Source organism: Micromonospora mirobrigensis (assembly GCF_900091555.1).
Taxonomy (GTDB): Bacteria; Actinomycetota; Actinomycetes; order Mycobacteriales; family Micromonosporaceae; genus Micromonospora; species Micromonospora mirobrigensis.
Genome location: NZ_FMCX01000001.1, coordinates 1,357,298 through 1,540,741, shown reverse-complemented (window position 1 = coordinate 1,540,741; position 183,444 = coordinate 1,357,298). Strand labels below are relative to the sequence as shown.

Annotated in this window: 176 protein-coding genes, 5 tRNA genes, 2 pseudogenes and 1 riboswitch (1 of these 184 running past the window's edge); of the genes and pseudogenes, 100 read left to right on the top strand and 83 right to left on the bottom strand. The window is 73.3% G+C overall.

The window, feature by feature from the left end:
- A partial coding sequence (locus GA0070564_RS07345; protein WP_218104879.1) for a hypothetical protein occupies nt 1-437 on the top strand: 437 nt, incomplete at its 5' end.
- Nucleotides 438-670: 233 nt separating this feature from the next.
- Complete coding sequence (locus tag GA0070564_RS29215; protein ID WP_176730566.1) at nt 671-1,792, top strand: TolB-like translocation protein; 1,122 nt, start codon at nt 671-673, stop codon at nt 1,790-1,792.
- Between the two features lie 67 nt (nt 1,793-1,859).
- Here GA0070564_RS29215 and GA0070564_RS07330 read toward each other — a convergent pair whose 3' ends face one another.
- Entirely contained in the window at nt 1,860-3,560 is a 1,701-nt protein-coding gene (locus GA0070564_RS07330) for a hypothetical protein (protein ID WP_141714713.1), read from the bottom strand.
- A gap of 226 nt (nt 3,561-3,786) precedes the next feature.
- Here GA0070564_RS07330 and GA0070564_RS07325 point away from each other — a divergent pair, with 226 nt between their 5' ends.
- Nucleotides 3,787-4,554, top strand: a complete 768-nt coding sequence (locus GA0070564_RS07325; protein ID WP_091604239.1) for an SGNH/GDSL hydrolase family protein — start codon at nt 3,787-3,789, stop codon at nt 4,552-4,554.
- 2 nt (nt 4,555-4,556) lie between these two features.
- Nucleotides 4,557-5,003 carry an imidazolonepropionase-like domain-containing protein gene (locus tag GA0070564_RS07320; protein ID WP_091604236.1) on the top strand — a complete coding sequence of 149 codons (447 nt, stop codon included), beginning with the start codon at nt 4,557-4,559 and terminating at the stop codon, nt 5,001-5,003.
- Nucleotides 5,004-5,070: 67 nt separating this feature from the next.
- On the opposite strand, the gene GA0070564_RS07315 is transcribed toward GA0070564_RS07320, so the two are convergent.
- Both GA0070564_RS07315 and GA0070564_RS07310 read right to left on the bottom strand, forming a co-directional pair.
- Nucleotides 5,071-6,309: a beta propeller repeat protein gene (locus GA0070564_RS07315; protein ID WP_091604234.1), complete on the bottom strand. Its 1,239-nt coding sequence runs from the start codon at nt 6,307-6,309 to the stop codon at nt 5,071-5,073.
- Nucleotides 6,302-6,826: an RNA polymerase sigma factor gene (locus tag GA0070564_RS07310; protein ID WP_091604231.1), complete on the bottom strand. Its 525-nt coding sequence runs from the start codon at nt 6,824-6,826 to the stop codon at nt 6,302-6,304. Before GA0070564_RS07310 ends, GA0070564_RS07315 begins: the two co-directional genes overlap by 8 nt.
- A gap of 115 nt (nt 6,827-6,941) precedes the next feature.
- On the opposite strand from GA0070564_RS07310, the gene GA0070564_RS07305 reads away from it, so the two are divergent.
- Nucleotides 6,942-7,844, top strand: coding sequence for a sulfurtransferase (locus tag GA0070564_RS07305; protein ID WP_091604228.1), 903 nt, complete (start codon nt 6,942-6,944; stop codon nt 7,842-7,844).
- A gap of 71 nt (nt 7,845-7,915) precedes the next feature.
- Here GA0070564_RS07305 and GA0070564_RS07300 read toward each other — a convergent pair whose 3' ends face one another.
- The 3 genes from GA0070564_RS07300 to GA0070564_RS07290 form a co-directional block, all read right to left on the bottom strand.
- Nucleotides 7,916-9,094: a hypothetical protein gene (locus GA0070564_RS07300; protein WP_091604226.1), complete on the bottom strand. Its 1,179-nt coding sequence runs from the start codon at nt 9,092-9,094 to the stop codon at nt 7,916-7,918.
- On the bottom strand, nt 9,091-9,612 hold the full coding sequence (locus GA0070564_RS07295; RefSeq protein WP_091604223.1) for a SigE family RNA polymerase sigma factor: 522 nt from the start codon (nt 9,610-9,612) through the stop codon (nt 9,091-9,093). Before GA0070564_RS07295 ends, GA0070564_RS07300 begins: the two co-directional genes overlap by 4 nt.
- Nucleotides 9,613-9,686: 74 nt before the next feature.
- Nucleotides 9,687-10,262 carry a TetR/AcrR family transcriptional regulator gene (locus GA0070564_RS07290; protein ID WP_176730565.1) on the bottom strand — a complete coding sequence of 192 codons (576 nt, stop codon included), beginning with the start codon at nt 10,260-10,262 and terminating at the stop codon, nt 9,687-9,689.
- Nucleotides 10,263-10,366: 104 nt separating this feature from the next.
- On the opposite strand from GA0070564_RS07290, the gene GA0070564_RS07285 reads away from it, so the two are divergent.
- Together GA0070564_RS07285 and GA0070564_RS07280 are read left to right on the top strand one after the other, a co-directional pair.
- Nucleotides 10,367-11,566 (top strand): FAD-dependent oxidoreductase, encoded by a 1,200-nt coding sequence (locus GA0070564_RS07285; protein WP_091604218.1) that lies wholly within the window; start codon nt 10,367-10,369, stop codon nt 11,564-11,566.
- 9 nt (nt 11,567-11,575) lie between these two features.
- Complete coding sequence (locus tag GA0070564_RS07280) at nt 11,576-12,139, top strand: VanZ family protein (protein WP_091604215.1); 564 nt, start codon at nt 11,576-11,578, stop codon at nt 12,137-12,139.
- Here the strand turns inward: GA0070564_RS07280 and GA0070564_RS07275 are convergent.
- Nucleotides 12,039-13,370 (bottom strand): MFS transporter, encoded by a 1,332-nt coding sequence (locus tag GA0070564_RS07275; RefSeq protein ID WP_091604212.1) that lies wholly within the window; start codon nt 13,368-13,370, stop codon nt 12,039-12,041. The genes GA0070564_RS07280 and GA0070564_RS07275 overlap by 101 nt on opposite strands.
- A gap of 120 nt (nt 13,371-13,490) precedes the next feature.
- Between GA0070564_RS07275 and GA0070564_RS07270 the strand changes: the two genes are divergently transcribed.
- The 6 genes from GA0070564_RS07270 to GA0070564_RS07245 all read left to right on the top strand — a co-directional run bounded on the left by GA0070564_RS07270 (nt 13,491) and on the right by GA0070564_RS07245 (nt 22,408).
- Nucleotides 13,491-14,111 carry a TetR/AcrR family transcriptional regulator gene (locus GA0070564_RS07270; protein WP_091604209.1) on the top strand — a complete coding sequence of 207 codons (621 nt, stop codon included), beginning with the start codon at nt 13,491-13,493 and terminating at the stop codon, nt 14,109-14,111.
- A 180-nt stretch (nt 14,112-14,291) separates the two neighbouring features.
- Nucleotides 14,292-15,659 (top strand): acetyl-CoA carboxylase biotin carboxylase subunit, encoded by a 1,368-nt coding sequence (locus GA0070564_RS07265; RefSeq protein ID WP_091604206.1) that lies wholly within the window; start codon nt 14,292-14,294, stop codon nt 15,657-15,659.
- A gap of 66 nt (nt 15,660-15,725) precedes the next feature.
- On the top strand, nt 15,726-16,646 hold the full coding sequence (locus tag GA0070564_RS07260; RefSeq protein ID WP_091604203.1) for a hydroxymethylglutaryl-CoA lyase: 921 nt from the start codon (nt 15,726-15,728) through the stop codon (nt 16,644-16,646).
- Nucleotides 16,647-16,891: 245 nt separating this feature from the next.
- Entirely contained in the window at nt 16,892-18,424 is a 1,533-nt protein-coding gene (locus GA0070564_RS07255; protein ID WP_091604199.1) for an acyl-CoA carboxylase subunit beta, read from the top strand.
- A 69-nt stretch (nt 18,425-18,493) separates the two neighbouring features.
- Nucleotides 18,494-19,648 carry an acyl-CoA dehydrogenase family protein gene (locus GA0070564_RS07250; RefSeq protein WP_091604196.1) on the top strand — a complete coding sequence of 385 codons (1,155 nt, stop codon included), beginning with the start codon at nt 18,494-18,496 and terminating at the stop codon, nt 19,646-19,648.
- Nucleotides 19,649-19,804: 156 nt separating this feature from the next.
- Nucleotides 19,805-22,408 carry an ATP-binding protein gene (locus GA0070564_RS07245; RefSeq protein ID WP_091604193.1) on the top strand — a complete coding sequence of 868 codons (2,604 nt, stop codon included), beginning with the start codon at nt 19,805-19,807 and terminating at the stop codon, nt 22,406-22,408.
- A 207-nt stretch (nt 22,409-22,615) separates the two neighbouring features.
- On the opposite strand, the gene GA0070564_RS07240 is transcribed toward GA0070564_RS07245, so the two are convergent.
- Nucleotides 22,616-23,128, bottom strand: a complete 513-nt coding sequence (locus GA0070564_RS07240; protein WP_091604190.1) for a MarR family winged helix-turn-helix transcriptional regulator — start codon at nt 23,126-23,128, stop codon at nt 22,616-22,618.
- A gap of 100 nt (nt 23,129-23,228) precedes the next feature.
- On the opposite strand from GA0070564_RS07240, the gene GA0070564_RS07235 reads away from it, so the two are divergent.
- Complete coding sequence (locus GA0070564_RS07235; RefSeq protein WP_091604187.1) at nt 23,229-23,810, top strand: YceI family protein; 582 nt, start codon at nt 23,229-23,231, stop codon at nt 23,808-23,810.
- Between the two features lie 296 nt (nt 23,811-24,106).
- The gene (locus GA0070564_RS07230) at nt 24,107-25,585 is read left to right on the top strand and encodes a glutamate-cysteine ligase family protein (RefSeq protein WP_091604184.1); all 1,479 of its coding nucleotides are present in this window, start codon (nt 24,107-24,109) and stop codon (nt 25,583-25,585) included.
- A 54-nt stretch (nt 25,586-25,639) separates the two neighbouring features.
- On the opposite strand, the gene GA0070564_RS29785 is transcribed toward GA0070564_RS07230, so the two are convergent.
- Nucleotides 25,640-27,025 carry a hypothetical protein gene (locus GA0070564_RS29785; protein ID WP_245669827.1) on the bottom strand — a complete coding sequence of 462 codons (1,386 nt, stop codon included), beginning with the start codon at nt 27,023-27,025 and terminating at the stop codon, nt 25,640-25,642.
- A 182-nt stretch (nt 27,026-27,207) separates the two neighbouring features.
- Here GA0070564_RS29785 and GA0070564_RS07220 point away from each other — a divergent pair, with 182 nt between their 5' ends.
- On the top strand, nt 27,208-28,032 hold the full coding sequence (locus tag GA0070564_RS07220; RefSeq protein WP_091604181.1) for a PASTA domain-containing protein: 825 nt from the start codon (nt 27,208-27,210) through the stop codon (nt 28,030-28,032).
- A gap of 3 nt (nt 28,033-28,035) precedes the next feature.
- On the opposite strand, the gene GA0070564_RS07215 is transcribed toward GA0070564_RS07220, so the two are convergent.
- Together GA0070564_RS07215 and GA0070564_RS07210 are read right to left on the bottom strand one after the other, a co-directional pair.
- Nucleotides 28,036-28,479: a hypothetical protein gene (locus GA0070564_RS07215; RefSeq protein ID WP_176730564.1), complete on the bottom strand. Its 444-nt coding sequence runs from the start codon at nt 28,477-28,479 to the stop codon at nt 28,036-28,038.
- Between the two features lie 100 nt (nt 28,480-28,579).
- Nucleotides 28,580-28,864 carry a hypothetical protein gene (locus GA0070564_RS07210; RefSeq protein ID WP_091604178.1) on the bottom strand — a complete coding sequence of 95 codons (285 nt, stop codon included), beginning with the start codon at nt 28,862-28,864 and terminating at the stop codon, nt 28,580-28,582.
- A gap of 640 nt (nt 28,865-29,504) precedes the next feature.
- On the opposite strand from GA0070564_RS07210, the gene GA0070564_RS07205 reads away from it, so the two are divergent.
- The 3 genes from GA0070564_RS07205 to GA0070564_RS07195 all read left to right on the top strand — a co-directional run bounded on the left by GA0070564_RS07205 (nt 29,505) and on the right by GA0070564_RS07195 (nt 31,156).
- The gene (locus GA0070564_RS07205) at nt 29,505-30,380 is read left to right on the top strand and encodes a helix-turn-helix domain-containing protein (RefSeq protein WP_091604175.1); all 876 of its coding nucleotides are present in this window, start codon (nt 29,505-29,507) and stop codon (nt 30,378-30,380) included.
- The gene (locus GA0070564_RS07200; protein ID WP_091604172.1) at nt 30,356-30,577 is read left to right on the top strand and encodes a DUF397 domain-containing protein; all 222 of its coding nucleotides are present in this window, start codon (nt 30,356-30,358) and stop codon (nt 30,575-30,577) included. The genes GA0070564_RS07205 and GA0070564_RS07200 overlap by 25 nt, the downstream gene beginning before the upstream one ends.
- Before the next feature lie 174 nt (nt 30,578-30,751).
- Nucleotides 30,752-31,156: a hypothetical protein gene (locus tag GA0070564_RS07195; protein ID WP_091604169.1), complete on the top strand. Its 405-nt coding sequence runs from the start codon at nt 30,752-30,754 to the stop codon at nt 31,154-31,156.
- Here GA0070564_RS07195 and GA0070564_RS07190 read toward each other — a convergent pair.
- From GA0070564_RS07190 to GA0070564_RS07175, 4 genes are all read right to left on the bottom strand, one after another.
- Nucleotides 31,124-31,723: a hypothetical protein gene (locus tag GA0070564_RS07190; RefSeq protein ID WP_091604166.1), complete on the bottom strand. Its 600-nt coding sequence runs from the start codon at nt 31,721-31,723 to the stop codon at nt 31,124-31,126. The genes GA0070564_RS07195 and GA0070564_RS07190 overlap by 33 nt on opposite strands.
- A gap of 212 nt (nt 31,724-31,935) precedes the next feature.
- A complete protein-coding gene (locus tag GA0070564_RS07185) occupies nt 31,936-32,742 on the bottom strand; it encodes a WecB/TagA/CpsF family glycosyltransferase (RefSeq protein ID WP_091604716.1) in 807 nt (268 codons plus the stop codon).
- Nucleotides 32,739-33,812, bottom strand: coding sequence for an NAD-dependent epimerase/dehydratase family protein (locus GA0070564_RS07180; RefSeq protein ID WP_091604163.1), 1,074 nt, complete (start codon nt 33,810-33,812; stop codon nt 32,739-32,741). Before GA0070564_RS07180 ends, GA0070564_RS07185 begins: the two co-directional genes overlap by 4 nt.
- 113 nt (nt 33,813-33,925) lie before the next feature.
- Nucleotides 33,926-34,011 (bottom strand) — tRNA-Leu (locus GA0070564_RS07175).
- Between the two features lie 209 nt (nt 34,012-34,220).
- Here GA0070564_RS07175 and GA0070564_RS07170 point away from each other — a divergent pair.
- Genes GA0070564_RS07170 through pknB form a run of 7 tightly spaced genes read left to right on the top strand, consistent with a single transcriptional unit; the run spans nt 34,221 to nt 43,228 of the window.
- A complete protein-coding gene (locus GA0070564_RS07170) occupies nt 34,221-35,012 on the top strand; it encodes an FHA domain-containing protein (protein WP_088969104.1) in 792 nt (263 codons plus the stop codon).
- Nucleotides 35,013-35,018: 6 nt separating this feature from the next.
- Nucleotides 35,019-35,507 (top strand): FHA domain-containing protein FhaB/FipA, encoded by a 489-nt coding sequence (locus tag GA0070564_RS07165; RefSeq protein ID WP_091604160.1) that lies wholly within the window; start codon nt 35,019-35,021, stop codon nt 35,505-35,507.
- On the top strand, nt 35,504-36,946 hold the full coding sequence (locus tag GA0070564_RS07160) for a protein phosphatase 2C domain-containing protein (protein ID WP_091604157.1): 1,443 nt from the start codon (nt 35,504-35,506) through the stop codon (nt 36,944-36,946). The genes GA0070564_RS07165 and GA0070564_RS07160 overlap by 4 nt, the downstream gene beginning before the upstream one ends.
- Before the next feature lie 28 nt (nt 36,947-36,974).
- The gene (locus GA0070564_RS07155) at nt 36,975-38,462 is read left to right on the top strand and encodes an FtsW/RodA/SpoVE family cell cycle protein (RefSeq protein WP_091604155.1); all 1,488 of its coding nucleotides are present in this window, start codon (nt 36,975-36,977) and stop codon (nt 38,460-38,462) included.
- Complete coding sequence (locus tag GA0070564_RS07150; protein ID WP_091604152.1) at nt 38,459-39,961, top strand: peptidoglycan D,D-transpeptidase FtsI family protein; 1,503 nt, start codon at nt 38,459-38,461, stop codon at nt 39,959-39,961. Before GA0070564_RS07155 ends, GA0070564_RS07150 begins: the two co-directional genes overlap by 4 nt.
- 1 nt (nt 39,962) lies before the next feature.
- Nucleotides 39,963-41,411 carry a serine/threonine-protein kinase gene (locus tag GA0070564_RS07145; RefSeq protein ID WP_091604149.1) on the top strand — a complete coding sequence of 483 codons (1,449 nt, stop codon included), beginning with the start codon at nt 39,963-39,965 and terminating at the stop codon, nt 41,409-41,411.
- The gene (gene pknB, locus GA0070564_RS07140) at nt 41,408-43,228 is read left to right on the top strand and encodes a Stk1 family PASTA domain-containing Ser/Thr kinase (protein ID WP_091604146.1); all 1,821 of its coding nucleotides are present in this window, start codon (nt 41,408-41,410) and stop codon (nt 43,226-43,228) included. Before GA0070564_RS07145 ends, pknB begins: the two co-directional genes overlap by 4 nt.
- Nucleotides 43,229-43,296: 68 nt before the next feature.
- Here the strand turns inward: pknB and GA0070564_RS07135 are convergent, their stop codons facing one another.
- From GA0070564_RS07135 to GA0070564_RS07120, 4 genes are read right to left on the bottom strand one after another with little or no spacing between them, the layout of a single operon-like run.
- Complete coding sequence (locus GA0070564_RS07135) at nt 43,297-43,947, bottom strand: aminodeoxychorismate/anthranilate synthase component II (protein ID WP_091604143.1); 651 nt, start codon at nt 43,945-43,947, stop codon at nt 43,297-43,299.
- 4 nt (nt 43,948-43,951) lie between these two features.
- Entirely contained in the window at nt 43,952-44,227 is a 276-nt protein-coding gene (locus GA0070564_RS07130; RefSeq protein WP_091604140.1) for a hypothetical protein, read from the bottom strand.
- 2 nt (nt 44,228-44,229) lie between these two features.
- Nucleotides 44,230-45,975 carry a class E sortase gene (locus GA0070564_RS29780; RefSeq protein ID WP_245669826.1) on the bottom strand — a complete coding sequence of 582 codons (1,746 nt, stop codon included), beginning with the start codon at nt 45,973-45,975 and terminating at the stop codon, nt 44,230-44,232.
- Nucleotides 45,972-46,772, bottom strand: coding sequence for a DUF881 domain-containing protein (locus GA0070564_RS07120; RefSeq protein ID WP_091604137.1), 801 nt, complete (start codon nt 46,770-46,772; stop codon nt 45,972-45,974). The genes GA0070564_RS29780 and GA0070564_RS07120 overlap by 4 nt, the downstream gene beginning before the upstream one ends.
- A gap of 231 nt (nt 46,773-47,003) precedes the next feature.
- Between GA0070564_RS07120 and GA0070564_RS07115 the strand changes: the two genes are divergently transcribed.
- A complete protein-coding gene (locus tag GA0070564_RS07115) occupies nt 47,004-47,267 on the top strand; it encodes a cell division protein CrgA (protein ID WP_091604134.1) in 264 nt (87 codons plus the stop codon).
- A 278-nt stretch (nt 47,268-47,545) separates the two neighbouring features.
- The gene (locus GA0070564_RS07110) at nt 47,546-49,789 is read left to right on the top strand and encodes a (Fe-S)-binding protein (RefSeq protein ID WP_091604131.1); all 2,244 of its coding nucleotides are present in this window, start codon (nt 47,546-47,548) and stop codon (nt 49,787-49,789) included.
- 73 nt (nt 49,790-49,862) lie between these two features.
- On the opposite strand, the gene GA0070564_RS07105 is transcribed toward GA0070564_RS07110, so the two are convergent.
- Nucleotides 49,863-50,543 (bottom strand): GOLPH3/VPS74 family protein, encoded by a 681-nt coding sequence (locus tag GA0070564_RS07105; RefSeq protein ID WP_091604128.1) that lies wholly within the window; start codon nt 50,541-50,543, stop codon nt 49,863-49,865.
- A 110-nt stretch (nt 50,544-50,653) separates the two neighbouring features.
- On the opposite strand from GA0070564_RS07105, the gene GA0070564_RS07100 reads away from it, so the two are divergent.
- From GA0070564_RS07100 to GA0070564_RS07090, 3 genes are all read left to right on the top strand, one after another.
- The gene (locus GA0070564_RS07100) at nt 50,654-51,961 is read left to right on the top strand and encodes a hemolysin family protein (RefSeq protein ID WP_091604125.1); all 1,308 of its coding nucleotides are present in this window, start codon (nt 50,654-50,656) and stop codon (nt 51,959-51,961) included.
- Nucleotides 51,954-52,955: a hemolysin family protein gene (locus tag GA0070564_RS07095; RefSeq protein WP_091604122.1), complete on the top strand. Its 1,002-nt coding sequence runs from the start codon at nt 51,954-51,956 to the stop codon at nt 52,953-52,955. Before GA0070564_RS07100 ends, GA0070564_RS07095 begins: the two co-directional genes overlap by 8 nt.
- Nucleotides 52,956-53,138: 183 nt before the next feature.
- Nucleotides 53,139-54,137, top strand: a complete 999-nt coding sequence (locus GA0070564_RS07090; RefSeq protein ID WP_091604119.1) for a C40 family peptidase — start codon at nt 53,139-53,141, stop codon at nt 54,135-54,137.
- Nucleotides 54,138-54,194: 57 nt separating this feature from the next.
- Here GA0070564_RS07090 and GA0070564_RS07085 read toward each other — a convergent pair whose 3' ends face one another.
- On the bottom strand, nt 54,195-56,231 hold the full coding sequence (locus GA0070564_RS07085) for an N-acetylmuramoyl-L-alanine amidase (RefSeq protein WP_091604117.1): 2,037 nt from the start codon (nt 56,229-56,231) through the stop codon (nt 54,195-54,197).
- 220 nt (nt 56,232-56,451) lie between these two features.
- Nucleotides 56,452-56,589, top strand: a riboswitch (cyclic di-AMP (ydaO/yuaA leader).
- Between the two features lie 10 nt (nt 56,590-56,599).
- Here GA0070564_RS07085 and GA0070564_RS07080 point away from each other — a divergent pair.
- Entirely contained in the window at nt 56,600-57,634 is a 1,035-nt protein-coding gene (locus GA0070564_RS07080) for a C40 family peptidase (RefSeq protein WP_091604114.1), read from the top strand.
- A 65-nt stretch (nt 57,635-57,699) separates the two neighbouring features.
- On the opposite strand, the gene dcd is transcribed toward GA0070564_RS07080, so the two are convergent.
- Nucleotides 57,700-58,278, bottom strand: a complete 579-nt coding sequence (gene dcd, locus GA0070564_RS07075) for a dCTP deaminase (RefSeq protein WP_091604111.1) — start codon at nt 58,276-58,278, stop codon at nt 57,700-57,702.
- Between the two features lie 94 nt (nt 58,279-58,372).
- Between dcd and GA0070564_RS07070 the strand changes: the two genes are divergently transcribed.
- Nucleotides 58,373-58,924 carry a pyridoxamine 5'-phosphate oxidase family protein gene (locus GA0070564_RS07070; RefSeq protein ID WP_091604108.1) on the top strand — a complete coding sequence of 184 codons (552 nt, stop codon included), beginning with the start codon at nt 58,373-58,375 and terminating at the stop codon, nt 58,922-58,924.
- A 144-nt stretch (nt 58,925-59,068) separates the two neighbouring features.
- Here the strand turns inward: GA0070564_RS07070 and GA0070564_RS07065 are convergent, their stop codons facing one another.
- On the bottom strand, nt 59,069-60,058 hold the full coding sequence (locus GA0070564_RS07065) for a zinc metalloprotease (protein WP_091604105.1): 990 nt from the start codon (nt 60,056-60,058) through the stop codon (nt 59,069-59,071).
- A 277-nt stretch (nt 60,059-60,335) separates the two neighbouring features.
- Between GA0070564_RS07065 and GA0070564_RS07060 the strand changes: the two genes are divergently transcribed.
- Nucleotides 60,336-60,409 (top strand) — tRNA-Gly (locus GA0070564_RS07060).
- A 100-nt stretch (nt 60,410-60,509) separates the two neighbouring features.
- Complete coding sequence (locus tag GA0070564_RS07055; RefSeq protein ID WP_091604102.1) at nt 60,510-60,980, top strand: VOC family protein; 471 nt, start codon at nt 60,510-60,512, stop codon at nt 60,978-60,980.
- On the opposite strand, the gene GA0070564_RS07050 is transcribed toward GA0070564_RS07055, so the two are convergent.
- From GA0070564_RS07050 to GA0070564_RS07040, 3 genes are all read right to left on the bottom strand, one after another.
- Nucleotides 60,970-61,620, bottom strand: a complete 651-nt coding sequence (locus GA0070564_RS07050; protein ID WP_091604099.1) for a tyrosine-protein phosphatase — start codon at nt 61,618-61,620, stop codon at nt 60,970-60,972. The two genes, GA0070564_RS07055 and GA0070564_RS07050, sit on opposite strands and share 11 nt — an antisense overlap.
- 94 nt (nt 61,621-61,714) lie before the next feature.
- The gene (locus GA0070564_RS07045; RefSeq protein ID WP_091604096.1) at nt 61,715-62,164 is read right to left on the bottom strand and encodes a hypothetical protein; all 450 of its coding nucleotides are present in this window, start codon (nt 62,162-62,164) and stop codon (nt 61,715-61,717) included.
- Between the two features lie 98 nt (nt 62,165-62,262).
- On the bottom strand, nt 62,263-62,979 hold the full coding sequence (locus GA0070564_RS07040) for an aminoglycoside phosphotransferase family protein (protein WP_091604093.1): 717 nt from the start codon (nt 62,977-62,979) through the stop codon (nt 62,263-62,265).
- Between the two features lie 40 nt (nt 62,980-63,019).
- Here GA0070564_RS07040 and GA0070564_RS07035 point away from each other — a divergent pair, with 40 nt between their 5' ends.
- Nucleotides 63,020-63,628, top strand: a complete 609-nt coding sequence (locus tag GA0070564_RS07035) for a DinB family protein (RefSeq protein WP_091604090.1) — start codon at nt 63,020-63,022, stop codon at nt 63,626-63,628.
- A gap of 4 nt (nt 63,629-63,632) precedes the next feature.
- On the opposite strand, the gene GA0070564_RS07030 is transcribed toward GA0070564_RS07035, so the two are convergent.
- The gene (locus tag GA0070564_RS07030) at nt 63,633-63,920 is read right to left on the bottom strand and encodes a DUF1905 domain-containing protein (protein ID WP_091604087.1); all 288 of its coding nucleotides are present in this window, start codon (nt 63,918-63,920) and stop codon (nt 63,633-63,635) included.
- A gap of 25 nt (nt 63,921-63,945) precedes the next feature.
- On the opposite strand from GA0070564_RS07030, the gene GA0070564_RS07025 reads away from it, so the two are divergent.
- Nucleotides 63,946-64,869 carry an LLM class flavin-dependent oxidoreductase gene (locus tag GA0070564_RS07025; RefSeq protein ID WP_091604084.1) on the top strand — a complete coding sequence of 308 codons (924 nt, stop codon included), beginning with the start codon at nt 63,946-63,948 and terminating at the stop codon, nt 64,867-64,869.
- 3 nt (nt 64,870-64,872) lie between these two features.
- Here GA0070564_RS07025 and GA0070564_RS07020 read toward each other — a convergent pair whose 3' ends face one another.
- The gene (locus tag GA0070564_RS07020) at nt 64,873-65,262 is read right to left on the bottom strand and encodes a VOC family protein (protein WP_091604081.1); all 390 of its coding nucleotides are present in this window, start codon (nt 65,260-65,262) and stop codon (nt 64,873-64,875) included.
- Entirely contained in the window at nt 65,259-65,615 is a 357-nt protein-coding gene (locus tag GA0070564_RS07015; RefSeq protein ID WP_091604078.1) for a DUF1801 domain-containing protein, read from the bottom strand. The genes GA0070564_RS07020 and GA0070564_RS07015 overlap by 4 nt, the downstream gene beginning before the upstream one ends.
- Nucleotides 65,616-65,730: 115 nt before the next feature.
- Between GA0070564_RS07015 and GA0070564_RS07010 the strand changes: the two genes are divergently transcribed.
- The gene (locus GA0070564_RS07010; RefSeq protein ID WP_091604075.1) at nt 65,731-66,621 is read left to right on the top strand and encodes a LysR family transcriptional regulator; all 891 of its coding nucleotides are present in this window, start codon (nt 65,731-65,733) and stop codon (nt 66,619-66,621) included.
- 5 nt (nt 66,622-66,626) lie between these two features.
- Here GA0070564_RS07010 and GA0070564_RS07005 read toward each other — a convergent pair whose 3' ends face one another.
- Genes GA0070564_RS07005 through GA0070564_RS06995 form a run of 3 tightly spaced genes read right to left on the bottom strand, consistent with a single transcriptional unit; the run spans nt 66,627 to nt 68,755 of the window.
- Entirely contained in the window at nt 66,627-67,058 is a 432-nt protein-coding gene (locus GA0070564_RS07005) for an ASCH domain-containing protein (RefSeq protein ID WP_091604072.1), read from the bottom strand.
- A gap of 28 nt (nt 67,059-67,086) precedes the next feature.
- Nucleotides 67,087-68,169, bottom strand: coding sequence for a questin oxidase family protein (locus tag GA0070564_RS07000; RefSeq protein ID WP_091604069.1), 1,083 nt, complete (start codon nt 68,167-68,169; stop codon nt 67,087-67,089).
- A 34-nt stretch (nt 68,170-68,203) separates the two neighbouring features.
- A complete protein-coding gene (locus GA0070564_RS06995) occupies nt 68,204-68,755 on the bottom strand; it encodes a phosphoribosyltransferase family protein (protein WP_091604065.1) in 552 nt (183 codons plus the stop codon).
- A gap of 184 nt (nt 68,756-68,939) precedes the next feature.
- Between GA0070564_RS06995 and GA0070564_RS06990 the strand changes: the two genes are divergently transcribed.
- From GA0070564_RS06990 to GA0070564_RS06975, 4 genes are all read left to right on the top strand, one after another.
- Nucleotides 68,940-69,623, top strand: coding sequence for a septal ring lytic transglycosylase RlpA family protein (locus GA0070564_RS06990; protein WP_176730562.1), 684 nt, complete (start codon nt 68,940-68,942; stop codon nt 69,621-69,623).
- 81 nt (nt 69,624-69,704) lie between these two features.
- Complete coding sequence (locus tag GA0070564_RS06985) at nt 69,705-70,832, top strand: PP2C family protein-serine/threonine phosphatase (RefSeq protein ID WP_091604059.1); 1,128 nt, start codon at nt 69,705-69,707, stop codon at nt 70,830-70,832.
- A gap of 140 nt (nt 70,833-70,972) precedes the next feature.
- Nucleotides 70,973-72,829: an acyl-CoA dehydrogenase gene (locus GA0070564_RS06980; protein ID WP_091604056.1), complete on the top strand. Its 1,857-nt coding sequence runs from the start codon at nt 70,973-70,975 to the stop codon at nt 72,827-72,829.
- A gap of 299 nt (nt 72,830-73,128) precedes the next feature.
- Nucleotides 73,129-73,398, top strand: a complete 270-nt coding sequence (locus GA0070564_RS06975) for a DUF6458 family protein (RefSeq protein ID WP_091604053.1) — start codon at nt 73,129-73,131, stop codon at nt 73,396-73,398.
- 99 nt (nt 73,399-73,497) lie between these two features.
- On the opposite strand, the gene GA0070564_RS06970 is transcribed toward GA0070564_RS06975, so the two are convergent.
- A complete protein-coding gene (locus GA0070564_RS06970; RefSeq protein WP_091604051.1) occupies nt 73,498-74,034 on the bottom strand; it encodes a SixA phosphatase family protein in 537 nt (178 codons plus the stop codon).
- A gap of 116 nt (nt 74,035-74,150) precedes the next feature.
- Between GA0070564_RS06970 and GA0070564_RS06965 the strand changes: the two genes are divergently transcribed.
- Nucleotides 74,151-74,441: a DUF6458 family protein gene (locus GA0070564_RS06965; RefSeq protein ID WP_091604048.1), complete on the top strand. Its 291-nt coding sequence runs from the start codon at nt 74,151-74,153 to the stop codon at nt 74,439-74,441.
- Between the two features lie 97 nt (nt 74,442-74,538).
- On the opposite strand, the gene trhA is transcribed toward GA0070564_RS06965, so the two are convergent.
- Nucleotides 74,539-75,216: a PAQR family membrane homeostasis protein TrhA gene (trhA, locus tag GA0070564_RS06960; RefSeq protein WP_091604045.1), complete on the bottom strand. Its 678-nt coding sequence runs from the start codon at nt 75,214-75,216 to the stop codon at nt 74,539-74,541.
- Between the two features lie 82 nt (nt 75,217-75,298).
- Between trhA and GA0070564_RS29210 the strand changes: the two genes are divergently transcribed.
- From GA0070564_RS29210 to GA0070564_RS06940, 4 genes are read left to right on the top strand one after another with little or no spacing between them, the layout of a single operon-like run.
- A complete protein-coding gene (locus GA0070564_RS29210) occupies nt 75,299-75,460 on the top strand; it encodes a hypothetical protein (protein ID WP_176730561.1) in 162 nt (53 codons plus the stop codon).
- Nucleotides 75,461-75,487: 27 nt separating this feature from the next.
- The gene (locus GA0070564_RS06950; protein WP_091604039.1) at nt 75,488-76,099 is read left to right on the top strand and encodes a 5-oxoprolinase subunit B family protein; all 612 of its coding nucleotides are present in this window, start codon (nt 75,488-75,490) and stop codon (nt 76,097-76,099) included.
- Nucleotides 75,997-76,962, top strand: a complete 966-nt coding sequence (locus GA0070564_RS06945) for a 5-oxoprolinase subunit C family protein (RefSeq protein ID WP_425412426.1) — start codon at nt 75,997-75,999, stop codon at nt 76,960-76,962. Before GA0070564_RS06950 ends, GA0070564_RS06945 begins: the two co-directional genes overlap by 103 nt.
- Nucleotides 76,946-77,695, top strand: coding sequence for a LamB/YcsF family protein (locus GA0070564_RS06940; RefSeq protein WP_091604033.1), 750 nt, complete (start codon nt 76,946-76,948; stop codon nt 77,693-77,695). Before GA0070564_RS06945 ends, GA0070564_RS06940 begins: the two co-directional genes overlap by 17 nt.
- A gap of 26 nt (nt 77,696-77,721) precedes the next feature.
- Here the strand turns inward: GA0070564_RS06940 and GA0070564_RS06935 are convergent, their stop codons facing one another.
- The 6 genes from GA0070564_RS06935 to pdhA form a co-directional block, all read right to left on the bottom strand.
- On the bottom strand, nt 77,722-79,554 hold the full coding sequence (locus GA0070564_RS06935; RefSeq protein WP_091604029.1) for an NHL domain-containing thioredoxin family protein: 1,833 nt from the start codon (nt 79,552-79,554) through the stop codon (nt 77,722-77,724).
- Nucleotides 79,555-79,674: 120 nt separating this feature from the next.
- Nucleotides 79,675-82,560 carry a hypothetical protein gene (locus tag GA0070564_RS06930; protein WP_091604026.1) on the bottom strand — a complete coding sequence of 962 codons (2,886 nt, stop codon included), beginning with the start codon at nt 82,558-82,560 and terminating at the stop codon, nt 79,675-79,677.
- A 329-nt stretch (nt 82,561-82,889) separates the two neighbouring features.
- Nucleotides 82,890-83,027 carry a hypothetical protein gene (locus GA0070564_RS29205; protein WP_176730560.1) on the bottom strand — a complete coding sequence of 46 codons (138 nt, stop codon included), beginning with the start codon at nt 83,025-83,027 and terminating at the stop codon, nt 82,890-82,892.
- Nucleotides 83,028-83,253: 226 nt separating this feature from the next.
- Nucleotides 83,254-84,759 (bottom strand): dihydrolipoamide acetyltransferase family protein, encoded by a 1,506-nt coding sequence (locus tag GA0070564_RS06925; protein WP_091604022.1) that lies wholly within the window; start codon nt 84,757-84,759, stop codon nt 83,254-83,256.
- Nucleotides 84,760-84,764: 5 nt separating this feature from the next.
- Nucleotides 84,765-85,754 (bottom strand): alpha-ketoacid dehydrogenase subunit beta, encoded by a 990-nt coding sequence (locus GA0070564_RS06920; protein WP_091604019.1) that lies wholly within the window; start codon nt 85,752-85,754, stop codon nt 84,765-84,767.
- On the bottom strand, nt 85,754-86,938 hold the full coding sequence (gene pdhA / locus GA0070564_RS06915) for a pyruvate dehydrogenase (acetyl-transferring) E1 component subunit alpha (RefSeq protein WP_091604016.1): 1,185 nt from the start codon (nt 86,936-86,938) through the stop codon (nt 85,754-85,756). The genes GA0070564_RS06920 and pdhA overlap by 1 nt, the downstream gene beginning before the upstream one ends.
- 481 nt (nt 86,939-87,419) lie before the next feature.
- On the opposite strand from pdhA, the gene GA0070564_RS29200 reads away from it, so the two are divergent.
- Entirely contained in the window at nt 87,420-88,409 is a 990-nt protein-coding gene (locus tag GA0070564_RS29200; protein ID WP_176730559.1) for a hypothetical protein, read from the top strand.
- A gap of 330 nt (nt 88,410-88,739) precedes the next feature.
- Here GA0070564_RS29200 and GA0070564_RS06905 read toward each other — a convergent pair whose 3' ends face one another.
- On the bottom strand, nt 88,740-89,426 hold the full coding sequence (locus GA0070564_RS06905; protein ID WP_091604010.1) for an NUDIX hydrolase: 687 nt from the start codon (nt 89,424-89,426) through the stop codon (nt 88,740-88,742).
- A 75-nt stretch (nt 89,427-89,501) separates the two neighbouring features.
- On the opposite strand from GA0070564_RS06905, the gene GA0070564_RS06900 reads away from it, so the two are divergent.
- Nucleotides 89,502-90,605, top strand: coding sequence for an SPFH domain-containing protein (locus GA0070564_RS06900; RefSeq protein ID WP_091604007.1), 1,104 nt, complete (start codon nt 89,502-89,504; stop codon nt 90,603-90,605).
- On the top strand, nt 90,602-91,513 hold the full coding sequence (locus GA0070564_RS06895; RefSeq protein WP_091604005.1) for an NAD(+)/NADH kinase: 912 nt from the start codon (nt 90,602-90,604) through the stop codon (nt 91,511-91,513). Before GA0070564_RS06900 ends, GA0070564_RS06895 begins: the two co-directional genes overlap by 4 nt.
- A 10-nt stretch (nt 91,514-91,523) precedes the next feature.
- Here GA0070564_RS06895 and GA0070564_RS06890 read toward each other — a convergent pair whose 3' ends face one another.
- From GA0070564_RS06890 to GA0070564_RS06880, 3 genes are read right to left on the bottom strand one after another with little or no spacing between them, the layout of a single operon-like run.
- The gene (locus GA0070564_RS06890) at nt 91,524-92,732 is read right to left on the bottom strand and encodes a hypothetical protein (protein WP_091604710.1); all 1,209 of its coding nucleotides are present in this window, start codon (nt 92,730-92,732) and stop codon (nt 91,524-91,526) included.
- Nucleotides 92,733-92,788: 56 nt separating this feature from the next.
- Nucleotides 92,789-94,453 carry a GTPase gene (locus GA0070564_RS06885; RefSeq protein ID WP_091604707.1) on the bottom strand — a complete coding sequence of 555 codons (1,665 nt, stop codon included), beginning with the start codon at nt 94,451-94,453 and terminating at the stop codon, nt 92,789-92,791.
- 17 nt (nt 94,454-94,470) lie between these two features.
- Nucleotides 94,471-96,309 (bottom strand): GTPase domain-containing protein, encoded by a 1,839-nt coding sequence (locus GA0070564_RS06880; RefSeq protein WP_091604003.1) that lies wholly within the window; start codon nt 96,307-96,309, stop codon nt 94,471-94,473.
- A 208-nt stretch (nt 96,310-96,517) separates the two neighbouring features.
- Here GA0070564_RS06880 and dnaK point away from each other — a divergent pair, with 208 nt between their 5' ends.
- From dnaK to GA0070564_RS06855, 5 genes are all read left to right on the top strand, one after another.
- Nucleotides 96,518-98,377 carry a molecular chaperone DnaK gene (gene dnaK, locus GA0070564_RS06875; RefSeq protein ID WP_091603999.1) on the top strand — a complete coding sequence of 620 codons (1,860 nt, stop codon included), beginning with the start codon at nt 96,518-96,520 and terminating at the stop codon, nt 98,375-98,377.
- 47 nt (nt 98,378-98,424) lie between these two features.
- A complete protein-coding gene (gene grpE, locus GA0070564_RS06870) occupies nt 98,425-99,174 on the top strand; it encodes a nucleotide exchange factor GrpE (protein ID WP_091603997.1) in 750 nt (249 codons plus the stop codon).
- Nucleotides 99,175-99,259: 85 nt separating this feature from the next.
- Nucleotides 99,260-100,453 (top strand): molecular chaperone DnaJ, encoded by a 1,194-nt coding sequence (dnaJ, locus tag GA0070564_RS06865; protein WP_091603995.1) that lies wholly within the window; start codon nt 99,260-99,262, stop codon nt 100,451-100,453.
- Between the two features lie 31 nt (nt 100,454-100,484).
- A complete protein-coding gene (locus GA0070564_RS06860) occupies nt 100,485-100,928 on the top strand; it encodes a heat shock protein transcriptional repressor HspR (RefSeq protein WP_091603991.1) in 444 nt (147 codons plus the stop codon).
- Between the two features lie 168 nt (nt 100,929-101,096).
- Nucleotides 101,097-101,306, top strand: coding sequence for a hypothetical protein (locus GA0070564_RS06855; RefSeq protein ID WP_091603988.1), 210 nt, complete (start codon nt 101,097-101,099; stop codon nt 101,304-101,306).
- A 77-nt stretch (nt 101,307-101,383) separates the two neighbouring features.
- Here GA0070564_RS06855 and GA0070564_RS06850 read toward each other — a convergent pair whose 3' ends face one another.
- The 4 genes from GA0070564_RS06850 to GA0070564_RS06835 all read right to left on the bottom strand — a co-directional run bounded on the left by GA0070564_RS06850 (nt 101,384) and on the right by GA0070564_RS06835 (nt 104,816).
- Nucleotides 101,384-101,815 (bottom strand): hypothetical protein, encoded by a 432-nt coding sequence (locus GA0070564_RS06850; protein ID WP_091603985.1) that lies wholly within the window; start codon nt 101,813-101,815, stop codon nt 101,384-101,386.
- Between the two features lie 178 nt (nt 101,816-101,993).
- Nucleotides 101,994-103,205, bottom strand: a complete 1,212-nt coding sequence (locus GA0070564_RS06845) for a cation:proton antiporter (RefSeq protein WP_091603982.1) — start codon at nt 103,203-103,205, stop codon at nt 101,994-101,996.
- A gap of 5 nt (nt 103,206-103,210) precedes the next feature.
- Nucleotides 103,211-103,708 (bottom strand): cation:proton antiporter regulatory subunit, encoded by a 498-nt coding sequence (locus GA0070564_RS06840; RefSeq protein ID WP_091603979.1) that lies wholly within the window; start codon nt 103,706-103,708, stop codon nt 103,211-103,213.
- Nucleotides 103,709-103,763: 55 nt separating this feature from the next.
- Complete coding sequence (locus tag GA0070564_RS06835; protein ID WP_091603976.1) at nt 103,764-104,816, bottom strand: Fic family protein; 1,053 nt, start codon at nt 104,814-104,816, stop codon at nt 103,764-103,766.
- 185 nt (nt 104,817-105,001) lie between these two features.
- On the opposite strand from GA0070564_RS06835, the gene clpB reads away from it, so the two are divergent.
- The 14 genes from clpB (at nt 105,002) to GA0070564_RS06765 (ending at nt 117,262) form a co-directional block, all read left to right on the top strand.
- Nucleotides 105,002-107,593, top strand: a complete 2,592-nt coding sequence (clpB, locus tag GA0070564_RS06830) for an ATP-dependent chaperone ClpB (protein WP_091603973.1) — start codon at nt 105,002-105,004, stop codon at nt 107,591-107,593.
- A gap of 115 nt (nt 107,594-107,708) precedes the next feature.
- On the top strand, nt 107,709-108,086 hold the full coding sequence (locus GA0070564_RS06825) for a hypothetical protein (RefSeq protein ID WP_091603970.1): 378 nt from the start codon (nt 107,709-107,711) through the stop codon (nt 108,084-108,086).
- Nucleotides 108,087-108,200: 114 nt separating this feature from the next.
- Nucleotides 108,201-108,833, top strand: coding sequence for a DUF4178 domain-containing protein (locus GA0070564_RS06820; RefSeq protein WP_091603967.1), 633 nt, complete (start codon nt 108,201-108,203; stop codon nt 108,831-108,833).
- A 2-nt stretch (nt 108,834-108,835) separates the two neighbouring features.
- Nucleotides 108,836-109,327: a DUF2617 family protein gene (locus tag GA0070564_RS06815; RefSeq protein ID WP_091603964.1), complete on the top strand. Its 492-nt coding sequence runs from the start codon at nt 108,836-108,838 to the stop codon at nt 109,325-109,327.
- A complete protein-coding gene (locus tag GA0070564_RS06810; RefSeq protein ID WP_091603961.1) occupies nt 109,324-109,749 on the top strand; it encodes a DUF4247 domain-containing protein in 426 nt (141 codons plus the stop codon). The genes GA0070564_RS06815 and GA0070564_RS06810 overlap by 4 nt, the downstream gene beginning before the upstream one ends.
- Nucleotides 109,750-109,781: 32 nt before the next feature.
- Complete coding sequence (locus GA0070564_RS06805; protein ID WP_091603958.1) at nt 109,782-110,204, top strand: DUF350 domain-containing protein; 423 nt, start codon at nt 109,782-109,784, stop codon at nt 110,202-110,204.
- The gene (locus GA0070564_RS06800) at nt 110,204-111,013 is read left to right on the top strand and encodes a hypothetical protein (RefSeq protein ID WP_245669824.1); all 810 of its coding nucleotides are present in this window, start codon (nt 110,204-110,206) and stop codon (nt 111,011-111,013) included. Before GA0070564_RS06805 ends, GA0070564_RS06800 begins: the two co-directional genes overlap by 1 nt.
- The gene (locus tag GA0070564_RS06795) at nt 111,010-112,581 is read left to right on the top strand and encodes a polyamine aminopropyltransferase (protein WP_091603955.1); all 1,572 of its coding nucleotides are present in this window, start codon (nt 111,010-111,012) and stop codon (nt 112,579-112,581) included. The genes GA0070564_RS06800 and GA0070564_RS06795 overlap by 4 nt, the downstream gene beginning before the upstream one ends.
- 63 nt (nt 112,582-112,644) lie before the next feature.
- Nucleotides 112,645-113,634, top strand: coding sequence for a hypothetical protein (locus GA0070564_RS06790; protein WP_176730590.1), 990 nt, complete (start codon nt 112,645-112,647; stop codon nt 113,632-113,634).
- 130 nt (nt 113,635-113,764) lie between these two features.
- Nucleotides 113,765-114,619, top strand: coding sequence for a hypothetical protein (locus tag GA0070564_RS06785; RefSeq protein WP_245669823.1), 855 nt, complete (start codon nt 113,765-113,767; stop codon nt 114,617-114,619).
- A gap of 72 nt (nt 114,620-114,691) precedes the next feature.
- A complete protein-coding gene (locus GA0070564_RS06780; protein ID WP_091603946.1) occupies nt 114,692-115,300 on the top strand; it encodes a hypothetical protein in 609 nt (202 codons plus the stop codon).
- A 9-nt stretch (nt 115,301-115,309) separates the two neighbouring features.
- Nucleotides 115,310-116,113 (top strand): SDR family NAD(P)-dependent oxidoreductase, encoded by an 804-nt coding sequence (locus GA0070564_RS06775; protein ID WP_091603943.1) that lies wholly within the window; start codon nt 115,310-115,312, stop codon nt 116,111-116,113.
- Between the two features lie 174 nt (nt 116,114-116,287).
- The gene (gene pyrE / locus GA0070564_RS06770; RefSeq protein ID WP_091604702.1) at nt 116,288-116,827 is read left to right on the top strand and encodes an orotate phosphoribosyltransferase; all 540 of its coding nucleotides are present in this window, start codon (nt 116,288-116,290) and stop codon (nt 116,825-116,827) included.
- 57 nt (nt 116,828-116,884) lie between these two features.
- Nucleotides 116,885-117,262 carry an ArsR/SmtB family transcription factor gene (locus GA0070564_RS06765; protein ID WP_088969178.1) on the top strand — a complete coding sequence of 126 codons (378 nt, stop codon included), beginning with the start codon at nt 116,885-116,887 and terminating at the stop codon, nt 117,260-117,262.
- A gap of 358 nt (nt 117,263-117,620) precedes the next feature.
- On the opposite strand, the pseudogene GA0070564_RS06760 reads toward GA0070564_RS06765, so the two are convergent.
- Nucleotides 117,621-118,403: pseudogene (locus tag GA0070564_RS06760) on the bottom strand (DedA family protein); the annotation flags it as partial.
- Between the two features lie 155 nt (nt 118,404-118,558).
- Nucleotides 118,559-120,169: a hypothetical protein gene (locus GA0070564_RS06755; RefSeq protein WP_091603939.1), complete on the bottom strand. Its 1,611-nt coding sequence runs from the start codon at nt 120,167-120,169 to the stop codon at nt 118,559-118,561.
- Between the two features lie 177 nt (nt 120,170-120,346).
- Between GA0070564_RS06755 and GA0070564_RS06750 the strand changes: the two genes are divergently transcribed.
- Both GA0070564_RS06750 and GA0070564_RS06745 read left to right on the top strand, forming a co-directional pair.
- Complete coding sequence (locus tag GA0070564_RS06750; RefSeq protein WP_091603937.1) at nt 120,347-120,829, top strand: SigE family RNA polymerase sigma factor; 483 nt, start codon at nt 120,347-120,349, stop codon at nt 120,827-120,829.
- Nucleotides 120,829-121,887: an LCP family protein gene (locus tag GA0070564_RS06745; RefSeq protein ID WP_091603935.1), complete on the top strand. Its 1,059-nt coding sequence runs from the start codon at nt 120,829-120,831 to the stop codon at nt 121,885-121,887. The genes GA0070564_RS06750 and GA0070564_RS06745 overlap by 1 nt, the downstream gene beginning before the upstream one ends.
- Before the next feature lie 45 nt (nt 121,888-121,932).
- Here the strand turns inward: GA0070564_RS06745 and GA0070564_RS06740 are convergent, their stop codons facing one another.
- Nucleotides 121,933-122,145 carry a hypothetical protein gene (locus GA0070564_RS06740; RefSeq protein WP_091604699.1) on the bottom strand — a complete coding sequence of 71 codons (213 nt, stop codon included), beginning with the start codon at nt 122,143-122,145 and terminating at the stop codon, nt 121,933-121,935.
- Nucleotides 122,146-122,344: 199 nt separating this feature from the next.
- On the opposite strand from GA0070564_RS06740, the gene GA0070564_RS06735 reads away from it, so the two are divergent.
- Nucleotides 122,345-122,728, top strand: a complete 384-nt coding sequence (locus GA0070564_RS06735) for a phage holin family protein (RefSeq protein WP_091603933.1) — start codon at nt 122,345-122,347, stop codon at nt 122,726-122,728.
- A gap of 123 nt (nt 122,729-122,851) precedes the next feature.
- Nucleotides 122,852-123,874 (top strand): class II fructose-bisphosphate aldolase, encoded by a 1,023-nt coding sequence (fbaA, locus tag GA0070564_RS06730; RefSeq protein ID WP_091603930.1) that lies wholly within the window; start codon nt 122,852-122,854, stop codon nt 123,872-123,874.
- 63 nt (nt 123,875-123,937) lie between these two features.
- Here fbaA and GA0070564_RS06725 read toward each other — a convergent pair whose 3' ends face one another.
- The gene (locus GA0070564_RS06725; protein ID WP_091603928.1) at nt 123,938-125,149 is read right to left on the bottom strand and encodes an LOG family protein; all 1,212 of its coding nucleotides are present in this window, start codon (nt 125,147-125,149) and stop codon (nt 123,938-123,940) included.
- A gap of 276 nt (nt 125,150-125,425) precedes the next feature.
- On the opposite strand from GA0070564_RS06725, the gene GA0070564_RS06720 reads away from it, so the two are divergent.
- A complete protein-coding gene (locus GA0070564_RS06720; protein ID WP_091603926.1) occupies nt 125,426-125,854 on the top strand; it encodes a DUF3151 domain-containing protein in 429 nt (142 codons plus the stop codon).
- Between the two features lie 51 nt (nt 125,855-125,905).
- Here GA0070564_RS06720 and GA0070564_RS28765 read toward each other — a convergent pair whose 3' ends face one another.
- A complete protein-coding gene (locus GA0070564_RS28765) occupies nt 125,906-127,873 on the bottom strand; it encodes a MinD/ParA family ATP-binding protein (protein ID WP_141714709.1) in 1,968 nt (655 codons plus the stop codon).
- A gap of 76 nt (nt 127,874-127,949) precedes the next feature.
- A complete protein-coding gene (locus tag GA0070564_RS06710) occupies nt 127,950-128,996 on the bottom strand; it encodes a diacylglycerol kinase family protein (protein ID WP_091603924.1) in 1,047 nt (348 codons plus the stop codon).
- 121 nt (nt 128,997-129,117) lie between these two features.
- On the opposite strand from GA0070564_RS06710, the gene GA0070564_RS06705 reads away from it, so the two are divergent.
- The 3 genes from GA0070564_RS06705 to purD all read left to right on the top strand — a co-directional run bounded on the left by GA0070564_RS06705 (nt 129,118) and on the right by purD (nt 132,872).
- Nucleotides 129,118-130,407 (top strand): adenylosuccinate synthase, encoded by a 1,290-nt coding sequence (locus tag GA0070564_RS06705; protein ID WP_091603921.1) that lies wholly within the window; start codon nt 129,118-129,120, stop codon nt 130,405-130,407.
- Between the two features lie 194 nt (nt 130,408-130,601).
- A complete protein-coding gene (locus GA0070564_RS06700; protein WP_245669822.1) occupies nt 130,602-131,540 on the top strand; it encodes a PDDEXK family nuclease in 939 nt (312 codons plus the stop codon).
- 84 nt (nt 131,541-131,624) lie between these two features.
- A complete protein-coding gene (purD, locus tag GA0070564_RS06695) occupies nt 131,625-132,872 on the top strand; it encodes a phosphoribosylamine--glycine ligase (protein WP_091603919.1) in 1,248 nt (415 codons plus the stop codon).
- Nucleotides 132,873-132,927: 55 nt separating this feature from the next.
- On the opposite strand, the gene GA0070564_RS06690 is transcribed toward purD, so the two are convergent.
- The 5 genes from GA0070564_RS06690 to GA0070564_RS06670 all read right to left on the bottom strand — a co-directional run bounded on the left by GA0070564_RS06690 (nt 132,928) and on the right by GA0070564_RS06670 (nt 139,045).
- Complete coding sequence (locus tag GA0070564_RS06690; protein WP_091603916.1) at nt 132,928-134,094, bottom strand: serine hydrolase domain-containing protein; 1,167 nt, start codon at nt 134,092-134,094, stop codon at nt 132,928-132,930.
- Nucleotides 134,095-134,241: 147 nt separating this feature from the next.
- Nucleotides 134,242-135,582, bottom strand: coding sequence for an MFS transporter (locus tag GA0070564_RS06685; protein ID WP_245669821.1), 1,341 nt, complete (start codon nt 135,580-135,582; stop codon nt 134,242-134,244).
- A gap of 48 nt (nt 135,583-135,630) precedes the next feature.
- Entirely contained in the window at nt 135,631-137,193 is a 1,563-nt protein-coding gene (locus GA0070564_RS06680; RefSeq protein ID WP_091603911.1) for an AMP-binding protein, read from the bottom strand.
- Nucleotides 137,194-137,375: 182 nt separating this feature from the next.
- Complete coding sequence (locus GA0070564_RS06675) at nt 137,376-138,590, bottom strand: acyl-CoA dehydrogenase family protein (protein ID WP_091603909.1); 1,215 nt, start codon at nt 138,588-138,590, stop codon at nt 137,376-137,378.
- A gap of 2 nt (nt 138,591-138,592) precedes the next feature.
- Nucleotides 138,593-139,045, bottom strand: coding sequence for an SCP2 sterol-binding domain-containing protein (locus GA0070564_RS06670; protein ID WP_091603906.1), 453 nt, complete (start codon nt 139,043-139,045; stop codon nt 138,593-138,595).
- A gap of 76 nt (nt 139,046-139,121) precedes the next feature.
- Here GA0070564_RS06670 and GA0070564_RS06665 point away from each other — a divergent pair, with 76 nt between their 5' ends.
- Nucleotides 139,122-139,760 carry a TetR/AcrR family transcriptional regulator gene (locus tag GA0070564_RS06665; RefSeq protein ID WP_176730557.1) on the top strand — a complete coding sequence of 213 codons (639 nt, stop codon included), beginning with the start codon at nt 139,122-139,124 and terminating at the stop codon, nt 139,758-139,760.
- A 72-nt stretch (nt 139,761-139,832) separates the two neighbouring features.
- Here GA0070564_RS06665 and GA0070564_RS06660 read toward each other — a convergent pair whose 3' ends face one another.
- The 3 genes from GA0070564_RS06660 to GA0070564_RS06650 are packed head-to-tail and all read right to left on the bottom strand — an operon-like array spanning nt 139,833 to nt 142,968.
- On the bottom strand, nt 139,833-140,450 hold the full coding sequence (locus GA0070564_RS06660; protein ID WP_091603901.1) for a DedA family protein: 618 nt from the start codon (nt 140,448-140,450) through the stop codon (nt 139,833-139,835).
- 56 nt (nt 140,451-140,506) lie between these two features.
- Nucleotides 140,507-141,598, bottom strand: coding sequence for a MaoC/PaaZ C-terminal domain-containing protein (locus GA0070564_RS06655; protein ID WP_091604692.1), 1,092 nt, complete (start codon nt 141,596-141,598; stop codon nt 140,507-140,509).
- Nucleotides 141,598-142,968, bottom strand: a complete 1,371-nt coding sequence (locus tag GA0070564_RS06650) for a 3-oxoacyl-ACP reductase (protein WP_091603899.1) — start codon at nt 142,966-142,968, stop codon at nt 141,598-141,600. The genes GA0070564_RS06655 and GA0070564_RS06650 overlap by 1 nt, the downstream gene beginning before the upstream one ends.
- Before the next feature lie 54 nt (nt 142,969-143,022).
- On the opposite strand from GA0070564_RS06650, the gene GA0070564_RS06645 reads away from it, so the two are divergent.
- Nucleotides 143,023-144,315 carry an acetyl-CoA C-acetyltransferase gene (locus GA0070564_RS06645; RefSeq protein ID WP_091603897.1) on the top strand — a complete coding sequence of 431 codons (1,293 nt, stop codon included), beginning with the start codon at nt 143,023-143,025 and terminating at the stop codon, nt 144,313-144,315.
- Between the two features lie 104 nt (nt 144,316-144,419).
- On the opposite strand, the gene GA0070564_RS06640 is transcribed toward GA0070564_RS06645, so the two are convergent.
- Nucleotides 144,420-146,720 carry a right-handed parallel beta-helix repeat-containing protein gene (locus GA0070564_RS06640; protein WP_091603894.1) on the bottom strand — a complete coding sequence of 767 codons (2,301 nt, stop codon included), beginning with the start codon at nt 146,718-146,720 and terminating at the stop codon, nt 144,420-144,422.
- 131 nt (nt 146,721-146,851) lie between these two features.
- On the bottom strand, nt 146,852-149,149 hold the full coding sequence (locus GA0070564_RS06635; protein ID WP_091603892.1) for a right-handed parallel beta-helix repeat-containing protein: 2,298 nt from the start codon (nt 149,147-149,149) through the stop codon (nt 146,852-146,854).
- A 200-nt stretch (nt 149,150-149,349) separates the two neighbouring features.
- Here GA0070564_RS06635 and purB point away from each other — a divergent pair, with 200 nt between their 5' ends.
- Nucleotides 149,350-150,771 carry an adenylosuccinate lyase gene (purB, locus tag GA0070564_RS06630; RefSeq protein ID WP_091603889.1) on the top strand — a complete coding sequence of 474 codons (1,422 nt, stop codon included), beginning with the start codon at nt 149,350-149,352 and terminating at the stop codon, nt 150,769-150,771.
- A gap of 134 nt (nt 150,772-150,905) precedes the next feature.
- Here purB and GA0070564_RS06625 read toward each other — a convergent pair.
- A pseudogene (locus GA0070564_RS06625) lies at nt 150,906-151,428 on the bottom strand (YbjQ family protein).
- Between the two features lie 465 nt (nt 151,429-151,893).
- On the opposite strand from GA0070564_RS06625, the gene purS reads away from it, so the two are divergent.
- The 4 genes from purS to GA0070564_RS06605 are packed head-to-tail and all read left to right on the top strand — an operon-like array spanning nt 151,894 to nt 156,457.
- Nucleotides 151,894-152,157, top strand: a complete 264-nt coding sequence (purS, locus tag GA0070564_RS06620) for a phosphoribosylformylglycinamidine synthase subunit PurS (protein ID WP_091603887.1) — start codon at nt 151,894-151,896, stop codon at nt 152,155-152,157.
- Nucleotides 152,154-152,837 carry a phosphoribosylformylglycinamidine synthase subunit PurQ gene (gene purQ / locus GA0070564_RS06615; protein WP_091603884.1) on the top strand — a complete coding sequence of 228 codons (684 nt, stop codon included), beginning with the start codon at nt 152,154-152,156 and terminating at the stop codon, nt 152,835-152,837. The genes purS and purQ overlap by 4 nt, the downstream gene beginning before the upstream one ends.
- 22 nt (nt 152,838-152,859) lie before the next feature.
- Nucleotides 152,860-155,697: a phosphoribosylformylglycinamidine synthase subunit PurL gene (purL, locus tag GA0070564_RS06610; protein ID WP_091603883.1), complete on the top strand. Its 2,838-nt coding sequence runs from the start codon at nt 152,860-152,862 to the stop codon at nt 155,695-155,697.
- Complete coding sequence (locus GA0070564_RS06605) at nt 155,678-156,457, top strand: 2-phosphosulfolactate phosphatase (RefSeq protein WP_425412408.1); 780 nt, start codon at nt 155,678-155,680, stop codon at nt 156,455-156,457. Before purL ends, GA0070564_RS06605 begins: the two co-directional genes overlap by 20 nt.
- Before the next feature lie 99 nt (nt 156,458-156,556).
- Here the strand turns inward: GA0070564_RS06605 and GA0070564_RS06600 are convergent, their stop codons facing one another.
- On the bottom strand, nt 156,557-158,707 hold the full coding sequence (locus tag GA0070564_RS06600) for a COG1361 family protein (RefSeq protein ID WP_091603879.1): 2,151 nt from the start codon (nt 158,705-158,707) through the stop codon (nt 156,557-156,559).
- 102 nt (nt 158,708-158,809) lie between these two features.
- On the opposite strand from GA0070564_RS06600, the gene GA0070564_RS06595 reads away from it, so the two are divergent.
- The 5 genes from GA0070564_RS06595 to amcA all read left to right on the top strand — a co-directional run bounded on the left by GA0070564_RS06595 (nt 158,810) and on the right by amcA (nt 163,516).
- On the top strand, nt 158,810-159,172 hold the full coding sequence (locus tag GA0070564_RS06595) for a sterol carrier family protein (RefSeq protein ID WP_091604686.1): 363 nt from the start codon (nt 158,810-158,812) through the stop codon (nt 159,170-159,172).
- Nucleotides 159,173-159,332: 160 nt separating this feature from the next.
- The gene (gene purF, locus GA0070564_RS06590) at nt 159,333-160,874 is read left to right on the top strand and encodes an amidophosphoribosyltransferase (protein WP_091603875.1); all 1,542 of its coding nucleotides are present in this window, start codon (nt 159,333-159,335) and stop codon (nt 160,872-160,874) included.
- A gap of 60 nt (nt 160,875-160,934) precedes the next feature.
- Nucleotides 160,935-162,089 (top strand): phosphoribosylformylglycinamidine cyclo-ligase, encoded by a 1,155-nt coding sequence (gene purM, locus GA0070564_RS06585; RefSeq protein WP_091603872.1) that lies wholly within the window; start codon nt 160,935-160,937, stop codon nt 162,087-162,089.
- Nucleotides 162,090-162,210: 121 nt separating this feature from the next.
- A complete protein-coding gene (gene amcB / locus GA0070564_RS06580; protein ID WP_342672531.1) occupies nt 162,211-163,314 on the top strand; it encodes a cyclophane-forming radical SAM peptide maturase AmcB in 1,104 nt (367 codons plus the stop codon).
- The gene (amcA, locus tag GA0070564_RS06575; protein ID WP_091603866.1) at nt 163,283-163,516 is read left to right on the top strand and encodes a multiple cyclophane-containing RiPP AmcA; all 234 of its coding nucleotides are present in this window, start codon (nt 163,283-163,285) and stop codon (nt 163,514-163,516) included. The genes amcB and amcA overlap by 32 nt, the downstream gene beginning before the upstream one ends.
- 157 nt (nt 163,517-163,673) lie before the next feature.
- On the opposite strand, the gene GA0070564_RS06570 is transcribed toward amcA, so the two are convergent.
- Nucleotides 163,674-163,892 carry a DUF3073 domain-containing protein gene (locus tag GA0070564_RS06570; protein ID WP_088969216.1) on the bottom strand — a complete coding sequence of 73 codons (219 nt, stop codon included), beginning with the start codon at nt 163,890-163,892 and terminating at the stop codon, nt 163,674-163,676.
- Between the two features lie 305 nt (nt 163,893-164,197).
- The gene (locus tag GA0070564_RS06565) at nt 164,198-165,280 is read right to left on the bottom strand and encodes a Glu/Leu/Phe/Val family dehydrogenase (RefSeq protein WP_091603863.1); all 1,083 of its coding nucleotides are present in this window, start codon (nt 165,278-165,280) and stop codon (nt 164,198-164,200) included.
- A 177-nt stretch (nt 165,281-165,457) separates the two neighbouring features.
- On the opposite strand from GA0070564_RS06565, the gene GA0070564_RS06560 reads away from it, so the two are divergent.
- Nucleotides 165,458-166,297, top strand: a complete 840-nt coding sequence (locus tag GA0070564_RS06560; protein ID WP_091603860.1) for a DUF8083 family protein — start codon at nt 165,458-165,460, stop codon at nt 166,295-166,297.
- Nucleotides 166,298-166,548: 251 nt separating this feature from the next.
- Nucleotides 166,549-166,758 carry a BldC family transcriptional regulator gene (locus GA0070564_RS06555; RefSeq protein ID WP_007073996.1) on the top strand — a complete coding sequence of 70 codons (210 nt, stop codon included), beginning with the start codon at nt 166,549-166,551 and terminating at the stop codon, nt 166,756-166,758.
- A 77-nt stretch (nt 166,759-166,835) separates the two neighbouring features.
- Here the strand turns inward: GA0070564_RS06555 and GA0070564_RS06550 are convergent, their stop codons facing one another.
- Nucleotides 166,836-167,216, bottom strand: coding sequence for a PPOX class F420-dependent oxidoreductase (locus GA0070564_RS06550; RefSeq protein WP_091603857.1), 381 nt, complete (start codon nt 167,214-167,216; stop codon nt 166,836-166,838).
- Nucleotides 167,217-167,269: 53 nt separating this feature from the next.
- On the opposite strand from GA0070564_RS06550, the gene GA0070564_RS06545 reads away from it, so the two are divergent.
- A complete protein-coding gene (locus GA0070564_RS06545) occupies nt 167,270-168,049 on the top strand; it encodes a class I SAM-dependent methyltransferase (protein ID WP_091604683.1) in 780 nt (259 codons plus the stop codon).
- Between the two features lie 79 nt (nt 168,050-168,128).
- Here GA0070564_RS06545 and GA0070564_RS06540 read toward each other — a convergent pair whose 3' ends face one another.
- Nucleotides 168,129-168,434, bottom strand: coding sequence for a hypothetical protein (locus GA0070564_RS06540; RefSeq protein ID WP_091603854.1), 306 nt, complete (start codon nt 168,432-168,434; stop codon nt 168,129-168,131).
- A 158-nt stretch (nt 168,435-168,592) separates the two neighbouring features.
- Between GA0070564_RS06540 and GA0070564_RS06535 the strand changes: the two genes are divergently transcribed.
- Together GA0070564_RS06535 and GA0070564_RS06530 are read left to right on the top strand one after the other, a co-directional pair.
- Nucleotides 168,593-169,450 (top strand): 3-hydroxyacyl-CoA dehydrogenase family protein, encoded by an 858-nt coding sequence (locus GA0070564_RS06535; protein ID WP_091603852.1) that lies wholly within the window; start codon nt 168,593-168,595, stop codon nt 169,448-169,450.
- Nucleotides 169,447-170,190, top strand: coding sequence for an enoyl-CoA hydratase/isomerase family protein (locus tag GA0070564_RS06530; protein WP_091603850.1), 744 nt, complete (start codon nt 169,447-169,449; stop codon nt 170,188-170,190). Before GA0070564_RS06535 ends, GA0070564_RS06530 begins: the two co-directional genes overlap by 4 nt.
- A gap of 56 nt (nt 170,191-170,246) precedes the next feature.
- On the opposite strand, the gene GA0070564_RS06525 is transcribed toward GA0070564_RS06530, so the two are convergent.
- Entirely contained in the window at nt 170,247-171,578 is a 1,332-nt protein-coding gene (locus GA0070564_RS06525; RefSeq protein ID WP_091603848.1) for an ABC transporter substrate-binding protein, read from the bottom strand.
- A gap of 166 nt (nt 171,579-171,744) precedes the next feature.
- Here GA0070564_RS06525 and GA0070564_RS06520 point away from each other — a divergent pair, with 166 nt between their 5' ends.
- The gene (locus tag GA0070564_RS06520) at nt 171,745-172,137 is read left to right on the top strand and encodes a hypothetical protein (RefSeq protein ID WP_091603845.1); all 393 of its coding nucleotides are present in this window, start codon (nt 171,745-171,747) and stop codon (nt 172,135-172,137) included.
- A gap of 48 nt (nt 172,138-172,185) precedes the next feature.
- On the opposite strand, the gene GA0070564_RS06515 is transcribed toward GA0070564_RS06520, so the two are convergent.
- Nucleotides 172,186-172,602, bottom strand: a complete 417-nt coding sequence (locus GA0070564_RS06515; RefSeq protein ID WP_091603842.1) for a hypothetical protein — start codon at nt 172,600-172,602, stop codon at nt 172,186-172,188.
- Nucleotides 172,603-172,712: 110 nt separating this feature from the next.
- Here GA0070564_RS06515 and GA0070564_RS06510 point away from each other — a divergent pair, with 110 nt between their 5' ends.
- Complete coding sequence (locus GA0070564_RS06510) at nt 172,713-173,417, top strand: DUF2786 domain-containing protein (RefSeq protein ID WP_091603839.1); 705 nt, start codon at nt 172,713-172,715, stop codon at nt 173,415-173,417.
- A gap of 49 nt (nt 173,418-173,466) precedes the next feature.
- Here GA0070564_RS06510 and GA0070564_RS06505 read toward each other — a convergent pair whose 3' ends face one another.
- Nucleotides 173,467-173,979 carry an SRPBCC family protein gene (locus tag GA0070564_RS06505; protein WP_091603835.1) on the bottom strand — a complete coding sequence of 171 codons (513 nt, stop codon included), beginning with the start codon at nt 173,977-173,979 and terminating at the stop codon, nt 173,467-173,469.
- A gap of 222 nt (nt 173,980-174,201) precedes the next feature.
- Between GA0070564_RS06505 and GA0070564_RS06500 the strand changes: the two genes are divergently transcribed.
- Entirely contained in the window at nt 174,202-175,086 is an 885-nt protein-coding gene (locus GA0070564_RS06500; protein ID WP_091603832.1) for a hypothetical protein, read from the top strand.
- A 15-nt stretch (nt 175,087-175,101) separates the two neighbouring features.
- On the opposite strand, the gene GA0070564_RS06495 is transcribed toward GA0070564_RS06500, so the two are convergent.
- A complete protein-coding gene (locus GA0070564_RS06495; RefSeq protein WP_091603829.1) occupies nt 175,102-175,287 on the bottom strand; it encodes a hypothetical protein in 186 nt (61 codons plus the stop codon).
- A gap of 10 nt (nt 175,288-175,297) precedes the next feature.
- Entirely contained in the window at nt 175,298-175,705 is a 408-nt protein-coding gene (locus tag GA0070564_RS06490; protein WP_091603826.1) for a DUF3224 domain-containing protein, read from the bottom strand.
- 69 nt (nt 175,706-175,774) lie between these two features.
- On the opposite strand from GA0070564_RS06490, the gene GA0070564_RS06485 reads away from it, so the two are divergent.
- Nucleotides 175,775-176,101: a hypothetical protein gene (locus GA0070564_RS06485; protein ID WP_141714708.1), complete on the top strand. Its 327-nt coding sequence runs from the start codon at nt 175,775-175,777 to the stop codon at nt 176,099-176,101.
- Between the two features lie 112 nt (nt 176,102-176,213).
- Here the strand turns inward: GA0070564_RS06485 and GA0070564_RS06480 are convergent.
- From GA0070564_RS06480 to GA0070564_RS06445, 8 genes are all read right to left on the bottom strand, one after another.
- Nucleotides 176,214-176,287: transfer RNA gene (locus GA0070564_RS06480), tRNA-Phe, on the bottom strand.
- 84 nt (nt 176,288-176,371) lie between these two features.
- Nucleotides 176,372-176,445 (bottom strand) — tRNA-Asp (locus GA0070564_RS06475).
- 32 nt (nt 176,446-176,477) lie between these two features.
- Nucleotides 176,478-176,550, bottom strand: a tRNA-Glu gene (locus GA0070564_RS06470).
- 153 nt (nt 176,551-176,703) lie between these two features.
- On the bottom strand, nt 176,704-177,543 hold the full coding sequence (locus tag GA0070564_RS06465; RefSeq protein ID WP_091603820.1) for a polysaccharide deacetylase family protein: 840 nt from the start codon (nt 177,541-177,543) through the stop codon (nt 176,704-176,706).
- Nucleotides 177,544-177,617: 74 nt separating this feature from the next.
- Nucleotides 177,618-178,562 carry a MerR family transcriptional regulator gene (locus GA0070564_RS06460; RefSeq protein WP_091603817.1) on the bottom strand — a complete coding sequence of 315 codons (945 nt, stop codon included), beginning with the start codon at nt 178,560-178,562 and terminating at the stop codon, nt 177,618-177,620.
- Complete coding sequence (gene idi, locus GA0070564_RS06455) at nt 178,552-179,157, bottom strand: isopentenyl-diphosphate Delta-isomerase (RefSeq protein WP_091604680.1); 606 nt, start codon at nt 179,155-179,157, stop codon at nt 178,552-178,554. The genes GA0070564_RS06460 and idi overlap by 11 nt, the downstream gene beginning before the upstream one ends.
- 25 nt (nt 179,158-179,182) lie before the next feature.
- A complete protein-coding gene (gene crtI / locus GA0070564_RS06450; protein WP_091603814.1) occupies nt 179,183-180,664 on the bottom strand; it encodes a phytoene desaturase family protein in 1,482 nt (493 codons plus the stop codon).
- Nucleotides 180,665-180,692: 28 nt separating this feature from the next.
- A complete protein-coding gene (locus tag GA0070564_RS06445; protein ID WP_091603811.1) occupies nt 180,693-181,847 on the bottom strand; it encodes a polyprenyl synthetase family protein in 1,155 nt (384 codons plus the stop codon).
- A 65-nt stretch (nt 181,848-181,912) separates the two neighbouring features.
- Between GA0070564_RS06445 and GA0070564_RS06440 the strand changes: the two genes are divergently transcribed.
- The gene (locus GA0070564_RS06440; protein WP_091603803.1) at nt 181,913-182,827 is read left to right on the top strand and encodes a phytoene/squalene synthase family protein; all 915 of its coding nucleotides are present in this window, start codon (nt 181,913-181,915) and stop codon (nt 182,825-182,827) included.
- Nucleotides 182,824-183,444, top strand: the 5' end (the start) of a protein-coding gene (locus GA0070564_RS06435; RefSeq protein WP_091603800.1) for a cryptochrome/photolyase family protein. 702 nt of this gene lie beyond the right edge of the window; only the first 621 of its 1,323 coding nucleotides appear in the window; the start codon lies at nt 182,824-182,826; its stop codon lies beyond the right edge, outside the window. Before GA0070564_RS06440 ends, GA0070564_RS06435 begins: the two co-directional genes overlap by 4 nt.

The window sequence follows — 183,444 nt, the reverse complement described above, 5'->3', positions numbered from 1 at the left end:
CGAGCGCCCGCCCGTCCGTTGGTTCCCGGCTGGTGTTCGACCCGGATGGGCTGGGTGAGTTGAAACTGGGCATGACGAAGAAGCAGGCCCTGGCCACGGGGATGATCAAGAGTTTCCAGGAGAAGCCGGCTGGTTCGAGTTGTCCTTCGATCGCGGAGTTGAAGGGCACCGGGGGTTCGGTGTGGTGGTCGACCAAGCTCGGCGTGGTGGTGATCTCGCCGGCGTCGGGGGTCGAGACGGTGCAGGGGTTGCACGTGGGTTCGTCTCGGGATGACGTGGTGAGGGTCTACCCCGAGTGGGCGGTCAGTGGGGACGACAACGGGCGGCTGAACGTTGCGGTGCCGGGCAACCCGGACGCGCGGTTCCGGATCGAGATGGCGAACCAGAAGGTGACCTCCATCGCCCTCCAGGATGCCAAGCAGGACTGCTACGAGTAGGCCGGGCAGACCACCCGAGACCCGAAGGGGCGGCACCGACCACACATCGGAGCCGCCCCTTCGGCGTTTCCGCCATTCGACGGGCCGCCCCTGATGTCGGCGCGGACGAAAAAGTTGCCGTCCACGATGGAATGACGGTGTCGGATGGTGGCAGGAAACGACGGCAACTCCGGGGCGCCGGGCGCTCGTCTTGGGTGGTGTCAGATCGACCCCCACCTGCAAGGAGTGACGTCATGAACCTCGCCTCCACCCCGCGCACCGTCCGCTCCGTCGGCCGGCGGGCCCTGCGCCCGGCCGCGCTGGCCGGCGCCGCGCTGGCGCTGCTGGCGCTCGCCGCCGCCGGCTGCGCCGCCCCGGCCGCGGAGTCCCCGACCGCCGCCCCGGCGGCCGTCGTCGCCAACCCGGCCGCCGCCGTGGCCGTCGGGTCCGGCGGGGGCGCCGCCGCGCCGGCCGTCGCGGCGTCCACTGGTACGACGGTTCGCACGTCCGCCACCGGCAAGGTCCACTGGCCGCAGCTGACCTGGTACAACCCGAAGGACGGCACCCGCCCCGCGCGGATCTGGCGGCAGACGCCCGCCGGCACGTGGAAGCTGGTCCGGCAGGGGAATCCGGGTGAGCCCCGCAGCCTGACCAGGCCCTTCCCCTCCCCGGACGGCCGCCTGGCCGCCTGGACGGCGGACAACCCGAAGCGCCTGGTGATCGACCGTTTCTCCGGCGGCGCGAAGCACACCGTTCCGATCAAGGCCACGTCGACCTGCGACCCGAGCTGGCTCGACAACCACCGGGTGGTCTTCGGGCAGGGCCGCGACGGCGACTGGACGTTCGTCGCCGTCAACGCCGACGGCACCGGCCGTCGGGTCGTCGCCACCCACCAGCGCAGCTGCCCCCAGGCGGCGGCCGGCCGGATCAGCCGGTACGACAACCGTACGGTGACCCTGCGCGACGAGCGCGGCCACCAGCGCACGGTCCGGCCGCGCATCCCGGTGAACCTGAGGATCCACGGCGTGCCGGGGATCTCCGCCGACGGCCGCAGTCTCGTGATCGGCACGCACGTGCCGAGCTCGGGTGACTGCGGCTGCGGCTGGCGGTTCCGCAACTACCGGGTGGACATGGCCAGCGGCGCCGCCGTCGAGCTGACCCCGCTCGACCCGGCGTGGCGCAAGCCCACCGGGCACGGCGAGGCCGTCAAGGTGATCTTCCTGCCCGCCGGCCGTGGTCTGGTCGCCCAGATCGACGCCGGGACCTTCGGCGACACCCCGCACCACCGGCTCGTGCGGTACGCGGCGAACGGCCGGGTGCTGGCCAGCCGGTCGGTGCCAGCGGGCGACACCTGGACCAGCAGCCTGCTGGGCTGATCCGCCCGGCAGGGGACCCGAGGGAGCGGCCACCGCACGGGGGGTGGTCGCTCCCGCGCCGTCGTGCTCAGCGCACCCGGCCCTTCACGTACGCCGCCCACTGGTCGCAGAACGTCTGGTACGGCACCTCGAGCACCTGCTGCGTCGCGACCCGGATGTCCTTCCCCCGGTAGTGGGTGGCCACCAGCTCGAAGACCTTCGACTGGCCGTACTTCTCGGCGATGTAGCCGATCGCAGAGTTGCCCAGCCAGTAGTGGTAGGAGACCCGACCCGCCATGTTCCAGCTGTAGTTCTCCGGCATCGGCAGGTCGTAGTCGAGGGAGCGGAGCATCCGGCGGCCCTCGGCGGCCCGGTCGCTGGCCGTCCAGGGCTTGCGCTGGTGGCCCATCCACTCGGCGAAGCCCTCGACGACCCAGTTCGCCAGCTCGTCCTCGGCGAAGTACTTCTTCGGGTCGTGCTCGTACAGGTTGAAGACCAGGGAGTGGGCGAACTCGTGCCGGAAGATCGTGCCACGCAGGTCGGGGCCGTTGTCGAAGAAGTACCGCTCGGCCACGTCGATCACCACGCGGCTGCCGCCGGTGTCCGGCCCGGCGCCCTCTCCGCCGGTGTCGATCCGGCCGGCGGGCGGGACCGGAATCGACACCCCGGCCTCGTCCGGGAGCTTCTTCGTGTACCGGTAGAGCGACCCCAGCTCCTTCTTGCCCTTCACCAGCGAGAGGACGAAGCCCTGCGGGATCTCCCCGGGTACCCCGCCGGACCGCCAGGTGGTCAGGTCCGCCACGGCGGCCCGCTCGGCGTCCGGCGCGTACCGCTTCGCCAGCGCCGCCAGCGAGGAGTCGACCAGGATGATCGTGTGCGGGGTGCGCTCGACGTGCAGCGTCGGCCACTTGTCCCAGGGCGCCGGGTAGTAGGTGAACCGGTCCCGGTTGCGGTCCACCGGTAACCCGCCCGTCCTGGTCACGACCAGTGGGGCGCCCTTGGCCGGTCGGACCACCGTCCACCGGTACAGCTCCTCCACCGCCGCCCGGTCGAATGTCTCGAACCGGTGCACGAACGAGATCGTGACGTCGAAGGCGACCCGTTCGCCCGCCCGCTTGAAGTCGGTCTGGTGGACCCGCTCGAACCGCTCCTCGGCGAACGGCACCTTCACCAGGTTGCGGAAGAGCCGGGTCTGCTGGGCGACCAGTGCCTTGTTCGCCGGATCGAACGGAGCCAGGAACGCCTTCAGATCCGCCTTGCGCAACGCCTGCCCGTGCGCGTCGAGGAGAGCTTCGACCTCCTCCAGCTTGATCGGGTTGTACTTCTCGTCCAGTTCCGCCGCCGACGCGGCATTGCTGGCGTCGAGGGTCGACTTCACCACCACCAGCGTGCCGGCGCAGAGGGCCAGGACCAGCGCCACCGCGCCCAGGCTGATCCACAACCACCGCCTGGACCGCTTCGCCGGGGGCGGGACGACCGGCGGCGGATACGCCCCGTACGGGCCGAAGGGTGCCGGACCGCCGGGCTGTCCGGGCGGGCCGTAGGCCGGACCGTGGGCCGGCGGGCCGTACGGGCCGCCCTGCGGCGGGTACGGGCCGACCTGCGGGCCGGGTGGCGGCGGTGGGTACTGCCCGGGCGGGGCGTACTGGCCGGGCAGCGGCACGACGGGGGCCGGCGGCAGCCCCGGCGACGCCGTCCCGCTGGTGGCCGGCGGCCCGACCGGGGTGGGCACGGGCTGGCCGGGGCCGCCGGCCCGCGGAGAAGGAACGGAGGGGTGTCCCTCGGTCATGTCGGATCCTCGCTCGTGTCCGGGGCGGGAGCGGGTGCGCCGCCGATCGGATGCGCGCCATTATTTCGGTCCCGCCCGCCGGTTTCTGCCCCGTGGCGCCCGTACCGGCGTATCCCGGCGTGGGCGTCGCCACACGGAGGCGGTGGCCGGGCGCCGGGACGGGGCGGCCGGTGGAAGACTCTCAACGATCGACGCGGATGTGACCCGGGGGTAACGGAGGACAGGCGTGCGCTGGCGCAGTTTCGTCGCGGTGGGGGACAGCTTCACCGAGGGCATGGACGACGCTTATCCGGACGGCACCTACCGGGGCTGGGCGGACCTGGTGGCGACCCGGCTGGCCGCCGAGGCCGGCCCGGACTTCCGGTACGCCAACCTGGCCATCCGGGGCCGGCTCTTCCCGGGCGTGGTGGCCGAGCAGGTGCCCGCCGCGCTGGCCATGAAGCCCGACCTGATCAGCTTCGCGGCCGGGGGCAACGACGTGCTGCGGCCCTCGTTCGACCCGGAGGCGATGGTCGCCCGCTTCGACGAGGTGATCGGCCGGCTGCGTTCCGGTGGCGCCGACGTGCTGGTGTTCCGGTTCGCCGACGTGATGGCCCGGCTGCCCGGCCAGCGCCTGGTGGCGCCCCGGATCGCCCGGCTCAACCGGGCGGTCGGCGAGACCGCCGAGCGGCACGGCGCGATCCTGGTCGACCTCTTCTCCGACGACACGTTCCTCAACCCGGCGCTGTGGAGCCACGACCGGCTGCACCTCTCCGCGGCCGGGCACCGGCGGGTCGCCGGTCAGGTTCTGTCCGCCCTGGGGGTGGGCTGCGACGAGGAGTGGCTGCTGGTGCCGCCGCACCCCGAGCCGTCGCCGTGGCTGGCCGCCCGCGCCGCCGATTTGCGGTGGGCCGGCCGGCACCTGGCGCCCTGGGTGAAGCGCCGGCTGACCGGTCGCTCGTCCGGCGACACCGTCACCGCCAAGCGTCCGCTGCTCGGCCCGCTGGCCGACTGACCGTGCGGACCCTGCACGCCGCCGCACTGCTGCGTACCGGCCCGGACGCCGAAGCCGTGCTCGACGGGGCGGTGCTGGTGGAGGGGGCGCGGATCGTGGCGGTCGGGCCGACCGACGAGCTGCTGTCCGCGTACCCGGGAGTGCGGGTGCGGCGGTGGGCCGGCACCCTCGGGCCGGCGCTGGTGCACGACGGACCGCTGCCGCCTGCGCCGACGCCGCGCGAGCGGGTGCACGCGCTGTTCCGGCTCGGCGCCGCCGCGGTGCCCGCCGGTCGGCTGACCGACCCCGGCCTGCGAGCGGCCGCCGCCCGCAACGGCGTCGCGGTGGCCGACGCCGCCCGCCCGCCGGCGCTGGTGGTCGGCGGGCGGGCGGATCTGGCCGTCTTCGGCGACGACGGCGGCTGCCTGGCCACCGTCGTCGCCGGCCGGCTGGTGCACCGGCGGGCCTGACCGGGCCGGACCGGGCCGGCCCTCTGACGGGCCCGGCAGGAGTGCCCGCCGGACCCCGCCGACCTCGTCAAGAGAGCCGGACCCAGGTCCGGTCGGTGCTGCGACCCGAGCCCAGGATCAGGGTCTGCCCCTGCCGGACCTCGATCGTCCCGTCCGGCAGCACCGATACCCCGGCCGACCGATCGTCCTGGGTGCGGCGCAACGTCCGGGTCAGCTCCGGCACGTCGGTGTACCGGCCGCCGGCCCAGAACCCGAGCCCGCCGTACGCGCTGGTGACCACCAGGACGCCGGCACCCACGGCGGCGGCCTGCAAGGTGTCGTCCGGGAGGCCGCCCGAGTGTCTCCAGCGGTCGCCCGCCAGCCGCCACACGTCGTCCGGCCGCTCCAGGCCCAGCAGCCAGACCTCCCGACCGTCCGGGGAGAGGGCGAGGGCTGCCGCACCGGGAACCGTCGGGAGCGTGCGCCAGGTGGCACCCCGGTCGTCGCTGGTCGCCACGGCGGTGCCGCCCGTCCGGGAGACCGTGACCCACACCCGCCCGTCACGGCCCTCGAAGAGGCCGACGTTGTCTGGCTTGATCGTCAGTGCGGGTTGGCGGGGCAGAGCGCCACCACCGATGCGGCGGACCTGGCTCCGATCGCAGGTGACCGGGAACCGGCCCGGTCCCTCCGCCCCGGGGCAACCGACGTAAAGCCCGCTGGGCGTCGCCATCGCCCGACTGACGACCGCCGGCGGATCGTCGAGCGGATGGGTGGTGAAGGTGGCGGCGCCGTCCCGGGTCACCCGGTGACCACGGACCGACGTCACGGTGGCCGTGTCCGGGTCCAGCGGGAGGAGCTGGACCGGACCGGCCGCCTCGGTCCAGCTGGAGTAGCGCCAGGTCCGACCGGTGTCGGTGGTCCGGGCGACGGTGCGCACACAGTCGCGGCCGGCCGGGTCACCCTCCGGGCCGCAGGTGTCGAACAGCGCCCAGCCGGCCCGGGCGTCGACGAACCGGATGTCGGTCAACCGGCCCGGGACGCCGTTCAGGGCGATCCGGCGTTCGGTCAGTTTCCCCGCCGGCGGTGAGGGGACCACCGGCGTGGGGGTCGGCGCGGGCTGCGGGTCGGTCGCCCCACCGGCCAGCGCGAACGCGCCCGCCGGTCCGCCCACCAGCAGGGCCGTCAGGCCGGCCAGCACGCTCCGGCGGCGCCGTCGGCGCTCCCGGACCCGCCGTTGCGCGTCGGCCACCCCCGGCGGGCGGAAGGTGGGCAGGGCGTCGGCCTCGAACTCGGCGAACACCCGCTCGACGACGGTGGTCTCACGCATCGGGGGCCTCCCGCTCGGTGAAGTACGCGGCCAGTGCGGTGCGACCCCGGGACAGCCAGGAGCGGACGGTGCCCTCCGCCACCCCGGCCTGCTCGGCGATCTCCCGGGTGCTCAGCTGGCCCAGGTGGTGCAGCACCAGCGCCCGCCGCTGGTTGGCGGGGAGCGTGGCCAGGGCCCGGGTCAACGCCACCCGGTCCGGGCCGGGACCGGGGGTGTGCTCCTCCCGCTGCCGGGCCAGATGACGTACGGCGGTGCGGACCCGGCGCAGCCGGCTGGTGGCCAGGTTCCAGGCGACCCGGCGGACCCAGGCGACCGGGTCGTCGTACCCGCCGACCTGGTCCCAGCGTTCCAGCAGTCGGCAGAACGCCTCCTGGGTGAGGTCCTGCGCCTCGGCGTGGTCCCCCAGGTACGCGTAGAGCTGCACCGCCAGCCGATGGAAGTGCGCCTGGTAGAAGTCGGTGAAGTCCACCGGTGTCCTGACCGCCCGGGGCGGCCCGGTCTGCTGCCGTACGGTCATCTCGTTCCTCTGTGGTCGGCGGGGCTCGTGACTGTCACGTGCGTCCCGCCACATCCGCTGCACCCGATCCGTGATGACCGGCCGCCGGGCGATTATCGGGCGTAGGTTGGGGCTCATGCCTGTGCCGAGCGATCCGAACCCCCGACTCCAGTCGTACGCCGACCCGCAGCGCCTGGTCACCACCGAGTGGCTGGCCGAGCACCTGGGTGACGAGGGGCTCGTGGTGGTCGAGTCCGACGAGGACGTGCTGCTCTACGAGTCCGGTCACATCCCGGGCGCGGTGAAGGTGGACTGGCACACCGAGCTCAACGACCAGGTCACCCGGGACTACCTCGACGCGGCCAGCTTCGCCGAGCTGTGCGCCGGGAAGGGTATCGGCCGGGGCGACACGGTGGTCTTCTACGGCGACAACTTCAACTGGTGGGCGGCGTACGCCCTCTGGGTGTTCGAGCTCTTCGGCCACGCCGACGTGCGGCTGCTCGACGGCGGCCGGCAGAAGTGGGCCGCCGAGGGGCGCGAGCTGACCCGGGAGAAGGTCAGCCGCCCGCGCGCCGACTATCCGGTGCCGGAGCGCAACGACGCGCCGATCCGGGCGTACCGGGAGCAGGTGATGGCGCACGTGGCGGCGGGCCGGCCGCTGGTCGACGTCCGTTCCCCGGGTGAGTACACCGGCGAGATGCTGCACATGCCGGACTACCCGCAGGAGGGGGCGCTGCGCGGCGGGCACATCCCGGGCGCGGTGAACAAGCCGTGGAAGTCGGCCGCGAACGACGACGGCACGTTCCGGTCCGCCGACGAGCTGCGCTCGATCTACGCCGACCAGCTCGGGCTGAGCCCGTCGGACGACGTGGTGGCGTACTGCCGGATCGGTGAGCGGTCCAGCCACACCTGGTTCGTGCTGCACCACCTGCTGGGTTATCCGCAGGTGCGCAACTACGACGGCTCGTGGACCGAGTGGGGCAACCTGGTCCGGGTGCCCGTGGTGAAGGGCGACCAGCCCGGCGGCCTGGCCGACTGAGCGACCGCCCGGTCTCCGCGCGCCGCTCGCGTCCGCGCGGGGACCGGGTTCTCCGGGTGCGTCCCCGGCGGTCAGCCGGCGGGGAGCGCCACCAGGCCGCCGACGTCGCGGGCCACCCAGGCGACCTCGCCGGTCTCCGGCTGCCAGCGGGCCAGCCCGCCGAGGTCGTAGCGGAACAGCACCGCGCCGTCGGCCGACCAGCCGAGCACCTCGCAGCAGGCCTTCGCGCGGTCTTCCCGGCCCAGGTCGAGCAGGCGGGTCACCGCGCCGGTGCGGGCGTCCAGCAGCGCCAACCCCTCGGCCCCGTTCATGCTGCCGGTGGTGGTCCAACCCGCCTGGGCGATCAAGTTGCCGCGCTGCCAGCCCCGCCCGTAGACGTCGTTCAGCCGGTAGCCGGGGGGCAGTTCGCCGCTGGTCACCGGTCGCCGCTCCGGCGTGCCGCCGGTGGCGGGGAAGCGGCGTACCGCCAGCAGGTCCTCGGCACTGCCGAGGCTGAGCAGGTCACCGGGGCGGGCCGGCTCCGGCACGACGAGTCCCCACGGGTCGACCGGCAGCTTCCGGGCCGTCCCGGTGCGCCGGTCCAGCTCGTACGTGGTGTCGTTGTCACCGACGAGCAGCCGGTCACCGGCCCAGACGACGTGTTCCAGGTAGCCGGCGAGCGGGTAGCGGCGGACGGCGGCGTCGGTCAGGTCGACCACGACCACCTCTCCGGTCTGCGCGAACGCGGCGGTCCGGCCGTCCGGGGACAGGCTGCCCGGCTTGAGTGGAACCGCCTCGTTGCCACTGGCGTCCCGGGTCGGCGCGAGCGTGACCACGTCGAGTTTCCTAACCATGCCGTCGTCGCCGAGGATCCGGATCACGCCGGCCTCGCCGGTCTCCGGGTTGATCGGCTGGAGCAGCGCCAGCGCCCGGTCGACCGGCCGGGCGGAGAGCGGCGCGCCCACCCGGTTGCCGAGCCGGCCGAGCGGGTCGTCGGTCCGGTCGAGCGTGGCCGGGGGCCGCTGCACCGGTGGCCCGTTGGTGGCCGGGCTCACCGTGGGATGCGCCGGGGTGGCCGGGGGCGGTCCGGCGCGGTGCAGGAGCGCGGTCGTGCCGCCGCCGATCAGGGCGACCGCCAGGGCGGTGGCACCGGCGGCCCAGCGGGCGCGGCGGACCCGCCGGGCCCGGTCCCAGCCGAAGATCGCGGGTCGGGTCGGTCGGACGTCCTCGGCCGCGACGGTCAGCAACCGGCGCAGGTCTTCTTCGTTCACGGGTTCACCTCCAACCCGGTGGAGCGGTCGTCGTCGCGGCCCAGCTGCGGGGCGACCGCACGGAGCCGGCGCAGCGCGTCGTGGCACTGGCTCTTGACGGTGCCGACGGTGACGCCGAGCGCGTCGGCGGTGGCCGCCTCGGTCAGGTCCTCGAAGTAGCGCAGCACCACCACCGCGCGCTGCCGGGGCGGCAACTGGCCGAGCGCGGCCCGCACGCTGATCCTCAGCGCGCCGTCCCCGTCGCCGGCCTCCCGCTCCGGCGGGTACGCGCTCAGCCACTCCCGCCGTCGTCGCCGCCACCAGGAGACCGCGTCCCGGTAGAGGATGGCCCGCACGTACGCGGCGGGGTCGCCCTGGCGTACGGCGGGCCAGCGCAGCGCCAGCTTGAGCAGGGCGTCCTGGAGCAGGTCCTCGGCCTGGTGCCGGTTGCCGCAGATCAGGTACGCGGCCCGGAGGAGCCGATGCTGGTGGCTCTCGACGAAGCTGACGTAGTCGTCGTCGACCGTCCGAGGTCCCATTCCCGCCTCCCTCCGGTGACCGTGGCGCTGCCGTCGCCCTCTGGACGCTCGGCGGGGCGGAAATGGTTGGGCGGTCAGCCCGGCCCGGTGCCCCGCAGGTAACGCTGGATGGTCGGCGCGAGCCAGCCGACCAGCTCCGCCGGCTCGATCTCGACGACCGGGGCCAGTCGCAGCACGTACCGGGTCAGGGCGAGCCCGAGCATCTGGCCGGCGACCAGCCCGGCCCGCCAGGGCGCCTCGGCGCGGTCCGGGACCACGTCGGCCACGGTCGCGGCGAGCTGGTCGGCGAAGATCGACCGCATCCGGTCGGCGGCGCTGGGATTGGTGGTGGCCGTGCGGAGCAGCGCCGCCATCCGCTCGTCGCCCTCCCAGCGGTCCAGGAAGTGCCGGACCAGCGTCTCGCCGACCCGCTCGACGGGCACCGCGGCGAGGTCGGGCAGGCGCAGGTCGAACTCGGCCGCCGCGGCGAAGAGCCCCTCCTTGCTGCCGTAGTAGCGCATCACCATGGACGGGTCGATCCGCGCGTCGGCGGCGATGGCCCGGATGGTGGCCCGGTCGTAGCCGTCGGCGGCGAACCGTTCCCGGGCGGCCCGGAGGATGGCGGCCCGGGTGGCGTCCGAGCGGCGGACGGTGGGTGCCGTGTCGGTCATGCCCACGACTGTAGGCCAACAAGCGTTGACAACGCGGTCGGAGCCCGCCTAGCGTCGATGTCAACAGCCGTTGGCAAACATACGTTGGCAACCGGAGGTGGGGCATGCTCCCCGAGCGCACCGACGTCCTGGTGGTGGGGGCCGGGCCGACCGGCCTGGCGACCGCCGTGACCCTCGCCCGGCAGGGAGTCGAGGTGACCGTGGTCGACCGGCTGGAGCGCCCGCCGGTCACCTCCCGGGCCGCCGTCGTGCACGCGTACACGCTGGAGGTGCTGGAGCGGATCGGGGTGGCCGCGCCGCTGGTCGCCCGCGGGCTGCGCTCGCCCCGGTTCCGGGTTCGCGACCGGGACCGGGTGCTCGCCACCATCACCTTCGGTGACCTGCCGTCGGCGCACCCGTACGCGCTGATGGTGTCCCAGGCGCAGACCGAGGCGGTGCTCGCCGACCGCCTCACCGACCTCGGCGGACGGGTGCTCCGGGCGTACGAGCTGACCGGGCTGGACCTCGACGCGGCCGGCGCGGTGGCGACCTTCGCGGGCGGCGGAACCGTCCGGGCGCGCCGGGTGGTCGGCGCCGACGGCATGCACAGCCGGGTACGCGAGCTGGCCGGGATCGGCTTCGGCGGTCCCACCGACCCGGGCGAGTCCTTTCTCCTCGCCGACGTCTCGGTGGAGAGCACGCTGCCCCGCGACGAGGTCTCCCTCTTCCTCGCCCGCCAGGGGCCGATGGTGTGGGCACCGCTGCCCGGCGGCGTCGTCCGGCTGGTCGCCACGGTCGCCGACGCGCCCCGCGACCCGGAGGCCGGCCTGCTCCAGGCGCTGCTCGACGAGCGCGGCCCGGCCCGCCGGCCGGACCGGATCACCGAGCTGCTCTGGAGTTCCCGATTCCGGATCCACCACCGGGTCGCGGAGACCTACCGCCGGGGGCCGGTGCTGCTCGCCGGGGACGCCGCCCACGTGCACAGCCCGGCCGGTGGGCAGGGCATGAACCTCGGCATCTGCGACGCCGTGGCCCTCGGCGAGACCCTCGCCGACGTGCTGGCCGGCGCCCCGGAGACGCTGCTCGACGACTACTCCACCACCCGCCGCCCGCTCGCCGGGGAGGTCGCCGGCTTCGCCGACCGGCTGACCCGGCTCGCCACCCTGCCGCCGGTGGCCCGGCCGCTACGGAACGTGCTGCTCGGCGCGGTCTCGGCCGTCCCACCGGCCCGGCGTCGGGTGGCGATGCGGCTCTCCGGCCTCACCCACCGCCCGGCGCGGCCCGGCACCGCTCGGTCCCCCCACCCGGCGGTCCCACCCCGCTAGGCTGCGCCGGTGGATCAGGTCTGGCGGAGCTGGGGCGCGGTGCTGGCCGCCACCGCCGCCGCGGTGCCGTTCGCGGTGCTGGTCACCGTGCTGCTGGCCCGCTTCCGCCGGGACGCGCCGACCCCGGCCCAGGCGTGGCGGCGCAGCCTCGCCGAGGTCGCCATGGTCGCCGGGACCGTCCCCTGGACGTGGATGATCCTCACCCCGCTCGATGCGCCCCGCCGGGTCGACCTCGTGCCCCTGCACGACCTTGCCCACCTGCCCGACGGCTCGTCGGCCGGCGAGGTGGCCGTCCAGGTGGTCGGCAACCTGCTGGTCTTCGCCGCGCTGGGCTGCTTCGCCCCGGTACGCTGGCCCGCCCTGGCCGGCGTCGGCCGGCTCTTCCTGCTCGGCGCCGCCGCCTCGGCGACGGTCGAGACGTTGCAGTACGCGCTGCGCCTCGGCCGGTTCAGCACCGTCGACGACGTGCTGCTCAACGCGACCGGGGCGGCCCTGGCCGGGCTGCTGTCCCGGCCGTGGTGGGCCCATCGGAGGGTCGCGCCGGTCGCAGCACCCGCCACGCCACCACGCTGACCAGCCCGGTCACCACCGCGGTCGCCGCGATCACCGACGCCACCCCGTACGCCGCCCCGGCCAGGCCGGCCGCCGCCGCCCCCACCGGCGCGCTGACCAGGCCGACCATCCGCTGCGCCGCGCCGACCCGGCCGAGCAGGCCGGCCGGCACCCGGGCCTGCCCGTACGCGGCGAAGAGGCTGTTCCACACCGTCGTGCCGGCGGCGAAGACGGCCAGCGCCAGCCCGCCCGGCAGCGGGGAGCGGGCCAGCGCCAGCCCGGTCAGCGCCACCGCCTGGCCGAGCAGCACCCACCGCAGCGCGGTCACCGGGCCGAGCCGGGCGGCCAGCCGGCCCGCCCCCAGCGCCCCGGCGAGACCACCGAGGATCGTGCCGGCGGCCAGCAGCCCGTACCCGCCCGGCGGCACCCGCAGCAGGTCCAACGCGTAGAGCACCAGCACCGCCATCAGGGCGCTGATCGCCAGGTTGCTGCCCGCGCTCAGCAGGGTCACCCGCCACAGCACCGGCTCCCCGCGCAGCCAGCGCAGCCCCTCGCCGGCCTCCCGCCAGAGTGCACCGCGCCGCCGGGCGCCGCCTGCCGGTGCTGACGGGTCGGTCGGTGTGCCGGGGCCGGCCGGGGTCCGGGTGCTCGGCGGGGCCGACCGATCAACTGGCGGGCGGAGGGCCAGGACGAGCAGGGCGGCGACCGCGAAGGTGACCGCGTCGACGGTGAACGGCAGGGCCGCCGAGGCGGCGAAGAGCACCCCGGCCAGCGGTGCGCCGAGGAAGCCGCCAGCCACCGCCGTGCCGGCCTGGAGGCGGCCGTTGGCGGTGGGCAGCGCGCCGGTCGGTACCAGCGCCGGCAGCAGGGCGAACGAGGCGGCGTCGAAGAGCGCGCCGAGCGTGGCCAGCAGCACGGCGACCAGCACCAGCAGGGCCGGACCGGCCCGGCCCAGGGCCACCGCGACCGCCAGCCCGGCCACCACCGCCGCCCGCAGGGCGCCCACCACCGCCATGGTCCGGCGGTGCTCCCAGCGGTCCGCGTACACGCCGCCGAGCAGGCCGAGCAGGAGCGGCGGGAGCTGGCCGGCCACGGTCACCAGGGCCACCGTCCGGGGATCCCGGGTCAGCGCCACCGCCAGCAGGGCCAGCGCCGGCGTACGCAGGGTGTCGCCGAAGCGGGAGGCGACGGTGGCCGACCAGAGCAGCCGGTAGTCGCGGCCGAGCCGGGCGGGGCGGGCGGTGACGGTCATGGTGGCGAACCTGCCGCTTCGACCCGGTCGAGGGTCAACTTCGGCGGTTGCGCCGCCATCGGCTGAACCGACCGGTAACCGAGCCTCCCCGGCGTACCGGTCGAGGTCTACGCTTGCCGGGTGACGGTGGGTCAGCAGGCACGGGGCACGACGGGTGGCGCGGCGGGCGCGGGTCGGCGCCGCTCCAGGCGGGACGAGATCCTGGAGATCGCGGTCGGCCTCTTCGCCGCCCGGGGCTACCACGGCGTGTCGATGGACGACATCGGCGCCGCCGCCGGGGTCACCGGCCCGGCGCTCTACCACCACTTCGCCGGCAAGGAGGCGATGCTGGTCGCCGCCCTGATCCCGGTCAGTGAGGGGCTGCTCGACGGTGGCCGGGAGCGGGCCGCCGGGCATCCCGACGACCCGCGCGCGGCGCTGGAGTCGCTGATCGACTTCCACGTCGAATTCGCGCTGGCCAACCCCGCCGTGATCGCCCTGCACCTGCACGAGCTGGACCGGCTCCCGGACGAGCCGCGCCGCCGGATCCGCCGGCTCCAGCGGCTGTACGTCGAGGAGTGGGTGACCGTGCTGACCGGCCTGCACCCGGGGATGCCGGCCGGCGAGGCGCGGGTGCTGGCGCACGCCGCCTTCGGCCTGATGAACTCCACGCCGTTCCTCGGCGGCGAGGTGGAGCGGCGCCGCCGGGCCACGCTGCTGCGGTCCGCGACGCTGGCCGCCCTGCTGGCCGAGACGGCCTGACGACCGATCCCGGCCGCCGGCCGGGACTGACCGGCCGCTGACCGCCGGCTGACGGTGGACCGGGCTCGACGGGCCGCTGAGCTGGGGCCGGTCCCGCCCGGGTGCCGGGGCGACTCGTGAGTAACCACCCGCTCGTGATTACCTGGCACCCGTCCCCACCCCTGGACGCCGGGAGGAAACATGATCGAGTCGCTGCTGGTCGCCAACCGGGGCGAGATCGCCCGCCGCATCATCCGGACCGCCAAGCGGCTCGGGATCCGCGCGATCGCGGTGCACTCGGAGGCCGACGCGGACCTGCCGTTCGTGACCGAGGCCGACCAGGCGGTCTGCGTCGGGCCGGCCAATCCGGCGCAGAGCTACCGCAACGTCGAGGCGATCCTCGCCGCCGCCAAGGAGACCGGCGCGCAGGCGATCCACCCCGGCTACGGCTTCCTGTCGGAGAACGCGGACTTCGCCCGTACCGTCGAGGAGGCCGGCCTGATCTGGGTCGGTCCCCGCGCCGACGCGATCACCGCGATGGGCGACAAGATCAACGCCCGGAACCTGATGGCGGCGGCCGGCGTGCCGGTCGCGCCCGGCACCACCGACCCGGCGGCCAGCGTGGACGCGGCGGTCGCCGCCGCCACCGAGATCGGCTACCCGGTGATGGTCAAGGCCGCGGCCGGTGGCGGCGGCATGGGCATGGGCGTGGCGGAGGACGAGGCCGAGCTGCGTACCCAGTACGAGAAGGTCGGCGCGTTCGCCGAGCGGATGTTCGGCGACGGCTCGGTGCTGATCGAGCGGTACTTCCCCCGGGTACGCCACGTCGAGGTGCAGATCCTCGGCCTGGCCGACGGCCGGGTGGTGGCGCTCGGCGAGCGGGAGTGCTCGGTGCAGCGACGCAACCAGAAGTTGGTCGAGGAGTCCCCCTCCCCGGCGGTCTCCGCGGAGCTGCGCGAGCGGTTCCTGGCGGCGGCCGTGCGGGCCGGCGAGGCGGTGAACTACCGCAACGCGGGCACCGTGGAGTGCCTGCTGGTCCCGCGTGAGCGGGACTTCGAGGGTGATGGCCCCGGCTCCGAAGAATTTTTCTTCCTGGAGATGAACACCCGGCTCCAGGTGGAGCACCCGGTCACCGAGTACGTCTACGGCGTCGACCTGGTCGAGGAGCAGCTGCGGGTGGCGGCCGGGCTGGCCCCGACCTTCGACCCGGACACGCTGGCGCCCCGCGGGCACGCCATCGAGCTGCGGATCAACGCCGAGGACCCGAAGCGGTTCCTGCCCGGTCCCGGCGTGGTGAAGACCTGGGTGGAGCCGACCGGTGAGGGCGTCCGGGTGGACTCCGGCTACGTCGCCGGCAACACCGTCACCCCGTTCTACGACAGCCTGATGGCGAAGCTGATCCTCACCGGCGCGACCCGCGCCGAGGCGATCGAGCGGGCCCGCGCCGCGGTGGCCGCCTTCGAGATCGCCGGCCCGAAGAACAACCTGCCGTTCTTCGCCGAGCTGCTGGAGAACGACGAGTTCCTCTCCGGCGACTACGACACGGGCATCGTCTCCCGCATGCGCTGACGGCGCGCTGGCGGTGCATGCTGGGGGTACCCATCACGTACCACCGTCACAGCGAGGTGACCCCTTATGGCGGAACTGCCGGACAACGTGTCCATCCGGGAGGTCGGGCCGCGGGATGGGCTCCAGAACGAGGAGCCCATCCCCACCGACGCGAAGGTGCGGCTGCTCGACGCGTTGTCGCGTACCGGCGTCGGACGGATCGAGGCGGTGTCGTTCGTGCACCCTCGGGCGATCCCGCAGATGGCCGACGCCGACGAGGTGTGGCGGCGCGCCGCGAAGGTCGACGGGGTGCGCTACTCGGCGCTGGTGCCGAACACCCGGGGGGCGCAGCGGGCGCTGGCGGCCGGTTTCACCGAGATCGAGGTGGTGGTCTCGGCCAGCGACACCCACAACCGGCGCAACGTCAACCGGTCGACCGACGAGTCGCTGGACGACATCGCCGAGCTGATCGACCTGCTGCACGGCGCCGGCGCCCGGGCCGAGGTGATCGTGGCGACCAGCTTCGGCTGCCCCTACGAGGGCGACGTCGACCCGAAGCGGGTCGCCGGCATCGTCGACCGCGTGGTCCGCGACGGCGCCGACCGGGTCGCGTTCGGCGACACCACCGGCATGGGTACGCCCCGACGGGTCCGCGAGCTGGTCACCGCCGTACGCGACCGGAACGCCCAGGTGCCGGTGCTGCTGCACTTCCACAACACCCGGGGCACCGCCCTGGCGAACATGCTCACCGCGATGGAGTTGGGCGTCACCGAGTTCGACGCCAGCGTCGGTGGCCTCGGCGGCTGCCCGTACGCCCCGGGCGCCAGCGGCAACCTGGCCACCGAGGAGGCGGTGCACATGCTGCACGACATGGGCATCGACACCGGCATCGACCTGGACGCCCTGATCGGGGCCGCCGAACTGGCCGAGGAGTTCGTCGGCAAGAAGCTCCCCAGCGGTGTCCTGCGGGCCGGTCCCCGCACCCGCCTCACCCCGCTCCCCGGCTGACCCCGGACATGCCGTCGGCCGGCGCCCTCCGGGGTGCCGGCCGACGTGTTGTTCCCGCGGTGCCGCGCGGGCCGCCCGGACAGCCGGAGCACCCGGACCCCGCCGGCATTCGGCCCCGGTCGGGCAGCCGGGCGGGGGACCTGAGAGGGGTGGCGGGGTCGCCGGGGACCACCCCGATGCGCTAGCCTAACGATCGTTCAGGTCGGTCGGCGTGCCCACGAGGCGCGCCTGGCGAGGGAGTCGGCGTGACGCTCGACGGTGAGGCTCTGGAGCAGTTGCGCAAGCGCGCCCGGGCCGGCGGTGCGGACAAGTACCACGCGGCGAACGCCGCCAAGGGCAAGCTCTTCGCGCGGGAGCGGGTCGCGCTCCTGGTCGACGAGGGCTCCTTCGTCGAGGACGGTCTCTACGCCAACGCGATGGCCGAGGGTCTACCGGCCGACGGCGTGGTCACCGGCACCGCCACCATCGACGGCCGCCAGGTCTGCCTGATGGCGAACGACTCCACGGTCAAGGCCGGCAGCTGGGGCGCGCGTACCGTCGAGAAGATCATCCGGATCATCGAACGGGCGTACGCGACCGGCGTGCCGATGGTCTACCTGGTCGACTCGGCCGGGGCCCGGATCACCGACCAGGTCGACCTCTTCCCCGGTCGGCGCGGCGCCGGCAAGATCTTCTGGAACCAGGTCCGCGCCTCCGGCTCGATCCCGCAGGTCTGCGCGCTGTTCGGGCCGAGCGCCGCGGGTGGGGCGTACATCCCCGCGTTCTGTGACGTGGTGGCCATGGTGGACGGCAACGCGAGCATGTACCTCGGCTCCGACCGGATGGTCGAGATGGTCACCGGCGAGAAGACCACGCTGGAGGCGATGGGCGGGGCCAAGGTGCACTGCGCCGAGTCCGGCGTCGGGCACTTCCTCTGCAAGACCGAGGCCGACGCGCTGGACGTGGTGAAGACCTACCTGTCGTACCTGCCGTCGAACTGGCAGCAGCAGCCGCCGGCCACCGAGCCGGTGGCGGCCAGCGAGAAGGTCGACCTGGCCGCGCTGGTGCCGGCCAGTGAGCGGCAGGCGTTCGACATGCGCCGGTACGTCAAGGGCCTGCTCGACGACGGCAGTTTCTTCGAGATCCAGGCGCTCTGGGCCAAGGAGCTGACCATCGGCTTCGGCCGGCTGAACGGCGAGGTCGTCGGCGTGGTCGGCAACAACTCGATGTTCAAGGGCGGTGTGCTCTTCGTCGACTCGGCCGACAAGGCGAGCCGCTTCGTGCAGCTCTGCGACGCGTTCAACGTGCCGCTGCTGTTCCTCAGCGACGTGCCCGGGTTCATGGTCGGCAGCGCGGTGGAGAAGCAGGGGATCATCAGGCACGGTGCGAAAATGATCACTGCGATCTCCGAGGCGACCGTACCCAAGATCTGTGTGGTGGTCCGTAAGGCGTACGGCGCCGGCCTCTACGCGATGGCCGGCCCCGGTTTCGAGCCGGACGCCACGATCGCGCTGCCCACCGCGAAGATCGCGGTGATGGGTGCGGAGGCCGCGGTCAACGCCGTCTACGCCAACAAGATCGCCGCGATCGCCGACGCCGGCGAGCGGGCCGCGTTCGTGGCTGCCAAGCGCGAGGAGTACGAGCGGGACATCGACATCGTCCGGCTCGCCAGCGAGCTGGTGGTCGACGCGATCGTCGAGCCGCACGAGCTCCGTGCCGAGCTGGTCCGCCGGTTCGCCGCCGCCCGCGGCAAGGAGCGGCACTTCGCCAGGCGCCGGCACGGCGTCACCCCGGTCTGAGCCAACCCGCAGCACCCCGCCGACCCGGCGTCACGAGCGACCGGCGGCCCGTCGACACAGGAGGAACGGATGGACTTCCGGCTCACCGAGGAACAAGAGGCGCTGCGGGAAAGCGTCCGGGAGTTCGCCCGCGAGGTGATCGCCCCGGTCATCGCCGAGCACTACGAGCAGCACACCTTCCCGTACGAGATCATCCGCCAGATGGGCAAGATGGGCCTGTTCGGGCTCCCCTTCCCGGAGGAGCACGGCGGCATGGGCGGCGACTACTTCGCACTCTGCCTGGTCCTGGAGGAACTGGCCCGGGTCGACTCCAGCGTGGCGATCACCCTGGAGGCGGCGGTCTCGCTCGGCGCCATGCCGATCTACCGCTTCGGTACGGACGAGCAGAAGGCGCAGTGGCTGCCGAAGCTGGTCAGCGGCGAGGCGCTGGCCGGCTTCGGGCTGACCGAGCCGGGTACCGGCTCGGACGCCGGCGGCACCCAGACCCGGGCCGTCCTGGACGAGACGACGAACGAGTGGGTGATCAACGGCTCGAAGGCGTTCATCACCAACTCGGGCACCGACATTACCTCGCTGGTCACCGTCACCGCGGTCACCGGGACCAGGCCGGACGGTTCCAAGGAGCTCTCCACCATCATCGTGCCGTCGGGCACCCCGGGCTTCACCGTCGCGCCGGGCTACTCCAAGGTCGGCTGGAACGCCTCGGACACCCACGAGCTGACCTTCGACGACTGCCGGGTGCCGGCGGCGAACCTGCTCGGCGAGCGCGGCCGGGGCTTCGCCCAGTTCCTGCGCATCCTCGACGAGGGGCGGATCGCCATCGCCGCGCTCTCCGTGGGCCTCGCCCAGGGCTGCGTCGACGAGTCGATCAAGTACGCCGGGGAGCGCCAGGCGTTCGGCCAGCCGATCGGCAACTACCAGGCGATCCAGTTCAAGATCGCCGACATGGAGATGAAGGCGCACACCGCCCGGCTGGCGTACTACGACGCGGCCGCCCGGATGCTCGCCGGTGAGCCGTTCAAGCGGCAGGCCGCCATCGCCAAACTGCACGCCAGTACGGTCGCGGTGGACAACGCCCGTGAGGCGACCCAGATCCACGGCGGCTACGGCTTCATGAACGAGTACCCGGTGGCCCGGTTCTGGCGGGACTCCAAGATCCTGGAGATCGGCGAGGGCACCAGCGAGGTGCAGCGCATGATCATCGCCCGCGACCTCGGCATGTGAGTGCAAGGAGGGGCCCCTTCTTAACGCCTGATGCATAGCAGGGGCCCCTTGTTAACACCCGTTCCGGTCGACCTGCTGTCGGATATCCGCAGCCGACCGTCGGCTGCGCGACGCTCCACTGCCGACGGTCGTATCCCATCCGTACTCTTCGTGCCCATGACCCCGGATCGTGATCCTTTGTGGAGCCGGGCCGGCCACGTTCGCCTGCCCGACCTGCTGCGCGGCCACCGCCGTGCCGTCGGTCTCACCCAGGCCGAGCTGGCCGCGCGCGCCGGGGTGGGCGTCCGGACCGTCCGTGATCTCGAACGGGGCCGCTCGGCGCGCCCGCAGCGGACCACCGTCGAGCTGCTCGCCGGGGCGCTCGGCTTGGCCGGCGCCGACCGCACCGACTTCCTGGACGCAGCCCGCCGACCGGCCGGCGCGGAACCCGCGCCGGCGCCGGCCGCGGCGCCCACCGCATCGGGTACGTCCGTCGCCCTCCCCCCGCCCGTCGAGCTGACCGGTCGGGAGCGGGACGTCGCCGAGCTGGCCGCGGTGCTGACCGACGGGTACCCCCCACCGGTGGTGAGCCTGGCCGGGCTGGCCGGGGTGGGCAAGACGGCGCTGGCCCTGGCGGTGGCGCACCGGGTCGCCGGGCACCACTCCGGTGGGGTGGCCGGGGTGCTGGTCAGCGAGGGTTCGGACACCACCGACGTGCTCTGCGTCTGCGCGGCGGTCTTCGACGCGGCCCGGGTCTGTGAGCTGGGCGCGCGGCTCGCCGGCCGGCCCGCCCTGCTGCTCCTGGACGCCATCGAGCGGGCGCCGGAGGCGGTGGCCGAGGCGGTGCGCGGTCTCGCCGTCGCCGCCCCCACGCTGCGGGTGCTGGTCACCGGCCGGCATCCGCTCGGCCTGCCCGGCGAACGGGTCTGGCCGGTCACCCCGCTGGACGTGCCGCCGGCCGACGTCGACGGCGCCGGCGCGGCCGAGCTGGACCGCTACCCGGCGGTCGCGCTGTTCACCACCCGGCTCGCCCAGGTCCGCCGGGAGCCACCGGCCCCCGCCGAGCTGCCGGCCCTCGCCGCCCTGGTCCGCCGCCTGGGTGGCCTGCCGCTGGCGATCGAGCTGATGGCCGCGCGGGGGCGGGTGCTCGACCTCACCGAACTGCTCGACCGGTACGGCGACCGGGTGCTTGACCTGGCCGCGCCGGGTGGCACCCCCGTCGGCTCCGGTTGGGAGGCGGTGGACCCGGGCGGGGCGGAACCGGCCCGGGCCGCCGGCACGGTGACCCTGCGGGAGGCGGTGGCCGTCAGCTACCGGCTGCTGGACGCCGACGAACGGTGGGCGCTGCGCCGGCTCTCCGCGTTCTGGAACCGCTGGTCGGTGGAGCTGGCGGAGGAACTGCTCGACGCCGGCCGGGCGGGCGGACACCGCGACGCCGTACCGCTGCTGGACCGACTGCTGGAACTGGGCCTGCTCAGCGTGCGGGGCACCGGGCCGTTCCGGTTCCGGCTGCTGGACGCGGTCCGCGACTTCGCGGCCGAGCAGGCGGCCGGTGCGGGCGAGTCGACGACCATCCGACGCCGGCACGCGGAGGTGTTGACCGGACTGGTGGTGCGGACCGCGCCCGAGCTGGCCGGCCCGGCGCTGGCCGAGGCGGTGCACCGGTTGGACGAGGTGACCGGGGACCTCGGCCCCGCCCTGGCCCACGCCGCCGTCGACGAGCCGGTCACCGCGCTGCGGCTGGCCGTCGGCCTCTCCCCGTGGTGGCGGTTGCGCGGGCGGGACGTCTCCGGCCGGCAGTGGCTGCGCCGGCTGCTGGCCGATCCGCGTACCGCCGACGCCGACCCCACCCTGCGGGCGTGGGCGCTGCTCGGGGTGGCCCGGCTGGCGGCGGAGCACGGCGCGGCGGCGCAGGAGGTGCCGGCGGCGCGTACCGCCCTGGCGGTGTTCCAGGCCGCCGGGGACGTCCCCGGGGAGTTGGCGGCGCGGACCGCCCTCTGCGCGCTGCTGCCGGCGACCGGCGAGCACGACGAGGCGCGGGAGCAGGGCGGGGTGGCGCTCGCGTTGGCCGCCCGGCACGGGCGTACCCGGGACGTGGCGATGGCGCAGCGGCAGCTCAGCTGGCACGACATCCGGCGGGGCGACCTGGCCCGGGCGCGGCGTCGGCTGGCCGTGGTGGACCGGCTCGCCGCGCAGTTGGCGGAGCGCCGGCTGCGGGTGCTGGCCCGGGCCGGCCTGGCCGAGGTGACCCGCCTCGAGGGCCGGTACGCCGACGCGGTCGAGGTGGGCTGGCAGGTTGCCGCCGCGCTGGCGGAGCTGGGGGACCCGGGTCACCGGCGACGGGTGCTCGGGACCGTCGGACTGGCGCTGGCTCGCGGTGGACGGCACGCGGAGGCGCAGGACGTGGTGGCCGAGCTGCGGGAGTCGTTGCCCGTCGTCGGGTGGCCGGGGTCCGGCCCCGAGGACGGGGTCTGCGCGCTCATCGAGGGTCACCTTGCCCTGCACCGGGGGCACCGGGAGTTGGCGGCGGAGTGGTTCGCCGCGGCGGCGGAGCCGGGGACCGCCCGGCAGAACCGGCGGGGGTCGGTGGAGGCGTTGGTCGGGCTGGCGGCGAGCACCGGGGACCCGGTCGTGCTGGACCGGCTGGACCGGGTGTGCCGGGAGGGTGGGATCAGCCTGCTGCCGATCGAGGAGGAGTTGCTGGCGGGGCTGCGTGGACGGGCCGGCCCGAGCGGTGGGCGGGTCGCCCGGCGCGGGAAGGGCGGGGGCGGGCCCCACTGAAGGGGCCGGGGGTGGCGCGAGCGAAGAAGCCCCCTGGTTTTACCCCTCGCTCGTCGCTCGCGCCTGCACCCCCCGGTGCGCCCCCGCTGGGCAGAACCCTAGCCGTGATCGACGCGACTGATCGCCCGGTCTGTCCCGGTTGCGCCCTCGGCCGGGCGAAGTTCTGCCGGTCTTTCTGCCGGTGGCGCCTCCCGGCGCCGGGCAGGGTCAGCAGTGCGGTCCGGTGGCCTCGTCGACGGTCGGGGCGGGGTCGGTGCTGCCGGCCGTGGCTCCCGGGTGCACCGCGTCCCGGAGCTGACGCAGCCCGTCGAGCAGGGCCGTCAGGGCGGTCGGGTCGAGCTGACCGGTGAACCACTGCTCGATGATCCGCAGGTGGCCCGGCAGCACGGTGTCGAGCCGGTCCAGGCCCGAGCGGGTGACCACCGCGTACGAGCTGCGCCGGTCCGACGGGCAGGCGCGGCGGCGCAGCAGCCCGTCGCGTTCCATCCGGTCCACCACCCGGGTCACCCCGCTGGTGGACAGCGAGGTCTGGGCGGCGAGGTCGGTCATCCGCAGCTGGTTGCCCGGGGAGCGGGCGAGGCGGGTCAGCACCTCGAACTCGACCGACGAGAGGCCGTGCTCCTCGAACTGGGCGGCGAACCGGGCCGACAGCCCGGCGTGCGCCTCGACGAGCAGGCCGACGGCGGTGATCCGGGGGTCGTCGAACACGTTCGGGTCCACGCCGCCATCCTAGCAGTCCTTGACACGGGGAATGTTGTTGTGCCTATAGTTGCTCAGTCAGTCGTTGGGTTGATAAACAAACTCCTCGGAGGAGAGCAGCATGACCACCAACACCGGATCGGTCACCCGTGAGTGGGACGGCCTGACCATCCCGGCGGCCGGCACGTACCTGCTGGACGCGGCGCACAAGCGGGTCGGCTTCGTCGCCCGGCACATGATGGTCAGCAAGGTGCGCGGCGAGTTCGCCGACGCCACCGCCACCATCACCATCGCGGAGGACCCGCTCCAGTCCTCGGTGACCGCGACCATCCAGGCCGCCAGCATCGACACCAAGCAGGCCGACCGCGACGGGCACCTGCGCAGCCCCGAGTTCCTCGACGTCGAGCAGTTCCCCACCCTGGAGTACCGCAGCACCGGCGTGAAGTCCCGCGACGGCAACGAGTTCGTGCTCACCGGTGAGCTCACCGTCAAGGGCGTCACCCGCCCGGTCGACCTGGAGGTCGAGTTCGAGGGCGTGGGTCGTACCCCCTTCGGCACCGACGTCTTCGGCTTCACCGCGACCACCGAGATCGACCGCGAGGACTTCGGCCTGACCTGGAACGTCGCCCTGGAGACCGGCGGCGTGCTGGTCGGCAAGAAGATCAAGATCGAGATCGAGGGAGAGGCCGTCCGCCAGGGCTGAGCCACCCGTACCCCGGACCTTCGGGCCCGCGCCGCGACCAGCGGCGCGGGCCCGCCGTCGTCTGCCGGGCCCGTGCGAATCGTCACCTCCTGTTCGCAGCCGGCGGGCGGTGCCGACCGGTCCGGCTGGGTACAGAGCCGGGCCAGGGAGCGTGGACGATCGCCGTCCGGGCCGTCCGGGCCGGTGAAGCCACCGTCCCGGCCGCTGGCCCCGGCCGGATCCGCGCTCTATAAGTTGATGGTTCACAATGCGCCGTGGGACCGCACGTCCCGCGCCGCCGGGCGCCGGGAGGACACATGGGCAGGGACGTCTCGCAGGGCGCCTTCTCCCGGGAGGACCGGGTCCGTTACCGGCAGAAGGTACGGCGCTGCCTGGACGTCTTCGCGCTGATGCTCGACGACTTCGGGTTCGACGCCGACCGGCCGATGACCGGCCTGGAGATCGAACTCAACCTGATCGACCGGCAGGCCGAGCCGGCGATGCGCAACGACGAGATCCTGGCCGACATCGACGACCCGCTCTTCCAGAGCGAACTGGGCCAGTTCAACCTCGAACTGAACGCCCTGCCCCGGCTCATCGAGGGCGCCGGCTTCGCCGACTACGAACAGGACCTGCGCGCCAGCCTCACCCGGGCCGAGGAGCGGGCCGCCGGATCCGACGCCAAGATCGTGATGGTCGGTATCCTGCCCACCCTCACCGAGCGGCACCTGGTCGCCGACAACCTCTCCACCGACGAGCGCTACCGGGTGCTCAACGACCAGATCGTCGGCGCCCGCGGCGAGGACATCGAGCTGGACATCCGTGGCGTCGAACGACTCCAGACACACACCGACTCGATCGCCCCCGAGGCCGCCTGCACCAGCCTCCAGTTCCACCTCCAGGTGTCACCGGACAGCTTCGCCGACTACTGGAACGCCTCCCAGGCCATCGCCGGGGTCCAGGTCGCGGTCGGCGCGAACTCCCCGTTCCTCTACGGCCGGCAGCTCTGGGCGGAGACCCGGGTCGCCCTGTTCCAGCAGGCCACCGACACCCGCCCGGACGAGCTGAAAGCCCAGGGGGTACGCCCGCGGGTCTGGTTCGGTGAACGCTGGATCACCTCGATCTTCGACCTCTTCGAGGAGAACGTCCGCTACTTCCCGCCGCTGCTGCCGATCTGCGAGGAGGAGGACCCGGTCGAGGTGCTGCACGCCGGCGGGGTGCCCGAACTGGCGGAGCTGCGACTGCACAACGGCACCGTCTACCGCTGGAACCGCCCGGTCTACGACATCATGAACGGCCGCCCGCACCTGCGGGTCGAGAACCGGGTGCTGCCCGCCGGCCCGACCGTGGTGGACATGCTGGCCAACGCCGCCTTCTACTTCGGGCTGGCCCGGGGCCTCGCCGAGTCGGACCGTCCGATCTGGAGTCAGCTGACCTTCAGCGCGGCCGAGGAGAACTTCCACGCCGCCGCCCGCCGGGGCATGGACGCCGTCCTGCACTGGCCCAAGCTCGGCGACGTGCCGGTGAGCAAGCTGGTCCTCGACGTCCTGCTGCCCAAGGCGGCGATCGGCCTCGACCGGTTCGGGGTCGCCCCGGCCGAACGGGACCGGCTGCTCGGCATCATCGAGCAGCGCTGCCGTACCGGCCGCAACGGCGCCGTCTGGCAGACCGAGACGGTCTGGGCCGCCGAGCGGCACCGGGGCATGGACCGGGACGCCGCCCTGCACCACATGGTCCAGCGGTACGCCGACCTCCAGCGCACCAACGAGCCGGTGCACACCTGGCCGGTCGACTGACGCGGGCTGCGGGCATGTCGGGGTGACCCGGTTGGCTGCCCGGGTTCGGCCGGATCAGCGGGTGCGGCGGGTGGCCCGGCTTCTCGGTGCCGGCACCTGCGCGGTGACGTCCGCGTCGCCGTCACCCGGCGCGGTGTCGCTCGCCGGCGCCGTACCGGCCGCTGAACCGCCGGACGGCGCGTCGACGGGGCTGCCGGGCGGGGTGGTGGTGGCTTCCGGCGTACCGGAGCTGTCCGTGGGGCCTGCTCCGGCACGGGTCCGTCGGCCGGCGGCGCGGGCCCGGCCGGCCGGAGCGGCCGGTGGCGCGGGGTCGGCGCCGGCCGCCGACGCGCTGCGGTACTCCGTCGAGCTGGCCGTCGTCCCGACGGCCGCAGCGGTGGCCCTGCCGGTCGTGGGCGCGGCGCCGGCCACGCTCGCCGCCGCGGGACCGGAGTCGGTGGGGCCGGAGTCGGCGGGCGAGACGATCGGGTCGCCACCGGTCCGCTGCCGGGGTACGGCCACCGAACCGACCGGCTCCGCCGCCGCGGGTCGGTCACCACCCGCTTCGATCGACCGCCGTTCCGCCCGCTGGGCCAGCGCGGCCACCAGGACCGAGGCGGCCACTCCGGCGATCACCGCGTAGGGGGCGATCAGGTGCGCGGAGACCTGCTCCCGGCCGATCGTGGCCAGCCGGGGCACGGCGAGGAAGTACGCCACGGCAACCAGCAGCGGCCCGGCCGCTCCGGACGCCGCCGCCCCGATCCGCCGGTGGGCGTCCCGGGCGCCCCGTCGGGCGGCCAGCGCCCCGATCAGCGCGGCGGAGCCCATCGCGAGCAGCGCGCCCGGCCAGTAGAAGTAGTTCCGGATCCAGAAGCCGGCCCGGTCGGCGCTGAGTTGCCAGATCCCCAGCTGGGCGGTGGTGAGTCCGCGGCCGGCGAGCACACCGTCCACCACCGACACCACGGCGAGCAGCCAGAGCCAGCCGGCGGTGGCGATGACGTTGGCGGCGGCGGAACGGGTGTGCAGCACCCAACCGGCGGTGAGCAGACCGATCAGCACGCCGATGCCGGCGTACCCGGCGGCGATGCTCTGCGGGGAGAAGGTGTCGGGCGCCACGGCCGCCCGCGCCGGTACCGCGACCAGCAGGATGGTGATCAGGGCGCCCACCGCCCCGGCCGCGGCCAGCGTCCACCGGCGCAGGGTGCCGCCGGGAGCGTCGTCGGCGCCGGCGCGGGCGGAGAGCCGTTGCCCGCAGACCGCGCCGGCGATCACCGAGCTGGCCGCGATCCAGGTCGCCCAGACCAGGCTGGCGACCCACGCCGCCTCGGCGTTGCCGGCGCCGGCCGGTGGCGCCCAGTTGATGATGCCCAGGCCGTAGCCGAAGCCCAGTTGTGCCGCGCCCGCACCGGCAGCGACACCGATCGCCGTGGCGACCGCTCCTCCCCAGCCCTGTCTGGCCATGCCGGGCAGCGTAGCGGCACGGGATCGGCGGGGCGACTCGTGGCGGTGCGTGGTCACAGCGGGTGAGCGGGCCGGTGAGGAGCGGTGGCGCGGTCCGCGCGCTGATCCCTGCCGATGGTGATGGCTGCCGTTACGTTGGAGCCCGAGGGGGCGACGCCCGCCCGGTGGGGAGAGGACGTGCCATGAGCGACCGCCACGAGGAGCCACCCGCCGGGGACGCCGACCGGACCAGGCCGCTGCCCCGCGCGGAGAGGGAGCCGGCCACCGACCGGACCCGGCAGTTCCCGCCGGTGACCGGCCGGGCGACCCCCGCCGCTCAGGGACCAGGCGCCACCGCCCGCCAGGATCCGGTGTCCGGTGGGCCGGGGACGCCGCCGGATGCCACCGCGCCGCTGCCGCCGGAGCCCACCGTCTGGGCGGGCCGGGCCGAGGTGCCGGTGGCGCGGCCGGCGGAACCGGCCGCTCCCGAGTGGTACGCGGCGGAGCCCGCCGGCCGGCGCTGGTGGACGCCGATCGTGCTGGGCATCGTGGCCCTGCTGCTGCTCGCCCTGATCGGCGCGGGTGTCTGGCTGCTGCTGCGCGCCGAGGACGAGCGTTCGGGGCCGGACCGTTCTCCCACGCCACTGCCCACCAGCGCCCCTCGCACCACCGCCGCCCCCACCACGACCGCGCCCACCACCCGTCCGGCGAGCACCCCGCCGCGGAGCGCGACGAGCAGCGCCGCCGAGCGGGTGGCCGTGCCGCCCCTGGTCGGGCTGCCCCGGGACACCGCCGAGCAACTCCTCGACGACGTCGGTCTCAAGTCGCGGGTGCGTACCCGTGAGTCGGACCGGCCGGCCGGCACGGTGATCGGGAGCGACCCGGACGTCGGTGAACTGGTGCCGGCCGGGAGCGAGGTGACCCTGGTGGTGGCCGAGGCGTCGGAGCCGACCGGCGAGCCGAGCGGGACGCCGACCACCGGCCGGAGCGGCGCGACGCCGTCGCCCGAGGTCACCGCCAGCCGGTGAGGGTCACCAGCCGCGGCGTCGGGTGCCGACCAGGCCCAGTCCGGCCAGGGAGATGGTCAGGCCGAGGAGCCCGGACCAGAACAGTGACCGGCGCAGCGCGGCGGGGTCGTCGGCGGCGTCGGCGGGACGTCCCCGCGCCTCGGTGACCGTGCCGTCGTCCGGGCCGGCGGTGGGCGGGTCGGCGGATTCGCCGGCAGCCTCGCCGGCCGCCTCGCCGTTCCACGGGCCGCCGACCCAGTCCGGCTCCGCCCCCGGCGACCCCTCCACGCCGGGGACGGTGATCTCGGGCGCCGGCACCGGGGCGCTCAACCGGGTCGCCGACTCGGCCGGGTACCGCACCACGACCACGAGGGCGGTGACGGCGCCGACCAGGGCGAGCAGGACGAAGGCGTAGGCGATACGGGACCTGTGGTGCCGCCGCGCGGCGGGCAGTTCGACCATGGCCATCCCAGGTTCAGGGTCCGGGACGCGCGCGGGGTGGGACTTGCCGGGGTGGGCGTACCGATTCTATGGCGGTGGTACGCCTCCCGACCTGGCAATCGGCGGCTCAGCCCACCCGGACCGGGGTCCGGGTGACCGGCCGGCGCGGCCGTACGGTGTGCTGGCGGGTCGCCGGGGCGGACCGGAGCTCGCGCAGGCCGGCCGCCTGGACGTAGATGGACCGCCGGTTGACCGCGTCCCCCGAAGCGTTCAACTCGTAGCCGTCGAGCCACACCCAGCCGTCGTACGTCGGCCAGTCGTGCACCCGGATCACCCGGAACATGATCGGTCTGAGGAACTGGACACTCGCTGTTCGTGTCACGTGCAGTACGTCACCGGAGCGGGGAAGCACATGGGCTCCTGGGAAGGATCGGCCGGCAAACGAGCCGGCGGGTGCTGGATCGGGGGACGTATCTCGAGGGCCCGGTGCCGGGGTCGTGCCTCGTGACCGGCTCGGTGGGTGGCGGTGGTCGGGCCGTACGCGCTGGTGGCACGCCGCCACCCGACCATCACCCGGCTGTTCCCGGTACGGCTCCCGCCGCCGCAGCCTGCTGGCGTGCAGCGGCGGGGTCATTCAACCCGGGGACAGGTCTGATCGGTGTTTCCGCACCTCGGAGCCGCTGCGCCGGCGTCGCTCCATGGGGTGGGAGCGACACGTCTCCGGCGGTGGGCCGGAACGGTGAGTGACCCGAGGCATACGGACAGATTGCATCAGTGGCGTGCTTCATGCAAGTTGCATGTCGACTTTTGCCGATACGTGAGTCGAGCACGCAAAACGACGCTTGAAGACGTGGACCTTGGGGCGGCACACTGGACGCCGGTTTCGCCCGTCGCGGCCGGTCGACGACCGGCACCACCCCTGCCGCGAACGATCGCCCGCCGTTCGACGGTCGCGCCCAGGCGGGCGTGGGCCACCCCGCGCGACCGACCGGAGGTGCCCGGGTGAGCGCGAGGAGCCGACGACCCAGTCCGGCGGGCCACGGAGTGGCCCGGTGAGCGAGCGGCGCAGCCCCACCATCCGCCGCCGGCGGCTCGGCGCCGAACTGCGCCGCCAGCGCGAGGCCGCCGGGATCACCATCGAGGTGGTCGCCGAGCAGCTGGAGTGCTCCGCGTCCAAGATCTCCCGGATCGAGACCGGCCACACCACCGCCACCCCCCGCGACGTCCGGGACATGCTGCGGATCTACGGGGTGGTCGGCGTCGAGAGCGACGAGCTGGTGCAGATCGCCCGGGAGGCCCGGCAGAAGGGCTGGTGGCACCCGTACAGCACCGTGCTCGTCGGGGCCTACGTCGGGCTGGAGGCGGCGGCCAGCTCGATCCGGGCGTACGAGCAGCAGGTGGTGCCGGGGCTGCTGGAGACCGAGGAGTACGCGGGCGCGATGATCCGCGCCGCCCGCCCGGACTTCACGGCCGACCAGGTGCAACAACGGGTGCGTGTCCGTCTGGGCCGCCAGTCGTTGTTGACCCAGGACGATCCGGTCGATCTGTGGGTGGTGCTCGATGAGGCGGTGCTGAGCCGGCCGGTGGGCGGCGACGCGGTGATGCGTGGCCAGCTCAGGCGGCTGGTGGAGGTGGCGGCCCTGCCGAACGTGACGCTCCAGATCCTGCCTTTCGAGGTCGGGGCGCACGCCGGCATGGACGGCACGTTCACCATCCTCAGCTTCCCCGAACCCGGTGATCCTGATGTCGTGTACGCGGAGAACGCCACGGGTGGGCTCTTCCTCGAGAAGAGCGACGAACTGCAGAAGTACAGCTTCATCTTCGATCACATTCGAGCAGCGGCCATGCGTCCGGAGGAATCCGTCGCACACATCGTGAAACTGGTAGAGGAGCCGTTGTGGAAATGGCGACCAAGGGGTTCTCCGTGAACCTGGCGCAGGCGAGCTGGTTCAAGAGCTCGAAGAGCGGGCCGAACTGCGACAACTGCGTGGAGGTTGCGTACGTGCCCGGGGTGGTCGGGGTCCGGGACTCGAAGGACAGGAGCGGGCCCGCCCTGGTCTTCGCGCCGGACGACTGGTACGCCTTCGTCGCCGGCGCCAGGAACGGCGGGTTCGCCCGGGACTGACCGGGCGTACGGACGACAGGTGGGGGCGCGACCCGATCCGGCAGCGTGGCCGGCGCGGCTCGCGCCCCTTTCCGCATCGGCCCGTCGCCACTTCCGCCCCGGGTCGTTGAACCGGACGGTACGGCGCTGGTCGATTCACCGCCGGGAACGAACCGAACGAGGCAGGCGAGACGGATGACGACGATCGGATCGGACAACCTCACCAACGGCCCGGGCAAGCCGGAGCGGTTCGGTGGGAAGTACCGCGGCGCCCGCCGGGACACGGTGCTCACGGAGGTGGTCTCCTCCGACACCGAGATCGGCGGCCGGGACGCCGGGCCCTCCCCGACGGACCAGGGTGTACCACTGTCCCTGCCGTCGCTCGACCCGAACCCGCTGACCGAGCCGTCGTTCCCGCCGGCCGGCTGGCCGGTGGAGCCGCCCGAGTCCCTGGTGGACCATCCGCTGCTGCGCGGGCTGCTGATGGAGCTCCCGCCGAAGGGCAGCGTGCCGCCACCCGGCTGGTTGGACCGTTGGTTCGAGGCGACCCGGGCGATCCTGGAGCTGCTATACGTGCAGGGCGCCGGCCGCCCGCGCTGAGCCGGCCCCGGCCGGCAGCGCCCGTTCGGTGAGCCGGCTGTGCCGCAGCGCGTGCCGGATCGCGATCGCGACGGCGCCGAGCACGCCCACGGTCACCGCGGCGCCGGTCACGCCCGGCCCGGTGAAGAGGTCCAGGCCGCTCGCCGAGAGCACCCCGGAGACGGTGGCCAGCGCGGTGAGCTGCAACGGCAGCACGATCAGCGGATGCGCCGCGGCGGCCCGCAGGCCGTGCGGCGCCGGGGTGTCCGGCGCGGTGACGAAGGCCCCCGCGCCGGCCCGCAGCCGGCGGACCCGGCGGACGGTGACCAGCGCGACGCCGAGGGCGGGCGTCGCCGCGAGCGCCAGGCCGGCCGCCGCGCGGTCGAACGGCGTACCAGCCGGGCTCTGGAGGCCGGCGGCGAGCACGGCTGCGGTCAGCCCCAGACCGGTCAGGGTGAGGGCGAGCAACCAGCCGGTACGCCGGCGCAGGCGCTGCGCGCGACGGGGGCGGGGCAGCCCCTCCGCCACCAGTCCGGCGGCCACCCAGACCACGGCGATCGGCAGCAGTACGGCGAGATGCTCAGGCATGGCCCCAGCCTGCCCAGTCGGAACCGTCGCGAATCCGGAGTGGACCCCGGTTCTACCCGCCCTCGTCCCCCCTAGGGGTCATCGTGCCGAGGTGATGGGAGTTTCGGCATGGGCCACCGGGCCCGGCGCGGCCTAGCCTCGTAACCAGCCAGCAATCCCACCGGCGTCCGGCGGTCACCCTCACGGGTGGTCGCCGGACGTCGTGGTGGGCCTCAGACGGCGAAGGTGCCGGGCCGCTCGTGGGACGGCGCGGGTGGGGTCGCCCTCCACGCGCCGGTCTTCTGCGCCGCCAGGCGGCTCAGGTAGGCGGGGTTGAGGATGACGTAGCGGCGCCACAGCCGCTTAGGCTCCAGGCCGAGCCGCCAGAGCCACTCCAGGCCGGCCCGCTGCATCCACGGAGGCGGGTTGCGCAGCAGCCCCGCGTGGTAGTCGAAGGCGGCCCCGACGGCCATCAGCGGCATGTCCAGCAGCGGCCGCATGGCGTACGCGAAGACCTCCTGGCGGGGGCAGCCCAGCCCGACCAGGACGAGCCGGGCGCCGCTGGCCCGGATCCGCTCGGCGATGTCGACGTCCTCGCCGGGCTGGACCTCGCGGAACTTGGACGGCTCCACCCCGGCGATCTTGAGGGCGGGGAACATCCGCTCCAGCGCCGGGACCAGCCGGGCGAGGGTCTCCTCGGTGGAGCCGTAGAGGTAGACCGGCAGCCCCTCCTCGGCGAAGCGGCGCAGCACGTGCAGGGTCAGGGTCGGCCCGTAGACCCGGTCGGCCAGGCCGGCGTGGTGCAGCAGGTTCATCGCCCAGCGGACCGGCTGGCCGTCCGGGGTGACCACGTCGAAGGAGTTGAGCCGGGCATTGTGCGCCGGGTCGAGGACGCCGGTCATCACGCCGTGCACGGCCAGCGCGGTGAGCGCCAGCGGGCGGCGCTCCCGGGCGGCGGCCACCACCTGCTCGGTCGCGGTCGCGTAGTCGGTCGCGTCGACGAGCACGCCGAGGACGTTGCGCTTGCTGGCGGCGGTCATGCGCCGGGCACCCACTTGTCCACGTTGGCCTCGTAGATCTCCCGCAGGATCATCGGCACGTCATAGGTGATCTTCCAGTCCGGGTAGTGCTCCTCGAACCGGGCCATGCTGCTGACGTACCACTGGTGGTCGCCGGTGCGGGCCTGCTCGACGTAGTTGACCCGCGCCTCGCGGCCGGTGATCTCCTCGGCGATCCGGAACGCCTCGATGTGCGAGGTGTTGGAGTGCCGACCGCCGCCGAGGTTGTAGACCTCGGCCGAGCGCGGGGCCCGGAAGAACGCCTCGAACGCGGTGAGCACGTCGCGGGAGTGGATGGCGTCGCGGACCATCTTGCCCTTGTAGCCGAAGAGGTTGTACGTCCGGCCCTCCATCACGCACCGCATCAGGTACGCCAGGAAGCCGTGCAGCTCGGCGGCCGAGTGCGCCGGGCCGGTCAGCGTGCCACCCCGGAAGCAGGCGGTCCGCATGTCGAAGTAGCGGCCGTACTCCTGCACCATCACGTCGGCGGCGACCTTCGAGGCGCCGAAGACCGAGTGCAGCGAGGAGTCGATCGACATCTCCTCGGTGATGCCGCCGAAGAACGGGTGGTCCACCGGCAGCTCGTAGCGGGTCTCCAGCTCCACCAGCGGGAGGCTGTTCGGCCGGTCGCCGTAGACCTTGTTGGTGGAGCAGTGGATGAACGGCGCCTCGATGGCGTGCCGCCGGGTGTGCTCCAGCACGTTGAGGGTGCCGCCGGCGTTCACGTCGAAGTCGGTGAACGGCTCCTTGGCCGCCCAGTCGTGGCTGGGCTGGGCCGCGCTGTGGATCACCACGGCGATGTCCGAGCCGTACTTCTTGAAGACCTGCTCCAGGCCGTCCCGGTCGCGGATGTCCACCGAGTAGTGGGTGTACGCGCTGCCCAGGTCGGCGGCGAGCCGGTCCAGGCTCCAGGCGGTCGAGCCGTCCGCGCCGAAGAAGTACCGGCGCATGTCGTTGTCGATGCCGACCACGTCGAGGCCCAGCCCGGCGAAGTGCCGGGCCGCCTCGGAACCGATCAGACCGCCCGATCCGGTCACCAACGCGACAGTCACACGCCACTCCTGAGGCCATCGGGGGCAGGGAACGTTCGGAGCATAGCGTGACATCAGGCACGCCCCGACATGCGACGAGGGCCCCGCATCAACTGCGGAGCCCTCGTCACTCTTGGTGGGGATGGGGGGAGTTGAACCCCCACGTCCTTTCGGACACACGGACCTGAACCGTGCGCGTCTGCCATTCCGCCACATCCCCGTGGCTTTTCCCGGCCAACTGTAACCCGCCCGGCACCGCCGGTTCCGGCGGGGTGGCCCGGACATATTACGCTGTCCCAGGTTGCGCCACGATCGGTCACCGTTCGTGGCGGTCGAAAGAGTAGCACGAGGAGACCGGCCCTACCGAACGGGCCGGCGGCGGACGGCCGAGCGGCGTGTGAGCTGCGCGGGCGGCGGCCGGATAGCATCATGTCCTCGGGACCCGAGGAGGAGCCGGTGAGCGTGCTGCAACGCTTCGAGAAGCGTCTGGAAGGCCTGGTTGAGGGGGCCTTCGCCAAGGTCTTCAAAGGGGTGGTCCACCCCGTGGAGATCCTCAACGCCATGCAGCGGGAGGCCGAGGCGCACAAGGCCATCCTGGCCGGTGGGCGCACGTTGGTGCCGAACCGCTACGTGATCGATCTCTCGCCGTACGACCACAGTCGGCTGGCGCCGTACGCCGCCGCGCTGGCCCAGGAGCTGGCCCAGTCGCAGGCGGAGTTCATCGGCGAGCAGGCCTGGACGGTCTACGGCGACGTGATCGTCGAGATCGAGCGCGGTGAAGGGCTGGACACCGGGATGTTCCGGGTCACCGCCGAGGTCTACACCGGTGGCGAGGTCGCCCCGGTCTCCGCGCCGGGCGGCTACGACGCCGGCCCGCCGGCGTACCCGGCCTACGACCAGGGTGGCGGCTACGGCCCCCCGCCCGGCCACGGTGGCGCCCGCAACGTCCGGCTGGTCTCCGGGGACGGCCGCACCTACCCGTTGCAGATGGGCTCGACCGTCATCGGCCGTGGCGACCAGGCCAACCTGCGCCTGCCCGACGTCGGCATCTCGCGCCGACACGCCCGGCTGGACTTCGACGGCGGCCAGGTCGTGCTGACCGACCTGGGCTCCACCAACGGCACGATGGTCAACGGCCAGCGGGTCTCGGCCGTCGCCCTCAACCCCGGCGACATGATCCAGCTCGGCACGACGACGCTGACCTTCCGCGTGGACGGCTGACCCGCCTTGCCGGAACTCGTCATCACCGTCGCCCGGTTCGGGTTCCTCATCCTGCTGTGGATCTTCGTGTTCACGGTGGTCGGCGTCATCCGGCGGGACCTCTTCGCCGGTGCCCGGTCGAGTCGGCTGGTGGCCGCGCCCCGCGCCGTCGGCGCGTCGACCGGCCAGCCGGGCGCCAAGCCAGCCAAGGTGAAGCGGGGCCGCGCCGCCCACCAGCTGGTGGTCACCGCGGGCCAGCTCGCCGGCACCCGGATCACGTTGGGCGAGGCGCAGATCACGATCGGTCGGGCCGAGGACTCCACCCTGGTCATCACGGACGACTACGCCTCCGCCCGGCACGCCCGGCTGGTGCCCCGGGAGGGGCAGTGGTTCGTCGAGGACCTCGGCTCGACTAACGGCACCTACCTGGATCGCGCTAAGGTCACCGGACCAACCCCCGTCCCCCTCGGCGTGCCGATCCGGATCGGCCGCACTTCTCTCGAATTACGGCCATGACTCTGACCCTGCGCTATGCGGCCCACAGCGACCGCGGTCTGATCCGAGACGGTAATCAGGACTCCGTCTACGCCGGACCGCGGCTTCTCGCCGTCGCCGACGGCATGGGCGGCATGGCCGCCGGTGACGTCGCCAGCAACATCGTCATCGGTGCCATGGCGCCGCTCGACGAGGACGTCCCGGGTGACGCCCTCGTCGACGCGTTGCGCTCGGCCGTCGGCACCGCCAACCAACAACTCCGCGACACCGTGGACGCCAACCCGCAGCTGGAGGGGATGGGCACCACGCTCACCGCGACCCTCTTCTCCGGCAGCAAGCTGGGCATGGTCCACATCGGTGACTCGCGGGCCTACCTGCTGCGCAACGGCGAGTTCGCGCAGATCACCAAGGACGACACCTACGTCCAGATGCTGGTCGACGAGGGTCGGATCAGCGCCGAGGAGGCGAGCAGCCACCCGCAGCGGTCGCTGCTCACCCGCGCGCTCGACGGCCGGGACATCGACCCGGAATACAGCGTCCGTCAGGTGCTGCCGGGTGACCGCTACCTGATCTGCAGCGACGGGCTCTCCGGCGTGGTCAGCGCGGACACCATCGGCGAGACCCTCCGGGAGTACACCGACCCGCAGAAGTGCGTCGAGCGGCTGGTGCAGCTGGCCCTGCGCGGCGGCGGCCCGGACAACATCACGGTGATCATCGCCGACGCCACCGACCAGGACATCGTCGAGGCCAGCCCGATCGTCGGCGGCGCCGCCGCCCGCGACCGCGGCATGGCCACCTCGGCCGACGTCTCCACCCCGGCGGCCCGGGCCTCCGCGCTCTCCGCGCCCCGGCCCCCGGCGCCCGAGGAGCCCAGCACCACCCGGGACGACGAACCCGAGCGGCCCCGGCACCGTCCGGTCCGCACCGTCGCCATGCTGCTCGCCCTGCTGGTCATCCTCGGTGGTGGGCTCTTCGCCGGCTGGAGCTACACCCAGCGGCAGTACTACGTCGGGGCGACCGAGGACGGCCAGCTCGCCGTCTTCCGCGGGGTGCCCGGCCAGATCGCCGGCCTCGACCTGTCCCGGGTGCACTCCACCAGCGGCGCCCGCCTGGACGACCTCACCCTCGCCGCCCAGGAGCAGGTCAAGCAGGGCATCCAAGCCAAGGACGAGCCGGACGCGCAGCGCCGGCTGGCCGACCTGACCAACGACGACCCGGCCAACCCCAACCTGAAGCCGGTCTGCCCGCCCAGCCCGACCGCGGCGGTGGCCACCCCGGCGCCGACCGTGACGCCGGTGGCTCCCGCCCCGACCGTGAGCGGCCGTCCGGTGGGCACCCCGACGCCGGCGGCCCGGCCGGCCGGCACGCCGACCCCGGTCGCCACCATCACGCCCGACGCCCTGCCGTCCGACACGGTCCCGCCGGTTCTCGACCCGGCCGGCTGCCGGTCGCCGGAGTGAGCGCCGGCCCGACCTCGAGGACCGATCCGTGACCGCAGCGGCCACACCGGCACCCTCGCCCGCCACGACGGGCGAGCAGCCCGGCGTACGCCTGGCCCGGTCCCGGCGCAACTCCGAGCTCTCCCTGCTCCTGCTGGCCATGGTGCTGGTGGCGGCGTACGGCGCGACGGTCGAGGCGAACGTGCTCGACACGGTCACCCCGGACTTCTGGGTACCGGCGGCGGCCCTCGGGCTGGTCTTCCTCGGGCTGCACCTGGTGATCCGCTGGCTGGCGCCGTTCGCCGACCCCGCGCTGCTGCCCGCGGTGGCGCTGCTCAACGGCATCGGCGTCGGCTTCCTGCGCCGGTACGACCTGGCCCGGGCCACCCCCACCGAGCGGGAGGACCTGGCCATCTTCGCCGGCACCGGTGGCCGGCAGCTGGCCTGGACGCTGGCCGCCGTGGTGCTCGCCGCCGGGCTGCTGGCGTTGATGCGGGACCACCGGTCGCTCTCCCGGTACGCGTACACCCTGGGGCTGGCCGGCATCGTGCTGGTGATGATCCCGGCGGTGCTGCCGGGGCGCTTCTCCGAGATCAACGGTGCGAAGCTGTGGATCCGGTTCGGCGGCTTCCAGATCCAGCCGGGTGAGTTCGCGAAGCTGGCCCTGCTCGCCTTCTTCGCCTACTACCTGGTCCGCAAGCGGGAGGTGCTCTCCCTGGCCAGCCGCCGGGTGCTGGGCATCGACTTCCCGCGCGGCCGGGACCTCGGCCCGGTGCTGGTGGTCTGGCTGATCAGCATCCTGGTGCTGGTCTTCGAGAAGGACCTGGGCACCTCGCTGCTCTACTTCGGCATGTTCGTGGTGACGCTCTACATCGCCACCGAGCGGGTCAGTTGGCTGCTGATCGGTCTGACCCTGTTCTTCGGCGGCGCCTACCTGGCGTACGTGCTGGGCGCCTCGGTGGGTGGGCCGTTCGCCAACTTCTACGACCGGGCGCAGATCTGGCTGGACCCGTTCGCCGAGCCGTACGACCGCGGCTACCAGCTGGTCCAGGGCCTGCTCACGCTCGGCACCGGTGGCCTGTTCGGGGCGGGCCCGGGTGGCGGTCAGCCGACCCTGCTGCCCGAGGTGCAGACCGACTTCATCTTCGCCGGCATCGGAGAGGAGATCGGCCTGCTCGGCCTCTCCGCGCTGCTGGTGACGTACCTGCTCATCGTGGAGCGGGGCCTGCGCGCGGCGCTGGAGGTGCGGGACTCCTTCGGCAAGCTGCTCGCCGGCGGCCTGGCCTTCACCCTGGGTCTCCAGGTCTTCGTGATCATCGGCGGGATCAGCAAGCTCATCCCGCTGACCGGTCAGACCACCCCCTTCCTCTCCGCCGGCGGCTCGTCGCTGATGGCGAACTGGCTGCTCATCGCGGTGCTGCTCCGGGTCTCCGATGGCGCCCGCCGGCCGGTCGCCGCGGGTGGCGTGGCCGCCCGGCCGACCGGGACCCCACCGGAGCAGCTGCACGGTGCACCCACGGAGGTGATCCGCCCGTGAACGCGCCCCTGCGCCGCGTCGGCGTCGTCGTGATGGTCCTCTTCGGGCTCCTCTTCGCGAACCTGAACTGGATCCAGTTCTACAAGGCCGACGAATACCGCAACAGCGACTACAACGGTCGGGTCCAGGTCGCCGAGTACGAACGCAAGCGCGGCAACATCGAGGCCGGCGGCACCGCCTTCGCGGTCAGCAAGGACACCGGCGGCAAGCTGAGGTTCGTCCGCACCTACCCGGGCGGCGAGAAGTACGCCCACGTGCTCGGCTACAAGCCGGTCAACCTCGGCGACACCGGCATCGAGCGGGCCGAGAACGACTTCCTCGCCGGCACCAGCGACCAGCTGATCGTCAACCGGGTGAAGGACATGTTCACCGGCGACGAGACCGGCGGCGGCAACGTGCTGCTGACCCTCTCCAAGCGGGCGCAGGACGTGGCGTACAACCAGCTCCGCGGCAACGAGGTGGGTGCGAGGCGGGGCGCGGCGATCGCGCTCGACCCGCGTACCGGCGCGGTGCAGGCGCTGGTCTCCATGCCCAGCTTCGACCCGAACCCACTGGCCAGCCACGACACGACCGCCGCCTCGGCGGCGTACAACAAGCTCGAGAAGGACGACCAGCGGCCGCTGACCAACCGCGCGCTGGCCGAGACCCTGCCGCCGGGGTCGACCTTCAAGGTGATCGTCGCCGCCGCGGCGCTGGAGAGCGGCGTCACCAAGGAGACGAAGATCCCGGCCGGTGCGCTCTGGACCCCGCCGACCTCGGGCAGCCCGATCAAGAACGCCGCGCCGTCGATCTGCCCGGAGTCGCAGGTCACCCTCAAGGAGGCCGTCCGCGAGTCGTGCAACACCGGCTTCGCCCAGCTCGGCGTGAAGCTCGGCGCGGACAAGATCAAGGAGAAGGCCCGACAGTTCGGGTTCGAGCAGGAGGACCTCTCCGTCGGCCAGCTCGGCGACGGGGGCCTGGCCGTGGCGGCCAGCCGGACCGGCACCATCTCCGACGCCAACGGCCGGCCGGACCCGGCCGCGTTGGCCCAGTCCTCGATCGGTCAGCGGGACGTCCGGATGACCCCGCTGCAGGGGGCGATGATCGCCGCCGCGGTGGCCAACGACGGCAGCCAGATGCGTCCCTACCTGGTCAAGCAGCTGCTCGCGCCGGACCGCACCACCAGCTACTACACCGCCAAGCCCGGCGAGCTGCGCCGCCCGGTCAGCTCCCAGGTGGCCGGCGACCTGCAGGAGATGATGGAGAGCGTGGTGACCGGCGGCACCGGCCGCAAGGCCGCGATCGACGGCTACACCGTCGGCGGTAAGACCGGCACCGCCCAGTCCGGCCCGAACGACCCCGACCACGGCTGGTTCATCGGCTTCGCGATCGACGACAAGGGCAACCCGGTCTCCGCGGTCTGCGTGATGCTGGAGAACGCCGGCAAGGGCGGCAGCTCCGAGGCCGCCCGGATCGGCGGGCAGATCATGAAGGCGGCCATCGCCGACGGGGGCCGCTGACATGCTCAGCCCCGGCGTGCAGCTCGGCAACCGCTACCGCCTCGACGAGCGGATCGCCAGCGGTGGGATGGGCGACGTCTGGCGCGGCACCGACCAGGTGCTCGGTCGTACCGTCGCGGTGAAGACGCTGCTGCCGGCGCTGCTCGACGAGCCCGGCTTCGCCGAGCGGTTCCGCGGCGAGGCGCGCACCATGGCCACCGTCAACCACCCCGGCGTCGTCGACATCTACGACTTCGGCAGCGACCAGCAGATGGCCTTCCTGGTGATGGAGTACATCGAGGGCGACGCGCTCTCGGCGACCCTGGGCCGGGTCGGCCGGCTCACCCCGGCCAGGACCATGGCACTGGTCGCCCAGGCGGCCGAGGCGCTGCACGCGGCGCACGTCAAGGGCATCGTGCACCGGGACGTGAAGCCGGGGAACCTGCTGGTCCGCCCGAACGGCACGCTGGTGCTGACCGACTTCGGCATCGCCCGCTCCGACCTGGTCGGGCAGCTGACCGCCGCCGGCTCGGTGCTCGGCACGGCGTCGTACATCTCCCCCGAGCAGGCCACCGGCGCGGTGGCCACGCCCGCCTCCGACGTGTACGCCCTCGGCGTGGTCGCCTACCAGTGCCTGGCCGGCCGGCGCCCGTTCGAGGGGGACAACCCGCTGGAGATCGCCATGCGGCACGTCCGGGACGCCCCCCGGCCGCTGCCCGCCGACATCCCGCCGCCGGTCCGGTCGATCGTCGAGCGGGCCCTGGCCAAGGATCCGGCGTCCCGGTGGCCGAGCGCCGCCGCGCTGGCCGGCGTCGCCCGCCAGGCCAAGCTGAGCCTCGCCCAGCAGGGGCGGACCGGCGGGACCGCCCGGCCGGTCTCCGCCGCCCCGGCGTCACCGGCCGCGCCGCAGGCCCGCGCCCAGGTCTCACCGGCCGCGCCGCAGGCCCGCGCCCAGGTACCGCCGCCCCGGCAGCAGCCCCGACCGGCCGGCGCCGCGCAGGTGCAGCACCGCCCGCCGGTGGCGGCGTCGGCACCACACCCGCCGGTCGCGCCGCCGCGTCCGCCGATGTCGGCGCCGCCCGCGCCGCCGCGCCCACCGGTGGGGGCGCAGCCTGGCTATCCGCGCGGCGCGGCGAGCGTGCCGCAGCCGCCGGCTCCGCACCAGCAGAACCGCGCCCTCGGGTACGCCCAACCCGTGCCGGCCGCACCCGCACCGCGTCGTTCCAGCTCGACGCGGGTGGTCCTGGTCGTCCTGCTGGCCGCGCTGGTCCTGCTCTGCTCCGGCGTGGTTTCCTACATGCGCAAGAGCGCGCTGCCCGGTTCGTCCGGTCCGGCCATTCGGCCGGCAGTGATGTCCGGCGCGCTGAACCAGGACGGCAACGACGATCCGGGTCGGACGTCGTACCGTCGGGTGGAACGGTTGCAGCCGGGTGGCGGCGAGACGACGAGCGAAGGACGACAGACGCGATGACAGCGCAGGCCCGCCTGCTCGGTGGCCGGTACCAGGTCGGCGAGCTGCTCGGCTACGGCGGCATGGCGGAGGTCCACCGCGGTCGTGACCTCCGGCTCGGCCGGGACGTCGCGATCAAGATGCTCCGCGCCGACCTGGCCCGGGACGCGACCTTCCAGATGCGGTTCCGCCGCGAGGCGCAGAACGCCGCGTCGCTGAACCACCCGGCCATCGTCGCCGTCTACGACACCGGCGAGGAGACCGGGCCGACCGGTGAGACGTTGCCGTTCATCGTGATGGAGTTCGTCAACGGGCGGACCCTCAAGGAGGTCCTCGGCCTCGAAGGGCGGCTCCAGCCGCGCCGGGCGCTGGAGATCTGCGCCGACATGTGCGCGGCGCTGGAGTTCAGCCACCGGCACGGCATCATCCACCGGGACGTCAAGCCCGGCAACGTGATGCTCACCCAGACCGGCCAGGTCAAGGTGATGGACTTCGGCATCGCCCGGGCGCTGGCCAGCGGCGCCACCACGATGACCCAGACCAGCGCGGTCATCGGCACCGCACAATATCTTTCCCCGGAGCAGGCGCGCGGCGAGGCCGTCGACGCCCGCTCCGACGTGTACGCGGCCGGCTGCGTCCTGTTCGAGCTGCTCTGCGCGCACCCGCCGTTCGTCGGGGACAGCCCGGTCAGCGTGGCGTACCAGCACGTGCGGGAGACGCCGCCGACGCCGAGCGACATCAACCCGGACGTGAACCCGGCGGTCGACGCGATCGTGCTCAAGGCGCTGTCGAAGAACCCGCTCAACCGCTACCAGAGCGCCGGCGAGATGCGGGCGGACCTGCTCCGCGCCGCCGCCGGCCGCCCGGTGATGGCCACCCCGGTGATGTCGCACGAGGAGGCCACCCAGCTGGCCCCGGCCGCCACGACCGCCGCTTACCCGGCCGCCGCCGGTGCGGCGACCCGGCAGCAGGCCCCGGCCCGGGTGGGCGACCCGCGGCAGCGCAAGGCGTCCTCCTGGGTGATGGCCGTCCTCGCGGCGGTGGTGGTGCTCTCGTTGATCGCGCTGGGCGCCGCCTGGCTCAACGACCGCAACAAGGACCCCGGCGCCGAGGAGCCGAAGCTGGTGGCGGTGCCGAGCGTGGTGAGCCAGCCGCGGGACGCGGCGATCGCCCGGATCAAGCAGGCAGGGCTCATCGCGCAGGTTGACCCGACCCTCGAGTACAACGAAAAGTGCGTAAAGGGCACGGTGGTCAGCCAGGAGCCGACAGGCGGCCAGCTGGAGCCGAACCAGCAGGTCACCCTCACGATCTGCGGCGGCATCGCCCAGGTCCCGGTGCCGGACCTCCAGGGCTTCACGTACGAGGGGGCCGTGCAGCGGCTCAAGGAGCTGAAGCTCACCCCGAGGCGCAATGACGTCGACAACGCCGAGCGGGAGGGCACCGTCGTCGGCGTGGATCCGAAGCCGGGTACCGAGGTGGGCGAAGGGGCCACGGTGACACTCCAGGTCTCCAAGGGCAATGTCAGCAGGGTGCCGAACGTCGTCGGTCGGACCCAGGAGGAGGCAGAGCGCCGCCTCAAGGAGGCCGGCTTCGAGTTCGAGGTCGAGCTGGGCGCGGACGTCCCGGCGGACCGGGCCGGCAAGGTGACCAAGCAGAGCCCGACCGCGGACAGTCGCAAGCCGCAGGGGACCAAGGTGGTCATCACCGTCTCCCAGCCGGAGCCGACCACCGAGCCCACCCCGACGGATGAGCCCACCGCCTCGCCGGAGCCCACCCCGTCGGCGACGGCGACCGGTGGCGGGGGCGGCTTCCCGTTCCCCACCCCGCCCCCGCAGTAGCGCACGGACGTACGAACGGGCCCGCTGATCGGTCGATCACCGGGCCCGTTCTCCGTCGGGAGGGTCGGTCAGGTGGTGGCGAAGGCGGAGCGGCGCCGGGCGTCCACCTCGGCCGCCAGCGCGGGGACCCGCTCCAGCGCCTCCGGGTGGCCGCAGGTGGCCAGCCAGTTCGCCAGCATCAGGTGCCCGCCCTCGGTGAGCACCGATTCCGGGTGGAACTGCACGCCCTCGATCGGCAGGGTGCGGTGCCGCATGGCCATCACCACGCCGGACTCGGTCCAGCCGGTCACCTCGATCTCGGCTGGCAGCGTCTCGCGGAGCACGGCCAGCGAGTGGTAGCGGGTGGCCGTGAACGGGTCGGGCAGGCCGGCGAGCACTCCGGCCGACCCGTGCCGCACCTGCGAGGTCTTGCCGTGCAGCAGTTCGGGGGCGCGGGTCACGGTGGCTCCGAACGCCTCGCCGATCGCCTGGTGGCCGAGGCAGACCCCGAAGATCGGCAGCTGGCCGGCGTACTCCCGGATGACGTCGAGGCAGATGCCGGCCCGGTCCGGGCTGCCCGGCCCGGGCGAGAGCAGGATGCCGGCCGCGTCCACCCGGCCCACCTCGGCCAGGTCGATCTCGTCGTTGCGGCGCACCTCGCACTCGACGCCGAGCTGGCCGAGATATTGGACGATGTTGTAGACGAACGAGTCGTAGTTGTCGATCACCAGGACGCGCATCGGGTCACTTCTTCGGAGAGGGCGGAGGGGTGTTGTTCTGCTCGGTGTCGTACGGCAGGTCGTGGTCCTCGCTCGGCGCGTCGGGCCCGGTCACCCCGCCGTCCCCACCCGGGGTGCCGGAGTCCTGGGTGACCTGCACGTCGTCGAAGGGCAGCAGCGGCTCGGCCCACGGAAAGACCACGAACCAGAGCAGCGCCACCGCGGCGGCGGTGATCAGCACCGAGCCGGCGAGCTTGCCGGCCAGCCCGAAGGGCAGCTTGCGCCAGATCCAGGCGTACATCGTCAGCTCCCCAGCTCCGGCGGTCGCCCGGCGGACTTCGCCAGGACGTGGTCCAGCTTCGCGTGGACGATCAACCGCTGGTAGTTGTCGAACTTCGGGTTGCAGGTGGTCAGGGTGAGCAGCTTCTCCTTCGGCCTGACGCCCGGTTCCATCGGCACCGGCGCCACCACCTCCACCTGGTCCGGCCGGACGATGCGGGTCTTGTAGACCTTGTAGACGTACCAGATGTCCTTGCCCTCGACGACGACGTCGTCGCCCGGGTCCAGCTCGTCGATCCGCCAGAAGGTGGCCCGGTTGCGGTGTCCGGCGACGGAGAAGTTGCCCACCTCGCCCGGCATCGCGCTCTTCGGGTAGTGACCCGGCGCGTACCGGATGTCGGACTGCTCGACGCCCTCCACCACGACCCAGTTCTTGTCGAGCTTCGGGATGTAGAGCCCGGCGATCGGCTTGCCCTCCACGGCGGGTGCCGGCTTCGGCTTCGGCCCTCCGGTCGGGGCGACGGTCGGGTCGCCGCTGGGCCCCCACGCCTGGGCGAGCTGGCTGCTCAGGTCCTCCTGGTGGGCGTTGACGATGACCGACTTGCCCCAGATCTCGTAGCCGGCGAAGAGGAGCACCACCAGGCCGAAGGTGATCAGCACCTCGCCGGTGAGCCGGATGCCGGTGCGTACCCGGGACCAGACGGAGGGCCTGGTCAGCTCGGAGTAGACGCTCTTGTACCCGGTGTCGGTCTGGTGGGCGCGGAGCTTGACCACCTTCTCGCCGCGGCGCGGGCGGGGTGGTTCGGCGGGCGGGGTGCCGTCCGAGGGTTCGTCGAGGACCGGTGGGCGGGGCACCGCCCCCATCAGCGCGGTGGAGTCCAGTCCCGGCACCGGGGCGGTCGGCCGCCCGGTGACCGCCGGAATGATCGCCGTCGCGCCCGGGTCGGCGCCAGCGCCGGCCGAGGCGGCGGGTCGTGCGTCGGCCGGCGAGCGGGGCGGCGCGCCGGCGCCCGGGTTGTCGGTCGGGTGTCCCGGCGCGCTGGCGCCCCGGGTGTCGGCCGGGTAGGGCGGTGGGGTGTCGCGCCGGCCCTCGCCCGGCTGCCGGCGGGAGTCGACCTTGGGGATGAACGCCGTCGGCGCCTCACCGCTCGGCGCGGCCGGGCCGGTGGCGGGCCGGTCCCACTGTCCGTCGGCGCTCGGGTCCCCGGATGCCGGCCGCGCACCGTTGGCGGGTGCGGGCGACGCGTACCGGGGGGTGTCGTGCGGGGCGCGCTCCGGGTGCGGTTCGCGTTCCCCCGGCCAGGTCGGCGGGGCGGAGCGCCCGGAGGATGCCCCGGTAGCCCCCGCCGGCGGGCCCTGAGGGCCCTGCGGGACCGGTGCCGGTCCACCAGCACCGGGCGGCGGACCGGGACGGGCGGCGGGTGCGCCGGGACCAGCGCCGGGCGGCGGACCGGGACGGACGACAGGTGTGCGGGGACCAGCGCCGGGTGCCGGGCCGCGACGGACGGCGGGCGGTGGGCCGGAGCGGGCGCCGGGTCCCGGACCGGGGCGGGGGCCGGGGGTCGCCGGGTCACGGTCGACGGCCGGGGCCAACGGGCGGGGGGTGAGCTGCCGGTCGGGCCAGGGTAGCTCCACGGCGGGTGGCTGCCCGGCGGGTGGCTGCGGCGCGGCGGCGGACGCCGGGCGCTCGACCCGGGGGATGAAGGCGGTCGGGTCCTCGCTCGGGTCGCGGTGCCGCCCGTCCCACCGCTCGTCGGGTCCGTCGTTCACCGGGGCACCCTGGCGGAGCGGAGCGCGGTGGAGTCCTCGAACGCGGGGACGGTGACGGTGGAGACCCGCTCCCGGTAGCCCAGCTGGTAGGCCTCAACCGCGTCCATGAACCACCGAACTCCCTTGGAGCTGGCGAGTGCCCGTTGAAGTGCGGCGGGGTCGCCGATTGCTACGATCTTGAATGGTGGGGAATACACCCGTCCGTGCAGGAGCAGGGTGTTTCCGACGCAGCGTACCGCGCTGGTGCTGAGCACGCGGACGTTCATGATTGACATGGCCTCCGCGCCGCCGGCCCAGAGCGCGTTCACCACTGCCTGGACGTCGCTCTGATGGACGACCAGGTCGTCGTTGCTGGCACCTTTGGGCAGTTTCTGGTCGGTGGGCGCGTCGTCGAGCTCGACGGTGATGCCGGTGCCGGTGAGTGCGGTGAAGCCGGCCGCCTCCTCGCTCGCCCGGGCCCGGTTCTGCTGGGCCCGGATCGGGCCGTCCGTGGCGGCCAGCGCGGTGGTCTCGTCCTCGACCTCGGCGCGTAGCCGTGCGGCCCGCTGCTCGTTCGCCTCGACCTGGTGGCGGCGTTCCTCGATGAGCTGGTTGAGCTCGGGCCGCCGGTCCTCACGCAGTGCGGTGCCGCCCGCCGCGGTGGCGGTGGTGGTGAAGAGGAGTCCGGCCGCGGCGGCGATCAGCGGCACGCCGATCGACCAGCCGGGGCGCCGCTGGCCGCCCCGCCGGGGCAGCAGGCCGGCGACCGCGCGCCGGATGACCTTCTGCCAGGAGGCGGCGCCGGATGTGTACTCCACCGGGGCGTTCCTTCCGCGTTGTCTGGTGTCGGCCCGCTGCGCTGCGGACCGGTGCGCCGGCCCGCGATAGTTCCGCCCTTTTCGGTCACTCCGTGCACCGGCCTGACCCCATTCGTGGCCTGAGCGGGCCTTCGGGACTACGCTAGCTGTCGAACATTATTGGCCATGGACCGTCGCCCCCGCGCCCGGTTGTCAGGCCGGACGAGGTCGTCACCCCCTCTGGAGAGCGTCGTGCCCAAGTCTCAGGTCCGCAAGAAGAAGGTGTACACCCCGCCGACGGACGTACGTCCGACGGCGACGGCGGCGACGCGCAAGCCTAGCCCGGTCTGGCTGCCCGTCACGGCGGTCGCGCTGATCGTCGCCGGCATCGGCTGGCTGGTGGTGTACTACCTCTCCGAGCAGGCGTACCCGGTCGCCTCCTGGCACTACTGGAACCTGGCGGTCGGCTTCGGTGCGATGGTCGCCTCGCTGATCCTGCTCTCCCGCTGGCGCTGACCCGCTGACGGGCCGTCCTCGGCCCGCGCGGCGACGCCCGCCCCGCGCCACCGGCCCGGTCCCCGAATTCCGGGGCCCGGGCCGCAGCCGTGCCCCGGCGACGCCCGGCGTGTCGCGGTGGACGAGGTCACGCCACGACGCCCCTGCCCGGCGCGGCGCGGCCGGTCCACCTAAGGTGTCCGCAGGGCGGCGCGGCCGGTGCGAGATGACTCACGTTACTGCTGGGTAACCTTGCGCGTAGGCTGCACGGACAAGCAGCAGACCGGGAGGCCAACTCGATGGGCAGCGTCCAGATCGTCACCACGATCCTCGCGGCCGCCATCACCGCCGTGGCGGTGTGGTTGGCGGTACGAGCGGTCATGAAGATGACGGCCGTCATCCGGCTCGGGCAGCCGGCGCCGGAGCGCTTCGGTGACAAGGGCACCCGCACGAAGACCATGCTGGTCGAGACCGCCGGCCACACCCGCATGCTGAAGTGGAGCGTGGTCGGGGCGGCGCACTGGACCGTGATGGTCGGCTTCGTCGTGCTGTCGCTGCTGGTGCTCGAGGCGTACTTCGAGGTCGTCACCCCGACCGGCGGGCTGCCGGTCGTCGGGCCCTGGACGATCTTCGGCCTGGTCACCGAGTGGATCGGCATCCTCGGCCTGGTCGGCATCCTGGTGCTGATGGCCATCCGGCTGCGCAACCGGCCCACCCGTCCCGGCGGGCGGTCCCGGTTCACCGGCTCGACCATGTGGCAGGGCTACTTCGTCGAGTGGATCGTGCTGCTGGTCCTGATCTTCGGCTTCGTGATCCGGGGCTTCAAGGTGGCCACGGACCACTTCGAGTACCCGGCCTGGGCCACCCCGCTCAGCCACGCGGTCGGCGCGGTGCTGCCCGCCTGGCAGGACGGCGCGAGCATCGCCGCGCTCATCAAGATCATGATCTCGATGACCTGGCTCATCGTGATCTCGCTGAACGTCACCATGGGCGTCGCCTGGCACCGCTTCCTGGCCTTCCCCAACATCTTCTTCAAGCGCGACCCGGCCAAGCCGGCCGGCTCCGGCCTGGGCCCGCTGCGCCCGATGATGAGCGAGGGCAAGCCGCTCGACTTCGAGGAGGCCGACCCGGAGAAGGACCAGTTCGGCGTCGCCCAGGTCGAGCAGTTCAGCTGGAAGGGCCTGCTGGACTTCAGCACCTGCACCGAGTGCGGTCGCTGTCAGTCACAGTGCCCGGCCTGGAACACCGGCAAGCCGCTGTCGCCGAAGCTGCTGATCCTCAGCCTCCGCGACCACGCGTACGCCAAGGCGCCGTACCTGCTGGCCGGTGGCGGCAAGGACCTCACCGGTGAGGAGAAGGCCACCGAGGCGCAGCTCGCCCACCTGGACGTGCTGACCCTGGCCGAGTCGAACAAGCCGCTGATCGGCACGGCCGAGGAGGGCGGGATCATCGACCCCGACGTCCTCTGGTCCTGCACCACCTGCGGCGCCTGCGTCGAGCAGTGCCCGGTCGACATCGAGCACGTCGACCACATCGTCGACATGCGCCGCTACCAGGTGCTGATCGAGTCGAGCTTCCCCTCCGAGGCCGGCGTCATGCTGCGCAACCTGGAGAACAAGGGCAACCCGTGGGGCGCCCCGCAGAACACCCGCGAGGACTGGACCAAGGGCCTGGACTTCGAGGTGCCGCGGGTCGGCGAGGTCGAGGACTTCGAGTACCTCTTCTGGGTCGGCTGCGCCGGCGCGTTCGAGGACCGGGCCAAGAAGACCACCCGGGCGGTCGCGACCCTGCTCAACGAGGCCGGCGTCTCCTTCGCCATCCTCGGCGAGGGGGAGACCTGCTCCGGCGACCCGGCCCGCCGGATCGGCAACGAGTTCGTCTTCCAGATGCTCGCCCAGCAGAACGTCGAGACCCTCAACGAGGCGTTCGAGGGCCGGGAGAAGGCCAAGCGCAAGATCGTGGCCACCTGCCCGCACTGCTTCAACACCCTGGGCAACGAGTACGGCCAGCTCGGCGGCGAGTTCGAGGTGGTCCACCACACCCAGCTCCTGGCCCACCTGGTCAGCACCGGCAAGCTCACCCCGGTCCAGCCGGTCGACGGCGGCGTGACCTACCACGACCCGTGCTACCTGGGCCGGCACAACCGGGTCTTCGCCCCGCCGCGTGAGGTGCTGGGCGCCGCTCTCGGCGGCGCCGATGGCGCAGCGACGGCTTCCGCCGCTGGCCGCGACAGCGGCCTCGTCGAGATGCCCCGCAACAGCGAGCGCTCCTTCTGCTGCGGCGCCGGCGGCGCCCGGATGTGGATGGAGGAGAAGATCGGCAAGCGGATCAACGTGGACCGGGTCGAGGAGGCCATGTCCACCGGGGCGAGGACGGTCGCCGTCGGCTGCCCGTTCTGCTCGACGATGCTCAACGACGGGGTCAACGGCAAGGGCGCCGGCGAGCAGGTCGAGGTGGTGGACGTGGCGAGCGTGCTGCTCCGCTCGGTGAAGCCGGAGGGCGCCCCGGGCGCCGAGAAGGAGACCGCGCCGGTCGCCGGCTGAGGTCGTACCCCTTCGCATCGCAGATCGACGACGGCGGCGGCACCCACGGGGTGCCGCCGCCGTCGGCTTCCGGTCAGGACGTGGCGGTGGTCACGATCGCGGCCGTGGTCGCGACACTGGTGGCGAGGAGGACGGCGGCCTGCGTCTCCTCGATCGCCTTGCGGGCCGCCGCACTGGCCCAGTCGCCCGCGGCGATCTCCGCCAGCCGTGCCTTCACCCGCTCCCTGGGCAGCTCCCGGAAGAGCTTCCGGTCCAGGCCGACCGCCTTGACCAGGCCGAGCAGCGCCGCCGTGCGCGCGTCCACCGGCCCGTCGGCGAGCAGCGCGTCGCCCATCCGCCGCCGGGCGTCCGTCTCGGCCGCCGGCTCGGCGCCGGTCGGCGACGGATAGCGGGTACGCGGGAAGACCAGCAGCACCTTGTCGGACTCCCGGCGCAGCACCCCGGCCGCCACCAGGCCGGTCAGCACCCGGTCCGGCAGGCCCTTGGCCAACCGGGTGATCCAGTCCTTGGGCTTGCGTCGCTTCCCGTCGCGGGCCACCTCGGCCAGCGCGGCGTCGAGGACCGGGTGGCCGACCGGCGTCGGGTCGACGGTCACCAGCCGGCCGTCGGCCACCTCCACCCGGCCGGCGAGGGCCAGCTCCAGCAGCACCGCTCCGGCGAGCCCGTGATCGAGGTGCGGGCGGCCGAGCCGGTTGGTGCCTTCGTCGTCGTAGGCGAGCAGGACCAGTTCGTCAGGAAGGATGAGCGGCTCCATGCCGACCAAGGTTATCGCCGGCGCGCGAGCCGGCCGGGACCGCGAACTCGTGCCCGGCCGGCCCGCGTGAAACAATCCCGGTCATCGACGGTCTGCTGCTCGGCGCGCTGTTGCCCCTGGTCGGCTTCGTGCTGCTGACCGCCGGCAACGCGTTCTTCGTCGTTGCCGAGTTCGCCCTGGTGACGGTGGACCGCGCGGAGATCGACCGGCGGGCGGGCGAGGGCGACGGCCGGGCCGCCACCGTACGCCGGGCGTTGCACCACCTCTCCTTCCAGCTCTCCGGCGCGCAGCTGGGCATCACCATCACCGCGCTGCTCACCGGTTACCTGGCCGAGCCGGCGCTGGCCCGGCTCTTCGGTCCGCTGCTGCGTCCGGTGGGCGGCGCCGAGCGGTTCACCCCGCTGCTGGCGCTGGCGCTGGCCACCCTGATCTCGATGCTCTTCGGTGAGCTGGTGCCGAAGAACCTGGCGCTGGCCCGGCCGATGCCGGCCGCGCTGGCCACCGCCGGCCCGATGCACACCTTCTCCCGGACCTTCGGCTGGCTGATCCGGGGTCTGAACGACTCGGCGAACCGGCTGGTCCGGCAGCTGGGCGTGGAGCCGCAGGAGGAGCTGGCGAGCGCCCGCTCGCCGGAGGAGCTGGGGCTGCTGGCGGCCATCTCGGCCCGGGCCGGGGCGCTGCCGACGGACACCGCCATGCTGCTGCGCCGGACCATCCGTTTCGGCGACAAGCGGGCTGCGGAGGCGATGACCCCGCGGGTCGACGTGATCGCGCTGCGGGCCAGCGCCACCGTGGCCGAGCTGCTCGACCTGTCGCAGGAGACGGGCCGGACCCGCTTCCCGGTGTACGAGGAGACGCTGGACCTGGTCACCGGGGTGGCCGGGGTGCCGGACGCGCTCGGTGTGCCGCCGGCCCGACGGGAGTCGACCACCGTGGCGGCGGTCGCCCGGGAACCGGTGTACGTGCCGGAGAGCCTGGACCTGGACGGGGTGCTGGCGGCGCTCAAGGCGGCCGGCGCCGACCTGGCGATCGTGGTCGACGAGTACGGCGGCACCGACGGCGTGGTGACCGTCGAGGACCTGGTGGAGGAGCTGGTCGGGGAGATCGCCGACGAGTTCGACCCGGCGGCGGTGGACGACGCGCACGCGGCGCAGCTGACCGTGCCCGGCGGCGAGCGGACGGTGCTGGTGGACGGGGTGCTGCGCTCCGACGAGCTGGCGGAGCAGACCGGCTTCCGGCTGCCCGAGGGGCCGTACGAGACCCTCGCGGGATGGCTGATGGCCCGGCTGGGTCACATCCCGGTGGCCGGGGAGGCGGTGGAGGCGGGCGGGTACGAGTTCACCGTCGTCGAGGTGGAGCGGCACCGGATCGAGCAGGTCCGGGTGGTCCGCCCCGAGGAGCCCACCGACGATGAGTGAGCTGCTGGTCACGGTCGTGCTGCTGCTCGGCAACGCCTTCTTCGTGGGCAGCGAGTTCGCCCTGATCGCCTCCCGCCGGACGGTGATCGAGCCGCTCGCCGCCACCTCGAAGCGGGCCCGCTGGGCGTTGTCGGCGATGAACCAGATCCCGTTGATGATCGCCGGTGCGCAGTTGGGCATCACCATCTGCTCGCTGGGCCTGGGCGCGATCGCCGAACCGGCGCTGGCGCACCTGCTGGAACCGGTCTTCACCGTGGTCCGGCTGCCGGAGGGCGCGGTGCACCCGGTGGCCTTCCTGATCGCCCTGGGTGTGGTGGTGTTCCTGCACACCGTCGTCGGCGAGATGGTGCCGAAGAACATCACGTTGGCCGGGCCGGAGCTGTCGGCGCTCTGGCTGGGTCCGGCGATGCTGGCCTTCTGCCTGGCCACCAAGCCGTTGCTGCTGGCGATGAAGTGGGCGGCCCGGCAGGTGCTGCGGTTCTGGCGGATCGAGGCGACGGACGCGGTGAAGACCGTCTTCACCGCCGAGGAGCTGGCCGGGCTGGTGTCGCAGGCGCGTACCGAGGGGCTGCTGGACGCGGAGGAGCACGCCCGGATCACCGGTGCCCTGGCGCTGCACAGCCGGACGGCGGCGGACGCGTTGCAGCCCTGGTCGACGGTGACCACGGTGGCGGAGGACGTCTCGCCGGCGTCGCTGGAGGTGCTGGCCACCCGGACCGGCCGGTCCCGCTTCCCGGTGGTGCAGCGGGCCAGTCGCCGGGTGCTCGGGTTCGTGCACGTCAAGGACGTGCTGGGCTACTCCGGGGCGAGCCGGCGGGCGCCGGTGCCGGCGGAGGTGTACCGGCCGTTGGCGGTGGTGCCGCCGGACCGGACGCTGGCCGATCTGCTGCTCGCGATGCGCCGCGAGCGGCGGCACATGGTGCTGGTGAGCGACGGCCGTCGCCCCCTCGGCGTGGTGACGCTCGACGATGTATTGACAGCCATCGTTGGCTAGGAATTGCGTACCGTTGGTACGCAAGCCGTTGCCCAGCGGTGACGGTGCAATGTCCCGTCTTGATAACGTCCCGCACCTTCCCTAATGTGGGGCACCGACCGCTGTGGTCGTCGGCCTCGGAACCTTCCCCTCACGAGGCGCCCGGCGGAAGCTCGCAAAAAGGAGTCGGTGCCGGTGGCTGTCATGCCCCCTCATCGTCACGCGCCCGTCCGGTTCGCCGGCCCCCGGCGCTCGCGACGGGTCGTCCACCGTCTGATCGCCGTGCTGGCGGCGGTGTTCGTCGGCGCGGGAATGCTCACCGCCCCCGCGCACGCCGCACCCTCGGTGGACGAGATCGAGGCCGCGATCGACAAGCAGTGGGAGCAGCTCGAACCGACCATCGAGAAGTACAACGAGGTCCGGTCCAAGCTGCGGGTGAACCGCAAGAAGTCCAAGGAGCTGGAGAAGAAGATCCAGCCCCTGGCCCTGGAGAGCGAACTGGCCATGGGCCGGATCGGCGAGCTGGCCTCCCAGCACTACATGACCGGGCCCACGGTCGAGGCCGGCGCGCTGCTGGCCGACATCAAGCCGGGTGACCTGGCCGAGCAGCTCACCATCCTGGACCGGCTCGCCGCGCACGAGCGCAACCAGATCGCCGGCGTGCTCGCCATTCGGGACAAGTTCTCCGCGCAGAAGCAGAAGCTCGACCAGTTGATCGCCGACCAGGTCGAGCAGGAGGCCGACCTGGCCGCCAAGAAGAAGCAGATCGACGCCGAGATCAAGCGGCTCAAGGCGTCGATGCCGAAGACGGTGGTCAGCGTCGAGGGCTGCCCGACGATCGAGGGCGTGGTGGCCGAGGCCGCCCGCACCGCCATCAAGCGGGCCTGCCAGCAGGTCGGTGACCCGTACGTCTGGGGTGCCACCGGTCCGAACTCGTTCGACTGCTCGGGCCTGACCCAGTACGCCTACAAGGCGGCCGGCATCTACCTGACCCACTTCACCGGTGCGCAGTGGAACGAGGGCCGCTCGGTGTCCCGCTCCGAGGCCCGCCCCGGTGACCTGGTCTTCTTCTTCAGCGACCTGCACCATGTCGGCCTCTATCTGGGCAACGGCATCATGGTGCACGCACCAAGGACCGGTAAACCGGTGCAGGTGAGCAGCATCAACAACATGCCGGTGGCCGGCTTCCGCCGGGTCACCTGACCCGTTCTGCAACAGCACGAAGGGCCCCGACACCGTCGGGGCCCTTCGTCGTCGGTGCTACCTCGGTGCGCCCACCGCGGCGGGGAGGATCAGCACGTCGTCGAGGTTGGCGAACATCACCCGGTGGCCGAACTGGAGCTGCACGTACCGGTTGTCGCCCCGGACCACCGTCCGGTCACCCGGCGCGGAGCCGTCGAACGACACGGCCCGGTAGTACTCGCCGGGCAGGATGCCACCGAGGGCGTACCGCTGGCCGGCGGGGAAGGTGTACTGGAGCGGCGAGATGGCCTGCACCGGCACGCCCGCCGGGTACGCCGACGCCTCGGGGTAGGCCCGCCCGTACACCGGGATGCTGGTCCTGCCGGGCCTCGGGGTCACCACGAAGCCGTGCGTCCACTTCGCGGTGGGCGCCGAGGCCGGGTTCTGGAACCACGCCTTCTGCCCGAGGTACCAGATCGCCGTCCAGTCGCCCGCGACGCCGGCCAGCGCGTACGTCTGACCGGCCGAGGCGCGGGCGCCGTGGTCGGAGACGTACATGGTGTCGGGCGTGCCGTCCGGGCGCAGCCCCGGGTCGTTGACCAGCGGCGCGTCGAGGCTCGGCGCCGTACGCAGGATCACCGAGGACGATCCGCGCAGCGGGCAGGGGGCGGCCGGCGGGGTCGGCGTCGGTACGCCCGGCGGTTGCTGGTTGCAGCCGTAGAACGCCGGCTGGTTCGTCGCGTAGTCCGGGTCGATGGTGACCAGGCCGGTACGCGGGGTGCCGGTCGAGCGGAACGGCACCTTCATCAGGTCGAAGTAGTGCGACCAGTCCCAGTACGGCCCCGGGTCCCAGTGCATGCCGCGCACCGTGCCGGCGGTGGTGCCGGGGACGTTGTCGTGGCCGAGGATGTGCTGCCGGTCCAGTGGGATCCGGAAGCGCAGCGCCAGGTGCCGGACCAGCTTGGCCGACGCCCGGTACATCGCCTCGGTGTACCAGGTGCCGTGCCCGGCGAAGCCCTCGTGCTCGATGCCGATGGACTTGGCGTTGACGTACCAGTTGCCGGCGTGCCAGCCGACGTCCCTGGCCTTGATGTGCTGGGCGACGTAGCCGTCCACCGAGCGCAGCGTGTAGTGCCAGCCGAGGTAGGTCTTGTCCTGCACGAGTTTCACGCTCGGGCCGAAGTAGCCCTCGGTGTCGTGGATGACGATGTACTCGATCTTCTGCTGGGCGGGTCGGTTGCCGAGGTCGTGGTTGCCGTAGTCGCCCGGGTTCGGGCCGTACTTCTCGTAGGGCGCGGGGATCCACTCGCAGGCCAGCCGGACCGGGCACTCCAGACCGTCCGGCCGCTCGGCGCGGCGCAGCCCCAGCCGGTGCAGCCCCGACTCGTCCGGCGTGACGGCGGCGGCGGTGAGGTCGACCCGCTGACCGTCGTCGGTGGTCCGGGTGGCGCCGAGGCCGATCTGGTCGTACACCTCGTCGGCGAAGGCCGCCGCGGCGTCCTCGGTGTCCGCGCCGGAGTACCGGGCCACCGCGGCGTACCAGGCCGCCGGGTCGCCGCCGGCGCCGACCGGCCCGCCCAGCTCCTTCTGGTACGACGCGAGCACCGCCGCGCCGCCGCGGATGTTCGCGCCCGCGTCGGTGCGCAGCGCCTCCACCGGGAGCCCGGTGAGCGCGGCGGCGGCGTCGACGGTCTGCAGCGACGCCCGGGGCAGCAGGTCGCCGGAGGGGGCGGCGGCGACGGCCGGGTCCAGGGTGAGCGGGCGGGAGTCGTCGCCGCGCGGGTCCTCGTCGGCGTCCACGTGGGCGCTGGACGGGGTCGCGGCGACCTGGTCGGCGTCGGTGAGGTGCATCGGGCCGTAGCCGCCGCTGGTGCTCGGCCGACCGGCGTGGGTGTCCCAGCGGGACTCCAGGTAGGAGACGCCCAGCAGGACGGTCTCGGGGACGCCGTACTCGGCGGCTGCCGCGGCGTACTGCTGCTGCCGGTCGCCGGGGTCGGCGGCCGCGTCGGTGCGGGGTGCGGCGGTGGTGGGACCGCCGGCCACGAGGACGCTGGCCGTGGCGGCCGCGGCCGCCAGCAGCAGCCGTCTCCGTGCCTGGCCGGTTGAGAGGTGCATCGAACCTCCTGATCGCCGATGGGTGCCTGCCTCCTCACCCTCGCCGGTGCATGGGTTCCGGTCAATAGCTTGCAGCCAAGTGGGGGCATGCGAAGGAAAGCTTCGCGAGTGGAGGGCCGGGTTGCCGGATGTGGCGGCGGGGCGGGTTGCGCACGGACAACGACGATCCCTAATCTGATGAGTCGTCGACCGGTGCGCATCGCCCAACCCGGGCGGTGGCGGTCCGACACCGCCGAGTCGCCCGCGGGCGAACCGGGGACCCAGGTACGCCGGGGTGAATCCGCAGCCACTGCGGTAGGGCGATCCCTTCCCGCCCGAACCCGTCAGCTAACCCGGTAGGCGGTCGACGTGAAGGAGTACGCAGCCCGGTGGCACACCATGCCCCGCGGCCGCTGTCGACCCGGCCGGTCCCCGGCCGTCCGGCGGCTGCGCCGCGCCCACGCTGGTCCCGCTTCACCACCGCACTCGCCGCCCTGGCCGGCGTCGCCGTCGTCCTGACCGGTGGCGCCACGGCGGCCCACGCCGAGCCGTCGGTCACCGAGATCGAGCAGCAGATCGACCGGGACTGGAACCGGCTCGAACCGATCATCGAACAGCACAACGCCACCCGGGCGGACCTGGCCGCCAAGCGCCGCCAGGTCGACGCCCTCGCCCGGCGGATCGAACCCCTCCAGCTCCAGGTCGACCTGGCGATGAACCAGGTCAGTGGCCTCGCCGCCGAGGCGTACAAGGGCGACAACCTCTCCGCGGTCAACGCGCTGCTGGCCAGCCGTACCCCGAGCGAGATGGTCGACGGCCTGGAGCTGCTCGACCGCTTCGCCGACCGGCAGGAGCGCCAGGTACGCACGGTCGCCCAGCTCCGCGACGAACTGGCCGCCCAGAAGCGGCCGCTGGACCGGATGGTCGCCCAGCTCACCCGCACCGAGGCGCAGCTCGCCGCGAAGAAGCGGCAGATCAACGCCGAGATCGACCGGCTGCAGAAGCTGCGGCTCACCGTGTACGGCAGCGGCGGTGGCGGGCCGCTGCGCCCCGCCCCCTGTCCGGCGACCTGGCCCGGTGGCGACGCCGGAGCCGTGGTCAAGTTCGCCTGCGCCCAGATCGGCAAGCCGTACGTCTGGGGGACCGAGGGCCCGAACACGTTCGACTGCTCCGGCCTGGTGCTCGCCGCCTGGGCGCAGGCCGGGGTGAGCCTGCCCCACAACGCCCGGCAGCAGCGGCAGGTCACCGCCAGGGTCAGCCGGGCCGACCTGCGCCCCGGTGACCTGGTCTTCTACTACTCCGACCTGCACCACGTCGGCATGTACGTCGGCAACGGCTGGGTCGTGCACGCCTCCCAGGCCGGCGTCCCGATCAAGATGAAGCGCGTCGACGACGGGCCGGTCAACAGCTACGGCCGGGTGTAAGGAGGGGCCCCTTCTTAACGCCTCCGGTATAGGAAGGGGCCCCTGTTAACACCCATGCGACCGGATCAGCGGGTCGGCCAGGTGCGCCACTGCTGCCAGGAGCGGCTCGGCGTCGGGCCGCGCTGCCCCTGGTAGCGGGAGCCGTAGACCGCCGAGCCGTACGGGTGCTCGGCCGGCGACGAGAGCCGGAAGATGCAGAGCTGACCGATCTTCATCCCCGGCCAGAGCGTGATCGGCAGGTTCGCCACGTTGGACAGTTCCAACGTGACGTGGCCGGAGAAGCCCGGGTCGATGAAGCCGGCGGTCGAGTGGGTGAGCAGGCCGAGCCGGCCCAGGCTCGACTTGCCCTCCAGCCGGGCGGCCAGCTGGTCGCCGAGGGTGACCACCTCCAGCGTGGAGGCGAGCACGAACTCGCCCGGGTGCAGCACGAACGGCTCGCCGTCGGGCACCTCCACCGCCGAGGTCAGGTCGTCCTGCTGCACCGACGGGTCGATGTGGGTGTAGAGGTGGTTGTTGAAGACCCGGAAGAGCCGGTCCAGGCGTACGTCGATGCTGGACGGCTGCACCAGCGTGGGCTCGAACGGCTCCAACGCGAGCGTGCCCGCCTTGATCTCGGACACCAGGTCGCGGTCGGAGAGCAGCATCGCACCACCATAGCGATGCGACACCGGCGCGATCGGGGTGGGTGACCTGCGTGTCGGACTGCGGATTAGAACGCCTGTTCGATAGACTGTCGGCATGGCTTCCTGGTCTGCTTTCGCCGCCGACGAGCCCCGACTCGCCGACGGGATCCGCCTTCTCCTCCAGCAGTACGGTCCCGGCTTCGGCTACCTGGCCACCGTCCGCGCCGACGGCGGCCCCCGGGTCCATCCGGTCTCCCCGGTGATCACCGACGAGGGGCTGTTCTGCTTCGTCATCGACTCGCCCAAGCGCCGCGACCTCGAACGCGACGGCCGCTACGCGCTGCACTCGTTCCCGGCGGAGTGCAGCGACGACGAGGCGTACGTTGCCGGCCACGCCCGGCCGGTCACCGATCCGGCCCGGCTCACCCGGGTGGCCCGGGCCGGGCGGGCCGCGCCCCAGGTCGACTGGCGGCTCTTCGAGTTCACCGTCGACGTCGCGATGCTGACCCGACGGGCCCAGGGCGGGTCCGCGCTCGGGGCTCCGCTCCGCCCGACGGTGCAGCTCTGGCTCGATCCGGGCGTCGACACCGGGGCACACCGCCGGGTGCCCGGCACGGGAGCCCTCCGCGGCCGGCACGGCTTCGACACCCGCCGGCCGGCCGCCTGACCGCTGCTCCTCCGACCACCCGGCGACGCGCTCGGCAAGGCGTGCCGCCGGGGTCGCGCGAAGCGAGACGAGCCGCTCGCTTCGCGTACGCGAAAAGGTGCCGGCCCCCAGCGGGAGCCGGCACCTTTTCGGTGCTGCGTCCGGTCAGGCCGCGCGGTAGGCGTTCCACGCGGTGATCATGCGGGACGCCTGGCCCGGGGTGAACTGGTACATGCAGCTGTCGTAGGTGTAGTCCATGAAGTTGGTGATCGGGTCCAGACCGGCGGTCGAGCAGGTGTCCCGCCCGGTCGGGCACTGGTAGGCCGGCGACGCCTCGGCGGGGGTGTCGCTGACGCTGTCACCGGAGCCGCCGCAACCACCCTGGAAGGTGTGGTAGAGGTTCAGCCAGTGGCCGATCTCGTGGGTGCCGGTGTCACCCTGGTTGTAGTTGGTCGCGGAGCCGCCCGGCAGCGACTCGTTCAGCACGACCACGCCGTCCATGCTGGTCAGCTTGCGCTGCGGGAAGGTGGCCCAGCCGAGCAGGCTGTCGCTCAGCTCGCCCAGGTACATGTTCAGGGTGTTCTTGCCGCCCTCGCGCAGCGTGCTCTTCATGTTCCGCTCGGCGGTCGAGCCCTGGACAATCGGGTACCACGACGGGTTGGTGACCCGGTTGATCTTCTGCAGCTGGAAGCTGAACGCGGTGGCCGCGCCGCCGGTGGCGCCGCTGTAGGCCTGGTTCAGCACGTTGATCTGCGAGGTGATCAGGGAGTCCGGGATGTTGCCGCCGGCCCGGGTGCTGTCCCGCTGGATCACGTGCACCACGACCGGGATCGTGACGGAGGCGAGCGGGGTGACGGCGCCCGGGCCGGTGCGGAAGTTGGCGCGGTCGCGCAGGGCGGCGGCCAGGTCGGCCTCGCGGTCGCGGACCTGGGCGGCGCTCAGGCTGTTGGGGTCGTGCTTGGCCACGCCACCCTTCTTGACCCGCGCGTCCGAGTGCGTGTCGGCGGGCTCGGCACAGGTGGCCTTGCTCGGGGCGGCCGAGAAGGCCGAAGCAGCGGGGACGACGCCCACCGCGGCGGTGCTGAGCAGCAGCGCGAGGGTCGTCGTCGCGACACCGGCGGTACGCCGGGTCAGCAGATTGGGACGGAGTCCCATGGGCCCACCTCTTTCTCGCGGCGCGACAGGGGGTGTGTCACGCCGTGCCGGGAACATGTGGCAGACGTTACATCCGATCGATCGATTTGAGAACGCCCATATGTTGCCGGGAGGAAACTTCTCGTCCACCGAACGGAGACGACGAGGCCGTCACGCCCGTCGATCCGTGCTGAACGGGGATGGCGCAACTTTCGGCATCTGGCGGGGCCGGGGCCGGCGGGTCGGTGGGGTGCCTGGGTGCGCGGGGTCGGTGACCTCAGGTACAGTGATGCCGCCTGCGGGTGTAGTTCAATGGCAGAACATCAGCTTCCCAAGCTGACAGTGCGGGTTCGATTCCCGTCACCCGCTCCAACGTGAGGCCCCGGCCCGGGAGAAGTTCCCTGGCCGGGGCCTCGTTCGTCGCTGCCGCCGGCTTGAGTCTTCCCTTACGTCAGCCTCTACGGTCGGCGGCATGGACGACATCACACCCGAGGTCACGCGCGAGATCTACGGCATGCCCGCGTTCGTCACGCTGACGGTCGCAGATCTTGACCGCACCGTCGACTGGTACGTCAACGGGCTGGACTTCATCCCGCTCTTCACGATGCCCGGTCCCGACGGTGTGCCGGCGCTGGTCCACCTTCGCCGCTGGCGGTACCAGGACATCCTGGTGCGCAAGGGAGAGCCACCGGTCGGCGGCGAATGGACCACGAGCTTCATGGCCACCGCCGAGCAGTTGGATGCGATCGCCGATCGCGCCCGGAAGCATGGCGGTGGCGTCGTGGCGGGACCGTCCGACACGCCGTGGAACACCCGCGACCTGCGACTGACCGACCCGGACGGATACACGGTCGTCTACACCGCCCGCCGTCCGGCCGGGGAACGTGACGAACGCTTCAACGCGATGATGGAGCGCGAGGCCCGCCGGCAGCTCAGCGACTGAGCGCGGATGGACTACCGCCCGCGGCCTCGGTGAGCCGGGCGCGGATCCCGGCCAGCTGGCCGGGCGCCAGGCCGCACCCGACGAGGTACTCGTCGACCCCGCCGTACCGCGCCTGGAGATGGGCGAACGTGTTGACCATCATCTCCGGGGGCGAGTTCTCGGTGAGCGCGTAGTCGGCCGCGATCGACTCCACCGCCACGCCCGCCACGTGCAGCGCGAGGGCCGCTACCAGCCCGGTGCGGTCCCGGCCGGCGTGGCAGTGCAGGACCACGCCGCCGGGGGGAGCCTCCGCGACGGCGGTGAGCGCGGCGGCCAGCCGGCCCCGGCTGGTGTCGGCCATCAGCCGGTAGCTGTCCGGCGGGATCTCCTCGTCGCCGGTCGGGTCGAAGCAGGCCGGGATCAGCCGGTACCGCTCGTCGCCGGCCAGTGGGCTCGGGTACTTCGCCGCCTCCCACCCCCACCGCAGGTCGATGACGCGGGTGACGCCGTAGGAGCGGATCGCGTCGATGCCGGCCGGGACGAGCCGGCCGTGGTTGTCGGTGCGGATCAGGGCGCGCTCACGAATCCGCCCACCGTCGACGGTCGGGAGCCCGCCGAGGTCGCGGGCGTTGCGCAGGTCGGGCCAGCGGAGCCGAGGCATCGGCCGAGGCTATCCCGGGACGACCCGGTGGCGCGTCCCCGAGCGGGCCGGCGCTGCCCTGCGGGCCCGCAGGGTCACCCGGCCCGGCTCGTCGTCACCGTGCCTCCCGTACGCCGGCGACGTCCCGCCGATCCGGGCGGCGGCGGAAGAGGGACGCCCGCACGTCGGCCCGGAGGAGGTTGATCACGACCCAGGCCCCGAACCCGGCGAGGATCAGCACCGGTACGCCGAGGAAGTACCCGAAGTTGACGGCCGCGTAGAGCAGGAACGCCACGGCGAGCTCCCCGAGCAGCGCCAGCACCCAACCGGCGGGCCCGCCCCGCCGGACGGCCCACGCCGCCATCGCCAGCACGGCCGGCGCCACCATGGCCGCGAGCAGGAGGACGAGGAAGTCGTCGCCGGTCGTCCCGGCCAGGGCTCCGCGGGCGTGCAGCACCCGCAGGAGCAGCAGCAGGCCGAGAAGACCGACCAGCAGCAACCAGGTCTGCGTCAGCAGGAACACGCGGGTCTGCTCGACGATCGGGGGCAGCGTGGGTCGGGTCACGACAGGCGACTCTAGTGCGGTCGGGGCCGCCGGACCGCCCCGCTCCCGGTCGGATCGAACGGGCCGCCGAGACGACCGGGCGGCGCCTCCTTCGCGGCTCAACCCAGGGCGGCGAGGAACACGTCCTCGTGCCGCTGGAACAGCTCCCGGTCACCGGTCGCCCACTGGACCGCCCACTCGGCGTGCCGTCGCCGCTCGGCGCCGTGCCGAGGGTCGGCGGCGTTCGCCGCCTCCACCTCCGCCAGCTCCGTCTGCCGGCGCAGGATCGCCCGGATCAGCGTGTCGGCGCCGACGTCGCCGTACCCGTCGCGCAGCTCCCGCAGGTGGCGGGCCTGGTCGTCGATCGGCACGTTGCCCTGCGACTGGACGCACCAGGTCCACGCCAGGTAGCCGAGGTCGTCGAGCCGGTCACCCGGCCGGCACGAGTCCCAGTCGATGAAGGCGACCGGCAGCCCGGCCCGGAAGATGGTGTTGAACGGCCCCGGGTCACCGTGCAGCACGCAATCCCGGCCTGCGGCGAGGGCATGGCCCGCGGTGGCGTCGTGCAGGTCGCGCAGCATCCGCCCACCGAGGGCGTACGCCCCGACGGCCCGTTGGCCCGGGTGGTCGGTGGTCACGCCCGGGATGTACGTCAGCATGTCCCGGCCCTGCTCGTCGACGCCCAGGTGGCGCGGAGCGTACGGGTAGCCGACCGCTTCCAGGTGCCGCAGGACCCGTACGGCGAATGTGTTGCCGTCGCCCCGGCGGTGCACCGTCCCGCCGATCCGGACGACCTCGTGGGCGTTGTGTCCACCCGACAGCGGCTCCTCGGTCACCCGGGCAGGATATGTCGGACCCATCGGCCATCATGACCCCATGCCCGCCGAGTACGCGCAGACCGACCAGTTCCGTGCCGCGACCTTCCGGGTCGCCGACCTGTCCGGCGCGACCTTCCGCGACTGTGACCTGACCGGGGTCCGGATCGTCAGCTCGGGGGTTACCGACCTGCGGGTGTCAGGTTTCAACGGCGCCGCCGGCCGGGTGGTGGTGGACGACGTCGACGTCTCGGCGTACGTCTCGGCGGAGCTGGACCGGCGGCACCCCGAGCGGGTGGCGCTGCGGGCGGTCCGGACGGCCGACGACCACCGCACGATGTGGGACGCGGTGGAGCGGCTCTGGGCGGGGACGGTGGCCCGGGCGGAGGCGCTGCCCGAGCCGGCACGCCGCCAGCGGCTCGACGGGGAGTGGTCCTTCGTGGAGACGCTGCGGCACCTGGTCTTCGCCGCCGACACCTGGGTGGGCCGGATGATCCTGGGAGAGGCGGTGCCGCACCACCGGTTCGCCCTGCCGCCCACCGACCATCCGAGCGACCGCGCCCCGGAACTCGGCGTCGACCTCACCTCGGAGCCGTCGTACGCGGAGGTGCTGGCGCTGCACGCGGACCGGCTGGCCCGCACGCGCCGGCTGGCCGCGGAGCTGACGTGACCGGTCAGACGTCGACCGTCAGGCGGACGGCGATGGTGTCACCGACGTCCAGCCCCTCGGCGCGGCGCACGTCCGCCCGCAGCGGCACCAGATAGCGCCCGTCCTTGGGGAACAGTGCCGTCGGCCAGCTCGACCCGCCGGTCGCGACGGTCACCGGGATCATGCCCCAGCCGTAGCTGACCTGGGCCGACACCTCCGACAGTCGCTCGCAGGCGTCCGGCGGGACGGTCACGAAGTGGTGCGGCGAGGGCCCTCGCCAGAACCAGATCTCGCCGCTGAACTCCAACTCCATCGGCCCAGGATAGGAGCGCGGTGGGATGCCGGGCGGGGTGCCGGGCGGTGGTCGTACCCTGGCGATCATGCGGATTGGCATCGTGATCCTCCCCGACCAGCGCTGGTCGCGGTCGCGGCTGCGCTGGCGGCAGGCCGACGAGTGGGGTTTCGACCACGCCTGGACCTACGACCACCTGGGCTGGCGGGACCTGGTCGACGGGCCGTGGTTCGACTCGATGGCGACGCTGACCGCCGCCGCGACGGTCACCTCGCGGATCCGGCTGGGCACCCTGGTCGCGTCGCCGAACTTCCGCCACCCGGCGGCGTTCGCCCGGCAGGTCACCGCCCTCGACGACGTCTCCGACGGGCGGGTGCTGCTCGGGCTGGGCGCGGGCGGCATCGGCTTCGACTCGGCGGTGCTCGGCGGCGAGACGCTGCCGCCGCGGCAGCGGGTGGACCGGTTCGCCGAGTTCACCGAGCTGCTCGACCTGATCCTGCGCGACGACGGGACGACCTGGCGGGGCAGCTGGTTCACCGCCGTGGACGCCCGCAACAACCCGGGTTGCGTGCAGCAGCCGCGGGTGCCGTTCGTGCTCGCCGCGAACGGCCCCCGGTCGATGCGGCTGGTCGCCCGGTTCGGTCAGGCGTGGGTCACCACCGGCACCGGTGAGGAGGACCTGGAGGCGTGGTGGGAGGGGGTGGCCACGCTCTGCGCCCGGATGGACCGGACGCTCGCCGAGGCGGGCCGGAACCCGGCCACCCTGGACCGTCACCTGTCGCTGGACGCGGCGCCGGTCTTCTCGCTGCGCAGCGCCGACTTCTTCGCCGAGCAGGTCGCCCGGGCCGCGGCCCTCGGCTTCACCGACGTGATCACCCACTGGCCCCGGGAGAGCAGCTGGTACGCCGGTGACGAGGCGGTCCTGGTGGACGTGGCCACCCGGCTCCTGCCGGAGCTGCGTCGCGGCTGACCCTCAGGCGTCCTGCGGATACCAGCGGAGCTCGACGGTGTTGCCGTCCGGGTCCCGTACGTAGACGGAGGTGGCGGTGCCCCGCGCGCCGAAGCGCGGCACCGGTCCCTCCAGCACCTCGAAGACGCCCGAGGCGATCACCTCCGCCCAGTCCACCGGCCGCACCACCAGGCAGAGATGGTCCACGTTGGATCCGCTGCGGTCGCCGGCGACCAGGTCGATGATGGTCTCCGCGGTGACCCGCACCGACGGGAAGGGGACCTCACCGGCCCGCCAACGGTCGACCCGTACCGGCTCCAGGCCGAGGGTGCCGCAGTAGAAGGCGAGGGCGCGTTCCACGTCGGCGACGGTGAGCACCAGGTGGTCGAAGCCGGTCACCCGTACGCCGCTCATCGGGCCTCCAGGGCGTACGCCTGCCGCAGCCAGCCGGTGAAGAGGGCCGGGTCGATCTCATCGACGGTGCGCAGCTTCACCGAGGCCATCTGCCGGGCGCCGGGTACGAGCCGTCCGGAACCGTCGGTGATCTCCTGCCCGCGCCACAGCCCGAAGGTGACGTATGCCGGGTAGGCCTTGACCAGGCAGACCGGGGTGGCGCCTGGGCGGTCGCCCAGTCCCCAGACGGGATGGCCGTGCCACATCGCGCCGGTCGCCTCTGGCAGGGCGGCGTCGATGATGTCGCGCAGCTTCCCGGCGACCTCGCGTCGGGGGACGTCCAGGTCGGTCAGGTGGTCGGTCAGGGTGGTCATGGGAACTCCCGTCGCCGGAGGATCGGACACGTTCCACGATCGTCGCGACGACGATCGGGACCAAGCCCCGATCGGACTACGATCGGTGAGCCAGATTCAACGATGGGGGCCGGGCTTGCTGGAGCGGCACGAGGTCGAGACGTTCCTGGCCCTGGCCGAGGAGCTGCACTTCGGCCGGACCGCCGAGCGGTTGCGGGTCACCACCGGCCGGATCAGCCACGTGGTGAAGAAGCTGGAACGCCGAATCGGGGCGCCGCTCTTCGAGCGCACCAGCCGGATGGTCCGGCTGACCCCGATCGGCGCCCGGCTCGCCGACGACCTGCGGCCGCTGGTGGCCGGGATGGAGGACGCCGTCCGGCGCGCGGTGGAATCCGGGCGGGGCGTCACCGGCGAGCTGCGGGTGGCGTTCCTCGGGGAGTGGACCGCTCCGGTGCTGATGCGGGCGGTGAGCCTCTTCACCGAGCGGCACCCGGAGTGCGCGGTGCACGTGCACGAGGCGCAGTTGGCGAACACCCGGTCCGGCCTGCTGGACGGGTCGATCGACGTGCTGCTCGCGTCGTACCCGTTCGACGGCATGGCGTGCGGCCCGGCGCTGCTGGCGGAGGCCCGGGTCCTCGCGGTGGCCGCGGGTCATCCGCTGGCCGGCGAGGCGTCGGTCCCGCTGGAGGTGCTGGCCGACCACCCGGTGATCCAGTACCCGGCGGTCACCTCGGCCGGCTTCAAGCGGGACCGGACCCCCGAGCGGACGCCGTCCGGGCGACCGGTGCCGAAGGGGCCGGCCGGCGGCACCTTCTCGGAGATGCTGTCGCTGGTGGCGCTGGGGAAGGGCGTGCTGCCGGTGGGCGAGCACACCCGCCGGTACTACCCGCGGCCCGACGTGGCCTACGTGCCGATCCGCGACGCGCCGCCGATCCTGCGCGGCCCGGTGTGGCGGGAGACCAACACCACCAATCGGGTACGCGAGTTCGTCCGCGCCGCCGTCGACGCGAACCCGCCGCCGGCCTGACCCGCTCAGGTGCTCAGGTCGCCGGTGCTGATCCCACCGTCCCCGGCGGACTCCAGCCGGAACCGGATGCAGACCACGTCGGTGTCGTCGGTGACCGGGGTGCCCTCGCGCTGCCAGTAGGCGGCGTGCCCGGCCCGCCACTCGTCGAGCGAGCGGTCACCCTCCCCTTCGGAGCGGGCGAAGTCCCAGCTGACGTCGGCGAAGCGGACCACCTCGACGCCGGTCACCTCGACCACCCCGACGAACCGGTCGTCGTCGTCCACCAGGACCAGTCGTTCGCCGACGTGCTCGAGCTTCTCCTGCTCCTGCGCGTACTCGGTGAGCAGGCCGGCGGTGGCGGTCTTCACCCCGGCGAGCACCAGGCCGTTGAGCCGGGCGCGGAGGTCACCGGGGGTGCCGAGGGCGAGGGTGCGCAGTCCACCGATCCGAGGCCACATCCTGCGGACTGTACCCATCCGCCCCCGATCAGATGAGCTGACCGGCGTATCCGGCGGCGGCCAGCACCCGGCTGTCCCCGGTCGCCGCGTGCGCGTCGAGGACGGCGTCGGCGAGCTTGACCACGTGCTCGTCGCCGTGCCGCGCCGCCCGGGCGAACATCTCCGCCGGCTCGGCCGGCTCGACCGCGGGCGCGGCGACCGGCCGGGGTGGGGCGTACACGGCGGTGACGGCGGCGGTGGCCGACCAGGCCGCGGTGAGGCTGGGGACCCAGAGCTCGGGGTCGAGGGCGGGCAGGGTGCGCAGCACCGCAGTGGGCGCGGTGACCGCGTGCACCAGCATCACCGGGTTCTCGTGGCCGAACCGGAGGTAGTCCAGCGCCGCCCGGTGCACCAGCGTGACCAGTCCGCGCTCCGCGTCGGCCGGGGTCCGCGCCGGGCGCGGCGCCGCGAGCGACGCCTCCCATCCGGGTACGTCCGGCAGCCGGCCGAGCCGGTCGAGGATGCCGCCGGTCCGGTCCGGCAGCCGGGGCAGGCCCTCCAGCGCGTCGATCAGGTCGGTGCGTCCCGGGCGCTCCGCCGTCCCCTCCTCGGCGGAGTGCCGGCCGGCGGGCCCGTCCGCCCGGCCGAGGTCGACCCCGTCGGCGCCGGGCACCGGCTGCCAGCGGGCGGCCCAGTAGCCGAGGGCCTGGCCCAGTTCGGTGAGCCGCTGCGGTTGGTCGCCGCCGTCGTGCAGCGCCCGCACGGCGTGGCCGACCCGGATAACGCCATGGGTGGCGCCGGCGGCGATCCCGGGCAGCAGCCGGGGCCACCAGGTGCCTAGCACCTCCCGCCAGGGGTGTTCGCGCAGCTCGCGGTCGAAGTGGGTGAGCCAGTCGCCGGCCCGCTTCGGGTCACCGAGGGCCGCCCGCCAGTCGTCGATCGGCCGCAGCCCCCGGGGCAGCTCGTCGAGTCGCCGCAGGTACGCGTCGAGCCAGCGGTGCACCCGGCCGGCCTCCCCGTTGCGGACCAGCGCCTCGACGGCCATCGGCCCGTGGTTGGAGAGCCAGCCTTCGAACTCCGGGCCGGTGCGGTGCAGTCGTCGGTACGCCTCGTCCAGAATCCCCGTCTCCATGGCGCCGATCGTCGAACATGAAGCTTGGTGGAGGTCAAGCCGCGAACCGGTCGGCGTCGAGCAGGGCGCGTACCCGCAGCTCGGCGGCGACCTCGGCCGGGCAGTCCCGGACCACCGCGGCGGTGCCGAGCACGGTCGCGCCCCGGGTGGCGCAGATCGCGTACACCGCCCGGAGTTGGGCGCCGGTGGTGACCCAGTCGTCCACGACGAGCACCCGGTCACCCGCGCCGAGGTGCCGGTCCCGGACGCCGAGGTCGACCCGGCGTCCCCGGAAGTCGGGTGGGCTCTGCGCCCAGCTGACCGCCCCGGCCGGCACCCGCCCGTCACCCCCCTTGTACGCGGGCGCGAACCCCACGCCGAGCGCGGTCGCGGCGAGCGGGCCGAGGATCAGCCCGGTCACCGCGGGGGCGACGACGACGGTCGGCGCGGCGGCCCGGAACGGCTCCACCAGGGCCGGACCGAGGCCGGCCAGCACCTCCGGGTCGCGCCACCAGCCGGAGACGTCGCTGACCAGGTGGCTGCTGGACGGGCCGGGGTCGATCCAGCGGAACAGCGCGACGAGGCGTTCGCTCAGGTCACCGGGCATGTGACCATCCTGCGCCAGGCGCCGCCGGGGCCGGGGTGGGGCCGTTCGGCCCACCGCGGCTCGGATGATCGGCTACACGTATCCCTGCAATTCGGGCGATACCACCATGATCACGTTGACTTCGGAAGTGCTTCTCTCGTTACGGTCCGACCCGATTTGTTCGATCGATGGAAGGACCAGGCCGGTGGCAGGCAGGCACTCCCGTACCCGCTTCTTCTCCTCGCCGGCCGGCATCGCCGCGACCGCGGCCGTCGGTGTGGCCATCGCCGTCGGCGGCACCGTCGGCGCCGTGCAGCTCACCGCCGGCGAGGCCGCCCCGCCGGTCGTGGTGGACACCGTCGCCCCGAGCACGGTGCCGCCGACCACCTCGCCCAGCCCCACCGGCACGCCCAGCCCGACCGCCTCCGCCTCGGCCTCGGCCACCCCGACGGCGACGGCGACCGCCAGCCCGAAGGCGACCCGGTCCGCGCAGGCGGCGTCCCGGGGCAGGGAGCGCACCGCCGCCCCGAAGCCCACCGCCACCCGGACGGCAAGCCCGAAGCCGACCGCCAGCAAGCGGACCGCCGCCCCCACCAGCACCGTGGTCGACAGCGGCACCTGCGGCGCGTCCTTCTACGACGAGGGCCAGATGACGGCGAACGGCGAGACGTTCGACCCGAGCGCCCTCACCGCCGCGCACAAGACCCTGCCGTTCAACACCAAGGTCCGGGTGACCAACCCGGAGAACGGCAAGTCGGTCGTGGTGCGGATCAACGACCGTGGCCCGTACGTCGACGGCCGCTGCATCGACCTGTCCCGGGCCGCGTTCGAGGCGATCGCCTCGGTCGACCTGGGCGAGCTGACCGTGCGCTACGAGGTGCTCGGCTGACCGGTCCGCGTACCCGCCCCGTCGTCCAGAACATGACTGGACGACGGGGCAGGTTCATTCCCGGGTTCGGTTCCATCAGGCATGCTGTCCGGTGTACCCATGCAACCCCTGCGCTCGGGCCGTAGCCCGCTGACCCCCGGATCCCGCGCCGGACTCGGCGCGGCCCTCGCGCTGCTCGCGATCGTCTCCGCCGCCGAGCTGGCCGACGGCCGGCCGGTGCACTACGTCGCCCTGATGGTGGCCACCCCGTTCCTCGCCGGCGCCCTGGCCTCCTGGCGGGTGGTGCTCGGGGTGGGTGCCCTGGCCACCCTCACCGGCGCCGGCTTCGCCCTCGCCGAACGCGAGATGTCCCTGGTCACCGCGGTGAACGTGGCCGGCATCGCGCTGGCCACCGCCATCGCCGGCGCCGTGGCGGCGGTGCGCCAGCGGCAGGACGAGCAGATCGCCGAGCTCTCCAAGCTGGCCGCGGTGGCCCAGCAGGCCGTGCTCCGCCCGCTCGGGCCGCAGGTGGGCTCGCTCGCCGTGGCCGGCCGGTACATCTCCTCCACCGCCACCGCGGAGATCGGCGGCGACCTGTACGAGGCGATGGACACCCCGTACGGCGTCCGCATGATCATCGGTGACGTACGCGGCAAGGGCCTCGACGCGGTCCGGCTGGCCAGCATCGTCCTCGGCTCCTACCGGCACGTGGCCCACGAGCGGGCCGACCTGCGGGCCGTGGTCACCGACCTGGACCGGGCGGTGGCCCGCAACGTCGGTGACGAGGACTTCGTCACCGCCGCGCTGGTCGAGGAGCGGGGCGGCACGTTGACCATCGTCAACTGCGGTCACCCGCCGCCGCTGCTGCTGCGCCGGGGCGCGGTCATCCCGCTGGAGCCACCGGCCCCGGCGCCCCCGCTGGGCTTCATGCCGGTGGTCCGTCCCCGGGTCGAGCGGCTGGAGCCGGGCGACCGCCTGCTGCTCTTCACCGACGGCCTGGGCGAGGCCCGCCGGGACGGCGAGTTCTTCCCCACCGCCGACCGGGCCTGGCGGCTGCTCGGCCACGGCACGGTGGCCGACGGGCTGGCCTCGCTGGAGACCGCTCTGGTCGAGTGGGTGCACGGCCGGCTCGACGACGACATCGCCCTGGTCCTGATGGAGTACACCGGCTCCCGCAGCGCGGTCACGGCGGCCGTGCCGAGCTGGGAGGTCGGCGCCGCCGAGGCGTGACCGGGCGCCGGCTGTCGGATGAACGGCAGGTGTGTAATCGCGCTCACTTCACCGATCTGCTTGTCGGTACCTACCCGCGAGTAATACAGTCTGGAGTTACTGATCGGTAACACACCTGTCCGGAAGCGGGGCCAGCGAGCATGACCCACTACAAGAGCAACCTTCGGGACCTCGAGTTCAACCTGTTCGAGGTCTTCGGGGCGGACCGGACGTTCGGCCAGGCGCCGTACACGGACCTGGACGTCGACACCGCCCGCAGCTTCCTCTCCGAGGTCGACCGCCTGGCCCGCGAGGACCTCGCGGCCAGCTACACGGACAGCGACCGCAACCCGCCGGTCTTCGACCCGGCGACGCACACCGCGCCGCTGCCGGAGTCGTTCAAGAAGTCGTTCCAGGCGTTCATGGACTCCGAGTTCTGGCGGCTGGACATCCCCGAGGCCCTGGGCGGCACCAACGCCCCGCGCGCCCTCTGGTGGTCGCTCGCCGAGATGGTGCTCGGCGCCAACGCCCCGATCTGGATGTACGCCTCCGGCCCCTCCTTCGCCCACGTGCTGCACGTCGAGGGCACCGAGGAGCAGAAGAAGTGGGCCCGGCTCTTCATCGACAAGCAGTGGGGCTCGACCATGGTGCTCACCGAGCCGGACGCCGGCTCGGACGTGGGCGCCGGCCGTACCCGCGCCGTGCAGCAGCCCGACGGCTCCTGGCACATCGAGGGCGTCAAGCGCTTCATCACCTCCGGTGAGCACGACCTGAGCGACAACATCGTCCACTACGTGCTGGCCCGCCCGGTCGGCGTCGAGGGCGTCGGCGGCCCGGGCACCAAGGGCCTCTCCCTCTTCGTGGTGCCGAAGTTCCACTTCGACGCCGAGACCGGCGAGCTGGGCGAGCGCAACGGCGTCTACGCCACCAACGTCGAGCACAAGATGGGCCTGAAGGTCTCCAACACCTGCGAGGTGACCTTCGGCGAGCACGGCGTACCGGCCAAGGGCTGGCTGCTCGGCGAGAAGCACGACGGCATCCGGCAGATGTTCATGATCATCGAGTACGCCCGGATGATGGTCGGCACCAAGGCCATCGCCACCCTCTCCACCGGCTACCTGAACGCCCTGGAGTACGCCAAGAACCGGGTGCAGGGCGCCGACCTGATCCAGCAGGCCGACAAGACCGCGCCGCGGGTGACCATCACCCACCACCCGGACGTCCGCCGCTCGCTGCTGCTCCAGAAGTCGTACGCCGAGGGCCTGCGCGCGCTGGTCTGCTACACCGCCAGCTGGCAGGACAAGATCGCCATCGCCGAGGCGGCCGGTGACGAGAAGGCCGTCAAGCTGGCCAAGCGGGTCAACGACCTGCTGCTGCCGCTGGTCAAGGGCGTCGGCTCGGAGCGGGCGTACGAGCTGCTCGGCCACGAGGCGCTGCAGACCTTCGGCGGCTCCGGCTTCCTCCAGGACTACCCGCTGGAGCAGTACGTCCGGGACGCCAAGATCGACACCCTGTACGAGGGCACCACCGCGATCCAGAGCCTCGACCTGATCTTCCGGAAGATCGTCCGGGACAACGGCAAGGCCCTGATGGCGGTCGCCGGCGAGATCCAGGAGTTCATCGCCACCGAGGGCGGCAACGGCCAGCTCAAGGAGGAGCGGCAGGCGCTCGGCAAGGCGCTCGCCGAGATCCAGAACATGCTGGGCGTGATGACCGGCTGGCTGGGCGAGGCGCAGTCCGGCGACACCCGTTCCCTCTACAAGGTCGGCCTGAGCAGCCGCCGCTTCCTGCTGGCCATCGGCGACCTGGTCGTCGGCTGGCTGCTCCAGAAGCAGGCGGACGTGGCGCTGCAGGCCCTGGCCGGCGAGGTGTCGACGGCCGACAAGGCGTTCTACACCGGCAAGGTGGCCGCCGCCCGGTTCTTCGCCCGCGAGGTCCTGCCCCGCATCGGCGCCGACCGGCGGATCATCGAGGGCGCTGACCTCGAGATCATGGACCTCCCCGAAGAGGCCTTCTGATCCCGATCCGACCCTGACGGTGGCCGGCGAGCGTCACGCTCGCCGGCCACCGCCGTCTCCACCCCGCCCGCGCGCTCGCCGCGCGCGCCCGCTCGCCGCCCGCGCTCGCCGCGCGCAATTTCGGGGTAGTTGCTGCCTGCCGTCACCTGGAGGCAGCAACTACCCCGAAGTTGTCCGGGTCGCCGGCGGCGGCGAAATGCGGGGGCCGGCCGGATAGGTGCCGGCCAGGGCGGGTAACCGTCGCGGACCACGGCACACGAGCACGCCCAAGGGCCACCGCACGGGGGAGTGCAGCGCACATGGGCATTGGCAGCGCCATCTTCTTCATCGCGCTCGGCGCGATCATGACCTTCGCCATCCGGGCCAACGTCTGGTGGATCGACCTGCGCGCGGTCGGCTGGGTCTTCATCCTGGCCGGACTGGCCGTCCTGCTCACCACGCTCTGGTTCTGGCAGGACCGGCGCAAGCGGGCGCGCACCCTGATCGTGGAGGAGAACCGGCTCTCCCACCCGACCGCGATGATGCCGCCGCCGCCCGACCCACCGCCGCCGACCGCACCACCATCCTGACCCGGCGTCCTGCGCTGGCTGCCCGGCACCCGGCGCGCCCGTGTTAAGAAGGGGCCCCTGCTATACCGGAGGCGTTAACAGGGGGCCCCTCCTTGCACCTCAGCCGCGGGCGGTGTGGCGGGTGGTGATGGGGGCGCCGCCGGGCGACAGGTCGGGCCAGGGCGAGGTCGGCGCGTGCACCACCAGGTCGGTGGTGCGCAGGCCGTCCGGGTCGGCGCGTTCCGGGTCGAGTCCGGCGGAGAGCAGGGAGATGCCCGGGTTGTGGGCGACCAGCAGCACCGTGCCGGCGGCCGGGTCGACCGAGCGGATCAGCTCCAGCAGGTCCTCGGGCCGGGCCTCGTACGCGTCGGCCTCATAGCGGACCGTCGGCGCGTGCCCCGCCGGTCCCCCCTCCGGGGGTGAGCCGGTCATCCCGAGGGCCACGTCGTGCCAGGTCTGGCGGGTACGCCGGGCCGCCGAGCAGAGCACCACGTCGGGCAGGAGGCCGTGCCGGGCCAGCCAGGCTCCGGCGGCGGCCGCGTCGGCGTGTCCCCGCGCGGAGAGCTTGCGGTCGGCGTCGGGGCGCGCTCCGGGCTGTTCGGCCTTGGCGTGCCGGAGCAGCACCAGCGTCCGGTTCACGGCATGGGCGTCCGTCATGCGCACAGCTTGCCTGATTGGCGGTCCGAACGCCTGGGTATGTCGATGCGTGCCGCTACCTCATCGATGGCCGCGGCGGGACAGTACGCCAGCGCAACCGCCAAGGAGGCGACGTCATGGGCATCGGTGCCAGCATCTTCCTGATCGCGCTGGGCGCGATCCTCGCGTTCGCCGTGGACGCCAACCTGGGGTGGCTCGACCTGAACGTGGTCGGCTGGGTGCTGATGCTCGCCGGCCTGGCCGGGCTGCTCACCACCCTCTACTTCTGGAACACCCGCCGTCGTACGGTGGTCGCCGCCCCGGTGCGGCAGCGGGTCGTCGCCGAGCCGGTCGTGCCGGTGCAGCAGGATGGCGCGGTGGTGCGCGAGGAGTACCGCGAGGTGCGTCGCCCGGGCCGTACGGTCTGAGTCGCACTCTCGCCCACGGATGTGGGGGGCTCCGCAACGGCGCGGGGCCCCCTGCCCGTGTCCGGGCTCGCCCGCCCGGCAGGGCGGGCCGCCGGGTTCAGGCGAAGAGCGCGAAGTAGATCGCGATGTGGTGGCAGATCGCGGCCAGCAGCGTGCAGGCGTGGAAGAACTCGTGGTGGCCGAAGACGGTGGGCCACGGGTTGGGCCGGCGCAGCGCGTAGAAGATCGCGCCGACGCTGTAGATCGCGCCGCCGACGGCGAGCAGCACCAGGGCGGTGACCCCACCGGAGTGCAGGATCTGCGGCAGCATCACCACCGCGACCCAGCCGAGCGCGAGGTACATCGGCGCGGAGACCCAGCGCGGCGCGTGCGGCCAGATCAGCTTCACCGCGACGCCGGCCAGCGCGCCGCCCCAGACCAGGGCGAGCATGATCGTGGCCATCCGCTGGTGCAGCAGCAGCACGCAGAACGGCGTGTACGTGCCCGCGATGAACACGAAGATCATCGAGTGGTCCATCCGGCGCATGATCTGGTAGCCGCGCTCGGACCAGACCCGGCGGTGGTAGAGCGCGCTGGTGCCGAAGAGCCCGCACACGGTGATGCTGTAGATCAGGCAGCTGACCAGGGGTGCCCAGCCGGGCCGGGCGGCCGCGACCCAGCAGAGCACGATGCCGCAGACGAGCGCGACGAAGAACGCGTAGGTGTGCAGCCAGCCCCGCATCCGAGGCTTGCCGAGGTCGACCGGCTTCAGCCGGAGCGGCGACGAGGTGGTCACCCCGTTAGGTTACGACACCGTAGGTTACCTGCAAGTAATGGTGTTCGATTCCACCGGCCGCCGCGCTTACCGATCATCCGAGGTGCCCCTGCTGATCCAGCCGGGCGAGGTGATCCGGCGGCGGATCAGTGAGGCGGAGGCAGAGGCGGAGGCATCGCCCAGCGCGGACGGCACCGTGCACGGAGTGTCAATCATGACGGCGGCGTACAAGCTCTCGTTCGCGTGCCGGAGCCTGGTCGACTGAGCCGGGCTCGGCGGCGAGGATGTCGGGATGCGGATCCGCCCCGTCGGCGCGTACGCGCTGCTCCTCGACTGCGACGACCCGGACCACGTGGAGGCGTGGCGGGCGGAGCTGTGCCGCCGCCGCGACGCCGGGGAGCTGAGCGCCGTCGAGATCGTCCCGGCCGCGCGTACCGTCCTGCTCGACGGCGTTCCCGACCCCGGGCGGGCCGCCGCCCGGATCGCCGGTTGGACGCCCGAGCCGGTCACCACCACGGCCGCCGCCGATCGGGTCGACGTCCCCATCGTGTACGACGGGGAGGACCTGCCCGTCGTCGCCGGCCACTGGGGGGTGGACGTGCCCGAGGTCGTCCAGCGGCTGCGGGACACCGAGTTCCGGGTGGCGTTCTGCGGCTTCGCCCCCGGGTTCGCGTACCTCACCGGGCTGCCCGAAGGACTCGCCGTGCCCCGGCTGGCCACCCCGCGCTCCCGGGTGCCGGCCGGGTCGGTGGCGCTCGCCGGCCCGTACGCCGGCATCTACCCGGGCGCCTCGCCCGGCGGCTGGCTGCTGGTCGGCCGGACCGCGCTGACCCTCTTCGACGTGCACGCCGACCCGCCCGCCCGGCTCACCCCCGGCACCCGGGTCCGGCTGGTGGACGCGTGATCCGCCCGGCCGCCGCCGTCGAGGTGCTCCGGGCCGGCGCGCTCACCACCGTGCAGGACCTCGGCCGGCCCGGCTGGGCGCACCTGGGCGTACCCCGCTCCGGCGCGCTCGACCCGGCCGCCCTGCGGCTGGCGAACCGGCTGGTCGGCAACCCGGAGGCCGCTGCCGGCCTGGAGATCACCCTCGGCGGCTGCCTGCTGCGGTTCACCACCGCCACCACGGTCGCCGTCACGGGCGCCGACACCGACCTGCGGGCCGGTGCACGTCCCGCCGACCTGGGCCGGCCGTTGTCGCTGCCCGCGGGCGCGCTGCTGCGGATCGCCCCACCCCGCGCCGGGCTGCGCAACTGGCTCGCCGTCGCCGGTGGGTTCGACGTCCCGCCGGTGCTCGGCAGCCGCTCCACCGACACCCTCTCCGGCCTCGGACCGGCCCCGCTGCGCGACGGGGACCTGCTCCCGCTCGGCGCCCCCACCGGCCACCCGGCGCCGGTGGACGTCACCCCTGGCCCAGCACCTCCGGCGGAGCTGCGCCTGCGGCTCACCCTCGGCCCCCGGGACGACTGGTTCACCGCCGAGGCGCTGCACCGGCTGCTGCACACCCCGTACACGGTGGGTCCGGTCGGCAACCGGGTCGGCGCGCGGCTGGCCGGCGCGGCCCTGCCCCGCGCGGTCGCCGGCGAACTGCCCAGCGAGGGCGTGGTGCTCGGCGCGGTGCAGGTCCCGGCGGACGGCCAGCCGCTGGTGTTCCTCGCCGACCACCCCACCACCGGCGGTTACCCGGTCGTCGGGGTGGTCGCCGACGTGACCCCGCTCGCACAGGCCCGACCAGGGACTACGGTGAGGTTCCATGGACCTCAACGCTGACCTCGGTGAGGGATTCGGCATCTGGCGCCTCGGCGACGACGAGGCGCTGCTCGACCTGGTCACCTCCGCCAACGTCGCCTGCGGCTTCCACGGCGGCGACCCGTCCACCATGCGCCGGGTCTGCGCCGCCGCGGCCGAGCGCGGCGTCGCCGTCGGCGCCCAGGTCGGCTACCGGGACCTGGCCGGCTTCGGCCGGCGGCACATCGCGTACGCCTTCACCGAGCTGCGCGACGAGGTCACCTACCAGCTCGGCGCCCTCGACGCATTCTGCCGGCTGTTCCGCACCCGGGTCCGCTACCTCAAGCCGCACGGCGCGCTCTACCACGCCGCGGCGGTCGACGAGTCGCAGGCCGCCGCGCTGGTCGCCGCCGTCAGCGGGTACGACCACGAGCTGCCGGTCCTCTGCGCGCCCGGCTCCACCCTCGCCCAGCTCGCCGTGGGCGTCGGCCTACGGGTGGTCGCCGAGGGCTTCGCCGACCGGGGCTACCTGCCCAACGGCTCGCTGGTGCCCCGGACGGCGCTCGGCGCGCTGGTCACCGACCCCGACGAGGTGGCCGACCGGGCCGTCCGGATGGCCACCGAGCGGACCGTGGTGGCCGTGGACGGGACCGTCATCCCCTGTGCGGTCGACTCGATCTGCCTGCACGGCGACAGTCCGGGCGCGGTGGCCTCGGCGGAGATGGTGCGCGCCGCGCTGATCGACGCCGGCGTCACCCCGAAGCCGTTCGCCTGAGCGCGGGGGCCCCGCCCGCCGGGCCGTCAGGCGTCCATGCCGCGCAGCACCAGCGGCAACCGGGTCGCGCCGCCGTCGACCACCCGCACCGGGACACCCCAGTCCTGCCGGGTCAGGTGGCAGGCGGCGTGTTCGACGTCCGCGTCGCAGGTCGCCGCCTGCGCGGTCACCTGGAGCACCCCGGCGGGCACCGCGGCGTCGATCACCAGCCGGCGGGACAGGTCCGTGGTGGTGCCGGCCCCCTCCAACAGCAGCTCCGGCGGGGACGCCGAGACCACCAGCCGGGTGGACGGGCCGTACGTGTCGTCCAGCTTCTGCCCCGGAGCCGGGGTGAAGATGACGTCCAGGGTCAGCTCACCGGCCGCCACGTCCGTGGGCCGGCGCTCCAGCTTGTGCCGGGGCCCGTCCACCGTGCTCGCCCCGGCGGCGGTGAGGGCCCCCGGGGCCAGCCGGGTCAGCCGGTGCGCCGCCGACTCGACCACCAGCACCCCGCCGTCGGCGGTGAGCACCAGGTCGCTCGGCTCGGCCAGCCCGTCGGCCACCGTGCCGACCTGGTCGGTCTCCGGGTCGAACCGGCGCACCGCGCCGTTGTACGTGTCGGCGACCAGCACCGAGCCGTCCGGCAGCGCCAGCACCCCCAGCGGGTGCTGGAGCAGCGCCCGGTCCGCCGGACCGTCCACGTGGCCGAAGTCGAAGAGGCCCTGCCCGACGGCGGTGTACATCACCCCGTTCTCCACGTACCGGACGGAGCTGGTCTCGCTGTCGGCGATCCAGAGCCGGGCGCCGTCGGCGGAGACCGACAGGCCGGACGGCTGGGCCATCCACACGTCCGGCAGCGCGCCGTCCCGCAGCGCCTCCACCGTCGTCCCGGCGTACATGCCGGCCGTACGCCGGATCGGGTCGAACCACCAGAGTTGGTGGATGCCGGCCATCGCGATGACGACCTTCTCGTCGTACCAGGCCAGGTCCCACGGGGAGGAGAGGTCCACGGAGAGCGCGTCGTGCGCGTGGTCGTCGACCGTCGAGCGCCACTGCCGCCCGGTGCCGGCGATCGTGACCACCTCGCCGGTGGCCAGCTTCACCCCGCGCAGCAGGTGGTTGACGGTGTCCGCGACGACCAGGTCGTACCCGGCCACCTCGGCGACGTGCGCGGGCAGCAGGCACAGCCCCTGCGGCTCGGAGAAGGTGGCCGCCTCGGCCGGGCCGTCGGCGCTGCCCCGGGCGCCGGTGCCGATCCGGCGCACCGGCTGCTCGCCGTCGGGGGCCAGCTCGACCAGGGAGTGCCGGGCCGAGTCGGAGACCAGCAGGTTGCCGCCGTCGAGCACCACGGCCTTGCCGGGGAAGCGCAGCGCCGTCTCCGGCTCCGCCGGCGGGACGTACGGGCCGTCGCCGCGGTGCAGCGTGCCCTTCGCCTCGTGGGTGGCGATCAGCTCGTCGACCAGCCGGGCCAGCCCCTCGGCGTGCCCCTCGCCGGCCATCGTGGCGACCACGTAGCCCTCCGGGTCGACCACCGACAGGGTCGGCCAGGCCTTCGCCGCGTACTGCTGCCACATGTCCAGCTCGGGGTCGTCGAGGACCGGGTGGTGCACGCCGTAGCGCTCCACCGCCGCGGCCAGCGCGTCCGGGTCCTTCTCGTGCTCGAACTTCGGCGAGTGCACGCCGATCACGACCAGCACGTCGCCGTACTTCTCCTCGAGCGGGCGCAGCTCGTCGAGCACGTGCAGGCAGTTGATGCAGCAGAACGTCCAGAAGTCCAGCAGGACGATGCGACCTCGCAGGTCGGCCAGCTTCAGCTCCCGGCCGCCGGTGTTCAGCCAGCCCCGACCGCGCAGCTCGGGGGCCCGTACTCGTGCGCTCATGGGCCCAGTCTGCCGGACGCGGCGCGCCCCTTCGGCCCACCCCCGCCGCGGCCTCGATCACACCCGTACGTGCGACGGCGGGGCCCCGGATGATCTCCGTGGCCCCGCCGTCGGGTACGCCTACTTCGTGGGTGCCGGCTTCAGGCAGAGCTTGGTGGTGCCGTCCGGCAGCACCACGTGCGGCTGGCCCGGGTCGGCGCAGGGCTTCTTGTCGTCGACCTTGGAGACCACGGTGAACGAGCCCGGCTCGCCGCAGGTCGCGGTGGCCGCCGTCGTACCCGACCGCTTGACGCAGGAGCCGACCGCCGGGTTGAACTTCGGCGCCGACTCGTCCTCGCCACCGATCTTGCCCAGCAGGGCCAGCAGACCGAGCGGGATGGCCAGGATCAGCACCGCGACGAGCAGCACGACGGCCAGCACCCGCCCGTTGCGCACCTTCGGCACCGGCTGCTCCGCCTTCGGCTCGGCCTCCGGCTTGAACGAGTCGAACCGGCCCTGCTCGGGCTCCGGCGGACCGCCCCACGACGGCCCGTCCTGCGGCCCGCCGGGGAAACCGTCCTGCTGGCCGCCCGGGAAGCCGCCCTGCGGCCCACCGGGGAAGCCGCCCTGCTGACCGCCCGGGAAGGCGTTCTGCTGGCCGCCGGGGAAGGCCGGCGGGAAGCCGCCCTGGTGCTGCTCGCCCACCGCCGGCTGCCCGTACGGCTGGGTGCCGTCCAGGGGCCGGCCGGCTCCGTACGGGTCGCCGGGGTGCTCGTCGGTGGCGTGCGGGCGGGTGCCGTTCATCGGCCGGTTGTTGCCGGCCGGGTCGGCGAAGTTCGGCATGCCGGTCGGGAAGGCCGGCGGGGCGGGCGGGCCGGACGGGACCGGGACGGCGGCCGCGTAGGCGCGGGTCGCCGGGGGCCGGTCCTGGTCGTCGAAGTGCTGCTGCTGGCCCTGCTCGTGGCCCGACTCGTCCTGCTCCGACTCGTCCTGCTCCGGCTCCGGGCGGGCCGGCCGGCCGTACACCCGGGGCTGCGGGGGCTGGTTGCCGCCGGGGTGCAGCGGCTGGTCGGTCGGGGGCGTGACCCGGCTGGCCATCGGCACCGAGGCGCTGGCGGAGGCGATGCCCGCGTTGGCGTCCGCGCCCGGCACCGAGGCCCGGCCGGACTCCGGCGAGGTACGCGGTCCCGGCACCGGCGGGCCGGCCGGCGACTGCGGCTCGTCCCGCGCGGCGTCGGCGCCACCCCAGGCGTCCCCGCCCTGCTCGGTCGGGTAGCCACGGCCGGCGTCGTCCCGGCCGGGCTGCTCGAACGGGCTGTACTGCGCCGGCACCGGGTAGTCGGCGGGCGGCGCGGCGGCGAGGCTCGCCCCGGGCACCCGCTGCTCCTGCGGGGGCAGCGGTACGGCGTTGGCCGGGGAGATGCCCGGCGCGGGGCCGGGCTGGTACGCGGGCGGCTCCTCGGCGCGGTGCGACTCCCAGCCGTTGTCGGCGGCCGGCTCGGCCTCCTGGCGGTTCCACCCGTCGCCGGGGGACCAGGGCGCCGTCTCCGGGGAGTCCTGACGCGTGGAGCGCTCGGCCCCCCACTGCCCGGCGTTCTCGGTGGCCGGCCCGGTCCAGGGCGGCGGCCCCTCGTCGCCGGTGACCGTCGCGGTGGCCCGCGCCGGTGGCGCCGAGGTCGGCTCGGTTCGCGGCCAGTGGGCGTTGTCGCCCCGGTCACCCTGCTGCGGCACGGCGGCGGACGCCGCCCACCCGCCGCCGGAGGCCGGCTCGTCCTGTGCCGGCCAGTCCTGCTCCGGCCGCTCGCCGTTCTGCTGCTGCGGCACCGAGGCGCTGCCGCGACCGACGGCCGGCTGCCCGGCGCCAGCGTTCCAGCCGCCGGAGCGGGCCGGATCGTCCTGAGCGGACCCGTCCCAGCCGCCGGAGCGGGCCGGATCGTCCTGGGTGGAGTCGTTCCAGCTGCCGCCACGGACGGCTTCGTCCTGAGCGGAACCGTTCCAGCCACCGCCACGGGCGGCCTCGTCCTGAGCGGACCCGTTCCAGCCGCCCGAGCGGGCCGGGTCGTCCTCGGTGGACCGGTTCCAGCCGCCGGAGCGCGCCGGGTCGTCCTGCGGCGCGTTCCAGCCGCCGGAGGTGGCGGGGTCGGCCTGAGGGCCGGGTTCCTGCTGCCAGCCGCCGGAACGCGCGGGATCGTCCTGTCCGGGGCGGGCGTCCTGGGCCGGAGCGGCCGGCTGCGGCACCTGGGCGGCGCCGCGGGCGGCCGGCTGGGCCTGCGGCCACGCCGGTGCCGCCTGCGCGGCCTGCTGGGCCCAGGCCGGCTGGTCGTCCTGCGGCGCGGCGTTAGCGCGCCAGCCGCCCGACCGGGCCGGGTCGTCCTGCTGTCCGCCCGCGTTCCAGCCGCCGGAGCGAGCCGGATCGTCCTGGCCGTCGTTCCAGCCGGGTCGGGGGGCGTCGTCCTGACGGGCGTCGGCCGGCCAGCCGCCGGAGGTGGCGGGGTTGTCCGGGGCGCCGTTCCAGCCGCCCGACTGCGGGGCCTCGTCCGCCGCCGGCCAGCCGCCGGGCGCGGGCGCGGCGGGCTGCGGGACCTGCGCCGCGCCGCGGGCGGCGGGCTGCGGCCAGCCCGGTGCGGCCTGCGGGGCCTGCTGACCCCAGGCCGGCTGCTCGTCCTGCTCCGGGGCCTGCTGGGCGGCGGCCCCCCAGGCTCCGGACTGCTCCTGCTGGCTGGCCCACTCGGCCTGGGAGGTGCCGGCGGCGGGCCCCCAGGTGCCCGGGGCCGCGGCCGCCTCGCCCGGCTGGACGGCCGGCGGGGCTCCCCAGGCGGCGGTGGCCGGCTGGTCGTTCTGTGGCGCCCAGGCCGGGGCCGGCGACTGCGGCCGGTTGGCCGGTGGCGGAGGCGCCCAACCGAGGTCGGGGGCGCCGTAGGGGCTGTTCTGCTGCGGGGTGCGGTCGCCGTACGGCGCCGGTCCGCCGGCGCCCGGCGACACCTCGTCCGGCTCCTGGCCGGGGCGGTGCGAGCCCTCGGACGTCATGGGTGCGCCTCCTCCATCACATGTCGGCCACCGATGCCGCCCGGTCGGGTCGGCAGGCGCCGGCGTCGCCGGCGATCCGGCCGTACGGGCTCCCCGCACCGTATCCGGTCACCGCCCGGAGCCGCCGGGGAGCATCGGGTCGTCACTGCGCGTCGCCGGACCGTGTCGATCAGCTTCTATCGCTTCGGACGGTTCCGGGTCGGCTGGTGGCGACCGAGCCAACCGTACCGGGCGGTGCGGCGGGGTGGAATCCCGGGTGAAACGCCGATGACCCGCCCGGCTGGCCGGGCGGGTCATCGATCTGGAGGAGGTGAGGAAAGTCGGTGGCGTCAGCTCAGGTGACGCTGGGCGATCGCGAGGAGCTCCTCGCGGACCGCGGGCGAGTTGGCGGAACGCAGCGCGTGCTCGATGGCACGGGCCCGACGGTTGGCGTCACGGCGGGTACGGATGCGCTCGATCATGCTCATGGGTGTTCTCTCCTCCGGCTATTCGGTTGTCAGCCCCTGATGTGTCCATTGAAGCGCAAACGGACGCCAACTTCCATCGATTATTAGGTGAGCTGAGCCACGCGCCGAAGGATCGTAGGTCAACTGGATGGTGAACCACAGGTTTCCAAGGCTGAAACGGCTACGGCCGGTGTGCCGGGCGTGAACCCGTGCACACCGGCCGTAGCGGTGCCGCGTGGTGGAGTCGTCAGGTCCAGGCGAGCAGGGCCGCCTCCGGGTCGGCGAGGAAGTCGCCGACGTCACGCAGGAACTTCGACCCCAGCTCACCGTCGATGATCCGGTGGTCGAACGACAGGCCCAGCGTGGTGACCAGGCGCGGCTTCACCTTGCCCTTGTGCACCCACGGCATCTCGCGTACGGCGCCGAAGGCCAGGATCGCCGACTCGCCCGGGGGCAGGATCGGCGTACCGGTGTCGACGCCGAAGACGCCGACGTTGGTGATGGTGAACGTGCCGCCGGACATGTTGGCCGGGGAGGTCTTCCCGGTCTTGGCCGTCTGCACCAGCTCCGTCATCGCGTCCGCCAGCTCGCGCAGCGAGAGCCGGCCGGCGTCCTTGATGTTCGGCACGATCAGGCCGCGCTCGGTGGCCGCCGCGATGCCGAGGTTGACGTAGTCCTTCACCACGATCTCGTCGCCCGCCCAGGTCGAGTTGACCATCGGGTACCGCTTGGCCGCCAGCAGCACCGCCTTGGCGACCAGCAGCAGCGGCGAGACGCGTACGTCGCGCCACTCGCGCCGGGTGCGCAGCCGGTCCAGCGCCTTCATCGCCCGGGTCACGTCGACGGTCAGGAACTCCGTCACGTGCGGGGCGGTGAACGCCGAGCGGGACATGTTCTCGGCGGTCAGCTTGCGTACCCCCTTGACCGGGATGCGCTGCTCGCGGTCCGCGCCGAAGCTCGCGACGGCCGGGACCGGCGCGGCCACCGTCAGCGGCTCGGCCGCCGCCGTTGCTCCGCTCGCCGCCCGCTGTACGTCCTCCCGGGTGATCGAGCCCAGCGGGCCCGAGCCGGTCAGCGTGCCGAGGTCGACGCCGAGGTCCCGGGCCAGCCTGCGCACCGGCGGCTTGGCCAGCACGGCCCCACCGGCGGGCCGGTTGCCGTTGACCGCCGGGGCGGGCGACACCGGCGCGACGACCGGCGCCGGCGCGACCGGAGCCGGGGCGGCCTGGACCGGCGCGGCCGGGGCGGCCTGGACCGGCGCGGCCGGGGCGGCCGTGGCCTGGGCCGGGACGCCGGCCTTGCGGGGCCGCCGCTTCGCCGCCGTGGTACGCGGGCCGTAGCCGACCAGCACCGCGGTCCGCCCACCCGGGGCGGCGCCACCGATCAGGCCCGGCTCGACCATGCCCTCCTCGGGCGCGATCTCCACCGCGGCCAGCGAGGCCGCCGACGGGGTCGGCAGGGCGTCGGCCGGCGCGCCGGTGGTCGACTCCTCGATCGGGCCGGCGCCCGGGTCGGTGTCGATCGAGATGATCGGCGTGCCGACCTCCACCGTGGTGCCCTCCGGGTGGAAGATCGCCCGCACCTGGCCGGCCCACTTCGCCGGGATCTCGACGGCCGCCTTCGCCGTCTCCACCTCGACGATCGGCTGGTTCAGCTCGATGACGTCGCCCACCTTGACCAGCCAGGCGAGGATCTCGCCCTCGGTCAGACCCTCACCCAGGTCGGGGAGGTTGAACTCCTTGATCCGTGACATTCCACTCACCAGCCGAAGGCGCGGTCGACGGCGTCGAGCACCCGGTCGAGGTCGGGCAGGTACTCCTCCTCCACCCGGCTGGCCGGGTAGGGGGTGTCGAAGCCGGTCACCCGCAGCACCGGGGCCTCCAGGGAGTAGAAGCACTCCTCGGTGATCCGGGCCGCGATCTCCGAACCCATGCCCAGGTTGCCCGGGGCCTCGTGCACGACCACGCAGCGGCCGGTGCGCTTCACCGACTCGTACGCGGCGGTCAGGTCCAGCGGGGAGAGCGTGCGCAGGTCGATGACCTCCAGCTCCCGGCCGTCCTCGGCGGCGGCGGTCGCCGCGTCCAGCGCGACCCGGACCATCGGCCCGTACGCCAGCACCGTGGCGGCCGTGCCGGGCCGGACCACCCGGGCCGAGTGCAGCGGGTACGCCTCGGACAGCGGGGCCTCCAGGTCGACCGGGCCCTTCTCCCAGTAGCGCCGCTTCGGCTCCAGGAAGACGATCGGGTCGTCCGACGCGATCGCCTGCTGGATCATCACGTACGCGTCCTGCGGGTTCGCGCAGGTCACCACCTTCAGGCCGGCGGTGTGCGCGAAGTACGCCTCGGGCGACTCGGAGTGGTGCTCGACGGCGCCGATGCCACCGCCGTAGGGGATCCGGATGACCATCGGGATCCGCACCTTGCCCTGCGAGCGGTAGTGCATCTTCGCCACCTGCGACACGATCTGGTCGTACGCGGGGTAGACGAAGCCGTCGAACTGGATCTCGCAGACCGGTCGGTAGCCGCGGATGGCCAGGCCGACCGCGGTGCCGATGATGCCGGACTCGGCCAGCGGGGTGTCGATCACCCGCTGGTCGCCGAAGTCCTTCTGGAGCCCGTCGGTGATCCGGAAGACGCCGCCGAGCTTGCCGACGTCCTCGCCCATGATGACGACCTTCGGGTCGTTCTCCAGGGCCCGCCGCAGACCGGTGTTCAGGGCCTTGCCGAGGGTGAGCGTCTCCGTGGCCATCAGTGGGCGCTCCCTTCGAACGACTCCATGTACTTGGTGAACTGGGCCCGCTGCACGTCCAGCTCGGGGGAGCCGTGCGGGTAGACGTGGTCGAACATCGTCACCGGCTCCGGGTTCGGCATGTTCAGCACCCGCTCGCGCAGGTGCACCGACTCGGTGCGGGCCTGCTCGTCGATCTCGGTGAAGAACGACTCGTCGGCGATCTGCTGCTTCGTCAGGAACGCCTTCATCCGGGCGATCGGGTCCTTGGCCTGCCAGGCCTCGACCTCGCTGGCGATCCGGTACCGGGTCGGGTCGTCGGAGGTGGTGTGCGCCCCCATCCGGTAGGTGTACGCCTCGATCAGGCTGGGGCCCTGGCCGAGCCGGGCGTTGTCCAGCGCGTGCCGGGTCACCGCGTACGTGGCGAGGACGTCGTTGCCGTCCACCCGGACACCGGGGAAGCCGTAGCCGCCGGCCCGCCGGTAGAGCGGGACCCGGGTCTGCCGCTCCAGCGGCTCGGAGATGGCGTACTGGTTGTTCTGGCAGAAGAAGACCAGCGGGGCGTTGAAGACGCTGGCCCAGACGAACGCCTCGTTGACGTCGCCCTGGCTGGTGGCGCCGTCACCGAAGTAGGCGATCACCGCCTCGCCGTCGTCGGTGCCGGTCTTGCCGTCGATGGCGACACCCATGGCGTACCCGGTCGCGTGCAGGGTCTGCGCCCCGATGACGATCGTGTACATGTTGAACTTGAACTCGTTCGGGTCCCAGCCACCCTGGTCCACGCCACGGAACAGGCCGAGCGGCATGATCGGGTCGATCCCCCGGCAGTAGAGGACGCCGTGCTCCCGGTAGGTCGGGAAGGCCATGTCCTGCGTACGCAGGGCCCGGCCGGAGCCGACCTGGGCGGCCTCCTGGCCGAGCAGGCTGGCCCAGAGGCCCAGCTCGCCCTGGCGCTGCAACGCGGTGGCCTCGGCGTCGAGCTTGCGGACCAGGACGAGGTCGCGGTAGAGCCCGCGGTACTCCTCGTCGGTGAAGTCGACGCGGTACTCGGTCCCGTCCGGGCCGGTCGCGCTCTCGATCCGCTCGCCCTCGGCGGTCAGCAGCTGTACGAGTTCCGGGTCACCGGCGGCCGCGGACGCGGCCTGCTTGGAACGGGGTGCGGCCCGCCGGCCGCGGGTGGGTACCCCGGGGTCGCCCTTTGCCATCCGTCTCTCCCTGTCGTGTCTGCGCCGGCTTCGGGGGGTGACCCGTTCCGCGCAAGTCCTGCACCTGGCCCGACGGTGCCGGGCTGGTTCCTGGCGGCCACGCCCAACCCTTGGTGAGGGTTGCCGCGCGGCGTGAGCCGGGCTCGTTGGGGCGAACCCGGATCGGGAGCGCCGGCGCTCGTCCACGCCTGCCGCGGGTGCGCGGAGGTCGCGGCTGCACTGCCGTCGTGCCTGAATGATTGCAGAGGAGGTGAGCGGCCCCACAGTACGGCCCTCCGTACGGTCGGGCTTCCGTCTGCTTCGGGCGCTTTGTCGCTTGGAAGATTCACGCCGACGGACATTTTGTGTGTCGACACGCTGTGCCGGCTGGTGAACTGAACGTCACTGGTCCAAGCTGGTGTGGCAGATGCGTCTTAAGTGGTCTTTGTCCGTTTAGGGCCGCGCCCGACCATCGCCCGTGTCGTCGACGAGGAGTGTGCCGGTGTCCGATCAGAACGACGGCCCCGGCGTGCCCCTGCTCGGCCGGCACCGCGCCGGCGCCGGCTACCGCCGGGTGGTCGGCGTCCACCGGGCCCCCGGATTCACCGGCCCGACCCGGGGCTACCTCTTCACCGTCGCGCTGCTCGCCGGTACCGCGTCCATGCCCATCCTCGCCGCGATCAGCGCCGGCTCGGCCACCGTCGGCAGCACGGCCCTGCCGGACAGTGGCACCCCCTTCATCCCGACCCCGTCCGTGGGCCCGGTGGTGATCCAACCCCCGTCGACCGGCCAGCCCGCCGCGCCGCCGAGCCGCCCGGTGCCGGTGGTGCCGACCGGCTCGGTCCCGCCGGCCCCGCCGGTCCCGGCGCCGGACGCGGAGGCCCCCGACCCGACCGCACCCGCCGCACCGGATCCCGAGCCCGCCGTACGCGCCCCCGCTCCGGCCGGCCCGGTGGCCCGGCCCGCGCCCCGGCGCCCCGCCTCCCCGGCGCCCCGCCCCCCGCGCCCCTCGCCGACCCGCTCGGCCACCCCGCCGCCGACCACGCCACCCCGGCCGAGCCCGCGGCCCACGCCCAGCCCGACGCCGCCCCCGCCGCAGTCACCGCCCCCACCGCAGTCGCCGACCCCGGAGCCCACCCCGAGCCCGACGGTCACCCTCTCCGAGCCGGTGCCGTCACCGAGCGGGAGCAGCCCCGACGGTTCCTCCGGTACGCCCACCGACCCGTCACCCACCGCCACTCTGATCCCGACGGCCACCGGCACCCCGACGGCGACCGTGGCCCCGACGACCACCACCGGCACCCCGACGGCGACCGTGGCGCCGCCGACCACCCTGGCCCCGACGGCGACCGTCACCCCGCCGGCGACCGTCACTTCGACCACCGTCATCCCGTCGGCCACCGCCACCCTGGCGGTCGCCGTCGCGTCGGCTCCTTCCGCCGTCCGGACGGTCACGGCGGGCTCGGCAGTCGCGGCCTTCCCGACGGCGTAGTGGCGACGGCAGGGGCTGTTGAGCTTCCTGTCGACCTGATGGCGTAGACGACTCAAGCTCGGCGCGCGGCATCCGAGGGGCGCGGCCCATGTCCGAGGGGCGCGGCCGATGTCCGAGGGGCGCGGATCGCATCCGGTGGGTGAGTCGTTCGCGCCATCAGGTCGACAGGAGCCGCGACCCCTCATGTCCGGGCGTCGGCGCGAAGGGAACTGGGTCGGAGGGCACCGACCCTGCCCGGGTCGCGGCAGGCCGGGCAGCAGAAGGCGCCCCCGCCCGGACATGCGGCGTCCCGTGCCGTCCGGGCGGGGGCGGCGTTCGGAGCGAGAGGTGTCAGCGGTGCTGGCGGAGCATGGCCGGGTGCAGCACGGTGGCCGGACCGCGCCGGAACAGCTGCGCCGGCCGCCCCCGGTCGCCCTCGGTGGAGCGGCCGACCGGCTCCACGAAACCGGGCGTCCCGGTGACCTTGCGGTGGAAGTTGCGGGGGTCGAGTCGGGTGTCCCAGACCGTCTCGTAGACCGCCCGCAGCTGCGCCACGGTGAACTCCGGCGGGCAGAAGGCGGTGGCCAGCGGGGTGTACTCCAGCTTGGCCCGGGCCCGTTCCAGCCCGTCGCCGAGGATCCGGTCGTGGTCGAAGGCGAGCCGGCCCCGGGCGACCTTCGTGACGGGCACCCACTCGGCTGCGGCCGCGTCGGTGCCGGCGACCGGGGTGGGCAGGTCCGGTAGCAGGGCGAGCCAGGCCACGGTGACCACCCGGCCGCGCGGGTCCCGCCCCGGGTGGCCGTACGTGCCGAGCTGTTCCAGGTGCCCGGCGGGTTCGGGGAGGCCGGTCTCCTCGGCCAGCTCGCGGACGGCCGCGTCGGGCAGGTCCTCGTCGATGCCGACGAAGCCGCCGGGCAGCGCCCAGGCCCCCTCGTACGGGGGGACGCCGCGGCGGACGAGCAGCACCGACAGCTCGTCGGCGCGGACGGTCAGCACCACCAGGTCGGCGGTCACCGCGAAGGGCGGGTACTCGGCCATCTCTTTATCACCACCTTGACGATAACCTACCAGAGTGTTTATCGTCTGAGTGACGAAAAGGGGAGGGCGAGAATCATGGCCGACATTTCGAGGCGACTGTTCCTGCGACACCTGCGCGGGACCCCGACCACCTGGGTGCGACTGGGGGTGGGCGGCCGGGTCCGGCGCGAGGGCGTCGGCCTGTCCTTCTGGTACCGGCCGCTCAACGCGGTGCTCAGCGAGGTGCCGGTGGACGACCGCGAGCTGCCGCTGCTGTTCCACGCCCGTACCGGCGACTTCGCCGACATCACCGTGCAGGCCACCGTGACCTACCGGGTGGCCGACCCGGCGCGCGCCGCCGGCCGGCTGGACTTCTCGGTCGACCCGCGCACCGGCAAGGCCCGGGCCCGGCCGCTCGACCAGGTAGCCACCCTGCTGGCCGAGCTGGCCCAGCAGCCGGCGCTGGACCTGCTGGCCCGGGTGCCGCTCGCCGAGGCGCTGACCACCGTCGCGCCGGTCCGCGAGGCGGTCGCCACGGCGCTGGTCGACGAGCCCCGGCTGACCGACCTGGGGGTCGCGGTGGTCAGCGCCCGGGTGGTCGCCGTCCGGCCCGAGCCGGAGCTGGAACGCGCGTTGCAGACCCCCACCCGCGAGGCCGTCCAGGTGCAGGCCGACCGGGCCACCTACGCCCGCCGGGCCCAGGCCGTCGAGCAGGAACGGACGATCGCCGAGAACGAGCTCCAGAACAAGATCGAGCTGGCCCGCCGGGAGCAGCAGCTGGTCGAGCAGCACGGCGCGAACACCCGACGCCGGGCCGAACTCGACGCCGCCGCCGAGCTGGCCACCGCCCAGGGCAAGGCGGAACGGGAGAAGGTCGCCAACGCGGCCGCCGCCGAACGGGCCCGGGTGCTGGCCGCCGCCGAGGCGGAGAAGGAGCGGGTGCTGGCCACCGGCACCGCCGAGAAGGAGCGCTCGCTCTCGGCCGCCCGCGCCGACGGCGTACGCGTGGTGGGGCACGCCGAGGCCGAGGCGGAGGCGGCGAAGCTGGCCGCGTACGCGGAGCTGCCGCCGGAGGTGCTGCGGGCCCTGACCGTCCGCGAGCTGGCCGGCCGGCTCCCGCAGATCGGGCAGCTCACCGTCACCCCCGACGTGGTGACCGACCTGCTGGCCCGGCTGGCCGGGCCGGCGACCGGCCGATGAGCGCGACCCTGGCCCCCCGGGTGGTCGTGGTGAGCCGGCGCAGCGAGCTCGACGAGCTGCTGGCCCGGCACGGCACCCGGGCGGCCGCGGCCTGGTACCTGCGCGAGCGGGGCCGGGACCTGGCGGAGGTCGTCGACCGGCACGACGCCCTCCAGACGGCGCTGACCACGGTCGGCGCCGCCATCCCGGCGGACTGGCGGCGCGGCGCGGTGGACCGGGCCGACCTGCCCCGGTTCCTGTTCGGGCCGGAGGACGTGGTGGTGGCGGTCGGGCCGGACGGGCTGGTCGCCAACGTGGCGAAGTACCTGGACCGGCAGCCGGTGGTCGGCGTGGACCCGGAGCCGGGCCGCAACGCCGGGGTACTGGTCCGGTTCACCGCCGGGCAGCTCACCGGCCTGCTCCCGGCACTCGTCGCGGGCGCCGCGCCGACCCGGCGCCGGACCATGGTCCGGGCCGCGCTCGACGACGGGCAGGAGCTAGTCGGCCTCAACGAGGTGTACGTCGGGCACGCCTCCCACCAGTCCGCCCGCTACCAGCTCACCGTGCCCGTGGCGGGGCGGGCACGGCGGGAACGGCACTCCTCCTCCGGGGTCGTGGTCGGCAGCGGTACGGGGGCGACCGGCTGGTGCGCGTCCATCGCGCGCGACCGTCCGGGTGCGCCACCGCCGCCCGCCCCGGGGGAGGAGGCCCTCTGCTGGTACGTACGCGAGGCGTGGCCGTCCCCGGTGACCGGGGCGACCCTCACCGCGGGCCGCCTGGGCGGGAGCGACCGGCTGGAGCTGGTCGCCGAGTCCGACGGCCTGGTCGCCTTCGCCGACGGCCTGGAGGCCGACCGGTTGTCCCTCACCTGGGGTCAGCGCCTCACCGTCGACGTCTCCCCCCGCCACCTGACGCTGGTCGAACCCTGACCAGGGCCGGTCAGGTGTCGGTGAGGCGGTCCCGGTTGGCCTCGATCCAGGCGTCCAGGGCGGCCGGGTCGTCCGGGTCGACGCCGTCGGCCATCAACTGGGCCACCGCCGCGGTGGCGGGGCTGCGCCGCTCGCCGGTGCTGTAGAGGCGGGCGAACTCTCCGACCAGCTCCTCGATCACCCGGTCGGTCTCGGCGGCGGCCCGCGCGGGCAGGCTTCGCTGCCGGGCCGCGTACGCCGCCCAGGCGCGCAGCACCCGGGGCAGCATCGCCGCGTCGTCCATGTCGAGCACCGCCCGCCGGTGCACCCAGTCCAGCAGGAACAGCTCGGCGACCATCGGGCTCCACCGCATCGGGTCGCCGTCGGGGAAGCTCGCCGCGTGGTCCAGCAGCAGGCTCAGGCAGAAGTGCAGCGAGGCCAGGTCGTCACCGGCGATGGTGTCCAGGCCGAAGCGGGTCGCCTCGGGCGAGGCGAGGAACGCCCGGACCAGCGCGGTCCGGTCCACCTCCGGCGGCGTGGGCGGGGTCGCCGCCGCGCCGGCGGGCAGCAGGGCCAGCCGGGCCCCGGCCAGCGCCCGGTCGGTGCCGAGCGAACCCTCGGCGGGCAGCTCGCCGAGGTCGTCGGTGATCGCCAGGTGCCGGGTCACCTCGGCCCGCATCCGGGCCGGGTCCTCCTCCCGGAACCAGGTCAGCTCGTCGGCGGTGCACAGGTCACGGGCCTGCTCCACCACCCGGCCGGCCGGGCCGCCGACGAAGATGTCCTTGGTGATGCCGATGTTGTGGTCGACCAGGGCCACCAGCGCGTGCTCCGGACCGCCGGCCTCCTCGTCGTCGTAGGCGAAGGTGGCCAGGTAGGAGGTCTGGTCGCCGTACACGTCGCCGTAGCACCAGGCGCCGGTGAGCCGGACCCGGCCGAGCTGGCCGGCCCAGGCGGGCGTCGCCGCGCCGGGACGGACCTTGGCGGTCCCCTCGGCGTCGGGGACGAGCGCGGCGAAGACGGAACGGATGGTGGTGGCGGCGGCGCTGCGCCGGCGCGCGGTGGCGGCCAGGAAGCCGGAGACGAATTCGCGTACGGCGGTCTCCCGGTCGGTCTCCGCGATCGCGTAGACGCTGCCGAGCAGCGCGGTGCCGAGCATCTCCGCGTCGAAGGCGCAGTCGAGCCTGGTCACGTCGCGGGCGGCGTGCAGCACCGCCTCGTAGGGGGTCTGTGGCGAGGCCATGGCACCGACCCTACGCCGGGTGTCGGCCGGCAGCCCGATCCGCGACGCCGCCACGCTCAGCGGCGGGCCGCCTCGCGCAGCGCCTCCCGGGCCCGGCCGTAGCGGGCCAGCACCGCCCGGACCGGGTCGAGCACGTGCTCCTCGCCGACCGTGGCGACCGCGGCGGTGAGCCGCTTCTCCGCCCGCCGCCGGGCCCGCCCGGCCGCCCAGCCGATCACCGGCCGGGCCAGCGCCGCCACCAGCAGCCCGGCCAGCAGGCCGCCGAGGAGCAGCACGGTCGGCAGCGGCACCTCGCCGACCCGCGGATAGTCCAGGGCGGGCAGGCCCAGGGCACGCAGCGCGTAGCCCGCCGCCAGCCAGAGCAGGCCGGCCAGCGCGGCCAGGGTGACCAGCCACTGGAGGCCGCCGACCAGCCGCCACCACACCGGGCGGCGGTCCATGCCCAGGTCGGTGTTGGCCACCGCGCGGTCCAGCGCGTCCGGCAGGTCGCCGAGGCGGGACCGGGCCGCGGTGGTCACCGCGCCCGGCCAGGGCGCCGGCAGGCCGGCGGAGGAGCGGTCGGCCACCGATCGGATCGCCAGCCCCAGCGCCGAGCGCTGGGCCACCGTCGGATCGGGTACGGAGGTGGCGGCGACCAGGCTCTCCTGCGGCGCGTCGGCCCCGGCGGCCGGTCCGGGCAGGTGCAGCCGGCGCAGCGGATCCGGTCGCAGCTTGCGCCAGGCGCGGACCAGCGGCCAGCCGGTCGACCCGACGGCCCGGTGCCGGTACGCGCCCCGCACGGCGTCGGCGACCGCCGGCACCCCGGCCGTGCCGGCCAGCGCCCGGGTCAACTCCCGGCCGGCGGCCTCGTCCGGCCCGGTGGCCGGCGCGTCGGCGGAGACCAGCTCGTCCAGCCCGGCGACCACCGTGTCGACGTCCCCGGAGAGCCGGCGCAACGCCGCCTGGCGTTCGGCGACGGCGCGCTCCAACGCCTCCCGCAGCGCGGTCATCCCGGCCGGGTCGACGGCCACGGTGGCGTGCAGCGGCACCCCGGCCAGCCCGTCGGCGTCGAGCAGTCGGCGCAGGTCGGCCAGGACCCGGGGCAGCTCGGCCGGCGGGAGCCGGTCGGCCTGGTTCAGCACCACCAGGGTGACGTCCCGGTGCCGGTGGAACTCGCGCAGGTAGCTGGTGTGGATCACCCGGTCGGCGTACTTCTGCGGGTCGACCACCCAGACCACCAGGTCGACCAGGCCGAGCAGCCGGTCAACCTCCAGCCGGTGGGACCGCTGCACCGAGTCGAAGTCGGGCAGGTCGAGCAGGACCAGCCCGTGCAGGTCGGTCTCGTCGTCGGCGTCCAGCGCGCTCTCCCGGACGAACCGGTGCCGGGGCAGCACCCCCACCCAGTCGAGCAGCCGGTTGGCGCCGTCCAACGCGCCCCAGACGCAGGCGTGCGCCACCCCGGTGGTCGGGCGGCGGACGCCGACCGGGGAGAGGTCCAGCCGGGCCAGGGCGTTGAACAGGCTGGACTTGCCGCTGCCGGTGGCGCCGGCGAGCGCCACCACGGTGTGCTCGCGGGAGAGTTCCAGCCGGGTGCCGGCCCGCTCGACGACGGTGTGCGCGGCGACGAGCTGCGCGTCGGGCACCTGGCCGTCGACGGCGTCGAGGAACCGGCGTACCGCGGTGAGGCGATCCACCAGGGCGTCCGCGTCGACCCGCTGGTCGCCCCGGATCGCCTCCCGCATCCGGCCGACGAAGTTGGTCACCGGGCCTCACCCTCGTAGGCGGTCGCTCCGGGCAGGGCGGGTCCGCCGGGGCGGCTCAGCCCGCTGCGGTGCCGGGCCACCTCGACCCGGCCGGCGGCGCGGCGCAGCGCGTCACCGGTGTCGGTGGCGGGCCGGGCGTCGGCGGTCCGGGCGAGGAAGCGTTCGGCCTCGGAGTCGAGCAGGCCGCGTACCCGGTCGAGCAGGTCCTCGCGGGCCTTGGCGGCGAGGTTGCGGACGGCCTGGTCGCCGAAGATGGCCTGGAGCACCGCCTGCGCGGCGACGGTGGTGCCGGCGCCGGTGGCCACCTCCAGCCCGGTCGGGATGAAGGCCGTGGAGGCGAAGACCGCGATCATGACGGCCAGTCCGGTGGCGTTGACCGCGTACGCCGCGGTGCGGGCCACGAAGCGCCGGTCGCCGCCCTCGACCCGAACCAGCTCCAGCACCCCGCGCTGCCAGTCCCGGACCAGCCGTTCGGCCCGCGCCGGCAGGTCCTCGGCGGCGTGCGCCAGCGGGGGTTCGAGCAGCGCGGCGCCCGCCGGATGCGCCTTCCAACCGGTGTACGCGTTCTCGGCGGCCTCGGCGGAGACCCCGCGCAGCAGCGTGATCAGCTGCGACTCGATGGCGGTGGAGAGTTCGGCGGCGGGTGCGGGACGGCCGGTCACCGCGGCGAGCACCCGGTCCCGGAGCCGGCCGATCCGGGCCTCCAGGGTGCGGAACAGCTCCCCGGTGCCGACGAACTCCTGCCAGCGGGCGAGCACCTCGCCGCGGAGCAGCCGGCCGTCGGAGAGCCCCTGCTCGACCGTGCGGTGCGCCCCCCGGTACGCCGCCCGGACCCGCTCGTCCAGCGCGTCGGCGGCGGCGACCTGCTCGTCGGCGGCGTCGGCCAGTCCGTCGACCCGCGGGTGCAGCGCGCCGAGCGCGCCGTCGAGGGTCTGCCGGACCACCGCGGCGCGGGCGTCGGCGTCCGCAGCGAGCCGGGCGAACCAGGAGGCCAGCGGGGCGGTCACCTTGTCGGGGAGCAGCCCCTGCCCGTCCACCCAGGTCTCGGGGAGGACGAAGAGCGGCGCCGAGCCGAGATCCTGCGCGGCGAGCATCTCCTGGAGGTGGGCGGCGATCTCGTCGGCCGCCTCCGGGGGCACCCGGTCGAGCACCATGGCGATCACCGCGCCCCGGCCCCGGGCGCTGCGCAGCAGCTCCCACGGGACGGCGTCGGCGTAGCGGGCGGCGGTGGTGACGAAGAGCCAGAGGTCGGCGGCGGCCAGCAGTTGGCCGGCCAGCGCCCGGTTGGCGTCGACCACCGAGTCGATGTCGGGGGCGTCGAGGAAGGCCAGCCCGGGTGGGAGCGCGGGCGCGGTGACCAGGTGCAGGGTGCCCGGGTCCTCGCTGGGCTCGTTGGTGCGGGTGAGGCCGGGCAGCAGTTCGCCCTGGCGGAACCAACCGGAGTCGGCCGGGTTGCAGACCAGCACCGGGGAGCGGGTGGTCGGGCGGAGCACCCCCGCCGCGCTGACCCGGGCCTGGACGAGGCTGTTGACCAGGGTGGACTTGCCGGCGCCGGTGGACCCGCCGACCACCACCAGCAGCGGCGCGTCGAGCCGGGCCAGGCGGGGCAGCAGGTAGTCGTCGAGTTGGTCGGTGAGGCTGCCGGCGGTGCGCCGGGCGGGTTCCGCCGAGGGCAGGGCCAGCGGGAACCGTGCCGCGTCGATCGCCGCCCGCAGGCCGGTCAGCGCGGCGGGCAGGCCCTCGACGGGCGGTGCCTCGCCGCCCTCCGACGGGCCGGTACGGGCGGCGACGGCGGGCGCGCTGGCTGCGGTGGCGGGATCGCCGTGCGTCGTCACCGCTAAAGCGTGCCCGACCGACGCAAGAGAAGACAACCGGACGGTAGTAACGGTCGGGTTGCGTCGGGTCCGCTCAACCTCGACTTGCGGTTTGGCGGGGGCGTGGCACTATTGAGTCAAGTTCACTCAACTTGTGGTGTGGTCGCGGACAGTGACCCGCCGGGCAGGCCCTCCGACCTGCCCACCCTTACGAAGCGAGGAAGCGAAGATGGCACGTGCGGTCGGTATCGACCTCGGCACGACGAACTCCTGCGTCAGCGTTCTCGAGGGCGGTGAGCCCACCGTCATCGCCAACGCTGAGGGCTCGCGGACGACCCCGTCGATCGTCGCGTTCGCCCGCAACGGCGAGGTGCTCGTCGGTGAGGTCGCCAAGCGCCAGGCGGTGACCAACCCGGACCGGACCATCCGCTCGGTCAAGCGGGAGATCGGCACCAACTGGTCCGTCGACATCGACGGCAAGAAGTACACCCCGCAGGAGATCTCGGCGCGCACGCTGATGAAGCTCAAGCGGGACGCCGAGGCCTACCTGGGCGAGCAGATCACCGACGCGGTGATCACCGTCCCGGCGTACTTCAACGACGGGCAGCGTCAGGCCACCAAGGAGGCCGGTGAGATCGCCGGCTTCAACGTGCTGCGGATCGTCAACGAGCCGACCGCGGCCGCCCTGGCGTACGGCCTGGACAAGGGTTCCAAGGAGCAGACCGTCCTGGTCTTCGACCTGGGTGGCGGCACCTTCGACGTCTCCCTGCTGGAGCTCGCCGAGGGCGTCGTCGAGGTCAAGTCGACCTCCGGTGACAACCACCTCGGTGGTGACGACTGGGACCAGCGGATCATCGACCACCTGGTGAAGACCTTCCGGGGCGAGCACGGCATCGACCTGGCCCAGGACAAGATGGCCCTCCAGCGCCTGCGCGAGGCGGCCGAGAAGGCCAAGATCGAGCTGTCGGCGGCCACCACCACCAACATCAACCTGCCGTACATCACCGCCGGCGCGGCCGGCCCGCTGCACCTCGACGTGACGCTGAGCCGCGCCGAGTTCCAGCGGATGACGCAGGATCTGCTGGACCGCTGCAAGGGCCCGTTCGAGCAGGCCGTGAAGGACGCCGGGATCAAGGTCTCCGACGTCGACCACGTCATCATGGTCGGCGGTTCCACCCGGATGCCGGCCGTGACCGACCTGGTCAAGCAGCTCACCGGCCGCGACCCGAACAAGGGCGTCAACCCGGACGAGGTCGTCGCCGTCGGCGCCGCCCTCCAGGCCGGCGTGCTCAAGGGCGAGGTCAAGGACGTCCTGCTGCTCGACGTGACCCCGCTGAGCCTGGGCATCGAGACCAAGGGCGGCATCTTCACCAAGCTGATCGAGCGCAACACCACCATCCCGACCAAGCGCTCCGAGGTCTTCACCACGGCCGACGACAACCAGCCGTCGGTGCTGATCCAGGTGTTCCAGGGCGAGCGGGAGATCGCTGCCTACAACAAGAAGCTCGGCACCTTCGAGCTGACCGGCCTCCCGCCGGCGCCGCGCGGCGTGCCGCAGATCGAGGTCACGTTCGACATCGACGCCAACGGCATCGTGAACGTGCACGCCAAGGACCTGGGCACCGGCAAGGAACAGAAGATGACGATCACCGGCGGCTCCTCGCTGCCGAAGGACGACATCGAGCGGATGCGCCGGGACGCCGAGGAGCACGCCGACGAGGACAAGCGTCGCCGGGACGAGGCGGAGACCCGCAACGTCGCCGAGGCGCTCCAGTGGCAGACCGAGAAGTTCCTCGCCGAGAGCGGCGACAAGCTGCCCGCCGAGAACCGGGAGCAGCTCAACGAGGCGCTCGGCGAGCTGCGCGGCGCCCTCGGTGGCCAGGACATCGAGGCGATCAAGTCGGCCCACGAGCGGCTGGCGCAGGTCTCCCAGCAGGCCGGTTCCCTGCTCTACTCCCAGCAGCAGGGCGAGCCGGGCGCCCCGGGCGCGGCCGGTCCGGGTGCGGGTGCGGGTGCGACCGGTGGCCCGCAGGCCGGCGGCCCGGACGACGTGGTGGACGCGGAGATCGTCGACGAGGACAAGAAGTGACGGTCCGTCCCGCACCCCACATCACGGCAGAGGGATGAGGTAGCCGCATGACGGAGAAGCCACGAGCCGCCGACCCGGGCACCACCGGCTCGGCGCCGGGTGGCTCCGCGCCCGCCGGGAAGTCCTCCGGCGAGGAGCGGGTCGTCATCCGCAACAACCGCAAGATCGGCAAGGCCGCGGAGGCGCCCGCCGCCGCCGACGCCGGGACGGACGTCCCGGCCGAGGGCCTGGTCGAGGAGGGCGAGATCGTGGTCGACGAGATCGAGGCCGAGGCCGACTCGGTGGACGGGCCGACCCCGGCCGGCCCGCCGGTGGTGGACGCTCCGGCCCAGCCGGCCGAGGGCGGCGGCGGTTCGCCGCTCGGCGCCGAGCTGGAGTCGCTCCGCGCCCAGCTGGACGAGCGGACCCGGGACGTGCAGCGGGTGTCGGCGGAGTACGCCAACTACCGCAAGCGGGTGGACCGGGACCGCGGCGTGGTCCAGGAGCAGGCGACCGGCTCGGTGCTCGCCGCGCTGCTGCCGATCCTCGACGACCTGGACCGGGCCCGGGAACACGGCGACCTGGTCGGGCCGTTCGGCACGGTGGCCGAGCAGCTGGTCACCGCGCTCGGCAAGTTCGGGCTCACCCCCTTCGGTGAGCAGGGCGACCCGTTCGACCCGACCCGGCACGAGGCGGTCGCGCACCAGACGTCCGCCGACGTGACCGAGCCGACCTGCGTACAGATCATGCGCCGGGGTTATCTGCTCGGCGAGCGGCTGCTGCGACCCGCGCTGGTCGCGGTGGCCGATCCGGAATAGTGATCGACCGTGTCCTGGTCGCCCCGGCCGCCGCCCGACGGCGGCCGGGGTGGCCGGGGCACGTCACTCGAAAGGGGGTGGACCGGTGAGTTCCAAGGACTGGATCGAGAAGGACTACTACGCCGTGCTGGGCGTGGAGAAGTCCGCCTCCTCGGACGAGATCAAGAAGTCGTACCGGAAGCTGGCCCGGCAGTCCCACCCGGACCACAACCCCGGTGACCCGTTGGCCGAGGAGCGGTTCAAGGCCGTCTCCGAGGCGTACGCGGTGCTCGGCGACGACAAGAAGCGCCGCGAGTACGACGAGATGCGCTCGCTGTTCGGCTCGGGCGCGTTCCGCCGCAGCGCCCGCGCCGGTGGCCAGCCGGGCGGCGGTGTGCCGTTCGACGTCTCCGACCTGTTCGGCGGCGCCGCCGCCGGCGGCGACACCCGCTTCGGCGGCGGCGGCTTCACCGACCTGTTCAGTTCGATCTTCTCCGGCGGCGGTGGTGGCGCCGGTGGCCCGGCCCGTCCCCGCGGTCCGGCCCGCGGGCGGGACGTGGAGGCGGAGGTCGCGCTCGACTTCGGCGACGCCGTACGCGGTGTCACCCTCCCCCTGACGCTGCGCGCTCCCGGGGTCTGCGACACCTGCCACGGCAACGGTGCGAAGCCGGGCACCCAGCCGGTGACCTGCCCGGTCTGCCACGGTGCCGGGGTGACCACCCGCAACCAGGGGTCGTTCAGCTTCTCCGAGCCGTGCCGCAACTGTCAGGGCGTCGGCACGATCGTGGAGGAGAAGTGCCCGGAGTGCCATGGCACCGGCGGGGTCACCAAGACCCGCACGCTGAACGTCCGGGTGCCCGCCGGGGTGGCCGACGGGCAGCGGATCCGGCTCGCCGGGCGGGGTGAGCCGGGTGATCGGGGCGGCCCGGCCGGCGACCTCTTCGTGCACATCAAGGTCCGGCCGGACGAGCTGTTCGGACGCACCGGTGACGACCTGACCCTCAACGTGCCGATCACGTTCACCGAGGCGGTGCTCGGCACCGACCTGCGGGTGCCCACCCTCGACGGGACGGTGACCCTGCGGGTTCCACCGGGTACGCCGTCGGGTCGGGTGCTGCGGGCCCGGGGCAAGGGGGTCGTCCGCCGCGACGGCCAGGCCGGTGACCTGCTGGTCACCCTGGACGTCGTGGTCCCCGCGAAGGTGTCGGACGAGGCCCGTGCGGCGTTGGAGACGTTCGCCGAGCAGAGCCCGCCGGCGGCACGGGAACATCTTGACGCGCGGGTGCGTCGATTCAGTTGACCCCACGGCGGTACGTGCGGAGGTGAGCGGGATGTCGAGCGAGTACGTCGGTTCGGATGACGCCGGGTACGAGGCCAAGGTTCTGATGATCTCGGTCGCGGCGCGGATGGCCGGGATGCATCCGCAGACGTTGCGCCAGTACGACCGGCTCGGCCTGGTGCAGGCCGGCCGGGCCACCGGTGGTGGCCGTCGGTACAGCGTCCGGGACGTGGTGCTGCTGCGCGAGGTGCAGCGACTCAGCCAGGACGAGGGGGTCAACCTCGCCGGGGTCAAGCGGATCATCGGCCTGGAGCGCCTGCTGGAGCAGGCCCAGCAGCGGGTGGCCCGGCTGGAGGCGGAGCTGGACGCCGCGTACCGGCGGATCGCCGAGCTGGAGTCCGGGCTGGGCGGCTTCCCGCGCGGTGACCTGGTGCCGACCTCGCGCACCTCGACGGCGCTGGTCGTCTGGCGCCCCCGCCGCAACCCGGAACGCTGACCGCCCGACTCCCCAATCCTCCGCGAACGGCGGTGTCCCCACCCGGGACGCCGCCGTTCGCCGCATCTCGGGGTTCTCCACCGATCTCCTGCGGCGGCTCCGGCCGTTCCGCTAGCCTCGGAAACAGGTCCAACCAACTCAATCCGGACTCCAATGGCAGGGGGAGCCATGGCGGAATCGGCGAAGAAGGTTGCCCAGCAGGCGGAGGACCGGCTCGAGAAGGTGGCCGAGAACGTCCGGGAGAGATTCGACCGGGTCACCGAGGGCCGCTTCGCCGACCGGATCAAGAACGGCAGGTTCGCCGACCAGGTCGACCACGGCGTCGACCAGGGGCGAAACGAGGCGAGACGCCGCGACCAGGGCGGATCGGAAGGCTGACGATCCGCCGACGTGCGGGCCGGGACCCACGGGGGGTCCCGGCCCGTTCGCCGTCCGGCGTGGGCCCGGCGGTGCGGTCAGCCGATCTTGCGGTCCTCCCGGACCAGGCCGCCCTCGCACCAGTCCCGGTAGACGAAGAGCTGCGGGCGGGCCAGCAGCACCCGGCTGTTGTGCGCCCAGGTCCGCATCGGCTCGTCGCCGGAGCGCTCGGCCTGCTCGACCAGCTTGCGGAAGCGCCGCTTCGGGTGGGCCCGGAAGTTCGTCCGGATGCCGTCGGCGGCGTAGATGTAGAGGCAGTGCAGCGCGAACCGGCGGGCCGGGCAGGCCGGGTCCATCGCCAGGTCGAAGAGGGTGACCACCAGGTGGTCACCGGCGACCAGCAGGTCCCAGTCCGGCGGCATCGAGGCCAGCGGAACCGAGTCGGGCTGGTAGGCCCACGACCGCAACTCCGCCGGCGACGGGTCGACGGGGTTGGCGAAGCCGTGGAACGTCGACTCCTGCACGGTCAACCGGCCAACCTTCCGCGTTCGCCCGCGGGGGGCACCCGCCACCCGCGAGCCCTGCCTGCTGGGGCGACACGGTAGCGCGCCGCTGGCCTGCGGCGGAAGCCCCGGACCGGGAGTTCTTCCCCACCGGATGCCGGGGCGGGTCGACCGGACGGCCGACCCGCCCCGGCGCTCGGGCGGCTCAGTCGCCGGTCGGCACCGGGGTCGGCGGCCGGCTCGCCACCGCGCGCCGCCGCAACCACGCCTTGAACCAGGCGAAGTCGGGCAGCCGGGCCAGCATCGGCCCGGTCACCACGGTGATCAGTACGTACGCCGTGGCCAGCGCGGCCAGCCGGGGATCGACCGGATGGGCGGCGGCGACCGCGAGCCCGGCGATGACGATGGAGAACTCGCCGCGCGGCATCAGCGCCAGGCCGGCCCGCCAGCGGCCGGGCTCGGCGATGCCCACCCGCCGGGCGGCCAGATAGCCGGTGAGCAGCTTCGTCGCCATGGTGACCACGGCCAGCGCCAGCGCCGGCAGCAGCACCGGCGGCATGTCCTTCGGGTCGGTGACCAGGCCGAAGAAGACGAAGAAGACCGCCGCGAAGAGGTCCCGCAGCGGGGAGAGCAGCTCGGTGGCGTGGTGCGCCACCGGCCCGGAGAGCGCGATGCCGACCAGGAACGCGCCGACCGCCGCGGAGACCTGGAGCTCGGCGGCCAGGCCGGCGACCAGCAGGGTCAACCCGAGCACGCCGAGCAGCAGCGCCTCCGGGTCCTTGGCGGAGAGCGCGGCGGAGATCAGGTGGCCGTACCGGATGGCGACCACCAGCACGACGACCACGGTGAGCACCGCGACGCCGAGCGCGACGCCGCCCTTGACCAGGCCGACCCCGGCCAGCAGCGCGGTGACCAGGGGCAGGTAGAGCGCCATGGCCAGGTCCTCGATGACCAGCACGGAGAGGATCACCGGGGTCTCCCGGTTACCCACCCGGCCCAGGTCGCCGAGGACCTTGGCGATCACGCCGGACGACGAGACCCAGGTGATGCCGGCGAGCACCACCCCGGCCACCCAGCCCCAGCCGAGCAGCATCGCGAACGCGAAGCCGGGCAGGGCGTTGAGTGCCGCGTCGATCAGCCCGGCGGGGGCCGCCGAGCGGAGGTTGCCGACCAGTTCGTTGGCGCTGTACTCCAGGCCGAGCATGACCAGCAGCAGGATCACGCCGATCTCGGCGCCGACGGCGAAGAACTCCTCGCTGGCGTTGAGCGGCAGCAGCCCGCCGTGGCCGAAGGCGAGCCCGGCGAGCAGGTACAGCGGGATGGGGGAGAGGCCGAAGCGCCGGCTGAGCCGCCCGAGCAGGCCGAGCAGGAGCAGCAGGGCGCCGACCTCGATGAGCAGTTTGGCGGTTTGGTGCATACGCGTCAGCCGTCCGGAGTCTCGGCGAGGATCGAGGTGACCCCGTCGAGGCCCTGACGGGTGCCGACCACGACCACCACGTCACCGGCCGCGAAGCGGAAGGTGGGGTCGGGCGACACGTTGACCTCGCCGTTGCGGAGGACCGCCACGATCGAGGCGCTGGTGCGGGTGCGTGCCTTGGTGTCACCGAGCCGCTTGTTGACGTACTTCGACCCGGCCGGGATCACGATCTGCTCGGTGAGCAGGCCGGCCGCCTGGTCGCGCAGTCCGGCGAGCTGGCCGAGCATCAGCGACGCGCCGAGGATGTCGGCCAGCGCCTCCGCCTCGTCGTCGGTGAGCGGGATGTCGTGCTGGCAGGAGTCGGGATCGTCCGGGTCGTACAGGACGAGGTCGCGGCGGCCATTGCGGTGGGAGACCACGCCGAGCCGGCGACCGGACTCCGTCATGAGGTCATGACGGACACCGATTCCCGGGAGGGGGGTCTGTTCGACACGTACTCGCACCCGGGAGAGGCTACCCGGCGTACGCCGTGCAGGCCGGACGCCGGATGGGATCCGATCATCGGACTGCGCGTCGCCACGTCGCGCCGCGTCCCAGCCCCTCTGGGAAGATGGCGCCCTCCCGACGGAGTCGATCGAGGACCACGCGGATGGTCGGATCGCTCACGCCTGGTAGTGCGGTGCGAATGTCTGCCACCCGGAACACGAGAGGTGCGTGGTTCAGGACATAATCGCGTACCCGGTCCTGCTTGGAACCGTCGGAGCGGTCCGCGGCCGCCCGTTGCGCGAAGGTGCGGTAGGCGTTGGCGAGGACATCCACGAAGTAACCCAGCCAGGGCCATGGATCAGCCTGATCCTCGTGCCAGCCGTGGGTGGAGTCCAGCAGCGCCTGGTAGTAGAGGTCTGCCGTCTCGGCGATCCGTTGTTCCAGGCTGACGTAGCGGGAGACGGTGTAGCCCGCCTCCATCAGCAGAGCATTGGTCAGTGCCCGGGTCACCCGTCCGTTGCCGTCCTCGAAGGGATGGATGACAAGGAGATCTAGCGCGAAGAGGCCCACCAGGAGCACCGGGTGGTGGCGCTGAGCGGACGCCTCGTGGCGGTAGCGGTCGATGAGCTCCGAGACGTAGAAGGGGGTGTCTGCGGCTTGCACCGGGCGGAAACGAACGGTGAGATCACCCGCGGCGTTGCGATCGACGACGAGGTTGTCCTCGGTCTTGAACCGACCTCCGGGTCCCGCTGTGTGGGCGAACAGCATCTTGTGCAGGTGCAGCAGCAGGCCGCTGTTGAGCGGACGCCACGAGCTCTGAAAGAGGTAGTCCTGGGCATCGCGGTATCCGGCCAGTTCCTGTTCGCTTCGGTTGCGCAGGTGGCTGACCCTGCCGGCGAGGATCCGATCCGCGCGTGCCCGATCCGGCACCACCACCCCCTCGATCGCTGACGAGGCGGTGATGCTGGCCACCCTCGCACGGTTGGCCAGCTGGCTGAGGAGACCGGGCAGCTGGTCGCGGTAGAGCGCTTCCGACCCGCGGCCCACGTCCACGGTGAGCAGCGCGTTGACCACCGCACCGGGGACCTGGCCGATCAGCACGTCGAGGTTGGCGAAGCTTCGCATCGGAGCCACCTTGCTGGGAACTACATAAGAGGCGTGCTGAATATTTAGTTTATGTAGTTCCCTTGGGTAGTTCCGACGCGCGGTACGCGCCCAGGAGTGGCGACCGTCACATCTGTGGAGTTGAGCGGAATAGGCTCAACTCTGGTTGTGTCCTTCCTAGTGGACACGCCGATCCGGGGGAGCCCATGAACACGGAACGCCTCACCACCAAGAGCCGCGAGACCATCACCGGTGCCGTCGCCCAGGCCAACCAGCGAGGGCACGCCACCGTGGAGCCCTGGCACCTGCTGCTCGCCCTGCTCGACACCGAGGGTTCGACCGCCGCCGGCCTGCTGCGCGCCGTCGGGGCCGACCCCGCCGAGCTGCGCCGGGTCGCCCAGCGCTCGGTCGACGCCCTGCCAGCCGCGCGCGGCTCCAGCATCGCCGAGCCCACGCTGGCCCGCGAGTTCGTCAACGCCATCGGTGCCGCCGAGCAGATCGCCCGGCCGCTGGGCGACGAGTACACCTCCACCGAGCACCTGCTCGCCGGCCTGGCCCGGGTGGGTGGCGCGGTCTCCGTCGCGCTGCGCAACTCCGGCGCCACCGAGGAGAACCTGGTCGCCGCCTTCCCGACCGTGCGGGGCGGGGACCGGCGAGTCACCACCGCCGACCCCGAGCAGACCTACCAGGCCCTGGCCAAGTACGGCGTGGACCTGACCGCCAGCGCCCGGGACGGCAAGATCGACCCGGTGATCGGCCGGGACTCCGAGATCCGCCGGGTGATCCAGGTGCTCTCCCGGCGTACCAAGAACAACCCGGTGCTGATCGGCGAGCCCGGCGTCGGCAAGACCGCGATCGTCGAGGGCCTGGCCCAGCGGATCGTGGCCGGCGACGTGCCCGAGTCGCTGCGGGACAAGAAGCTGGTCTCGCTCGACCTCGGCGCGATGGTGGCCGGCGCGCAGTACCGCGGCCAGTTCGAGGAGCGGCTGAAGTCGGTCCTGGAGGAGATCAAGAACTCGAACGGCCAGGTCATCACCTTCCTCGACGAGCTGCACACCGTCGTCGGCGCCGGCAAGGGCGAGGGCTCGATGGACGCCGGCAACATGCTCAAGCCGATGCTGGCCCGCGGCGAGCTGCGGATGGTCGGCGCGACCACCCTGGATGAATACCGCGAGCACATCGAGAAGGACCCGGCGCTGGAGCGCCGCTTCCAGCCGGTGCTGGTCGGCGAGCCGACCATCGAGGACACCATCGGCATCCTGCGCGGCCTCAAGGAGCGCTACGAGGTGCACCACGGCGTACGGATCACCGACGCCGCGCTGGTCGCCGCCGCGTCGCTCTCCGACCGCTACATCACCGACCGGTTCCTGCCGGACAAGGCGATCGACCTGGTCGACGAGTCCGCCTCCCGGCTGCGCATGGAGATCGACTCCCGGCCGGTCGAGGTGGACGAGATCGAGCGGGCGGTCCGCCGCCTCGAGATCGAGGAGATGGCGCTGGCCAAGGAGCCGGACGCCGCCTCCGCCGAGCGGCTGGAGCGGCTGCGCAAGGAGTTGGCCGACAAGCGCGAGCAGCTGACCGCCCTCTCCGAGCGCTGGCAGACCGAGAAGAGCCACATCACCAAGCTCTCCACCGCCAAGGAGGAGTTGGAGCGCCTCGGCGGCGAGGCCGAGCGGGCCGAGCGGGACGGCGAGCTGGAGCGCGCCGCCGAGCTGCGCTACGGGCGGATCCCCGCCCTCAAGGTCGAGCTGAAGCAGGCCGAGGAGGAGCTGGCCGGGCTCCAGGCCGACGGCGCCATGCTCAAGGAGGAGGTCGGCGCGGACGACATCGCCGCCGTGGTCGCCTCCTGGACCGGCATCCCCGCCGGCCGGCTGCTGGAGGGGGAGACCGCCAAGCTGCTCCGGATGGAGGAGTCGCTGGGCTCCCGGGTGGTGGGCCAGGCCGAGGCGGTGGGCGCCGTCTCCGACGCGGTGCGCCGGGCCCGGGCCGGTGTCGCCGACCCGGACCGCCCCACGGGCAGCTTCCTCTTCCTCGGGCCGACAGGTGTCGGCAAGACCGAGCTGGCCAAGGCACTCGCCGAGTTCCTCTTCGACGACGAGCGGGCCATGGTCCGCATCGACATGAGCGAGTACGGCGAGAAGCACTCCGTGGCCCGCCTGGTCGGCGCCCCGCCCGGCTACATCGGCTACGAGGAGGGCGGCCAGCTCACCGAGGCGGTGCGCCGCCGGCCCTACTCGGTGATCCTGCTGGACGAGGTGGAGAAGGCCCACCCGGACGTCTTCGACATCCTGCTCCAGGTGCTCGACGACGGTCGGCTCACCGACGGCCAGGGTCGTACGGTCGACTTCCGCAACGCGATCCTGATCCTCACCTCCAACCTCGGGTCGTCGGTGATCAGCGACCTGACGCTGGCCGAGGAGCAGCGCCGGGAGGGCGTCCTCGCGGTGGTCCGGTCGCACTTCAAGCCGGAGTTCCTCAACCGGCTCGACGACATCGTGGTCTTCGCCGCCCTTCAGGGCGCCGACCTGCGGGCCATCGTGGACATCCAGCTCGACCGTATGCGAAGCCGTCTTGCGGATCGTCGCCTGGCGCTGGACATCACCGAGTCCGCACGTGGGTGGCTGGCCGAGCACGGGTACGACCCGATCTACGGCGCCCGGCCGCTGCGCCGACTGGTCCAGTCGGCGATCGGCGACCAGCTCGCCAGGGCGCTGCTCGCCGGCCAGATCCGTGACGGCGACACCGTCCGGGTCGACCTCGCCGACAGCAAGGACGCCCTGGCGGTCACCGCCGCCTGAGGCGTAAGCAGGGGCCCCTTCTTAACGCATCTGGTATAGGAGGGGCCCCTTGTTAACGCGTCGAATGCCTTGATCCACAGGGTGAGGACGGGGCCGGCGGGGAAAGGATGAGGGCATGTTGGGCATGGGGAAGAAGGACAAGGAACTCGACGCCGCCGTCAAGGAGTTGGCGAAGGCCGACACCGTGGCGTTCGGCGGGGTGGGCATCGCCTCGCAGGTGCTCCCGGTGACCGAGGCGTACCGGCGGGTCGAGGCGGCGCTCGGCGAGCACCCGCAGGAGGCCCGCAAGCAGGTCCGCTGGCTGCTCAAGCACGGCTCACCGGCCGGCAAGGCGTACGCGGCGACGCTGCTTGCGGCCGTCGACCCGGAAGCCGGGCGGGACGCCTGGAAGGAACTGCGCGACGACAAGGGCGAGTTCACCACCTTCACCGGTTGCGTGATGAACAAGGCGACCCTCCGGGAGTACGCCGCCGACCGCCTCGCGGCCGGCTGACCCCGCCGGGCCGACGTGCCGCGGGTCACTGTTCGGTCACTCAGGATTCCTCCGGTGTCGCCGGATGCGGGCGGTTGTTACCGTCACCGCGACGCACGTGGGAGGGCGGTCGGGGTGAGTCGTGATCTGGGGTACCTGGTCCTGGCGCTGGGGTGTCTGCTGGCGGTGGCCGGAGTGGTGATCGCCGTGGTGGCGGTGCTGCGCTCGCGGTCCCGGCCGCGCGCCCGCGGCGGCCCGGCCGACCCGTTCCGGGACACCGACGCCGACGCGTTGCGCGGTGACCCGCGTGGTCTCAAGCCGGGCGACATCGTCGAGATCCGGGGCGTGTCGTACGCGGTCCGCGGCTCGGTGCACCTGGTCGAGGGGGCGTGGAGCTGGGTGGAGCACCTGCTCGACGACGCCGCCGGCGCGAAGCGCTGGATCTCCGTGGAGGAGGACCCGGACCTGGAGCTGGTGCTCTGGACGGCCGAACCGGGCGCCACCCTCGCCCCCGGCGCGCCCACTCTCGACCTCGACGGCCGCCGGTACTCCTGGGAGGAGTCCGGCCAGGCCCGCTACTCGGCCACCGGCACCACCGGGCTGGACCCGAGCGGCACGGTCCGCTACCACGACTACCGCGCCCAGGACGGCGCCCGGCTCGCCTTCGAGGCGTACGGGGAGGCCGGCTGGGAGGTGGCCCGCGGCGAGCAGTTGCACCGGGCCGAGGTGATGATCTACCCGCAGGGCGGCCCGGAGAAGGTGGCCTGAGCGTGCTCGTCACCCTGCACGCCCCGTACGTCGACACCAGCGCCGCCGACCTGAGCCTGACCCTGGGCGGCCCGGAACGACCCGCGCTGCACGTCCGGGAGTTGACCCTGCCCGGCGGGCCGACCCTGCGGCTGCGCCTGCTCGGCGCCTCCCACCAGGTCGTCTGCGGCGACCTCACCGAGACGGTGGCCTGCCTGCCGGGGCGGCCCCCCGCGCTGCCCACCGCGCTGCACGACGAGGCGACCGGCTACCGGTTCACCGCCGTCGTGCTCCGGCCGCCCGGCGACGGGCTGCGCGCCCGGGTCGCCGCGCTCCGCGCCGACCTGGCCGGCGACCCGTACGCGCTGGTCGGGGTCTTTCCGGGTGACCCGGACGCGGTGACCGCGCTGGCCGTCCGCCCGCGGATGCCCGACGGGTCGGTGGCCTGGCGCACCTGGCACGCGTACCCGCAGACCAACGAGCTGGTCCTGACCGAGACGGCGGTAACCCGATGACCTACCGACGGTGGTTCGTGCTGGGGGTGGCGTTCGCCGTGATCGGCGCCCTGGTGGCGGCCTTCGCGATCTTCTACGGCAACTTCTCGCCACGCGGCTACGTGCAGGACCACTACACCCGGGCCGCTTCCCGGGACGTCGGCTCGGACGCGGTCGCGTACACGTCGAACCGGGCGCCCAGCCAGGTGGCGAAGGACGTCACCGGCGCCTGGAAGCCGGCCGACCAGTACGTCGACGGCAGCGGCGTCTACCTGCGCTACGACGACGACTCGGTGGTGATCCTGCCGATCGCCACCGGCTCGGTGATCCTGCTGGAACGGATGCGGACCGCGTACCCGCGCTACCACTCCACGGTGGGCAGCTACTGGGGTTGGGGTCGGGGCAGCACCGTGCGGGGTGGCGGCCCCGGCGCCGGCAAGTGACCCGATCCGACGAGAGAATCCTGGAGTTCCCTGTGCAGAACCTGGTCACCGATCTGGTCGTCACGCTCGCCTACGGCGCGGTCGGTGTGGTGCTGATGGCCGTCGGCTACCTCCTGGTCGACCTGACCACCCCCGGCAAGCTCCACGAGCTGATCTGGGCGCAGCGCAACCGCAACGCGGCGCTGCTGCTCGCCTCGAACCTGGCCGGCGTCGGCACCATCGTGGTGGCCGCGATCGCCGCGAGCGCCGACGACTTCGCCCTCGGCCTGGTCGGCGCGGCCGCGTACGGGCTGCTCGGGCTGCTGATCATGGCCGCGGCGTTCGTGCTGCTGGACCTGGCCACCCCGGGCCGGCTCGGCGAGATCCTGGTCGACCCCGAGCCGCACCCCGCCGTCTGGGTCTCCGGCGTCGTCCACCTGGCCACCGGCGCGATCATCGCCGCCGCGATCAGCTGATGGTCGGTGCGGACCACGGCACGACCGGCGCGACGAACCCGGTGAGCAGCGCCAGGGCGCCGGCGTGGAAGAAGGTGCTGTTCTCGGTCACCCTGTTCGGTGGGCTCGCCGCCTGCGTCCTCGGCTCGATCTTCGGCGGTGGCGACTCCGGCACCGACGTGCCGGCCCCGGCGGTCGACGAGCGGGCCGACACCGTGCCGCTGCTCGCCCGCGCCGCCGACGACCAGGGCATCTGCTACGGCTGGTCGCTGAACGAGGGCTGGGGCTCCGACCCGGTGAACGTCGGCTCCAACCTCGGCGACGGGGTAGCGGTGGAGGGCAACCCGGCCTGCCCGCGCTGGGTGCAGGTGACCGGCGCGGTCACCTACACCTCGGCGAGCAGCGAGAGCAGCGACTCCGCGGTCGTCCGGGTCACCGGCTCCCCGGACATCGGGTACGCCGAACTGTCCACGATCCGGTCCGGGCTGGACCGGCTCGGGCTCGACGAGGACGCCTTCGTCGACGACCCCGGCTGGGCGGTCACCCGCGCCGCGGTGATGCTGCCGCTGCTCGCCGTGGAGGCCGGGCTCGCCCAGCCGGCCGCCACCCCCAGCGCCGGTCCGGCCGGTCCGACGCCGCTGCCCGCCGCCGGCAGCGACTTCCTGCGGGACCGCTTCGGCTGGCTGCTCGCCACGCTCGGCCTGCTGCTGCTCGCCGCGCTGCTGCTGACCGTCGGGGTCGTGCAACGCCGCAGGCAGCCCCGGGTGGTCGCACCCGCGCAGCGCGCCGGGGCGGACACGGCGTCGTCGCGTACCCGGGAAAAGGCGTGACCACCGACGTGCCGGCCGCCCCCGCGCGGTGGCGGGTGGCCCGCGCCGGGGTGCTGCTCGCGGTCTTCGTCTGCGCGGCCTGCGGTCTGGTGTACGAGCTGGCGCTGGTCGCCCTCGGCAGCTACCTGATCGGCGACGCGGTCGGGCAGGCGTCGATCGTGCTCGGCGTGATGGTCTTCGCGATGGGCGTCGGCGCCCTCGCCGCGAAGCCGTTGCAGTCCCGGGCCGCCGCCGCGTTCGCCGCGATCGAGCTGCTGCTCGCCCTCTTCGGCGGCCTGTCGGTGCTCGGCCTCTACGCCGCGTTCGCCTGGCTGGACCTCTACGGCCCGGCGCTGGTCGGCACCGCGTTCCTGCTCGGCCTGCTGATCGGCGCGGAGATCCCGCTGCTGATGGTGATGCTGCAACGCATCCGCGAGCAGTCCGCCGGCAGCGCGGTGGCCGACCTGTTCGCTGCCGACTACGTCGGCGCGCTGCTCGGCGGGCTGGCCTTCCCGTTCCTGCTCATCCCGGTCTTCGGCCAACTCAAGGGCGCGCTGGTGGTCGGCGCGGTGAACGCGGTCGCCGGCCTGGTGCTGGTCGGCACGGTGTTCCGCCGGGATCTGAGCCGCCGGGCGCGCGCCGGGCTCGGCGCCGGCGCCGTCGTGGTCGCCCTCTGCCTCTCCTACGCCTGGATCACCGCCGCCGACTTCGAGGTGACCGCCCGGCAGCAGCTCTACCGGGACCCGGTCGTGCACGCCGAACGCAGCCGCTACCAGGAGATCGTGCTGACCCGGTCGGTGCGCGAGGTCGGCCACGCCGACACCGACCTGCGGCTCTTCCTCAACGGCGACCTCCAGTTCAGCTCCGTCGACGAGTACCGCTACCACGAGTCACTGGTGCACCCGGCGATGCGCGGCCCGCACGGCGAGGTGCTGGTGCTCGGCGCCGGCGACGGGCTCGCCGTGCGTGAGCTGCTGAAATACCCCGACGTACGCCGGGTCACCGTGGTCGACCTCGACCCGGCGGTGGTCCGGATCGCCCGCACCGAGCCGCAGCTGCGGGCCCTCAACGGCAACTCGTTCGCCGACCCCCGGGTCCGGGTGCTCAACCTCGACGCGTTCGGCTGGCTGCGTACCGCCACCGACCGGTTCGACGTGGTGGTGGCCGACCTGCCCGATCCGGACGAGACGGCCACCGCGAAGCTCTACAGCGTCGAGTTCTACGCGCTGATCCGCTCCGTGCTGGCACCCGCCGCGCGGCTGGTGGTGCAGTCCGGCTCGCCGTACTTCGCGCCCCGCTCGTACTGGTCGATCGAGGCGTCGGTACGCGCCGCCGGCTTCGCCACCGTGCCGTACCACGTGGACGTGCCCAGCTTCGGCGACTGGGGGTTCGTGCTCGCCGCCCCGGGGACGGTCCCGCCCCCGCTGGCGCTGCCCGACGACGCCCCACCGCTGCGGTTCCTCACCCCGGCGGTGCTCGCCGCGGCGGCCACCTTCCCCGCCGACCGGGGCCGGCTCGACGTACCCGCCTCCACGTTGTTGCAGCCCAGGGTGCTGGAGTACGCCCGAACGGAGTGGCGCGGCTACTAGGTTCGGGGCATGTCGCCCGCCCGCCGTCCACCCCGCCCGGGGTGGGGCTGGCTGCTCCGGCGGGTGCCGACCCGGGCGGTCGACGCTGCCGCGTACCTCCAGGCGTTCGTGCTCTCCGGGGTGGTCACCGTGCTGGCCGTCCGGGCGTACCTCCAGGCCACCGGCTATCCCCAGCTGGGCGGGGGCGGGCTGCACATCGCGCACGTGCTCTGGGGCGGGCTGCTGCTCGCCGTCGGGCTCGGCATCGCGCTGGTCTTCCTCGGCGGCGGACCCCGGACGGCCGGCGCGATCGTCGGCGGGATCGGCTTCGGGCTCTTCATCGACGAGGTGGGCAAGTTCGTCACCACCCGGACCGACTACTTCTACGCCCCCGCCGCCGGCATCATCTACGGCGCGTTCGCCCTGCTGGTGGTCCTCATCCAGGCGGTCCGCGGCCGGATCCGGCTGACCCCCGCCGAACGGGCGGCGAACGCGCTGGACATGGTGCTCGGCGGCCTGCCGGGCGGGCTGACCGACCGGCGTCGCGTGGCCGTGCGGCGGCTGGCGCGGGGCTCCGGCGCACAGGTCGAGGCGGCGCTCGGCACACTGCTCGACGCGGTGCCCCGACGCGAACCGCCACCGGTGCGGTTCTGGCGACGCTGGGCCGGGCGGTCCCGCCGGCTGGTGGTCTGGCTGACCGAGCGCCGCTGGCTGGTCTGGCCGGTCGTGGTCTACCTGCTGGTCGAGCCGCTGGCGACGGTGATCGCGGTGGCGCTGGACGTGGCCACCGGCGAGTTGGACCAGCAGCGCGAGTGGGGCGCGGTGCTCGGTGTCCTGATCGCCGCGCTGATCACCGCGACGCTCAGCCTCCGGGGGGCGGTGCGCCTGCGCGGGGACCGGCTCGGCGCGTTCCGGCTGTTCAAGTTGGCACTCCTGGTCGACCTGCTGTTCGGGCAGGTCTTCAACTTCACCGTCAACCAGTTCGGCGCGGTGGTCAACCTGGCCGTCGACCTGTTCCTGCTCGGGGTGGTGACCGCCGAGCACCGGCGGCTCCGTGGCGCCGACCGCGACTGATCCCCGGCGGGTCCGCTCCTTCCGTCGTGCCCCGCTGGCCCCCGGTCGATACGGTGTGGGCGCGATCTAGGGAAGGAGAATCGTGGTCGATTCCCACAGCACACCACCGGCCCGGGTGCGGCCGTCCGTCGTGACGATTTCGAGTTACCTGCTGATGGCGGTGGCCGCCATCGAGCTGATCAACCTGATCATCAGCCTCACCACCGCCGGCAAGGTCCGCGAAGTGCTCAAGGACGCCTACTCCGGCAGCAACGTGGAGGGCGCCGAGGCGGTCGGCGACATCGCCTTCGCCGCCAGCATCGGCGGCGCGATCCTGGTGCTGCTGATCGCGATCGCCCTGGTCGTGCTGGCGCTGCTCAACAACCGGGGCCGCAACGGCGCCCGGATCACCACCTGGGTGCTCGGCGGCATCATGGTCTGCTGCACCGGTGGCGGCCTGGTCAGCAACGCGTCGGGCGGCTTCATCAACAGCAGCGGCGCCTCCGGCGACGGCAACATGCCCAGCTCCGAGGAGATCCAGCGCCGGCTGGAGGAGGCGCTGCCCTCCTGGGTCCAGCCGGTCAGCACCCTGCTCGGCGTGCTCGCCCTGCTCAGCCTGCTCGCGGCGCTGGTCCTGCTCGCCATGCCGCAGGCCAACGAGTTCTTCCGCAAGCCCAAGCACGGTTGGGAGCCGCCCGCGCCGGGCTACCCGGGCTACCCGCAGGCCGGTCAGCCTGGTTATCCGCAGGGTGGTCAGCCGGGGCAGCCGGGTTACCCGGGCTACCCGCAGCCGGGGCAGCCGTCGTACCCGGGGCAGCCGTCGTACCCGGGGCAGCCGGGCCAGCCGGAAGCCGGCCAGCCGGGCTGGCCGCCGGCACCCGGGCAGCCTGGTCAGCCTGGTCAGCCGCAGGGGCACGAGCAGTGGCAGCCGCCGGCCGCGCCCCCGTCCGGTCCGGACCAGCCGCCGACCGACCGGCCGGACCCGGAGCGGCCGGCCGGAAGCTGACGCACCGATAAGCGCGACGCCGACGATCCCTCCGAGTAGGTTGCAACCCGACGCCTACCGGAGGGATCAGTCGTGTCGTACCCCGAGGTCGCGCCGGTCCGCCGACCCGCGGCGGTGACCCTGGCGGCGGCGGTGCTGGCGCTGATGGTGGCCGGCGCGCTCGCCTACGCGGTCACCACCCTGGTCGTCCTCGGCGGCACCGTCGAGGAGTTCCGGAGCGCGGCCGGTGCCACCACGGCCCGGCCCGACGAGGTCGACACCGTGGTCACCCTGATCCGCGTCTCCGCCGTGCTGTCGGCGGTGGTGACGGTGCTGGCCGCCCTGCTCCTCGTCGGCCTGATCGTCGGCCTGCTGGCCGGGCGTCGGGGCGCGCGGGTGGCGACCTGGGTGGTGTGCGGGCTGGGCCTGCTCTGCGGATGTTGCAGCGTCGCCGCGGTGGTGGGCGAGCGGGCGGCGCCGCTGCGGCTGGGCGGCGGACGGGTCAGCGGCGACCTGCTGGGCCTGGTCGGCGACGCGTACCCGTCGTGGTGGATTCCGGTCAACGCGGGGCTTTCCGTTGCCCAGGCGCTCGGCTACGTTGTGGTGGCCGCGCTGCTGGCCGTGCCGGCCGCGAACGCCTGGTTCGGCGGTCGCCGGGCACCGGCCGCCCCGCCGGTGACGCCCCCGTTCCCGCCCCGCTGAGGACCGCCCGTGACGACCGAGGACCCCACCACCGAGCGGTGGGCGCTGATCACCGGCGCGACCGCCGGCATCGGCGCGGCGTTCGCCCGCCGGCTGGCCGCCGACGGCTGGCACCTGGTGCTGGTGGCCCGGGACGCCGCCCGGCTCGACGCCACGGCCACCGAGCTGACCTCCCGGTACGGGCGGCAGGTGGTCACCCTCCCCGCCGACCTGTCCACCGACGACGGTTGCGCCACCGTCGAGGGGCGGCTCGCCGCGCAGCCACCGGTCGACCTGCTGGTGAACAACGCCGGGATCAGCCTCAACCGGCCGTTCCTGCGCTCCACCGCCGAGGACGAGAGCCGGCTGCTCCGGCTCAACGTGCACGCGGTGCTGCGACTGAGCCTCGCCGCCCTTCAGCAGATGACCCGGCGGCGGCACGGGGCAGTGATAAATGTCTCTTCGGTTGCCGGTTTCGGAGCCATCGCGCCCGGTTCGACCTACCCGGCCAGCAAGGCATGGGTGACCAACTTCAGCGAGTCCGTCGGCCAGTCCGCCCGCCCGTTCGGCGTACGCGTGATGGCGCTCTGCCCCGGCTACACGCGTACCGAGTTCCACGACCGGGCCGGCATCGACATGTCCGGCATCCCCGCCGCCGCCTGGCTCCGGGCCGACGACGTGGTCGACGAAGCCCTTCGTGACCTGCGTAAAGGCAAGTTGGTGAGCGTTCCCTCGTGGAAGTACAAGGCGGCCGTGGCGGGGCTGCGGCACGCCCCGCAGTGGCTGCTGCACCGGGTGACGCGGGACATCCGCGGACGGATCGACGGTCAGTGATCCTGACCGGGGTCGGTACGCCGGCCGCCTCCCCGGCGGGACGCCGTACCCGGTTGGCACATGCCGGCCCGGTTGCACACGGTAGTCGTACATCGTCACCCATCGGTCGCCCGCAGGGTTGACCCGGGTGGACCCCGCACACGGCTCCCAGAGTTGAGCAGTACCCTCATCGCCATGGGGGACCGCGACGACCTGCGTAAATTCATTGCTGACCTGGCTGTCGTGCACGGTCGGGTGGTGCTCTCCTCCGGCCGCGAGGCGGACTGGTACGTCGATCTGCGTCGGGTCACGCTCCATCACCTCGCCGCGCCGCTGGTCGGTCGGGTGATGCGGGAGTTGACCGCCGACTGGGAGTACGACGCCGTCGGTGGCCTGACGTTGGGCGCCGACCCGGTGGCGCTGTCGATGCTGCACGCGGCCTCCGCCGCCGACCAGCCGCTGGACGCGTTCGTGGTCCGCAAGGCGGGCAAGGCGCACGGCTTGCAGCGGCGGATCGAGGGTCCGGACGTGGCCGGTCGTCGGGTGCTGGCGGTCGAGGACACCTCGACCACCGGCGGCAGTGTGTTGACCGCCGTCGAGGCCCTTCGAGAGGCCGGGGCCGAGGTGGTGGGCGTGGCCGTTATTGTTGATCGAGGAGCCGGCGACGCGGTGCGAGCCGCCGGACTGCCTTATCTGGCGGCCTATACGTTGGCTGACCTCGGCCTTCTGGCGTAAAAGTTTGCCGATTCGGATTTGCCGATATGCAGGCAGATCGATGGTGCTGGTGGAAGGATGGAATTCGTGGGAACTGCGTTGGCTGAAATGACCATGCCTCAGATCTCGCCGCTTGCCGGCGAGCCGATCGAACGTGCCGATGCCGAGCGGCTCGCGGGGGTCCTGAAGGCCCTCGCGGATCCCGCGCGGCTCCGCCTGCTCAGCCTGATCCAGTCGGCCCCCGAGGGCGAAGCGTGCGTGTGCGACCTGACCGCGCCGCTCGGCCTCTCCCAGCCGACGGTCAGCCACCACCTTCGTATCCTCACCGAGGCCGGCTTGCTGGAGCGGGAGAAGCGTGGTGTGTGGGCGTACTACCGACTGGTGCCCTCCGCGATCGCCACGATCGCGGACCTGCTCACCCCGCCGCGCAAGCGGGCCACCAAGAAGGCCCGCTGACGCGAACGGTCCGGGCCGTCCCGCGCCGGGGCGGTGTCGGGTGGCGAGCAAGGGGTGGCGCCACCACCGGGCGATGACGCCTGCCCGTCCGCGGGCGGCGTCACTGACCTGACCCCGCCGGGCTGCCGGCCGGGGTTGCCGATGGCCGGGTCCCCACCAGGGAACCCGGCCATCGGCGTACGCGCTACCAGCCCTGGCCGTGCTCCGGGCGCCGCGGGTCGGACTGCCCCTCGTAACCCTGGGTCGGCTGGCCGTAGCCGGGCTGGTCGTGCCCCGGCTGGTCGTGGCCGGGCTGCGGGGTCTGCTGCGGGCGGCCGTACACGGTGCCTCGGCCCTGCTCCCGCGGCGCCTCGTGCCGGTGGTGCTCGCCGTGGTCGAAGGCGTCCCGGACGGCGTCGACCGCACCGGCCGCGCTGGCCGCCGCGACCACCGCGACCGCCTCGCCGCGCTTGCGGGCCCGGCGGTCCCGGAGGAACTCGAAGAAGATCGGCAGCACCGAGATCAGGATGATCACCGCCACCACCGGCAGGATGTACCGGTCGATCTTGTCGCCGATGGCGTTGTAGATCTGCTCGGCGAGCAGGTAGCCGATCAGCAGGATGCCGTCCACCCAGAGGATCGCGCCGACGATGTTCCAGATCAGGAACTGCCGGGCCGGCATCCCCAGCACCCCGGCGACCGGGTTGAGGAAGGTCCGCACGATCGGGATGAAGCGGGCCAGCACCACGGCCTTGGCCGGGCCGAACTTCTTGAAGTAGTACTCGGCCTTGTCCACGTACTCCTGCTTGAACAGCCGGGAGTTGGGCCGCTCGAACATCCGGCGACCGTAGTGGGCACCCAGCCAGTGCCCCAGCTGCGCGCCCAGGATGGCGCAGATCGGGCCGCCGATCAGCAGGCCCGCCAGCGAGATCCGGGTGCCGTCACCGAACATCGCGTCGGCGACCGGCGAGGCGGCCACCCCGGCCAGGAAGAGCAGCGAGTCGCCCGGGAAGAAGAAGCCGACGAGCAGACCCGTCTCGGCGAAGAGGATCACCCAGACGCCGATCAACCCGAAGGTGTGCAACAGATCCTTGGGGTCGAGCGGGTTCAGGGCGACGCTCTCCGAGATCACCCGGGTCTTCTCTGCTGTGTCCACGGCCACAAAGGGTACGCGACCCCGGTCCCGCTCAGGCCCCGACCGGCCCGCACCCGGTCGCGACGGGTGGCGGCTTTCCGGTCCGCTGACCGGCGCTGTGTCACGACGCAGCCCCGCCGGCCCGGTGCGGGCCGACGGGGCTGCGTCGGGTGGGGAGTGGGTCAGGCGACGAAGCGGGTCCGGCGGCGCTTCGCCACCAGGTAGCCGGCCGCGCCGGCCACCAGCAGCAGACCGCCGATGCCGGCGATCAGGCCGGCCGGGGTGCCGGTGACCGGCAGGCCACCGCCCTGGCCGCCGCCCGCACCGTCACTCGGGGCGGCGGTGCCACCGGTGCTCGGGGTCGGGCTGGCGGCGGGCGCCGGGTTGAGCACGATCGAGGCCTTGTCGTTGGCCGGGTTCAGGTCGCCCTGGAACATCTCGTCGAAGCCGGTGGCCAGCTCGACCGCACCGGTCAACGGGCCGGCCTTGTCGATGCGGAACCCGAACCGGAACTCCGCCTTCGCGTCCCGGCCGACGACCTCCGGGCTGAAGCAGTAGTACGCCGACTTGCCGGTCACGGTCTCACCGTCGCCGCTGCCGCCCTTGTCCGCCGGGAAGCACTCGTCCGGCACCTGCACCGCGGTGGCGCCCACCGGCACGGTGACCTTGGCGAGGACCCACAGGGCGTTGTCGCCGCTCACGTTGACCGCCGCCGGGCCCCGGTTGAGGAAGCCGACCGTCGTCTGGACGGTGCTGCGCAGCACGCCCTTGCCGGTGGCGCCCACCGCGGCCACGTCCGCCGCCTGCTTGCCGGTGACCTCGATGGTCAGGCCGGCCGCGTTGTTGTCCAGGTCGGTGTCGGTCTGCGGGTTGGCCTGCGCGGTCCGCGGCGTCTCCAGCTTCAGCGTGCCGGTGGCGCCCTTCGCCTGCGCGTTGCCGAACACGCCGAAACCGTCGCGGAGCTCCTGCCAGTCGGCCTTGGTCAGCCAGGCGAAGAAGCCGAAGTCGCTGTTCGGCGCCGGGGCGTCCGGCGGGACGGTGAAGCTGAACGACGAGTCGACGGTCCGGGTCTCACCCGGCGCGACCTTGCCGTCGAAGGTGCAGGCGAAGGTGTTGTCCAGCGGGCCCTCGGCCGCGTACTCGCAGTTCTGGTAGCGCTGGGACGGGGCGAAGTTGTAGCCGGCGAAGACCAGCAGGACCGCGCCGTCGACGGCGCGGTCGCCCGCGTTGGTCAGGGTCAGCGGGGCCGCGACCGTGGCACCGGGCGCACCCTTGAGGTTGACGTCCTTGCCGGCCGCCAGGTCGACACCCTCGCCGACCGTGACGGTGGAGCGGAACGTCGCGGTGCCGGCGCCCGGGGCGGTGACGGTGAAGGCCAGGTCACCCCGCTGCCCGACCTTCGCGGTCGCCGGGGCGCTGACCGGGAGGGAGAACAGGCCGGCATCCGGGTCGTCGCTGTTCTTGATGGTGCAGGTCAGGATCGCGCCGGCCGTGGTGCACGATGCCTCGTCCGGGTACGGCTTGCCCAGCTCGGCGAAGCCGGCGACGGCGCTGCTGTCCACCTTGACGGTGTACTCGGTGAGCCCCTCGGTCAGCGCGTAGAGCTCCACGTCCTTGCCCGGGCCGCCCGGCGCGAGGACGACGTCGTTGGCGTACAGCTTGACGTCCTGCGCGAGCAGGTTGGGGATCGGCGCCGGAGCGGGGGCGGCGGCGGCGGGCAGGGCGGAGGCGGCGACGAGCCCGCCTGCGACGACCAGCCCCGCCAGCCAACGCCGGTTCGGGTGCGGGTGCATGTGGGGGTTCCTCCAGAAGGGATGCCGAGGCAACCAGCGCAGCTTAGGAGATCCTTAAGCGGTTCGGGGACCCGTTCGCCCCTCCCGCGCCGGGGACTGGCCAAAAGGTTGACCGGTGTCGAATGCAATGTTCCGGGCAGCCGCGCCCGTCATCCGGTCGGGACACCGGGAGGTGCAGTGACGTACGAGGAATTCGCCGACGCGCGACTGGCCGCGCTGCTGCGGTACGCGGTCATGCTGACCGGCGATCCGCACCAGGCGCAGGACCTGGTGCAGGACACCATGGTGCGGGCCCAGCTGAACTGGCGCCGGATCGCCCGGGCCGACTCGCCCGAGCGGTACGTACGCCGGATGTTGACCAACCAGTTCGTCGACTGGCGGCGCGGCTCCTGGGTGCGTCGGGTGCTGCTGCGCGGCGAGCCGGACGACGGCCCGCCGGCGCCCACGGACCACGCGCAGTCCGCGGTGGACCGCGACGAGGTGTGGGACTGGCTGTCCCGGCTGCCGCGCCGCCAGCGGGCCACGCTGGTGCTGCGTTACTACGAGGACCTGCCCGACGCGGAGATCGCCGAGATCCTCGGCTGCGCGGTGGGGACCGTCCGATCGTCCATCTCCCGTGCCCTCGCCACGCTCCGGGCCACATACGCGGAGGCTTGCTGATGACCGAGGAAGAGCTGCGTGCCGCGTTCGCCCGGCACGAACCGTCGACCCCGCCCACCGGGCCGGTACGGGCGGCGATCGACCGGCTGGTGGCCCGCCGCCGCCGCCGTCGGCGGGGAGCCGCCGTGGCCGGGGCGGCGCTGGCCCTGCTCGGCGTGCTCGGGCTGGGCGTGCCGCAGCTACGCACCCTCGGTGACCGGCCGGCCGAGGCGCCGCTGTTGGCCGGGCACCCGACGTCCGACACTCCCACCGAAGCGCTGAACGTGCTGCTGCTCGGGGTGGACGCGGCGGACGACTCCAGCCCGTCGCGCGCCGACTCGGTCCTGATCGTGCACATTCCCGCCGACCGGAGCCGGCTCTATCTGATCTCGGTGCCCCGGGACCTGCCGGTCGCCGGGCGCGGGTCGGGCGCCGAGAAGTTGAACGCGACCTTCGCCGCCGGGGCGGACCGGGCCGACCTGCGCGCCGGCTACGCGGCCACCCGCCGGGCGGTGACCGACCTGACCGGCGTACGCCTCGACGCCGGCGCGGTGCTCACGTACCCGGTGCTGCGGACGCTCACCGACGCGGTGGGCGGGGTGGACGTCTGCCTGGACCGGCGGATCCCCTCGGCGCACACCCGCCGGGTCTTCCCGGCCGGCTGCCAGCACCTCGACGGTCCGGCCTCGGTGGACCTGCTCCGCCAGCGGTACGGGCTGCCGTCGGGCGGCCTGGACCGGGACCGCAACGCCCAGCGCTACGCCGCCGCGCTGCTGCACCGGATCGACCAGCGGGGTGTGCTCGACAATCCGGTGCTGCTCGGGTCGCTGCTGCGGGAGCTGGACGGCGGTCTGGTCGCCGAGACCGGCCGGTCGACCCTGCCGCAGTTGCTCACGCTGGGCGCGACGGCGGCCCGGGCCGAACCGGTGGCGGTCTCCGTGCCGGCCGGTCTCGCCGCAGGGCGGCCGGGCGGGGTGGCGCTCGACCGGTCGGCGCCGGCCTTCTTCGCCGCGCTCCGCGCGGACCGGCTGGCCGCCTGGACGGCCGCGAACCCCAGGTGGGTCAACCCGCTGGACTGACCCTCGAACCGGTCCCGCCCGGCAGGGCGGGGCCGGGCGCGCCGGTCAGCGGTAGTCGTCCTCGTCGCCGGTGACCACCCGGGCCTGCTCCAGGGCGTCCCAGTCGTCGACCTCCAGGCCCCGGTACGGCTCGGGCTCGACGTCGCCGGGGTCGGTGGAGGTGGCCTGCTCGACCGCGTCGGCCGGCTCCGCCTCCAGGCCCCGCTCCTCCGGAGCGAGGTGGTCGCTCGGGGTGAAGTCCTCGTCGGGCTGACCCATCTTCCCTCCCTGGATCTCGGCGGGCGGCTGCTCCACCCACCGTACGGGCTGCGTCGGCCGGCCGCCCGGAGAGAAGGAAGGGCCCCCTGTTAACGCCTTTCGTATAGGAAGGGCCCCCTGTTAACACCCTGCGTCGCCGCCCTGCGACGAGTCGTGGGGATTGCCCACCGGGCTGGCGGGGCGGTGCCAGGATGAGGGGGTGGGTTTCCTGATCCGGCTGGTGATCACCGCGATCGCGCTGTGGGTCACCACGCTGATCGTGCCCGGGGTCGAGGTCTCCGGGCGCAACGGGGCGAACACTGCGCTCACCCTGCTGGTGGTGGCGCTGATCTTCGGCGTGGTCAACGCGGTGCTCAAGCCGGTAATCAAGGTGTTCGGCTGCGTGTTCTACCTGCTCACCCTGGGCCTGTTCGCGCTGGTCGTGAACGCGCTGCTGTTCCTGCTCACCGACTGGATCGCCCGCGGGCTGGACCTGCCGTTCCACGTGGACGGCTTCTGGGCGGCGTTCTGGGGTGCCATCGTGATGGCGGTGGTGAGCTGGCTGATCAGCGTGGCCGTACCGGACCGGCTGGAGGGCCGGTGACGGGTCGGTTGTGCCCGCCGCCACCTTCTACGGGATACTTCCCGCGGTGGACAGCGCGGTCCGGCGCACCAACGGAATGAAGCGGCCTGCACGGCCGACAGCGGTAAGTAAGGAGCGCATCACATGCCCATCGCTTCCCCCGAGGCTTACGCGGAGATGCTGGACCGCGCCAAGGCTGGCCGGTACGCGTACCCCGCGATCAACGTGACCTCGTCCCAGACCCTGAACGCGGCGCTGAAGGGCTTCGCCGACGCGGAGAGCGACGGCATCATCCAGGTCTCCACCGGTGGCGCGGAATACCTCTCCGGCCCGTCGGTCAAGGACATGGTCACCGGCGCGGTGGCGTTCGCCGCGTACGCGCACGAGGTGGCGAAGAAGTACCCGGTCAACATCGCCCTGCACACCGACCACTGCCCCAAGGACAAGCTGGACAAGTTCGTCCGCCCGCTGATGGGCATCTCGCAGGAGCGGGTGAAGGCCGGCCAGGAGCCGCTGTTCCAGTCGCACATGTGGGACGGCTCGGCCGTGCCGGTCGCGGAGAACCTGGAGATCGCCGCGCAGCTGCTCGACGAGGCCGCCAAGGGCAAGATCGTCCTCGAGATCGAGGTCGGCGTGGTCGGTGGCGAGGAGGACGGCGTCGAGAACGCCATCAACGACAAGCTCTACACCACGGTCGACGACGGCCTGGCCATGGTGGAGGCGCTCGGCCTGGGCGAGAAGGGCCGCTACATGGCGGCGCTGACCTTCGGCAACGTGCACGGCGTCTACAAGCCGGGCAACGTCAAGCTCCGCCCCGAGGTCCTCAAGCAGATCCAGGACGCGGTCGGCGCCAAGTACGGCAAGGAGAAGCCGCTCAGCCTGGTCTTCCACGGCGGTTCCGGTTCGCTGCTGTCGGAGATCCGCGAGGCGCTGGACTACGGCGTGGTCAAGATGAACATCGACACCGACACCCAGTACGCCTTCACCCGCCCGGTCGCGGACCACATGTTCCGCAACTACGACGGCGTGCTGAAGGTCGACGGCGAGGTCGGCAACAAGAAGATGTACGACCCGCGGGTCTGGGGCAAGGCCGCCGAGGCCGGCCTCGCCGCCCGGGTCGTCGAGGCCTGCGAGCACCTGCGCTCCACCGGCACCCGGATGAAGTAACCGGCTCCGCCGGTTAACAGGGGCCCCTTCTTAACGCTATGCGTTAAGAAGGGGCCCCTCCTTTCACGCGGTCAGCACCCCGACCGCCTCCCGCACGTCGTCGGTGAGCAGGACGGTGCTCGACAGGTCGCCGAACGGGGAGGCGGCGAGCAGGGGCCGCAGCAGCGCCTCGACCGGCAGCTCGTCGGTCCAGTACGCCCGGTCCAGGAAGACGTACGCGCCGCTGGCCCCGTCCGTGCCGTAGTAGGTCTTCGTCGCCGCCTGGAAGACCTCCTGCACGGTGCCGGCCTTGCCGGGGGCGAAGACGATCCCGCCCCGGGCCAGCCGCAGGATGGTGTCCTCCCGGATCGCGTTGGAGAAGTACTTCGCGATCCGGCCGGCGAACAGGTTCGCCGGCTCGTGCCCGTACAGCCAGGTGGGGATGGCGAGCCCGCCCGAGCGGGCCCAGCCGGTGTCGGCGGGGGCGGGGCGCTGCGCGGGCAGGGTCGGCCCGGCCGCGTACCGGGTGCGGACCCGCAGCGCCACCTCGGTGTAGCGGTCGTGGTCGGTGAAGTCGGGCGCCGTGGCGAGCAGGTCGATCGCCGCGGTCAGCTCGTCGGCCGGCCAGGCGGAGAGGAACGCCCCCAGGTTGGCCGCCTCCATCACGCCGGGCCCGCCGCCGGTCACCACCAGCCGGTCGGCCCGGGCCAGCTCCCAGCCCAGCACGGCCGCCATCCGGTACGCGGCACTGCCGCGCGGCACCGCGTGCCCACCCATCACGCCGACCACGGACTGCGGCCCGTGCGCGTCCAGCCAGGCCCGGGTCGCGTCGGCCAGGGCGTTGTCCACGCCGTGGTCGTGCAGCCGCTGGCCGAGCGCCTCCCGGACGTCGGGCAGCGCCCCGCCGTGCGCCCGGAAGTGCTCGTACACCCGGGTGTCGTACATGCCGGCGAAGCCGCCGTCGGCGAACCCGGCGGCCAGGTCGTCGGCGCTGTAGAGGTGGGACGGCTGGGTCGGGTACGGCAGGCCGGAGAAGGGCGGCACCACGTTCGCGCCGCGCCGGACCAGGTCGGCGCCGACCTCCCGGCCGGCGAACCGGCAGCCCACGAAGAGGGTGCCGGTGACCTCGGCGCCGGTCAGGTCGGGGACGGGGTCGAGGTCCAGTCGCAGGCCCTGCACGGTGACCCCGGCGAGGCTGCCGGTGGCCAGCCGCCGGTCGAACGCGGAGCGGGTCTCGATCTCTTCGACGGTGCGTCGGTGCGGCGCGATGACGTCCGCGGGAGGTGGGGTCGGCACCAGGTCATCCTGCCCGGAGTGGGCAACCCGGCAAACCTGGGCCCGGCCGGTCCCCGGAGGACGACAGGAGCCCGGCGGCCAGGCCGCCGGGCTCCTGCGTAACCGGGTCCTGGGGAGGCTCCGGACCAATAGTTGTAGTGGAAAACATCCCGCCGCGGCATGGGCCGCGGGTACGTGTGGCAGGGGCCGGGGGCGTGACCAACGCCTCAGCCGTTCAGTCAGCCGGCTCCCCGGACCCCCTCGCGCGGCGGCGGGCGAAGCGGGTTGAATGGGGCGATGCAGAACCTGTTGCCTGAGCCACCGGCCACCCTCCTGCCCGCGCACGAGGAGGCTGACGGCCTCCTCGCGGCCGCCGCCGACCAGGGCACCGACGAGGCGTACGCCGAGGTCGCGGCCCGTTTCCCGAGCTACAGCGCCGGTTGGGGCGCGCTGGCCAGCCGGGCGCTTTCCGCCGGCCAGGTCGTCCCGGCGTACGCGTACGCGCGCACCGGCTACCACCGCGGCCTGGACCAGCTGCGCCGCAGCGGCTGGAAGGGCCACGGCCCGGTGCCCTGGTCGCACGCGCCGAACCAGGGCTTCCTGCGCTGCCTGTACGTGCTCTCCCGAGCCGCGGGCGAGATCGGCGAGGCCGACGAGGCGGCCCGCTGCGCCCAGTTCCTCCGCGACTGCGACCCGGCCGCCGGGGACGCCCTCGCCGGTAACTGACGACCGCGCCGCGCCCGGCCGGCCCCGCCCGGGGTCGGCCGGGCTCGGCGTTCAGAGCCCCTCGGCCACCGACGCGGCGATCTTCAGCCAGGCGTCCCGGGTGGCCGAGGAGAGCTGGCCGTACCGGATCGGCTCCCCGGTGTCGATCAACCGCTCGTACGGCGCCAGCAGCACCGCCCGGGTCCGGGCGGCGAAGTGCGCCTGGATCGCCGGCAGGTCGATCTCCTTGCGGGACGGCGGCATCGAGACCACGGTGACCGCCTGCCGGACGAGTCGCTGCCGGCCGCTCTGCTCCAGGTGGTCGAGCATCCGCGCGGCGGTCTCCGCCGAGTCGTTCCGGGCCGACATGGTGACCACCAGCTGGTCGGTGGCGTCCATCGCGGCCTGCCAGTTCTGCGCCCGGACGTTGTTGCCGGTGTCCACGAAGATCAGCTTGTAGAAGCGGCTGACCACGTCCCGGATCTCGGCGAAGGCGGCGGCGGTCAGCATCTCGCCGCCGGTGGCCGACTCGTCCGAGGCGAGCACGTCGAACATCCCCTCGCCCTGCGAGCGGACGTACTGCGACAGGTCGCCGACCCGGCCGTGCGCGCCCTGGAACTGCCCGAGGTCGCGCAGCATGTCCCGGACCGTACGCGAGTGGAAGTCCTGCTGGGCCCGCATCCCCAGGGTGCCCTGGGTCTCGTTGTTGTCCCAGGCCAGCACGTACCCGCCGCGCTTCTGCCCGAAGGTCATCGCGAGCAGCAGGATGGCGACGGTCTTGCCGGCGCCGCCCTTGGGGTTGACCACCGTGACCTGACGCAGCCCGCCGAAGTTGCGGCGGACCATCTCGATGTCCCGGCGGATCTCCTGCTCGTGCCGGCCCGGGGCGAGCCGCAGCAGCCCCATCCGGTTGACCACCGCCCGGACGCCCATGGTGGCGACCGGGTCGACCGGCCGGGCCTGCCGGCGACGGGCGAAGTCCTCCGCCGTCGGGGCGGGACCGGCCTCCGGCGTCCAGCCCTGCTGGGCCGGCGGCACCCGGGTCACCCCGTCCGCCTCCTGGTACGGCTGCTGCGGCACCGGGGAGACGCCGGGGACGCCCTGCTGCCAGGCCGGCGGGTACCAGCCGCCCGCCTGCGGCTGCGGGGCCGGAGCCGGCACGGCCGGTGGCGGGTAGCCGGGGATGCCCGGCGAGGGCGGGAACGGCCCGAGCCGGGGCGCGGTGTCCTCCGCCTGCGGGCCGGCTCCGGCCTGCTCGTGCGGTGGCCCGGCCTGGTGCTGCGGCGGTCCGGCCTGCTGATGTGGTGGGACGAGCTGTGCATGCGGCTGCCCGGCCTGCGGGTGGGGCGGGCCCGGGTGCGGGAGCTGCTGCTGCGGCGACCCGGCCTGGGTGGGGCCGGTGTGCGGGGCCGTGGCCGGCCGCCCGTCGGCCGGCTCCGCCCCGGGCGGCCCGGCGTCGGCCGTCCGCCCGTCCGTCGCCGACTCGCCGGTGGTGGTCGCCCGCTGCGGCGGCTGCGCCCAGGGCGACTCACCGGCGCTCCGCGCGCCGTTCGCCGTCGCGCCCGCGGCTCCCGAATGCGCCTCCGCGGCCGGCGGAACGTCGGCCGGGACCGGTGCGACCGGGGCCGGTGTGACCGCGGCCGTGGGTGGCGTGACCGGAGCCGTGAAGGGCGTGACCGTGGCCGGGGGTGGCATCTCCGGCGGGTTCTGGGTGGGTGTGCCGGCGGCCGGGACCGGCGCCGGGGACTCGGCCACGACCGGCCAGGCCGGTGCTCCGGTACCGGCCAGGGGCGGCGTGGGCGGCGGCCGGTCCAGGGTGAACGGCTGGTCGAGGTCGACCGGCGCGGGCGCCGGCGGGCCGACCCGGGGCGCGGGCACCGCCGGCGGCGGGCCGAGGGTGGGCTGGGTGGTCACCGCCCACGGCTGCGCCGCGAGGGCGTCCGGAGTGCCCGGTTCCGGGGGCCAGAGCGGTTCGATGTCCCGTTCCGGCACCCCCTGCTGACCCGGCCCGTGGACCCGGTCCGCGTTGTCGTCCACCACGGTTCCTCCCCATTCCTCCCGCCGAGGATAGGCCGTCCGATCCGGCGGTGGAGTGTGACGGGACCGCGACGCAGGGTCAGGCCGTCCAGACCGCCCAGGCGCCGGGCTCGATCCACCACGACCGCTTCCGGCTCAGCTCTCCCTCGACGCCGTCGTCGAGGTAGGGCACCTTCTCGTCCCGGGGGACGACGGCGACGGCCCGGCCGCGGGCCCGGCGTACCTCGAACCGGACCTTCCTCCTGCCCAACGCCGAGCGGGTGACCACGGGCACGGCCACCGCCACCTCGACGAGGCCGTCGGCCGGGTCGGGGGCGGTGAGCAGCGGCAGGCCGTCCAGCTGGGCGTACCCGCCGGCGTTGCCGACCGCGCAGGCCAGGATCGGGTCCTCGCCGTGGGAGAGCACCGCGTCGTCCACCTCGATCCGGCCACGCCAGTGCAGCGGCCGGCCGGCGTCGTCGGCGGCGCCGAGCAGCGCGCCGTCCAGGGTCACCGAACCGCCGTCGTTGCGCAGCAGGTCCAGCCGGCGCGGGGTGCCGTCGAGCACCGCGGCGGCCACCGCCGCCGGATCCCGGGGCAGGCCGAGCTGCGCGGCCAGGTCACGCTGTGTGCCACTCCGCGCCGGATCGAGCGGGAGTACGCCCACCGGCGGCAGGTCCGGCACCGTCCGGTTGCCGGGCAGTTCGGCGGGGCGTCGGCTGGGCGGCGGGGCGTACCGGCGGACCAGCCGCCGCACGACGGCCCGTAGCTGTGCGTCACTGGCCGTGGCGACGACCAGCCGGGTCTTGGAGTCGGGGTCGGGCCAGGTCAGGCCGTCCGGGCGCGGCGGCCCGTCCAGCCGGGCCAGCACCTCGTCGACCTCGGCGTCCGAACGGGCGGTCACCGTCTCCACCCGCGCGCCCCGGGCGGTCAACGCGTCCGCGCAGGCCAGCACCGGTACGCGCGGCGTCTCGCAGCGCTCGTCGGCGGTCTTCGCAGCGGCCCCGTCGGTGTTCTTCGCGGCCACCCCGTCGGCGTTCTCCGGGGCGGCCCCGTCGGCGCCACCGCAGCAGGCTCCGCCGCTGCCGCAACCGCCGCCGGGAGCGTCCCGCTCCGAGCCGAGGGTGAGCAGCACCACGTCGTACACGAAGGAGCCTCCTGCTTCTCGACGAACCCCTGCCGGTCCCGCCGTCACTACTTGTTAGCCTGACACCCCGGGCTCGCTGACCGGTCGCCACCTGGCACCCGAGCCTTCTGGAGGCGAGAAGATGCCAGCGATCGTGCTGCTCGGTGCCCAGTGGGGCGACGAGGGCAAGGGCAAGGTTACCGACCTGCTCGGTGGGCGGGTCGACTACGTCGTGCGCTACTCCGGCGGCAACAACGCCGGGCACACCGTGATCACCCCCGACGGGCAGAAGTACGCGCTGCACCTGATGCCGTCGGGCGCGCTCTCCCCGAGCGCGATGATCGTCATCGGCAACGGCGTGGTGGTCGACCCGAAGGTGCTGCTGGAGGAGATCGACGGCCTCGCCGAGCGGGGCGTGGACGTCTCCCGGCTGCGCATCTCCGGCGACGCGCACCTGATCATGCCGCACCACCGGGCGCTGGACCGGGTGGTCGAGCGCTACCTGGGCAGCTCCCGGATCGGCACCACCGGCCGGGGCATCGGTCCCGCGTACGGCGACAAGGTCGCCCGGATGGGCATCCGGCTACAGGACCTGCTCGACCCGGGCATCCTGCGCAAGAAGCTGGAGCTGGCGCTCCGCGAGAAGAACCAGCTGCTGTTCAAGATCTACAACCGCAAGGCGATCGACGTCGAGGAGACGGTCGAGGAGTACCTGCGGTACGCGGAGCGGCTGCGGCCGTACATCGCCGAGACCCGGGTCATGCTCTGGGACGCGCTGGACCGCGGCGAGACGGTGCTGCTGGAGGGCGCCCAGGCCACCATGCTCGACATGGACCACGGCACGTACCCCTTCGTCACCTCGTCGAACCCGACGGCCGGCGGCGCGTGCGTGGGCGCGGGCATCCCGCCGACCGCGATCACCAGGGTCATCGCGGTGAGCAAGGCGTACACCACCCGGGTGGGCGCGGGCCCGTTCCCGACCGAGCTCTTCGACGACAACGGCCGGCACCTGGTCAAGATCGGCCACGAGTACGGCACCACCACCGGCCGGGAGCGCCGGGCCGGCTGGTTCGACGCCGTCGTCGCCCGGTACGCCTGCCGCCTCAACGGCGTCACCGACCTGGTCGTCACCAAGCTGGACGTCCTCACCGGCCTGCCCAAGGTCCCGATCTGCGTCGGCTACGAGATCAACGGCGAGCGCTTCGACGACATGCCGATGACCCAGACCGACTTCCACCACGCCAAGCCGATCTACGAAGAACTCGACGGCTGGTGGGAGGACATCACCAAGGCGCGCACCGAGGACGAACTCCCCGAGAACGCGAGACGCTACATCGCGCGCATCGAGGAACTCGTAGGCACCCGCGTCAGCGTCGTCGGCGTGGGCCCCGGCCGCGAGGAAAACGTCCTCCGCCACCCCCTCCTCCCCTAACCCCCGGCCCCCCCGGCCCCCGCCCCCCCGCCCCCCGCCCAACGCCCCGTTGATCATGAAGTTGGCGTCTAAATCCGCTCTGGATCTGACGCCAACTTCATGATCAACGACGGCTGCGAGCCCCTGAAGGGGGTTTTCCACAGCGTTGTCCACAGGGGTGGTGGGTTTGGGTAGGGGTCGGTGAGGGTGGGCGGATGGCCGATCCCCGAGTGGTGTTGGACGGGCTTGCCGTCGCGCCTGGCGAGATGGTGACGCTGAGTCGGGCACTGGCTCTGGGGTTCACCCGGGACCAGGTTCGCCACTTCGCCCGTTCAGGGCGATGGACGAGGGTGGCACGGGGCTGCTTCGTGCCGGTTCCCGGCTGGGACGTGGCCTCGCTTCGTCGGGCGCGGATCCGAGCCGCCGTCGCGAGTCTCGGTCCGGATGCGGTGGCCGTGCTGGGTACCGCCGCAGAACTGCACGGGATCGGCGGGCTGCCCCGGACCGCGGCCGTGCACGTCTCGCTACCGGGACGTCGCTCCCGTCCGCTGCGCCGTACGGATCCGAACCTGGTGGTACATCAGTTCGTGCTCCAGCCGTCGCACATCGGTACGCTCGCCGGCGTTCCCGCCACCACTCCGGTGCGTACGGTGGCGGATCTCCTCCTCCGGGTGGGTCGCTATCCGGCCGTGTGCCTCGTGGATTCGGCACTGAACCGGCGGCTGTTCACGGAGCCGGATCTCGGCGCGGTCGCCGCCCTTCTCGCCCGTCGCCGAGGCGCCGTATCGGCCAGGAAGTGGCTGGTGGAGGCGGACGGTCGAGCTCAGTCGCCGTTGGAGACCCGGGCTCGGTTGCGGTGTGTGGACGGCGGCGTGCCGCCGGACGTGCTCCAGGTCGAGGTCAGGGACGCGGACGGTTACCTTCTGGGGGTCGGTGACCTGGGTTGGCGGGCCAGGCGACTGATCGCGGAGGCGGACGGCAGGGCGGCGCACGGCAGCGCCCGTGCGCTCTTCGAGGACCGCCGTCGCCAGAACCGCCTGGTCAACGCCAGCTGGACGATCCTCCGCTTCACCTGGTCCGACACTCTCCACCCCGACTACATCCCCCATGTCGTCCGCCAAGCGCTGCAGGCGTCCACACGCAATCGATCATGAAGTTGGCGTCGGGCGGTGCGCAATGTGAGACGCCAACTTCATGATCAACGGGGTGGGGGTGGGAGGTCAGTAGGATGCGGGGTCGTGCGGGTTCTTTTGGTGGGTGGTGGGGGGCGGGAGCATGCGCTCGCGCTCGGGTTGGCCTCCGACGAGGCCGTCGAGGCGTTGATCGCGGCTCCGGGCAATCCGGGGATCGCGAGCGTGGCGGAGCTGCGGGAGCTGGATGCGGCCGATCCGGCGGCGGTCGCGGCGCTCGCCGTGGACGTCCGCGCCGACCTGGTGGTGGTCGGGCCGGAGGCGCCGCTGGTGGCGGGGGCCGCCGACGCGGTACGCGCCAAGGGGATCGCCGTGTTCGGGCCGTCCGCCGAGGCGGCCCGGCTGGAGGGGTCGAAGACGTTCGCGAAGGACGTGATGACCGCCGCCGGGGTGCCGACCGCCCGCGCGTACACCTGCACCGACGCGGCGAGCACCGCCGCGGCGCTGGACGAGTTCGGCGCGCCGTACGTGGTGAAGAACGACGGGCTCGCCGCCGGCAAGGGTGTCGTGGTGACCGACGACCGGGCCCGGGCGTTGGAGCACGCCGCCGAGTGCGGCCGGGTGGTGGTCGAGGAGTACCTCGCCGGCCCCGAGGTGTCGCTCTTCGTGGTCACCGACGGCGAGGCGGCCGTGCCGCTGCTGCCGGCACAGGACTTCAAGCGGGTGGGTGACGGCGACACCGGTCCGAACACCGGCGGCATGGGGGCGTACGCGCCGCTGCCGTGGGCGCCGTCCGGCCTGGTCGACGAGGTGATGCGGGACGTCGTGCACCCCACCCTGGCCGAGATGCGCCGCCGGGGCACCCCGTTCGCCGGCCTGCTCTACGTCGGTCTGGCCATCACCGCCGCCGGACCGCGGGTGATCGAGTTCAACGCCCGGTTCGGCGATCCGGAGACCCAGGTCGTACTCGCGTTGCTGGAGACGCCGCTGGCCGGGCTGCTGCACGCGGCGGCGACCGGCACGCTGGCCGCGCACCCGCCGCTGCGCTGGCGGGACGGCGCGGCGGTGACCGTCGTGGTCGCCGCCGAGGGCTACCCGGCGGCGCCGCGCTCCGGCGACCCGATCACCGGCGCGGACCGCCCGGGCGTCATCCACGCCGGCACCCGCCGCGACCCCGACGGCACGTTGCGCTCCGCCGGGGGCCGGGTCCTCTGCGGTACGGCCACCGGCGCCGACCTGGCCGCCGCCCGGGACGCCGCCTACGACCTGGTACGCGCCATCGAGCTGGCCGGTTCGCACCACCGCACCGACATCGCCGCCGCCGCGATCGACTCCCGGATCGTCCTGCCCGCCTGACCCGTCGTGTCCCGGGCGGTGCCGCCCACCGCGGCGTCGCCCGGGACGTGCCGGCTCAGAGCAGTCCGAGCGCGGCGCCGATGACCCGCTCGGCGGTCCGGCTCAGCTCCTCCCCCTTGGCGTCGGTGCCGGTGATCGAGTACTCCACCCGGAACCGACCGTCCCGGGTGGCTGCCACCGCCGCGAGATAGCCGTACCGGGAACCGGTCTTGATCCACAGGATCTCGCCGGCCGGCAGCGGGTAGGCGGTGAGACCCGCGCTGTAGCGGGCGGGTCCGCCGGAGACGTCGTGGACGGCCGGCAGCGTGAACATCTCGGGGAGCTGGGCGGCCGGCACCACCCGACCGGCGAACAGCGCGGTCATGAAGCTGTCCAGGTCGGCCAGACTGGAGATGAGGTTGCCGGCGGCCGGCGTGAACGTCTGGCTCCACACGGTCGCGTCCACCAGCTCGGTACGACCGTCCCGGACGACGGCCTGGTAGCCGTGCGCGTGCGGGCCGCGGATGCGCGGATCGTCACCGGGGGCGTACGTTTCGTGCAGACCGAGCGGGCGGGCGATCCGCCGCTGGATCTCCTGGGCGTACGAGTGGCCGGTCACCTTCTCGATGAGCATGCCGGCGACGATGTAGCCCGCGTTGGTGTAGCGCTGCCGGCTCCCGGGCTCGAACTCCCGGGGGTTGCGCAGGCCGAGCCGGACCAGCTGTTCCGGGCTCCAACGGTCGTACCGGTGGGCGAGCTGCCAATCGATGCCCTCGTCGGGCGGACTGGCGCTGGGTAGCCCGCTGGTGTGGTTGAGCAGTTGCCGGACGGTCACGGCCGGGTAGCCGGCGGGCAGCAGGCCGGGTAGTAGCTGCTGCACGGTGTCGTCCAGCTCGATCCGATCCTCGGCGGCGAGTTGCAGCACCACCGCCGCGGTGAAGACCTTGGTGACGCTGCCGACCCGGAACCGGGCGTGCGGTGGCACCGGCGCCTGACTGCGCAGGTCCCGGACGCCACTGCTGCCGGTCCAGCAGCCGGCGGGGGTGATCACCCGGACCTGGGCGCTGGTCGCGTCGGCGTCGGGAAGCCCGCCGATCGCCTCGCGGAGCGGGCCGGTGGGCAGGGTGCCCGGCCGGCAGCCGTCGACGACGGGTAGGGCGGACGCGGCCCGGGCGGGCGGCGCGAGGGTCAGCGTGACGGCGAACGCCAGGCCGGCGGCGGCCACGCGATGGAGGATCGTCATGCTGGCAGCCTGCCGCCGTCGGTGACCGCCGGCATCGGGGAGACCTCCGGACCGGACCCCGACCGTCCATTCAGGGATGTCCCGGTCAGGCGTGGTGGCGGCGCAGCTGTCGTGCGAGGACCGCGCCGGTGGCGCTCGTCGGGCCGGCTACCGCTGTTCGGCGGGGTCGCGGGGGCCGGTGGGGATCGACTGCTCGCCGACCGGCAGCGCCGGTTCGGCCGTCTCGCCGGGCGGGGCGGGCGGGTACAACGGCTCGGAGTCCAGCTCGCGCAGCACCGGCAGCAGGGCGGCGACCACGGCGGCGGCCAGCACCGACCCGGCCAGCCAGAGGAACGCCGTCCGGATGCCCAGCGCCTCGACGAGCGGGCCGGCGAGCAGGTAGCCGGCCGGTCCTGCCGCGTACGCGAAGGAGGTCACCACCCCGACCACCCGGCCGCGCAGCCGCTCCGGGGTGCGGGTCTGCATGGCGTAGTTGGAGAGCGGCCCGACCGGCCCGTACGCGATCCCGACCAGCGCCGCGCAGGCGAGCATGGCCGGGTACGGCGGCAGGAACGCCAGGCCGAGCAGGGCGCCGCCGGTGGCCACCAGCGCCACCGCGAGGAGGGTGCGGCGGCGGATCAGCCGACCGGCCACGCTGGAGGCGAGCGAGCCGACCACGGTGCCGATGCTCATCGTCATCAGGATCGAGCCCAGCCGCGCCGGCTGGCCCTGCTCGACGAACCACGCCGGCAGCAGCACCCCCTCGACGGGCAGGTAGAGCGCCACCAGCACCATCATGATCAGCGCGATGGCACGCAGCAGCGGATCCCGCCAGACGAACCGGAGCCCCTCCACGGTTCCCGTCCAGAGGCCGGCCGGGGGCTTCTTGGGGCGGCCGGCGCCGGGCAGCCGGACGGCCGCGACGAGCAGCACCGCCAGGGCGAAGCCGGCGGCGGTGACCCAGAGCGTGTTGCCCGGACCCACGACGGCGATGAGCACGCCACCGACGCCGGGGCCGAAGAGGAACGCCAGGCCCCAGACCGCCTTGTGCACGCCGTTGGCCTGCTCGAGGCGCCAGCCGGCGGCCTGCGCGGCGGCGGGGAGCATCGTCTCCCGGGCGGCCAGCCCCGCCGGGTCGAAGACGGCGCCGAGGGCGGCCAGCACGACGACCCAGCCGATGTTCAGCCCGAGCAGGGCGTCCACCACCGGGATCAGCGCGACCGAGATGGCGGAGAGGGCGTCGGACACCACCGCCGTACGCCGCCGGCCGATCAGGTCGACGACGGTGCCGGAGAAGAGGCTGGAGACCAGCAGGGGCAGTGCGGTGGCGGCGGCGACGACACCCGCGGCGGTGGCGCTGCCGGTGCGTTCCAGCACCAGCCAGGGCAGCGCCACGGTGGCCACCCCGTTGCCCGCCCCGGAGAGCAGGGTGGCCGCCTCGAGCAGCACGAGCGGCGTACGGCGACGCGTCCCGTCGGTGGTCATGGTGTTCCCGGCTTCAGGCATCATCGTCGATCGACCCTAGCCAGAATCCACCAAAGTGGATAGTCCTGCCGGTCAGCCGTAGTAGCGGCGCAGCTCCCGGGCGAGCACCTTGCCGGTGGCGTTGCGCGGCAGGTATTTCACGAAGACCACGTCCCGGGGTACGGAGAACCGGGCCAGGTAGTGCCGGACGTACTCGCGGACCGCCTCCGGGTCGAGCGTCTCGCCCGGTTGCAGGGCGAGGAACGCGGCGAGCCGCTGGCCGTACTCGTCGTCGGGGACCCCGATCACGGCCGCCTCGCGTACCTGGGGGAGCTGGGCGATCAGGTCCTCCACCTCGGACGGGAAGACGTTCTCCCCGCCGGAGACGATCATGTCGTCGGCCCGCCCGTCGACGAAGAGCAGCCCCTCGGCGTTGATCCGGCCCAGGTCGCCGGTGTCGAGCAGGCCGTCGTGGGTCTCCCGGCGTAGGCCGGAGGTGTAGCCCTCGAAAAGCATCTCGTTGCCGACCAGGATCCGGCCGACCCGCCCGTCCGGCACGGGCGCGCCGGTGTCGTCGAGGATCGCCAGCCGGGTGCCGTGCGGTGGCCGGCCGGCGGTGGTGGGCGCCTGCCGCAGGTCGGGCGGGGTGGCGATGGACGCCCAGGAGACCTCGGTGGAGCCGTACAGGTTGTAGAGGACGTCACCGAAGGTGTTCATGAACCGGTGGGCCAGCCCGCCGGGCAGCGCGGACCCGCTGACCGCGACCACCTTCAGCGTCGGCCGGGGGTCCGGGATCGGCACCTCCAGCAGCCGTTGCAGCATCACCGGTACGGCGAAGAGCGCGTCGCAGCCCTGGGTGCCGAGCGCGGTGAGGGTGGCGGCCGGGTCGAAGCGGCGGTGCAGCACGATGGTGGCCCGCAGCGCGAAGGAGACCTGGAGGGCGGCGTACCCCCAGGTGTGGAAGAGCGGCGCGGCGATCATCACCCGGTCCCGGGCGTGCAGCGGGATCCGGTCGATGATGGAGACCAGCGGGCCGAAGCCGTTGGGGGTGGGGCGGCGGGCGCCCTTGGGGGTGCCGGTGGTGCCGGAGGTGAGCACGATGATCCGCCCGTCCCGCTCCGGCGGTTGCAGCTCACCCGGGGGCGCTGCGGTCACCAGGTCGGCCAGGGCCCGCTCGTCTATCCGGGGCAGTTCGGCGGGGAGCCCGAGCAGCCGCTCGGTGAAGTCGTCGTCGTGCACCAGCACCCGCAGCGCCTGTTCCTCGGCCACGGTGGCCAGCTGGGCGGCGGAGAGCCCGGTGTTGACCAGCACCGCGTCCGCGCCGAGCAGGGTCGCAGCCACCACCGTCTCGATCAGCCCGTGGTGGTTGCGGCAGAGCACACCGACCCGGTCACCGGCCTGCACGCCGAGCCCGGCCCGCAGCGACCGGGCCACCCGTTCGGAGCGGTCGAGCAGCTCCTGGTAGGTCAGCTCGGCGCCGTGCTCGTCGATGACGGCGGGGCGGCCGGGGTCGCGGGCGGCGGCCTGGCGCAGTTCGCCGGCGAGACTCCAGCCCCATCTGCGCAGCGCGCCGAGTTGGGAGGCGACCCGGACGGGCCGGCCGGGGGTGAGCAGCCCGCGACGCGTCAAGGTGGCGACGACGAACGGCAGGTCCATGGCCGTGAGCCTCCTCGGGGGTGCGGGAAGGCCCGGCCGGGGCCCTCCGGGGGCGTCGTCTTCCGATCATGCCCGCTGGCCCCGCGGGGGCGCAGGGTGCCGTGGGCCGTCCCACGCCGATGATCACTCTCCGTCATGGAGGTGGTCACCCTCCGGCTCGGCGGGTGGGCCGAGCCGGAGGGTCAGCGGATCTGGACGCCCGAGATGGCCCGGGAGACGACCAGTCGCTGGATCTCGGAGGTGCCCTCGAAGATGGTGTAGATCTTGGCGTCCCGGTACCACCGCTCGACCGGGTGGTCGCGCAGGAAGCCGGCGCCGCCGAGCAGCTGCACCGCCTTCTCGGTGACCGACACGGCGACCTCGCCCGCCTTCAGCTTGGACATCGAGCCCTCGCCCGCGGTGAAGGGCCGGTTGTTGCGACCCATCCAGGAGGCCCGCCAGACCAGCAGCCGGGCCGCGTCGATCTCGGTACGCATGTCGGCCAGCGCGAACGCGACCGCCTGGTTGGCGATGATCGGCCGGCCGAACTGGACGCGCTCCTTCGCGTAGTCCAGGGCGTACTCGTAGGCGGCCCGGGCGACGCCGAGCGCCTGCGCGCCGACGGTCGGCCGGGAGAGCTCGAAGGTCCGCATGGCGGCCTGGCCGGCGGCGCGCTGCCCGGACCGGGCCCGGGCCAGCCGCTCGTCCAGGGCCTCCTTCTCGCCGAGCAGGCAGCGGCCGGGCACCCGGACGTCGTCGAGGAAGACGTCGGCGGTGTGCGAGGCGCGCAGCCCCAACTTGCGCAGCTTGCGGGTGGCGGCGAGCCCGGGCGTCCCCGGCGGTACGACGAAGGCGGCCTGCCCGCGCGAGCCGAGGGTGGGGTCTACCGAGGCGGTGACCACGTGCACGGCGGCGATCCCGCCGTTGGTGGCGTACGCCTTCTGGCCGCTCAGCACCCACTCGTCGGTGGCCTCGTCGTAGCGGGCCCGGGTGCGCATGGCCCCGACGTCGGAGCCGGCCTCGGGTTCGCTGGTGCAGAAGGCGGCCACGGCCGGTTCGTCCACCGTGCCGAAGCACTGCGGCACCCACTCGACGAGCTGGTCGGGGGTGCCGGCGCCGAAGATGGCGGCGACCGCGAGGGAGGTGCCGAAGATGCTCATCCCGATGCCGGCGTCGCCCCAGAAGAGCTCCTCGCTGGCGATCGGGAGGGAGAGGCCGGTGGGGTCGGCCCAGCAGGTGGCGAGGAACTCGAAGCCGTAGAGCCCGACCTTCGCCGCTTCCTGGACGATCGGCCAGGGAGTCTCCTCCCGGGCGTCCCACTCGGCCGCGGCCGGGCGCACGACCTCGGCGGCGAAGCCGTGCACCCAGTCGCGGAGGTCCCGCTGTTCCTCGTTCAGGTCTAGCGAGAACTCGGCCATGATCAGGCCTTGGGGATGTCGAACAGGTTCGCGATGTTGGCGGCCAGGCCCAGGTCGCCCTTGGCCTTCAGCTTGCCGGTCATGAACATCATCACCGGGTTGGCGCCACCGGAGACGATCTTGAGGAACTCGACCGGGCCCATGGTGAGGCTCAGCTTCGGGTCACGGGTGGCGCCCTCGTTGACCGTGCAGGTGCCGTTCTCGACGACGACCTCGTAGGTGTCGGTGCCACCGTCGGGGCGGCCGGTGATGTTCCAGTGGATCACCGCGTTGGTGTTGCCGGCCTTCTCCGGGCGGAACAGCGACGGCATCCGGCCGAAGACCTCGCTGAGGATCTTGCCGCGGGCGTCGCCGGACATCACCTGGGCGATCTTGTCGTCCGGGGTGGTCTTGACCAGCTGGGCGAACTCCTTGGGCCCGACGTTGGCGAAGTTGGCCGGGTCGAAGTCAGTCATGGGGGAGACACCTTCCGGGGCAGGCGATTTGGTTACTGAAGCGTAACCTTACGCACGAGTAGGTATGCTGGCAAGAGTGTCCAGCACACCCGCCTACAAGCGCCTGCCCCGCGCCGTACGCGAGCAGCAGATGCTCGACGCGGCGGTCAAGGTCTTCTCCCGCCGCGGCTTCCACGCCGCCAGCATGGACGAGATCGCCGACGACGCCGGCATCTCCAAACCCATGGTCTACGCCTACCTCGGGACCAAGGAGGAGCTCTTCGTCGCCTGCCTGCACCGCGAGGGCACCCGGATGACGGAGGCCATCGCCGGGGCGGCCGCCCCCGACCTCCCCGCCGACGTCCGGCTCTGGCGCGGGCTGCGCGCCTTCTTCGGCTTCGTCGGCGCCCACCGGGACGGCTGGGCCGTGCTCTACCGGCAGGCCCGCGGCTCCCAACCGTTCGCCGGCGAGCTGGCCACCATGCGCGCCCGACTGGTCGAGGTGGTCGCCGGGATGCTCGGCCACGCGCTGCGCGCCGAGGGGCGCGAGGTGGGCGAGACCGAGCTGGAAGTGGTCGCGTACGCCCTGGTGGGCGCCTCGGAATCGCTCGCCGACTGGCTCGCCGACCACCCCGAGGCCGACCCGGAGAAGACCGCCACCCGGATGATGAACGCCGCCTGGCTCGGTGCCGGCCGACTCCTGCACGGCGCCACCTGGCACCCGCCCCAGGTGTAAGGAAGGGCCCCTTCTTAACGCCTTCTGCATAGCAGGGGGCCCCTGTTAACACCGGGCGGTGATCGGTGCGGCTCAGCGACGCGGGGCGGCGCGGGCCCGAGCCCGGCGGTGGGCCCAGCGGAGCACCTCGAAGATGCCGGAGACGGCCACCGACAGGCCGACGCCGACCAGCAGCCCCTTGACCGGGTCCCGTTCGAAGGCCAGCCCGCCGAAGTAACCGAGCAGCCCGCAGTAGAGCGCCCACGTCCCGCAGGCCAGCAGGTCGTACCCGAAGAAGGAGCGCAACGGATAGCGGACCGCGCCCATGGTCAGGGTGACCGCGGTCCGGCCGCCGGGCACGTAGCGGGCGGTGGTCAGGATCATCCCGCCGCGCCGGTCGACGGCCCGGCGGGCCCACTCGGAGCCCGACCGGCGCCGGCTGTCCGCCGGCAGCCGGGCCAGCCGGTGCGCCCCGCCACCCCGGCCGATGCCGTAGGAGACGTGGTCGCCGGCGAGCGCCCCGACCGCCGCCGCGACGATCACCCCGGCAAGGTGCGGCTCGCCGCCCGCGGCGAAGACCGCCGCCGTGATCACCACGGTCTCCCCGGGTACGGCGGGGAAGAACGCGTCGACCGCGGTGACCGCGATGATCACCAGGTACACCCACGGCGACGTCACCGTCTGGTGCAGCAGGTCGAGCACGTCCCCCATGCCCTCATGCTTCTGCCCGGGGGTGTTAAGAGGGGGCCCTTCCTCTACAAAAGGCGTTAAGCGGGGGCCCCTCCTTCGGTCTGGACGGTGCCGGCGAGGTGCGGCCGGCCGTCCCGCGCCGCGTGCAGCCCAAAACTCCAGCCGCCGTCCACCGGCGCGGCGCTGAACGCCACCGTCGAGGGCAGCGGCACCGGCAGCTTGAACGCCACGTCGACCGTGTACGCCTCCGGCAGCCGGTTCTCCAGCGCCGCCAGGCAGCGCGCCTTGCTCCACATGCCGTGCGCGATCGGGCGCGGGAACCCGAACAGCCGGGCACCGAGCCGCGAGGTGTGGATCGGGTTGTGGTCGCCGGAGACCCGTGCGTAGTCGGTGCCCACCCGCGGGGTGAGCGGCCAGCGGGCGGTGTCGGCCGGCGCCGCGGGCCGGTCGCCCCGGTCGCCACCGCCGGCCCTGTTCTCCCGGCTGAGGTACGTCGAGACGCCCCGCCACACCTCCTCGCCGGCCACCGACGCGACCAGCACCACGTCGAGCTGCCGGCCCCGGTCGTGCGGGCGCAGGTTCTCGGCGTACGTGACGAAGTCCAGCGTGTCGCCCGCCTCGACCGGCCGGCGCACGGTGATCCGGTTGGCCACGTGCACGATCCCGGTCAGCGGCACCGGGAAGTCCCGCGCCGTCATCAGCCGCAGCGACAGCGGAAAACCCAGCACGTGCGGGTACGTCCCGGGCAGCCGGTCGGCCAGCCGGAAGCCGCAGACCCGGTCGTAGTCGGCCAGGTGGGCCCGGTCGACGGCGACCCCGTGCACGGCCAGCTCGACGGCGGGGATCCGGTCGCCGCGCCGGCCGCCGAGGCCGGGCAGCGCGCCGAGCAGCGCCCGCCGGTACAGCGCGCCGGCGGCGGGCAGCTGGAGCAGCGCGACCCGTTCCGGCCCGGCCGGCGCTGCGGTCTTGAGGTGCGCCGACAGGTCCTGGGTGGCGTAGGCGGAGAGGTCGTGGGTGGCCTCGACGCTCACGTCGTGCCCGTCCGGCTCGCGGGCCGGCGGCCGGGGCAGGCCGGGACCCGAGATCACCTGGGTGGGGCCGTCGATCAGGTCGTGGACCGACAGTTCCTCGGCGGGACCGTCCTCGGACCGGCGCTTCCGGATCGCCATCACGCCCCCAACAGGCTCTGGCCGCAGACCCGTACGACGTTACCGCTGACCGCGCCGGAGGCCGGCCAGGCCAGCCAGCCGATCGCCTCGGCCACGTCGACCGGCAGGCCGCCTTGGGACATGCTGTTCATCCGGCGACCCGCCTCGCGCAGCGCCAGCGGGATCCGGGCGGTCAGCCGGGTCTCGATGAAGCCGGGGGCGACGGCGTTGACGCTGACCTGCCGCTCACGCAGGACCGGGGCCAGCGAGTCGACCAGTCCGATCACGCCGGCCTTGCTGGTGGCGTAGTTGGTCTGGCCCCGGTTGCCGGCGATGCCGGCGATCGAGGAGACCGCGACGATCCGCCCGCCGGCGGGGATCAGGTCGCGCTCCAGCAGCACGTCGTTGATCCGCTCCTGGCTGGAGAGGTTGACGTCGATGACCTGGTCCCACCGGTCGGCGTCCATCCGGCCGAGGGTCTTGTCCCGGGTGATGCCGGCGTTGTGCACCACCACGTCGACCCGGCCGTGCCGGGCGGCCAGGTGATCGGCGAGCCGGGTCGGGGCGTCCGGGGTGGTCAGGTCGAGCTGCACGGCGGTGCCGCCGATCTCGTTGGCGACCGCGGCGAGGGCGTCGCCGGCCGCCGGGACGTCCAGCGCCACCACCTGGGCGCCGTCGCGGGCGAGCACCTTGGCCAGCGCCGCGCCGATGCCCCGGGCCGCGCCGGTGACCAGGACGACCTGGCCGTCGAGCGGGCGGTTCCAGTCGGCCGGGGCGGTCGCCGTGCCGGCGCCGACCCGGACCACCTGCCCCGAGACGTACGCCGACCGGCCGCCGAGCAGGAAGCGGAGCGTGGACTCCAGGCTGGTCAGGGTGCCGGCGTCGCCGTCGCGCGTCACGTACACCAGCTGGGCGGTGACGCCCCGGCCGAACTCCTTGCCGATGCTGCGGGTCAACCCCTCCAGGGCCCGCTGGGCGGTGGCCTCGCGCGGGGTGGCGCACTCGGTCGGCGGGGTGCCCAGCACGATCACCCGGCCGCTGGGCAGCACCGAACGCGCGTGCGGGTGGAAGAAGTCGTAGAGCTGGCGCAGGCCGGTGGAGTCGGTGATCCCGCTGGCGTCGTAGACCAGCGCGCCGTACCGCTGGGGGGTGCCGTCGGCGGCGGTGGTGCCGGCGACCGGGTCACGTGGCTCGACCCCGGCGAAGGTCAGGATCTTGGTGACCGGTTCGGCGAGCCGGCCGCCGTCGGCCGCGCCCACCAGGGCGGGACCGGGCAGCAGCGGATCGCCGGGGGTGTGTCGGCGCAGCCGAGGTGGGTCGGGCAGGCCGAGGCGCTTCACCAGCGCACGGCCGGCCCCCGATTGGACGAAGCTCGCGTACCTGTCGGTCATAGGCGTAGCCTACTGGCGAGTAGGTTCAGGGCAAACCTTTCAGGAGGCGGGATCGTGCAGAACATCCGGCGGGTCGCGGTCATCGGCGGCAACCGCATCCCCTTCGCCCGCTCCAACTCCCGGTACGCCGGCGCGTCCAACGCCGACATGCTCGGCGCCGCCCTCGACGGGCTGGTCGCCCGGTTCGGCCTGGCCGGGCAGCGGGTCGGCGAGCTGGTCGCCGGGGCCGTCCTCAAGCACGCCAAGGACTTCAACCTGGCCCGCGAGGTGGTGCTCGGCTCGAAGCTCGACCCGCACACCCCCGCGTACGACATCCAGCAGGCCTGCGGCACCGGGCTGGAGGCCGCCATCCTGGTCGCCAACAAGATCGCCCTCGGGCAGATCGACGTCGGCGTCGCCGGCGGAGTCGACACCACCTCCGACGCCCCGCTCGCGGTCAACGAGGACATGCGACGCACCCTGCTCAAGCTCAACAGCGCCCGCACCCTCGGCGAACGGCTGAAGATCGCCGCCAAGCTCCGCCCGCACCAGCCGTTCAAGCCGGAGATCCCGCGCAACGCCGAGCCGCGTACCGGGCTGTCCATGGGCGAGCACGCCGCCCGCACCGCGCTGCGCTGGGAGATCGACCGGCAGTCCCAGGACGAGCTGGCGCTCCGCTCGCACCAGCGACTCGCCGCCGCGTACGAGAAGGGGTTCTTCGACGACCTGGTCACCCCCTACCTGGGGCTCACCCGCGACCAGAACCTGCGACCGGACACCAGCCTGGAGAAGCTCGGCTCGCTCAAGCCGGTCTTCGGCAACCGGGGCCCGGACGCCGACCGGGCCACCATGACCGCCGGCAACTCCTCCCCGCTCACCGACGGCGCGTCCACGGTGCTGCTCGCCTCCGAGGAGTGGGCGCGCGAGCACCACCTGCCGGTGCTGGCCTGGTTCTCCTGGTCGGAGAACGCCGCCGTCGACTTCGTGCACGGCGACGAGGGACTGCTGATGGCCCCCGCGTACGCGGTGCCCCGGATGCTGGCCCGGGCCGGGCTGACTCTCCAGGACTTCGACTACTACGAGATCCACGAGGCGTTCGCCTCGCAGGTGCTGGCCACCCTGGCCGCCTGGGAGTCGAAGGAGTTCTGCTCCGACCGGCTCGGCCTGGACGCCCCACTCGGCGCGATCGACCGGGACAAGCTCAACGTCAACGGCTCCTCGCTGGCGGCCGGGCACCCGTTCGCGGCGACCGGCGGCCGGATCGTGGCCACGCTGGCCAAGCTGCTCGCCGAGAAGGGCAGCGGACGCGGGCTGATCTCCATCTGCGCGGCGGGCGGGCAGGGCGTGACGGCCATCCTGGAGCGCTGACGGCCTCCGGGCAGCGGCTTGCCGCCGGTTGCGGCGAGCTCTGGCCGGAATGCGGACGCCCGCCCGGCTGGTGTGCCGGGCGGGCGTCGGGTGGTGCGGGTGGGTCAGCCGAGGGTGAACTTCTCCCAGAGGCCGATGGTGGTGCGGTTGGCGATCAGGGGTTTGGTGCCGGCGCTGTCGGCGGTGATGATGCGGTTGTTGGCGGCGGCGCGCAGGCTGACGGTGCCGTCGGTGTTGTGGAGGATGGTGAAGGTTTCCCACTGGCCGATGCTGGTGCGGTTGGCGATCAGGGGCTTCGCGCCGCCGTTCTCGGCGGTGACGAAGCGGTTGTTGGCGCGGGAGAATAGCGCCCACTTGCCGCTGCCGAGGTTGACCAGGTCGTAGCGCTGCCAGGAGGAGACGGAGGTGTCCTTGGCGACCAGCCAGCTCTTGCCGCCGTAGGTGGAGGTGACGTAGCGCAGGTTGACCCGGGCCTTGAACCAGGAGTTCGCGTCGTTCACGCCGACCCGGTGGAACTTCTCGGCCACGCCGACGCTGGTCTTGTTCGCGTACAGGTAGCCGGTGGTGGCCACGCTGACGTACCGGCCGTTGGCGGTCGACTTCAGGCTGACCGTGCCTCCGGCGCCGGCGGTGAGGACGAAGCGCTGCGCGACCCCCACCTGAAGGCTGTTGAGCCGAAGCGGATCCGACCCGTTGGTGGTGAGGTAGCGCTGGGCCTGCTGGGAGAAGACCGCGACCTGCGCGTTGCCGGCGTCCACCAGGTCGAACTTGTCGGTCGAGTCCACGCCGTACCGGTTGGCCTGCACGAGCTCGCCGGCCGGCGCGACGTAGCGCAGGTTGTCGGCGGCGAGCAGGCTCACCGTGGAGATCCGGCGCAGCGCGCTCACCGTCTGGCTGGTCTCGCTCGTCGGGCCGGAGCTCGGGATGACCTTGACGGAGACCGTGTAGGTGCCGGGCAGCGGGTAGTAGCGCCGGGCGATCGGGGAGGCCTGGGTGATCACCGTGCCGTCGCCGAAGTCGAACCGGTACGACGCGATCGGGTAGGCGCCGGGCTTCGAGGCGCCCGCGTTCGCGATGACCGAGAGGGTCGCCGGGTCCACCGTGAGGGCGAGCGCGGCCGACGGAGTCGGGACGGCCTCGGTCGCGCCCCGGTCGGCGTACGCGATCGGGCCGGCGCCGGTGTTGGCCAGCCCGAGGTCGTCGATGCGGGCCACGCCCAGCCGGTCGGTCATCGGGTATCCCGGGGCGGCCGAGTTCGCCGAGTCCCGGTGGTTGGCCGGGTTGCTCCGGTCGTGGGCGGCCTTACCCGTGGCGGAACGGAAGGCGGCCAGGGTCAGATAGGTGCCGTTCCAGGAGTAGGCCTGGCCGGCGGGACCGGACACGTCGTTGTAGTCGACGACCGTGTTCACCGCGGAGTTGCCGGCGACGAGGATGGCCGCCCCGTACGTGGCGCAGTAGACGTTGCCGACGTCGCCCTCGGGTGACCTGTCGATGACGTTGTTCTGGACGATGACACCCGAGGAGTTGCCCTGGACCCGGATGCCGTCGCCGCAGTTGGTCGTCATGGAGTTGTTGACGATCGTGGTGCTGTCGGCGGAATTGGTGACGATGGCCGGGCGGCCCAGGAGAGTGTCGATGACGTTGTTCGCCACCACCGTGCGGGCCGCACCCGGTTCGATGCTGATCGCCCCGTCGCGGGACGCGTCCATCTCGTTGCCGATGATCTTGTTGTCGGAGCCGTAGACCAAGACCCCCGTGGAACGGCCGTCGCTGAAGCCGGAACCACCGAATCGGGAGGAGGTGACGGTCACGCCCGTGGTGGCGGCGTCCAGCCACACGCCGGTCCCGTAGGGCGACTCGATGGAGGACTTCTCCACCGTTGCGCCCCTGACGGCGGTGAAACTGATCGGTGCCTGGGCGTCCGGGGAGGCATGCGAGTTGTCGGCCGTGACGCCGCTGATTCGGATCCCCGACGCGTTCCGGACGTCGAGCGCCGGGACCCACCCCCACTGGTCGATCCGCAGGTTGCGGAGCACGACGTCGTGCTGACCGTCGATGACGAAACCGGAGTCGGGGCCGCCCCTCATCAGCGGTTGGTCGGCGCCGGTCCCGATCCCCTCGAAGGTGATCGGCTGGTCCGCCGTGCCGGACCTGGAGACGGTGACCCGCTCGGAGTAGGTGCCGGAGTTGATCCGGACCACCGTCCCGGCGGTCGCCGCCCCCGCGGCGGCGCCGATCGTGCAGAACGGGGCGCTCTGGCTGCCCGGGCCGGAGTCCGAGCAGGCGGTGGAGTTCTTGTCGACGTACAGGTAGGTGGGGTCGGCGGCCTGGGCCGGCGATGCGGCGAGCAGGGCGCCACCGGTGACCGCGACAGCGGTCAGGCCGGCGAGGGATGATCGGTGCATGGCGCTCCTCGATCGAGGGGAGGCGTCGTCGCGGTAGCAGACCGCGTGCTGTCTCTGCACAGGGATTCGTGGCCGGAGGACCGCCGCTCGCCCGGCGGGATGCCGGGCGGGCGGCGGGTGGTGCGGGTGGGTCAGCCGAGGGTGAACTTCTCCCAGAGGCCGACGGCGGTGCGGTTGGCGATCAGGGACTTCGCGCCGGCGCTGTCCGCGCTGACGTAGCGGTTGTTCGCGGCGGCCCGCAGGCTCACGGTGCCGTCGCTGTTGTGCACGACCGTGAACCGTTCCCACAGGCCGACGGTGGTGCGGGCGGCGATCAGCGGCTTGGCGCCGGCGCTCTCCGCGGTGACGAAGTGGTTGTTGGCGCGGGAGAAGAGCGCCCACCTGCCGCCGCCGAGGTTGACCAGGTCGAAGCGCTCGGCGGTGGAGACGGTGCTGCGATTGGCGATCAGCCAGCTCTGGCCGGCGTACGGGGCGGTGACGTAGCGGGAGTTCACCTTCGCCTTGAACCAGGAGTTCGCGTCGTTGACGCCCACCCGGTAGAACTTCTCGGCGATGCCGATGGTGGTCTTGTTGGGATAGAGGCCGCCGGAGTTCGCGACGCTGACGTACCGGCCGGTGGCGGCGTACCTGAGGCTGATGGTGCCGTCGGCGTTGGTGCTGATGGTGAAGCGTTCCTCCGCCCTCACCGACGAGCTGTCCAACCACATCGTGATGTCGTCGGTTCGCAGGTACCGTCGGTTCTTCTGCGAAAGGATCGCCACCTGCCCGTTGCCAGCGTCGGCGATGTCGAACTTGTCGGTCGAGTCAACCCCGAAACGGCTGGCGTCCGCGCCCGCCCAGGTCGGCTGCACGTAGCGGAGGTTTGCGGCTGACAGCAGGCTCACCGTGGAGATCCGCCGCAGGACGCTGACGTATCTGGAGTAGCTGCTCGTGGGACCGGCGGTCGGGACGACGGTGAGGTAGATCCGGTAGTCGCCCACGGTGGCGTACCGGTGGGTGGCGACCGGGGACGCCTGGGTGACCACGGTCCCGTCGCCGAAGTCGAACCGGTACGAGGCGATCGGGTACGAGCCGCGCGTGGAGCCGGACGCGTCGACGGTGACCGAACGAACGCCGAGGTCCAACGTCGTGGAGAAGACGGCGGTCGAAAGCCGGAGGAGCTCGGTCGCGCCCCGGTCGGCATACGTGATCGGACCGGCGCCGGTGTTCGCCACATCCGGGTCGTCGACGCGGGGCGTGCCCCTGCGGTCGGTGGCCTGATAGCCGGGAGCGGCCGAGTTCGCGGAGTCGGCGTCACCACCGGGCGGGTAGAACCCGGACCGGTCGTGGGCGCCCTGGCCGGTGCGAGTGCGCAACGTGGCGAGATCCATCAGGACGCCGCCCCAGGAGTAGTCCTTGCTGGGCAGCGAGCCGTGAATGGTGTTGTTGTAGTCGACCACGGTGTCGGTGACGGCCTCGTCGTGAACCGCCACCTCGGTGCCCTGCTGGGACGCGTAGTGGCAGGAGTTGGACCAGGTGACCCCGTTGTACCTCAGGACGTTGTTCTGCACCGACACCCCGGCCGAGGCCCCCTCGACCCGGATGCCGTCGCGGCAGCGTGCCCCGACGGTGTTGTTGGTGATCGCGGTGCCGGTGCCCGCGCGGTTGCGGATGCCGTACCCGGCGCCTCCGGAGATCGCGTTGTTCGCCACCACCGTGCCCGTCGCTCCGGGCTCGATCTCGACGGCGGCATCCGAGAAGCCGGCGACCGTGTTGTTGACGATCGTGTTTCGTGCCCCAGCCACCCGGATGCCAAAGCTGTCCGGAGTCTTGTCGTAGTTGCTGCTCCCGCCGACCGTGGAGCCGGTCAGCGTCACGCCGCTGGTCGTGGCGTCCAGAGCGATGCCGTTGACCAGCGGGCTGCCGTACACGCTGAGCTTCGTGAGGGAGGACGCGGCGACGGCGGAGAGCCGTACCGCGGGGACCGTCGCGCCGCCCGGCATGTTGAACCGCATCCCGTCGACCGTGACGGCCGAGGAGTCGCGGAGGTCGAGCGCGGGAGCCGCGCTCACCGAAACGGCCTGGAAGCCCAGGATCCTGACGTCGTGCTGGCCGTCGACGGTGATGCCGGCGGTCGCGCCGTACAGCTGGACGTTCTGACCACGGAAGGTGATCGGCTGGCCGGACGTGCCGGAGCTGCCGATGGTGACCCGCTCGCGGTAGAGGCCACCGGCGACCTCGACGGTCTGGCCGGCGGCGACCACCCCGGCCGCCGCGCCGATCGTGCAGTACGGCTGTTCCTGCGTCCCCGGACCGGTGTCCGAGCAGGCGGCCGAGCCCTGGGCGACGTAGAGGGTGCTGGCCTCGGCGGCCTGCGCCGGTGAGCCGGAGAGGAGAGTGCCGCCGGCCAGCGTCAGAGCGGCCAGGCCGGCGAGGGGGGTTTTGCGCATGGGCGTCCTCGACTGAGGAAGAAGAGAAGGTCGGCTCGCGCCGGACCGGTGATGCCAAAGATGATCACATGCTTTCCGTCGGCCCGCTGACCGCTACGACATTTCGGGCACAAGGCGTAGGCGGGAGCAGGGACGCCCGGCTCCACGCCGGGCCGCACCGCCGGGCTGGCGGGCGGGCCCATCGTGAAAGACTGAGGTACGTGACGATCCCGAACGTGCTCGCCAACCGGTACGCCTCCCCCGAGCTGGCCGCCCTCTGGTCGCCGGAGCAGAAGATCCGCCTGGAACGGCAGCTCTGGCTCGCCGTGCTCAAGGCCCAGCGGGACCTGGGCGTGCCGGTGCCGGACGGGGTGGTCGAGGCGTACGAGCGGGTGGTCGACGACGTCGACCTGGCCTCGATCGCCGAGCGGGAGCGGGTCACCCGGCACGACGTGAAGGCCCGGATCGAGGAGTTCAGCGCGCTCGCCGGGCACGAGCACGTGCACAAGGGGATGACCTCCCGGGACCTCACCGAGAACGTCGAGCAGCTCCAGGTGCGCCGCTCGCTGGAACTGATCCGGGACCGGGTGGTGGCCGCCCTGGCCCGGTTGGCCCGGCACGCCCACGAGTACTCCGGCCTGGTGATGGCCGGCCGGTCGCACAACGTCGCGGCGCAGGCCACCACGCTGGGCAAGCGCTTCGCGTCGGCCGCCGAGGAGCTGCTGATCGCGTACGAGCGGCTGTCCGACCTGATCGAGCGCTACCCGCTGCGCGGCGTGAAGGGGCCGGTGGGCACCGCCGCCGATCAGCTCGACCTCTTCGACGGCGACGCCGACAAGGTGGCCGAGCTGGAGCGCCGGGTCGCCGGGCACCTGGGCTTCGCGCGGGTGCTGGACAGCGTCGGCCAGGTCTACCCGCGGTCGCTGGACTTCGACGTGCTCTCCGCGCTGGCTCAGGTGGCCGCCGCCCCGTCGTCGCTGGCCACCACGATCCGGCTGATGGTCGGCCAGGAGCTGGCCACCGAGGGCTTCAAGCCCGGCCAGGTGGGCTCCAGCGCGATGCCGCACAAGATGAACACGCGTTCCTCCGAGCGGGTGAACGGCTTCGCGGTGATCATCCGGGGCTACCTGTCGATGGTCGGCGAGCTGGCCGGCGACCAGTGGAACGAGGGCGACGTCTCCTGCTCGGTGGTCCGCCGGGTCGCCCTGCCGGACGCGTTCTTCGCCGCCGACGGACTGTTCCAGACCTTCCTCACCGTGCTCGACGAGTTCGGGGCGTACCCGGCGGTGATCAACCGGGAGCTGGAGCGCTTCCTGCCGTTCCTGGCCACCACCAAGATCCTGGTCGGTGCGGTGCGCCGGGGCGTCGGCCGGGAGGTCGCGCACGAGGTGATCAAGGAGCACGCGGTGGCCGTGGCGCTGGCCATGCGCGAGAAGGGCGCCCCGGAGAACGACCTCTTCGACCGCCTCGCGGCCGACACCCGGCTGGGTCTGACCCGCGCCGAGATCGACGCCCTGGTCACCGACCGGGCCGCCTTCACCGGCACCGCCGAGGCCCAGGTCGCCCGAGTCACGGCCCGCATCGCCCGGATCGTCGAAACCCACCCCCAGGCCGCCACCTACACCCCACCCCCCATCCTCTGACCCCGGGTTCCCGCGCGTTGATCATGAAGTTAGCGGCGATGTCGATCTCCAAAAGTGCCGCTAACTTCATGATCAACGGGGTGAGGCCCGGTGGGGCGGGGGCCGGGGTGAGGCCCGGTGGGCGGGGGCCGGGGTCAGGAGCCGCGGGTGGGGGTGTCGGGGGCGGAGGTGAGGTTGGGGGCGCTGGCCGGCTCGGCGATGCCGCCGGGGGCCTCGGTGAAGCCCGGTTCGTGGGCGGTCTCGGCCGCGATGGCCGGCTGGTCCGCCGGCATGACGTCCGGTGTCTTGGGTGCGACGATGACCGCCGTCCCGTACGCGCAGATCTCCATCCACATCTCACCGCAGTCCCGGCTGTCGAACCGCATGCCGATCACGGCGTTCGCCCCGAGTCGCAACGCCTCCTCGCCGAGGCGGGCCACCGAGTCGGTCCGCCACCGGGTCAGGTTGTCCGGCGCCAGTGGGTCGTAGGCGCCGCCGCGCAGGTTCTTGACCCCCTCGCGGTAGGGGTTCCGTGTCCTCGCCATCGACGACACCACTTCGCCGAGGATCTGGCGGATCTCGTAGCCGGGCAGTTGATCAGTCGTCACCACCAGCACGTCTCCGATGCTGTCAGGACGCCCAGGGGCCGTTCCGGCGGGCGTGGGCGGCCCGTCGGATGCTGCGAAACGAAGCGCGCCGGACGTCGCGTACCGGGTGGGCCGTGCCGGGCCGCAGTGGTGCCGAACGGACCGGTCGGGGCGGGGGGGCACCGAACCGGCCGAGGCCGGCCCGAGGGAGTCGAGAAGCCGCAGTTGCGGTCGGGTGGGGCGGACCGGGGCGAATCCCCGGCTTCCCGGACGGTTGCCGCACTGACCGTCGTCTATCGAGTGGCGGGCGCCACGGATCCTTGATCGAGTCAGACCGATGTAACGATTTGGCCACCTCCAGCGCCACGAAAGCCCTGGTCCGGGCACGTTCCGCGCCGGACGGAACACCCCGCGCAGCCGTGCGTGGCCGGTTACGCCGATCACTGCCCGAACCGCGCCCGGCCGGTGCGTCCGGGGCGGTATCTGCCAGGTAGGCTGGCTCCGCTCGCCCGTTGTCGGGCCGGCACCCAACTGCGTACACAGTCAGGAGTGCCCAGTGCCTCGCGTCGTCGTCGACGTCATGCTCAAGCCCGAGATCCTCGATCCTCAGGGCCAGGCCGTCGCAAACGCGCTGCCCCGGCTCGGCGTCGATGACGTCGCCTCGGTTCGGATCGGCAGGCGGATCGAGATCGAGTTCACCGGAGAGCCGGACCTGGACCGGGCCCGGGAGATCGCCGACAAGTTGCTCGCCAACCCGGTCATCGAGGACTTCACCGTCCACCTGGTCGAGACCGACGAGACCGCGGGCGCGCACCCGTGACCGCGCGGGTCGGTGTGGTCACGTTCCCCGGCTCGCTCGACGACGGGGACGCCGCCCGGGCCGTCCGGATCGCCGGCGCCGAGCCGGTCCGACTCTGGCACGGCGACCCGGACCTGCACGGGGTGGACGCCGTCGTCCTGCCCGGCGGGTTCTCCTACGGCGACTACCTGCGCTGCGGCGCGATCGCCCGGTTCGCCCCGGTGATGGAGACCGTCGTCGACGCCGCCCGCGGTGGCCTGCCGGTGCTCGGCATCTGCAACGGTTTCCAGATCCTCTGCGAGGCGCACCTGCTGCCCGGCGCGCTCACCCGCAACCAGCACCTGCACTTCCGCAACCGTGACCAGGTCCTGCGGATCGAGTCCGCCGGCACCGCCTGGACCAACGCGTTCCAGCCCGGCCAGGAGGTCCTGATCCCGGTCAAGAACGGCGAGGGCTGCTACGTCGCCGACCCGGCCACGCTGGACCAGTTGGAGGCCGAGGGCCGGGTCGTCGCCCGCTACGTTGGCGGCAACCCCAACGGTTCGCAGCGCGACATCGCGGCGATCACCAACCCCGCCGGCAACGTCGTCGGCATCATGCCCCACCCGGAGCACGCCGTGGAGGCGCTCACCGGCCCCTCCCTGGACGGTCTCGGCTTCTTCACCTCGGTGCTCAAGCACCTGGTGGGGGCCCCGGCGTGAGCGAGCGCAGCGAGGAGAGGTCATGACCACCCATCCGGAACCGGCCGTGCGGGAGACCCCGGACGCCGTCCCGGCCGAGCCGCAGGCGACCGCAGTGGTGCCGCAGGCCGGCCCGGTCGACGCCGGGCGGCGCACCGAGGCGGCCCCGGCCGACGACTGGTCCGCGGGCGTGGACACCGTGGGGCGCGCCGACGCCACCCCGGAGGAGCTCCAGCCCTACGCCGAGCTGGGTCTCCGCGACGACGAGTACGACCGGATCCGGCACATCCTCGGCCGTCGCCCCACCCAGGCCGAGCTGGCCATGTACTCGATCATGTGGAGCGAGCACTGCTCCTACAAGTCGAGCAAGGTGCACCTGCGCCAGTTCGGTGAGAAGGCCCCGCCGAGCGACCGGCTGCTCGCCGGCATCGGTGAGAACGCCGGCGTCGTGCAGATCTCCGACGAGCTGGCGGTGACCTTCAAGGTCGAGTCGCACAACCACCCCAGCTTCGTCGAGCCGTACCAGGGCGCGGCGACCGGTGTCGGCGGCATCGTCCGGGACATCCTCGCCATGGGCGCCCGCCCGGTGGCGGTGATGGACCCGCTGCGCTTCGGCGCGGCAGACCACCCGGACACCGCCCGGGTGCTGCCCGGCGTGATCGCCGGCGTCGGCGGCTACGGCAACTGCCTGGGCCTGCCCAACATCGGCGGCGAGGTCGTCTTCGACCCCTGCTACCAGGGCAACCCGTTGGTCAACGCGCTCTGCCTGGGCGTGCTGCCGGTCGACCGGCTCCAGAAGAAGGACGCCACCGGCCCCGGCAACATCGTGGTGCTGATGGGCGCCCGGACCGGCCGGGACGGCATCGGCGGCGTCTCCGTGCTGGCCAGCGCCACCTTCGACGAGGGCAGCGAGCAGCGCCGCCCGTCGGTGCAGGTGGGCGACCCGTTCATGGAGAAGCTCCTGATCGAGGCCTGCCTCGAGCTGTACGACGCCGAGCTGGTCGTCGGCATCCAGGACCTCGGCGGCGCCGGGCTGACCTGCGCACTGACCGAGACCGCCGCGTCGGCCGGCACCGGCATGCGGGTCTGGCTGGAGCGGGTCCCGCTGCGCGAGGCCTCGATGGAGCCGCACGAGATCCTAGCCAGCGAGTCCCAGGAGCGGATGCTGCTGGTGGTCACCCCGGAGAAGCTGGAGGCGGTGCTCAAGACCGCCGAGAAGTGGGGCGTCTGGGCCACCGCGATCGGCGAGGTCACCGCGCCGTCCCCGGACGGCCAGCCGGGTCGGCTCGTGGTCACCTGGCGCGACCAGCTGGTGGTGGACGTGCCGCCGGGCTCCCTGGTCGACGACGGTCCGGTCTACGCGCGCCCGATGCGCGAGCCGGCCGACCTGATCCTGCTCCAGGCCGACCGGGCGGAGACGCTGCCCCGGCCGGCCAACCCGGACGCGCTGCGGGAGACCCTGCTGCGCATGATCGCGTCGCCGAACCTGGCCGACAAGACCTGGGTCACCGAGCAGTACGACCGGTACGTGCTGGGCAACACCGTGCTGGCGCAGCCGGAGGACTCCGGCGTGATCCGGATCGACGAGCGGACCGGCCTGGGCGTGGCCCTCTCGGTCGACGGCAACGGCCGGTACGCGCGCCTCGACCCGTACCACGGCACCAAGCTGGCGCTGGCCGAGGCGTACCGGAACGTGGCCGTGACCGGCGCGAAGCCGATCGCCGTCACCAACTGCCTGAACTTCGGTTCTCCGGAGGACCCGGGCGTGATGTGGCAGTTCGCCGAGGCCGTGCGCGGTCTCGCGGACGGCTGCCTGGAGCTGGGCATCCCGGTGACCGGCGGCAACGTCAGCTTCTACAACCAGACCGGCGCGGCGGCGATCCACCCCACCCCCGTGGTGGGTGTGCTCGGCGTGCTGGACAACGTGGCCGAGCGGGTGCCGATGGGCTTCGTCCCGCGGGCGGCCGGCGACCACGACCAGATCTTCCTGCTGGGCGAGACGCACGTGGAGCTCTCCGGCTCCGAGTGGGCGTGGGTGACCCACGAGCACCTCGGCGGCGTACCCCCGATGGTGGACCTGGGTCGGGAGCGGCAGCTGGCCGACCTGCTGGCCGAGGCGGCCCGGGTGGGTCACCTCAGTTCGGCGCACGACCTCTCCGACGGCGGCCTGGCGCAGAGCCTGGTGGAGTCGTGCCTGCGGCGTGGCGTCGGCGCGCGGGTGGTGGTGCCGGAGCGGTTCGCTGGCGGCACCATGCCGTTCGTCTACCTGTTCAGCGAGTCCTCGTCGCGGGTGCTGGTCTCGGTGCCGCGCGGCCACGAGAAGGCCTTCACGGCGCTCTGCGCCGAGCGGGGCGTGCCGTGGGAGCACATCGGTGTGACCGACCCGGCCGGCGGCGCCCTCGAGGTGTACGGCCAGTTCCGGATCGGCCTGGACGAGCTGCACAGGGCGCACACCTCGACGCTGCCCCGGCTCTTCGGTGGCGCCGAGGCGACTCCGCCGGCCGCGTTCGCGCAGCCGGCCGCCGCCGTCGCGGCGCCGGTGGCCCCCGCGGTCGCGGCCGGCACCGGGCCGGAGACGGTCGGCGCGCCGGGAGCGGTGGACGGAACGGCCACGGTCGACGAGGCCCGCGAATCGGATGTCCCGGCTGCGCCGGTCACGCTCGACGAGCCGGTCGGGTCCGTCGAGGGCGACGAGCCCGCCGGGCCGCCCGCGGTCGACGCGCCGGTCGCCACCGACCAGCCGGAGTCGCCGGCCGTCGCCGAGGCGGACGCGTCGGAGGCCGACCGGTCCCCGGGCACGGTCCCGCCGGCCGAGCGGGACGGCCCGCCGGACGCCGAGCCGGCTGACGGCGCGGAAGCCGGTGCGTCTCAACAGCGCTGACGCGGTGGCCGCCGCCGTCTACGGCCAGCCCGGCTCCGGCGCCCGGTTCGACTGGGGGCTGGCCGGGGCGGCGGAGCTCGGCCGCGTCTGCTCGGTGCTGGTGGTGGTGGACGTGCTGTCGTTCACCACCGCCGTGGAGGTGGCGGTCGGCCGCGGCATGCGGGTGCACCCCTTCCCCTGGGGGGAGCAGGCGGCCGAGTACGCCCGCCGGGTCGGTGCGGTGGCGGCGGTCGGCCGGCGTCGGACCACCCCGGAGCAGCCCTGGTCGCTGTCACCGGCGGCGCTGAGCCGCGCGCCGGTCGTCTCCGACCTGGTGCTGCCCTCCCCGAACGGCTCGGCGATCAGCGCCGCGGCCAGCGCCACCGGCCTTCCGGTGGTCGCCGCCTGCCTGCGCAACGCCCGCGCCGTGGGTCGTTGGCTCCGCCAGCAGGGGTACGGCGGCACCGACACCCCGGTCGGGGTGGTCGCCTCCGGTGAGCGGTGGCCCGACGGGTCGCTGCGTCCGGCGGTGGAGGACCAGCTCGGTGCGGCCTGCGTGCTGGACGCCATCTCCGGGGTGCGCGGCGGGCTCTCGGTGGAGGCGGCGATGACGCTCGCCGCGCTGGCCAGCACCCCAGACGTGCCGGCCGCCGTGCGGGGCTGCGTCTCCGGTCGGGAGCTCACCGAGGGGGGCTTCGCGCAGGACGTCGAGGTGGCGGTCCAGGTGGGTGTCTCCACCGTGGTGCCGGTGCTGCGGCAGGGCGTCTTCACCGCCGCCTGACCGGTCCGTCCATCAGGGACGAAGAAGCGGTGGCCGCCCCCGTGGGGACGGCCACCGCTGTCGTCGTGCGTACCGGCGGGGCCTCGGCCCCGCGTCGGGTCAGTCGTCCAGCCAGTCCAGCCGGCGACCGCCCCGTTCCTGCTGCGGCGGCGGTCCGTCGGCCCGGCCGCGACCGGGCTGGCCCTGGTCGTTGTAGTAGCCGCCGCCCTGCTGCTGGTCGTACGCGGCGCCGTCGTAGCCACCGCCGCGCTGCTGCGGGGCCTCGCCGTAGCCGCCGCCGGGCTGCCCGCCGCCGTACCCGCCGTCCTGGCCGCCGCCGTAGCCACCACGCTGGTCGTAGCCGCCGCGCTGCTGGTCGTACCCGCTGCCCTGGGCGGGGTAGGCGTCGCCGCGCTGCTGGTCGTAGCCGCCGCCGTAGCCGGGCCCGGACTGCTGGCCGCCGTCGTAGCCGCCGTACCCGGCGCCCTGACCGGCGCCCTGAGCGGTGCCGTAGCCGCCGGCACCCGGTTCGCCCGCCCGGCCGTACGACGGGGGCTCCTGGCCGTAGCCGTGCCCGGGGTCGCCGGTGGGCTGGTAGGTGCTGGTCGGGTAGGGGTCCGCCGGGGGCGTGTAGGACCCGGTGCCCTCCCCGGTGTACCGGCCGGTGGGCTCGTCGAAGCGCTCACCGTAGCCACCCGCGCCCTGGCCGCCGCCGTAGCCACCGGCCGGCGCGCCGTACCCGCCACCCGAGGCGGGGGCGTTGCCGTAGCCGGCGCCGGAGGCGGGGGCGTTGCCGTAGCCGGCGCCGGAGGCGTTGCCGTACCCGCCGCCCGAGGTGGGGCCGTTGGGGTAGCCGCCCTGGGCGCCGTACCCGCCGCCGGAGGCCGGGGCGTTGCCGTACCCGCCGTAGCCGCCCTGGCCGGTCGCCTCGTCGCCGTAGCCGCCGCCGGCCCAGCCGGGCTGACCGGCCGCGCCACCGCCACCGAAGGCGGGCGGGGGAGCGCCGTACGGGTCCGGCGGGACGTCGTCGACGACGGGACGCTGGAGCATGGTGGGCGCGTCACTCATCGCGGCGCCGCCGACCATGGTCGGGTCCGGCCCGGCGCCGACCCGGTTCACCACCCGGGTCTGGTCGTCGGCCCCCCGGTACGCCCCACGGGCCGCGGGCACCGCGCCGGCCGCCGCCGCGCCGGCCGGGCCGTCCACGTCGCCGTCGTCGTCGGCGTTCTCCTTGCGCTTCATGTAGAGCAGCACGATGGTGCCGACGCCGACCGCCACGAAGAGGCCGCCGAGCAGGATGAGCAGCCAGGACGCGCCGCCGCTGTCCGACTCGGACGCGGCGGCCTCGGCCTGCTGGCTCGGGGCGGCCCCGGCGGCCGGGGCCTGGGTGGCGGTGTCCTCGGTGGGCTCCTCGGTCGGCACCGGAGCCGCCGTCGCGGCGGCGGAGGCGGAGGCGGAGGCTGAGGCGGACACGCTGGGCTTGACCTCCACCGGGATCGCCAGGCTGATCCGCTGGCCGGTCAGGCTCTGGCCGGCGCTCGCGTTGATCGACCTGGTGCCGAGGACGGTCTCCTTGCTCGCCCCCAGCTGGATCTGGCCCGGGACGATCGGGTTCGACTGCGAACCGACGAAGCGGAAGTTGCCGCTGCCGTCGCTGGTGGTCTGGTAGCGGTGCTGGGCCGAGTCCAGGAGCATCACCGTGGCGTTCGGCACCGGCTCGCTGTTGGCGGTGACGACCACCTTGCCGGAGACCGACTTGACCGTCTGGACCTGCGTCGGGGTGGGCGACGGCTTGGGCTTGCCGACCAGGGTGACCTGGGTCGACGCCTCCTTGGTCTGCTTGTCCGGCCCGTTGGAGTCGGTGGCCTTGATGGTGATCGTGGCGGTGCCGTCGGCAGCGTCGTCGGCCAGCTTGAAGGTGGCCTGGAAGGTGCCGTTCTGGTCGACCCGGCTGCCACCGCAGCCGTCGACGCAGTTGAGCTTGCCCTCACTGGACGTGACCGAGACGTCGGCGGGGCCGATCGGGTCGGAGAACGAGAGCGAGTAGCTGACCTTGACGGTGCCGCCCGCCTCGACGGTGCTGGGCGAGGCCGCCACGTTGTTAACGTCGGGGGCGGCCAGGGCGGGTGTGGCGGGGACGGTCAGCAGCGCGCCGGCCACCAGCGCCACGACCACACCGGCCCTAAGCTTCCAGGCACGTCGGTGTGTTGACACGTCCACCGCCTTCCGGTCTGACTTCCCTGGCCGGCCAGGTGCCGGGCCGCGGATCATCACGGTACGAATACGCCGTCGGCAACTATGCCTTGTCTGACCGGATCGGCGCGACCCAGGGGCGACGTGCCGACGGGGCTGCTCAGGTCGTATCGTCCCGTCGTGTCCTCTCCGCACATTAAGTCCACCGCGGTCGTGGCGGCGCTGGCGGCGCTCGACGAGGGGCGTACGCCCGAACGGCCGGTCCTCCGGGACGCGGTCCGTGCGCTGTTGACCGCCCTGGTGGAGCGCGCCCCCGGCCGATCGGTGGAGGTGCGTGTCCCACCTTACGGTGCAGTTCAGTGCATTCCCGGTCCCCGACACACCCGCGGCACCCCGCCGAACGTGGTGGAGACGGATCCGCAGACCTGGCTGGCCGTGGCGACCGGGCGGCTCGCCTGGTCGGAAGCGGTCAGCGACGGTCGGATCCGGGTGAGCGGGATCCGCGCCGACCTGTCCGGTTACCTCCCGGTCCAACCGGGCTGACGTCACCCCGTTCGACTACAAAGAGCAGTTGAATCGTGACTTTCTGTATCGACGGGGGTTCGCGTACACTGTCAGTCGACGACAGTGGTCCCGGCCGACCGCGTGGTGCGCCCCCCGGCACTCCCGCCAGGCCAGTCCAGACCAGCATGAGGGAGCGGCAGTGCCCCGAGGCGACGGCCGGCTGAGCCACGACCTTGATCCCGAGCGACCCGGCCCCCAGGACGCCTGCGGCGTCTTCGGCGTCTGGGCCCCGGGTGAGGAGGTCGCCAACCTCACCTACTTCGGGCTCTACGCCCTCCAGCACCGCGGCCAGGAGGCCGCCGGCATCGCGGTGAGCGACGGATCGGGCGTGGTGGTCTACAAGGACCTCGGCCTGGTCGCCCAGGTCTTCGACGAGCCCACCCTGGCCAGCCTGCGCGGACACGTCGCGATCGGGCACGCCCGCTACTCCACCACCGGCGGCTCCACCTGGGAGAACGCCCAGCCGACGATTCGTTCGACCAGCTCCGGCACCACCATCGCGCTGGCGCACAACGGCAACCTGGTCAACACCGCCGAGCTCCAGAAGGAGGTCGCCGAGCGGGGTCTGGTCGCCGACATGGCCACCAACGACACCTCGCTGGTGACCATGCTGCTGGCCGGCCGGCCCGACCTCTCCGTCGAGGCCGCCGCGCTGGAGGTGCTGCCGACGTTGCGCGGCGCGTTCAGCTTCGTCTTCATGGACGAGTCGACGCTCTACGCGGCGCGCGACCCGCACGGCGTGCGTCCGCTGGTGCTCGGCCGGCTGGAGCGCGGCTGGGTGGTGGCGAGCGAGACCGCCGCGCTGGACATCGTCGGCGCGAGCGTGGTCCGCGAGGTCGAGCCGGGTGAGCTGATCGCGATCGACGCCGACGGGCTCCGCTCCGCCCGGTTCGCCGCGCCGGAGCCCAAGGGCTGCCTCTTCGAGTACGTCTACATCGCCCGGCCGGACGCCACCATCGCCGGGCGCAACGTGCACGCGGCGCGGGTGCAGATCGGCCGGCAGTTGGCCAAGGAGCACCCGGTCGAGGCCGACCTGGTGATCCCGGTTCCCGAGTCGGGCACGCCGGCCGCGATCGGCTACGCGGAGGCGTCCGGCATCACCTACGGCGCCGGCCTGATGAAGAACCCGTACGTCGGTCGTACCTTCATCCAGCCGTCGCAGACCCTGCGCCAGCTCGGCATCCGGCTCAAGCTGAACCCGCTGCGGGAGAACGTCCGGGGCAAGCGGCTGGTGGTGGTCGACGACTCGATCGTGCGCGGCAACACCCAGCGGGCGATCGTGCGGATGCTGCGCGAGGCCGGCGCGTTGGAGGTGCACGTCCGCATCTCCTCCCCGCCGGTCAACTGGCCGTGCTTCTACGGCATCGACTTCGCCACCCGGGCCGAGCTGCTGGCCAACGGGCTGGACAACGAAGGCATCCGGCGCTCCATCGGCGCCGACACGCTGGGGTACGTATCGCTTCCCGGTCTCATCGCGGCGACCGAGCAGCCGAAGACCCGGCTCTGCCGGGCGTGCTTCGATGGGGAGTACCCCATCGAGCTGCCCGCGGGGAACCTGATCGGCAAGCACGTCCTCGAAGGTGTGGGACGCCGGGTCACCGGCCCGGCGCCCGAGGCTCCGGAGCACACCGACCCCGCGCTCGTCGCCACTCCGGGCGGCGCGACCGTACACCGCCCGTAGCACCACCGGCGTCGCCCGGACACCGCCGGTGCGGCACCGAGAACCACAAAGGGGAGAACCGTGACGCACGTGTCCGAGCGCAGCGGCGCAGGAAGCAGCCCGACCGGATCCGGTGGCGACCGCCAGCCGTGGACGGCCGGCAGCGGCCGTGCCGGGCGCAAACGCTCGGTCTCGTACGCCGACGCCGGGGTGTCGATCGACGCGGGCGACCGCGCGGTCGAGCTGCTGAAGTCCAAGGTCAAGTCGACCCGGCGGCCCGAGGTCATGGGCGACCTGGGCGGCTTCGCCGGCCTGTTCCGGCTGGACACCCAGAAGTACAAGCGCCCGATCCTGGCTTCCTCGACCGACGGCGTGGGCACCAAGCTGGTGATCGCCCAGCAGATGGACATCCACGACACGGTCGGCATCGACCTGGTGGCGATGGTCGTCGACGACCTGGTGGCCTGCGGCGCCGAGCCGCTGTTCCTGCTCGACTACATCGCCACCGGCGAGGTCGTTCCGGACAAGGTCGCCGAGATCGGCGCCGGCATCGCCGACGGCTGCCGGTACGCCGGCTGCGCGCTGCTGGGCGGCGAGACCGCCGAGCACCCCGGCGTGCTCCGCCCGGACGAGTACGACATCTCCGCCACCGGTGTCGGTGTGGTGGAGGAGAGCGAGATCCTCAGCTCGGAGCGGGTCGAGGTGGGTGACGTGGTGATCGCCATGCGCTCCTCGGGCCTGCACTCCAACGGCTACTCCCTGGTCCGGCACGTGCTGCTGGGCGCCGGCCGGATGCGGCTGGACGTGGTGATCGACGACTTCGGCCGGCAGCGCACGCTCGGCGAGGAGCTGCTCACCCCGACCAAGATCTACGCCCAGGACTGCCTCAAGCTGATCGCCGAGGCGGAGGTGCGGGCCCTGGCCCACGTCACCGGTGGCGGCATCCCGGGCAACCTGGTCCGGATCCTGCCGGAGCACGTCGACGCGGTGGTCAACCGTTCCACCTGGAAGCCCCAGCCGGTCTTCGACCTGGTCCAGTCCAAGGGCCGGATCGAGGACCCGGAGATGGAGGCGACCTTCAACATGGGCGTCGGCATGTTCGCCATCGTCTCGGCGGAGGACGCCGACCGGGCGCTGGCGACCCTGACCGGCCGTGGCGTGGACGCCTGGCAGGCGGGCGAGATCATCGAGGGTTCCGGCAACGTGCAGATGGTCGGTCAGCACACCCGGGGTTGATGATCACTCTCGGGTGATCGTCCGAGCACCTGATCAGGTCTTCACCCGAGTGGCCATCGCCGCCTAGCCTGAAGGTTCGCTCTCAGGCTGGGAAGGAGGGCCGATGGCCGCTCGGGCGGGCATGCGCGGCATCGCCGCCGTGCCGTCGTACGTGGTGATGCAGCCGACAACCCTCTGCAACCTGGACTGCGCCTACTGCTACCTGCCGCTGCGCGGCGAGGACCGGCGGATGCCGGTGGCCGTGGCCGAGGCGGTGGCCCGCGCGGTGAACCCGTGGGCGAGCGCCGGCCGGTTCTCGGTGGTCTGGCACGGCGGGGAGCCGCTGGCCGCCGGCCGGGAGCACCTCGCCGCGCTGATCGCGCCGTTCGATCCCGAGGTCGAGCACCACGTGCAGACCAACGCCACGCTGCTCGACGACGCGTGGTGCGGGTTCCTCGCCGAGCACCGGGTGCGGGTGAGCGTGAGCGTGGACGGGCCCCGGGAGCGCAACGGCGACCGGGTGACCCGGGGCGGCCGGCCCGCGTACGACCGGATCGTGCGCGGGGTCGAGGCGTTGCGCCGGCACGGGCTGCCCTTCTCGGCGCTGGCCGTGGTGAGCCGCCCCGGTCCGGGCCTCGCCGCGGAGCTGTACGACTACTTCCTCGACCTGGGCTGCGACGTCCTGGGCATCAACATCGAGGAGACCGAGGGGGTCAACACCCGGGGGAACGCGCACGACGCGGCGGCGGTGACGGCGTTCTGGGCGGAACTGGTGGCGGCCTGGCGGCGGGACCCGCGGATCCACCTGCGCGAGGTGGAGTGGTCCCTGCGGTACGCGGCGGCGATCCTGGACGGCGCCGCCGACGACCTGCTGCCCCGCCGGCTGGACCCGATCCCGACGGTGGGTCACGACGGCTCGGTCACCGTGCTCTCCCCGGAGCTGGCCGGCTTCACCGACCCGCGGTACGGCGACTTCAGCAGCGGCAACGTGCTGGTGACGCCGTTGGGGGAGATCCTGGCCGGTGCCGGGGGCACGCCCTGGGTGGGTGAGTTCCTCACCGGGGTGGAGGCGTGCCGGGCGTCCTGCCCGTACTTCGGCTTCTGTGGCGGCGGCCACGCGGCCAACCGTTACTTCGAGCTGGGGCGTTTCGACGGTACGGAGACCGAACACTGCCGCAACAGCAAGATCCACCTACTGGAGGGAGTGTTGCAGCATGCCCGAGACCACGAGTCACCGGCAGCCTGAGCGGACCGGGGAGGTCGAGGATCCGGTCGCCGACCGGGTCCGTGCCGCTGCCACCGGTCTGACCGCACTCCTGCACGAGGCGGAGGAGGCCCGCCGGTCGCGGGCGGAGGTGGCGGGCGGCGACGGGGCCAGCGCGGTCTGCGCCTGGAACCACTTCGAGAACATCCCGACGTTCTACAACTGGAACAACCGACCCCGCTGAGCGCGGGTACGCCCTGCGGATCAAGGGACCTGACGGGGTTCGCCGGGCAGCACCGCCCGGCCCGGCAGGCCCTTGATCGCCGGTTGGTACGCCGACCTTCCAGCGGACACATGGGTGAGCACGCGGGAGTTACCGCGTGCTCAGCTGTGTCCTTGGATCAGCGGGTCGGACGGGCCCAGGGATCAGGGTCGTCGTCCGCGTCGTGGTCCTCGTCATCGTCGTCGACATACTCTTTGTAGTCGTCGTCGAAGTCGTGGTCCGACTTACCAGCACCCGCCAGTTCGCGCTGCAAGGCGGTGAGGTCGGTGTTCGGGGAGTGGTACTTCAACTCCCGGGCCACCTTCGTCTGCTTGGCCTTAGCACGGCCGCGCCCCATGGCTCGACCCCCTCGCACAGAATTCGGGGCAGCCCGAAGGCGGGCCCCGATGACGTCAGGCATCTCTCGTGGCTCTTACGGTACATGGGGATGCCACCGTTCGGCACCTCGGGTTACCGCTGGCCGGCTCCGCGCGTCGCGGTCACCCGACCGTGACCCAGTGTACCGGGTAAGGAGTGGCCGCCGGGGTGGCCGTGACACCGTCAAAATGCTACAAATCATCCCCAGAGCACCTTAGCGCCCGGCCGTCCGACGGCACCACCCGGGGAGGCCGGCTCGCGGCCGGAATCCCCGGGTGGCCACGGTCACGACAGGCGGATCGTCCGCAGCCGGCCGATGTCGGCCATCCGCCGCTCGGCGAGCCGGTCCGCAGCCGCCGCGGGCGGTACGCCCTCGGTGTCGGCCAGGCGCAGGATCTCCCGCGTGGTGTCGAAGATCTTCGTGGCGCGCAGCTTGGCCCGGTCGAAGTTGAAGCCCTCGATCTCGTCGGCCACCTGGATCACGCCGCCCGCGTTCACCACGTAGTCGGGCGCGTACAGGATGCCCCGGTCGGCGAGGATCTTCTCGATGCCGGGGTGGGCGAGCTGGTTGTTCGCGGCACCGGCGACCACCTTCGCCCGCAGCGCCGGCACGGTGTCGTCGTTCAGGGCGCCGCCCAGCGCGCACGGGGCGTACACGTCGATGTCGGCGGCGGCCAGGGCCGAGGCGTCCTCGACCAGGGTGACCTGGGGGTAGGTCGTGCGGACCCACTCCAGGGCCTTCGGGTTGACGTCGGTGGCCACCACCTCGGCGCCGTCCTCGATCAGGTGCCCGGTGAGGTACTTGCCGACCTTGCCCAGGCCGGCCACGCCGACCCGCCGGCCGGCGAGGGTGGGCGTGCCCCAGACGTGCTCCGCGGCGGCCCGCATCCCCTGGAAGACGCCCCACGCGGTGAGGATCGAGGAGTCGCCGGCCCCGCCGTGCTCCACGCTGCGGCCGGTCACGTAGCGCGTCTCGCGGGCGATCACGTCCATGTCGGCGACGTAGGTGCCGACGTCGCAGGCGGTGTAGTAGCGGCCGCCGAGCGACTCGACGAAGCGGCCGTACGCGCGCAGCAGCGCCTCGCTCTTGAGCTGATCCGGGTCGCCCCAGATCACCGCCTTGCCGCCGCCGAGGTCCAGGCCGGCCAGCGCGTTCTTGTACGCCATGCCGCGGGAGAGGTCCAGCACGTCGGCCAGGGCGGCCTCCTCACTGGCGTACGGGTAGAACCGGGTGCCGCCGAGCGCGGGGCCCAGCGCGGTCGAGTAGATCCCGATGATCGCCTTGAGGCCGGACTGCTTGTCCTGGCAGAACACGACCTGTTCGTGACCGGTCGATCCCGGGTCGTCGGTGCTGGCGAATACGCCCATGGCTGACTCCTGTGACGGCGGGCGCCCTTGTGGGTGCGCGGACCTGGTGGACACCGGCGGGGATGCTGCCGGTGGTGCAGAGCCTAATATCGGCCGACGCCGTACTGTCGTCCGCGTCACGCGCGATCCCGACGTGCGGACGGGGGATGGCTCCAGGATTCGTGGGAGGATCGCGCCGTGCCGTCGCTCTTCGCTTCATACCTGCGGGTGTACGAGCCGCTGTCCGCGTTCGACCGGGAGCGCCAGTCGTACTGGCAGCGGTACGTGACCGACGGGCGCGCGGTCACCCCGGCGGAGGGCCCCGGCCGGCAGCGGACCGCGGTGATCGAGGCGCTCGGCGCGGGCTGGACCCGGCTGCCGGACCTGCCCGACGAGGCGTACGTGCTGGAGGCCGACGAGGCGCTGCTGGTCTGCCCGTGGAACCTGCGGATCCGGGTGGCCGAGGCGGCGCTGAGCGCCCGCGAGGGGGTGCCGTCGGTGCTCGCCGACGCCTTCGTCCCCCCGATCCTCGCCGGTCAGGCCAAGGCGGTGGTGGACGACTGGCGCAGCGGCGCGCGGGTGCTGGAGCACGGGGTGCCGCGGCTGCACGAGCAGATCGCCACCTGGGGTGTCCCGCTGCGCTGGTTCGTGCTCGTCGACGCGACGGAACGGGAGCTGGTCACCGGGCCGGGGCGGCGGTCGCTGCGCTACCGCACGGAGATCTCCAAGGCCCGGCGCCGGTCGTCGCGGGCGCTGTCGGTGCTGCGCAAGTCGGTCGGCGAGGCGCCGATCACCGAGGCGGTCGAGGAGGCCGCCCGCTGGCTGGAGGAGTTCCACCCGCGGTCGGTGGTGGAGCTGGACTACGGCGGCCTGGTCGACCTGCTGCCGGACGAGACGCTGACCGCCGACGACTCGCCGGAGCTGGTCGCGGCGGGGCTGGCGGCGCTGTCGCGCAGCGAGGCGGAGGAGGCCTCCGAGGCGTACGACAAGCTGGTCGCCCGGTGGCGCGCGGTGCAGCTGCTCGAGCGGTGCAACTGACCGCAAAGGCCACAATGAGGCAGGTCAATCCGAGATCAGCTCGTAGTTGACGCTTCACGAACCGTGATCATCCGTCCCATTAAGGCGGTTTCTGCGGTGTAAAAGTCGTAAAAATCGGGCATGGTTCATCCGTCCGTCTAGGGACCTTCATCCGTTCGGCCCATGTCGGACATCGGGGACTAGCCGGACCATGGGAGACGCGTCGGCCGGCGGGACCCCGGCCGATGTCTATACATGTGGAGGAGTGACCGATGGCATCGCGAACGCACGAACCAGAGCCGCTACTCACGCCGGCCGAGGTGGCGTCGATGTTCCGTGTCGACCCGAAGACGGTGACCCGGTGGGCCAAGGCTGGCAAGCTCAGCGCCATCCGGACGTTGGGCGGTCACCGCCGCTACCGCGAGTCCGAGGTGCGGGCCCTGCTCCAGGGACAGATCCCCCAGCAGCGACAGGGCGACTGACCGACCGGGAGCACCGGAGAAGAGCGTTCCGATCAGGGGCGGTGGGCGACGAGCCCGCCGCCCCTGACTCGTATTTCTCACCCGTCCAGCACGACCCGCAGCCCCACCGTGCCCGCCTCGCCCCGGCGCAACCGGCTGCCCAGCAGACTCAGCCGGCCGAGCAGCCGGTACTTCTGCTTCATCAGGTCACGTACCCGGCGGGTGCCGTCCCGGTCGCAAATGCTCGCGTGCGCCGGCAGGGCCGCGCCCCGCGGGTTGCCCCGCACGTCGCACGGCGCCACCGTCACCCGGCCGTCGCGCCGGATCCGCTTCACCTTGCCGGAGTCCGACACGGTCCACACCGCCAGCGCGTCACCGTCGCGGACCGCCCACACCGGGGTGGGCACCGCCCGGCCGTCCTTGCGGAAGGTGGTGAGCAGGACGTACTTCTCCGCCGCCAGGCGGTCCAGGTCGGTCACGCCGCCAGGATACGGCCGCGACAGCCGGCGGACGCCCGGATAGCGTGACCGACATGGTCGGGGAACCCACGGTCGGCGACGTGTTCGGCGAGATGATCCGGGACGCGTACGCCGTCGCCACCGGAATCGGCCCTCGGCCACTGGTCGGCGGGCGCCTGCCCCGACCGGTCATCGAGATCATCGAGCGGGATGACGGCCTGGTCAACGGCGCCCCCACCGAGCACTACCTCGCCGGTCCCGCCGACTGGCAGCCGTACGACCACCGGGCGGTGGACCGGGTCCGGGGCCGCACCCTCGACGTCGGGGTGGGTGCGGGCCGGATCGCCCTGCACCTCCAGGAGCGCGGCGTGCCGGTGGTCGGGCTGGACACCTCGCTCGGTGCCCTGCGGGTCTGCCGGCACCGCGGCCTGCGCGACGTGGTCCACGGCACCGTCGACCAGCACGTCGCCGACGGCCACCGCTACGACACCTTCCTGCTGCTCGGCAACAACCTCGGCCTGATCGAGGGGCGGGAGCGGGCGCCGGCCTTCCTGGCCGCGCTGGCGGCGTTGGCCCGGCCCGGCGCGCAGGTCGTCGCGCACGGCACCGACCCCTACGGCACCACCGACCCGGTGCACACCGGCTACCACGAGCGCAACCGCCGGCGGGGCCGGCTCGGCGGGCAACTGCGACTGCGGCTGCGCTACCGGCAGCTCGGCACCGAGTGGTTCGACTACCTGGTCTGCTCGGTCGAGGAGCTCGCCGAGCTGGTGCACGGCACGCCGTGGCGGCTGACCGACGTGGACACCGCCGACGCGCCCTACTACCTGGCCACCCTCACCCTGGCCCGCTGAGCCGCGCCGCGCCGGGCCGGGACGTTAGGAGGGGCCCCTTGTTAACGCTATGCGTTAACAAGGGGCCCCTGCTTACGCCTCAGACCTGGACGGTCGGGGGGAGCTGCTCGGGCGGCAGGCCACCGTCGCCGTCGACCACCTCGTCCGGGGTGCCGTCCTCGTCGATGTCGACCATGGTGATGTCCACCTTGCCGTCACCGTCGGTGTCGAACTGGAACAGGTCGGCCTTGCCGTCGCCGTCCGTGTCCACCACCCAGACGTCGGTCCTGCCGTCGTTGTTGGTGTCGGCGCGGAGCAGGTCCACGCGCTCGTCGCCACGGGTCTCCACCGTCGCGGTGGCCTCCGCCGTGGCGGTGGTGTCGACGCTCTCCGGTGCCTGGCTCATGTCCACAGTTCCTTCCCTCGGTTGACGGCCGTCAGTACCCGATCCGGCCGGCCCCCACGCATGCCGTCCGCGGGGCTGCTGCATAGGGTCGCACCCATGAGCGAGCGGCCCCGCGCGACGGAGACCCCGTGCGCCGCCGTCCGCAGCGGAGGAGCGTCATGAGTGGTCGTTTTGTCGTCGTCGGGGCCGGCACCATGGGGCTCGGCATCGCGTACGTGGCGGCCGGCGCGGGCTACCGCGTCGAGCTGGTCGAGGTGGACCCGGCGCGCGGCGCCGCCGCCGTGACGCGCCTCGGCGAGCTGTGGGAACGGGGGGTCGCGCGGGGCAAGCTGACCGCCGCGGACGCGGCCGCCAACCGGGAGCGGCTCACTCTGCGGGCCGGTCTCGCCGAGGTCGCCGAGCGGCCCGACGTGATCGTCGAGGCGGTGCCGGAACGGCTGGACCTCAAGCGGGCGGTGCTCCGCGAGGCCGAGGGACGGCAGCCGGTGCTGCTGGGCAGCAACACCTCCAGCATCCCGATCGCCGAGCTGGCCGAGGGGCTGGACCGGCCGGCCGACTTCATCGGGCTGCACTTCTTCAACCCGGTCTGGGCGATGGCGCTGCTGGAGGTCGTGGTGGGCCCGGCCACCGCGCGGGAGACCACCGACGCAGCCGTCGCGCTCGCCGGGCGGCTGGGCAAGGACCCCGTCGTCGTACGCGACATGCCCGGCTTCGCCACCTCCCGCCTCGGGGTCACCCTCGGCCTGGAGGCGATCCGGATGGTCGCCGACGGGGTGGCCGCCCCGGCCGACATCGACAAGGCGATGGTGCTCGGCTACCGGCACCCGGTGGGCCCGCTGGAGCTGACCGACCTGGTCGGGCTGGACGTGCGGCTGGACATCGCCCGCACCCTCCAGGCCGCGTACGGGGACCGGTTCGCGCCGCCGCCGCTGCTGGTGGAGATGGTGGCCGACGGCAGGCTGGGCAAGAAGTCCGGCCAGGGCTTCTACACCTGGAAGGACGGTGCCCGCTCATGACCGGGCTGCGGATCGAGGAGCGGCCGGACCGGCTGGTGGTGACCCTGGACCGGCCGGAGAAGCGCAACGCCATCGACGCGGACCTGATCGGCGAGCTGCACGCGGTCTGCGCCGAGCTGGAGGCGAACCCCCGGCTGCTGCTGCTCACCGGCGGGGCGGAGGGCATCTTCGCCGGCGGGGCGGACATCGCCCAGCTGCGGGAACGCGGCCGGCTCGACGCCCTCGCCGCCATCAACCAGGCCGCCTTCGCCCGGATCCGGGCGCTGCCGATGCCCACCGTGGCCGCCGTGGACGGTCCGGCGCTGGGCGGGGGCGCCGAGCTGGCGTACGCCTGCGATCTTCGGGTCTGCACGGACCGTGCGGTGTTCGGGCAGCCCGAGGTGCGGCTCGGCATCCTGGCCGGCGCGGGCGCGACCTATCGGCTGCCGGCGCTGATCGGTGAGGCCCGGGCCAAGGAGCTGCTCTTCACCGGCCGGCGGGTCGACGCCGAGGAGGCGCTGCGGATCGGCCTGGTCAACCGGGTGGTGGCCGAGCCGGCGGAGCTGCTGGCGACCGCGCACGCCCTGCTCGACGAGATCGCCAAGGGCTCCGCGCTGGCGCTGCGACTGACCAAGCTGGCGGTGGACTCCCCGCCGGCCGCCCACCCCCAGCTGGACCTGCTCAGCCAGGCGGTGCTCTTCGAGGACGAGGAGAAGCACCGCCGGATGACCGAGTTCCTGGAGCGCCGCCGCTCCCGCTGAACGCGCCCGGACACGACGGGGCCGCACCGGCTCGCCCGGTGCGGCCCCGTCCACGTTCAGTGCCGGATCGGCACCCCGGCATCGGCCAGCGCGCTGATCACGGCGGCCGACTCGCCGAAGCCGATCAGCAGCACCGCGTCGGCCCGGAAGCTCTTGATCTCGGCGGCGCCGGCGGCGAAGTCGACCGTCTTCCCCTTGGCCGGCGGCTCGTAGGTCACCAGCTTCATCTGGTCGGCGCCGATGCCGGCGCCCTCCAGCTGGGCCCGGACGCTCTCCTGGAGGCCCTCGCCGTAGGAGTCCTTCCGGGCCACCAGGGCGATCTTGTGCGGGCCGTCGCGCAGGATCACGTCGGCCAGGGCGCGGCCCTGGAGGCTGTCCGGCGGGGCGGTACGGAAGTAGAGGCCCTTGTCGTCCACCGAGGTCAGCCCGGCGTCGGTGTTGGACGGTGAGAAGAGCACCCGCCCGGCGGCCGCCACCTGCGGCAGCACCTCCCGGGAGATGCCCGACGCGCCGGCGCCGATGATGACCTGCACGCCCGCCGCGACGTGCCTGGCGACGGTGGCCTTGGCGATCGCCGGGTTGGTGCCGTCGTCGCCCGGGATCCAGGTCACCGGCTTGCCGAGCACCCCACCCGCGGCGTTGACGTCGCGCAGCGCGAGGGCGACGCCGGCGGCCAGCGGCGGGTTGGCCAGGGCCAGGTCACCGGTCTGCGGGAGCAGCCCGCCGAGGATCAGCGGACCGGCCTTGCCGCCGCCCTGCTTCCGCGGCTTCGGCGGCGACTTCGTGCTGGCGCCGGACTCGTCGCCCGCGCCGACGAACTCGGTCTTGCCGTCGTTGATCTTTTCGCCGTCGAAGTGCAGGGTCGCGTAGCTGGCCGTGGCCGGCTCCCCGGCGTCGGTGAACCCCGCCCGGGTCAGCGACACACTCCGGTACTCGATGTCCCGGCCCTCGCGGGCCAGCCGCAGGCAGAGCGCCACCGTCTCGCAGCGCTGCCCGTTGTTGGTCACACCGACGATCTGCCGGGCGATCGCCCGGGGCTCGGTGGTCCCGGCGAGCTGGGTGGCGAGCGCGCTGATCGCCACCGCGTCGTACGCCTCGGCGGAGTAGAGGAAGTCGGTCAGGTCCGGGTCGACGGACAGTAGCCGCTTCTTGAAGTCGTCGGGCAACGGCGTGAGCGGGGTGGTGCCCTTCATGCCGTCGACCAGGTCGGCCCGATCCTTCAACTCCGCGGGGAAGGAGTTGAGCATGTTGCCGTCGGTGCCGTAGAGGCGCACCTGGGCGGCCCCGGGCTCCTCTTCGGGCTTGTCGTCCCCACACGCGCTGGTGGCGAGCAGGAGCGTCGCGCAGGCCACCAGGGCCTTGGCGCGCGAACCGCGTGAAACGAGCATGGTCGTCCTTCCTCCGGCGAAGGTCCGCTGCGCACATTAGCGTGCCGCCGTGGCCGGCGGGATCGTGGAGGCGGGTCAGTCGGTTCGTCGACAGCCCACCGTCACGTGGGGTGACCGGCAGCTCCGTGAGGGTCACCGCTTGACCGGCCGTCCTACTGTTCGGCAGGTGACCGACCTGCCAGAGCAGACCCTCGACGACGCCGCGGCCGTGCTCCGCTCCGCGCTCTCCGGCGACGGCGACGGCGTCGTCGGCACCTTCGACGCGGTGGTCGACCGATCCGGCCTCGCCGGGGCGTACGGCGTGGCCTGGTGCCTGGCCGCGACCATGCTCGGGGACGCGCCGGCCACGACCGGTGCGGCCCTGGACTTCCCCGGCATCGACCAGGCCGGCTACGACACCCGCTGGGTGGCCCGGTTCGTCAGCGCGTACGCCAACCACGACGCGGACACCGGGGAGGCGCTCTTCGGCGCGGCCGTCGCCGACGGCCTGCTGCCGGACTGCCTGCTCACCCTCGCCGGCTCGACGGTGGCGACACTGCGCAGCCGCGACACCCCATGACGTCGCGGCGCCCGGTCCTGGGGAGCGGGCGCCGCGACCCCACGACGGTCAGAACGCGTGGTACGCCACCAGCGGCTCGTACTCGTAGCGCAGGTTGTCGAAGCGGACCCGGAAGTTCACCCCGTCCCGGACGTCGGTCGCCACCGCGATCCAGCCCGACTTCGCCGGCAGGTACGTCCAGCGGTTGCAGCCGTCGGTCTTGTCCACGAAGATCACGCACGCCTCCGTGCCGAAGGCGCTGGCGTTGCGGACGTTGATGTCCCGGCACCGGCTGGTGGTGCGGTAGGTGCCCGCCTCGCCGCCCCAGCTGCCGGTCTCGAAGTACGAGCGGACGGCGCCGCCGTAGCAGGTCGTGGCGATGCCGACCGGGCCGTCGTCCGGCTCGGCGGCCGACGCGGGTGACCCGACGGCGAGCAGGGGAAACGCCGCGGTCACGGCGATCAGGCGGACGACCGGATGTGCCATGGGTGCCTCCAGGGGGTGGAATGGACCCTGTGTTGCGGACAGGGAGCTGAGCGTGGTGATGGTACCGGTCGATGTCTGCCGCAAGCCCCGCCTGTGATAGCTCTGATGCCATGTCCGAGGCCATGCTCAGCAAGGTGCGCAAGCTGCTCGCCCAGGCCGAGGACCCGGCCTGCACGCCGCAGGAGTCCGCCGCCTTCACCGCCAAGGCCACCGAGCTGATCGCCCGCTACGGCGTCGACCGGGCGCTGCTCGCCGCCCGTGACCCGGCCAGCGACCCGGTCGGGGACCGGCAGGTCGAGGTGTTCGCCCCGTACGCCCGGGACAAGGCCGGCCTGCTCGCCGCGGTCGCCGACCCGCTGCGTTGCCGCTGCGTACGCCGCCAGCAGGGCAGCGGCTTCGTGCTGCACCTCTTCGGCTTCGCCAGCGACCTGGAACGGGTCGACCTGCTCTTCACCTCACTGCTGGTGCAGGCCGCGCACGGGCTGGCCGGCACGCCCGTGCCCGCCGGGGAGCACCCCGGCGCCTTCCGCCGGTCCTGGCTCGCCGGTTTCGCCCAGGTGATCGGGGAACGACTTCGGGCCGCCGAGGCGGACGCCGTCGAAGGCTCCGGTGCCCCGTCCGTCGCCCTGGTGCTGGCCGACCGGTCCGGTCGGGTCGAGCGGCGGCTCGCCGAGGCGTACCCCCGGCTGCGCACCGCGGCGCCCCGCCGGCTGGCCGGTGGCGGATTCGGCTCGGGCGCGGCGGCCGGCCGACGCGCCGACCTCGGGGATCCGGGCGTCGCCGCGTCCGCCCGCCCCCGCCCGCTGCCCCACTGACGGCGGCGCTCGGCGGGGCCCGGTTGCCGCAGAACGGCCGGGCCGGCGGTCAGCCCTGCCGGGTCACCGAGGCGAGATAGCGGGACAGCAGCTCGTGCCAGCCGGCGGTGAGCGCCTGGCGGTAGCCCTCTGCGGCGGCGCCGTGCCGGTCGAAGTGCCGGTGCTCCACCACGACCCGGGTCCGCCCCTCGCCCTCGGGTTCGAAGCGGACCTCGACCTCGCTGGCCAGCGCGGGATCGGGCAGCGGCACGCGGTCCGGGCCGATCTGCCAGGTGAAGACGAGCCGCCGGGGCGGGTCCCAGGTGAGCACCCGCCCCCAGTCGCTGCGGAACCCGTACGGGCCGATCTCGTAGAGCAGGCCGCCGGCGCGCGGCTCCATCCCGAGCTCGGCCAGGGCGCGCGGCCCGGACCAGGTGTACTCGTGGACCCACCAGTCCTTCATCGCGCCGGTGAAGACGGCGAACGCCCGCTCCGCGGGCGCTGGGGCGAGGAGGGTGGTCCGTAGCCAGTACCGGTCGCAGTCCTGGCGGAGGTCGCCCGGTGCGGCCATCTCCTGTCCCATAGGCCCGGACCATACCGGCTCATGCCCGACCACGCAGCTTCGCGGCGGGACCGCTTCACGACCGTGATCCGGCCGCCATTCCGACAGCCGTACGCCCGTCCGGCTGGGTCTGCGGGTCGTCCCAGGTGAGCGCCCCGCAGCCGGTGGATGGCGGAGCGGAAAGCGGGTAACCGCCGCACGGGTCCGTGGCGGACGCGGGATCGGCGGGGTGAGCGGGGAGCGATGGGCGAGAGCGGAGCCGGACAGCAGGAGCCGGAGCGGACCGGGCAGCGGGCCGTCGGTCGGGACGTCGAACCGGACGTCCTGCTCGACATACCGGAGGTGTCGGTCGAGTCCATCCGGCTGGCGGTGGACCGCCTCGACGCCGACGTGTCGCTGCGGACCCGGCTGGCGAACCTGCTGCAGCTGGACGCCGGGGTGCGGGTGCACATCGAGGGGGTCGAGCTGGACATCACCGGGGTGCACGCGGAGGCGCTGCTCAAGGTGCGCCTGGAGAAGCTGGTGGACATCCTCGACCGGGCGCTGACCACGATCGACCGCAACCCGGAGATCATCCTTGCGCTGGCCCGGACCGCCGAGCTGGGCGTCGCGGACGCCACCCGCGCGGCGACCCGGATCACCGACGAGGCCGCCTCCGTGGTCGGGGATCCGCTGGGCGCGATCGAGGGGGCGGCCGACCAGGCCGGGCGGCAGTTCGGGTCGATCAACCGGGTGACCAACGAGGCGTTGCGGACCCAGGCCGACGTGCAGTCCGGCCCGCGACCGCCCGAGGCGCCGGCGGGTGGCCTCACCACCGAGCCGTCCGCGGGGCCCGGGGCACCGGTCGGACCGTCGCCGGAGCCGCCGGCGGGCCTGCCGCCCGAGGAACCGGCCGCGCCGCCCGAGGAGCAGCCCCGACCGGCCGCGTCGGAGCAGGAGAAGGAGGCAGGGGAGCCGTCGGCCGGGCCGGCGGAGCAGGCCGAACGCGGCGAGACGGGCGAACGCGGCGGCGGGCAGCTCACCTCCCAGGCGGGGGAGAGCCTGCGCCAGGCCGGGCGGAGCGTCTGGGAGGCGATCCAGGGCGGTATCGCCCAGCGCCGCCAGGGGCAGCAGCGTCCGGACCGGTAGCGGCCCTCCTGACGCTCAGGGACGCCGTGCCCAGCCCAGGGGCTGCGCCAGCACGATGATCAGCGTACCGAGCGGACCCCACAGGCTGGGTACGAAGTACGGCCGATGGTCCAGGCCCTTACGGTCGACGAGCCGCTGGTTCAGCCGGTAGAAGGCGAACAGCGCCACCAGGCAGACGAGGGGTACGACGAACCTCGCCATCGTGCTCTCCTCAGCCGATCTGGTAGTCGAACCAGATCCGGTGGCTGCCGTCGGCGTCCACGGCCAGCCCGCCGGTGCCGGTGATGCCGGCGAGTTCGCCGGTGCCGCTGGACGGCACGATCGTGAAGAACTCGCCGCTGCGGTCGCTGCCGGAGGTGGCCGCGGAGTGGACGAAGTTGAAGGCCCCGTGCCGCCCGTTCAGCGAGCCCTCGAACGACTCCATGGCCACGTACGTGCCGACGCCCGCCGCCTGGTCGTACGCGGCGGTGAAGAGCGTCGCCGAGCGCCCCTCCACCTCGCCGGTGTAGCGCTTCTCCAGCTTGGAGATCCCCACCGGCAGCGCGGTCTTGACGGCGGGCTCCGGCACCAGCTCGGTGGGGACGAAGGCCGCGACGGTGAACGTGCCGGCTGCTCTCATGAGCGGCAGCGTACGGCAGGACGGCAACGGCCGTGGGCGGGAATTGACAGCGCTTGAATGATGGGTCGCATGAGTGTGGATGACCCTGATCCGGTGGCGCTGGCCCTGCGTCTCGTTCTGGTGGCCCTCGGCTTCGGCCTGGTGCTGATCGGCGGGCGGGTGGCGGTGACGCGACGGTTCCCGGTGGCCTGGGTGCGGGTCGCCCACCTGACGGCGGCCCAGCGGTCCGAGCCGGTCCGGTGGGGTGGCACGGTGGCCCTGATCGGTGCGGGCGTGCTGGTCCAGCAGGTGCCGTCCCTCGCCTCCGTGCCGCACCCGGTCGGCAGCGTCCTGTTCGCGGTGGCGCTGCTGCTCGTGCTGGGCGCGCTGGGGTGGTGGACGCTGGTCCGACGCTGACCCGGCGCGGGGCCGCGAGGCGGCCGGTGAAGGCCGTCGGGGCCCGGGAAAAGCAAGATCCCCACCCGCGTTTCCGCTGGTGGGGATCTCTGTAGCCCGGCGAAAGGCTATGTGGCCAGGGGCGGGGTCGAACCGCCGACCTTCCGATTTTCAGTCGGACGCTCGTACCAACTGAGCTACCTGGCCGTACCGCTCGGAACATCGTACCCGCGAGGGTATCTGCTCCGATACGCAGAACGCCGCGCAAACATCGCGCGGCGTCAGCGCTTGCGGTCCTGACGGGACTTGAACCCGCGACCTCCGCCTTGACAGGGCGGCGAGCACTCCAACTGCTCCACAGGACCTTGCTCTGTTGCCTCCGACCGAAGCCGGATCGTGCCCCCAACGGGATTCGAACCCGTGCTACCGCCTTGAAAGGGCGACGTCCTGGGCCGCTAGACGATGAGGGCGGCCCCGCCATCATTGCACACTCGCAACTTCAAGCGGACTTGCTCCCATCCGGCCCCGCCGGAGGCTTGGAAAGCATACGTGATGATCGGCTGGCCGACCAAATCGGTATGGCGCGGCGCACAGTCGAGCGCATAACCGCAGGTCAGCGAGGGTCAGCGGAGCCGGGTCACGCCGTACCGGCGCTTCAGTTCGGGGATCAGGAAGCGGCAGGCGGCCATGGTCGAGGCGCGGTTTCCCCCGCCGTCGTGCATCAGGACCACCGCGCCGGCCCGGACCGTCGTGGTCACCCGCTTGGTGATCACCGGCGGGGCGGGCCTCGCCCAGTCCTGCGGGTCGACGCTCCAGTGCAGCGGTCGCATGCCGAGCTGCCGGGCCACCGGGATCTCCTCGCCGGTCCAGCGGCCACCGGGCTGCCGGAAGAAGGGCACCTTGGCGCCCGGCGCGGCGGCCTGGATGGCCCGGTTGGTGCGGACCAGGTCGGCCCGGATCTCGGCCAGCGGTCGGCGGCCGAGATCCATGTCGTGCCGCCAGCTGTGGTTGCAGAGCTGGTGCCCCTCGCGGACGATCCGGGCCACCAGCTGGGGGTGCCGCTTCACCTGGACGCCCACCACGCAGAAGGTCGCGGTGACGTGCGCGGCGCGCAGCTGGTCGAGCAACTGCGGGGTCCAGGCCGGGCTGGGTCCGTCGTCGAAGGTGAGGGCCACCGCCCGCACGCCGGTGTTACGGCGCAGGTCGGCCGGGAGCTGCTTCGGCAGCGGCCGCAGCTTCGGCGGGGGCGGCGGGGTGGGCCGGACGGGACGCGGCGGACTGCTGGGCGTCGGCTCCGGCTTCGGGGCGGACGTCGGCTCCGGCCCGGTGGGGGCCGGTGTGCCGGAGGCGGCCGGGACGGGACCACCCGCGCCGGCCCCGACGACGTGCCGGACGGGGTCCCCGCAGCCGCTCAGGGCGAGCAGCAGGCTGAGGCAGATCGCCGATACGGCGCGTGAAGTCATGTTCGCTCCGGAGGGGATCGGTGCGCGGACCGACCTGACGGTAATGGACGGAGCGTGACGTTCGGTAGATCCGTTCAGCTTGTCATGGTCTGGTCCAGGGAATCCCGGACGGCCACGGCGAGTGACACCGCCTCGGCCAGGTCCACCGGCCGGACCACTCCGGCGGGCAGCATGTCGGCCCGCCAGCCGGGCCCGGCGGCGAGCACCAGCAGGGGTCGGCGCGGGGCGGCCAGCAGGGCCGCGAGCTGGGCGGGGTCGGCGGTGGCCCGGGTGTGCGACCAGACCACGACGGCGGCGGGACCGGTCCGGTTGACCGCCTCGACCAGGGCGGCGGTCGGCACCCGCGCGCCGAGCATCCGATATGCGACACCCACCTCGGCCAGCGCCGCGCCGAGCGCCTCCAACGGCAGGGTGTGTTGTTCCTCATCGGCGCAGGAGAGCAGGACCCGGGCCGGGCCGGTGGCCGGGGCGGACCGGGCGACGGCGGCGAACGCCTCGGAGACGCACCGGGACATCAGGTGCTCGACGTCGATCAGCCCGGCGGTGGCGGCGTGCCGCTCACCGATGCCGGCCAGGACCGGGCGGAGCAGCCCCTCCCAGGTGGCCACCACGCCGTCGGTGGCCAGCGCGTGCGCGATGGTCTCCCCGATCGCGGCCGAGTCCAGTCGCATGGCGGCCGTGGCCAGCCCGCGCGCCGCCGGTCCGGCCCGGCCCACCGGGATGGTGAGCCCACCGCCGTGCCGGGCCGGTCGCAGCCGACCGGACCCGGCCAGCTCGGCCGGGTCCACCGCGGGTGCCTGCCGGGCCCACCGGGCCGCCTCGGCCGGGGTCACCCCCTCCGCGGTGAGCTTGCGCATGATCTCCAGGCGCGCCAGGTCGGCCGGCGTGTAGCGCCGGTGGTGACCGGGGACGTGCTGGCTGGGGCCGAGACCGTACCGCTGGTGCCAGGTGCGCAGCGTGGTGACCGCCACGCCCAGCCGGCGCGCGACGGCCCCCGCGCTCAGCGCCTCATCGGCCACCCGACCGCTCCGACGCGTCGTCGTGCGCGGGGGTGCCGACCGGCTTTCCGGAGCCGGCGTCGGCGGAGCGCAGCAGTCGGCTGACCACCCCGCCCAGCCAGGGGGCGTACGCGCGGGGGTCGGCATCGATCTCCGACATCAGCCGCACCGGGTCGACCCAGCGCAGCTCGGCCACCTCGTCCGGGTCGGGCAGCACGGTGACGTCGGCCGGCACGTCGGCGCGGAGCACGTGGTCGTACTCGAACTCGACCCGGCCGGTCGCCGGGTCCTCGGCGTAGTAGACGTACACCCCGACCTCGGTGAGGGTGACCGGCGCGGCGCCGAGCTCCTCGCCGAGGCGCCGGTTGGCGGCCTCGGCGAGCGACTCCCCGGGCGCGGGGTGACCGCAGCACGAGTTGGCCCAGCGCAGCGGGAACCGGGTCTTCACCGCGGCCCGTCGTTGCAGCAGCACCCGCCCGTCCGGCGCGACCAGCAGCACCGAGAACGCCCGGTGCAGCCGGCCGGGTGGCCGGTGGGCGGCGGAGACGGTGGCCTCGCCCAGTGGCTGGCCGCCGTCGTCGACCAGCTCGACCAGATGGGCCTCGCGGGCGCTCACCTGGTCACCCGGGCGGTGGCGGCGTTCATCGGCCGGCACCGGTGATCCGGTTGGCGGCCAGCTTGCCGGAGATCAGCACCATCGGCACGCCGACGCCGGGCTGGGTGCCGGAGCCGGTGAAGACCACGTTGTCGAGGCTGCGGTGCAGGTTGGACGGGCGGAACGGCCCGGTCTGGAAGAGGCTGTGCGCGGCGGCGAACGGCGTGCCGGCGGCCATGCCCTGCTCCTCCCACTCGGCGGGGGTGATCGTGCGCAGCACCTCGACGCCGTCGCCGAAGCCGACGTAGCCGCGCTCCTCGAGGGTGCCGATCAGCTGGTCGGCGTAGCGGCGGCCGAGGTCACCCCGCCAGTCGAACGGCGCCCGGTCGAGGTTGGGCACCGGCGCGAGCACGTAGTACGTGTGCCGGCCGGCCGGGGCGACCGAGGGGTCGGTCCGGCTCGGGTTGGTGACCAGCAGCGACGGGTCGGTCATCAGCTCGCCGCGGCGGATCACCTCGTCGAAGGTGCCCTTCCACTTCCGTCCGAAGTGGATGTTGTGGTGGGCGATCTTCTCATAGCCCTGCTTCGAGCCGACGTGCAGGACCACGCAGGAGGGCGAGTAGGTCAGCTTCCGGGCCCGCCCCTCGGGCAGCAGGTCCCGGTAGGCGACCGGCAGGTCCGGGTTGAGCACCACCACGTCGGCCGGGACGAACTCGCCGTCGGCGGTGACCACGCCGGTGGCGCGGCCGTTGGCGGTCTCCACCCGGTCGACCGTGGTGCCGTAGCGGATCTGCACGCCGTGCTTCTCGGCGGCGCCGGCCATCCCGCGGGACACGGCGTGGATGCCGCCGCGCGGGAAGAACACCCCGGCCACCGAGTCGAGGTACGCGATGACGCTGTAGATGGCCAGCGCGTCGTGCGGCGCGAGGCCGGCGTACATGGCCTGGAAGGAGAAGATCCGCTGGGTACGCGGGTCGCGGAAGAACTGGTTGATCTTGGTCTGGAGTCGCCGGAACGCGCCGTTGGCCAGCAGCTTCAGCAGGTTGGCGGTGATCAGGTCGGTCGGGGCGTCCAGGTTGCGGTCGATGAAGTCGGCCCGCTCCCACTCCCAGAGGTTGCGCGCGTAGTCCACGAAGCGCAGGTAGCCGTCGGCCTCCCGCGGCCCGCAGACCCGGGAGATCTCGGCCGCCATCCGGGTGGTGTCGGTGAGCACGTCCAGCGTCGACCCGTCCGGGTAGTACGCCCGGTAGGCCGGGTCGACCGGGGTCAGGTCGAGCCAGTCGTCCAGCTCCTCGCCGACCGCGCCGAGCGCCTCGGCGATCAGGTCCGGCATGGTCAGCACCGTCGGGCCGGTGTCGAACTCGTACCCGTCGACGCTGAGCCGGCCGGCCCGCCCGCCCGGCACCGGCTCACGTTCCAGGACGGTCACCTGTCGTCCGCTGCCGGCCAGGTGCAGCGCGCACGCCAGCCCACCGAGGCCCGCGCCCACGACCACCACCCGGTCCGTACGTCCGTTCACGGTCCGCACGTGACCACCTCCTTCGCAAAGTTGCCCATCATGCCCGTCGCTTGGTCGCGGCGGTGGCGAGACCGGTCAGCGCGATGCGCGCCGTCTCGTCGATCGACGCGGACTCCAGCGCGGTCAGCGCCTCGGTCACCCGTTCGTCGATCATGCGGCCGATCCGGTGCACGGCACCGGTGTCGACCACCAGCTCGGCCAGCAGGTCCACGTCCCGGTCGGTGAGGGCCTCACCGACCCGGTCCAGGGACCGGCGCTGCGCCGGCGTGGCGAGCTGCCGGGCCACCATCAGCAGCGCGGTCGGCTTGCCGGTACGCAGGTCGTCGCCGGCCGGTTTGCCGGTGGTCTCCGGGTCGCCGTACACGCCGAGGAGGTCGTCGCAGAGCTGGAACGCCTCGCCGACGGCCAGGCCGTAGCGGGTGTACGCGGCGATCAGCGGCGCGTCCGGGGCGACGCCGGCCAGGCAGGCGCCGAAGAGCAGCGGGCGCTGGACGGTGTAGCTGGCGGTCTTGTAGCGGGCCACCCGCAGCGCCCGGTCCACCGACCAGTTCGCCGCGTCGTGCTCGCCGAGCACGTCGAGGAACTGCCCGGCCACCGTCTCGACGCGCATCTGGTCGTAGCAGCGCCGCACGTCGAGCAGTCGGGCCGGGGGCAGGGCGGCGTGGCCGAGCAGCCGGTCGGCCCAGACCATGCAGAGGTCGCCGATCAGCACGGCGACGGCCTCGCCGAACCGGTCCGGGTCGCCGGCGTGCCCGGCCGCGCGGTGCCGCTCGGCGGCGGCCCGGTGGGCGGTGGGCAGGCCCCGGCGGGTGTCGGAGGCGTCCATCACGTCGTCGTGGACCAGGGCGAAGGTGTGCAGCAGCTCCAGCGCGGCGAGCGCCGGCAGCACCGGCGGCAGCGGCTCGTCGCCGCCGACCACGCCCCGCCAGCCCCAGTACGCGAAGGTCGGGCGGACCCGTTTGCCGCCGGCCAGCACGCAGTCCCGCGCGGTGGCGGCGAATCCGCCCATCGCTGCGTCGATCCCGCCGAGCGAGGCGACCTCGGTGGCCAGGAAACCGGCGAGGGTCTCGTCGACGGCGGTGATCAGGTCCCTGGTGAAGGCGGCCAGCACGCCGCGGACCGGATCGTCCCCGTCGCCGATTCCGGCCGGGGCGACACTCAGCGCATTACCCGCAACTGCGTCGTTGGCCATGTTGGCGAGCGTACCCTAGGGTTACGAGTTGCGTCGATTGGTGCGTCGATAATTGAGGAGGGCCGGTGGAAAACGATCTCACCGCTGCCTATGACCGGAGCCGTGAGCTGCACAGACGCCATGGCCGCACCTACTATCTCGCCACCAGGCTGCTCCCCGCTTGGAAACGGCGTCACGTGCACGCTTTGTATGGCTTCACCCGGTTCGCCGACGAGATCGTCGACCGGACCGAGGACCTTCCGCCCGCCGAACGCGCCGCCCGCCTCGACGAGTGGGCGTCCCGCTTCCTCGCCGGCCTGCACGGCGAACCGGTCGACGACCCGTTGCTCCCCGCCGTGCTGCACACCATCGCCGTGTTCGACCTGGACCGCGACGACTTCGCGTCGTTCCTGCGCAGCATGGCGATGGACCTCACGGTCACCTCGTACCGGACCTACGACGACCTGCTCGACTACATGGAGGGCTCGGCCGCCGTCATCGGCACGATGATGCTGCCGATCCTGGGCAGCCACGACCCGGCGGGTGCCCGGGAACCCGCCCGGCAGCTCGGCTTCGCCTTCCAGCTCACCAACTTCATCCGGGACGTCGCCGAGGACCTGGACCGGGGCAGGACGTACCTGCCGGACGAGGACCTGGCCAAGTTCAACGTCAGCCGCGACGACCTGTTCGCCGCGCGGGCCGCCGGCCGCACCACCGGGAAGATCCGCGAACTGATCGAGTACGAGGTGACCCGCGCCCAGGCCCACTACGCCGCCGCCGCGCCGGGCATCCCACTGCTCAGTCCCGCCTCGCAGGCCTGCATGCGCACCGCGTACGCGCTCTACGGCGGCATCCTCGACGAGGTGGCCGCCCAGGACTACGACGTCTTCGTCCGGCGGGCCCTGGTCCCGCAGCGACGGCGGATGTCGGTGGCCGCCCGGGCCCTGCTCACCCGGACCGGGACGCCGGTGCTGGTCCCCGGGCCGACCCCCACCCCGTGAGCGGGCGTACGGCGGTCGTCCTGCTCACCCGCGACCTGCGGCTGCACGACCACCCGGCGCTCGCCACCAGCTGCGCGGCCTTCGACCGGGTGGTGCCGCTGTACGTCCTCGACCCCGCGCTGGCCGAGTGGTCACCCAACCGCACCCGGTTCCTGCACCAGTGCCTCGCCGAGCTGCGCGACGCGCTCCGCGAGCGCGGCGGCGACCTGGTGATCCGCCGGGGTGACCCGGTGGCGGAGACGATCCGGCTGGCCGGTGAGGTGGGCGCCGAGGCGGTGGCGCTCTCCGCCGACGTCAGCCGGTACGCCGCCCGGCGCGAGCGCCGGCTGCGCGAGGAGTGCGAGCGGCACCGGCTGCACCTGAAGCTCTTCCCCGGCCTGACCGTCGTCGAACCGGGGGCGGTGCGCCCGACAGGTGGCGATCACTACCGGGTGTTCAGCCCCTACTTCCGGGTCTGGCAGGGGGTGGACCGGCGGGCGGAACTGGCCGCCCCGAAGCGGGTCGAGCTGCCCGACGGCGTCCAGGTCGGGCGGCTGCCGGCGCTGCCGGAGGGCGAGTCACCGGACGCCGCCCCCGGCGGTGAGTCGCACGCCCGGCGCCGGCTGAAGCAGTGGCTG

Bases quoted from the DNA above. Each gene is read 5' to 3' on its own strand.
- GA0070564_RS06650 (WP_091603899.1), bottom strand. From the start codon at position 142,968: ATGACCGACAGGTACGCGAGCTTCGTCCAATCGGGGGCCGGCCGTGCG.
- pdhA (WP_091604016.1), bottom strand. From the start codon at position 86,938: ATGGCAAAGGGCGACCCCGGGGTACCCACCCGCGGCCGGCGGGCCGCA.
- GA0070564_RS06515 (WP_091603842.1), bottom strand. From the start codon at position 172,602: ATGGCACATCCGGTCGTCCGCCTGATCGCCGTGACCGCGGCGTTTCCC.
- GA0070564_RS06500 (WP_091603832.1), top strand. From the start codon at position 174,202: ATGGGCGAGAGCGGAGCCGGACAGCAGGAGCCGGAGCGGACCGGGCAG.
- GA0070564_RS06930 (WP_091604026.1), bottom strand. From the start codon at position 82,560: ATGACGTCCGAGGGCTCGCACCGCCCCGGCCAGGAGCCGGACGAGGTG.
- GA0070564_RS07185 (WP_091604716.1), bottom strand. From the start codon at position 32,742: ATGACCGCCGCCAGCAAGCGCAACGTCCTCGGCGTGCTCGTCGACGCG.
- GA0070564_RS06635 (WP_091603892.1), bottom strand. From the start codon at position 149,149: ATGCGCAAAACCCCCCTCGCCGGCCTGGCCGCTCTGACGCTGGCCGGC.
- GA0070564_RS06890 (WP_091604710.1), bottom strand. From the start codon at position 92,732: ATGGCCTCGCCACAGACCCCCTACGAGGCGGTGCTGCACGCCGCCCGC.
- GA0070564_RS06895 (WP_091604005.1), top strand. From the start codon at position 90,602: ATGAGCGCGACCCTGGCCCCCCGGGTGGTCGTGGTGAGCCGGCGCAGC.
- GA0070564_RS07200 (WP_091604172.1), top strand. From the start codon at position 30,356: ATGGCGACCAAGGGGTTCTCCGTGAACCTGGCGCAGGCGAGCTGGTTC.
- pyrE (WP_091604702.1), top strand. From the start codon at position 116,288: ATGGGGGACCGCGACGACCTGCGTAAATTCATTGCTGACCTGGCTGTC.
- GA0070564_RS06535 (WP_091603852.1), top strand. From the start codon at position 168,593: ATGAGTGGTCGTTTTGTCGTCGTCGGGGCCGGCACCATGGGGCTCGGC.
- GA0070564_RS07020 (WP_091604081.1), bottom strand. From the start codon at position 65,262: ATGAGCGGCGTACGGGTGACCGGCTTCGACCACCTGGTGCTCACCGTC.
- GA0070564_RS06970 (WP_091604051.1), bottom strand. From the start codon at position 74,034: ATGACGGACGCCCATGCCGTGAACCGGACGCTGGTGCTGCTCCGGCAC.
- GA0070564_RS06810 (WP_091603961.1), top strand. From the start codon at position 109,324: ATGACCTACCGACGGTGGTTCGTGCTGGGGGTGGCGTTCGCCGTGATC.
- GA0070564_RS06765 (WP_088969178.1), top strand. From the start codon at position 116,885: ATGGAATTCGTGGGAACTGCGTTGGCTGAAATGACCATGCCTCAGATC.
- GA0070564_RS07055 (WP_091604102.1), top strand. From the start codon at position 60,510: ATGGACGACATCACACCCGAGGTCACGCGCGAGATCTACGGCATGCCC.
- GA0070564_RS07305 (WP_091604228.1), top strand. From the start codon at position 6,942: ATGCCTGTGCCGAGCGATCCGAACCCCCGACTCCAGTCGTACGCCGAC.
- GA0070564_RS06975 (WP_091604053.1), top strand. From the start codon at position 73,129: ATGGGCATTGGCAGCGCCATCTTCTTCATCGCGCTCGGCGCGATCATG.
- GA0070564_RS06885 (WP_091604707.1), bottom strand. From the start codon at position 94,453: ATGCGGGAGGCGATCCGGGGCGACCAGCGGGTCGACGCGGACGCCCTG.
- GA0070564_RS06660 (WP_091603901.1), bottom strand. From the start codon at position 140,450: ATGGGGGACGTGCTCGACCTGCTGCACCAGACGGTGACGTCGCCGTGG.
- GA0070564_RS06755 (WP_091603939.1), bottom strand. From the start codon at position 120,169: ATGCACCCGCACCCGAACCGGCGTTGGCTGGCGGGGCTGGTCGTCGCA.
- GA0070564_RS07065 (WP_091604105.1), bottom strand. From the start codon at position 60,058: ATGGGACTCCGTCCCAATCTGCTGACCCGGCGTACCGCCGGTGTCGCG.
- GA0070564_RS07265 (WP_091604206.1), top strand. From the start codon at position 14,292: ATGATCGAGTCGCTGCTGGTCGCCAACCGGGGCGAGATCGCCCGCCGC.
- GA0070564_RS07315 (WP_091604234.1), bottom strand. From the start codon at position 6,309: ATGCGTGAGACCACCGTCGTCGAGCGGGTGTTCGCCGAGTTCGAGGCC.
- GA0070564_RS06980 (WP_091604056.1), top strand. From the start codon at position 70,973: ATGACCCACTACAAGAGCAACCTTCGGGACCTCGAGTTCAACCTGTTC.
- GA0070564_RS07195 (WP_091604169.1), top strand. From the start codon at position 30,752: ATGACGACGATCGGATCGGACAACCTCACCAACGGCCCGGGCAAGCCG.
- GA0070564_RS06925 (WP_091604022.1), bottom strand. From the start codon at position 84,759: ATGTCACGGATCAAGGAGTTCAACCTCCCCGACCTGGGTGAGGGTCTG.
- GA0070564_RS06860 (WP_091603991.1), top strand. From the start codon at position 100,485: ATGTCGAGCGAGTACGTCGGTTCGGATGACGCCGGGTACGAGGCCAAG.
- GA0070564_RS06950 (WP_091604039.1), top strand. From the start codon at position 75,488: ATGCGGATCCGCCCCGTCGGCGCGTACGCGCTGCTCCTCGACTGCGAC.
- GA0070564_RS07330 (WP_141714713.1), bottom strand. From the start codon at position 3,560: ATGACCGAGGGACACCCCTCCGTTCCTTCTCCGCGGGCCGGCGGCCCC.
- GA0070564_RS29215 (WP_176730566.1), top strand. From the start codon at position 671: ATGAACCTCGCCTCCACCCCGCGCACCGTCCGCTCCGTCGGCCGGCGG.
- GA0070564_RS07105 (WP_091604128.1), bottom strand. From the start codon at position 50,543: ATGGAGCCGCTCATCCTTCCTGACGAACTGGTCCTGCTCGCCTACGAC.
- GA0070564_RS06965 (WP_091604048.1), top strand. From the start codon at position 74,151: ATGGGCATCGGTGCCAGCATCTTCCTGATCGCGCTGGGCGCGATCCTC.
- GA0070564_RS07130 (WP_091604140.1), bottom strand. From the start codon at position 44,227: ATGTACGCCTGGATCTGGCGCAAGCTGCCCTTCGGGCTGGCCGGCAAG.
- GA0070564_RS07110 (WP_091604131.1), top strand. From the start codon at position 47,546: ATGGGCAGCGTCCAGATCGTCACCACGATCCTCGCGGCCGCCATCACC.
- GA0070564_RS06700 (WP_245669822.1), top strand. From the start codon at position 130,602: ATGGCCGATCCCCGAGTGGTGTTGGACGGGCTTGCCGTCGCGCCTGGC.
- GA0070564_RS06690 (WP_091603916.1), bottom strand. From the start codon at position 134,094: ATGACGATCCTCCATCGCGTGGCCGCCGCCGGCCTGGCGTTCGCCGTC.
- GA0070564_RS06935 (WP_091604029.1), bottom strand. From the start codon at position 79,554: ATGAGCGCACGAGTACGGGCCCCCGAGCTGCGCGGTCGGGGCTGGCTG.
- GA0070564_RS29785 (WP_245669827.1), bottom strand. From the start codon at position 27,025: ATGGCCAGACAGGGCTGGGGAGGAGCGGTCGCCACGGCGATCGGTGTC.
- GA0070564_RS06530 (WP_091603850.1), top strand. From the start codon at position 169,447: ATGACCGGGCTGCGGATCGAGGAGCGGCCGGACCGGCTGGTGGTGACC.
- GA0070564_RS06920 (WP_091604019.1), bottom strand. From the start codon at position 85,754: ATGGCCACGGAGACGCTCACCCTCGGCAAGGCCCTGAACACCGGTCTG.
- GA0070564_RS06570 (WP_088969216.1), bottom strand. From the start codon at position 163,892: ATGGGGCGCGGCCGTGCTAAGGCCAAGCAGACGAAGGTGGCCCGGGAG.
- dcd (WP_091604111.1), bottom strand. From the start codon at position 58,278: ATGCTGCTCTCCGACCGCGACCTGGTGTCCGAGATCAAGGCGGGCACG.
- GA0070564_RS07160 (WP_091604157.1), top strand. From the start codon at position 35,504: ATGACTCTGACCCTGCGCTATGCGGCCCACAGCGACCGCGGTCTGATC.
- GA0070564_RS06510 (WP_091603839.1), top strand. From the start codon at position 172,713: ATGTCCGAGGCCATGCTCAGCAAGGTGCGCAAGCTGCTCGCCCAGGCC.
- GA0070564_RS07220 (WP_091604181.1), top strand. From the start codon at position 27,208: ATGAGCGACCGCCACGAGGAGCCACCCGCCGGGGACGCCGACCGGACC.
- GA0070564_RS06505 (WP_091603835.1), bottom strand. From the start codon at position 173,979: ATGGGACAGGAGATGGCCGCACCGGGCGACCTCCGCCAGGACTGCGAC.
- GA0070564_RS06525 (WP_091603848.1), bottom strand. From the start codon at position 171,578: ATGCTCGTTTCACGCGGTTCGCGCGCCAAGGCCCTGGTGGCCTGCGCG.
- GA0070564_RS07000 (WP_091604069.1), bottom strand. From the start codon at position 68,169: ATGGAGACGGGGATTCTGGACGAGGCGTACCGACGACTGCACCGCACC.
- GA0070564_RS07290 (WP_176730565.1), bottom strand. From the start codon at position 10,262: ATGACCGACACGGCACCCACCGTCCGCCGCTCGGACGCCACCCGGGCC.
- purL (WP_091603883.1), top strand. From the start codon at position 152,860: ATGACCACCCATCCGGAACCGGCCGTGCGGGAGACCCCGGACGCCGTC.
- GA0070564_RS06485 (WP_141714708.1), top strand. From the start codon at position 175,775: ATGAGTGTGGATGACCCTGATCCGGTGGCGCTGGCCCTGCGTCTCGTT.
- GA0070564_RS07095 (WP_091604122.1), top strand. From the start codon at position 51,954: ATGAGTGAGCTGCTGGTCACGGTCGTGCTGCTGCTCGGCAACGCCTTC.
- GA0070564_RS07030 (WP_091604087.1), bottom strand. From the start codon at position 63,920: ATGGAGTTGGAGTTCAGCGGCGAGATCTGGTTCTGGCGAGGGCCCTCG.
- GA0070564_RS06490 (WP_091603826.1), bottom strand. From the start codon at position 175,705: ATGAGAGCAGCCGGCACGTTCACCGTCGCGGCCTTCGTCCCCACCGAG.
- amcA (WP_091603866.1), top strand. From the start codon at position 163,283: ATGCCCGAGACCACGAGTCACCGGCAGCCTGAGCGGACCGGGGAGGTC.
- grpE (WP_091603997.1), top strand. From the start codon at position 98,425: ATGACGGAGAAGCCACGAGCCGCCGACCCGGGCACCACCGGCTCGGCG.
- GA0070564_RS06905 (WP_091604010.1), bottom strand. From the start codon at position 89,426: ATGGCCGAGTACCCGCCCTTCGCGGTGACCGCCGACCTGGTGGTGCTG.
- GA0070564_RS06995 (WP_091604065.1), bottom strand. From the start codon at position 68,755: ATGCCCGGTGACCTGAGCGAACGCCTCGTCGCGCTGTTCCGCTGGATC.
- GA0070564_RS06740 (WP_091604699.1), bottom strand. From the start codon at position 122,145: ATGGGTCAGCCCGACGAGGACTTCACCCCGAGCGACCACCTCGCTCCG.
- GA0070564_RS07070 (WP_091604108.1), top strand. From the start codon at position 58,373: ATGGCTTCCTGGTCTGCTTTCGCCGCCGACGAGCCCCGACTCGCCGAC.
- GA0070564_RS07275 (WP_091604212.1), bottom strand. From the start codon at position 13,370: ATGACCGTCACCGCCCGCCCCGCCCGGCTCGGCCGCGACTACCGGCTG.
- GA0070564_RS07245 (WP_091604193.1), top strand. From the start codon at position 19,805: ATGACCCCGGATCGTGATCCTTTGTGGAGCCGGGCCGGCCACGTTCGC.
- GA0070564_RS07035 (WP_091604090.1), top strand. From the start codon at position 63,020: ATGCCCGCCGAGTACGCGCAGACCGACCAGTTCCGTGCCGCGACCTTC.
- GA0070564_RS07090 (WP_091604119.1), top strand. From the start codon at position 53,139: ATGCCCCCTCATCGTCACGCGCCCGTCCGGTTCGCCGGCCCCCGGCGC.
- clpB (WP_091603973.1), top strand. From the start codon at position 105,002: ATGAACACGGAACGCCTCACCACCAAGAGCCGCGAGACCATCACCGGT.
- GA0070564_RS06465 (WP_091603820.1), bottom strand. From the start codon at position 177,543: ATGACTTCACGCGCCGTATCGGCGATCTGCCTCAGCCTGCTGCTCGCC.
- GA0070564_RS07250 (WP_091604196.1), top strand. From the start codon at position 18,494: ATGGACTTCCGGCTCACCGAGGAACAAGAGGCGCTGCGGGAAAGCGTC.
- GA0070564_RS06900 (WP_091604007.1), top strand. From the start codon at position 89,502: ATGGCCGACATTTCGAGGCGACTGTTCCTGCGACACCTGCGCGGGACC.
- GA0070564_RS06445 (WP_091603811.1), bottom strand. From the start codon at position 181,847: ATGGCCAACGACGCAGTTGCGGGTAATGCGCTGAGTGTCGCCCCGGCC.
- GA0070564_RS07295 (WP_091604223.1), bottom strand. From the start codon at position 9,612: ATGGGACCTCGGACGGTCGACGACGACTACGTCAGCTTCGTCGAGAGC.
- GA0070564_RS06720 (WP_091603926.1), top strand. From the start codon at position 125,426: ATGCAGAACCTGTTGCCTGAGCCACCGGCCACCCTCCTGCCCGCGCAC.
- amcB (WP_342672531.1), top strand. From the start codon at position 162,211: ATGCGCGGCATCGCCGCCGTGCCGTCGTACGTGGTGATGCAGCCGACA.
- GA0070564_RS06675 (WP_091603909.1), bottom strand. From the start codon at position 138,590: ATGGCCGAGTTCTCGCTAGACCTGAACGAGGAACAGCGGGACCTCCGC.
- GA0070564_RS06655 (WP_091604692.1), bottom strand. From the start codon at position 141,598: ATGGCGATCCGGAAGCGCCGGTCCGAGGACGGTCCCGCCGAGGAACTG.
- GA0070564_RS06670 (WP_091603906.1), bottom strand. From the start codon at position 139,045: ATGACTGACTTCGACCCGGCCAACTTCGCCAACGTCGGGCCCAAGGAG.
- GA0070564_RS07230 (WP_091604184.1), top strand. From the start codon at position 24,107: ATGGGCAGGGACGTCTCGCAGGGCGCCTTCTCCCGGGAGGACCGGGTC.
- GA0070564_RS06680 (WP_091603911.1), bottom strand. From the start codon at position 137,193: ATGGACCTGCCGTTCGTCGTCGCCACCTTGACGCGTCGCGGGCTGCTC.
- GA0070564_RS06555 (WP_007073996.1), top strand. From the start codon at position 166,549: ATGGCATCGCGAACGCACGAACCAGAGCCGCTACTCACGCCGGCCGAG.
- GA0070564_RS07005 (WP_091604072.1), bottom strand. From the start codon at position 67,058: ATGTGGCCTCGGATCGGTGGACTGCGCACCCTCGCCCTCGGCACCCCC.
- GA0070564_RS06800 (WP_245669824.1), top strand. From the start codon at position 110,204: ATGGTCGGTGCGGACCACGGCACGACCGGCGCGACGAACCCGGTGAGC.
- GA0070564_RS07085 (WP_091604117.1), bottom strand. From the start codon at position 56,231: ATGCACCTCTCAACCGGCCAGGCACGGAGACGGCTGCTGCTGGCGGCC.
- GA0070564_RS06940 (WP_091604033.1), top strand. From the start codon at position 76,946: ATGGACCTCAACGCTGACCTCGGTGAGGGATTCGGCATCTGGCGCCTC.
- GA0070564_RS06985 (WP_091604059.1), top strand. From the start codon at position 69,705: ATGCTGTCCGGTGTACCCATGCAACCCCTGCGCTCGGGCCGTAGCCCG.
- GA0070564_RS07135 (WP_091604143.1), bottom strand. From the start codon at position 43,947: ATGCGCGTCCTGGTGATCGACAACTACGACTCGTTCGTCTACAACATC.
- GA0070564_RS07025 (WP_091604084.1), top strand. From the start codon at position 63,946: ATGCCGGGCGGGGTGCCGGGCGGTGGTCGTACCCTGGCGATCATGCGG.
- GA0070564_RS06600 (WP_091603879.1), bottom strand. From the start codon at position 158,707: ATGATCCGCGGCCCGGCACCTGGCCGGCCAGGGAAGTCAGACCGGAAG.
- GA0070564_RS06565 (WP_091603863.1), bottom strand. From the start codon at position 165,280: ATGGGCGTATTCGCCAGCACCGACGACCCGGGATCGACCGGTCACGAA.
- GA0070564_RS07190 (WP_091604166.1), bottom strand. From the start codon at position 31,723: ATGCCTGAGCATCTCGCCGTACTGCTGCCGATCGCCGTGGTCTGGGTG.
- GA0070564_RS07050 (WP_091604099.1), bottom strand. From the start codon at position 61,620: ATGCCTCGGCTCCGCTGGCCCGACCTGCGCAACGCCCGCGACCTCGGC.
- GA0070564_RS06545 (WP_091604683.1), top strand. From the start codon at position 167,270: ATGGTCGGGGAACCCACGGTCGGCGACGTGTTCGGCGAGATGATCCGG.
- GA0070564_RS07215 (WP_176730564.1), bottom strand. From the start codon at position 28,479: ATGGCCATGGTCGAACTGCCCGCCGCGCGGCGGCACCACAGGTCCCGT.
- dnaK (WP_091603999.1), top strand. From the start codon at position 96,518: ATGGCACGTGCGGTCGGTATCGACCTCGGCACGACGAACTCCTGCGTC.
- GA0070564_RS07260 (WP_091604203.1), top strand. From the start codon at position 15,726: ATGGCGGAACTGCCGGACAACGTGTCCATCCGGGAGGTCGGGCCGCGG.
- GA0070564_RS06835 (WP_091603976.1), bottom strand. From the start codon at position 104,816: ATGCGAAGCTTCGCCAACCTCGACGTGCTGATCGGCCAGGTCCCCGGT.
- GA0070564_RS06845 (WP_091603982.1), bottom strand. From the start codon at position 103,205: ATGCACCAAACCGCCAAACTGCTCATCGAGGTCGGCGCCCTGCTGCTC.
- GA0070564_RS07015 (WP_091604078.1), bottom strand. From the start codon at position 65,615: ATGACCACCCTGACCGACCACCTGACCGACCTGGACGTCCCCCGACGC.
- GA0070564_RS06495 (WP_091603829.1), bottom strand. From the start codon at position 175,287: ATGGCGAGGTTCGTCGTACCCCTCGTCTGCCTGGTGGCGCTGTTCGCC.
- GA0070564_RS07145 (WP_091604149.1), top strand. From the start codon at position 39,963: ATGCTCAGCCCCGGCGTGCAGCTCGGCAACCGCTACCGCCTCGACGAG.
- GA0070564_RS06855 (WP_091603988.1), top strand. From the start codon at position 101,097: ATGGCGGAATCGGCGAAGAAGGTTGCCCAGCAGGCGGAGGACCGGCTC.
- GA0070564_RS07310 (WP_091604231.1), bottom strand. From the start codon at position 6,826: ATGACCGTACGGCAGCAGACCGGGCCGCCCCGGGCGGTCAGGACACCG.
- GA0070564_RS06685 (WP_245669821.1), bottom strand. From the start codon at position 135,582: ATGATGCCTGAAGCCGGGAACACCATGACCACCGACGGGACGCGTCGC.
- GA0070564_RS07170 (WP_088969104.1), top strand. From the start codon at position 34,221: ATGTCCTCGGGACCCGAGGAGGAGCCGGTGAGCGTGCTGCAACGCTTC.
- GA0070564_RS06705 (WP_091603921.1), top strand. From the start codon at position 129,118: ATGCCAGCGATCGTGCTGCTCGGTGCCCAGTGGGGCGACGAGGGCAAG.
- GA0070564_RS07235 (WP_091604187.1), top strand. From the start codon at position 23,229: ATGACCACCAACACCGGATCGGTCACCCGTGAGTGGGACGGCCTGACC.
- GA0070564_RS07285 (WP_091604218.1), top strand. From the start codon at position 10,367: ATGCTCCCCGAGCGCACCGACGTCCTGGTGGTGGGGGCCGGGCCGACC.
- GA0070564_RS06540 (WP_091603854.1), bottom strand. From the start codon at position 168,434: ATGAGCCAGGCACCGGAGAGCGTCGACACCACCGCCACGGCGGAGGCC.
- GA0070564_RS29205 (WP_176730560.1), bottom strand. From the start codon at position 83,027: ATGAGCATGATCGAGCGCATCCGTACCCGCCGTGACGCCAACCGTCGG.
- pknB (WP_091604146.1), top strand. From the start codon at position 41,408: ATGACAGCGCAGGCCCGCCTGCTCGGTGGCCGGTACCAGGTCGGCGAG.
- GA0070564_RS06745 (WP_091603935.1), top strand. From the start codon at position 120,829: ATGACCGAGGAAGAGCTGCGTGCCGCGTTCGCCCGGCACGAACCGTCG.
- GA0070564_RS06825 (WP_091603970.1), top strand. From the start codon at position 107,709: ATGTTGGGCATGGGGAAGAAGGACAAGGAACTCGACGCCGCCGTCAAG.
- fbaA (WP_091603930.1), top strand. From the start codon at position 122,852: ATGCCCATCGCTTCCCCCGAGGCTTACGCGGAGATGCTGGACCGCGCC.
- GA0070564_RS06640 (WP_091603894.1), bottom strand. From the start codon at position 146,720: ATGCACCGATCATCCCTCGCCGGCCTGACCGCTGTCGCGGTCACCGGT.